General features: G+C 72.0%; 148 protein-coding genes, 1 tRNA gene, 3 pseudogenes and 1 other annotated feature (1 of these 153 cut by a window edge). Of the genes and pseudogenes, 60 read left to right on the top strand and 92 right to left on the bottom strand.

Annotation, left to right across the window (positions count from 1 at the left end):
- Nucleotides 1-143: 143 nt before the first annotated feature.
- The 3 genes from IPJ95_07645 to IPJ95_07635 form a co-directional block, all read right to left on the bottom strand.
- A complete protein-coding gene (locus IPJ95_07645) occupies nt 144-725 on the bottom strand; it encodes a hypothetical protein (GenBank protein ID MBK7923494.1) in 582 nt (193 codons plus the stop codon).
- 1,585 nt (nt 726-2,310) lie between these two features.
- The gene (locus IPJ95_07640; GenBank protein MBK7923493.1) at nt 2,311-4,332 is read right to left on the bottom strand and encodes an RHS repeat-associated core domain-containing protein; all 2,022 of its coding nucleotides are present in this window, start codon (nt 4,330-4,332) and stop codon (nt 2,311-2,313) included.
- Between the two features lie 1,241 nt (nt 4,333-5,573).
- Nucleotides 5,574-7,058, bottom strand: a complete 1,485-nt coding sequence (locus tag IPJ95_07635; GenBank protein MBK7923492.1) for a hypothetical protein — start codon at nt 7,056-7,058, stop codon at nt 5,574-5,576.
- Between the two features lie 642 nt (nt 7,059-7,700).
- On the opposite strand from IPJ95_07635, the gene IPJ95_07630 reads away from it, so the two are divergent.
- On the top strand, nt 7,701-8,387 hold the full coding sequence (locus IPJ95_07630) for a hypothetical protein (protein MBK7923491.1): 687 nt from the start codon (nt 7,701-7,703) through the stop codon (nt 8,385-8,387).
- A 56-nt stretch (nt 8,388-8,443) separates the two neighbouring features.
- Here the strand turns inward: IPJ95_07630 and IPJ95_07625 are convergent, their stop codons facing one another.
- The 10 genes and pseudogenes from IPJ95_07625 to IPJ95_07580 form a co-directional block, all read right to left on the bottom strand.
- The gene (locus tag IPJ95_07625) at nt 8,444-8,608 is read right to left on the bottom strand and encodes a hypothetical protein (protein ID MBK7923490.1); all 165 of its coding nucleotides are present in this window, start codon (nt 8,606-8,608) and stop codon (nt 8,444-8,446) included.
- 405 nt (nt 8,609-9,013) lie between these two features.
- A complete protein-coding gene (locus IPJ95_07620) occupies nt 9,014-9,529 on the bottom strand; it encodes a hypothetical protein (protein MBK7923489.1) in 516 nt (171 codons plus the stop codon).
- A 689-nt stretch (nt 9,530-10,218) separates the two neighbouring features.
- Nucleotides 10,219-10,410, bottom strand: coding sequence for a hypothetical protein (locus tag IPJ95_07615; GenBank protein ID MBK7923488.1), 192 nt, complete (start codon nt 10,408-10,410; stop codon nt 10,219-10,221).
- A 15-nt stretch (nt 10,411-10,425) separates the two neighbouring features.
- Nucleotides 10,426-10,533, bottom strand: a pseudogene (locus IPJ95_07610) (RHS repeat protein).
- Between the two features lie 474 nt (nt 10,534-11,007).
- The gene (locus tag IPJ95_07605; GenBank protein MBK7923487.1) at nt 11,008-11,415 is read right to left on the bottom strand and encodes a hypothetical protein; all 408 of its coding nucleotides are present in this window, start codon (nt 11,413-11,415) and stop codon (nt 11,008-11,010) included.
- 20 nt (nt 11,416-11,435) lie between these two features.
- Nucleotides 11,436-12,119, bottom strand: a pseudogene (locus IPJ95_07600) (RHS repeat protein).
- 3 nt (nt 12,120-12,122) lie between these two features.
- Entirely contained in the window at nt 12,123-12,365 is a 243-nt protein-coding gene (locus tag IPJ95_07595; protein MBK7923486.1) for a hypothetical protein, read from the bottom strand.
- Between the two features lie 6 nt (nt 12,366-12,371).
- On the bottom strand, nt 12,372-12,683 hold the full coding sequence (locus tag IPJ95_07590) for a hypothetical protein (GenBank protein MBK7923485.1): 312 nt from the start codon (nt 12,681-12,683) through the stop codon (nt 12,372-12,374).
- Nucleotides 12,684-12,802: 119 nt separating this feature from the next.
- Complete coding sequence (locus tag IPJ95_07585) at nt 12,803-13,903, bottom strand: RHS repeat-associated core domain-containing protein (GenBank protein MBK7923484.1); 1,101 nt, start codon at nt 13,901-13,903, stop codon at nt 12,803-12,805.
- A gap of 219 nt (nt 13,904-14,122) precedes the next feature.
- Nucleotides 14,123-14,193, bottom strand: a tRNA-Cys gene (locus IPJ95_07580).
- Between the two features lie 117 nt (nt 14,194-14,310).
- On the opposite strand from IPJ95_07580, the gene IPJ95_07575 reads away from it, so the two are divergent.
- The gene (locus IPJ95_07575; GenBank protein ID MBK7923483.1) at nt 14,311-14,754 is read left to right on the top strand and encodes a Spy/CpxP family protein refolding chaperone; all 444 of its coding nucleotides are present in this window, start codon (nt 14,311-14,313) and stop codon (nt 14,752-14,754) included.
- 3 nt (nt 14,755-14,757) lie between these two features.
- On the opposite strand, the gene IPJ95_07570 is transcribed toward IPJ95_07575, so the two are convergent.
- From IPJ95_07570 to IPJ95_07545, 6 genes are all read right to left on the bottom strand, one after another.
- Nucleotides 14,758-15,042: a rhodanese-like domain-containing protein gene (locus IPJ95_07570; protein ID MBK7923482.1), complete on the bottom strand. Its 285-nt coding sequence runs from the start codon at nt 15,040-15,042 to the stop codon at nt 14,758-14,760.
- A gap of 22 nt (nt 15,043-15,064) precedes the next feature.
- Nucleotides 15,065-15,208, bottom strand: a complete 144-nt coding sequence (locus tag IPJ95_07565; protein MBK7923481.1) for a hypothetical protein — start codon at nt 15,206-15,208, stop codon at nt 15,065-15,067.
- Between the two features lie 14 nt (nt 15,209-15,222).
- On the bottom strand, nt 15,223-16,680 hold the full coding sequence (locus IPJ95_07560; protein MBK7923480.1) for an FAD-dependent oxidoreductase: 1,458 nt from the start codon (nt 16,678-16,680) through the stop codon (nt 15,223-15,225).
- Nucleotides 16,681-16,810: 130 nt separating this feature from the next.
- Nucleotides 16,811-18,049 (bottom strand): methyl-accepting chemotaxis protein, encoded by a 1,239-nt coding sequence (locus IPJ95_07555; GenBank protein ID MBK7923479.1) that lies wholly within the window; start codon nt 18,047-18,049, stop codon nt 16,811-16,813.
- A 49-nt stretch (nt 18,050-18,098) separates the two neighbouring features.
- Complete coding sequence (locus IPJ95_07550; GenBank protein ID MBK7923478.1) at nt 18,099-18,593, bottom strand: PAS domain S-box protein; 495 nt, start codon at nt 18,591-18,593, stop codon at nt 18,099-18,101.
- 181 nt (nt 18,594-18,774) lie between these two features.
- Nucleotides 18,775-19,941 carry a glycosyltransferase family 1 protein gene (locus tag IPJ95_07545; protein ID MBK7923477.1) on the bottom strand — a complete coding sequence of 389 codons (1,167 nt, stop codon included), beginning with the start codon at nt 19,939-19,941 and terminating at the stop codon, nt 18,775-18,777.
- 158 nt (nt 19,942-20,099) lie between these two features.
- On the opposite strand from IPJ95_07545, the gene IPJ95_07540 reads away from it, so the two are divergent.
- Nucleotides 20,100-20,318 (top strand): hypothetical protein, encoded by a 219-nt coding sequence (locus tag IPJ95_07540; protein MBK7923476.1) that lies wholly within the window; start codon nt 20,100-20,102, stop codon nt 20,316-20,318.
- Between the two features lie 112 nt (nt 20,319-20,430).
- A pseudogene (locus IPJ95_07535) lies at nt 20,431-21,459 on the top strand (ferric reductase-like transmembrane domain-containing protein).
- An 826-nt stretch (nt 21,460-22,285) separates the two neighbouring features.
- On the opposite strand, the gene IPJ95_07530 reads toward IPJ95_07535, so the two are convergent.
- Both IPJ95_07530 and IPJ95_07525 read right to left on the bottom strand, forming a co-directional pair.
- Nucleotides 22,286-22,633 carry a hypothetical protein gene (locus tag IPJ95_07530; protein MBK7923475.1) on the bottom strand — a complete coding sequence of 116 codons (348 nt, stop codon included), beginning with the start codon at nt 22,631-22,633 and terminating at the stop codon, nt 22,286-22,288.
- A 117-nt stretch (nt 22,634-22,750) separates the two neighbouring features.
- The gene (locus IPJ95_07525) at nt 22,751-24,412 is read right to left on the bottom strand and encodes a hypothetical protein (protein MBK7923474.1); all 1,662 of its coding nucleotides are present in this window, start codon (nt 24,410-24,412) and stop codon (nt 22,751-22,753) included.
- A gap of 110 nt (nt 24,413-24,522) precedes the next feature.
- On the opposite strand from IPJ95_07525, the gene IPJ95_07520 reads away from it, so the two are divergent.
- The 3 genes from IPJ95_07520 to IPJ95_07510 are packed head-to-tail and all read left to right on the top strand — an operon-like array spanning nt 24,523 to nt 28,837.
- Nucleotides 24,523-26,517, top strand: coding sequence for a sulfatase-like hydrolase/transferase (locus IPJ95_07520; GenBank protein ID MBK7923473.1), 1,995 nt, complete (start codon nt 24,523-24,525; stop codon nt 26,515-26,517).
- Nucleotides 26,514-27,638 carry a glycosyltransferase gene (locus tag IPJ95_07515; GenBank protein MBK7923472.1) on the top strand — a complete coding sequence of 375 codons (1,125 nt, stop codon included), beginning with the start codon at nt 26,514-26,516 and terminating at the stop codon, nt 27,636-27,638. Before IPJ95_07520 ends, IPJ95_07515 begins: the two co-directional genes overlap by 4 nt.
- Nucleotides 27,638-28,837, top strand: a complete 1,200-nt coding sequence (locus IPJ95_07510) for a hypothetical protein (protein MBK7923471.1) — start codon at nt 27,638-27,640, stop codon at nt 28,835-28,837. The genes IPJ95_07515 and IPJ95_07510 overlap by 1 nt, the downstream gene beginning before the upstream one ends.
- A 116-nt stretch (nt 28,838-28,953) precedes the next feature.
- Here IPJ95_07510 and IPJ95_07505 read toward each other — a convergent pair whose 3' ends face one another.
- Nucleotides 28,954-30,423: a lipopolysaccharide biosynthesis protein gene (locus IPJ95_07505; GenBank protein ID MBK7923470.1), complete on the bottom strand. Its 1,470-nt coding sequence runs from the start codon at nt 30,421-30,423 to the stop codon at nt 28,954-28,956.
- Nucleotides 30,424-30,547: 124 nt separating this feature from the next.
- Here IPJ95_07505 and IPJ95_07500 point away from each other — a divergent pair, with 124 nt between their 5' ends.
- From IPJ95_07500 to IPJ95_07480, 5 genes are all read left to right on the top strand, one after another.
- A complete protein-coding gene (locus tag IPJ95_07500; protein MBK7923469.1) occupies nt 30,548-31,765 on the top strand; it encodes a glycosyltransferase family 4 protein in 1,218 nt (405 codons plus the stop codon).
- A 341-nt stretch (nt 31,766-32,106) separates the two neighbouring features.
- Nucleotides 32,107-33,183, top strand: a complete 1,077-nt coding sequence (locus IPJ95_07495) for an aminotransferase class V-fold PLP-dependent enzyme (GenBank protein ID MBK7923468.1) — start codon at nt 32,107-32,109, stop codon at nt 33,181-33,183.
- Between the two features lie 99 nt (nt 33,184-33,282).
- Nucleotides 33,283-34,011, top strand: coding sequence for a phosphocholine cytidylyltransferase family protein (locus tag IPJ95_07490; protein ID MBK7923467.1), 729 nt, complete (start codon nt 33,283-33,285; stop codon nt 34,009-34,011).
- Nucleotides 34,001-34,861 (top strand): CDP-alcohol phosphatidyltransferase family protein, encoded by an 861-nt coding sequence (locus tag IPJ95_07485; GenBank protein MBK7923466.1) that lies wholly within the window; start codon nt 34,001-34,003, stop codon nt 34,859-34,861. The genes IPJ95_07490 and IPJ95_07485 overlap by 11 nt, the downstream gene beginning before the upstream one ends.
- Nucleotides 34,858-35,949: a CDP-alcohol phosphatidyltransferase family protein gene (locus tag IPJ95_07480; protein ID MBK7923465.1), complete on the top strand. Its 1,092-nt coding sequence runs from the start codon at nt 34,858-34,860 to the stop codon at nt 35,947-35,949. Before IPJ95_07485 ends, IPJ95_07480 begins: the two co-directional genes overlap by 4 nt.
- Before the next feature lie 79 nt (nt 35,950-36,028).
- Here the strand turns inward: IPJ95_07480 and IPJ95_07475 are convergent, their stop codons facing one another.
- The gene (locus IPJ95_07475) at nt 36,029-36,799 is read right to left on the bottom strand and encodes an NTP transferase domain-containing protein (protein ID MBK7923464.1); all 771 of its coding nucleotides are present in this window, start codon (nt 36,797-36,799) and stop codon (nt 36,029-36,031) included.
- A 307-nt stretch (nt 36,800-37,106) separates the two neighbouring features.
- Between IPJ95_07475 and IPJ95_07470 the strand changes: the two genes are divergently transcribed.
- Both IPJ95_07470 and IPJ95_07465 read left to right on the top strand, forming a co-directional pair.
- Nucleotides 37,107-38,015, top strand: coding sequence for an alpha/beta fold hydrolase (locus IPJ95_07470; protein MBK7923463.1), 909 nt, complete (start codon nt 37,107-37,109; stop codon nt 38,013-38,015).
- Nucleotides 38,012-38,497, top strand: coding sequence for a DinB family protein (locus tag IPJ95_07465; protein MBK7923462.1), 486 nt, complete (start codon nt 38,012-38,014; stop codon nt 38,495-38,497). Before IPJ95_07470 ends, IPJ95_07465 begins: the two co-directional genes overlap by 4 nt.
- On the opposite strand, the gene glnA is transcribed toward IPJ95_07465, so the two are convergent.
- Nucleotides 38,494-39,867 carry a type I glutamate--ammonia ligase gene (gene glnA, locus IPJ95_07460; protein MBK7923461.1) on the bottom strand — a complete coding sequence of 458 codons (1,374 nt, stop codon included), beginning with the start codon at nt 39,865-39,867 and terminating at the stop codon, nt 38,494-38,496. The genes IPJ95_07465 and glnA overlap by 4 nt on opposite strands.
- A complete protein-coding gene (locus IPJ95_07455; protein ID MBK7923460.1) occupies nt 39,864-40,139 on the bottom strand; it encodes a hypothetical protein in 276 nt (91 codons plus the stop codon). The genes glnA and IPJ95_07455 overlap by 4 nt, the downstream gene beginning before the upstream one ends.
- A gap of 219 nt (nt 40,140-40,358) precedes the next feature.
- On the opposite strand from IPJ95_07455, the gene IPJ95_07450 reads away from it, so the two are divergent.
- From IPJ95_07450 to IPJ95_07415, 8 genes are all read left to right on the top strand, one after another.
- Complete coding sequence (locus IPJ95_07450; GenBank protein ID MBK7923459.1) at nt 40,359-41,042, top strand: zinc ribbon domain-containing protein; 684 nt, start codon at nt 40,359-40,361, stop codon at nt 41,040-41,042.
- Nucleotides 41,043-41,091: 49 nt separating this feature from the next.
- A complete protein-coding gene (locus IPJ95_07445; GenBank protein MBK7923458.1) occupies nt 41,092-41,934 on the top strand; it encodes an ABC transporter substrate-binding protein in 843 nt (280 codons plus the stop codon).
- Between the two features lie 142 nt (nt 41,935-42,076).
- A complete protein-coding gene (locus tag IPJ95_07440) occupies nt 42,077-43,141 on the top strand; it encodes a response regulator (protein MBK7923457.1) in 1,065 nt (354 codons plus the stop codon).
- A 102-nt stretch (nt 43,142-43,243) separates the two neighbouring features.
- On the top strand, nt 43,244-43,615 hold the full coding sequence (locus tag IPJ95_07435; GenBank protein ID MBK7923456.1) for a response regulator: 372 nt from the start codon (nt 43,244-43,246) through the stop codon (nt 43,613-43,615).
- Entirely contained in the window at nt 43,612-47,124 is a 3,513-nt protein-coding gene (locus tag IPJ95_07430; protein ID MBK7923455.1) for a HEAT repeat domain-containing protein, read from the top strand. The genes IPJ95_07435 and IPJ95_07430 overlap by 4 nt, the downstream gene beginning before the upstream one ends.
- Nucleotides 47,121-48,683 carry a glycosyltransferase family 2 protein gene (locus IPJ95_07425; protein ID MBK7923454.1) on the top strand — a complete coding sequence of 521 codons (1,563 nt, stop codon included), beginning with the start codon at nt 47,121-47,123 and terminating at the stop codon, nt 48,681-48,683. Before IPJ95_07430 ends, IPJ95_07425 begins: the two co-directional genes overlap by 4 nt.
- A complete protein-coding gene (locus IPJ95_07420) occupies nt 48,673-49,719 on the top strand; it encodes a response regulator (GenBank protein MBK7923453.1) in 1,047 nt (348 codons plus the stop codon). The genes IPJ95_07425 and IPJ95_07420 overlap by 11 nt, the downstream gene beginning before the upstream one ends.
- 104 nt (nt 49,720-49,823) lie before the next feature.
- Nucleotides 49,824-51,200, top strand: coding sequence for a DEAD/DEAH box helicase (locus tag IPJ95_07415; protein MBK7923452.1), 1,377 nt, complete (start codon nt 49,824-49,826; stop codon nt 51,198-51,200).
- A gap of 2 nt (nt 51,201-51,202) precedes the next feature.
- Here the strand turns inward: IPJ95_07415 and pepE are convergent, their stop codons facing one another.
- From pepE to IPJ95_07390, 5 genes are all read right to left on the bottom strand, one after another.
- Nucleotides 51,203-51,946 (bottom strand): dipeptidase PepE, encoded by a 744-nt coding sequence (gene pepE, locus IPJ95_07410; protein ID MBK7923451.1) that lies wholly within the window; start codon nt 51,944-51,946, stop codon nt 51,203-51,205.
- Between the two features lie 68 nt (nt 51,947-52,014).
- Nucleotides 52,015-53,529 (bottom strand): 1-acyl-sn-glycerol-3-phosphate acyltransferase, encoded by a 1,515-nt coding sequence (locus tag IPJ95_07405; protein MBK7923450.1) that lies wholly within the window; start codon nt 53,527-53,529, stop codon nt 52,015-52,017.
- 61 nt (nt 53,530-53,590) lie between these two features.
- A complete protein-coding gene (locus tag IPJ95_07400) occupies nt 53,591-54,619 on the bottom strand; it encodes a M48 family metalloprotease (protein ID MBK7923449.1) in 1,029 nt (342 codons plus the stop codon).
- A 44-nt stretch (nt 54,620-54,663) separates the two neighbouring features.
- Nucleotides 54,664-55,221 (bottom strand): LemA family protein, encoded by a 558-nt coding sequence (locus tag IPJ95_07395; protein ID MBK7923448.1) that lies wholly within the window; start codon nt 55,219-55,221, stop codon nt 54,664-54,666.
- A gap of 57 nt (nt 55,222-55,278) precedes the next feature.
- On the bottom strand, nt 55,279-55,914 hold the full coding sequence (locus IPJ95_07390; protein ID MBK7923447.1) for a MerR family transcriptional regulator: 636 nt from the start codon (nt 55,912-55,914) through the stop codon (nt 55,279-55,281).
- Nucleotides 55,915-56,071: 157 nt separating this feature from the next.
- On the opposite strand from IPJ95_07390, the gene IPJ95_07385 reads away from it, so the two are divergent.
- Nucleotides 56,072-56,491 carry a hypothetical protein gene (locus tag IPJ95_07385; protein ID MBK7923446.1) on the top strand — a complete coding sequence of 140 codons (420 nt, stop codon included), beginning with the start codon at nt 56,072-56,074 and terminating at the stop codon, nt 56,489-56,491.
- Between the two features lie 23 nt (nt 56,492-56,514).
- Here IPJ95_07385 and IPJ95_07380 read toward each other — a convergent pair whose 3' ends face one another.
- Nucleotides 56,515-56,913 (bottom strand): hypothetical protein, encoded by a 399-nt coding sequence (locus IPJ95_07380; GenBank protein ID MBK7923445.1) that lies wholly within the window; start codon nt 56,911-56,913, stop codon nt 56,515-56,517.
- Nucleotides 56,914-57,076: 163 nt separating this feature from the next.
- Here IPJ95_07380 and IPJ95_07375 point away from each other — a divergent pair, with 163 nt between their 5' ends.
- The gene (locus IPJ95_07375; GenBank protein MBK7923444.1) at nt 57,077-58,078 is read left to right on the top strand and encodes an HD domain-containing protein; all 1,002 of its coding nucleotides are present in this window, start codon (nt 57,077-57,079) and stop codon (nt 58,076-58,078) included.
- Nucleotides 58,079-58,140: 62 nt separating this feature from the next.
- Here the strand turns inward: IPJ95_07375 and IPJ95_07370 are convergent, their stop codons facing one another.
- The 4 genes from IPJ95_07370 to IPJ95_07355 all read right to left on the bottom strand — a co-directional run bounded on the left by IPJ95_07370 (nt 58,141) and on the right by IPJ95_07355 (nt 62,269).
- Nucleotides 58,141-58,332 (bottom strand): hypothetical protein, encoded by a 192-nt coding sequence (locus tag IPJ95_07370; protein ID MBK7923443.1) that lies wholly within the window; start codon nt 58,330-58,332, stop codon nt 58,141-58,143.
- Nucleotides 58,333-58,970: 638 nt separating this feature from the next.
- Nucleotides 58,971-59,552: a hypothetical protein gene (locus IPJ95_07365; protein MBK7923442.1), complete on the bottom strand. Its 582-nt coding sequence runs from the start codon at nt 59,550-59,552 to the stop codon at nt 58,971-58,973.
- A complete protein-coding gene (locus IPJ95_07360) occupies nt 59,549-60,160 on the bottom strand; it encodes a hypothetical protein (GenBank protein ID MBK7923441.1) in 612 nt (203 codons plus the stop codon). The genes IPJ95_07365 and IPJ95_07360 overlap by 4 nt, the downstream gene beginning before the upstream one ends.
- Nucleotides 60,161-60,262: 102 nt before the next feature.
- Complete coding sequence (locus tag IPJ95_07355; GenBank protein ID MBK7923440.1) at nt 60,263-62,269, bottom strand: Ig-like domain-containing protein; 2,007 nt, start codon at nt 62,267-62,269, stop codon at nt 60,263-60,265.
- Between the two features lie 257 nt (nt 62,270-62,526).
- Between IPJ95_07355 and IPJ95_07350 the strand changes: the two genes are divergently transcribed.
- Both IPJ95_07350 and IPJ95_07345 read left to right on the top strand, forming a co-directional pair.
- Entirely contained in the window at nt 62,527-62,727 is a 201-nt protein-coding gene (locus tag IPJ95_07350; protein MBK7923439.1) for a cold shock domain-containing protein, read from the top strand.
- A gap of 130 nt (nt 62,728-62,857) precedes the next feature.
- Nucleotides 62,858-63,421 (top strand): hypothetical protein, encoded by a 564-nt coding sequence (locus tag IPJ95_07345; GenBank protein ID MBK7923438.1) that lies wholly within the window; start codon nt 62,858-62,860, stop codon nt 63,419-63,421.
- Here the strand turns inward: IPJ95_07345 and IPJ95_07340 are convergent.
- Nucleotides 63,411-63,695 (bottom strand): Smr/MutS family protein, encoded by a 285-nt coding sequence (locus tag IPJ95_07340; protein ID MBK7923437.1) that lies wholly within the window; start codon nt 63,693-63,695, stop codon nt 63,411-63,413. The two genes, IPJ95_07345 and IPJ95_07340, sit on opposite strands and share 11 nt — an antisense overlap.
- 84 nt (nt 63,696-63,779) lie before the next feature.
- On the opposite strand from IPJ95_07340, the gene IPJ95_07335 reads away from it, so the two are divergent.
- The gene (locus tag IPJ95_07335) at nt 63,780-64,919 is read left to right on the top strand and encodes a branched-chain amino acid ABC transporter substrate-binding protein (GenBank protein MBK7923436.1); all 1,140 of its coding nucleotides are present in this window, start codon (nt 63,780-63,782) and stop codon (nt 64,917-64,919) included.
- Complete coding sequence (locus IPJ95_07330) at nt 64,916-66,613, top strand: hypothetical protein (protein MBK7923435.1); 1,698 nt, start codon at nt 64,916-64,918, stop codon at nt 66,611-66,613. The genes IPJ95_07335 and IPJ95_07330 overlap by 4 nt, the downstream gene beginning before the upstream one ends.
- 72 nt (nt 66,614-66,685) lie before the next feature.
- Here the strand turns inward: IPJ95_07330 and IPJ95_07325 are convergent, their stop codons facing one another.
- The 4 genes from IPJ95_07325 to IPJ95_07310 form a co-directional block, all read right to left on the bottom strand.
- Nucleotides 66,686-67,030 carry a hypothetical protein gene (locus IPJ95_07325; GenBank protein ID MBK7923434.1) on the bottom strand — a complete coding sequence of 115 codons (345 nt, stop codon included), beginning with the start codon at nt 67,028-67,030 and terminating at the stop codon, nt 66,686-66,688.
- A 180-nt stretch (nt 67,031-67,210) separates the two neighbouring features.
- Nucleotides 67,211-68,341 carry a hypothetical protein gene (locus tag IPJ95_07320; protein ID MBK7923433.1) on the bottom strand — a complete coding sequence of 377 codons (1,131 nt, stop codon included), beginning with the start codon at nt 68,339-68,341 and terminating at the stop codon, nt 67,211-67,213.
- Nucleotides 68,341-69,711 (bottom strand): hypothetical protein, encoded by a 1,371-nt coding sequence (locus tag IPJ95_07315; protein ID MBK7923432.1) that lies wholly within the window; start codon nt 69,709-69,711, stop codon nt 68,341-68,343. The genes IPJ95_07320 and IPJ95_07315 overlap by 1 nt, the downstream gene beginning before the upstream one ends.
- A 75-nt stretch (nt 69,712-69,786) precedes the next feature.
- Complete coding sequence (locus IPJ95_07310) at nt 69,787-70,185, bottom strand: hypothetical protein (GenBank protein MBK7923431.1); 399 nt, start codon at nt 70,183-70,185, stop codon at nt 69,787-69,789.
- Nucleotides 70,186-70,274: 89 nt separating this feature from the next.
- Between IPJ95_07310 and IPJ95_07305 the strand changes: the two genes are divergently transcribed.
- Nucleotides 70,275-70,517, top strand: a complete 243-nt coding sequence (locus IPJ95_07305) for a hypothetical protein (protein ID MBK7923430.1) — start codon at nt 70,275-70,277, stop codon at nt 70,515-70,517.
- A 53-nt stretch (nt 70,518-70,570) separates the two neighbouring features.
- Nucleotides 70,571-71,731 carry an MFS transporter gene (locus tag IPJ95_07300; GenBank protein MBK7923429.1) on the top strand — a complete coding sequence of 387 codons (1,161 nt, stop codon included), beginning with the start codon at nt 70,571-70,573 and terminating at the stop codon, nt 71,729-71,731.
- On the opposite strand, the gene lepB (IPJ95_07295) is transcribed toward IPJ95_07300, so the two are convergent.
- The 6 genes from lepB (IPJ95_07295) to IPJ95_07270 all read right to left on the bottom strand — a co-directional run bounded on the left by lepB (IPJ95_07295) (nt 71,715) and on the right by IPJ95_07270 (nt 78,115).
- A complete protein-coding gene (gene lepB / locus IPJ95_07295; GenBank protein MBK7923428.1) occupies nt 71,715-72,437 on the bottom strand; it encodes a signal peptidase I in 723 nt (240 codons plus the stop codon). The genes IPJ95_07300 and lepB (IPJ95_07295) overlap by 17 nt on opposite strands.
- Nucleotides 72,434-73,141: a signal peptidase I gene (lepB, locus tag IPJ95_07290; protein ID MBK7923427.1), complete on the bottom strand. Its 708-nt coding sequence runs from the start codon at nt 73,139-73,141 to the stop codon at nt 72,434-72,436. The genes lepB (IPJ95_07295) and lepB (IPJ95_07290) overlap by 4 nt, the downstream gene beginning before the upstream one ends.
- Nucleotides 73,138-74,202, bottom strand: a complete 1,065-nt coding sequence (locus tag IPJ95_07285) for a PD40 domain-containing protein (protein MBK7923426.1) — start codon at nt 74,200-74,202, stop codon at nt 73,138-73,140. Before IPJ95_07285 ends, lepB (IPJ95_07290) begins: the two co-directional genes overlap by 4 nt.
- 147 nt (nt 74,203-74,349) lie before the next feature.
- Complete coding sequence (locus IPJ95_07280) at nt 74,350-75,444, bottom strand: thrombospondin type 3 repeat-containing protein (GenBank protein MBK7923425.1); 1,095 nt, start codon at nt 75,442-75,444, stop codon at nt 74,350-74,352.
- Nucleotides 75,445-75,939: 495 nt separating this feature from the next.
- Complete coding sequence (gene bcp / locus IPJ95_07275) at nt 75,940-76,407, bottom strand: thioredoxin-dependent thiol peroxidase (GenBank protein ID MBK7923424.1); 468 nt, start codon at nt 76,405-76,407, stop codon at nt 75,940-75,942.
- Nucleotides 76,408-76,510: 103 nt separating this feature from the next.
- Nucleotides 76,511-78,115 (bottom strand): peptidase M14, encoded by a 1,605-nt coding sequence (locus IPJ95_07270; protein MBK7923423.1) that lies wholly within the window; start codon nt 78,113-78,115, stop codon nt 76,511-76,513.
- Between the two features lie 166 nt (nt 78,116-78,281).
- Here IPJ95_07270 and IPJ95_07265 point away from each other — a divergent pair, with 166 nt between their 5' ends.
- The 4 genes from IPJ95_07265 to IPJ95_07250 all read left to right on the top strand — a co-directional run bounded on the left by IPJ95_07265 (nt 78,282) and on the right by IPJ95_07250 (nt 95,407).
- Complete coding sequence (locus tag IPJ95_07265; protein ID MBK7923422.1) at nt 78,282-78,584, top strand: hypothetical protein; 303 nt, start codon at nt 78,282-78,284, stop codon at nt 78,582-78,584.
- Between the two features lie 152 nt (nt 78,585-78,736).
- Nucleotides 78,737-85,177: a hypothetical protein gene (locus tag IPJ95_07260; protein MBK7923421.1), complete on the top strand. Its 6,441-nt coding sequence runs from the start codon at nt 78,737-78,739 to the stop codon at nt 85,175-85,177.
- Complete coding sequence (locus IPJ95_07255; protein ID MBK7923420.1) at nt 85,158-87,005, top strand: hypothetical protein; 1,848 nt, start codon at nt 85,158-85,160, stop codon at nt 87,003-87,005. The genes IPJ95_07260 and IPJ95_07255 overlap by 20 nt, the downstream gene beginning before the upstream one ends.
- 1,523 nt (nt 87,006-88,528) lie before the next feature.
- Nucleotides 88,529-95,407: a hypothetical protein gene (locus tag IPJ95_07250; GenBank protein MBK7923419.1), complete on the top strand. Its 6,879-nt coding sequence runs from the start codon at nt 88,529-88,531 to the stop codon at nt 95,405-95,407.
- Nucleotides 95,408-95,480: 73 nt separating this feature from the next.
- Here the strand turns inward: IPJ95_07250 and IPJ95_07245 are convergent, their stop codons facing one another.
- Genes IPJ95_07245 through IPJ95_07235 form a run of 3 tightly spaced genes read right to left on the bottom strand, consistent with a single transcriptional unit; the run spans nt 95,481 to nt 100,926 of the window.
- Nucleotides 95,481-96,554 carry an efflux RND transporter periplasmic adaptor subunit gene (locus tag IPJ95_07245; protein ID MBK7923418.1) on the bottom strand — a complete coding sequence of 358 codons (1,074 nt, stop codon included), beginning with the start codon at nt 96,552-96,554 and terminating at the stop codon, nt 95,481-95,483.
- Nucleotides 96,551-97,849 (bottom strand): TolC family protein, encoded by a 1,299-nt coding sequence (locus IPJ95_07240; GenBank protein ID MBK7923417.1) that lies wholly within the window; start codon nt 97,847-97,849, stop codon nt 96,551-96,553. The genes IPJ95_07245 and IPJ95_07240 overlap by 4 nt, the downstream gene beginning before the upstream one ends.
- Nucleotides 97,846-100,926, bottom strand: a complete 3,081-nt coding sequence (locus IPJ95_07235; GenBank protein ID MBK7923416.1) for an efflux RND transporter permease subunit — start codon at nt 100,924-100,926, stop codon at nt 97,846-97,848. The genes IPJ95_07240 and IPJ95_07235 overlap by 4 nt, the downstream gene beginning before the upstream one ends.
- A gap of 209 nt (nt 100,927-101,135) precedes the next feature.
- On the opposite strand from IPJ95_07235, the gene IPJ95_07230 reads away from it, so the two are divergent.
- Nucleotides 101,136-101,507: a hypothetical protein gene (locus IPJ95_07230; GenBank protein ID MBK7923415.1), complete on the top strand. Its 372-nt coding sequence runs from the start codon at nt 101,136-101,138 to the stop codon at nt 101,505-101,507.
- 27 nt (nt 101,508-101,534) lie between these two features.
- Here IPJ95_07230 and IPJ95_07225 read toward each other — a convergent pair whose 3' ends face one another.
- Nucleotides 101,535-101,720 (bottom strand): hypothetical protein, encoded by a 186-nt coding sequence (locus IPJ95_07225; protein ID MBK7923414.1) that lies wholly within the window; start codon nt 101,718-101,720, stop codon nt 101,535-101,537.
- Between the two features lie 88 nt (nt 101,721-101,808).
- On the opposite strand from IPJ95_07225, the gene IPJ95_07220 reads away from it, so the two are divergent.
- Nucleotides 101,809-102,420, top strand: coding sequence for a hypothetical protein (locus IPJ95_07220; protein MBK7923413.1), 612 nt, complete (start codon nt 101,809-101,811; stop codon nt 102,418-102,420).
- Here the strand turns inward: IPJ95_07220 and IPJ95_07215 are convergent.
- A complete protein-coding gene (locus tag IPJ95_07215; protein MBK7923412.1) occupies nt 102,417-103,802 on the bottom strand; it encodes a HEAT repeat domain-containing protein in 1,386 nt (461 codons plus the stop codon). The two genes, IPJ95_07220 and IPJ95_07215, sit on opposite strands and share 4 nt — an antisense overlap.
- 134 nt (nt 103,803-103,936) lie before the next feature.
- Between IPJ95_07215 and IPJ95_07210 the strand changes: the two genes are divergently transcribed.
- Complete coding sequence (locus tag IPJ95_07210) at nt 103,937-104,761, top strand: hypothetical protein (protein MBK7923411.1); 825 nt, start codon at nt 103,937-103,939, stop codon at nt 104,759-104,761.
- Between the two features lie 93 nt (nt 104,762-104,854).
- Here the strand turns inward: IPJ95_07210 and IPJ95_07205 are convergent, their stop codons facing one another.
- From IPJ95_07205 to IPJ95_07175, 7 genes are all read right to left on the bottom strand, one after another.
- Complete coding sequence (locus IPJ95_07205; GenBank protein ID MBK7923410.1) at nt 104,855-106,132, bottom strand: aminotransferase class III-fold pyridoxal phosphate-dependent enzyme; 1,278 nt, start codon at nt 106,130-106,132, stop codon at nt 104,855-104,857.
- A gap of 141 nt (nt 106,133-106,273) precedes the next feature.
- A complete protein-coding gene (locus IPJ95_07200) occupies nt 106,274-107,407 on the bottom strand; it encodes a spermidine/putrescine ABC transporter substrate-binding protein (protein ID MBK7923409.1) in 1,134 nt (377 codons plus the stop codon).
- A gap of 54 nt (nt 107,408-107,461) precedes the next feature.
- Entirely contained in the window at nt 107,462-108,691 is a 1,230-nt protein-coding gene (locus tag IPJ95_07195) for an FAD-binding oxidoreductase (GenBank protein ID MBK7923408.1), read from the bottom strand.
- Between the two features lie 35 nt (nt 108,692-108,726).
- The gene (locus tag IPJ95_07190; GenBank protein ID MBK7923407.1) at nt 108,727-109,329 is read right to left on the bottom strand and encodes a class I SAM-dependent methyltransferase; all 603 of its coding nucleotides are present in this window, start codon (nt 109,327-109,329) and stop codon (nt 108,727-108,729) included.
- Nucleotides 109,330-109,360: 31 nt separating this feature from the next.
- Entirely contained in the window at nt 109,361-110,710 is a 1,350-nt protein-coding gene (locus tag IPJ95_07185; GenBank protein MBK7923406.1) for an aspartate aminotransferase family protein, read from the bottom strand.
- Nucleotides 110,707-112,047 (bottom strand): 4-aminobutyrate--2-oxoglutarate transaminase, encoded by a 1,341-nt coding sequence (gene gabT, locus IPJ95_07180; protein ID MBK7923405.1) that lies wholly within the window; start codon nt 112,045-112,047, stop codon nt 110,707-110,709. Before gabT ends, IPJ95_07185 begins: the two co-directional genes overlap by 4 nt.
- A 79-nt stretch (nt 112,048-112,126) precedes the next feature.
- Complete coding sequence (locus IPJ95_07175) at nt 112,127-114,232, bottom strand: response regulator (GenBank protein MBK7923404.1); 2,106 nt, start codon at nt 114,230-114,232, stop codon at nt 112,127-112,129.
- A 353-nt stretch (nt 114,233-114,585) separates the two neighbouring features.
- Here IPJ95_07175 and IPJ95_07170 point away from each other — a divergent pair, with 353 nt between their 5' ends.
- A complete protein-coding gene (locus IPJ95_07170) occupies nt 114,586-116,175 on the top strand; it encodes an NAD(P)/FAD-dependent oxidoreductase (protein MBK7923403.1) in 1,590 nt (529 codons plus the stop codon).
- 496 nt (nt 116,176-116,671) lie between these two features.
- Complete coding sequence (locus IPJ95_07165; protein MBK7923402.1) at nt 116,672-116,908, top strand: hypothetical protein; 237 nt, start codon at nt 116,672-116,674, stop codon at nt 116,906-116,908.
- A 3,251-nt stretch (nt 116,909-120,159) separates the two neighbouring features.
- On the opposite strand, the gene IPJ95_07160 is transcribed toward IPJ95_07165, so the two are convergent.
- Entirely contained in the window at nt 120,160-120,879 is a 720-nt protein-coding gene (locus IPJ95_07160) for a hypothetical protein (protein ID MBK7923401.1), read from the bottom strand.
- A gap of 571 nt (nt 120,880-121,450) precedes the next feature.
- Nucleotides 121,451-121,567, top strand: a sequence feature (AL1L pseudoknot).
- On the opposite strand from IPJ95_07160, the gene IPJ95_07155 reads away from it, so the two are divergent.
- Nucleotides 121,496-121,756: a hypothetical protein gene (locus IPJ95_07155; GenBank protein MBK7923400.1), complete on the top strand. Its 261-nt coding sequence runs from the start codon at nt 121,496-121,498 to the stop codon at nt 121,754-121,756. (Overlaps the previous feature by 72 nt.)
- 310 nt (nt 121,757-122,066) lie before the next feature.
- Nucleotides 122,067-122,807: a hypothetical protein gene (locus tag IPJ95_07150; GenBank protein MBK7923399.1), complete on the top strand. Its 741-nt coding sequence runs from the start codon at nt 122,067-122,069 to the stop codon at nt 122,805-122,807.
- Between the two features lie 114 nt (nt 122,808-122,921).
- Here IPJ95_07150 and IPJ95_07145 read toward each other — a convergent pair whose 3' ends face one another.
- Nucleotides 122,922-123,917 carry a hypothetical protein gene (locus IPJ95_07145; protein ID MBK7923398.1) on the bottom strand — a complete coding sequence of 332 codons (996 nt, stop codon included), beginning with the start codon at nt 123,915-123,917 and terminating at the stop codon, nt 122,922-122,924.
- Nucleotides 123,918-124,996: 1,079 nt separating this feature from the next.
- Between IPJ95_07145 and IPJ95_07140 the strand changes: the two genes are divergently transcribed.
- A complete protein-coding gene (locus tag IPJ95_07140; GenBank protein ID MBK7923397.1) occupies nt 124,997-125,734 on the top strand; it encodes a hypothetical protein in 738 nt (245 codons plus the stop codon).
- A 96-nt stretch (nt 125,735-125,830) separates the two neighbouring features.
- Here IPJ95_07140 and IPJ95_07135 read toward each other — a convergent pair whose 3' ends face one another.
- Nucleotides 125,831-126,709, bottom strand: a complete 879-nt coding sequence (locus IPJ95_07135) for an Ig-like domain-containing protein (GenBank protein ID MBK7923396.1) — start codon at nt 126,707-126,709, stop codon at nt 125,831-125,833.
- A 150-nt stretch (nt 126,710-126,859) separates the two neighbouring features.
- Between IPJ95_07135 and IPJ95_07130 the strand changes: the two genes are divergently transcribed.
- Nucleotides 126,860-128,314, top strand: a complete 1,455-nt coding sequence (locus tag IPJ95_07130) for an aldehyde dehydrogenase family protein (protein MBK7923395.1) — start codon at nt 126,860-126,862, stop codon at nt 128,312-128,314.
- Nucleotides 128,315-128,431: 117 nt separating this feature from the next.
- Here the strand turns inward: IPJ95_07130 and IPJ95_07125 are convergent, their stop codons facing one another.
- The 3 genes from IPJ95_07125 to IPJ95_07115 form a co-directional block, all read right to left on the bottom strand.
- The gene (locus IPJ95_07125; GenBank protein MBK7923394.1) at nt 128,432-128,872 is read right to left on the bottom strand and encodes an Hsp20/alpha crystallin family protein; all 441 of its coding nucleotides are present in this window, start codon (nt 128,870-128,872) and stop codon (nt 128,432-128,434) included.
- Nucleotides 128,873-129,051: 179 nt separating this feature from the next.
- Nucleotides 129,052-131,322 (bottom strand): response regulator, encoded by a 2,271-nt coding sequence (locus IPJ95_07120; GenBank protein ID MBK7923393.1) that lies wholly within the window; start codon nt 131,320-131,322, stop codon nt 129,052-129,054.
- Nucleotides 131,323-131,379: 57 nt separating this feature from the next.
- Complete coding sequence (locus IPJ95_07115) at nt 131,380-132,186, bottom strand: 1-acyl-sn-glycerol-3-phosphate acyltransferase (protein MBK7923392.1); 807 nt, start codon at nt 132,184-132,186, stop codon at nt 131,380-131,382.
- Nucleotides 132,187-132,253: 67 nt separating this feature from the next.
- Here IPJ95_07115 and IPJ95_07110 point away from each other — a divergent pair, with 67 nt between their 5' ends.
- The 10 genes from IPJ95_07110 (at nt 132,254) to IPJ95_07065 (ending at nt 144,620) form a co-directional block, all read left to right on the top strand.
- On the top strand, nt 132,254-133,132 hold the full coding sequence (locus IPJ95_07110) for an esterase family protein (protein MBK7923391.1): 879 nt from the start codon (nt 132,254-132,256) through the stop codon (nt 133,130-133,132).
- Nucleotides 133,108-134,256 carry an FAD-dependent oxidoreductase gene (locus IPJ95_07105; GenBank protein MBK7923390.1) on the top strand — a complete coding sequence of 383 codons (1,149 nt, stop codon included), beginning with the start codon at nt 133,108-133,110 and terminating at the stop codon, nt 134,254-134,256. Before IPJ95_07110 ends, IPJ95_07105 begins: the two co-directional genes overlap by 25 nt.
- A 150-nt stretch (nt 134,257-134,406) precedes the next feature.
- On the top strand, nt 134,407-136,035 hold the full coding sequence (locus IPJ95_07100) for a TldD/PmbA family protein (GenBank protein ID MBK7923389.1): 1,629 nt from the start codon (nt 134,407-134,409) through the stop codon (nt 136,033-136,035).
- A 5-nt stretch (nt 136,036-136,040) separates the two neighbouring features.
- Nucleotides 136,041-137,360, top strand: a complete 1,320-nt coding sequence (locus IPJ95_07095; protein MBK7923388.1) for a TldD/PmbA family protein — start codon at nt 136,041-136,043, stop codon at nt 137,358-137,360.
- Between the two features lie 79 nt (nt 137,361-137,439).
- Nucleotides 137,440-138,057, top strand: coding sequence for a DUF4159 domain-containing protein (locus tag IPJ95_07090; GenBank protein MBK7923387.1), 618 nt, complete (start codon nt 137,440-137,442; stop codon nt 138,055-138,057).
- A gap of 110 nt (nt 138,058-138,167) precedes the next feature.
- A complete protein-coding gene (locus IPJ95_07085; GenBank protein ID MBK7923386.1) occupies nt 138,168-139,157 on the top strand; it encodes a MoxR family ATPase in 990 nt (329 codons plus the stop codon).
- Nucleotides 139,154-140,038, top strand: coding sequence for a DUF58 domain-containing protein (locus IPJ95_07080; GenBank protein ID MBK7923385.1), 885 nt, complete (start codon nt 139,154-139,156; stop codon nt 140,036-140,038). Before IPJ95_07085 ends, IPJ95_07080 begins: the two co-directional genes overlap by 4 nt.
- 15 nt (nt 140,039-140,053) lie before the next feature.
- Nucleotides 140,054-141,142 carry a BatA domain-containing protein gene (locus IPJ95_07075; protein MBK7923384.1) on the top strand — a complete coding sequence of 363 codons (1,089 nt, stop codon included), beginning with the start codon at nt 140,054-140,056 and terminating at the stop codon, nt 141,140-141,142.
- A complete protein-coding gene (locus IPJ95_07070) occupies nt 141,139-143,160 on the top strand; it encodes a hypothetical protein (GenBank protein ID MBK7923383.1) in 2,022 nt (673 codons plus the stop codon). The genes IPJ95_07075 and IPJ95_07070 overlap by 4 nt, the downstream gene beginning before the upstream one ends.
- The gene (locus tag IPJ95_07065; protein ID MBK7923382.1) at nt 143,157-144,620 is read left to right on the top strand and encodes a hypothetical protein; all 1,464 of its coding nucleotides are present in this window, start codon (nt 143,157-143,159) and stop codon (nt 144,618-144,620) included. Before IPJ95_07070 ends, IPJ95_07065 begins: the two co-directional genes overlap by 4 nt.
- 60 nt (nt 144,621-144,680) lie before the next feature.
- On the opposite strand, the gene IPJ95_07060 is transcribed toward IPJ95_07065, so the two are convergent.
- Complete coding sequence (locus IPJ95_07060; GenBank protein ID MBK7923381.1) at nt 144,681-145,124, bottom strand: DUF4019 domain-containing protein; 444 nt, start codon at nt 145,122-145,124, stop codon at nt 144,681-144,683.
- A gap of 117 nt (nt 145,125-145,241) precedes the next feature.
- Here IPJ95_07060 and IPJ95_07055 point away from each other — a divergent pair, with 117 nt between their 5' ends.
- Together IPJ95_07055 and IPJ95_07050 are read left to right on the top strand one after the other, a co-directional pair.
- Nucleotides 145,242-145,580, top strand: a complete 339-nt coding sequence (locus IPJ95_07055; protein ID MBK7923380.1) for a hypothetical protein — start codon at nt 145,242-145,244, stop codon at nt 145,578-145,580.
- Nucleotides 145,581-145,646: 66 nt separating this feature from the next.
- Nucleotides 145,647-147,389 carry a hypothetical protein gene (locus IPJ95_07050; GenBank protein MBK7923379.1) on the top strand — a complete coding sequence of 581 codons (1,743 nt, stop codon included), beginning with the start codon at nt 145,647-145,649 and terminating at the stop codon, nt 147,387-147,389.
- A 125-nt stretch (nt 147,390-147,514) separates the two neighbouring features.
- Here IPJ95_07050 and IPJ95_07045 read toward each other — a convergent pair whose 3' ends face one another.
- Together IPJ95_07045 and IPJ95_07040 are read right to left on the bottom strand one after the other, a co-directional pair.
- Nucleotides 147,515-148,999, bottom strand: coding sequence for an amino acid decarboxylase (locus IPJ95_07045; GenBank protein MBK7923378.1), 1,485 nt, complete (start codon nt 148,997-148,999; stop codon nt 147,515-147,517).
- Between the two features lie 37 nt (nt 149,000-149,036).
- Nucleotides 149,037-149,492 (bottom strand): carboxymuconolactone decarboxylase family protein, encoded by a 456-nt coding sequence (locus IPJ95_07040; protein MBK7923377.1) that lies wholly within the window; start codon nt 149,490-149,492, stop codon nt 149,037-149,039.
- Nucleotides 149,493-149,605: 113 nt separating this feature from the next.
- Here IPJ95_07040 and IPJ95_07035 point away from each other — a divergent pair, with 113 nt between their 5' ends.
- The gene (locus IPJ95_07035) at nt 149,606-151,075 is read left to right on the top strand and encodes a PLP-dependent aminotransferase family protein (protein MBK7923376.1); all 1,470 of its coding nucleotides are present in this window, start codon (nt 149,606-149,608) and stop codon (nt 151,073-151,075) included.
- A gap of 7 nt (nt 151,076-151,082) precedes the next feature.
- On the opposite strand, the gene IPJ95_07030 is transcribed toward IPJ95_07035, so the two are convergent.
- Complete coding sequence (locus tag IPJ95_07030; GenBank protein MBK7923375.1) at nt 151,083-151,472, bottom strand: hypothetical protein; 390 nt, start codon at nt 151,470-151,472, stop codon at nt 151,083-151,085.
- Between the two features lie 126 nt (nt 151,473-151,598).
- Here IPJ95_07030 and IPJ95_07025 point away from each other — a divergent pair, with 126 nt between their 5' ends.
- Nucleotides 151,599-152,063 (top strand): hypothetical protein, encoded by a 465-nt coding sequence (locus tag IPJ95_07025; protein ID MBK7923374.1) that lies wholly within the window; start codon nt 151,599-151,601, stop codon nt 152,061-152,063.
- A 141-nt stretch (nt 152,064-152,204) separates the two neighbouring features.
- Here the strand turns inward: IPJ95_07025 and IPJ95_07020 are convergent, their stop codons facing one another.
- Entirely contained in the window at nt 152,205-158,198 is a 5,994-nt protein-coding gene (locus IPJ95_07020; GenBank protein MBK7923373.1) for a DUF5107 domain-containing protein, read from the bottom strand.
- A gap of 814 nt (nt 158,199-159,012) precedes the next feature.
- Between IPJ95_07020 and IPJ95_07015 the strand changes: the two genes are divergently transcribed.
- Nucleotides 159,013-159,192 (top strand): hypothetical protein, encoded by a 180-nt coding sequence (locus IPJ95_07015; protein MBK7923372.1) that lies wholly within the window; start codon nt 159,013-159,015, stop codon nt 159,190-159,192.
- A gap of 242 nt (nt 159,193-159,434) precedes the next feature.
- Here the strand turns inward: IPJ95_07015 and IPJ95_07010 are convergent, their stop codons facing one another.
- From IPJ95_07010 to IPJ95_06950, 13 genes are all read right to left on the bottom strand, one after another.
- The gene (locus IPJ95_07010; GenBank protein MBK7923371.1) at nt 159,435-159,869 is read right to left on the bottom strand and encodes a GNAT family N-acetyltransferase; all 435 of its coding nucleotides are present in this window, start codon (nt 159,867-159,869) and stop codon (nt 159,435-159,437) included.
- Nucleotides 159,870-159,955: 86 nt separating this feature from the next.
- Nucleotides 159,956-160,300 carry a type II toxin-antitoxin system PemK/MazF family toxin gene (locus tag IPJ95_07005; protein MBK7923370.1) on the bottom strand — a complete coding sequence of 115 codons (345 nt, stop codon included), beginning with the start codon at nt 160,298-160,300 and terminating at the stop codon, nt 159,956-159,958.
- Nucleotides 160,294-160,530: a hypothetical protein gene (locus IPJ95_07000; GenBank protein MBK7923369.1), complete on the bottom strand. Its 237-nt coding sequence runs from the start codon at nt 160,528-160,530 to the stop codon at nt 160,294-160,296. The genes IPJ95_07005 and IPJ95_07000 overlap by 7 nt, the downstream gene beginning before the upstream one ends.
- Before the next feature lie 54 nt (nt 160,531-160,584).
- On the bottom strand, nt 160,585-161,241 hold the full coding sequence (locus IPJ95_06995; GenBank protein MBK7923368.1) for a class I SAM-dependent methyltransferase: 657 nt from the start codon (nt 161,239-161,241) through the stop codon (nt 160,585-160,587).
- Nucleotides 161,242-161,273: 32 nt separating this feature from the next.
- On the bottom strand, nt 161,274-161,837 hold the full coding sequence (locus tag IPJ95_06990; protein MBK7923367.1) for a DUF4256 domain-containing protein: 564 nt from the start codon (nt 161,835-161,837) through the stop codon (nt 161,274-161,276).
- A gap of 67 nt (nt 161,838-161,904) precedes the next feature.
- Nucleotides 161,905-162,153: a hypothetical protein gene (locus IPJ95_06985; GenBank protein MBK7923366.1), complete on the bottom strand. Its 249-nt coding sequence runs from the start codon at nt 162,151-162,153 to the stop codon at nt 161,905-161,907.
- A 186-nt stretch (nt 162,154-162,339) separates the two neighbouring features.
- Nucleotides 162,340-163,980: a RecQ family ATP-dependent DNA helicase gene (locus tag IPJ95_06980; protein MBK7923365.1), complete on the bottom strand. Its 1,641-nt coding sequence runs from the start codon at nt 163,978-163,980 to the stop codon at nt 162,340-162,342.
- 407 nt (nt 163,981-164,387) lie between these two features.
- Nucleotides 164,388-165,797, bottom strand: coding sequence for a serine/threonine protein kinase (locus IPJ95_06975; protein MBK7923364.1), 1,410 nt, complete (start codon nt 165,795-165,797; stop codon nt 164,388-164,390).
- Between the two features lie 210 nt (nt 165,798-166,007).
- Nucleotides 166,008-166,478, bottom strand: a complete 471-nt coding sequence (locus IPJ95_06970) for a DUF2269 family protein (GenBank protein ID MBK7923363.1) — start codon at nt 166,476-166,478, stop codon at nt 166,008-166,010.
- A 74-nt stretch (nt 166,479-166,552) separates the two neighbouring features.
- Nucleotides 166,553-166,810, bottom strand: a complete 258-nt coding sequence (locus IPJ95_06965; protein MBK7923362.1) for a transposase — start codon at nt 166,808-166,810, stop codon at nt 166,553-166,555.
- 703 nt (nt 166,811-167,513) lie between these two features.
- Nucleotides 167,514-167,969: a hypothetical protein gene (locus tag IPJ95_06960; protein ID MBK7923361.1), complete on the bottom strand. Its 456-nt coding sequence runs from the start codon at nt 167,967-167,969 to the stop codon at nt 167,514-167,516.
- Nucleotides 167,970-168,331: 362 nt separating this feature from the next.
- Entirely contained in the window at nt 168,332-169,348 is a 1,017-nt protein-coding gene (locus IPJ95_06955; protein ID MBK7923360.1) for an alpha/beta fold hydrolase, read from the bottom strand.
- A gap of 62 nt (nt 169,349-169,410) precedes the next feature.
- Nucleotides 169,411-169,869, bottom strand: a complete 459-nt coding sequence (locus tag IPJ95_06950; protein MBK7923359.1) for a hypothetical protein — start codon at nt 169,867-169,869, stop codon at nt 169,411-169,413.
- Between the two features lie 95 nt (nt 169,870-169,964).
- On the opposite strand from IPJ95_06950, the gene IPJ95_06945 reads away from it, so the two are divergent.
- Complete coding sequence (locus tag IPJ95_06945; GenBank protein ID MBK7923358.1) at nt 169,965-170,513, top strand: PadR family transcriptional regulator; 549 nt, start codon at nt 169,965-169,967, stop codon at nt 170,511-170,513.
- Between the two features lie 445 nt (nt 170,514-170,958).
- Here IPJ95_06945 and IPJ95_06940 read toward each other — a convergent pair whose 3' ends face one another.
- Entirely contained in the window at nt 170,959-171,366 is a 408-nt protein-coding gene (locus tag IPJ95_06940; protein MBK7923357.1) for a hypothetical protein, read from the bottom strand.
- Nucleotides 171,367-171,402: 36 nt separating this feature from the next.
- The gene (locus tag IPJ95_06935; protein MBK7923356.1) at nt 171,403-172,224 is read right to left on the bottom strand and encodes a hypothetical protein; all 822 of its coding nucleotides are present in this window, start codon (nt 172,222-172,224) and stop codon (nt 171,403-171,405) included.
- 825 nt (nt 172,225-173,049) lie between these two features.
- On the opposite strand from IPJ95_06935, the gene IPJ95_06930 reads away from it, so the two are divergent.
- Complete coding sequence (locus tag IPJ95_06930; GenBank protein MBK7923355.1) at nt 173,050-173,712, top strand: hypothetical protein; 663 nt, start codon at nt 173,050-173,052, stop codon at nt 173,710-173,712.
- Nucleotides 173,713-173,870: 158 nt separating this feature from the next.
- Here the strand turns inward: IPJ95_06930 and IPJ95_06925 are convergent, their stop codons facing one another.
- The 8 genes from IPJ95_06925 to IPJ95_06890 form a co-directional block, all read right to left on the bottom strand.
- Nucleotides 173,871-174,440 (bottom strand): hypothetical protein, encoded by a 570-nt coding sequence (locus IPJ95_06925; protein MBK7923354.1) that lies wholly within the window; start codon nt 174,438-174,440, stop codon nt 173,871-173,873.
- Entirely contained in the window at nt 174,437-174,832 is a 396-nt protein-coding gene (locus IPJ95_06920; protein ID MBK7923353.1) for an RNA polymerase sigma factor, read from the bottom strand. Before IPJ95_06920 ends, IPJ95_06925 begins: the two co-directional genes overlap by 4 nt.
- A 138-nt stretch (nt 174,833-174,970) precedes the next feature.
- Nucleotides 174,971-175,615: a hypothetical protein gene (locus tag IPJ95_06915; protein MBK7923352.1), complete on the bottom strand. Its 645-nt coding sequence runs from the start codon at nt 175,613-175,615 to the stop codon at nt 174,971-174,973.
- An 82-nt stretch (nt 175,616-175,697) separates the two neighbouring features.
- The gene (locus IPJ95_06910; GenBank protein MBK7923351.1) at nt 175,698-176,438 is read right to left on the bottom strand and encodes a CPBP family intramembrane metalloprotease; all 741 of its coding nucleotides are present in this window, start codon (nt 176,436-176,438) and stop codon (nt 175,698-175,700) included.
- Nucleotides 176,435-177,223, bottom strand: a complete 789-nt coding sequence (locus tag IPJ95_06905; protein ID MBK7923350.1) for a response regulator transcription factor — start codon at nt 177,221-177,223, stop codon at nt 176,435-176,437. Before IPJ95_06905 ends, IPJ95_06910 begins: the two co-directional genes overlap by 4 nt.
- On the bottom strand, nt 177,220-178,404 hold the full coding sequence (locus tag IPJ95_06900) for a histidine kinase (protein ID MBK7923349.1): 1,185 nt from the start codon (nt 178,402-178,404) through the stop codon (nt 177,220-177,222). The genes IPJ95_06905 and IPJ95_06900 overlap by 4 nt, the downstream gene beginning before the upstream one ends.
- Nucleotides 178,405-178,450: 46 nt before the next feature.
- The gene (locus tag IPJ95_06895) at nt 178,451-179,491 is read right to left on the bottom strand and encodes a hypothetical protein (GenBank protein ID MBK7923348.1); all 1,041 of its coding nucleotides are present in this window, start codon (nt 179,489-179,491) and stop codon (nt 178,451-178,453) included.
- Nucleotides 179,488-180,198: the 3' portion of a hypothetical protein gene (locus tag IPJ95_06890; GenBank protein ID MBK7923347.1), read on the bottom strand. The gene runs 342 nt beyond the window's last position; only the last 711 of its 1,053 coding nucleotides appear in the window; its start codon lies beyond the right edge, outside the window; it ends in the stop codon at nt 179,488-179,490. The genes IPJ95_06895 and IPJ95_06890 overlap by 4 nt, the downstream gene beginning before the upstream one ends.

Here is a 180,198-nt window from a genome sequence, read left to right as displayed (position 1 = left end):
GGCCCACCTGGTCGGCGGTGGCGCGCACGCCGGCGAGCTGGCGCCGGGTCTGGGCCACCGACTCCCGCCATCGGGCCAAGGTCGTGAGCAGCTGCTCCATGCCGGCGATGCGATGCCCGGTCTCGCCCAGCGTCCGGGCGAGGTCAGTCGCCGTCGAAGGACCCGATCCGGCCGCTGGCCGCCTTGTACTGGGCCAGTTGTCCCGCGCGTGCTGCCTGCGCAGCCGGGCCAGCTCGCCGCGGAAGGCCCGCCCTGGAGGAGAGGGTGTCCATCTCGCCCCGAGCTGGCGGAAGGGCCCTCGAGCGCCGGAAGCCGGCGAGGTCGTCCCGAGCGCCATGGTGCGCGCGCCACCTGTCTGCACCACCGCGGCCCTCGCCGCGGGTGCGCTCGATGCCGCGGCCGATGTCCGCCAGGTCCGACTCGAGCTGGTTGCGGGTGTCCACCAGGGTGGCGAGCCGTTCCGCCGCGCCGAAGCGTCCCGCCAGCTCCTCGACCCCGCCAGCCGCCGCTCGATGGTGCTTCACCCGCTCGCCGAGCGTACTCAGCCGCCGCAGCTGGCCGATCGAGCGATCGGCGCTCCGCACCAGCTGCTCGAGGCCGGCCCGCTGGGTGTCGAGGCGGCTGACGAGTTGCGCGAGCTGGCCAGCTCTTCGGCGGAGGTACCGCCGCGCAGGGTCTTGAGAAAGGTGGACATGGGTCTGGAGTCCTCGGGGATCGGGCGGCACGGGAGGCCGCCGGCGGCTGCCGACGCGGACCCACAGAGTACGGCGAAGGACGTGGACACCGGTGGGCTGGATCATAGGGGCGCTTGCATTCTGCGAGCGTGACGACGCTGCGGCCCGGAATCCGGCCGACGGGAACGCCGGGCGGCACAAGCGATTGCACCTGGCGCACCGGGCCGGCGCGGGCGAGTGTGGCACGGCCGCCGCGGCAGTCGCGGAGGCGCGTTGTGACGGGTGACCGCGCGGCGGGCGGTCCCGGGCGCTCGTATTGCGGAGATCCCTGCGCCTGTCCCCATCCATGGTGGTCATGCAAGTGCTCCCGGCGGAAGGTTCCATCCCCTGGATGCTCGTGGCCGGGCATCGTCGCCGGCCCGGCCCCGGCCTTGTTGGCGGGGGTGCCCCGGCGCGGTTGCCGCACCCGATCGGTGCGGGCGCTGCTGCATCCGCTGGCGGGCGCCGACGGGCGGCTCGCGACCTGCCTGCGGGGTCTGCTCGTGCCGGGCCACGAGTATTGAGCAGCCGTGCTCCGGAGGACCCGCGCCATCCCGCGGGGGCTGACCGTCCGCCAGCGGGCGCGGGTGGATGGGGTGCAGCGGCGGCGGACGTGCAGGCGGCGGCGACGCTGTTGCGCCTCCTGGCCGCGGGCCTGTCTCGCGTGGTGCCCACCCTCGAGGCTGGTGAGCCGGGCCGTCCGGCGTGGGGTGAGCACTGGATCATCGTGGGACCGCACCACCTCGCCTACCAGGTCCTTGATGGCTGCGCCCCGCGGCTGGCCAGCGTGCGTCCATCGGCACGTGTGCGGCTGCTGGGGTCGGGCACGGTGTCCGAGGCGCGGAGGGACCTCGACCCCGGGCTGATCTACAAGGGAGAGCGGACCGGGGTGCGGCGGAGCACTTGCTGGTCACCGGCCTGTGGACGCCGGCACCATCGCCGGCGGCGGAGTTCCCGGCCCGGCACGCCGCGGGGCTTGGTCGCCCGGTGGGGCGGCGCGCGTTTGCCCTGGTGGTGGCGGTCCACCCGGCGCGGGGCCCGGCGAGCGCGACGCCGCAGGGGATCGCGCCGCGCCCCGCCTGGTGGCGCCGGATGCCCATGGGAAGGACTGGCAGGCGCTCCGTAGCGGCGGCGGTCGCGCTCCCGGGCCACCCGTGCCGGGCGGGTCACCGTGGGGGCAGCCGGCGGTGGCGGTGCCGACCCCACCCGCGCGCCTAGTGGCGGTGGCGCCGGCGGGCGCGGGGGGCGGGAGGACTAGCGGGTGCCGGACCAGCGCCGGCCGCCGCGCCGCATGGGGGCACGATATCCCAGGCCCGGAACCGCTTGCCGGTCTGCGCCCTTCCTTTAGTGGTCCCTAGTCCGGGGAGGTCCGCCCCAGCCTGAGGCTCCGATCCTGAGCGGCCCTGAAACGGGGAAAGGTCAACAGCCCCATGTGGGCGACGCCCTCCATCGAGCAACGGGTCACCCTTTGGACGTCTCGATCCCGGGAACGGCCTGTGCTGTCTTCATAAGCCACCCGTACAACGAGGCGCCAATCCAGATCCAGGTTCCCAAGACACCGCACAACACAAACGGGGCGGAGGCCAGTAGTAGCAACTCAACAGCCGAGGAAATAGCCACCGACTCCGACCAGCGCTGAAATGTACCTCGCCTGGAGAGCATAGAAGGCCCCACTCATCATGCCTGCGGAACGGGGTCGGGAAGCGGACGGCCTAGCACACGGCACACCTGTCCCTCCCAGCGTTGGCAAACAACTCGACAACGCGACTGACCGAGAGTTAGGTGAGACAGAGCCCACCAATAATCGCGGGCGGCGTCCGAAGAACCGCCTCCACAGATCGCGCAGGACCTTGAAAATTGGCGGTGAGGCAATCGTGGTGGCCTTCTGTACTCCAATCGATGCCCGCACCCCGATTCCCGCCCCAAACCTCGGAAATACCCCCGGAGCCCAGCCCAAGTCACCATTCTCACCACGAGTGGCGGCAATGCCCCTTGCTCCACCTAAGCCCAGCGTTTGCTTGAGCAACGACCGCGCTCTTGCCTCACTGATTCCAACGGGCAGGTCACTGCTTGAGCTGGAGAGGCCCCCTGTTGCACTTACACCAGCGCAACGCTCCACCACCATATGAAGCTGACGCTGTGAAGGTGACGAACAACCGGCCCGGGACGAGGTAAACCCGCCGGTGACGCCTCCCCCAAGGCCAGTGCCCGGGAAGCCCGCCGGTAAGCCGCCGAGAAGCCGGGAGCTGCTGCAGGGGACCGGCCACGGTGCCTGAGGGATCGAGGAGATCGATGGGATTTTCTGTGCGGTATACGCGACAAGGTTTGTTCTGCCGGTAAGGAACCCAACCGGATCCTTCGCCGTCCACCGCCCTATGGTCGGATCGTAATCCCGCACCCCAAACCGCACCAACCCCGTCGCACTGTCCGCCATCCCCCCCGCGAACCCGAACGGCTGGAAGCCCGCCCCACTGTCCGCGAGGACGTTGCCCCAGGCGTCGTAGGCGGTCCACTGCGCCACCGCGCCGGTGGCGGTGTCCACCACCGCCCGGACGCTCCCCAGGTGGTCGGTCACCAGACGATACACCGCTCCGCCCCGGACCAGGTAGTCCGGCACGTTGGCCCGGTTGCCGTAGACGAAGCGGCTCACCAGCGCGCCGGCGCTGTCGAGCTCCGCGATGGGGTTGAGCTGGTTCTGGTACAGCCAGCGGTGGGTGACCGCGCCGTTCCACTTCCGCCCGACCCGGCGGTTCTGGCCGTCGATCAGGTACTCGACGCTGTCGCCGGGCGGCAGCACCACCGTGAGGAGGTTGCCCAGGGCGTCGTACTGGTAGCGGGTCTGGGCGCCGGTGGCCGAGTCGGTCTTGGTCTGGAGCTCGCCGTTCGAGCCGTAGGTGTAGAGGGTGACCGCGCCGCCGCTGGTGGCGCTCCGGGTGAGCCGGTCCTGGGCATCGTAGCTGGAGCTGACCGTGCCCAGGGCGGTGGTGAGGCTGGTGCGGTTGCCGTTGGAGTCGTAGGCAAAGGCCTGGTGCAGCGCCCCGTCGAGCGAGTCGCGGAGCAGGCGGCTCACCCCGTCATAGACATAGCTCCAGCGCCGCACCTGGAGCGTGCCCCCGGCCTCGCGCACCGAATCAGTGAGCTGGGTGATCCGGCCCAGGCTGTCCCGCAGGTAGCCGGTGCCGAGGAGGGTGGTGCCACTCCGGGCCTGGTGGAGGCCGGCCAGCTCCCCGCGGCTGGTGTAGCTGTAGCTCCCCCGGACGGGGCCCAGGGTATCGGCCAGCAACAGGCCATGGGTGCCACTGCGGCCCAGGCGGAGCGCCCCCGCCGCCACCAGCAGCCCGTCGCGATCGTAGCTGAAGCTCACGGTGCTCGTGCCGTGGACCGTCTGGGTCTTGACCCGGAAGGCGCTGTCGTAGGCCACCTGGACGCTGTCCCGGAGCAGGCCGGCCCAGATCACCTTGGTGGGGAGGCTCCCGTCATAGGCAAACCGGAGGGTGTCGTTCCCCGGCGCGGTGATCCGGGTGAGGTTGCCGCTGGCGGCGCTGTAGCTGAACCCGAGCGTCCCGCGGTCGAACTGCACGGTGCTCGGCCGCCCGGCGGTGTCGTAGCCGAAGCGCACGGCGATGGAGTCGGGCCGGACGATGCTGTCCCTGTCTCCCCTGCGAGACGTCGCTAGTCCGATCGTGACGGGACGAACTCGAAGGGCTGAGAACCATCACCTTCTTTGTAGTCAAATGCCTCGATCCTCCTTAACTCAGCTGGCCGATTGATGAATGCCACTATCTGGCGGGGCCGCCGCCGGGGAGGCCAAATGCTCTATGGAGCGCAATGCCGAGACTGGATCCACGTCGAGCCGCGCAGCCAGCGTGACACAACAGCGCGAGTGGCGTGAGACTATCCCGCAGATCTTGACTGAAGTCCTCCAGGGCAAGGGCAGCGAAACCTTGCTGCAATTCCTCCGACGACCGCAATCCTATGGCTCTGGCAGCCCGCTCTTTGGCGAACCAGAGCAACAACGCCGACATGTTAGCGTTCATGCGACTCCTGACTTTCTCGCGAAGGATGTCATCGCGCCCATTCACCACTTCCAAAAGAGAATGGATCGCCCCTTCCGCGGCCCGCCTCCCCGTGGCGCCGCGGAGGTCCCTTGCGCCGAGCGTCGTGAGCGTCTCCAGTATCCTGTCCAACTCGGTAGTCCCGGCCATTTGCTCGTCCTAATCGGATGCTGCGGATGGGGCGATGCCTACGTGATGTCAGGTACCCCAATCCATGCCCTACTGATACCGCCCACCCGAGCCACCCTGGTGCCTGCCAGTAGCCAGGTCGACGGAGAACGGTACGACGGTCCCACCAGTAGGATCGGAAGCCTCACCGGCGAGGTGGTTCCCTCGGATGCCCAAGATGCGATTCCGTCGATTGAGACTCGTTCGCTGACCCAACGTATCCCCTGCTCGCCCAATCCAGCCAGTTGGGTGTACCCTGTCAACACAAGGACTTTCTGCTCCGGAGCAGGGAGGACCTCACAAACCGGGGAGATGGGAACCTCGAACCAGTCGCGGGGCATGTCAGTGCGAACAGCGACCGCCAATCCCTTGGACACAACCAATAGCCTGTGCAGATGAGGGTACTGGCCACCAAGTCCAAGGCATCTCCGGTTGGTGATCCGAACGCGAACACGCCAAGCCAGGACCTACCCCCGACCGGCGAGACGCGCACGATCATCCCATCGTGCCCGGTCGCACTGGACCCGCCAGGAAGTAGTACCTTGGCTCGTCGACCGCACCGCTGGGAAGTGAGGCTGGTGCGGCGTCGAAGCTCTTGGGAAACGCCCACAGTTGCCGGACCACGGTGCCGACCCTCTCAGAAGGGGTTGAAATAGCGGTGGGTGATGACCCCATTGAAATCCTTGTAGAACTGGAACACTCCCTCTATCGCCCGTCCACCCACACGGAGTCCACCGGGGATTTCCAGGCTCGTGTAGGCGGCGCCATCACCTCCAATGAACGTTGATACCCGACCGGCTGACTCAAACGCATGCACGCTCTCGCTGAAGCCATGTTGGATGGGGTCCCTGAGGTTCTTTGCCAGGACCTCGGGTGAGTAGCTGGTGCCCTCGAAGAATGACGTGGCCGATCTGGCCGCGCTAAGCTCACCGGCAACCCACCCACCACCAAGGGCAAGGCTGGTCTTCCACCACGTATCCGGCGTCCACAGCGCCGCGAATAGCCCTCCGCCCAACGCCGCCGCGCGCTGCAGACCCGAGGCCGATGGATCACAAAAGACCGAGCGGTAGTAGTTGAGAGCGGCTTCACCATCTCGCGGGAGGAACCACGACAAACCGGTCGGGTCAATCCGGTTCACCGGGTCACTGCCAACATGCGCGTACAGGGCGAGGTCCGGGGGAAGCAGACCAATGGGATCCTTGGCCGTCCACCGCCCCACCGCGGGATCATAGTCCCGCGCCCCGAACCGCACCAACCCCGTCGCACTGTCCGTGAGCCCGCCCGCGAACCCGAACGGCTGGAAGCCCGCCCCACTGTCCGCGAGGACGTTGCCCCAGGCGTCGTAGGCGGTCCACTGCGCCACCGCGCCGGTGGCGGTGTCCACCACCGCCCGGACGCTCCCCAAATGGTCGGTCACCAGACGATACACCGCCCCGCCCCGGACCAGGTAGTCCGGCACGTTGCCCCGGCTGCCGTAGACGAAGCGGCTCACCATGGCGCCGGTGCTGTCGAGCTCCGCGATGGGGTTGAGCTGGTTCTGGTACAGCCAGCGGTGGGTCACCGCCCCGTTGAGCTTCCGCCCGACGCGGCGGTTCTGGCCGTCGATCAGGTACTCGACGCTGTCGCCGGTCGGCAGTACCACCGTGAGGAGGTTGCCCAGGGCGTCGTACTGGTAGCGGGTCTGGGCGCCGGTGGCGGAGTCGGTCTTGGTCTGGAGTTCCCCGTTCGAGCCGTAGGCGTAGAGCGTCACCACCCCGCCGCTGGTGGCGCTCCGGGTGAGCCGGTCCTGGGCGTCGTAGCTGGAGCTGACCGTCCCCAGGGCGGTGGTGAGGCTGGTGCGGTTGCCGTTGGAGTCGTAGGCGAAGGCCTGGTGCAGCGTTCCGTCGAGCGAGTCGCGGGTGGTGTAGCTGTCGCTTCCCCGGACGGGGCCCAGGGTATCGGCCAGGAGCAGGCCGTGGGTGGCGCTCCGCCCCAGCCGCAGGGCCCCCGCCCCCACCAGCAGCCCGTCGCGATCGTAGCTGAAGCTCACGGTGCTGCTGCCGTGGACCGTCTGGGTCTTGACCCGGAAGGCGCTGTCGTAGGCCACCTGGACGCTGTCCCGGAGCAGGCCGGCCCAGATCACCTTAAGCCGGCATCGGGGGGAGTCGGGGCCACCCCGGCGTCCTCATTCGCGGACGGTGGTGTCCGCAGCCGTGGACACTCCGAGGGGTGCGGGCACGCGTGGACAGGGGGCAGTACCGGCGGGCGGTGAGCACCGGATCATGGGCGGCGGAGGGGCCGGCGCGTGGCGTGGGCGGGGAGGCAGCGGGGGAGGCCGTATCGGATCATGGATCGCGCGGGGGGCCGTGGGTGGCGGTGCCACGGGATCATGGATGGTGGCGGGCGGATCATCGCCGGGGGCAGGCGCGGAAAGCGTTGGGAATGGAAGAGATGACGCGGGGGCGCGGGACATGAGGCGGGGGAGAACTCCCCTGGGCGAGGGCGCAGCGGGGCGCGCCCAGGGGGCACCCGGATCATGCGCTGGGCATGCCGGCCGTGGCCGCGTGCAAGGTCCGGATCACCGCGATGATCCTGCGTCGGGCGAGGGGCACTGCCTGACGAAGGATGTGACCGGGGACACGCACTGGCACGGAGTTCGCGTGAGCGGCCTCCCGGATCGCGCCGCCGGTCGGGACCGCGCGACCCCACTGCCCATCCGCAGGTCGTTGCCCGGGGGTGACCCGACCGTCGGTCCGGGCCCAGGAAGTCACGAAAGGAGCGTCGTATGAACGGCATGATCGGCAGGACCGTCGACGCGGCCACCCGCGGCCTGGGGTTCCTGCGTCAGTACCCGTTCCTCGTCGCGGCGGAGATCGCCGTGGTGACCGCGCTGGCCACGATGGTGGCGCGGGCGGAGGAGCTGATCCGGCAGCAGCTGGCCGGTCGGGCGGCGGCCAAGTCCGCGACCAGCCATCGCGCCACGCTGCGCGAGGGCCTTCGCGCCAACCTGCTCCGGCCGCTGGCGCGCGTGGCCGAGGTCGTGGCGCACGAGCACCCGGAGTTGCGCGGACTGTATCGGATGCCGAAGGGCAAGACCAAGCACCAGACGTTCCGGGCGGCCGCGCGCCGGATGCTGGAGGAGGCGGTGGCACGGCGGGAGGCCTTCCTGCAGCACGGGCTGCCGGAGGGGCTGCTGGAGGAGCTGGGCGCGCAGCTGGACCGGTATGATGCCTCGGTGGAGCAGTCGAACGCGGGGACCCGGGCGCATGTCGAGGCCACCGCGGAGCTGGACGAGGTGGCGGCCCAGATCACGGCGCTGCTCAAGCAGCTGGATGGGATGAACCAGTTCCGCTTCCGGAATGACCCCGAGAAGCTGGCCGGGTGGGAGAGCGCGCGGAACGTGCCGTGGCCGGTGCGGGACACCCGGGGGGGGGATGGCGATCCGGGGCCGCGGCGCCGGCGGCGTGAGTGAACGGCGAAGCGTGGGAACGACGGACCGATGGAAGGTCGGTCCGTCGCTCCGCGCCTCTACCCCTGCGTTACCCGCAGCACCTCTTCCACCGTGGTGACTCCGGCCCGCACCTGCCGCAGCCCGTCTTCCCTCAGCGACCCCCGGCGGCCCTCCTCGCGGAGCAGCCGGAGGACCACGCTCTCGCCGTGGAGCGTCGGGATGGTCGAGACCCGCACGTCCACCCCCGCGCTCCACGCGGGCCTGCACCTCCCGCAGGGCCGCCCCCACCGGGGCCCGCCACCTCGGCCGCGGCGTGGAGCGCCCGGGCGAGTGGCAGGCCGGCGGGGAGGAGGGCGGCGAGGGCGCGGGTGGCCTCAAGGACATCGCGCGAGCCGCTGCCAGGGGGGGGCGGTCCGGGTGCCGGGGCCGCCGGGAGGGTTGCGTCGGCTTCCTGCAGCGCCAGCACGATCAGTCCTCGCGCTTCGAGGGTGGCGTGTACCGCCGCTGAGTTCATGGCGGCCTCCAAGCCCCGGCGCTTCTGGCCGGCGCCATCGACGGCCTCGTAGGAGTAGGCGTTGGTCACAGTCAACTCGGTGGCGGCGGGCCAAACACCAACGACGGTGGGCTCAGGGGAGTAACAGGTAGGTTCACACAAGCCGACTCCTATCAACTCCAGGTCGAACCGGGAGGTCCACCCGCGCGACATCGATGACCATCGGTGCGCCTAAGGACTCGTCGAGGTCCTCGACGGATCCATAGTCAGCGAGCCGTCGATACACTGCGGTGAACTCCTCCGCCTGAAGTCGGCTTGCGGCTAGGCCGGAGCCTCCGAAGCGTTCGGGCCAGCCGGAAAAGAGGTCTGGCCGGTAGTACGCAACCAGCAAGAGCGAGCCAAGCCCGGCCGCGACGACGTCGACGCCGATCCAGTCGAGTGCGAGTCTCGGGACCTCAATCTGTCCCTTGATCTCATCGAGCGCATCCGCACGTACCGCGATGACTTCGTTTCTATTGGCCCTTCGATTGCTCCAAGCCAACAGGAGAGCGGTGTCCTTGATGGTCCTGCAGAGGGGTAACCCGATATCGTCCGTGTCATGCGAACGCGCACGCTCTCTTGCCGCCGAGACGTCCACCGGCAGCCCCCCCCCATAGTGCTCCTCATCCACGTCAAACCAGGCCAATCGGTCCACCCCGCGTAACAGAGACCCCCGTGGCATGGGGGCCGAGACGTGAAAGCCCCTCGACCAGTCTCATCGAATGCCTGAGCTGGCTTGCGAACGACCAAGAACCCATTGACAACCGGGGTCCCATTCATGGCCTTGGCGTCACGCCTGGCTGAACCGGCACATGGCCACCGCGTCCTGCTCCCGGGATATGGATGTGCGGAACGGGATTCGCAGTCCAGTTCGATGGATTGGCGACATCCCCTGGACCGGCCCGCAGGCCAGGATAGTCCACTTCCTCGGCCCAGTCGAGAACCGTCTCAGCATCCTCAACGCTCAGCGGCTTCCTCCCGCCGTGGGTAACCTCATCCACGAGGTCCTTCAGGGCTCGCTGGTCCGGTGTCATTCGCCTCGCCAGATCGGCGACGTCGTCCCCGTGCCGGAGGAGGCCGAGGGCAGGGAGAATCGGAATCAGCGCACTTATGAGGTCCAAGCCTACCCAGAACCCGTTTAGGAGTGAAGGGCGACATGCGTAGTCTCTCAGACTAAGTGCTAGCGACGCGAGGTCCAATCCCGTCTCGATCCATAGCCCACTCGGCCACCACCCGGCCCCACTCGTCATAGTCCCGCCATGAGACCACCTGGCCGGTGCTGGCGTTGACCACCAGGGCGACGCTCCCCGAGGTGGTTGGTCACCAGCCGGTAGGTCTCGCCCCGCGCTCCAGGTAATCCGGCACGTTCACCCGGGTGCCGTACACGAACCGGCTCACCACCTGCCCGCTGCCGTCCAGCTCCGCCACCGGCGCCAGCTGCCCCTGCCACAGCCAGCCCTGCACCAGCACCCCGTTCCCTTTCTTCCCGATCCGGCGGCCCTGGCCATCCACCAGGTAGCTGATCTGGGTGCTGTCGGGGAGGGTGACGGCCGTCAGGTTCCCCAGGACGTCGTAGGTGTAGCTCGTGACCTGGCCACCGGCGTCCTTCTGGGTGAGCTGGCCGGCGTTGTTGTAGGTGTGCCTCGGGGCCTAGGTCATGATGTGCCTGGGCGGCTGACTCTTACAATGAGAGCGGCGGCCAGGCCAGTTCCTGAATCAACCCCCTGATTGAATCGCTCCTTTCTACTACCTCGACCAACTCCTCCGGGCTTCGATCACCACCGAGCCACATCCCGGTGGGATCATTGATGATCGCCGCAGCGGTCATCGCCTTGACCTGCTGGAGGGAGGTCGGCCCGCACGGTGCGAAGTCAAGCCGAATCCGAATCTCACGGTTGAGCGACAGCCGCCACCCCCACCAACGCCCTCGGCCTCCAAGAATGAGTAGCTCCCTCGCTTCGAATTCCCGCAAGTCGACATCCACAATACGGAATGGTACCCGCCAGAAGCCCGCCCGGACCTGCGAACTCGTGCTAGTCTCGAAAAACGTCTTGTCTCTAGCCACAACAACGCTGCGACCCGAGAACACGAAGGCAAGACACGGGAATGTCAACATCCGCAGTTATCTCCCTCAAGGGCTCCAGCAGTGATTGCCCCGGCGCCAGACAGTTCCAACCCTTTCGCCCACCCAGGCGTGCCATGAAGCCATCGCTCCAAGAGATTGAACTGCCTGAGGCTGATCATGTCATGGATCCCCTTCGGAATCGCGTTGAAGTTCCACGGCTGATTCTTGATCACCTCTGGCACATGCTTCCCGATGAACCCGTTAGCCTCGAAGAACCAATGATGAACCTCTTGATACAACGGACTTGAACGGCCGGGAATGTTGTGTGCCAGCCGATACTCCTTCAACGCCCTTGCGTACTTTGTCGACTTGCTCAGCTTGCCCGCGCCAGCGAGCAGTCCGCTACCGAGCGCACCAGCAATCCCGCCCATCGCGACATCTCCCCAATCCACGCACGCGAAGTTGAAACCGTTTAGTGCGAGCTGGAAGGGCCCAGGTCGCCCAGCACCGAGGACCGCCCCAAGAGAATGCCAGAAACGCCCAGTCGGGTCAACGCGGTTGACGGGGATCGCCGAATGCGCCTAGTCAAAAGAGGTTGACCCCGCCCTCGATGCCGGGCGGGTCTTGGCTGGTCCATCGGCCGGCGACCGGCATCGTAGTCCCGCGCCCCAAACCGCACCAACCCCGTCGCCCCGTCGTACAGCCCCCCCGCAAACCCGAACGGTTGGAAGTCCGGGTTCGAATCCGCCACCACCCGGCCCCACTCATCGTAGTCCCGCCACGAGACCACCTGCCCGGTGGTGGCGTTCACCACCAGTTCCACGCTGCCTAGGTGATTCGTCACCAGCCGGTAGGTCTCCCCGCCCCGCTCCATGTAGTCGGGCACATTGACCCGGGTGCCGTACACGAACCGGCTCACCACCTGCCCGCTGCCGTCCAGCTCCGCCACCGGCGCCAGCTGCCCCTGCCACAGCCAGCCCTGCACCAGCACCCCGTTCACTTTCTTCCCGATCCGGCGGCCCTGGCCATCCACCAGGTAACTGATCTGGGTGCTGTCGGGGAGGGTGACGGCCGTCAGGTTCCCCAGCACGTCGTAGGTGTAGCTCGTGATCTGGCCGCCGGCGTCCCTCTGGGTGAGCTGGCCGGCGTTGTTGTAGGTCTAGTCCGCGCCGCCGTAGGTCTGCAGCCGGTCCTCGCCGTCGTAGGTGCCGGTGACGGTGCCGAGGGGGGAGACGACCTGGATCCGGTTGCCGTTCGCATCATAGCTGTAGACCGTGGTGTCGGCGCTGTCCCGGACCACCCGGAAGAGGCGGCCCGAGGCGGAGTAGTCGTAGTCCCAGGTGGTCGTGCCCCCCCCCGTCTGGCGGGTGTAGTCGGCCTGGTAAGACGTCTCATCAGCCAACCTCAACTACGACCGCCTCCACCGCCCAGAGGGCCGCTTCCCCGTGGCGAGGAATTCCCTCACCGCATCCAAGGCCTGCTCTGGGCTCGTACAGTCCGATGCGGGGACTGCGAAGGGCTCGCCTCTGCGGGTGCGGAGCTGAACCGTTCCGGGTCGGGGCGCTCCTTCAATCACCCACTCGTGATCATCGTCTTCGTAGGTCACCAGGACCAGGCTGCCGTCTGAGAACACGGAGAGCCGGCGCTCGGGCACCGGTGCCGTTACCCCGAGCACCCGATACACTCTGCGGGTAAACGCACCGTCGCGCGACGGCAGCATGACCGCTGCCGAGGCGTTACCACCGGCGCTCACGGCCCTCGATACTTCGTCGAGCACCCCTGTTGTTGTTTCCGCATGCGCGGTGGCGCCATTCACTGTGACTGTCAAGTCACATCCATTCACTCGCATTGGCATCTGCTATCCCTCTCGCTACCATAGGAGGCCCCTTGTGCAGCCCAGCCAGCGACGAGCGAAGGCACTCCCAGCTTGATGCCCCATTCTGCCGCGTGGGCCAGGAGCCCGGTACCGTTCATGAAGCTGTTCAGCGTTCCGGGGATTGCGAAGAGGTTCCATCCGGCGTTGATCGGCTTTACCCGTTTCGGCAGGAACCAGTGATGAAGGTGCATGCCACCTGCACCCCGTCCTCTCCAGTACTGCTCACTTACGGTGGGGAAAGTGCGGTTGTCAACGATGAAGCGCCCGAGTCCCCTGCCCAACCGCTTCAGGATGTCGCCCCTGGCTCCGCCCATCCGCAGGGCATTCTCCGCTGCACTCGCCCCACCGAGAAGCAGCGATGTCCCGATACCAGCGGCCTCTCCCAAGCCATAGATGCCCCCACAGTAATCAATGACGTTGTCGTATCCGAAGAACTCTCTGAAGTCCTTGGTTAGGCCCAGACTGATAATGTCTCCGAAGCCCGCCGAGACATTTGCCGCGATCGTGAGCCAATCTTGTCCTAGCGGATCGGTGCGGTTGACGGGATCATCCCCAACGTAGGAAAACAGATTCGCGTCACCGCCGGCAAACCCGATCGGGTCTGGCGTCAACCAGCGACCCGTATGCGGGTCGTAGTCACGAGCTCCAAAGTGCACCAGAGCTACATCCTGGGATTGGATCCCCCCCGCGAACCCAAACGGCTGGAAGTCCGGGTTCGAATCCGCCACCACCCGGCCCCACTCGTCGTAGTCGCGCCATGAGACCACCTGCCCGGTGGCGGCGTTCACCACCAGCTCGACGCTCCCGAGGTGATTCGTCACCAGCCGGTAGGTCTCCCCGCCCCGCTCCATGTAGTCGGGCACATTGACCCGGGTGCCGTACACGAACCGGCTCACCACCTGCCCGCTGCCGTCCAGCTCCGCCACCGGCGCCAGCTGCCCCTGCCACAGCCTGCCCTGCACCAGCACCCCGTTCACTTTCTTCCCGATCCGGCGGCCCTGGCCATCCACCAGGTAACTGATCTGGGTGCTGTCGGGGAGGGTGACGGCCGTCAGGTTCCCCAGGACGTCGTAGGTGTAGCTCGTGACCTGGCCGCCGGCGTCCTAGCGCCGTCTCGGTGAGCCCCGTGATCCGGCCGCCGTTGTCGCGGGTGTAGGCCGCCTGGTAGAGCGTGTCTCCGCCGAAGGTGGCGGTCTGGCTGGGGTCCCCTCAACCCTGGGGCCGGAACGCCAAACGGCCGCCCGGAGGGGCGGCCGTTCTGGTCTGGTGCTGGGCTCCTGCAGAGGCGCCGACCGGAGTCGAACCGGTGATGGAGGTTTTGCAGACCTCTGCCTTACCACTTGGCTACGGCGCCGGGAGGGAGCGAAAAACTACCCTCCGGAGCCCCCGGAAGGAAGCCGGGGCCCGGAGTCCCGTTAACGGCCCGCCACGGGCGGCGTCCACGGGGCGAGACCCCTTCCCTGGAGACACCATGCGGTACGCAACCGGACTGGCCCTCGTCACCACCCTGCTGGCCGGCGGCCTCAGCGCCCAGGGCGGACCGGGCGGCATGGCCCTGGACGACGCCGGCTTTCCCCCCACCATCCCGATGCTGACCACGATGCTGCAGCTCACCACCGACCAGGCCGCTCGCCTGCAGCCGCTGCGGGACACGCTGCTCGCCGAGTCGCGCGCCGACCGGGAACGGGCCGCCGCGCTGCAGGCCGCGGTGCGCGCCGCGCGCCAGGGGGGCGCGCCGGCCGATTCGCTGCTGCGGCTGCAGGAGGAGATGCGGGCGGCGATGCTGCGCCTGATGCCCTGGCGGATGGCCTTCCACGCGCGGATGCGGCCGCTGCTCACCCCGGACCAGGCGCAGGTCCTCGACCAGCGGCAGCAGGAGCAGATGCAGCGGATGCACGGCACCCCGCCGCGGTAGCGCTCAGCGCAGCTCCCGCTTGAGGTCCGCGATGCCGCCGCCGTTGACGGCGCGAGTGTAGCCGAGTTGTCGCAGGACCCCGACCGCCCGGGCCGAGCGGGCGCCGCTCTGGCAGTAGACCAGGATCATGGCCGTCTTCGGGATCTCGGTGCGGCGCGGGACCTCGCTCTCCACCCGGTCGACCGGGATGCAGAGGGCCCCGGGCAGGTGGCCCAGCAGGAATTCCATGCGGGATCGGACGTCGAGCAGCACGTCCACCCGCTGGCCGCGGTAGGTCGGCGCCTTCATGCGCGCTCCAGGGGGTAGGGCATCAGTGCGCCCGGCCCACCATCCGGATCATCCGGACGTTGAGCCAGAAGAAGCGGATCAGCTGCCAGGGCAGGAAGGTGCGCATCCAGACGGTCCGCGCGGTGGGCAGCGGGGCGTCGGAGGCGAACGGGGCGGGTTCGGGCATGGCGTGGTGTCCCGTCATTCGGGGAGCAGGGCCCAGCCCAGCCGGGCCTTGGCCTTGTAGAGGAAGACGTGGTGCAGGATGTGCTTGAGCCAGTGCGCCGCCAGGCCGATCTCGCCGTAGGTGTCGCCGACGTCGCGGCCGAAGCGGGGATAGCGCTGGTAGTCCGGGACCACCGGGAACATCGTCATCGCGGCGGCCGTCCCCTGGCGCATCCCCGCGCCCGCCGAGGCGATGCAGGCGGCGCCCATCGCCGCCATGGAGGCGTGCCGCTTCGGCCCGGTCTCGCCGCGCTGGATCATGCCGGCCAGGTTCTGCGCCACGGTGCGGCCCATCACCCCGCTTGGCATGCCGGTGCGCGGCGGCGCCGGCGCGATCGGCGTGCCGCGGACGCTGGTCCGGGGACGCGAGATCGGGTGCGGCGGCGCAAAGGCGATCCCGACGGCAAAGAGATTGGGGTACGACGGGCTCTGGTAGGTGCGAGGCCAGTCCTCGGCGCGCCACTCCTCGAACGGCTTGGCCCCGTAGGCCGCGTCCACCTTCATGAAGCCGCTCGGCGCAAAGAGGGTGGCGGAGATGTCCTGGCCTGCCCGGTCGAAGGCCTGCAGCTCCGCCCCGCGGAAGGGGGGCAGCAGCATGGCAAAGTCGAACGGCTGCACCGCCTCGGTCCCGTCGAGGGTCTCGTAGTGGATCCGGTTGGGCTCCACCCGCTGCACGTGCGCCCCCAGGATGGGCCGCACGCCGCGCTCGCGGAACAGCGACTCGGTCCACAGCCGGCTCGAGGTGATGAAGCCCTGCTGCTGGAAGAACATCCCGCCCACGCCGAAATCCCCGAGTTCCGCCTCGTTGGTGAGGTACACCACCTCGGCCCGGTCGCGCAGGCCGCGGAGGCGCAGCTCGTGCTCCACGTTGAAGGTGTACTCGAAGGCCGCGCCTTCGCAGGTACAGAGGCCGTGGCCCATGCCGATGACCAGGGTCTGCCGCTCGCCGCGCTCCAGCCGGGCGAGCACCTGGGCAAAGGCGCGCGCCGCCTCCTCCGCGTGCCCGTAGGTGCAGACGGAGAGAGAATGCCCCGTGGGGCCCAGGCCGGGCGTGGCGCCGAAGTTGAGCCGCGGCCCGGTGGCGTTGATCAGGTAGTCGTAGGTGATGCGGCTGCGGGTGCCGGCGCTGTCGGGGGCGGTGGACTCGACCTCGACCTGGGGGGTGGCGGACTCGCCCGTGCCTTCAGGGTGGATCGCGACCGCCCGGGCCTGCCGGAAGTCGATGCCCTGGCGCCGGTAGACCGGCGCCAGCGGGAACGTCACGTCGGCGGCCGCCATGCGGCCCACGCCCACCCAGATGTTGGAGGGGATCCAGTTCCACTGCGAGTTGGGGGAGACCACGACGACCTCGTGCCCCCGGTCGAGCAGCCGGCGGAGGTGGAGCGCGGCGGTATGCCCCGCGATCCCGGCCCCCAGCACCACGACGCGCGCCATGTCGCCTCCGGATCGTTGGTTGAGTATATGCCAATATAGCAATATACACCTGGCCGTCCACCCCTCCCCCCGGACGCACGCCGCCCCGGGCGCCTGGCGGCCCCCGGGGCGGTCCCGCCGGCGCCAGCGGTCAGCGGCCCGCGCCGCCGCGGATCTCGGTGAGGAACCGTTCCACCTGGCCCTGCAGCTCCTCGCTCATCCGGCTCAGTTCCGCGGCGGCCGCCTCCATCTGGCTGGCCGCCTCGCTGGTCTCCTGCGTGGCGCGGGTGACGTCCAGGATGCTCCCCGATACCGTCCGGGTGGCCCCCGCCGCCTGGTGCACGTTGCGGCTGATCTCGTTGGTGGCCTGGCGCTGCTCGCCCACGGCCGTGGAGATCGTGGCCGCGATCTCGTCCACCCGCTTGATGGCCTCGCCGATGCCGCTGATGGCGGCGGTGGCGTTGCCGGCCGCCGACTGGATGGCCGCCACCTGCTGGCCGATGCGCTCGGTGGCCTCCGCGGTCTGGCTGGCGAGGTTCTTCACCTCCGACGCCACGACCGCGAAGCCCTTCCCCGCCTCGCCGGCCCGCGCCGCCTCGATGGTGGCGTTGAGCGCCAGCAGCCGGGTCTGGTTGGCCACGTGGGTGATGACGGTGATGACCTGCCCGATCTGCCGGCTGGCGTCGTTGAGCCCCTGCACCGTGGTGGTGGCCCGGCCCGTCTCCGCCACCGCGCCCCGCGCCGCCTGGCTCGACGCCGCCACCTGGCGCTCGATCTCGGCCACGGTGCTCGACAGCTCCTCCTGCGCGCCCGCCACCGAGGTGACGCTGCCCGAGGCATGCTCCGCCGACTGGGCCACCTCCTGCGCCTTGGCCGCGGTGTGCACCGACGACTGCGCCAGCCCGGCGGCGGTGGCCCGCATCTCGGTGGAGGCCGCCGCCACGTGCTCCGCCACCGACTTGACCGCCTTCTCGAAGTCGCGCGCCAGCTCCTGCTTCCGCGCCTCCGCCGCGGCGAGCTCGCCCGCCGCGCTCGCCAGGCCGGCGTTGGCCCGGTTGATCGTGGCCGCGCCCACCCGGAAGGAGCCGAGCATCCCCCGCTCCAGCACCCGGCGGTAGAACTTGCCCTCGCTGGCGTGGGTCAGCGACGCGCCCGCCTCGCGGACGAAGGCGTCCACCAGGTCGAGCAGGTGGTTGATGCCGCGCCGCATCTCGTCCACGTCCTCGCCCAGGCGCAGGTCGCGGAGCCGGGGCTCCAGGTTGCCCCGCGCCGCCTCGCGGCAGACCACCAGCATCTGGCGCATGGCCTCATGGTAGCGCTCGTTCTGCGCCCGGGCCTCGGCCAGCTCGCCCTCGAGGCGGGCCACGTCGGGCAGGGTCTCGGTCAGCATGCGGCCCCCGCGGCGGCGTTGGTCAGGCCCCAGACGAATTCGTCGTAGCTCACCCCCGCCCCTTGAGCGTGGCGAGCAGCAGCTGGGTGGAGGCGGCGATCTGGTCGGACTTCCGCTCGTGCCTGGCTTCTTCGGCGCAGAGCGCGGCGTAGATGGGGCGCACCTGGTCCACCGCCTGGCGGCTGGGTACCCGGCGATTGGAGTGGTACCCGACGATCTCGCCGGTGGGGCCCAGGCTGGGGGTGACGTGGGCCAGCACCCAGTAATGCTCCCCGGTGCGGGCCAGGTTCACCACGTAGGCGAAGATCTCGCGCCGGGCCCGGATGGTGTCCCACAGGAACTGGAACACGCAGCGTGGCATCTCGGGATGGCGGATGAGGCTGTGCGGCGCCCCGATCAGCTCCTCCTCGGAGTAGCCCGAGACGCGGATGAACACCTCGTTGGCGTAGGTGATGGCGCCCTGGAGATCCGTCTTGCTGACGATGATCTCGTCGTCCTCGAAGAACCGCTCGCGGCCGTTGGGCCGCACGTCCCGGAACCCCATCCCGTCCCCCTCCCCTGGACCTGGCGCGCCGCGCACCCGGGAACCGGGGGCAGCAACACTTTCGTTCCGGGAGTATCGGCCCAGGCCGGGAGGAGTTGACCGAGCCACAGGGCCCGATCATGAATTTTCCTTCCCGATGGGAGGGGCTCGATACGCGGCCTGGGGACGGGCCGGCCTGAACTCAGGCCGCGTGCGCGGAGCGGGCGGGATGCGCGGGCGGGGCACTGCCGATGACGCGGGTGTAGTCCTCGAGCAGCTGGTCGATGACCGGATTCCAGCCGCGTGCCCGCGCGGTGGCAAGGCCCGCCGACTGGAGCGGGCGGCGGAGCTCCGGATCCGCGATGGCGGCCGCGAGGGTGGCGGCGAGGGCGGCGGGATCGCCCGGCGGCACCAGCAGGGTGTTGTGGCGGTCGAGGGCAAAGTCGAGCACCCCGCCCGCGCCGACGCTCACGGACGCCACCCCGCTGGCCATCGCCTCGAGGAGCACGTTGCCGAAGGTCTCGGTGGCGGAGGGCTGCACGAAGAGGTCGGACGAGGCGTACGCGGTGGCCAGCGCCGTGCCGCGCAGCAGCCCCGCCAGGTGCAGCCGCGGCAGGGCCCGCCCGCGGATGGCGCCCTCCATGGCGCCCCGGCCCACGAAGACCAGGTGCGCCCCGGGGTGCCGGCGGGACACGCGCTCCCACGCGTCGAGCAGCAGGGGGACGCTCTTCTCCGGGGCCAGGCGGCCCACGCAGGTGATGAGCACGTCGTCCCTGCCCACACCGAACCGGGCGCGCCAGGCGTCGCTGCGGAAGCGGGGATGGAACTCGGCGGTGTCCACGCCGCGGCTCCAGATGCCGGTATGGTGCACCCCGCGCTGGTGCAGGCGCGCCTCGTACATCCGGCCCGGCGCGAGCACGATGCGCGCGTCCTGGTAGAACCGGCGGAGGTAGTGCCAGCCCGGCCCCACCAGCAGGTCGAGCCCATAGCGCCCGGCGTAGCTCTCGTAGTCGGTATGGGCCGAGGCCACGAGCGGCACCCCCAGGGCGCGCGCGGCCCGCGCGCCGGCGCGGCCCAGGCTGAACTCGGTGAGGCAGTGCACCACGTCGGGGGCGAAGGCGGCGAGGTCGGCGTGGAGCTGGTGCTGCCGGGGGAAGGCCCACTGCACCTCGGGCGAGAGGAAGAGGGGCCGGCTGGGGGAGCGGTGCACCTCGGGCAGGTCTGGGGTGCCCGCGGGCAGCGGGTACGTCGCGGTGTAGACCCGCACCGCGTGGCCGCGGGCGGTGAGGGCGGCCACGGTCCGTTCCAGGGTGCGGGCCACGCCGCTCACCATGGGCCAGTACACTTCGGAGAAGAACGCGATCCGCATGCCGCACTCCCGGGGTTCGGGGTCCGGTGCACAGTCTCGCGCCGGGTGGTCGCCGCGGGGTGACCGGCCGGTCACGAGCGGGCGACGGTCCGGGGACTATCGCGCTGGCCCCGGACGGGGAACCTTGCAGGACCCCCTCACGTTGGATCGGCATGGCCATGATCGCTCCACCCCTCGCCGAGTGGCTGGTCCGGCTCGCGGCCGGCTACCTCGCCCTCGGGGCGCTGTTTGCCCTCCCGTTCGCCTTCCGCTGGGTCAACCGGCTCGACGACGTGGCCGCCCACGGCACGCCGGGGTTCCGCCTGCTCCTCCTCCCGGGCGCGGTGCTGCTGTGGCCGGTGCTGGTGTGGCGGCTCGAGCGCGGGGGGCAGGCATGATCCGCTCCCTCCGCGACCGGCACCGCCGGATGATCCCGTGGCTGGCACTCATCACGGCCCTCCTGGTGGGCTGGGCACTCGGCTCGGTCGCCGAGCCGCCGAGCCGCCTGCCATGAGCGCCGCCTACAAGGCGGTCAACTGGAACCGCCAGAAGTTCATCTACGACGGCGTGCTGGCGGCGGGGGTGGTGGCCTGCCTGCTGCTCTTCCCGGCGCTCACCCTGTGGCGCGATCCCGACGCCACGCTGGAAACGGCGCTGATCCGCGGACTCGGCGTCACGGCGTTCACGCTGCTCACGATCATCCTGGCCATCGGCCCGCTGGCGCGGCTCGACGCGCGGTTCCTCCCGCTGCTGTACAACCGCCGGCACCTGGGCGTGACGATGTGCGTGCTGGCCCTGGGGCACGGCGTGTTCACCCTGATCCAGTTCCACGCCCTGGGCGACGTGCACCCGTTCGTTTCCCTGCTCAGCGCCGCCGCGCGTCCCGGGCGGCCCGATGCCTTTCCGTTCGAGCTGCCGGGCCTGGCCGCGCTGGGCATCCTGCTGGTGATGGCGGCGACCAGCCACGATTTCTGGCTGGCCACCCTGTCGGCGCCGTTCTGGAAGGCGTTGCACATGCTGGTGTACGTGGCGTACGCGCTGCTGGTGGCACACGTGGCGCTCGGGACGCTGCAGCAGACCAGCAGCGTGGCGCCGGCGGTGCTGCTGGTGACGGCGGCCGCGGCGGTCTTCGGGCTGCACCTGGCGGCGGGCCGGCGCGAGGGGGCGCGGGACCGCGCCGAGGCGCCGCGGACCGCGGAGGGGTGGGTGGACGTAGGGCCGGTGGAGACGATTGCCGAGGGCCGGGCGCGGATGGCGGTGGTGGGTGGGGAGCGGATCGCGGTGTTCCGCTACGACGGCAAGGTCTCGTGCGTGTCGAACGTGTGCCGGCACCAGAACGGGCCGCTCGCCGAGGGGAAGATCGTGGACGGGTGCATCACCTGCCCCTGGCACGGCTACCAGTACCTGCCGGACAGCGGCCAGTCACCGCCGCCCTTCACCGAGACCATTCCCACCTACGACGTGCGCGTGGTCGCGGGGCGGGTGCTGGTGCATCCGGAGGCGCACCCGGCGGGCACCCGGGTGGAGCCGGCGCGGATCGCGGGGGCGCGTGCAGCGGGCGGGGCCGCCGACGACCCCTTCTACGTGGGCTACCACGCCACGGCCCCGGCGCCGGTCGGCCGGGCCACCCTGATCCGGGTGGCCGGGCTCCTGGCCGCGGCGCTGGGCGTGACCGCGGTGCTGGCCCTGGCGCAGGACCGCGCCGGGCCGGGGGTGTTCGAGTACGGCCACCTGCGCCTGCTGCACGGCCAGATCCGCGAGTTCCCCTATCCCGCCCTGCTGGTGCCCGCCGATGGCGGCGACGACCGCCAGGCCACCTACACCCGCTACCTGCTGGTGGCCACGGGCAAGCACGGCGCGCAGGCACTCACGGCGGGCCGCGACGGCCAGTGGGCCGCGGTGCGCGGCACCCGCATCGCGCGCGGGGAGCGGGAGATGCTCGAGGTGGTTGCGGGCGGCATCGTCGAGACGCCCCCCGCGCCCAACGTGCGCCTGGGCATCGCGGTGCCGCCTCCGGTGTCCCGCGGGGTGCAGCGCCTCACCGGCGAGATCGTGGACAGCAAGTGCTGGCTCGGCGTGATGAAGCCGGCGCGGCACACGGTGCACCGCGGCTGCGCCACGCGGTGCCTGAGCGGCGGCATCCCGCCGCTGCTCATGACCACCGGTGCCGATGGCGCGCCGGCCCACCTGCTGCTCGCGGACGAGCGCGGCGGGCCGGCCCCCGAGTGGTTCCGGGGGCTGGTGGGGATCCGCGTGATGCTGACGGGTGAGGTGATCGACCTGGGGGAGCTGCAGCTGCTCCGGGTGCGTGCGGCGGTGGTGGCGGGGACCTAGGCGATGCGCCGGCGCGCACAGCCGTGCGCGCCTACGGCCCGGTGACCACCGTGACGCTGTCCACGTAGTAGGGCGTGTCGCCGAAGCAGCTGGTCGGGACGCCGCGGTGCTCGCTGTAGTGCACCCGCACCGGCTTGCCCACCAGGGAATCAAGCTGCCGGGCGATGCGGTCGTCGCGCACGGTGAAGTTCCACACGTTGGGCGCCACCTGGGCCACCACCGACTGCCACAGCTCGCCCTCGTGGGTTTTGCAGACCCACCCCTTCTTCGAGAACTTCTGCAGCAGGCCGCTCCGGTAGCCGTTGGAGTAGTCCCAGTGCAGGGCCAGCCAGGTGTAGAGCGCCAGCAGGAGGATCGGCCCGACCAGGGCGATCACCAGGTACTTGCCGAAGCGCCGCTTGCGGGGAGCCGGGGCGTCGGGGGCGGGAGCGGTCGCGTCAGGGCTGGTCATGGGCGCAATGATAACCGGTGGGCGGAATCGCGCCAGCGGCGCGGGCTACAGCCCGCGCGGCTGGGTATTGAACGTGAGGCCCGAGGCGATGACGAACACCCAGCCCGCCTTCTCCTGGTCGTTCTTGAAGCGGTAGGCGAGGTCGAGCCGGGTCTGGTTGGCGTCGGCCACGCGCGAGGGGCCGAGCCGGATGCCCATGCCGAGGTTGGTGCCGGTGCGACGCTTGGTGCCGTTGAACCAGGCCCCGCCGTGGTCCACGAAGCCGGCCACGCCGACGGCGAGGGTCTTGAGCACCTCGTCGGCGAGGATCACCCGGTACTCGGCGGTGGTGAAGTAGGTGCGGTCGCCGGTGAAGGCGTGGATGGGGAAGCCGCGCGGCCCGACCGCGAAGCCGAGGTCGAACTCGGTGCCCTGCACCGGGTTCTTGATCCAGCCGATGTCGGCGTGGCCGATGGCGAGGTGGCCGCGGTGCGGCTTGACCACCACCGTGCCGCCGAGGACGGCGGAGCCGGAGTCGAGGCCGGCCGAGGTGACGACGCCGTTGAGGCGGCCGTCGAGCCACGCGAACCCGCCCTTGGCGAGCTGGCGGCCGAGCCGGATCTGGGCCAGGCCGCCGAGGCCATCGCGGTGGTAGCCGAACAGCTCGGGCGCGGCGAAGAGCTGCACCCGGGCGAAGGTGCTCAGGTCCACGTCCTCGTCCTGGCCCACGCGCGCGAAGCCGCTGGTGACGGCGAAGTTGGCGCGGCGCCATTCGAGGAACGGGCCGAGCGCGGCGGTGACGCTGCGGGTGGTGGTCCGGGTGGGCCAGGGGACGAAGTCGTCGCGGCGCACCTGGCCGGTGACGCCCACGCGCAGGTAGCCCTTGCTGCTGGCATAGAGGGCGTGTCCCGCCTCCACCCGGCCCAGCACGAAGCGGCGGCGGAGGGAGTCGGCCGGGTCGCCGACGCCGTCGCGGAAGCGCAGCACCCGCTCGTTGCGGATGTCGAGCAGGGTGGTGATGCCGTTGCGGTCCGAGAGGCTGAAGAACGGCCGCTCGATGGCCACCTGGCCGCGGGCGCCGTCGGAGCGGTCCTCGTAGCGCAGCCCAAGCGACACCCGCTTGGCGATGAGCCGCGGCTGCAGGAACTGGAAGTTGAGGCTGTTGCGGTCGGGGGTGTGGCGGTAGCGGGTGGCGAAGCGGGTGCCGGTGCCGAGCAGGTTGCGCTCGATCAGGGCCAACTGCCAGTCGGTCTGCTTGCCTGCCGAGCGGAAGCGCACGTCGACCTGGGTGGTCCAGCCGTCCTTGGTGATCACCTGGAGCACCACGCCACTGTCGGCGGTGACGGTGTCCACCACGACCTTCCGGAACAGCCCGCGGGTGCGGAGGTTGCGGGCCATCTCCGCCGCCTTCACGGAGTCGTAGGGCTCGCCCACCTTGAAGAGGAGCTCCGACTCGATGATGCCGGGCCGGGTCATGACGTGGAGCCCGTTGCCGATCTTGCCGAACCACTTGTGCGCGTCGGCGCTGTCGAAAACGTCGGACTGCAGGATCCGGATCTTCACGATGCGGCGCAGGGTGTCGGGCATCCCGACCGGCCCGAAGGCGGAATCGCGACCGAGGGGGGCCTCCCCGACCGGCTTGAAGGCCGAATCGCGGGCGGCGGGTGGCAGGCTGTCCTGGGCGGTGAGCCCCAGTGGCGCCAGGGCCACCAGGCAGACCGTCAACATGCGGAACGACAGGGCGTGCTCCGGGAACTGTGACGCGGAATCATAAGGGGGCCCGCGCGGGCTCCGTAAGGGCGTAGCGAGCCCCCGGGCCGCGAACTACTTTCCGCCCCGTGCCAGAGGGCCGCCTGAACCCCGACGACGATCGTCCCGGCCACACCACCGGCGCGCGACAGGCCCCGGTCTCGCTCGGGCTGGTGCTGCTCGCCTGGCTGGCCATGACCGTGCAGGAGCTGTTCCTCTTCCTCCGCGGCACCCCCTACGGCACCCCGTACGTCGACCAGGTCGGTCGCTACCTCCCGTTCGCCATCGCCTGGAACATGTGGGCCGCGCTGGCCCCGGCCCTGCCGCTGTTCGTCTGGTGGCTGGTGCGCTGGGATGGCCCGGTGCCCGCCGTCACGGCGCGGCGCGCGCAGCGGGTGCTGCTCGCGGCGCTGATCCTCGCCACCCTGCTCGACCAGGTGGACCACGAGCTGATGCGGTTCATGGGCCTCCACCTGTCCTTCTCCGTGGTCCGCACCTACTACAACGTCTCGGCGTGGACGCGGGACATGTACGAGCTCTTCCTGCGCGACCGCGGGGGCCCGGGGCTACCGTTCCTGCTCCTGCTCGCCACCGGCGCCAGCCTGGGGTGGGGCGGCGCCCGGACGATCCGCCGGCAGTACGGGCCGCGGCTGGACACTCCCGGCCGGACGCTGGTGATCCTCACCGCGCTGATCACCTTTCCGACGATCGTCATGGTGGTGTGGCCGAGCGGCAACCGGTGGCGCCGGGTGAAGCCCGCCCTCGCCTCGGTGGTGAGCGAGACCCGGCGCCGGCTCCACTGGGGCCGCCGACCGGACGACTTCACGGCCCTCGCCTCGAGCTACCAGCAGGCGTGGCTGGCCGGAAGCGTGGACAGCGGGTGGGCCTTCCCCGACACGGCCTATCCGCTGCTCCGCGTTCCCACCCGGCCGGCGGCCTCCGGCACACCCCGGCCCCGCGCCATCATCTATATCCAGCTCGAGACCTTCCGTGGCTGGGACGTGGGGTACCTCCGTCCCGACCGGGACTTCACGCCGACCCCGTTCCTCGACTCGCTGGCGCGCGCGCCGGGGAGCGCGGCGTGGCTGCGGCACCTGAGTTTCGGCCCCGAGACGGTCAACGGCCTCTTCGCCGGGCACTGCTCCGTGAAGCCGCACCGGCGCGAGTCGCCCACGGCGATGTTCACCGGCACCCGCTTCCGCTGCCTGCCGGAGGTGCTCCGGGCCCACGGCTGGACCACCGAGTTCATCACCGGCGTGGACCCCGACTGGGACTTCCAGACCTTCTGGCTGCGGCGCTGGTACGACCGGCTCGACGTGCCGCACCGCGCGGAAGAAGAGGATCGCGACGTCTTCCGCCGCGCCGTGCAGCGGGCGCGGCAGCTCGGCCGCCGCGACGCGCCGTTCCTGCTCACGGTGGTCTCCTACAGCAACCACCTGCCGTTCCGCAGCCGGGAGCCGGCCCTCGACCTGGTCCGCTCCACCCGGCCGGATTCCGCCATCTGGAACACCATGCACTACACCGACGACGTGCTGCGGGAGTTCGTCGGCGCGCTCCGCGCCGAGCCGTGGTTCGACAGCACGGTGGTGGTGATCACCGGGGACCACGGCGAGAACCTGGGCGAGCACGACGGCACCGCCGCCCAGCGGAACGGCTGGCGCGAGACCATCTGGGTGCCGCTGCTCCTGCACGGGGCCGATCCCCGGCTCCCGGCGGGCATGCGCCCCGAGGTGGCGAGTCTGCTCGACGTGGCGCCCACCCTCGCCGACCTGGCGGGGGTCCGCGACAGCGTCCCGTGGATGGGGCACAGCCTGCTGGACCCGGTGCCCGCGGCCCGCACCGCCAGCGGCCTCCGCAAGAGCGCCGCGTGGGCCGACCAGGGCGCGTGGAGCCTGGTGGTGGACCCGGCGACCGGCGCCCTGCACCTTTACCGGGCGCTGGAGGATCCGCTGCAGCGCCGGGACCTCGCCCCGACCGCGCCGATGCGCGCGGCCGACCTTGCCCAGCGGATCCGGTGGGACCAGACCCTGGTGGACTACCTGCTCGAGACCGATCGCGTGTGGCCGGGACCCGCGGTGCCATGACCGACCTGGTGGCGCTGTTCAGCACCAACTTCCTCGCCTACTCGCAGACCTTCGTGTACGAGGAGATCCGCCACCACGAGCGGTACGCCGTGGAGGTGTTCTGCCGCGCCCGGCTGCTGCCGGAGCGGTTTCCCTTCGCGCCGGTGCACGTGGGCGGCACGCTCTATCCGCTCACCTGCCGCGACGCCGCCTTCGACGACCGCTTCCGCGCCCGGGGGTTCGCGCTGGTGCACGCGCACTTCGGCCTCGGCGCGGTGTACGCGCGGCCCTTCGCGCGTCGGCACGGGCTGCCGCTGGTGGTCACCTTCCACGGCTACGACGTGCCGCTGCTCGCGAGCCCGCGCCGCTTCCTTCCGCAGCACCTGCGCTACGCCATCCAGGGCCCCCGTGTGCTGCGCGACATGACCCTGGGCCTCTGCGCCTCGGCGGAACTCCAGGCGCTGCTCGAGGCCCAGGGGGTGCCCGCGGAGAAGCTGCGGGTGCACCGGCTGGGCGTGGACCTGGGCGCCTTCCAGTCGGGGGCGCGGGCCGCCGCGCCGCTCCAGGTGGTGATGATCGGGCGATTCGTGGAGAAGAAGGGCTTCGGCTACGGGCTCGAGGCCTTTGCCCGGGTGGCGCAACGGCACCCGGCGCTCGAGCTCACGCTGATCGGGGAGGGGGAGCGCGAGGCGGAGCTCCGGCGCCTCGCGGACCAGCTCGGGGTGACGGCGCGGGTGCGCTTCACCGGGCCGCTGGCGCCGGAGGCGGTGGCCGCGCGGCTGGCGGCGAGTCACGTGCTGCTGGCGCCGAGCGTGGTGGACGCGGCGGGCAACCGCGAGTCGGGCCTCATCGTGGTGAAGGAGGCGAGCGCCGCGGAGGTGGTGCCGATCGGCACCCGGCACGGTGGCATTCCCGAGATCATCGACGAGGGCGCCACCGGCTTCCTGGTCCCCGAGCGCGACGTGGCCGCGCTGGCCGACCGGCTGGAGCGCGTGGTGACCGACCCGGCGCTGCGCGAGCGGCTGGGCCGCGCCGCGCGCCAGAAGATGCTCCGCGAGTACGACGTGCGCGCCCGGGGCCGCGCCCTCGAGGCCTTCTACGACGAGGCGCGGGCCCGCCACGCGCGGGGCGCGGGCCGCTGATGCGGGTGCTGCTCTGGGTCTCGACGCTGCAGGCCGATATCCTGGCGCTGGCCCTGGCGCTCGACGCGCGGGCCGATACCGAGCTGCTCATCGCCGCCGACGGACTGGCCGCGTGGCGCGGGGAGCCGCTGGCCCGGGCGCGGCCGCTGGGAGCCCCGATGCTCGAGCGGAAGGACGCCGCCACCCGCGCCGCCGTCGAGGCGTTCCGGGCCGACGTGGTGGTGTGCGACAACCACTTCCCCGAGTTCGCCGCCGCGCCGCGGGTGTGCTTCCTCTGGCACGGGCTGGGGTGGAAGTCCACGCCGCCCACGGACGTGGCCGAGCGGCTGCGGCACGTGGCGCGGCTCACCGGGCAGGACCCGCGGGCACCCGCCAGCCGGTTCGTGGCGCAATGCTACCACGCGCGTGACCGCGACTGGCGGGTGGAGTCGTGGGGCGTGGCCCCGGACAACTGCGCGGTGGTGGGTTCCTGCTTCAGCGACCTGCTGCTGGCCCCGCCGTACACCCGGGCCGAGCTGGCGCCCGCCTACCGGATCGACGTGACCGGCCGCCCCACGCTGCTGCTCAACTTCACCTGGCACTACGGCCGCATCTTCCCGGGCAGCTGGCAGCCGTCGCTGCTGGGCCGCTCGCCGATGGATGCCGACCTCGCGTTCGTGGCGGCGCTGTGTGCCCGCGCCGCCGACCACGGCGCCAACGTGCTGTTCTGCCTGCACGACCGCTGGCGGTACGAGGCGGCCTACCTCGAGGCGCTGGGTCGCGAGGCGGCGCGGTTCCCCCACGTGGAGCTCAAGTTCAAGAACGAGCGGCCCGACAACCTGGCCGACCTGGTGGTGGCCGACGCCATGGTGAGCAACCTGTCGTCGTTCGTGACCTTCTTCTACTACTCCGGCCGGCCGAGCGTCCACCTGGTGCCGCCGCCCGGCGCCCGGGTGCGGTTCTCGCGGCTGACCCGCTTCGGGCTGCGGGCCCGGCGGGCGGAGGCCGCCCCGGACTGGATGAATGCGCCGGAGGACAACGGCGGCCTCTCCGCCCGCGATGCCACGGAGGCACTGGCCGCGGTCAGCCGCGCGCTCACCGAGCCGGACTGCTGCCGCGAACGCGCGGCGGCGTGGCTCGCGGCGCACATCCACGGGGTGGATGGCGGGACCTCGGCGCGGATGGCGGAGGTGATCGCGGCGCTGGCGGGACGGCGGTAGGGCGGCGACCGAGGGCCCTTCGGGAGCGGCGCAGCCGCGACCCGGGCCCGAGGGAGTGGCGGTAGGGCGGTAGGGCGGTAGGGCGGTACGGCGGTACGGCGGTAGACAACGCCAGCCTAACTGGCGGCGGACTTCTTCGGGAGTATGTCGCCCGGGCGCAGGCGCATCCCCCAGCGCAGGAAGAGCGCGTGCGCGGCGAGCGCCAGCGGGATGAGCAGCGCCAGCATCAGCACCGGCGAGCCGACCAGCGGCCGCAGCCGGCTGGCCAGCGCCAGCAACAGCGCCACCAGCACGACGCCGAGCAGCGGCCGCACCAGCTCCCGCAGCAGCGGGCCCGCCCGCACCGGCGAGCAGCGGGCCGCCATCCAGAAGTGCGCCGCCAGCGGCAGCGGATACGAGAGCAGCCACACCCACGCCACCCACTGCGCCCCATCGCCTTCGGGCGCGAGCCACAGCGCCAGCGCAAAGCCCGAGACCAGCGTGGCGCCGGTGACCAGCGCGTCCACCACCGAGAAGCCGGGGCGGCCCGTGGCGTTGTAGAGCTGCGGGAAGAGCTGCGAGAGCCCACGCAGCAGGCTGGCCCACACCAGCACCTGGATCATCGGCACCGCCGGCAGCCACTTCCCCGCCCCGACCAGCTGCAGGATGTCGGTGCTCGCAAAGCAGAGCAGCGCCGCCACCGGGCCGAGGATCAGCAGCAGGGCGCGGGCGCTCCGGTTGAACGCCTGGGTGAGCTCCCCGGGCAGGTCGCGCAGCCGGGCGTAGATGGGGTACTGCACCCGGTTGACCAGCTGCAGCACGATCTCGAGCGGCGTCATGCCGAGCTGGAAGGCGGTCTGGTAGATGCCCAGCACGCGGGTGCCGAGCACCCGGCCGATGAGCAGGAAGTCCATGTTGCGGTAGACGTGGTACAGGATGCTCGCGAGCGCGGTGCGAAGCCCGAAGCGGATGGCCTCGCGGGTGGTGCCGTCGGCCGCCACGCGGGCGGGGCGGAACGGCGCCAGGCGCCAGAGGGCCAGGCAGAGGAACACCCCGCGCGCCACGCCGGCGAGCACCAGCCCCCAGGCGCCGAAGCCCGCCACGACCAGCACCACCTTGGTGACCGCCTCGCCGAGGGTGGCGAGGGTCTGTACCGCGCCGGAGAGCTTGAACTGGAGGTCGCGGGTGAGGAGCTGCAGCGGGACCAGCGCCGCGCCGACGAAGATGAGCTTGGCGGCGCTCACGACGATCATGGGCCCGAGCCGCGGGTCGGCGTAGAAGACGGCGAGCAGCGGGGCGAGGGCGAGCATCACGGCCACGGCCGCCACGCCGAGGAGGGTGCAGAACCAGAACAGGCCGGAGAGCGCCTCGTGGGTGAGGTCGCGCTGGCGCACGATCCACTGGCCCACGCCGAGGCCGTTGAAGGCCTCGAGGGCCACGGCGATGCTCCAGGCCAGCGCCGCGAGGCCGACGTCGGCGGGGGAGAGGAATTGCAGCACCAGCAGGCTGCCGCCCACGTCGAGCAGCCGCATGGCCAGGGTGGCGGCTCCCATCCACCAGAGCCCCCGCTGCATTTCGTGCTTCGCGTCGATCGCGCGGTCGGTCACCGGACTCCGTTACTGGCGTTCACGCGCCGTGGTTCCTACGTTTGCCGGGCTGGATATCGCCGCGGCGCCACCATCACCATCCGGCCGGGACTCCCGCAGGGCCTTCGGTCACCGAGCCGCCCACATGAAGATCTGCTACAGCTTCGACAGCCCGGTTCCCAATACCGGCGCCGACACCGAGCAGGTGGTGAACACCGTGGCCGCGCTTGCGCGGCGCGGGGTGGCAATGTCGTTGCTGGTGCCGGGTCCCGTCACGGGTCCCGCCGATCCGGCGCCGCTGCACGAGTACTACCAGGTGCGTGGCGACTTCGCGCTGCACCACCTGGCGCTCCGCTGGCGCGGCCTGCGCGGCCCGGAGAAGTGGTCCCACGCCCGGCGCGCCGCGCACCATCCCGCCGCGCGCGAGGCCGACCTGGTCTACACCCGGAACCTCCCCGGCGCGTGGGCCATGCTCCGGGCCGGCCACCGGGTGGTGTACGAGCACTTCCGCCCCTGGGGCGACCAGGTGCCGCCGTTGCAGCCCTTCCTGCGCGGCGTGCTGCGGCACCCGGCGCTGGTGGCGGCGATCTTCCACTCCGCCCATGCCCAGCAGAGCTATCACCGGCTGGGCGTGCCGGACGACCGGATGCTCGTGGCCCACAACGGCTGGGACCCCGGGCGGATGGAACCGCGGCTTACCCAGGCCGAGGCCCGCGTCGCGCTCAAGCTGCCCCCGCACCGCTTCACCGTGGTGTACAGCGGGCGGATGAACGCCCGCAAGGGACTCGAGATCCTGCTGGCCGCGGCCGACCAGGCGCCGGAGATCGGCTTCGTGCTGATCGGTTCGGAGGGCGAGGGGCCGGTGGAGCGCGCCGCGCGGGCGCACCCCAACGTCACGATCGTCCCCTGGCTCAAGTTCCGCGAGCTGGCGCCCTGGCTGTACGCCGCGGACGTGCTGATCGTCCCCCCGAGTCTCGCCCCCCTGGAGCGCCACGGCAACACGGTGCTGCCGATCAAGCTCTTCCTGTACCTGGCCGCGGGCCGGGTGCTGCTGGCGCCGCGGGCGCCCGACACCGCCGAGCTGCTGCACGACCGCGAGAACGCGGCGCTGGTCGCGCCCGGGGACGTGGCCGGCACGGTGGCCACGCTGCGCGGCATCGCGGCCGATCCGGGGCGCGCCCGCGTGCTGTCTGCCGGTGCCCTGGCCACGGCGCAGCACCTCACCTGGGATGCCCGCGCCGCGCGCATCGCCGACTTCCTCGCGGCCCGCCTCGCCGCCCCTCCCTCCACCCTGCCCGTCCCCGACCCCTGGCGCGCCTCCGCCTGGCTCGGTGAATCGCTGCGCTGGGCGCTGGGCCGCTAGCGTCCCCAGGCGGATTCCCTCGCGCCCGGGTCGCGGCGTCGCCGCTCCCGAAGGGCGCTCGGTCACCGAGCCGCCCCGTATGGCTCCTTTCCTGCTGCAAGAGCTACGCTTTCGAGACCGAATCGTGATTCTGAGCCGTGGACCGGTCCCGGAACAGTCTTCTAAGTAATTGTTATACAAAACTTTACGTGAGCGTGTCGGTTCGTTTCACCCGCACACGCCCGGGGAATGCCTGCGTGATGAAATCACACGCCGCACTGGATAACCTGACACGCCATCGCCGCCTCGACTCGGAGTCGGTGCGGGCGGTCCCGTTGCGGGTGCCGGAGGGGGCGGATCAGGTGACCCTGCTCTGCCCGGGGCCGTGCTCCACCTCACCCCGGGTCAAGCAGGCGCTGGCGCGCCAGGATATCTCCCATCGCGACCAGGCCTTCGTGGACGTGCTGGGCCGGGTGGTGGAGCGGCTCAAGGTGGTGGCCGGGGCTCCGGGCCACGAGGTGCTGGTAACCGGTGGCGGGGCCACGGCGGTGACCGAGGCCGTGCTGGCCACCTTCGTGGCGCAGGACGAGCGGCTGCTGGTGGTGTCCAACGGCGCCTTCGGCGAGCGCATCGCGGAGATGGCGCAGTGCCTGGGCATCCACATGAGCCACCTCCGCTACGACTGGGGCGAGCCCATCGTGCTGGAGCAGGTGCAGGGGATGCTCGACGGCGACCCGCGCATCCGCGCGGTGGCCATGGTGCACCACGAGACCAGCGTGGGCCGGCTCAACCCGGTCAACGAGGTGGGCCGCCTGCTCGCGCCGCGGCACATCCGCTACTTCGTGGACGTGGTCTCGAGCCTCGGCGCCGAGGACTTCGACATGGTCCGCAGCCGCGCCTCGGTGGCGATCGGCTCGGCCAACAAGTGCCTGCACGGCGTGGCGGGCGCGGCGTTCGTGGTGGTGCGCAAGGAGCTGTGGCAGGAGACGGCGCACGTGCGGCCGCGGTCCATGTTCCTGGACCTGCGCCGCTACCGCACCGCCTTCAAGGACAACGGGCAGACCCCCTTCACCCCGCCCGTCACCGCGGTGGTGGCGCTCGACGCCGCGCTGGCGGAGCTCGAGGCGGAGGGCGGCGTCCCGGCGCGCCGGGCCAGCTACCAGGCGCTCAACGCGCGGCTGCGGGCCGGCCTGCTGGGGCTCGGGCTCAAGCTCCGCTACGACGGGCCGGGCAGCGCGTCGTCGCTCACGGTGGCGCAGCTCCCCTCGGGGCTCAGCTTCGACTCGTTCAACCACGACCTGCGCACCCGCGGCTTCCTGGTGTACCGGGGCAAGGGCCCGGTGAGCCACGACAGCTTCCTCGTGGCCAACATGGGCCACATCGACCTCGCGACGATCGACCGCTTCCTCGAGGCGGTGCGGGACATCGCGGGGCTGTAGGGACGGGACAGGGGACACGGGAAGCGGACCGCTTCCCGTGTCCCGGCGCCCGCGCCCGGTTGATCCTCCGTCGCATCTCGCCGGTTATCATTCCGCCCCATGGACCTCACCGCGATCATCCTCGCCGCGGGCCTCGGCTCGCGCCTCCGGCCGCTCACCGACGAGACGCCCAAGCCGCTGCTCGACGTGGGCGGCCGGACCATCCTGGCCCGGCAGCTGGAGCGCATCGCCGCCGCGGGCATTCCCCGCGCCGTGGTGGTCACCGGCTATCGCGCCGAGCAGGTGGAGGAGCACCTCCGGCACCAGCCGCCGCCCCTCGAGGTGCGCCTCACGCCCAACCCGCTCTACGCGACCACCGGCAACTGCATGAGCGTGCTCGCCGCCCGGGAGCGCTGCGCGGGGCGGGGCATCGTGATCTGCGACGGCGACGTGGTGCTCAGCGGCGACGCCCTGGCCCGCCTGGTGGCCGACCCGGCGCCCGCCGCGCTGCTGCTCGACACCGAGACCGCCCTCGGGGATGAAGAGATGAAGGCGCTGCTCGACGCCCAGGGCAGCGTCCGGCGCCTGGCCAAGGCGCTCGACCCCGCGCAGTGCGCCGGCGAGTCGATCGGGATCCAGAAGGTGGGCGGGCTCGCGCTGCCGATCTTCTGGGCCACCCTCGAGGCCATGCGCGACGCCGGTGACACCCAGGGCTACTACGAGGACGCCTTCCAGCGGATGATGCACGCGGGCGTTAGCTTCCGCACCGTTCCGATCGGCCACCACGAATGGACCGAGATTGATGACCTCGCCGACCTCGAGGATGCCCGCGCCCGCTTTGCCCGCTAGCCCGGCCCCCGCCGCGCCGGCCAAGCCGCCCGAGGTCGAGGAGTGGGTGGACGAGCGGATCCACCGCCCGCTCGCCCGCCGGGTCGTCGCCCTGCTGCTGCACACCCCCATCACGCCGAACCAGGTCACGCTGCTCTCCGGGCTCGTCGGGGTCTCGGGCGGCGTGGTCACCGGCCTTGCCACGGACTGGCCCGCCGGCCGGCTGCTCGGCGGCGCGCTCCTCTTTGCCGCGGTGGTGCTCGACTGCTGTGACGGCCAGCTGGCGCGGGCCCGCAAGATCTCCTCCACCTACGGCGCCATCCTCGACGGCATCGCCGACTACGCCGTGGGCATCGCGCTCGGCGTGGGCGCCGGGGCGTACATGGCGGCCACCTTCGGCAGCCCCTGGTACTGGCTGCTGGCGCTGCTCGGCATCGCCAGCTCGGCGGTGCAGTCGGCGCTGTTCGACCACACCAAGTCGCGCTACATCGCCCGGGCGGGCGCCGGCTACTCCGAGCGCGAGGAAGACCTGGGCGCGGTCCGGGCCGAACGCGACCGCGCCTGGCGCGAACGCCGCCTGCGCGACGCGCTGCTGCTGGCGCTCTACTACAACTACTCGATGGTGCAGCACGCCGCGCTGCAGATCGCGCCGGCCGCCGACCCCGCCGCCTACCGCGCCGCCAACGCCGGCCGGATGCAGGCCTGGACGCTGCTCGGCATCGGGACCCACTTTGCGCTGGGCTACGTGCTGCTCACGGCCTCGTACTGGTGGCCGCCCGCGGTCGTGGTGTACTTCGCGCTGTGCACCACGCTGCTCAACCTGTACCTCGTGGTGCTGATGCGGCTCGAGGCCCGGCAGGCGGCGGCGTGATGCGCCGTGCCGCGCTCACCCTCCCCGCCGCCGGCGACCCGCGGCTCGAGGTGGCCGGGCTGAGCGTGCTGTTCCGCCAGCTGCTCTCGCTGCAGGACGCGGGGATCGAGGAGGTTGCGCTCCCCGCCGATCTCATCGCCCTGGTCCCCGCCGACCCGCGGCTCCGCCTGCGCCTCGTCCCGGTGGCCGCCGAGCCGCCCCTGCTCACCGCGCCCGTCGGCCTGGTCTGGCACCGGCTCCTGCCCAAGCACCTGGTGCAGCGGGGCTACCGGGGCGGCATCGAGCAGGCGCCGCGCACGCCGGATGAGTTCCTGCTCGCTGTGCCCGATGCCGCCGCGGCCCGCCAGGCCGAGGACCTGCTGTTCGGCGCCCTGCTCAAGGCCACCGATGGCATCGTCAGCCGGGCGATCAACCGGAAGATCTCGCTGGCGATCACCCGCATGCTCATCCGTACCGCGCTCACCCCCAACCAGATGACGCTCATCGCGCTGGGGTTCGGGCTCGCGGCCATCGGGCTGGTCGGGTGGGGCGGCGCCGCGATGCTGGTGCCGGGGGCGCTGCTGGTGCAGCTGCAGTCGATCCTCGACGGCTGCGACGGCGAGATCTCGCGCCTCAAGTACATCCGCTCGCGGCTCGGGGAGTGGCTCGATCAGGTGGGCGACGACGTGGTGAACGTGGGGTTCTTTGCCGTGGCCGGGTGGGCGCTGTGGCGGGAGGGGGCCACCGTGGTGGGCTGGGTGACGCTGGTGGGCACGGTGCTGCACCTGGTCTACCAGGCCTCGCTCTACGCCGGGCTGATGTTCCGGGGCGGGGGGAGCGGCAGCATCACCAGCATCCGCTGGTGGGGGCAGAAGGACCACGTGGCGGCGCCGGCGGGCCCCCGCACGCCGTTCCAGGTGCTCAAGGAGACGGTGGAGCTGGCCGGCAGGCGCGATTTCTTCACCTTCCTCTACCTGCCGGCGGCGCTGCTCGGCATCACCGAGGTGGCGCTGGCGTGGTGTGCCGTGATCTACAGCGTCTCGGGGGTCACCACCGGGCTGCAGTGGCTGGTGCGCGGGGGGCCGGAGCCGGCGCCGCGCACGTCCTGAGCGCGGCGGGCGGGGGAACGCAACGAGGGCGGCCCACCGGGCCGCCCTCTGCCGTTTCCGGACCCCGGCCGCGCCGGCGTCAGGCCGCGACGGTCGCGCCCCGCTCCATCGAGCGCCGCCGGAGGGCGCCCAGCAGCATCTCGGCCTTGGCGTAGTCCTCGGGGGTGTCCACGTCGGTCCAGCGCACGCCGCTGAGCGGCACCGCGGCGAGCAGGCCCTGGGCCAGCAGCCGCCGCATGCCGAGGGTCACCGAGGGCGGCTCATGACGGGCCACCTCGTGCAGCGCCTGGAACACCCGCGGGTCGAGCCGGAAGCAGCCGGTATCCACCGCGTGGTACGGGTAGACATCCTTGCCGATGGCGGTGATGTGCGCGCCCTCGGTGCAGACCTTGGTGGCGTCGTCCTCGTCCAGGTTCACCGGGTGGAAGTCCACCAGCAGCCGGGCGCACTCGGCGGGGGCCGCCGTGGTGCGGTCGAGGAAGCGGAGCACCGGCTGGGCAAAGACGTGGTCGGCCATCTGCAGGAAGAACGGCCCGTCGACGTACGGCTCGGCGGCGAGCAGCGACACCCCGTTGGGCTCGTGATAGCGGGCGTTGTAGACCACGGTCAGCTTGAGCGGGGACTCGACCGTCTCGAGGTGGGCCCGCATCTGGTCGGCGGCGTTCCCGGTGACGATGATCGCCTCCTCGACGCCGGCGGCGGCGGCCTGGTCGAGCGCGTGTTCGATCAGCGCCTGGCCGGCCACCCGCACCAGGGGCTTGGGCAGGTTGCCGCGCGAGGCGGACAGCCGGGAGCCGTTCCCCGCCGCGAGAATCACCGTCTGCCGAGTGCCGAGTAGGCTTTCGCTCACCGCGAATCCATCCATGCTCGAGGGTCCGCCTGCCAGAAATCGCTGGCTGAAAGGCAACACTCGGGCCGGGAGGGGGCGCCCAAACCGGGGCCGGTAGGACGGGAATCTCCCCGACTTGAGCAGCCGCTGTAACCCGTTGTCAAATAATGTTTTGCAGAACAGCTAGTGACTGCCTCGGGGCCGCGGTCCCCGGCGCGGATCCGGGTCTCTTTGCGCCTGGCCCCGGCCGGTCGTGTCATTCGGCCACGTGTCAGTCAATCGCCCGCTCCGATTGCCCCACCGTAGGCACCCGGCCACATTCCGGCCCATGTTCGCCCTGCTCTGTACCGCCCTCGGCCTGAGCCTCGCGCCGCCACAGGATTCCGTGGTGCGCCTGGTGCCCACGGCGCCGGCGGAGACGCTCAACGTGACGGTGACCGGGCCGGCCACCGGCCCGACGCTGGTGATCATCCCGGGACTCATCAGCCCCGCCTACGCCTACCGGGGCCTGCTCGGCCCCCTCAACCAGGCCGGGATCCGGACGGTGGTGGTCGAACCGCTCGGCGTGGGCGGCTCGTCGCGTCCGGGCGGGAAATCCGACTATTCGATCTGGGCCCAGGCGCAGCGGGTGGGGGCGGCGCTCGACAGCGTGGGCATCGCCGACGCCGTGGTGATGGGGCACGCGGTGGGGGCCACGATCGCGCTCCGGCTGGCGGTGGAGCGGCCGACGCTGGCGCGCCGACTGGTCCTGCTCGAGGTGGGCTCGCTGGAATCGGCCGCGGTGCCCGGGGTGAAGCAGGCGCTCCGCTTCTCGTTCCTGGTGCGGCTCTTTGCCGGCCGGGGGCGGATCCGGAAGGAGCTGCGGAAGGGGCTCATCGGGACCTCGGTGGACAGCAGCTGGGTCACCGACTCGCTGGTGGAGCGCTACACGGCGGGGGCGGCGGGCAGCATGGGCGCGGTGCTGCGGGCGCTGAAGCGGATGGACCAGTCGGTGGAGCCCGACTCGCTGGTGCAGCGGCTGCCGGAGATCCGGGTGCCGGTGCGGCTGGTGGTGGGTGGCGGGGAGCGCCTCGGCGGCAGCCGGAGCGCCGGCAAGGGGCGGCTCCGCGTGCTGAGCACCGGCCTGCCGCAGTTCACGGTGGACACGATTCCCGGCGCCGGGCTGCACCTGCAGGAGGAGCAGCCCGACGCGGTGGCGGCGGCCCTGCGGCAGGAAGTGGAGGAGGCGTACCGATGACTCGCGACGCGCTGGACCTGCTGCTGGCCAACCTGGCCCCGCCCCGCGGGCGGGCGTGGCATGGCGGTCCGACCCCGGTGGGCGTGGTCCGCGGCGTCACCGCCCGCGAGGCGCGCACCGTGCCGCGCGGGGGCCGGCACAGCATCTGGTCGCTGACGCTGCACCTGGCCTACTGGAAGTACGCGGTGCGGCGGCACTTCGAGCCGGTGGAGCCGGGAAGCTTCCCGCGCTCCCCCGCCAACTTTCCCCGGGTGCCCGCCCGGGCCGACGAGGCGGCGTGGAAGGCCGATCGCGCCCTGCTCGCCGCGGAGCACCGGCGGCTCGCCGCCGCGATCGCGGCCTTCGACCCCGCGCGGCTGGGCGAGCGCTCCGAGAGCGCCCGCCGCTGGACCTACGGGGAGTTGATCGTGGGGTCGCTGATGCACGACGCCTGGCACGCGGGCCAGGTGCAGCTGCTCAAGCGGCTGGTGCGGCGGGCCTAGTACCGCCCCAGGTAGTTGCGGGTCTCCCACTCCGTCACTTCGCGGTTGAACAGGGCCACTTCCTCGCGCTTGGCCTCGAGGAAGCGCTCGGTGAGGTGCTCGCCGAGCGCGGCCTTGATCACGTCGTCCTTCTCGAAGCGGTCGAGCGCCTCGTGGAGGTCGCGGGGGAGGTCGTCGATCTGGTACTTCCGCCGGTCGCGGTAGCTCATGCGGAAGATGTTGCGGTTGACCGGCTCGCGGCAGGGCATCCGCTGCTCCACGCCGTCGAGGCCGGCCGCCAGCTGCACGGTGAGCGAGAGGTACGGGTTGGCGGAGGGATCGGGCATGCGCAGCTCGCAGCGGGTGCCGTCCTCGCGCCGCTCGGGGATGCGCACCAGCGGGGAGCGGTTCCGCATGCTCCACGCCACGTTGATCGGCGCCTCGTAGCCCGGGACCAGCCGCTTGTAGCTGTTGATCAGCGGGTTGGTGATGGCGCAGAAGCCGCGGGCGTGGTGCAGCAGCCCCTCCACGTACGACAGCGCCACCGCCGAGAGCTGGTGCTCGGTCTTCGGGTCGTAGAAGGCGTTGTCCTTGCCGCGGAAGAGGCTCTGGTGGGTGTGCATGCCGCTGCCGGCCTGCCCCATGATCGGCTTGGGCATGAACGACGCCACGAAGCCGTGCCGGTTGGCCAGGCTGCGCACCACGAACTTGAAGGTGGCGATGTTGTCGGCGGTGGTGAGCGCGTCGGCGTAGCGGAAGTCCACCTCGTGCTGGCCGGGCGCCACCTCGTGGTGGGCCGCCTCCACCTCGAAGCCCATCAGCTCGAGGTCCCGCACGATCAGGCGCCGCAGCTCCTCGCCACGGTCCACCGGGGTGAGGTCGAAGTAGCTGCCGGCGTCGTGGGTGACGGTGCTGGGGTTGCCCTGGGCGTCCTTCTCGAACAGGAAGAACTCCACCTCGCAGCCGGCCATCATCGAGTAGCCGAGGTCGCGCGCGCGGGCGATCTGCCGCTTGAGCGTGAGTCGCGGGCAGCCGGCGAAGGGCTGGTGGTCGGGGGTGTTGATGTCGCAGAGGAGCCGGGCCACCCGGCCCCCCTCGTCGTCCATCGGCAGGATGCGGAAGGTGTCGAGGTCGGGGACCAGGAGCATGTCGCTCTCCTCGATCCGCACGAACCCCTCGATGGAGGACCCGTCGAACATGATCTCCCCGTCCAGCGCCTTGGCGAACTGGCTGCGGGGGACCTCGACGTTCTTGTTGACGCCCTGGATGTCGGTGAACTGGAGCCGGAGGAAGTCCACCTGGAACTCCGCCGCCAGCTCGAGCACATCGGCCTTGGCGACGCCACGCAGCTGCCGGGGAAAATCGGTGACGGAGGGGCGGGGTGCGGTCATCCCAGGCTTTCGAGGATTTTCCAGAGCTCGATCGGGCTGAAGTCGCTGAAGCGGTTCATGATGTCCTGCTCGGTCCACTCGCGGAAGATCCAGCCGCTGCTCTTGTGGCGGGGTCCCTCGACGAAATGCAGCCGCCCCTGGGCCATGGTGCCCACGGTGCGGGTCTCGAGGTAGACCCCCCAGCGCGTCTGGCTCCGGGCCAGGTCGCCCAGGTGGCGGGCGGAGGGGGCGTCGGGAAGGGGAACCGGCGGCGGCTGCTGTGGCTGGGCCATGACTCCTCCGGGTTAGGTGGAGACTAACCAAGGGGAGGGGCGGGGGACAAGCGGGCGGCTTGGCGGCTCGGCGCACCGACCCTACCACCTTTACCGCCTTTACCGCCTTACCGCCCTTACCGCCACTCCCTCGGGCCCGGGTCGCGGCTGCGCCGCTCCCGAAGGGCCCTCGGTCGCCGCCCTACCGCCCCACCGCCCACCGTCTAGATTCCCCGCGCCATGACCACACCGCCCAGCTGCCCCGCCTGCCACGCGCCGCTCGCCACCGAAGCCCGCTACTGCCACCGCTGCGGCCGCGCCGTCACCGCCGGGGTGGGTGAGCAGGCGCCCTGGATCGTGGCCTGGGCGCTGGTGCTGGTGGCCCTCGCCGGGATCACCTGGTTCGTCACCACCAAGGATGCCCGCGCCGCGGCCCCGGACATGGCCAACGCCGGCAACACCGCCGCCGGCCAGGGGGGCGGCGCCGGCGCGCCCCCCGACATCTCCCAGATGACCCCGCGGGAGCGCTTCCTCCGCCTGCACGACCGGATCATGAACGCGGTGGGCACCGGCGACACCGCCACGGCGCTCCGCTTCGCGCCGATGGCGCTGCAGGCCTACGACATGCTCGACCAGGTCGACGCCGACGCCCGCTATCACGCCGGCGTGATCCACATCCAGCTCGGCGACTACCCCGCGGCGCTGGCCCTGGCCGACACCATCCAGGCCGCGGCGCCGAAGCACCTCTTCGCGGCCCTGCTGCGCCTCGAGGCGGCCCAGGCGGGCCGCGATGCCGCCGCCTACGACCGGGCCCGCAAGACCTTCCTCGCCGACATCGACCAGGAACTCCGCGCCGGCCGCCCGGAATACGACGAACACCGCGCCATGCTCGACGACCTGAAGCAGCGTCTCTCCACCCCCTGACGGCCGCCGCCCGGGCGCCCCGCCCGGCCTCCGGTACCCGGTACTGTCCATGCCCCGCACCATCCACGTCGCGCACTCGCCCGATTCCGACGACGCGTTCATGTTCTACGCCCTCGCCGAGGGCAAGATCGACACCGGCGACCTCCGCTACGTGCACGAGCTGTCGGACATCGAGTCGCTCAACCGCCGCGCCCTGCGCGGCGAGCTCGAGGTGACCGCGGTCTCGATCCACGCCTACGCCTACCTGGCCGATCGCTACGCCCTGCTGAGCAGCGGCTCCTCGATGGGCGACCGCTACGGCCCGCGGCTGGTGGCCACCACCGCCGCCCCCGCCGACCCGCGCGCGGCCAGCCGCGGCAAGCGCATCGCGGTCCCGGGCAAGCTCACCACCGCCTACCTGGCCCTCAAGCTCTACCAGCCCGACTTCGTCGAGGTGGTGGTGCCCTTCGACCAGATCGAGGACGCGGTGCTCGCCGGCACGGTCGATCTCGGCCTCCTGATCCACGAGGGCCAGCTCACCTTCCAGGAGCGGGGGCTCCATCTCTGGGCCGACATGGGCGAGTGGTGGTTCGCCGAGACCGGCCTGCCCCTGCCCCTCGGCGGCAACGTGGTGCGCCGCGACCTGGGCGAGGCCACCGTCCAGCAGGTGGCCCGCGACCTCAAGGACAGCATCGTCTACGCCCTGGAGCACCGGCGCCCCGCCCTGGAGCACGCCAAGCAGTTCAACCGCGGCATCGGCGACGAGAAGACCGACCGGTTCGTCGGGATGTACGTCAACGACTGGACGGTGGACTACGGCGCGCGGGGCCGCGAGGCGGTCCGGGAGCTGCTGCGGCGCGGGCACGCCGCCGGCCTGATCCCCCACCCGGTGCAGGTGGAGTTCGTGGGGTAGGGCGTCCGCGGGAGGGGGGGGCTGGAGTCGCCCCGTGAGGCGCCCCCTCCCCCCCGTTCCCCTTTCCCCCCGCCCCCACCGAGGATAATCTTCCCTGTCATAGGGTTAGCCAACCCGGAGACCACTTCCTCCCGGAGTTTCGGTGCCGCTGGCCGACGCCCCGATCAGCGTCCTCGTGGTGGATGACGAGGAGCCGATCCGGAATGCGCTCAAGAAGTTCCTGAACCAGCAGGGCTACGACGTCGTCACGGCAGGCTCCGGCGACGAGGCGTTGCGCGTGCTGCAACGCCAGAAGGTGTCGGTGGTGCTGCTCGACGTCCGGATGCCGGGGAAGAGCGGGATCGACCTGGTGCCCCAGGTGCTGGAGCTGGAGCCGAGCCTGGCCGTCCTCATGCTGACGGCGGTCAACGACGCCACCACCGCCGCGCTCTGCATGCAGCGCGGCGCGATGGACTACCTCACCAAGCCGATCGACCTCTCCGACCTGGCGCGCGCCATCCTGCGCGCCATCCGCCGCCGCGACAGCCAGATCGAGCAGGCCAACCTCAACCAGTGGCTCAAGGAAGAGGTGGCGGTCCGCACCGCCGAGCTGCGGCGCGAGCGCGCCAAGCTGGAGCGGCTCTCGATCGCCACCCTGGAGGCGCTGGTCAACGCCCTCGAGGCCAAGGATCCGTTCATCCGCGGCCACTCTGCCCGGGTGGCCGACATGGGCGCCATGATCGCGGCCGAGCTGGGCATGGGCGATGAGCAGATCGAGCAGGTCCGCATGGGCGGCCGGCTGCACGACATCGGCAAGATCGGCATCCGCGAGGACATCCTGAGCAAGGAAGGCCCGCTCACCGCCGATGAGTACGAGCTGGTCAAGCAGCACGTGGTGATCGGTTCCCAGATCCTCTCCCCGCTGGCGCACCTCGGCGAGATCATCGCCTTCGTGCGCAGCCACCACGAGCGCTGGGACGGGCAGGGCTATCCCGACCACCTGAAGGGGGAGGAGATCGCCCTCGGCGCCCGGGTGCTGGCCGCCGCGGAGATCTACGACGCGCTGACCACCGCGCGGCCGTACCAGGAGAAGATGCCGCCCGACGTGGCGGTGGAACGGATGCGGGACCTGGCCGGCTCGGTGCTGGATCCCACCGTCTACCACGCCCTCGAGGCCGCCGTCCGACGGAGGCAAGCCCTTGTCTTCCTTGACGATGCCCGCTCCTAGGCCCCCGGCCACCACGGCAGCAGGGACCCCGAAGGCCGCGCCCGACGCGGCCTTCTGTCGTTTTTGTGATGTGGACGAGACCGACCGCGCCGGAGCCGCCCGATGAGCCGCCTGGCGCTCGTCATCGAGGACGATCCCGACCAGCGCCGCCTGCTCGAGCGGATGCTCGGCGCCAGCGGCTGGCGGGTGGAGGCCGCGCCCGACGGCGAGGCCGGCCTGCAGCTGGCCGTCGAGCGCCGCCCCGACGTCATCGTGCTCGACGTCATGATGCCCCGGCTCAACGGGTACCAGACCTGCCGCCGCCTCAAGGCGGAGCCGGCCACCGCCACCATCCCCATCGTGATCGTCACCACCAAGGACCAGCCGGCCGACGAGTTCTGGGCCCGCGAGGTCGGCGCCGACGCCTTCCTGGCCAAGCCGGTGGATGTGCGGCAGCTGCTCGAGCTGCTCGACCGCCTCACGGAGTCCGCGTGACCCTGCTTCGCCTGATCCTCCTGTTCGCCGCAACGGTCGTCGCCATCGGCGTCCTGGGCATCGTGGCCTGGCTCATCTACGCCGCGTGGCTCTCCCGGGTGGAGCGCCGGCTGGCGGAGCGGAAGGGGCTCTACCGCGAGGTCGTGGCGGGGCTGGCGCAGCGGGAGAAGGCGCTGCTCGAGCCCGAGCTGCTCCAGCTCCGCACCCTGCGCGACTTCGAGGCGCTGGAGGCGCTGCTCGAGGAGCAGGCCCGGGGCCTCACCGAGCGGCCCCCCTGGCTGCTCGACACCTACGACCGGCTCGGCCTGGTCGACAAGTACATCGAGCGCATCCGCACCGCCAAGGAGTGGCGCGAGCGCGCCTTCGCCGCCGAGCTGCTGGGCCGGGTGGGCAACGCCAAGGCGGTGCCCGCCCTGCTCGAGACCATCGGCGCCACCCGCACCGAGGACGCCGACGTGCGGGAGATCGCGCTGCGGGCGCTGGCCCGCATCGCCGACCCCCGCGCGGTGGGGCCGCTGGTCGAGGCGCTCAAGCAGGCGGAGAACTGGCTGGCGCCGCGCATCGCCGACATCCTGGTGCGCCATGGCGCGCCGGTGGTGGAGCCGATGCTGGCCTTCCTGCGCGACCCGACCCGGCACCCCGCGCGGGCGTGGGCCGCGAACATCCTGGGCGAGCTCAAGGTCCAGAGCGCCTTCCCGGTGCTGATCGTGGCGCTCAAGGACATGGACGACGAGGTGCGCGCCAAGGTGGCCGGCGCCCTCGGCAAGCTGGGCGACCGCCGCGCCGTCACCTACCTGCTCGACCACCTGCTCTCCGACCCGGCGCCCTTCGTGCGCGCGCGCATCGCCAGCGCCCTGGGCCAGTTCGCCGACAGCGAGGTGATCGACCGCCTGGTCCGCGCCCTCGGCGACCCGGCCTGGTGGGTCCGCATGCGGAGCGTCGAGGCGCTGGAGCAGATCGGCCCCGCCGCCGAGGCGCCGCTCTCGGTGGCGCTCGACGACCCCGATCCCGAGATCCGCATCCGCGCCGCGGTGGCGCTGGAGCGGCTCGGGGTGCCCAGCCGCCTGGTGGGGCTGATCGAGCGGGGCGAGGACACCCCGGATACCCACGCCATGCTGGTCAAGTTCGGCGTGGCGGGCGCCCGCGAGCTGCTGGCCGAGCACCTGCTGCACCCCGCGCCGCGGGTGCGGCGGGCCGTGGTGGCGGCGGTGCGGCAGACCGACCGCCGCGACCTCGGCGTCGAACTGATCGAGCGGGCGCGGCACGACACCGAGCCCGCCATCCGGGCCGAGGCGCTGGAGGTGCTGCACGCCCTGACCGTACGCGAGGCCGTCCCCGCCGCCCTCGACGCCCTCGGCGACGCCGACGAGCGGGTGCGCGCCGCGGCCACCGCGCTCATCGGCGACCTGGGTGGCAGCGAGCTCGCGGGGGTGATCCTCCCCCGCTCCACCGACCGGGAGCCGCTGGTGCGCGCGGCCGCCGCGCGCGCCCTCGGCCTGATCCATGCCGCCGGCGCCGATCGCGAGTTCGCCCGCCTGCTGCGCGACCCCGAGGCGCTGGTCCGGGCCGCGGCGGCGGAGGGGGTGGCGGAGACCGGCTGGCGCGGCGCCGCCCCGCTGCTGGTGGAGCTGCTGGCCGACAGCGAGGCCGCGGTGCGCGCCGCCGCCGCCCGCGCCCTGGGCGAGCTCGGCGTGGCCGACACCGTCCCGGCGCTGGTGCGCAGCTACCGTGACGCGGAGCCCGACTTCGCCGACGCGATCACCGCGGCGGTGGCGCGCATCGACCGCGACCAGCTCGGCGCCATCATCGACCTGCTCCTGGAACGGAACGACGCCGACGGCCGGGTCCGGCTGGTGCGGACCATCGGGGGGCTTCGCCCCCCGTATCCCGTCCCGCTGCTCGAGTCGCTGTTCCGCGACCACGCCCCGCAGGTCCGCGCGGCCGCCGCCGACGTGCTGGGCCGGACCGGCGAGGAGCGGGCCACCGAGCTGCTGCTCCTCGGCCTCGATGACCCCGACGCCGAGGTGCGGGCCCGCGCGGTGGACGGGCTGGTGCGGCTGGGCCGGGAGACCGCCTCGCTGCGGCTGCTCACCCTGCTGCAGCAGGATCCCTCGCCCCTGGTGCGGGAGCGGGCCGCGCTGGCCACCGGCATCTTCCGCGCGCCCGGGGGCGAGGTGGCGCTGCTCGCCATCTGTCACCAGGACCAGCCGGTGGCGGTCCGGGTGGCGGCGGTGCTGGCCCTCGGCGCGTACGACCAGGAGAGCCTGGTGGCCCGGGTGGTGGAGATGGCGGACGAGCAGGAGCTGCGCGAGACGCTGCGCGAGCGCCTCAAGCAGGACGCCGAGTTCCGCCTGCTGGGCCTCCGCCTGCGCGAGGCCCGGCACGTGGAGCTGCGCGCCCTGGGCAGCACCAGCCGGGAGCAGATGGAGCAGACCCTGGCGGAGGGCATGCGCGGCGTGCTCTCCCCCGAGCAGCGGGTCCGGCTGGTGGCCGGCCTGCGGGTGTTCCAGGGGGAGCGCAGCCGCAGCGCGCTGCTCACCGTGGTGCGCAGCGACCCCGACCCGGACGTGCGGGCCGCGGCGCTCACCGCGGTGGGCGGCATGCTCGACGCCGACGAACTGCACCTGACTGCCACCCGCGCCCTGGCCGATCCCAACCGCAGCGTGCGGCACGCGGCCGTGGCGCTGTTCCAGCGCGTGGCCCCCGAGAAGGGGCTCCCCGGCCTGGTGCGCCTGCTCCGCTCCGAGGACGATGCGGTGGTGCTCAAGGCGGTCGCCGAGCAGGCCGAGGCCGCCTTCCCGGCGTTCCTCGACCTGGCGCTCGGCCTCGACCGCGATGGGCAGGAGGCGATCCTGCTCACGCGCATCGCGCGGCACATGCACCACCCCGACCTGCGCCGGGTGCTCGGCGTGGTGGGGCTGAGCCAGGCCACCCCGGTGCGCGAGGCCGTGGGCCAGCTGTGGGCGGTCCGCCCGGACCTGGTCGACGAGCCGGCGCTCGAGGGGCTCAGCGTCGACCCGGCGGTGCCGGTGCGCCGCGCGGCCGCGCATGCCTGGGCCGCCTGCCGCCGCTTCGAGCGGCTGGCCGCGATGCTGGGCGACCCCGACCCGGGGGTGCGGCAGGACATCGCGGTGGCCTTCCTCGACGCCCCCGACAGCGCCGCGCTCGAGCCGCTGTTCCTCGATCCCGACGAGATGGTCCGCGCGGCGCTGTTCGCCACCCGGCTGCTCCGCGGCGAGTGGACCGAGACCCCGGACTCGTTCGCGATCGGGCGCGCGGCGGCCGCCACCGCCATCCGCCGGGCCCAGCCGGTGGAGACCCTGCGCGAGGTGGCGCGGGACGACCGTGATCCCGCGCGCCGGCTCCCCGCCGCGCTGGCGCTCGCGGTCCTGGGCGACGACGCCGCCTACACCGTCATGCGCGCCGACCCCGAGTGGGCCATCCGCGACCGGGTGGGCCGCATGCTCGCCGGGTGGCGCGAGCCGCCCGGCACCCGGCACTCCGCGTGACCGGCGAGCGGGTCGCCGCCGTCGCCTCGGCCATCGGGCTGGTGCTCCAGCCCGTCTTCCTCGCCTACTTCCTGCTGTACAACGGCTACATGCTGCTGCTCATCCTGCTCTCCGCCCGCCAGGTGCGGCGGCGGGTGGCGGGGCACTTCGTCGAGGACCTCGACCTCATCGACGACAGCGACTACACCAAGCCGCTGACGATGGTGGTCCCGGCGTTCAACGAGGAGGTGACGATCGTCGACAGCGTCACCAACCTGGTGCACTGCGACTATCCCCGGTTCGAGGTGGTGGTGGTGAACGACGGCTCCAGCGACCGCACCCTCGAGGTGCTCAAGGACGCCTTCCGCCTCCGCCGGACCGACCTCCCCTACCGCGACGCCATCGGCACCGCGCGGGTCCGGGCCATGTACGTGGCCACCGTGCCGCTGCCGAAGAACGTCTCCCAGCTGGTGGTCATCGACAAGGACAACGCCGGCAAGGCCGACGCCCTCAACGCCGGCATCAACTGCTCCACCGCGCCCTACTTCGTGAGCCTCGACGCCGACAGCATCCTCGACCTGCGCGCGCTCAAGGAGCTCATGCGCATGGTGCAGGAGGACCCGCGGATCGTGGCGGTGGGCGGCCAGGTGGCGATCGCCAACGGCTGCACCATCCGCGGCGGCCGGGTGGTGAGCGTGGGCCTCCCCACCCACCCCTGGGCCCGGTTCCAGATGGTGGAGTACCTGCGCTCCTTCACCACCGGGCGCACCGGGCTCGACCGCCTCGACTCCGTGCTGATCCTTTCCGGGGTCTTCGCGGTCTTCGAGAAGGAGACGGTGATCCGCGCCGGCGGGTACCTCACGCCACTGGTGCAGCACCGGCTGGTGGGGGAGTACGTCGGCGACCGCGCCGGCACCGTCTGCGAGGACATGGAGATCGTGGTCCGGCTGCACCGCTTCGTGCGCGACAAGCTGCGCACCCGCCGGGTGGCCTTCCTGCCCCACCCCGTGGCCTGGACCGAGGTGCCCGAGCGGCTGGAGTCGCTGCGCAAGCAGCGGGGGCGCTGGTACCGCGGCCTGCGGGAGTCGCTCTTCTACCACCGCGACATGCTGTTCCGGCGGAAGTACGGCCGCATCGGCTGGTTCGCGCTGCCGTCGTTCTGGCTGTTCGAGTACTATGGCCCCATGATCGAGGCCATCGGCTACCTCTTCGTGGCGGCGTTCCTGGTCATGGAGTGGATCTTCCAGGTGCCGATCCTCAACGAGCAGTACGCCGTGGCCTTCCTGCTGGCCTCGCTCGGCTGGGGCACGCTGGTCAACATCTTCGCGGTGCTGGTCGGCGCCTGGCGCTTCCGCTACGGCCTCGCCGACCGGCTGCAGCGCGGCCTGCTGCCGTTCAACCGCAAGCGCGACGTCCTCATCCTGCTCGGCTACGCCGTGCTGGAGAACTTCTTCTGGCGCCCGCTCACGCTGTACTGGCGGCTGCGCGGCCTGTGGGACGCCTGGCGCGGCAAGAGCGGCTGGGAGAAATTCGCCCGGCAGGGGTTCCAGAAGCACCCGGAGGCCCAGCGTGCGGCCTGAACGGCAGTCCCTGCGGATCCTCGTGGTCGACGACGATCCCGACTACGCCCGGCTGGTCACCACCCTGCTGGAGCAGGCCGGCCACGGCCGCGCCCCCGTGGCCACGAGCATCGCGCAGGCCATGGCGCTCGCCCCCGAGGCCGACCTGGTCCTGCTCGACCACCAGCTCCCCGATGGCCAGGGCCTGGCGGCGCTGCCCGCGCTCCGCGCCGTGACCAGCCGCCCCGCGGTGGTGCTGGTCACCGCCCACGGCGACGAGGCGCTGGCCGCCGCGGCGCTGCGGGCCGGGGCCGACGACTACCTGATCAAGGATCCGTCGCTCCCCGCCCTGCTGCCGCAGGTGGTGGAGCGGCACCGCCGGCAGCGCGCGCTGCGCGACGCGCTGGCGGCCGCCGAGCGCGACCTGGTCCACGCCGAGCGGCTCGCGGCCATCGGCCAGCTCAACGTCACCCTGCACCACAACATCAACAATCCGCTGATGGCGGCGTACGCCGAGCTCGCGCTGCTCATCGACGATCCCTCGGTGCCGGCCGACCACCGCACCGCGCTGCTCGCCGTCCGGGAGCAGCTGGAGCGGATCCGCCAGACCCTCGACCGGGTCGGCACCCTGCGCCACGACCGCACCACGCCGTACCTCGACCACGTGCCGATGATCGACCTCTCCCGCCGCACCCAGGCGGTGCCCAGCTACCTGGGCGAGGCGGTGCTGCACCTGCCCGACCAGGACACCGAGCGGGTGGTGGCCATGCTGCTGCGCCACGCCGGCTTCGGGGTGACGCGGGTGACCGGCGCCGGCGAGCTCACCAGCCGGGCCTCGGAGGTCGGGGTGGCCGTGGTGCTCATCCATGGCAGCGGCGCCCCCGGCACCGACCCGCTGGGCGGGTTCCATCCCCCGCGCGAGCGCGACTTCCGCGTGGTGGCGCTGGTGCAGGGCGATCCCGCCCCCGCCCGCGCCGCCGGCGCCGACCACGTGATCGGCCTGCCCTTCGACCCCGGGACCCTCTGCGCCGAGGTGCTGGCCACCCTGCGCGCCTGAGGGCCGCCCAGCGCGTTCCCGGGCGGGCGCTTACTTTGCTGGCGCGCTCCGCGCAACGCGTACGGCCGTGCGCGTTCACACTCCTCCTGTCCCGGCTGGTCCCGTTGCCCTTCAGCTCGCTCAAGCTCGATGCCGCCCTGCTCCGCGCCGTGAAGGAGCTCGGCTTCGCGCGGCCCACGCCCATCCAGGCCGACGCCATCCCCCACGCCCTCGCCGGCAAGGACCTGCTGGCGTGCGCCAGTACGGGGAGCGGCAAGACCGCGGCGTTCCTGCTCCCGATCCTGCATCACCTGCTCGCCAAGCCGCGCCGCACCACCCGCGCGCTGGTGCTCACCCCCACGCGCGAGCTCGCGGCCCAGATCCTCGAGGACCTCAACGACCTCGCGGTGCACACCCCGCTGACCGCCGCGTCGGTCTTCGGCGGCGTGGGCATGGGCCCGCAGGAGCACGCCTTCCGGAGCGGGGTCGACGTCATGATCGCCACGCCGGGCCGGCTGCTCGACCACCTGAACCGGCCCTACGCCCGGCTCAGCGGCATCGAGTACCTGGTGCTCGACGAGGCCGACCGCATGCTCGACATGGGCTTCCTCCCCGAGATCCGGAAGATCCTGCGCCACGTCCCAAGCAAGCGGCAGACGCTCTTCTTCAGCGCCACCATGCCGCCGCCGATCGCCGCGCTCACCCGCGAGATGCTGCACCACCCGGTGACCATCAACATGGAGCGGCAGGCGGCGCCCGCGGTGGGGATCACCCAGGCGGTGTACCCGGTGCCCCAGGAGCTCAAGGGCCACCTCTTCCTGGAGCTGCTCAAGCGGGGCGAGATGCAGGAGGCGCTGGTGTTCACCCGCACCAAGCACCGCACCGACCGGCTGCAGAAGTTCCTGGTGAAGCACGGGATCAAGGCGGAGCGGATTCACGGCAACCGCAGCCAGGGCCAGCGCACCGAGGCGCTGGCGGGCTTCAAGAGCGGCAAGTACCGGGTGCTGGTGGCCACCGACATCGTGGCCCGCGGGATCGACATCAGCGAGCTGGGCCACGTGGTGAACTTCGACGTGCCCGCGGCGCCGGAGGACTACATCCACCGGGTGGGCCGCACGGCGCGGGCCGAGGCCACCGGCGATGCCTTCACGTTCGTGTCACCGGAGGAGGAGGGAGACCTGCGGGGGATCGAGCGGGCCATCGGGCGGCGGCTGCCGCGGATCACGGTGCCCGACTTCGACTACCGCGCCAAGGCCGAGGTGCAGCTGGAGATGCCCCACGCGGAGCGGATTGCCCAGATCCGGGCCCGCAAGGCGGAGGAGCGGCAGCGCGCCAAGGCCAACGCCGAGCGGCGGGCGGCGGCGCTCGCAGTCCGGACCGCCGCGGAGACCCGCAAGGCGGGCGGCGGCGCGAGCCACCGGCCCCGGCCGGGCGGCGGCGGTGGGAGTGCGCGGCCCCAGCCGCGTCGGCCGCATCGGGGCGGCCGCCGGCCCGAGGGCTGAGCCTAGCGGAACCCCCCGCTCACCCGGGCGGGGGGCTCGCGCTCCCGGAACGACCCGGCCACGCTCCCCGGGGGCACGTCGATCGGGGCCTCCCCGCCCCGGAACACCCGCATGAAGCTCGGTCCGTGCAGCTCGACCCCCGCCTGCTCCACCCGCAGCCAGCTCCCCTCCCGCAGGCCCAGCACCGTGATGCCCGGATTGAGCGCCAGGAACTCCTGGATCCGGTCGTCCCGGCTCTCGCCCCCGTGGTTGGGGAGCACCTCGTCGGTGTAGTGCGGGTTGATCTGGAACGGCACCAGGTGCAGCCCCGCGAAGGAGGGTGGTTGCACCACCGGCATGTCGTTGGTGGTCCGGATCGTGGGGCAGGCCAGGTTGGCCCCGGCGCTCCACCCGATGTAGGGCGCGCCGTGCATGACCTTGTGCCGGAGGCGCTTGAGCAGGTCGGTATGATGCAGCTGCTCCAGCAGGCGGAAGGTGTTCCCGCCCCCGACGAGCAGCCCGTTGGCCTCCCGGAGCACCTCCGTCGGGTCCCCTTCGTGCAGCGACTCGACCATGTGACCCAGCGGCTCCAGCGCCCGGCGCACCCGGGCGGTGTAGTCGGCGTAGGACACCGTCACGGCGGCGTACGGGATGAAGGCCAGCCGCCGGGGCTCGGGGCCGAGGAAGGCGCCGATGGCGCCGAGCGCGTGCGCCAGGTAGCCCTCGCCGGGATTGCGGGAGTTCGACAGCAGCAGCAGACGGGGCATGAAGTCCGCGGGGTGTGGGTAAGCGCGAGGGACAGGTACCAGGGGACCGGCCGCCCCATCTCCGGCCCCTATTTCCGTTTCACGACCGGCAGTTCCCTCGTCATGATATCCATTTCTTCCCGCGTCGCCAGTCGGGGGAGCGTCTGGTCCGCCTCGGCCGCCGGCGAGAAGGCCACCGCCAGGTCGGCCGGCAGCAGGTGGCGGATCGAATTGGCGTAGTACTCGAGCAGCGGACGCTCCCGGGGCAGGATCACCAGGTCGGGTCCCTGCGCCAGCACCAGCCGCCGCATCGAGAGCATCAGCCAGGCCCGGGCCCAGACCTCGGTGATGGGCAACTCCTGCCGCACCACCTTCGCGTCGCCATCCGTCAGCCGGTCCCGGATCTCGTCCATCCGCTCCAGCACCCGGTCCCGGGGCACCACGCTCGCCCCGAACGACAGCAGCGCCGCCGCCGCCAGCGGCACCGGGGTCACCGGCACCACCTGCCCGATCCGCTCCAGCGCCAGCTCCGCCAGCCGCTGCAGGTGGGGCAGCCGCTCCCCCTTGGGCAGCGCCAGGATGCCCGGGGGCTGCGCCGCCAGCCACCCCCGCACCGACAGCGGCGTGCCGAACGCCACCGACACCCGCCCGTACCGCTTGAGCTGGCCGGTCAGCAGCCGGACGGTGTTCCAGCCCATGTAGGCGAGCACCACGCCCAGCTGGCGCCAGCGCGGCGGCCGCCGGCCCCCCACGATCCGCTCCCGGATCAGGGAGCGGTCCTCCAGCACCCGGTCGTAGTTGATCCCCACGGGAACCAGCCAGATGTCGCGGTCGAAGGCCGGGTCCTCGAGGGTGCGGACGATGTAGTCGAGCAGGCCGAGCTTCACCGGCCGGAGGGCACCGTCCCGGGTGAGCCCCCCCTCGGGAAAGATCCCCTGCGTCACCCCGTTGCGGGTGATGAGCTGCACGTACCGCTCCAGCACCGTGTGGTACAGCGGCTCGCGGAACCGGCGCCGGATGAAGTAGCTGCCGAAGCTCTTGAAGACAAACTCGAGCGGCCACACCCGGGCCCACTCCCCCACCGCGTAGCTGATGCTCACCATCCGCGCCATGACGTAGGCCAGCACCACGTAGTCCGCGTTGCTGCGGTGGTTCATCAGGTACACCACCACGTCGCGCCGCGGCATCCGGTCGAGGGCGGGCTGGTCGCGGTACTCGATGGTGGACTTGTAGAGCAGGTTGATGAGCAGCCGCGAGAGGTTGTACCCGATCCGGTAGTACGACAGCACGTTGAAGAACGGGACGATCTCGTCGATGTACTGGTTGACCCGGATCCGCACCTCCGAGTCGGCCATGCCGTGCGCCGCGGCGTGCTCGGCGATGGCCGCCCCGATCCCGGGGTCGGCGAGCAGCGCCTCGCGGATGCGGTCGCGCTCCACCAGCTTGTACCGGTCCACCCGCGAGCGGAACTGCCACAGCGTGGTCCGCGCCCACCGGCGCAGCCGGTGCCGCAGCACCGAGCGGGTGGCCAGCAGCACCACCGCGGTGCCGATGGCCGCGAAGAGGAACGCGGCCGTCAGGATGAGCCAGAGGGGGAGGGACACGGAAGGTAGAGTACACCCCGATGGCAGCGGCGCCAGTCACGGCAGGGCGCCGCCCGGCGGGCTACGGCTGGGGGGACCCCTGCTTGGCCGCCTGGAACGCCATCCCGCGCAGCCGGATGATGCGCTGGGCGATGGGCGGGTGGCTGGCGAAGACGTCGCCGAGGAATCCCTCGCGCGAGGAGAGCCGGCTGGCGCTGGGGTCCACGATGCACAGGTGCGCCGCGCCGCGCGTGATGGACTGCGTGGGCTCCGCGGCGGCGGCCAGCTTCTCCAGCGCGCTGGCGAGGGCCATCGGGTTGCGGGTGAACTGCGCGGCGGTGGCGTCGGCCAGGTATTCCCGCTTCCGGCTCACCGCCATGGCCAGGAACCGCGAGATGACCGGCGCCAGCAGCAGCGTCACCAGCCAGAGCACCAGCACCACCACCGCGAGGGCGCCCGCCCCGCCCTTGCTCCCGCCCCGGGCGCTGCGACCGCCACCGCTCCGCCCCCCGATCCGCACCCCGCCCCGGAGCATCCGCCCCAGCCCGTCCGACATGAGCGCGATCGCCCCCACCATCGCCGCCAGCAGGGTCATCAGGCGGGTGTCGAGGTTGCGGACGTGCGCCAGCTCGTGCGCCACCACCCCCTGCAGCTCGTCCCGGTCGAGCCGCTCCAGCAGCCCGCGGGTCACCGCCACCGCCGCCTGCCCCGGCTCGATGCCGGTCGCGAAGGCGTTGGGGTCGGCGTCGGGCACCACGTACACCCGGGGCCGCGGCAGCGCGCTGGCGATGGCCATCTCCTCCACCACGTTCACCAGCCGGCGCTCGAGCTCGTCCGCCGGCTCCACCACCTCGGTGGCGCCGGTGGCCCACAGCACCCGCGCCGCGCCCTTCTTCCACGAGTACCAGCAGATGCCGGACGCCACCAGGGTGACCACGATGCCGATCCCCGGCACCCGGTGGGCCTGCGCGGTCCCCGCCGTGGCCAGGTAGATCGCCAGGTCGCCGCCGAAGCCGATCCAGGCAAAGAACAGCAGGAACCCGGTCACCAGCCAGAACGAGCGCCGGCGGTTGGATTCCTGCTGGTCGAAGAGGTTGGCGGAAGCGGCCATGCGCAGTCCCGGGGACCGGGTACCGGGTACCGGGCGCCCTGGGCTCAGTTCATCCGCAGGTCGACGTTGGGCACCGCCCGCTCGGCGGGGTCCTCGAGCTCCCACAGCTCGGCCGGCCACGCCTTGGCCAGCCCGGCCACGAGGTTGGTGGGGAACTGCTGCTGCGCGGTATTGAACGTGGTGGCGACGTCGTTGTACGCCTGCCGGGCAAAGCTCACCTTGTTCTCGGTGCTGGTCAGCTCTTCCTGCAGCTGCTGGATGTTGGCGGTGGCCTTGAGCTGCGGGTAGTTCTCCGAGAGGGCGAACAGCCGGCCCAGCGCCTGGGTCAGCTCGCCCTCGGCCCGCGCCACCTGGGGCACGCCGGTGGCCGCCACCGCCTTGTTGCGCGCCGCGATCACCGCCTCGAGGGTCCCCTTCTCGAAGTCCATCGCCCCCTTCACCGCGTTCACCAGGTTGGGGATGAGGTCGTGCCGGCGCTTGAGCTGCACGTCGATCTGCTTCCAGCCGTTGGCCACCTGGTTCTTGAGCGCGATCAGGCGGTTGTAGGCGGTGATCACCCACAGCGCGATCGCCGCCACCACCACCAGCAGGATGATGCTCATGCCTCGTCCTTGTTGGGGGAGCCCTGGGAGAATTCTAGGGCAGGCCCGACCGCGGGGCTACGGCCGCGGGCCGGCCTGGTCCAGGGCGCGGCGCAGGGCGTCGACGATGGCCTCGTCCTCCAGCGCGTCGAACAGCGCGTGGCGCTCGTCGAGCAGCAGCTCGGCCCCGGGGCCCAGCGCGATGCGGCGCAGCAGCTGGCCCTTGCCCCGGCGCGGCGCGGCGCCGCCGGCCCAGGCCACCAGGGCGCGGCCCACCTTGCCGCGGGGGGCGCCCTCCGGGACGGTCAGCGGCAGCTGGTCCGGCGGCGGGAGCCGCGGACCGAGCGCGGCCGCGACCCGACGCTCCACCACATCGCCCGCCAGGCCGCCCAGTTCCTTGACCAGCTGCTCCAGCGTGGCGCCCTCCATCTGCTGCAGCTTGATCGCCAGGACCTGCAGCAGGTGCCGGTAGCCGTAGGTCGCCGCCGTGCCCCGTCCCTCCGGCGGGCTGACCAGCTTGCGGGTCACGTAGAAGCGGATGGTGCGCTCGCTGGGCCGGGCGCTGGCCGCCGCGTTGACCGGGTAGATCGCCGAAGTCTCGAGGATCGCGCCGGCCAGCGCCGAGAGGTCCCGCAGGCTCCAGGGGGCCAGCGCCGCGTACTGGCGGAGCGTGCTCAGGGCGTCGGCGGTGGCCGCGGGAACGGCGAGGGTCACGGGGAGTCCAGGGGGCGGGGGTCAGGAGCCGCTAGTATGCGCCCCCCGCGCGGTGGGGGCAAGGTCGCGGATCACCGCGATTCCCTGCTCCGCGGTGCGTCCCCGGGCTTGCGGCCCGCGACCGGACCGCCGCTATCGTCGGCCCATGCGACGCGGCGTGTCTCTCCTCGAACTGCTGCTGGTCCTGGTGGTGGCGGGGCTGCTGGCCGCGCTGGCGCTGCCCGGCATCGGCGCACTGCACGACCGGCTCCAGACCGACGCCGCCGCCCGGGCGCTGGTGGCGGCCCACCTGCGGGCCCGCTTCATCGCCATCGCCGAACAGCGGGTGGTGGTGCTGGAGCTCACGCCGGCCCGGCTGGCCATCCGTGCGGTGGAATCGCCGGTCGACACGGTGCTGCGCTGGGAAGGGGGCGGGCCGGCGGTGGAGGACGTGCTGGTCACCGGCATGCCGCACCAGGCGGCCTTCGGGCCCGGAGGAGTCGGGATGGGGCTGGCCAACGCCACGTTTGTGCTGCGCCGGGGCGGGGCCGTGCGGCAGGTGATCGTGTCGCGGTACGGCCGGGTGCGGCTGCAGTAGGGGGGCTGCAGCCGGGCCCCCGGTCAGTCGTCGGCGCCGGTGTCCGTCCCGCTGCCCAGCCCGTACTTGCGCACCTTGGCCAGCAGGGTCGATCGCGCAATGCCGAGCAGGTGCGCCGCCCGGCGCTTGTTGCCGCGGGTGAAGGCCAGGGTGCGGGCGATATGCCGCCGCTCCACGTCATCGAGCGGCTCGGGTTCCGTCGGGTCGGCCGGGGCCAGCGCCTGGCGCAGGTGCGTCAGGTCGAGCCCCGGCGCGGCGAGCGCCAGGTAGGCGGCGTCGAGTCCCGGCACCGCGAGCGCGCGGGCCGCCTCCGACGCGTTGGTGACCACCACCGGCTGGTGGCCGGCGCCCTTGAGCGACTGCACCAGCCCGTCCCGCCGATCGGTCTCGGTGTCCAGCACCAGGATGTGCGAGGATCGCATCGTCATGTTCTCCGGCCAGGCGCTTCCGCTTCTGATGAGCCGTGTCGGCGCCCTGTTACGCGGTACGCTGCCGGCCCTGGTGACGGGGGACCCAGGCGGTCCGTGGGCTGACACCGCCCCCTCCCGTCCCTATGTTTTGGCCCCAACGGAGGCCACCCCTGTCATGCCCCACCCCGATCTCCCCACCCTGCCCGTCGGCGCCCGCCTGCAGGATCCCCTGCTCGTGGTGGACGTGGAACACCGCACCGGCGACCACCCCCACACCCTGCTGACGCTGGGCAACGCGTCCGGGCGCCTGCAGACCGCGCCCTTCTGGCCCACCGATGCCGCCAGGATCGCCGGCATCACCCGCGGCGCCGTGGTCCAAGTCATCGGCACCGTGTCCAGCTACCGGGACCGTCGCCAGCTCGCCGTCGACTCCATCCGTGTCCTGCCGCGCGACCAGGTGGACTGGCGCGCCCTGATGCCCTCCATCGGGGAGGTCGGGCGCTGGTGGAAGCGCCTCGACGACTGGCGGGCCCGGGTCGCCGGGCCCCGCCTGGCCCGCACCCTGGCCCTGTTCTACGACGACCCCGACTTCCGCGCCCGCTACGAGCAATGCCCCGCCAGCACCGCCGGCCACCACGCCGCCCTGGGTGGCCTGCTCAAGCACACCGTGGAGGTGGCCCACATCGGGCTGGCCACCGCCCGCCTCTATCCGCATGCCGACGCCGACCTGGTGCTCGCCGGCGTGCTGCTGCACGACATCGGCAAGCTCGACAGCTACACCTGGGACGGCTCCTTCGAGATGACCGTGCCCGGCGCCGTGATCGGGCACGTGGTCCTCGGCGCCTTCCAGCTCGATCGCCGGGTCCGGGCGGCGCAGCCGATGCCCTGCACCGAGGCCGAACTCCTGCTGCTGCAGCACCTGGTGCTGTCCCACCATGGCAAGCTCGAGTTCGGGGCGCCGGTGGTGCCCATGACCCTCGAGGCCGAAATCATCCACTACGCCGACAACGCGAGTGCCAAGACGGCCAGCATGGACGAGGCCCTCGACGACCCCGAGAACTTCCCGGACGACCAGCCGGTGAGCACCCGGACCATCTGGCAACTCGACCGCCGCCGGGTCTGGCGCGCCGAGAGCGACTGGGGCGCACCCGATCCATCACCCAGCATCGGGGACTAATTTAGTCCCGATTGCCTGACACACTGGCATTTGCCCGAACGGGCGACCCGCGGGTCGCCCGTTCAGCTCTTGCGTCTGGCCTGCCGCACCAGGGCGCCCGTCCACCAGCTCACCAGCCCCAGCGCGAGGAACGCCAGCCCCGGGGGGAAGTCACGGCGCAGGGACGTCGGGCAGAAGCCAAGGGCACAACCGCCACCCGGCCATTCCTGCAGCGACGCGACCGCCGCCACGAGCGTTCCCGGTCCTTCCACCATGAAGAAACCTTATCGTCCAAGGTGGGGTGGCGTCAAGTAGGACACAACGAAAACGGCCACCGGGCTCGGGGGCCCGGCGGCCGCTTTCCACGTCGACGGACAGGGGGCGGAGCCTTGCGGCACCCGTTCTTCTCCGCGCCACCGCCACCAGCTGGTACGCCGGTGGGTGGGTGACAGGGGCCCTTGCCACTGATCCCCGGACAGGATGGCCATCCTGCCTGGTTCGACAACGCGAGCGCTGCGAGTCGGGTCGGGTCGCGGACCAACCCTTCGCACTGCACCCCGAGGCGCCAGATCGGGGTGGATGAGGCGCGCGACTGGCCTCACCCGCCTGGGCCGGCGTGATCACCAGGATCCCGGACCACCGCAGCCCTTGCCGACGTCGGTGATCTCCCCTGAATTCCCGCCCAGACTCGCCCGCAGCTGCCAACCGGACCGGGGGTCCGATCACATCTCTGCTGGCGGTCTGGCTAAGATAGGCGCGTGGAGAAAGCGTGCAAGCGCCTATCTTTCTTCGGGTTACGTCACTCGATGTGCCTGGATTGTGGAAACCTAACCTGCGGCGGGACCCACACCTGCAGCGTCTCTCCACGGCATGTGGAATTGTGTATCCACACGCCGGGAGGGGGTGGAAAACTTCAGCTGCCGGTGGCGGAGGGGGTCGGGATGCTGCCGTCGGTCTTCGGACGGTACCGGATCCCGAGGGCGGAGCCGAAGTAGCTCTCGGCCGCCGGCTGGAAGGCACGCACGGCGGTGCGCACCTTTGTGCCGCGCCCGATCCCGTACCCGCGCAGCTCCGCCTCCTGCCCGTGCTCGCTCAGCCGGGTGAACTCGGTCACACACCCCTTGAGTTCAGCCTCCAGGGTGACCAGGGCGCGGTCCATTCCTTCCCGGACCCGCCGCGGATCGGGGGCCGGACGTGGATGGGTGCTCAGGGTCTCCCGGGTCACGGGCACCATGCGCACGGCGGCGCTGCAGCGGTCCGCCACCGCCCGGGCCCGGGAGCGAAGCACCGGGTCGCTGGTGGCCCGGAGGTCGCGCGCAATGCGCGCGGTCGCGGCATCGACCAGGGTCAGGGTATCCCGAAGCCGATAGAGCGCGTCCCGCAGGACGGTCTGCACCGAGTCCAGGGTGGGGTCATCCAGCACGGCCTGCCCGGCGAGCCGGCCAGGCAGGAGGGCGCAGGTCAGCGCCAGGGTCAGCAGGCGAAGGGATTTCACGATTCCAGTCCGACTTCGATGTAGCGGTAGTTGGGCTCGCCGTCACTCGTGGCCAGGAGGCCGCCGGCCGCGCTGGCGGCAAACCACCCGCCCACCAGCGTGCGCGGCCCGTCGAGCTCCCCCAGGATGGGGCCGAGCCAGCGCCGCAGGTGCCGCACCTCCGGCGCCCGTCGGCCCAGCAGGGCCAGCAGGGCGCCGGAGCCGCTGGTGGCCCGGAGGAAGTGCGCCAGCGCGTGGGCGCGCTGGGAGAACTCCACGGCCTTCACCCCGGGCTCGTCGAACAGCACCTTGCCTTCGAACACGTCCATCGGCGGCGCGTCGAGCCGGGGGCCGAGGTAGATGTACTGCCGCCGGCCCTCGACCTTGCGCTCGATGACCGCGGCGGCGGTCTCCCCGGTGAGCCGGGCGGCGTGGATCATGTCGTCATCCGGGAGCACCCCGGTGGCCTTGGTCCATTCCAGCGCCGCCAGCGCGATGTCCATCGGGCACCCGATGGTATCGTCGAACGCCACCAGCCGCGGCGCCTCGCCGGCGCGCAGGATGAAGTGCGACAACGCCTCCGCCCGGTCGCCGAAGCTCCGGATGGTGAGGGTCTGCGGGATGGTCATGGGGCGGAAATCTACATCGGCGGGGCGGGGATTGGGCGGTCGGCGCCGGCCCCCGGGCGGAGCGGGGCGGTGCCCCCCCTCCGCCACGGGACCGGGCCGTCGCTAGGGCGTCAGCGCGCTCTTGCCCTCCACCTTCACCACCCAGAGCCCGGAGTTCATGTCGGGCACGTAGATGTAGCCGTCGCGGTAGATCGCCCCCCAGGCGTTGGCGACGTTGGGCGTGGCCCCCAGCTTGTCCCCGGTGTGCACGTGGGCGATTTCCCGCCCCTGTCGCAGCAGGTCCCCCCGGAGCTCCCCCGACACGTCGAGCACCCGCAGCCCGCCCTGGTAGTCGCCCAGGTACAGCGTGTCGCCGGCCACCCACACGTTGTGCGTCCCGCCATCCTTGGGCTCGTACCACGCCACGATGCGCGGATTCGCCAGGTCCTGCAGGTCGATGACGTGCAGCCGCCCGTACGCGCGGCCGAGCCCGATGACGCCGCCCGGCGCGTAGCCGGTGGCCGCGGGCCTGGCCGCAAATACCTCGTCCCCGACGAAGACGTACCGGCCGCTCCGCCACGCCGTGTGCGTGCCGCGGATGAAGCCCGGGCCGCCCACCGCCTCCACCTCGCGGTAGAGGGCCGGGAGGTCGTACTTGACCTGGGTGACCAGCACCGGCCGCTCCGGGCTCCCGCCCTTCATCCCGTTGCCGACGTCGAGCACGACCAGCCCGTCGTTCCAGTAGGAGAGGTAGGCGAGGCCGTCCTGCACGTCGATGTCGTGCAGCATCCGGCCGGCGGCGGTCCGCGGCGTCTCCCACCGCGCCACCTGCCGGGGCTGGTAGGGATCTCGCAGGTCGATCACCCGCATCGAGCCGGTGGCATCGTCGGTGAGGTAGACGTAGCCGCGGTAGATGAACGTGGAGTGCACCCCACCGCTGACCGTCTCGGTGAACTCCGCGATGGCCTTCGGGTGCGCGGGATCCTCGAACGAGAGCACCACGATGCCGTTCTTCCGGCTCGAGGCGCCCTCCCGCGTCACCACGCCGAAGCGGCCGTCCTCGGTGGTCATCAGGTCGTTGATCACCCGGGCGTCCACCATCACCGAGTCGGTGATCTGCGGCTTGGTGGGGTCGGCGAGGTTCACGGCGTAGAACCGGTCGCCGAGGGTGGTCAGGTAGCCGTGTTTGCCATCGGGGTGCAGCCAGAACTCCGCGGCGGTGCCCTTGATGGGGAGCCGGCCCGCGATGCTGGTCGGGCGCCGCACGTCGCGCGGGGCCACGCTGACCACCGCCTCCGCGCTGCGACCCGCGAAGCTGGCGAGCACCCGGTAGGTCCCCGGCAGGTCGGCCACGAAGGCGCCATCCTCGTCGATGATCCCGTGGCCCGGCGCGAGCGACCACTCCGGGAGCGCGTCGGCGATGGTCCGGCCCCCCCCCCGCGCCGTGAAGGCAAAGCGCACCACGTCGCCGGCCCGCACCCGGACCTCGGCGGGCTCCAGGCTCACCTGGGTGACCGGGTTGGGGAGCACCGTCACCCGGAAGCTCCGGCTGGCGCGGCCCGCCGTGGCGGTGATGGTCGCCTGCCCCGCCGCGCGGGCCGTGAGGCGACCCTCCCGTCCCACCGCCACCACGGTGCCGCGGTCGCTGCTCCACAGCACCTCGTCGTAGCGCCGGTCGTCGTTGGCGGCATAGGGCGTGGCGGTGAGCGCCAGCGACTGCCCCACATACAACCGGGTGGGCAGCGGCGTGACGCTCAGCCTGGCCGCCGGCTGCGGCAGGATCGTCACCCGTCCGATGGCCGTGGTGGCCCGGCCGCCACCCGCCGGCCGCACCAGCGCCGACACCGTGACGGTGCCGACCGCGCCGGCCGTGACGAGGCCGTCGCCGTCCACCGAGCCTTCGAACATCCCGCCCGTGGCGAACCAGGTGGCGGTCGTGCCGGGGAAGACCTGCCCGGCGGAGTCGTAGGCCACCACCTTGAGCCGGAGGGTATCGCCGACCAGCACCGCGGCCTCGGCGGGCTGGATCGCCGCCCGCGCGATCGGGGATGCCGTAGGCCGCGGCGCGGCGGGGGGGGGCGGGGGAGCGGGCTGCTGCGGCAGCAGCACGAGCAGGAGCGAGGCAAGCATGTGTGGGTCCTGGAAGAGGGGTCCGTCGCGTCAAACTAGGGCCTGCCCCGGTCGCCGGCCAGCGGCGCCGGCCACCTTCTTGACAACTTCCGGGACGGGCTGAACCTTATCGCCATGGCCGCAGCACCCCGCATCGCACTCCCCTAACAGCCGCGCGACGTCCCACCGGTCAGCGCCGCCCTGATCCTGTCTTGCCCCGACCATTCGGGCCGGGGGTTTTCCGGAGCCGGCGAGCTCCCACATCCGAGGTAGAAGCAATGGCGAAGGGTACCGTGAAGTGGTTCAATGATGCGAAGGGCTTCGGCTTCATCGCTCAGGATGGCGGCAAGGACGTCTTCGTGCACCATACCGCCATCGCGATGGACGGCTTCCGCTCTCTGGCCGAGGGCGACCAGGTGGAATTCGACATCGTGGAGGGCCCGAAGGGCCTGCAGGCGGCGAACGTCCGCAAGGCCTGAGCGCCGCTCGCGGCTACCCTGACGCACACGCCGGCCCCGGCGGCTGGACGGGCCAGACCCGTCCGCGCCTGGGCCGTCGTCCTTCCCCCCTGGCTTCACCTCCGGGCGCCGGGGCGCGATACTACCGGGCGTGACCCGATCCCTCGCGCTGTTCCTCACGCTGTGCCTCCCGTGCACCCTCGCCGGGCAGGACACCCCGTTGCCACCCCTCGCCTTCCTCGGCTTCGAGGCCGGAACGCGACTCACCCCGGCCGCGCACCAGGTGCGGGCGCTGGGAGGGCGCGGCCTGCGCTGTGACCGGTCCCGCCGGGATCGCGCGGTGCACGAGTGCCGCGGCACCGTGTTCGCCCCCGGCTCGGGGACCGCGGTGGAATTGTGGCTGTCCGCGGTGGACAGCGCGGCCGGCGTCCTCACCCTCTCGGGCAGCATCACCGGCGCGGAACTGGAGGAGTGGAAGCGGACCCTCGAGGGGGCCTACGGCGTGGTCGGGGCCCGGGTGCAGGGCAGCCAGTGGATGCTGCAGTGGGTTCGGCAGGGGCGGATGCTGCGGCTCACCTGGCGGATCGAGCGGGGCCGGACGGTCGCCTCGGTGAGCCTGATCGACGGCCGGGTGCTCGATGGCTGGGGTCGGGCCCGCGCGGCGGCCCCGGCACCGCCGCCGGCTCCACCCGCCGCCGCCGGCGTCAGTCCGTGAGGCGCACCAGGAAGCTGCCCTCGCCTTCCTCCAGCACGTAGTCCCGCACCACCTCGCCGCCGTCCCGCAGCCGGCGCAGCAGCGTGCGCACGCGGGTGCGCACCGGCGCACCCCCACCGGCGCGGCCGCGGCCGGTGATGAGGCGCACCACGGCGCCCCGGCGGGCCCGCGCCTGCGCGCGCAGGAACTGCTCCGCGCTGCGCGCCGCGTCGAGCACGCTCTGGCCGTGCAGGTCGAACTGCGCCGCCGCCGGCCGTCGGGTCCATTCGGGCATGCCCAAAGGTAGCGTGGCGGGATTGCCGCGCGTCGGAGCCTCCGCTAGCGTACGGGCGGGCCATCCCCCCCTCCGGAGTCGACCGTGATCGTTGCCTGGCGGCGGTTTCTCCTTCCCTCCACCGTCGCGCTGGCGTGTGCCGCCACCACGGCCGCCTGCACCCAGGGCAACGCGCCGGTCCGTATCGGGCTCGCGGGCCCGTTCACCGATTCCGTCGGCGCCCCCATGCTGCGGGCCGCCACCCTCGCCGTGGAACAGATCAACGCGGCGGGGGGCATCAACGGCCGCCCCATCGAGCTCGTGGCGCGCGATGACCACGGCGATCCGGACACGGCCGTGATGGTCGCCACGGCGCTGCAGGCCGCCGGCGTGGTCGCGGTCATCGGGCACGTCTACAGCGGCGCCACCCTCGCCGCCGCGCCCGTCTACAACGACCCCGCCCATCCGGTGGTGCAGCTCTCGCCCAGTTCCTCGGCCCCGCGCGTCACCACCGCCGGCGAGTGGACCTTCCGCGTCTGCCCCAGCGACCTGCAGTACGGCACCGCCCTCGCGCGGTACGCCGCCAACCAGCTGGGACTCACCTCCGCCTCGGTCCTCTACGCCAACAACGAGTACGGCCGGGGCCTCCGCCAGACCTTCATCGACGAGTTCGTCCGGCTCGGCGGCCGGATCGAGGACGTGGACCCGTACGCACCGGTGGCGCCGGACGTCGGGGCCTACGTCGCCCGGCTGCTGCGGCGCAAGCGGAGCCAGGTCCTGGTCATCGGCGGCAACGAGGCCGACGCCCTCGCGGTGCTGCGCGCCATCCGCGGCGGGGGCGTCACCCTGCCGGTCATGGGCGGGGACGGACTCGAGGGGCTCGAGGCCGGCGGGCCGGTCACCGAGGGGACGTACATCGCCCTGGGCTACCTCCCCAGCCAGGCCACCCCGCCCAACCGCGCCTTCGTCGCGGGGTATCGCGCCCGGTACCCGGCAGCCTCGGACCCGACCCAGGCGGCGGCAGCGTCCTACGACATCCTGTGGATGCTGCGGGAGATCATCGCGCGCGTCGGGACCGACCGGACCCGGATCCGTGACGCGGTCGCGGCGGTGGGCAACGGTGCCCCGGCGTTCGAAGGCGCGGGCGGGACCATCGCCTTCGACGCCAACGGGGACTTGCCCAACCCGAACGTGGTGCTCGGGCGGGTGGCCGGCGGACGGCTGGTCGCGGTGGAGTCCCGGTGAACCCCTTCACGCGCAGCCTCCGGCGCATGCTCGCCACCTCGGTGGCCTGCACCGTGGCGCTGGTGCTGGTGATGTCGGTGGCCGCGATCAGCGCGCTCCGGACCATCGCGCGGGAGACGGAGGACGAGATCGAGGTCCTCGACCGGGGCGGCCGGCTGGCCGGGGCGCTGGTGGCCACCGCGCTCGACCAGATCCGGGCCGGGGAGAAGTACCTGCTCACCCCGAGCAGCGCGGTCAAGGCGGAGTTCCTCACCACCGGCGACGAGGCCTACGCCATCCAGGCCCGGCTGCGCGGGCTGCCGCACCTCGACGGGCACGACCGCGCGCTGCTCAACCTCGTGGGCGACCGCCAGGCCGAGCTCGAGATCTCCTACTCCATCGCGCACGCCCTGGCCGACATCGGACGCAGCGACGATGCCCGCCTCCTGGCCGCGCGGGCCACCGGCGCCACCGACAGCCTCATCGCCGCCGTCCGGTCGCTGAGCGAGGAGCAGGGGGCCCACGCCCGTGACCGCGCCGCCGCCCTCAGTGCGCGCACCGTCCTGTACCAGCGGCTGGTGATCGGCTGCGGCCTGCTCGCCCTGGTGGTGGGGATGGCGGCCGGGGTGGGGCTGATCCGGATCGTGGACCGCCAGACCAGCCGCCTGATTGCCGCCGCCGACCGCTTCGGCGGGGGCGACCTGCGCCCCCTGCAGCTGGCGGGGATGCCCGCCGAGCTGGCGCGGCTGGCGCGCGCGCTCGATGACATGGGTGGCCGGCTGCGCGCGCTGGTGCAGGCGGTGGTGCAGGAGTCGCAGCAGCTCTCCGGGAACGCGGGCGACTTCTCCGCCATGAGCGAGGAGATCGCGGCCTCCAGCGGCCAGATCTCCGCCGCGATGGTGCGGATCGCGGAGGGCGCCGAGCACCAGGTGCGCGGCACCGGGGAGGCGGACCAGCTGCTCACCCGGCTGCGCGAGGCGTCCGCGTCCAACGCCGATGCCGCGCAGCGCGCGGTGCGCCTCGCCGAGGAGATCCGCCGGACGGCGCTCCGGTACCGGGGTGACGTCGAGTCGGCCCGCACCACGCTGCTCGACGTGCGCGGGGTGGTGCAGACCTCCGCGGAGCAGGTCCGCGCCCTGGTGAGCCAGTCGGAGTCCATCACCGACTTCATCGACCTGATCAAGCAGATCTCCAGCCAGACCAACCTGCTCGCCCTCAACGCCGCCATCGAGGCCGCCCGCGCCGGCGAGCACGGACGGGGCTTCGCCGTGGTGGCCGACGAAGTGCGCCAGCTGGCCGACTCGAGCGCCACCGCCGCCCGTGAGGTCACCAAGACGGTGGAATTCCTCCGGGCCCAGATCCGCCAGATCGCCGAGACGATGCAGGTCGGCACCAGCAAGGTCGGGGGAATCGAGACGCTCGCCGAGGCGGTGGTGCAGGGCCTCGATACCATCGGCACCGCCATCGGCGAGGTGCAGTCCGCCGCCACCGGCCTGGCCACCGCGGCCGGACAGAATCGCGACGTCGTGGGCCAGCTCGGCTCCCGCACCGCCCTGGTGGCGCGGGCGGCATCGGAGCACGCCTCCGCGAGCGAGCAGGTCTCGGCCGCGGCGGAGCAGCAGAGCGCCTCCACCGAGGACATGGCGGCGAGCGCCACCGCGCTGCTGGATGCCAGCAGCCGGCTCTCGAAGCTGGTGGGGGAATTCCGGACCTGACGGGCGGCGCAGGTGCCACAACGCAAACGGGCGACCGGTGTCGGTCGCCCGTGCTGCATTCCGGAGCGGGGCCTACTTCTTCTTCTTGGCGACGGGCTTCTTGGAGGCCGGCTTCGGCTTGGGCTTGGCCTTGGACTTGGCCGCCTTTTCCCGCTCGGCGGTCCGCTCGGCCCGCTTCTGGGCGGCTTCCCGCACCTCCGCGATCACCCGGTCCCCTTCCTCCATCCCCACCAGGCCACGCCGGGTGGCGTAGCGGATCAGCTCCTCCGCATCGGCGAGCTGGAACTCAGCGATCCGGGCCGCGGACCGGATGACGTTGAGCAGTGCGTCGGCCACGGGGCTCCGGAGCACGTTCGCGATGCCGGGCAGCGCTTCCAGCAACGTCGAGATCTGGGAAGCGCCAAGTTCCGAGGCCAACGACCCCTCCTGGTGGAAACCCCCTGCGCGCCGGCCGTTACCGGGCCGCAGATTGAGCGGCAACGTACCACCCGGGGTGGGGCTGGTCAAGAATTCCTGAAAAAAAGCGGCCGAAACCCGGGGGTCTCGGCCGCAGAAGGCTAGTTGTAGTCCCTGCTACTGATTCGGTATGCCCCCTGACTACAAGCCGTAGCGGAGCAGCGCCGTGAGCCCCCACCCCGTCAGCGAGCCGGACGCGCCAGCGGGGGTCTCCAGGTGGCCGAAATCCACGCGGAGGGCTGGGACGAAGGTCAGCGCCGGACTCAGGTCGATCCGGAGCCCGGTCCCCGCCCCGACCAGGTACCCGCTGCCCGTCTCCGGCGACCAGACCCGGCCCTCGATCACCGGCTCGAGCGCCATCTTCTCCCCGATCGGGAAGGTGCCGCTCACGCCAGCCGTGAAAATGTTCTCCCGGTTGCCGAGCGAGGTCGAGTCGCCGCTGTTGGAGGCGGCCCGGAAGAAGTCCCAGGCGTAGATGGACACCGTGCCACGCCCCATCGGCGCCAGCAGGCTGGCATCGAAGAGGAAGCGATGGCCCGGGCTCACCTCGCTGCCGCCGGCGAAGCCGCCACCGCGGAGCTCGTCGTTGCCGAAGGTGCTGAAGGTGGCGCCCAGGGAGAGCCGGCTCTGGCCGACCAGGCGATCGGCGCCAGCCCGGATGCGGGTCTCGATGCCAGGCTGGTACTTCACCGACTTGTTGCTGGCGTCGTTGAAGGGACTGTACTCGGCGCTGAAGCGCAGGCTTGCCGCCAGGCCGAGGTTCCAGGGGCCGGCGGAGGTGGCCGCGGCGAGCCCGGGGGTAACCGAGGTGCCGGACCCGTACGAGTTCACGGGGAAGAGCAGGAACGACGAGGACGCGCTCGACGCCACGCCGAACTGCCGCAGCGTGGTGGTCTGCTTGCCGGTGGGGAGGTTCACCATGACGCTGGCCACCAGCGCGTCGGTGCCGAGCACGTACGACATCCGCACCTGGGCATCGGTCAGCGACGAGAAGCTCTCGTCGGCGCCGGCGGAGTCCCGGGTGGACGTGGTGGCGTAGGCGGTGCCCACGTCGAACGAGAAGCGCCGCCCCACCGGAACCAGCACCCCGATGGGGAAGGCGAACTGCCGGATGCGCTGCACGGAGAACTCGTTGCCGCCGAAGCTGTACTGGCGGGCGTCGAGTCCACCGACGACGGCGGCCTGCGGAAACAGGTTGTCCTGTGCCGCGGCGGCCCCGGGAGAGACGGCCGCGAGGGCGGCCAGCGTGACTACGATCGATGAGGTCCGCATCAGGGCCGCGTGATGATGATGATGATCGTGCCGCTCAGCGTATTGCCGTTGGGCACGTCGGTGTTGAGGGTCTCGGGCAGGTTGGGCCGGACCGTGGGCGGCCGGGAGGTCGGCCCGGTGAAGCGATTGGTCAGCGTGGTGCCGGTGGAGGGGATCGTCACCTGGATCCCGGTCCGGAGGATCGGCCCGCGCGTGGCCACGGTCGGGTTGCGCGGCGTGACGTCGCCGGGCGGCTGGTCCCCGGTGGTGGGCCCGGAGGGCAGCAGGCCGGCCAGCACCCGGGGCGTGACCCGCATGGCCTGGGCGGCGCGGGCGCTGCTGGCGCGCCGGTCGCGGGCCTGGCGGAAGTTCGGGTCGCGGGCCACCGCGGCCTCGAAGCTCGCGGCCGCGGCGGCGTAGTCCCCGCGGTCCTCCTGCTCCAGGCCGCGGCTGAAGGCGAGGAACGCCTGCATGTCCGCGGTGGGGCGCTCGCTGATGGCCCGCCGCTCGGCCGGCGTGATGACCACGCCCATCTGGTCGAGCAGGCGGAAGAGCACCGTCTTCTCGAGGGTGAAGAGCTGCTGCAGCTGGTCCGAGCCCGTCCCGGTGGCCACCACCGCACTGCTAGTGGCATCGACCACCGCGGCGTCGAGGCGCAGGTCGGTCCGCCCCGGCACCTCCTGCACCGAGCCCTGCACCACCCGGGCGGCGCGGAGCATCCGGCCGGACCGGGCGCCGGTGGCCGGGTCGACCCGGCCGCCCTCGGTGAGCGCGAGTTCATCGACCAGCGCCTGCACCCGCTCCCGCTCGAGGAGCGTGAGCCGTGGCAGCTTGGACAGGTCGGTGACCATCAGATGGGTCAGGCCGCGCCCGAGGGGCTCGAGCTCCGCGTTGGTGCCGATGAAGCGGAACGGGAAGACGGCGATCGCGTTCTGGGTCGGGGGCTGGCTCGAGAGCGTGGCCTCCCGGGCCACCGCCTCGCGTGCCGCGGCCCGCAGCTCGGTGCGGGTGAGCAGGGTGAGCCGGTTCTCGATCTCGCCCCGCTGGCCGGCGTTCCGGGCCTGCAGCGCCGCGGCGGTGTAGGCCACCCGGGCCGAGTCGAACTGGCCCAGCTGCTCGAAGGTGAGCCCCAGGTAGACCTGCGCCGGGTAGTTCTGGCGGTTGAGGGTCAGGGCGCTCGCCAGGACATCGCGGGCCCGCTCGTACTTCTGGGCTTCGTAATTGGCGATGCCCAGCTGGGTCATCAGGCCCGCGTCGCGCGGGCGCTGCTGGCTGGCCGCCTCGAGGGCCGGCAGGTCCGCGGACGGCGCGGGGCCCTGCGGGGCCGAACCTCCGGCGCAGGCCGCCAGCAGGGCAACCGCCGCCGGCAGCGTCCTTCTCGTCAGGTGCATACGATCCCTGGGGGATGGGGTGGGTCAAATTCCAATGTACCGGTCCCCCCCGGAATGGGAAGAGGGGGCATCCACTTACCGCACCGTCAATTCGCCCTGCATCCGGTATGCGGCGTGGGTCACCGACACGAAGCGATACGTCCCTGGCGGCAAACCCGGCAGCCGCACCCGGAAGCTGGCCCCGGGCCCGGGCAGCACCGGTCCCCTAAGCGCCCCGGACCCTGCCGGGAGGAGTTCCTGCAGCCGCGCCTGCTCGGCAGGGGACAGGTCGCCGGGCTCGAAGCCGACCACGTAGGGGCCGCCCGCCTCCACCGTGAACTCGATCACGTCGCTCCCCCCCACCACGAGCCGGGCCGGGGCAAAGCGGAACTCTTCGGGCGCTGGGTGCCGCAACCGCACCTCATGGGTGCGCTGGCCCGCGAGCGGCAGCGCCGCGAGCAGCAGGCCGAGCAGTGGCGCGAGACGGGCCGACATATTTGCGCCCCCTTGAAGCGATCTTTAGATTGACGCACGGGCGGGTCAGACATTCCCAGCCTGACGCTCTCCCGCCAGAAGGGCGGTCCGTGGGACGTCGCGGCATCAAAGAATACCGGGCTGCCGAGGCCCTGATCCTGATCGCGGCCGACCGCGACCACAAACCGCTGGTTTGCCCCTCCTGCAGCACCCCGACCATCGAGCGCAGCCCCAAACGTAACGAGGAACCCGCCGGGCGGGTGACCATGCAGTGCCGCACCTGCGGCCGGGTGGCCTCCTACCTGGCGCGAGCCTCGATGAGCACGCCGGAAGACCCGCGCCGCGAGGAGTGATCCCCCCGCGATCGGGCACCGGGACGCACCGGTCTCCCCCGCTACATTCCGCCATGCCCTCCCCCTCCCTGCTGATCTTCCTGACCGTCTTCATCGACCTGATCGGCTTCGGCATCGTGCTCCCGCTGCTGCCGAGCTACGCCGCGGCGTTCCAGGTGGGAGACACGGGCGTCGGCCTCCTGGTGGCGAGCTTCTCGCTGATGCAGTTCCTGCTCGCGCCGTGGTGGGGGCGGCTCTCGGACCGGGTCGGCCGACGACCGGTCCTGCTGGTGGGCCTCGCGGGCAGCGCCATCTCCTATCTGGTGTTCGGGCTGGCCGGGAGCTTCTGGCTGTTGCTGGTGTCCCGCCTGGTGGCCGGGGCGATGGGCGCCACGGTGAACGTGGCCCAGGCCTACCTGGCCGACGTGACGCCGGCCGACCGCCGGGCCGGCGCCATGGGCCGGCTGGGCGCCGCCTTCGGCCTGGGCTTCGTGGTGGGGCCGGCCATCGGTGGCCTCTCGAGTCACTGGGGCAGCGCGGCACCCGGGCTGGTGGCCTCGGCGCTCACCGGCCTCAACCTGGTCCTGGCCTGGCGCTGGCTGCCCGAATCGCGGCGGGCCGCCGCGACCGGGGTGGCGACGGCCCCGGTGCACTGGAGCCGCTTCCTGGGCGCCTTCTCGGCCACCGCCTGCTCGACCGTCGCGTTCACCGTGCTCTACGTGATCTTCCCGCTGCAGGTGGAGCGATCGCTCGGGCTCGACCGCCACGACTCCGCCTACCTCTTTGTGCTGATCGGCGTGGTGAGCGCCGCGGTCCAGGGCGGGCTGATCGGCCGCCTGGTGCGGCGGCACGGCGAGCCGCTGCTGATCGCGGTCGGGGGCGTGGTGCTGGCCCTGGGACTGGCGCTGCTGCCGCGGGCGCTCACCCCGGGGGCCGGGCTGCCGCTGCTGTGCGGCGCGCTGGTGCTGGTGGCCGCGGGGTCCGCCACGATCGGCCCGAGCGCGGCGGCCTTCGTGAGCCGGGTGGCGCCGGCGGAGGAGCAGGGGCGGGCGCTGGGGCTGCTGCAGAGCGTGAGCGCGGTGGCCCGCATCATCGGCCCCATCGCCGCCGGGGGCATCGCGTCGGCCATCTCGCCCCGGGCGGCGTTCTACGCGGCGAGCGCCGCGGCGGGGTGCGCGGGCCTCTCGGCATTCCTGGCCCGCGCGGGGATGGGCCGGCCTAGCGTGGCCGGGTGAGCAGGCGGTCCCAGCGGATGGTGGTCAGCGCCCGGTAGCGCTGCCAGCTGGCGGGATCATAGCTGAAGTAGATGCACAGCGGGGCGCCGCGCACCGCCCGGCGCGGAATGAAGCCCCAGTACCGGCTGTCGTAGGAGTTGTCGCGGTTGTCGCCCAGGACGAAGTACGAGTCGGGCGGCACCACGAGGGGTCCCCAGTGCTGCAGGTCCGGCGTGTAGCCGGCGGGATCCGCCGCCAGGTACGGCAGCTGCCACTCCCGCATCTGCCGCCGGGCCTCGGCGAACTCGCCCTTGCCCCGGTCGGTGTGGCGGGCCCAGGGCTCCGCCTGCCGCAGGCCGTTCACGTAGAGCTCCCCGCCCTGCATCTCCAGCGTGTCGCCCGGCACCCCGATCAGCCGCTTCACCAGCTTGAGGTCGTCCTCGACGGAGTCGAAGACGATCACCTCGCCACGCCGCGGCTGGCGCCAGGCGGGGAGGTGCCAGCCCAGCCCCGGGATCTCGGGGCCGAACACCGCCTTGTTGACGAAGAGCCGGTCGCCCGGGAGCAGGGTGGCCTCCATGCTGCTCGAGGGGATGCGGAACGCCTCCAGCACGAAGGTGCGGAGCACGAGCCAGGCGGCGATGGCGATCAGGATGGCGCGGACCCATTCGCGGAGGGCCTCGGCCAGGGTGGCTTCGCGGGGCGGGGGGCCCGCGGGGGCGGTCATCGGGGGATGGTGAGGAGTCGGCCCCAGCGGGTCGCGGTCAGGAGCGGCAGCGGGCGCCAGCTCGAGGGATCGAAGCTGTAGTAGATGATGAGCGGCGAGCCCCGCAGGTTGCGACGGGGCAGGAAGCCCCACCAGCGGCCGTCGTAGGAGGAGTCGCGGTTGTCGCCCATGACGAAGAGCGAGTCGGCCGGGACCACGATGGGGCCCCAGTTGTTCCGGTCGGGCTGGTAGGCGGCGGGCCGGGGACCGACCAGGCGGGACTCCTGCCAGGCCCGCATCTGGGCCTGGCTCCCATTGGGATCGGGCTCGCCGGGCCGGGCCCGGTGGGCGTAGGGCTCGGCCTGCGGCGCGCCGTTGCGGAGCACGGTGCCGTCCCGCATGGCCAGGGTGTCGCCGGGCAGGCCGATCACCCGCTTGACGACGTCGAGCCCCGCGGTCTCCACCGACTCGAAGACGACGATGTCGCCGTGGCGTGGCTCCCGGAATCCGGGCAGCAGCGTGCTGGTGAAGGGGATCTTGGCGCCAAAGGTCGGCCGCGCCACCCACAGCACGTCGCCGGTGAGCAGGGTGCCTTCCATGCTCTCGGAGGTGATGTGGAAGGCCTGCACCAGGAAGGTGCGCAGCACCAGCCACGCCACGACGGCGAAGCCGATGGTCCGCACCCACTCCCGGAGCTTGCCGCCGGGCGCCGGCGCCTCCGTCACTCCACCCAGTCCGCGATGAAGAGGTTGGTCTCGCCGACTTCCGACTGGTGCCGGTTGGAGGCCCACAGGAGCTTCTTCCCGTCGCCGCTGAACATCGGGAAGGAGTCGAAGTCCGGGTGGGTGGTGACCTTCTCGAGCCCGGTGCCGTCAGGGTTGACCAGGTACAGGTCGAACTCGCCGCTGCGCGGCTTCTCGAAGTTCGAGGAGAAGATGATCTTCTTGCCGCTCGGGGTGAACACCGGCGCGAAGTTGGCCCCGCCGAGGTTGGTCACCTGCCGCGCATTGCTGCCGTCGGCGTCGGCCACCCAGACCTCGACCTTGGCCGGCCGGACCAGGCGGTTGTTCAGCAGCGTGAGGTAATCGGCGGTGTCGGCCGCGGTCCTGGGATAGCCCGCACGCCAGACGATCTGGGTGCCGTCGGGCGAGAACCAGGCGCCGCCGTCGTAGCCCACCCGGTTGGTGAGGCGGCGGACGTTGCTGCCATCGACGTTCATCGTGTAGAGCTCGATGTCGCCGTCGCGAGTGCTGGTGAAGATGATCTTCTTTCCGTCGGCCGAGACGGTGGCCTCCGCGTTGTACCAGCCGTTGCTGGTCAGCGGGCGGAGGTCGGTGCCGTCGAGCTTCGAGGTGTAGATCTCGAGGTGTCCCAGCGGCCAGACGTACCCGTGGGAGCGGTCGGGCGGGGCCGGGCAGTCCGGCGAATCCTTGAACGTGGAGCTGTACAGAATGCGCTGGTCATTGGCGTAGAAGAAGCCGCACGTGGTGCGGCCCTGGCCGTTGGAGACCCGACGCACCCCCGACCCGTCCGCCTGCATGAGGTACTGCTGGTCACAGCCGGCGTCGACCTTCTCCTGCCGCTGGTAGATGATCGTGCGGCCGTCGCGCGAGAAGTACGCCTCGGCGTTGTTGCCGCCGAAGGTCAGCTGCCGGATGTTCTTGAGGTGGCGCTCGCCCGTCTCGGGCTGCACAAACGTCGTCGAGGCGCCAGTGCTCGACCCGCCCGAGGCGCAGCCAAGCGCGGCGAGGGGGAGCGCGACACGGAGGAGGAAGGCGGTACGCATAGGGGTGGAAGGATAATCGCGGACGGGGACGGCGTGGAGGGGAGTGGAGGGGATGCGACCGGGCCGGTGGACGGGATCGGAACAGAGGTTCCGACCCACCCACCGGCCCGTCGTTCAGGGGCGCGCGCCGGGTGGCGCGACACCGGCCTAGTTGGTCTTGGTCAGCTCCACCCGGCGGTTGGCCGCGCGGCCCGCCACCGTGGTGTTCTCCTGCACCGGCTGGTCCGGGCCGTAGCCCTTGGCCGTCAGCCGGGCCCCGTCAATGCCCTTCCCGATCAGGTAGTCCCGCACCGCGCTGGCGCGCGCCGCCGACAGCCGGGTGTTCGTGGCCCGCGACCCGGTGTTGTCCGTGTGCCCGCCCACCTCGACGGTCACGTCCGGGTTGTTCGCCAGCGACTCCGCCACCCGGTCGAGCACCGCCGTCGATGCCGGCAGCAGCACGGCCTTCCCGGTCTCGAAGTTCACGCCCTCGAGCACCAGCGGCTGGCCGGCCTGGAACAGCGCCGCGCAGCCCACCGCGTCCACCGTGGTCCCCGCCGGGGTGTCCGGGCACTTGTCCACGGCGTTCCGCACGCCGTCCCCGTCACTGTCCGCCGGGCAGCCCGTGGCATCCACCGCCGTGCCGGCCGGGGTGTTGGGGCACCGGTCGGCCGCGTCCAGCACGCCGTCGCCATCGCTGTCCTTCGGGCAGCCATTGGCATCCACCGCCGTGCCGGCCGGGGTGTTCGGGCACCGGTCCGCCGCATCCACCACGCCGTCGCCGTCGCTGTCCTTCGGGCAGCCGGTGGCATCCACCGCCGTGCCGGCCGGGGTGTTGGGGCACTTGTCCGCCGCATCCACCACGCCGTCGCCGTCGGCATCCTTGGGCAGCGAGCAGCCGGTGGCGTCCACCCGGTCGCCGGCCGGGGTCGCCGGGCAGCGGTCGAGGTTGTCGGTCACGCCATCGCCGTCGGCGTCCTTGGGCAGCGAGCAGCCGCTGGCGTCGACCTTGTCCCCGACCGGGGTGGCCGGGCACTGGTCGGCCGAGTCGCGCACGCCGTCCTGGTCACGGTCGCCGTCGCCGTGCTTGCCGAGCAGCAGCGACAGGCCGGCCTGGAAGCCCCAATGGAGGTTGTTGTCGGCCTGCTGGACGCCCAGCGCCGGGAACGGGCCGCCCTTGCTCTCGGCCGAGGCGATGTAGTCGAGCGTGCCGTCGAGCCGGATGCTCAGGGTGCCGCCGGTGCCGAGCCGCAGGCCCGCCAGCGCGCCCGGGCCGCCCTTGCTCTCCTCGTACCCCTTGCGGAAGAGGTTGTGGGCGTAGCCGCCGCCCAGCAGGAAGGCGGTGTGGCCGCCGATCGGGACGTTGTAGACCAGCCGCCCGTGCAGCGGGAAGTTGCGCACGTACACGTCGGTGGACGTGTAGGTGGGGTTGTAGGCGGCGTCGGCCTCGAGGGCGAGGTTCGTGAGGACGAAGATGCCGAGCCGGCCGCCGACGCCCACGCGGTCGTCGAAGTTCAGGTCGGAGTCGTAGTGGGAGAAGCGGCCGAACGCGCCCACTTCGACCGTCCCCGGCGCCTGCGCCACCAGCGGCGCGGCGGCCAGGGCAAGGCTCGCAAACAGACTGCGAGTGATACGCATGGTTCCCTCCATCAGGTAAGAGTGCTCTCCGTCAGTCGCCGACTCTAGTGGCACATCCCCGAACCGTCAACCGCGCTTCACACGACCCCGCGACTCGGGATTCGCCGAGTGTGAGGCGGATCACATTTTCAATTCCCGGAGGATGGCCAGGACCTCCGCGGCATGGCCCTTCGGTTTCACCTTCTCGAAGACGCGGATCACCTTTCCGGTCGGGCCGATCACGAAGCTCGTCCGCAGGATCCCGAAGTACCTCCGCCCGTACATGCTCTTCTCCCCCCAGACGCCGTAGGCCGTGGCCACGGCGTGATCGGTGTCGGCCAGCAGCGGGAAGGGGAGCTTGTACTTCGCGGCGAACTTCTGGTGCGAGGCGACGGGGTCGGGGGAGATGCCGAGCACCGTGGCGCCGGTGGCCCGCACGGCGCGCCACCGGTCGCGGAACTCGCAGGCCTCGGTGGTGCAGCCGGCGGTGTCGTCCTTCGGGTAGAAGTAGAGGACGACCGGCGCGCCCTTGAACTGCGTCAGGCGCACCGTGGCGCCGTCGGCGGCAGGAAGGGAGAACGCGGGGGCCTTGGCGCCGGGAGCGAGCATGGGATCGAGGAGGCCGGGAAACGGGAAACGGGAAACGGGAAAACGGGAAACGGGAAACGGGAGCCTCCGGGGGTACCCCCGGGCAGGCGCGGGGTTCCCTCGCCTAGGGGAGCAGCTCGGTGGCAATCGCGAGGGGCGACGCCAGGCGGAAGAACGGCAGCGTGGCGCCCCGGCGCAGGTCGCGGTCGAGGAGGTTCCAGGTGGCGTAGCCATCCTCGGAGCCGGGCTCGAGGACGCAGGCGGCGAAGGTCCCCAGGCGCTGGTCGGTCGAGACCCAGTACCAGCCCGGCGCGGCCGTCGCGGCCTCCGGGGCGCCCCACGCCCCGTGCACGGTGACGGTGCGGTGCCCCTCGAAGACGAACGGAGCCACCTGGAGGCTGTCGACCCGGAAGCGGGCGGCGGGCCCCGACCAGGGATCGCGCAGCCGCTCCACGAGGACCCCCTGCTGCCGCAGCAGGCTCACGAGGTGCCCATAGCCGGGCGGCAGCAGGTAGCCGGCGGGCCGGGCCACCTGCGCGGCGGGCACGAACCGGTCATACACGGGCATGCGGATCGCCTGGAAGGCCCCGGAGCGGCGGCGGCGCGCGAAGCCGTGGCTGCCGTCGCCGTCGTCGTCGGTGAGCTCGGCGATGACCTCCTCGACGTGCGGCGGGGCCAGCACCGAGCGGAGCGCGATCGAGTCGGGCCGCCACCGGTCGGTGGCCGCCACCACCCGGCGGATCGTGGCGCGCTCCTCCGCGGCCAGCGAGAGGATCTCGCGCAGGAAGAGGTAGGTGGCGCGGATCCGGGTGGGGAAGGGATCGTTGCTGTAGCCCTCGGAGAGGATCGCAAGGCGGCCGCGGACGCCCATCGCGTTGGTGCCGAAGCGGGGCCGGGCGTCGTAGGTCTCCCACCCCTGGGCCAGCGAGTCGCGATGCTGGCTGCGGAAGTTGCCGTAGGGGAAGGTCTCCACCTGGTGACGGCGGCGCAGCCGCTCGCGCACGGCGGGGAGGAAGCGATCGCGCACGTAGTCGTTGGCGGGCGAGCCGTTGGGATTGAGCCCCGGCGACCAGGTGAGCGCGTAGCCGTGGTAGCTCCCGTTGGTGGTATGCAGGTCGATGAAGACGTCGGGATCCCACGCCGCCAGCAGCGCGTACGCCGCCCGGGTCTCCGGGCCCTCGAGCTTCACGTAGTCGCGGTTGAGGTTGAGCCCCTGGCCGTTCAGGCTCGGGCCGACCACCGCGGGGCCGTTCTGGCCGGGCCGGTGGCGCTCGCCGGGGCCGAACTTCTCGTTGCCGTCGATGTTGTAGATCGGCACCACGAGCACGATCACGCTGTCGAGCAGGCGGCTGAGCGGCCCGACCGCCAGGTCGCGCAGCAGCATCTGCGCGGCCTCTTTGCCCTCCACCTCGCCGCTGTGGATGTTGCCCTGGAGGTAGATGACGGGCTTGCCGCTGCGCGCCGCGGCGGCCGGCCCCTCGACCATCGGCCGCGCCGCGAGCACCCACGGGATGGCCCGCCCCTCCGGGCTGGTGCCGAGAACCCCCAGGCGCAGGTCACGGGAGCGGCGCGCCAGCGAATCGAGGAAGCCGGTCACGTCGGCGTAGCTGGAGGTCTCGGCCCCGCCGGTCCGCTCCGGTCGGGTGGACTGCGCGGTGAGCCGGGCGGGTCCGGCCAGGGCCAGCGCGAAGGCCGCGAGTGGCAGGGAACGCAGGAGGTGACGGGGCATGGGTCGCGAGGCACCGGGCAAGGGTGATGAGGCACACGCCGCATGGCGCGGGCCTGCTTCGTGCTGAGTGAGGAGACCGGGGACCGGCTGGCCCGCGGGCAATACCGGTCACGGCAGCGCGGGACTCTCAGGAGGCAAACTTATGCGGGAGGCGGCTTTGGAACAGGTGCGGCGATCCGGGTTTCCGCTGGTGGACCGGCTGGGCGAGCTGTGCATCAGCGGTCGGGACAGCGCCGCCTACCTCTGGCAGGTTCCCATGGACATGAATGTCCGGGCGGAAATTGCCCGGAAACTCACGGAAATCCGGGCCGAATGCGAGCGACAGAACCGGCGCGAGATGAACCGGATCGTGGCCGAGGTGGAGACGGCGCTGGGCGCCAGCCCGAGCCCGCAGCAGGTGGAGATCCTGCAGGATGGCTTCGACCGCCTGGTGAAGCTCTGGCAGGCGGCGAAGTCGGGGCTCATGTAGCGCGCCAGGCCGGCGGGGGCCCTCCCCGCCGGCATAATCGTAGGGACGCGGGTGCCCCGCCTCGATTCTCAGCGCCGGCCACGGCGGAAATTCACCATTGACTTCCCTGCCGGAATTCGGCCAATTGGGGCATCTCATTCGCCCCTGAGCCCATGTCCCAGATCGCCTCCCGTGCCTCGGGTGCAGCCCGGCGTGCCTTCAAGGCCGCCTGCGTTGCCCTGCTCGCCCTCGTCGTCGTCACCTGCACCGACAACCCGATCGGGCCCGCGCGGCCCGGGCTGGCGCGGCTGCGGGTGGCGCCCCAGTTCGACGCCTTTGCGCGGGTGGCGCCGCTGGCCATGGACCGGTTCACCATCACCGTGGTGCGGCCCCCGGCCGACACCCTGGCGCGGGTGACCAAGACCTTCAGCCCCGACAGCAGCGCGGTCAGCGTCCCGATCGACATCTTCCTGCAGAGCACCAGCGAGACGGTCGACGTCACCATCGAGCTCTACGCCGGCAGCATCCTCCTCTTCCGCGGCACCCAGAGCCTCACCGTCACCCAGGGCGGCAGCACCCCGCCGAGCAGCATCCCGGTGGCCTACCAGGGGCCGGGGAGCCAGCTGGCGAGCCTGGTCATCGGGCCGCGGGACACCACGGTGCCCTTCGGGGCGACGTTCGCGTTCGGGGCCACGGCGCAGGACAGCCAGGCGGCGCCGGTGGCGCAGTTCTACGTGGCGTGGAGCGCGAGCGGGGGGACGATCAACGGCGCGGGGGAGTTCACGGCGCCGAGCGCCCGGGACACGGTGACGGTCAGGGCGGTGACGCCGACGGGGGTGACGGACTCGACGACGGTGATCATCGCGGCGGCGCCGGCGACGCTGGTGAAGGTGAGCGGCGACGCGCAGAGCGGGATCATCGGGAGCCGGCTGGCGCTGCCGCTGGGGGTGCGGGTGGATGGCAACGACGGGCTGCCGGTGGGCGGGGTGCCGGTGACGTTCGCGGTGGCGACGGGCGGCGGGAGCGTGGACAGCGCGGTGGTGGTCACGGACGGGGCGGGGCTGGCGAGCATGGGGGCGACGCTCGGGACCACGGTGGGGGCACAGAGCTTCACGGCGAGCGCGCCGGGCCTCACCGCGGTGACCTTCGCGGCCACCGGCACGGGCGGAGGACTCAAGACGTGGACCGGCGCGGTGAGCACGGCGTGGACCACGGCGGGGAACTGGAGCCCGGCGGCGGTGCCGGGAACCGGTGACAGCGTGCTGGTCCCGGCCGGGACGCCGAACGCGCCGACGGCCTCGGGGGGCATCGCGATCGGGGCGCTGGAGCTGAGCGGGAACGCCGCGACGCTGACGATCGCGGGGGCGTTCACGGTGGCGCAGGGCGTGGTGCTGCCGGACACCAGCCAGTTCATCCAACTGACCAGCGGGTCCCTGGTGGCGGGCAGCCTGACGCTGGACGGGTTCCAGGCCTTCGTGGACGCCAGTGCCGGTGGCCTGATCGTCAGTGGCCTGACGACCCTGGCGGGCAACAGCGCGTTCGTGGATGCCACGGGCCCGGGGAGCAACAGCCTGGGCGGGGTGATCCTGAGCGGCACGAGCGCATTCCTGCAGCAGAATGGCGGCAGCAGCGGGCCGCTGCTCCTGAACGGCAGCAGCGCGTTCTGGAACCCGAGCGGCGCGGTGACGGTGAATGGCAACCCGGCGGCGCAGGTGACGGGGACGTCCTTCCTGTCGGGCGGGACCAGCGGGGCCAAGGTCACGCTGAACGGTGACGTGATCATCGGCGGGACGGCGGCCTTCTTCTCGCCCAACACCGGCGACAAGTGGACCATCAATGGCGACCTTTCGACCACCGGCGGCGGCACGCTGGTCATGAACAACGTGGCCGACACCATCGAGGTGAACGGCAACGTCAGCTTCGGCGGCGGCGACGAGAGCGCGTCGCTGGTGGCGGGCATCCTGAACGTCTCGGGGAACTTCAGCCAGACCGGCGCCGGCACCACGTTCATCGGCAGTGGTACCCACACCGTCTTCCTCGACGGCGCCGGCGCGCAGACGCTCGACTTCGCCGCGCCGGGCTTCGGGGCCGGCCGGTTCCAGAACGTGATCATCGCCAACAGCGCCGGCGGCGTGACCGCCACCAGTGACCTGTACGCCACGGGCACCGCGGGGGTCACGCCCACGGCGGTGCGCACCCTGAGCGGCAACGGCAGCACCCTGTTCACCACCATCCTCAACGTGAGCAACTTCACGTTCAACAACCTGCTGCTCGACTTCAACGGCAGCACGGTGGTGACCTTCGACACGGTGAGCTTCACCGGCTACGCCCCGACGGCCACGCCGCTGACCATCACCCACCCCGGCGCGGCGAGCGCGCTGGCGTTCCAGGACGTGAGCTTCAGCGTGGTGCCCACCAGCGGCTTCTACCTCGACGCCACCGACAGCAACCCCAGCGACGGGGTGCCGCTGGTGATCGACATGCTGAACCCGAACCCGTTGAGCGACGGCGGGCGGGTCCTCGAGAACGGCGGCGCCACCGTCAACTGGCCGGCCGGCGTGGCGCCGGGCACCTGGACCGGCGTGGTCGACACCAGCTGGAACACCGCCGGCAACTGGAGCGACGGCCAGGTGCCGACCGCCACCACCGACGTGACCATCCCGTCGGGCACGCCGTTCAGCCCGGCCACCTCGGGGGCGGTGCGGCAGGTGCGGGACCTCACGGTGCAGGCCGGCGCCACGCTGACAATGGGCGGCGGCGGCGTCAACGTGAACGGCTCGCTCGACGCGGCGGGGGTCATCACCGGGAACACCGCGAGCTTCGTGCTTGCCGGCACCGGCACCGCGCGCGGCACCGTCACCGGGACCTTCTTCAGCACGACGGTGAACGGCACCTACACCCTGAACGGGCGGCTGGTGACGCCGGGCCTGACCATCAACGGCACCCTGACCCTGGCGGGCCACACCGCGGCGGTGGGCTCGACGGTGGGCGACGACTTCAGCACCGTGAACAACGGCACGCTGGTGATGACCAACCCGCTCGACTCACTGCTGGTGGGCGGCACGGGGCCCAGCGTGACGTTCACCGGCGGGAGCGAGGTGGGCAAGCTCACCGCCGGGGTCATCCGGATCACCAGCACCGGCGTGGCGAGCTTCGACCAGCAGAACACCTTCAGCGACTCGAGCTACGCCCCCTCCGGCACCCACAAGGTGGTGACCGCCGCCACCGGCGTCATGCTCCTGTCGATGGACACCCCGGGCACGGGCTCGCACTTCAATATCCTGGACATCTCGGGACAGCAGGGCGGAGTGACGCTCTCCACCCCGATCCGGGTGAACGGGCTGTTCATCTCGACCCCGGCTTCGACCGCGCCGGCGATCAACGGCGGCAACCGGCTGCTGACCCTGGCGGGCGGCGCCCTGGTCACCGGCCTCACGCTCACCAACGCGCCGGTCGCCATCACCGGGGACAGCCCGGTGACCTTCGACAACGTGACGCTGCAGGGCTTCGTCAGCACGGTCACCCAGCTCGCGGTGTCCGGGACCGGCGCCACGGCGCGGGTGTTCAACAACCTGACCTTCTCCACCACCCCGACCGGCGCGGGCTTCTACCTGGTGGCCACCGACACCGACGGCGCGGGCAGCAACGGCCCGCTCACGGTGAACCTGATCAACCCGGCGCCGGCCACGCCGGGCGCCTTCAGCCAGGCGGTCAACGGCGCGGTGATCGGCTGGCCGCCGCTGGTCCCGGTCCGCACCTGGACCGGCGCGCAGAACAGCGACTGGCAGACCACCACCAACTGGAGCCCGGCGGGCCTGCCCACCGCGAGCGACAGCGTGGACATCCCCGCGGTGGCGACCCAGCCGGTGCTCTCCGCCCCCGTGGCGATCCGGGCCCTGACCGTGCAGCCGGGCGCCCTCGTCAACATGAACAGCTTCGCGCTCAACGTGGCGGGGGCCCTGTCGGCGCCGAACACCACGAGCTTCATCGGCGGCGGCGGCACCCTGGGCCTCAGCGGCACGGCCAGCACCCTGGGCGGCACCATCGGCGCCGCGGTGCCGGTCAACGTCACCGGCAGCTACGCCCTCACCGGCCGCACGGTGCTCGGCAACCTGACGATCAGCGGCACCGGCGACCTCGCCGCCAACGGCCAGACCCTGGTGGTGAGCGCGGCGCTCAACACCACCGCCAGCGGCACCCTGACGATGACCAACGCCCTCGACTCGGTGCTGGTGACCGGTGCCGCGATCTTCGGCGGCGGCTTCACCGGCGGCAAGCTGACCGCCGGGTACCTCAAGGTGGGTGGCAGCTTCAGCCAGACCACGGGCATCACCCCGAGCAGCTTCGCCGCGAGCGGCAGCCACAAGACGGAACTCGGCGCCGCGGCGGTGCGGGTGGTGACCTTCGCGAACCCCGGCTTCGGCACCGGCACCAGCCAGTTCAACGACCTGGACATCACCGGCGCTACCGGCGGCCTGACGATGAACAGCAACGTGGCGGTGCTCGGCACCTTCATCGCCAACCCGTCCGTCGGCACGCCGCTGCTGACGGCCACCGCCGGCCGCACCCTCGAGGTGCGGGGTGGCAGCGTGGTGACGGCGCTCGTGGTTGATGGCGCGCCGGTGCTGCTCGACCTGCCGGGCGGCGGCGGGGTGCAGTGGAGCGGCGTGACCTTCCAGAACATGCCGACCACCGCCACCCAGCTGGCGCTGGTCCACCCGGGCAACGCGAGCTCGATCCTGCTCAGCAACCTGGTGTTCAGCACCACCCCGACGGCGGGGGGGTTCTACCTGAGCGCCACCGACGCCGATGGCGCGAGCCCCGACATCCTGACGCTCGACCTGGCCACCCCGACGCCGGCCGCCGACGGCGGGTTCAGCCAGGCCGTGAACGGCGCGGTCATCAACTGGCCCTTCAACGCCAACCTGCACGTGTGGACCGGCGCGGTCGACAACAGCTGGGAGAACCCGCTCAACTGGACCGGCGGCGGCGGTCCCGGCATCACCGGCGACGCCGTGATCCCACCGGGCACGCCCACCACGCCGCAGCTCTCCAGCAACCACCAGATCGGCACGCTGGTGGTGCAGCCCGGCGCGGTGCTCGACCTCAACGGGCACGTGCTGACCATGAACGCCACGGTGGACGCCTCCGGGCAGGTCACCAGCGGCGTGGCGGGCGGGTTCGTGGCGACCTTCGCCGGGCCGTTCCGGGGCAACTTCGCGAACATCTCGATCGAGATCGGGCTGGGGGGCACGGCCGCCGTCCTGAACGGGCCGGTGACCGTGACCGGCACCGGGACGGTCTTTGTCAGCGGGGACGTGACGCTCAACTCGAACACGCTGGACGTGTCCGGCGGGGTCTTCCGGACCATCAACGGCGGCCGCCTGCTCATGATCAATACCCTGGACCTGCTGCTCGCCGATTCCACCGACTGGAGCGGCGGCAACCAGACCGGGCTGCTCACGGAAGGCAGCATCAGCACGCGGAGCTTCTCGCAGGGCGCGGCGGGATCGCAGGACCCGGCGTCGTTCGCGGCGAGCGGCTTCCACCAGGTGCTGCTCACCGGGGCGGGGCCAAGCGTCGTGTCCTTCGCCAATCCCTCGACCAGCCAGTTCGATTTCCTCACCCTCGACGGGCACAGCGGCAGCGTGACCCTGGCCTCTGATGTGACGGTGGGGGGACACCTGCAGGCCCACCCGAACGCGGGCAATGGCCCCACGGTGAGCGGCGCGGGGCGGACCCTGACGGCCGCCGGGGCCAACGTCGGCGCCAACCCGGGCTTCACCGCCATCACCTTCGATGGCGTGGCCCTGGTGCTCACCGGCGGCACCTTGCCGAGCATGAAGGACCTCACCTTCACCAACCAGAACCCGAGCGGCACCGCCCTCACGGTGAACAACGTGGGCCAGGCGGCGGCCGACACCTTCAGCAACCTGGTCTTCACCACCACGCTCTCGGCGGGCGGGTTCCACCTGGTGGCCAATGACCTGGACGGCCCCACGCCGAACGCCCTCACCATCGACGTGGTCGGCGCGACGCCGCTGGTGGGCGGGGCCGGGTTCCAGGCCACCAACGGCGCGGTGGTCCGCTGGCCGCCCACCGCCCCGGTCTTTACCTGGACCGGCGCGGTCTCCACCGACTGGAGCGTGCCGGGGAACTGGTCCACCGGCGCGGTGCCGACCGCCACCGACGACGTGGTGATCCCCGTGGCCACCCCGACGGCGACGGTGACCGGGGCCTGCACCGCGAAGACCCTGCTGGTCAACGGCACCGTGGATCTCGGCGCCAACAATTGCCAGGTCCAGGGCGACGTCACCGCCAACGGCTTCATCAACAGCACCGGCGGGCGGATCCAGATGCAGGCCGCTGGCCAGGTCCGGGGCAACCTCCCGGGCCTCGAGGTGAGCGCGCCCGTGACCGTGGCCGGCGCACTCGGCCTCGGGGCGGGTCCCGGCAACCTGATCGTCACCGGTGCCGGCGCCTCGCTCACACTCAACGGCAACACGGTGGCCTCTCCGGGCAGCCTGACGGTGCAGAACGGCGCGGTCATGGTCATGACCAATCCCGGCCGACCTGCTCTCCTTCACCGGCAGCGTGACCTTCGATGGCGGTGACGAGACCGGCCTGCTGACGGCCGGCGAGCTGGCCTTCGCCGGGAGCTTCACCCAGGGGGCCAGCACCAGCCCGGCCAGCTTCTTTGCCAGCGGCAACCACCGCACCCTGATCGGCGGCCTCGGCAACGTCGGTGTCAGCTTCGCGACGCCGGGAGGCTCCCGCTTCCAGGAGCTCGACCTGAGCCCGATGAGCAACAGCGCCTTCACCATCGGGACCGACGTGACGGTCGCGGGGCAGCTGACCGTCGTGCCCACCGGCCCCGGCGTCACGATCAATGACCTGGGCAGCAGCACCCTCACGGCCGGCGGCGCCCAGATCGGCTCACTGAGCCTCGCCACCGCGCTCACCATGGACGGCGTGCCGCTGGTGCTCTCCGGCGGCGCCATCACCGCGTTCGACCACGTCACCTTCACCAACCAGAGCCCGGTCGGCACCGCGCTGACGGTGAACAACGTGGGCCAGGGCACGCCCTACACCTTCGCCAACCTGACCTTCACCACCAGCCTGACCGCCGGCGGGTTCCACCTGGTGGCCACCGACCTGGATGGCGCCACCCCGAACGCCCTGGTGATCGACGTGATCGGGGCCACGCCGGTCAACGGCGGCGGCACCTTCCAGGCGCTCAACGGCGCCGTGGTCAACTGGCCGCCGGTGGGCGGGACGTTCACCTGGACCGGCGGCGTCAGCTCCGACTGGTCCAACCCGGGCAACTGGGACGTCAACGCCGTGCCCGGCGTGATCGACAACGTGGTCCTGATCCCGATCACCAATCAGCCGGTGCTGACGACCAACGTGGGCATCAACAACCTGACCAGCACCGCCGGGTCGATCCTCGACCTCGGCGGCAACGTCCTGTCGGTGGGCGGCACGGTGGACCTGGCCGGTTCCATCACCGGCGGCGCCGGTTCCGGGGTGGTGCTGGCCGGCAACGGGCAGCTCGTGCGGGGGACCATCGCCACCACGCTTTCGGTGGCGGGCAGCTACGTGCTGAACGGCAACCTGGCCCTGACGGGCGACATGGCGGTCGCGGGCACCTTCGACCTGGCCAGCTTCAACGCCACCGTCAGCGGGGTGTTCTCCACGATCGGGAGCGGCGTCCTGGTCAGCCAGGACGTCTCGGCGTTCCTCGACGTGGGTGGCGACGCGGTCTTCAACGGCGGCAACACCGCCGGCCTGCTCACCGCGGGCGTCCTGCAGGTCGCCGGCAACTTCCTCCAGGTGGGCAGCAACAGCCCGCAGAGCTTCGCGGCCGACCCGCCGCACCAGACGATCCTCAGCGCCGACCCGGTCGACATCACCTTCACCACGCCCGGGGCGACCAACGGCTCCCACTTCGGCCACCTCTCCGAGGCGGGCTTCGGGGCGGTGTTCAAGATCAACAGCGACGTCATCCTCACCGGCGACCTGAGCGGCGGCGACGGCTTCGGCGGCTCGCTCGTGGGCGCCAGCTGCCCGCTGGTCCTCACCCTGCGGCAGTACTTCGTGAGCGGCCCGCTGCAGCTGGACTGTGTGACCCTGGTGGTGGACGACCCGGCCGGGATCAACGGCTCCTTCAGCGGCGTCTCATTCGCCAATGTGCCGACTGACGTCACCCAGATGACCATCCGGCACCCCGGCGTGGCGGCCGGGAGCCTGGATTTCTTCGGCACGCTCACCTTCGTCCCGCTCACCGGCGGTGACACCGGGTTCTACATGGAGGCGATCGACACCGACGGCGCCGCCACCGCCGACCTGACCGTCTCCATCCCGCCGTTCGGCTCGACCAACGTGCTCAACGGCAGCTCCTTCACCGTGGCCGTCCCGCCGGTCACCGTGATCTGGCCCTAGCGGCTCCCGGATCCGCTCTCCTTTCCGCCCCCGCCCCGCCCCCGCGGAGCGGGGGCGGTGGCCATTGCCCCCCCATCGGGGGGCGGTGGGAGGATCCGGACAGATCGCGCGTCACTATTGACAGGCGTCCGTCCGGGACGCCAATTGGGATCATCCCGCTCCCCCTGAGCCCATGACCAAGTCCCTCCGCCGCGCCCTCCGGGCCTGTGGCGCGGCCCTCGCCGCCCTGCTGCTCGTCACCTGCACCGACAACCCGATCGGGCCCGCGCGGCCCGGGCTGGCGCGGCTGCGGGTGGCGCCCCAGTTCGACGCCTTTGCGCGGGTGGCGCCGCTGGCCATGGACCGGTTCACCATCACCGTGGTGCGGCCCCCGGCCGACACCCTGGCGCGGGTGACCAAGACCTTCAGCCCCGACAGCAGCGCGGTCAGCGTCCCCATCGACGTCTTCCTGCAGAGCACCAGCGAGACGGTCGACGTCACCATCGAGCTCTACGCCGGCAGCATCCTCCTCTTCCGCGGCACCCAGAGCCTCACCGTCACCCAGGGCGGCAGCACCCCGCCGAGCAGCATCCCGGTGGCCTACCAGGGGCCGGGGAGCCAGCTGGCGAGCCTGGTCATCGGGCCGCGGGACACCACGGTGCCCTTCGGGGCGACGTTCGCGTTCGGGGCCACGGCGCAGGACAGCCAGGCGGCGCCGGTGGCGCAGTTCTACGTGGCGTGGAGCGCGAGCGGGGGGACGATCAACGGCGCGGGCGAGTTCACGGCGCCGGCGGCGCGGGACACGGTGACGGTCAGGGCGGTGACGCCGACGGGGGTGACGGACTCGACGACGGTGATCATCGCGGCGGCGCCGGCGACGCTGGTGAAGGTGAGCGGCGACGCGCAGAGCGGGATCATCGGGAGCCGGCTGGCGCTGCCGCTGGGGGTGCGGGTGGATGGCAACGACGGGCTGCCGGTGGGCGGGGTGCCGGTGACGTTCGCGGTGGCGACGGGCGGCGGGAGCGTGGACAGCGCGGTGGTGGTCACGGACGGGGCGGGGCTGGCGAGCATGGGGGCGACGCTCGGGACCACGGTGGGGGCACAGAGCTTCACGGCGAGCGCGCCGGGCCTCACCGCGGTGACCTTCGCGGCCACCGGCACGGGCGGGGGGCTCAAGACGTGGACCGGCGCGGTGAGCACGGCGTGGACCACGGCGGGGAACTGGAGCCCGGCGGCGGTGCCGGGAACCGGCGACAGCGTGCTGGTCCCGGCCGGGACGCCGAACGCGCCGACGGCCTCGGGGGGCATCGCGATCGGGGCGCTGGAGCTGAGCGGGAACGCCGCGACGCTGACGATCGCGGGGACGTTCACGGTGGCGCAGGGCGTGGTGCTGCCGGACACCAGCCAGTTCATCCAACTGACCAGCGGGTCCCTGGTGGCGGGCAGCCTGACGCTGGACGGGTTCCAGGCCTTCGTGGACGCCAGTGCCGGTGGCCTGATCGTCAGTGGCCTGACGACCCTGGCGGGCAACAGCGCGTTCGTGGATGCCACGGGCCCGGGGGAGCAACAGCCTGGGCGGGGTGATCCTGAGCGGCACGAGCGCATTCCTGCAGCAGAATGGCGGCAGCAGCGGGCCGCTGCTCCTGAACGGCAGCAGCGCGTTCTGGAACCCGAGCGGCGCGGTGACGGTGAATGGCAACCCGGCGGCGCAGGTGACGGGGACGTCCTTCCTGTCGGGCGGGACCAGCGGGGCCAAGGTCACGCTGAACGGTGACGTGATCATCGGCGGGACGGCGGCCTTCTTCTCGCCCAACACCGGCGACAAGTGGACCATCAATGGCGACCTTTCGACCACCGGCGGCGGCACGCTGGTCATGAACAACGTGGCCGACACCATCGAGGTGAACGGCAACGTCAGCTTCGGCGGCGGCGACGAGAGCGCGTCGCTGGTGGCGGGCATCCTGAACGTCTCGGGGAACTTCAGCCAGACCGGCCCCGGCACCACGTTCATCGGCAGCGGCGCGCATACCGTGTTCCTCGACGGCGCCGGCGCGCAGACGCTCGACTTCGCCGCGCCGGGCTTCGGGGCCGGCCGGTTCCAGAACGTGATCATCGCCAACAGCGCCGGCGGCGTCACCGCCACCAGTGACCTGTACGCCACGGGCACCGCGGGGGTGACGCCCACGGCGGTGCGCACCCTGAGCGGCAACGGCAGCACCCTGTTCACCACCATCCTCAACGTGAGCAACTTCACGTTCAACAACCTGCTGCTCGACTTCAACGGCAGCACGGTGGTGACCTTCGACACGGTGAGCTTCACCGGCTACGCCCCGACCGCCACGCCGCTGACCATCACGCACCCGGGCGCGGCAGCGCCGCTGGCGTTCCAGGACGTGAGCTTCAGCGTGGTGCCCACCAGCGGCTTCTACCTCGACGCCACCGACAGCAATCCCAGCGACGGCGTGCCGCTGGCGATCGACATGCTGAGCCCGAGCCCGCTCAGCGATGGCGGCCGGGTGGCCACCAGCAACGCCACCGTCACCTGGCCCGCCGGCGCGGCGCCCGGGACCTGGACGGGCGCGGTCAGCACCGCCTGGACCACCGCCGGCAACTGGAGCGACGGGCAGGTGCCGACGGCCGCCACCGACGTGACCATCCCGGCGGGGCCGAGCAACATGCCGGTCCTCGGTACGACGACGGGCATCCAGAGCCTGACCGTGCAGCCCGGCGCGTCGCTCACGCTCAGCGGCACCATGACGCTGACGCTGACCGGCGACCTCGACGACGCGGGCAACCTCACGAGCGGCGGCGGTGGCACCCAGACCATCGCGCTGGCGGGCGCCGGGCGCACCGTCCGCACCACGAACATTCCCAACCCCATCACGGTGAACGTCAGCGGCACCTACGCGCTGGCCGGTCGCACCGTGGTCACGGACCTCCTCATCGGCACCGGTGGCGACCTCGCCGTGAACGGCCAGACGCTGGTGGTCGGCAACCTGTTCAACACGACCGCCACCGGCACGCTGACCATGACCAACCCGCTCGACTCGGTGCTGGTGACCGGCACCGCCAACTTCGGCGGTGGCGCCACCACCGGCCGGCTCACCGCCGGCGTGCTGCGGGTGGGCGGATCGCTCACGCAGAGCGGCACGGCGACCGCGCTCGCCGCCAGCGGTACCCACAAGACCCGCCTGACCGGGGCCAACCCGACCCTGTCCATCCAGTCCCCCGGGCCGGGGGCCGGCTCGAGCCACCTGCAGGAGCTGGAATGGGTGGGCAGCGGCACGCTCACCATTGCGACCAGCCCCTACGTCCTCGGGCAGCTGACCGTCTCGAGCGCCGGCACGATCGCCGGCCAGAGCTTCGTGCAGTCGCTGCACGTGGGGCAGCTGGCCAACGCCGCGGCACTGACCCTCTTCAACACCCAGCTCTGGATCGAGACCACGCTCGCGGTGCCGGTGGCGCTCAGCAACCTCACCATCACGGTGGGCTCGGGCGTCAGCGCGCTCTATATCCGCCACCCGGGGCTCCCGGCGGGCGGGAAGCTCACGCTCGACCAGATCACCTTCACCAGCGTCCCGAGCAATCCGCCGTTCACCTACCTGGACGTGGACGACACGGCCCCGGCCGATGGCAACACGCTCGTGATCGACGTGACCAACAGCGCGCCCGCCGCGCCCCCCGCGAACCTCATCCTCGCGGCGAACGGCGCCATCGTGAACTGGCCGCCGGCCGGCCCGGTGTTCACCTGGACCGGCGCCACCAGCACCAGCTGGGACGTGGGCAGCAACTGGAGCACCGGGGTGGTTCCCACCAACGCCGACGACGTGGTGATCCCGGGCGGCACGCCCAACAACCCCACCGTGGTGAGCAGCTGCTCGGCCCGGTCGATCCTGGTCCAGAGCGGCGCGGTCCTCAACCTCGGCGCGGTCAACTGCCAGGTGCAGGGGAGCGTACGGGTCGACGGCACCACCGCCGGTACCGGCGCCTTCCAGATCCAGGCGGCAGGCCAGGTGCAGGGGAACCTGCGGGGCCTCATCATCAGCGCGCCGGTGAGCCTCAGCGACATCGCCTCCATCGTGGGCAACCTGGTCATCACCGGCGCCGGCGCCAGCTTCGACCTGAACGGCTTCAACACGGTGGTGAGCGGCAGCCTCTCGGTGCAGTCGTCCGGGCTGCTGATCATGACCCACCCCGCGGACATCCTGACCGTGGCGGGCGACGCGGTGTTCGCGGGCGGGAACGAGCTGGGACAGCTGAGCGCCGGCACCCTGGGGATCGGCGGCAACTTCACCCAGACCAACGCCTCGGGCAGCGGAGACAGTTTCCACCCCTCCGGGACTCACAACACCATCCTGCAGCCCCTCGGGCCGGTGGCGGTCTCGTTCCAGACACCTGGCGACGTTCCCGGCACCAGCCACTTCCAGAACCTGCAATTCGCGGGGTTCACCCCGGTCACCCTGACCCTCGCGAGCGACGTGTACGCCCACGGCAGCTTCGTGCTGACCAACTCCGGCACCACGACGTTCACCTCCACGAACTGGGCCATCACCGTCGGCGACGTCGTCATCGGCACGCCGACGGTGTTCGACAACACCCGGCTGGTGGTCACCGATCCGCTGGGCGTCCCGAGCTTCCTCGGCGCGGTCACCTTCCAGAACATGAACCCGACGGTGACCCAGCTCAGCCTCACCAACAACGGCAGCGGCTCGCCGCTGACCCTGACCGACGCCACCTTCGCCACCACGCCCACCGGCGGCGGGCTCTACCTCTCCGCCACCGACGCCGACGGGCCCGCGGTCCCGTTCGTCGTCGACCTGGTCAACCCGACGCCCGGGACGGCGGGCGGCTTCATCCAGGCCGTCAACGGCGCGGTCGTCAACTGGCCGGCAGCGGCGGGGGTGTTCACCTGGACCGGCGCCGTGGACAGCGACTGGAACACCGCCGGCAACTGGAGCACCGGCAGCGTCCCCACCGCCACGGATGACGTGCTGCTCCCCGCGGGGCCGGCCAACCAGCCGCAGCTCAGCGGGAGCGTGACGGTCAACGGATTCACGATGCTGGGCGGCGCCACCCTTTCGCTGGGTGACGTGAGCCTCGCCGTGGACGGGCCGGCAGCCATCGCCGGCAGCCTGCTCGGCTGCTGCGGTGACTTCGTCGACCTGCGCGGCGGCGGCACATTGGAGGGGGTGCACGACAACGTGACCCTGAGCATCGCCGCCGGGTCCGTCGTGACCCTCTCCGGCGACGCCACCCTCACGGCCTCCACCGTGGCCGTGCAGGGTGAGCTGGTCCTCGCCGGCCATCGCCTCGACCTCGGCCTGGGGAGCGTCAATACCACCGCAGGCACCGGCCTGCTCACCATGACCAACCCGGCCGACCAGGTCATCGCGGGCTTCACCGACTTCAGCGGTGGCGACGAGACCGGCCGGCTCACCGCCGGCGTCATCCAGGTCCAGGGCCTGAGCCAGGGGAGCGGTGGCGCCCAGCATCCGGCCTCGTTCTTCGCAGGCGGCAACCACCGGGTGGTGCTGGGCGGGCCGTCCAGCAGCAGCGTGACCTTCGCCGACCCCGGAACCTCCCGCTTCCAGGAGCTGGATGTCTCCGGCGTCTCCGCGACGCTCACCCTGGGCAGCAACGTCACCGTGGCCGGTCAGCTCGTGTCCCTGCCCTCCGGCACGCCCCCCGTGATCAACGGCACCGCGGTGACCCTCACCGCCGGCGGGGCGGACGTCGACGGACTCGGCTTCAGTGGGGTCCCGCTGGTGCTCTCCGGCGGGACGATCGGCGCCTTCAGCAATGTCGCGTTCGACAACCAGAGCCCGGTCGGCACGGCGCTCACGGTGAACAACGTGGGCCAGGGCACGCCCTTCACCTTCGGCAACCTCGCCTTCAGCACCAGCCTCACCGCCGGCGGCTTCCACCTCGTGGCGAACGACCTTGATGGCGCCACCCCGAGCCCGCTCGTCATCGACATGATTGGCGCCAGTCCGCCGAGCGGCGCCGGCGTCTCCCAGGCCACGAACGGGGCGGTGATCAACTGGCCGCCCAGCGGCGGCACCATCACCTGGACCGGTACGGTGAGCACCGACTGGTCCACCGGCGGCAACTGGAGCGGCGGCGTGGTGCCGGGCCTGACGGAGAACGTGGTCGTCCCTTCGGGGACGCCGTTCCAGCCGGTGCTGACCGTCAACTCCCAGACCGGCAACCTGACCGTGACCCCGGGCGCCAGCATCGACCTGGGCAACCTCGCCCTGGGGGTGAGCGGCTCGCTCGACAACGGCGGCAGCATCGGCACCACGGGGACCGGGATCCTGGTCCTCTCGGGCACCGGGGGCCAGCTGCTGCGCGGCGCGGTGAACGCCGACGTGACGCTGCCCGGCTCCTACCTGCTCAACGGACGGCTGACGATTGCCGCCCCCCACCTGCTGGCCGTGTCCGGCACCCTGGAGCTTGGCGGGCACACCGCCGAGGCGGGCGTCCTGAGCGTTAACGGCCCGTCCGCCGTGCTCCGGATGCTCAGCGCCGCCGATTCGATGATCGTGGGGGATATCGCGACCTTCTCCGGCGCCAGCACCGCCGGGCTGCTGACGGCCGGGGTCCTCACCGTCGGGGGCGACCTGATCCAGGTGAACACGGTGAGCAACGAGAGCTTCCAGGCCTCCGGAAGCCACAAGACCCTGTTCAACGGGCCGGTCAACCCGCACGCCTTCACGTTCTTCAGCCCGGGCCCCGGCGCCAACTCACGGTTCCAGGACGTCGAGATGGCCGTGGCCGGCGCAGGCTACGCCTTCCTGGGGAGCAATGCCACGGCGGCCGGCAACGTCACGGTGACCGGTGCCGGTGGCCTCGACATCGGCGGGGCGACCTTCACGGTCGGCGGCAGCTTCACCACCTCCGGCGCCGGGACGCTCACGATGAACTCGGGCACCGACTCCCTGCTCGTGGCCGGCGATGCGTCCTTCAACGGCGGCGACATCTCCGGCCTGATCACCGGCGGCGTCATCGTGGTGGGGGGAGACTTCACCCAGGGCGGCACGGCCGCCGCGCCGGCATTCACGGCTGGCGGGAGCAACGTGGTCCGGCTCGCCGGTGGCGCCACCACGGTGAGCTCGGTCGGCAGCAACCTCACCACGGTGTTCTCCAGCCTGGAGATCGCCACCACCGGGCCGGTGACCATCAACGGCGCCAACACCTTCAACGTGGACGGCACCGGCACCCTCCAGCTGCTGACCCCGGCCGCGGTGACCTACAACAACGGCGGCCGCGGGGCGCTGAGCTTCAGCGGCGGCACCTTCACATCGGCAGGCAGCAGCGTGACCGCACCGGTGGTGGAGCTCTTCCCGGGCAGCAGCATCCAGGGCGGCTGGACCGTGGACACCACCATGTGGAACCAGGGCGCCGCGCTCTCGCTGCAGGTGCCCAAGACCATCCCGTACAACCACCTGGTGCTCCGGAACGGGAACAACTTCTTCTTCGATTCCGGCGCCTGGTCCATCCCGGGCGACCTCATCACCCGGCTGGTGAACGCCGGGACGACCCGCCTCAGCGACCAGTCCGGCATTCCCACCAAGCTGACGGTGGGCGGCCTGACCCAGATCTTCGGCCAGTTCCTGGTCTCGAGCGGCAAGCTCACCACCGGCAGCCTCGACGTGGCCACCCTCGGCGGGAGCAATGGGCGCCTGGTCATGGCCAGCAACGCCGACTCCGTGGTGGTCAGTGGCGATGCCAGCTTCAATGGCGCAAGCACCAGTGGCCTGCTCACCGCGGGCACGCTGCTCGTCGGCGGGAACTTCACCCAGGGGAACGCCACCTCGGGCCTGAGCTTCGCGGCCAGCGGCTCGCACGTCACCAAGCTGGGCTCGGGCGCGGCGCGCACGGTCACCTTCGCGACGCCGGGCACCGGCGCGGGCGGCTCGCACTTCAACACCCTGGATGTCACCCCGGCCACCGGCGGCCTCACCTTCACCACCGACGCCTTCGTGGACAGCACCCTGGCGGCGAGCGTCGGCGCCGGCACCCCCAAGCTTTCCGCCAACGGCCAGAAGCTCACCGCCCGGCAATGGAGTGTGCAGGCGGGGACGGTGGATCACCTGCAGATGGCGCTGGTCGAGGGCGCCACCGGCCTGACCCAGACGTTCAACGGGGTCACCTTCTCAGGGTTCCCGACCACGGCCACGGCCGAGGTGCTGCTCGATGTGTCGGCCGTCGGCAGCGCCGCCGCCAACCGGCCCATCACCTTCAACAACGTGACCGTGCAGACCTCCCTTGGCTCGGGTGGCTTGTACGCCCGGCTGGTGTCCAGCAACGGCTTAGGCGTCACGCTCACGATGAACGCCTCGAACGACCCGACCGGCGGCCCCTCGCGCAGCAATCCGCCCTTCGGGACCACGGTCGCCGGCGCCCGGATCGTCTGGCAGTAGCCGGACCATACACAACGCGGGCCGGAGCATCCGCTCCGGCCCGCGTGGCTTGCAGAACCCGCCCCGCCCCTCGCTATTCCTTCCGGGTCGCCGGCCCGCGTTCCACCACCGTGGGGCTGACCGGCGCGCCGTCCTGCAGCATCTCGAGGCCGCCCACCACCACCTGCTCGCCGGGCTGCACCCCGCTGGTGATCTCCACCTCGCCGGGGGAGCGGACGCCGAGGCTCACCGGGCGCCGCGCCACCTTGCCCTCCTGCACCACCCACACCACGTAGACGCCCTGTACCGCGAGCACCGCCTCCTCCGGCACCACCACCGCCCGCGGCCGGGTGGCCGTGGCCAGCCGCGCCTCGGCGAACATGCCCGCCTGCAGCAGCCGGCGGCCGTTGGGCACCAGCGCCTTGACCAGCAGGGTCCGGCCGGGCAGCTGCACCTCGGGGCTCACGAAGTCCACCGTGCCCGTCAGCTCCTCGCCGGTCACCGCGGCCACCCGGAACGCCACCTTCTGGCCCCGGCGCACCACGCCGGCGTAGCGCTCCGGCACGTTGAACGCCACCCGCTGCGGGTCCACGGTCTGGATGATCACCAGCCGGTCGCTGCTGGTGACGTAGTCGCCCAGGCTCACGTAGCGCTGCCCCACCACGCCGGCAAACGGCGCCCGGACGGTGGTGCGCGCCAGCCGGAGCTTGAGCAGGTCGAGGCTGGCCCGGCTGCCGCGCGCGGTGGCTTCGGCCCGCTCCAGGTCGGCGGCGCTGGCGGCGTTCTGCTCCAGCAGCTGCCGGGTGCGGGTGAGCGCCTGCTCGGCGAGGTCTCGCTCGGCCTCCGCCCGCGCCACCTGCGCCCGCAGCTCCTGGTCGTCGACGCGGAACAGGGCGTCGCCCTGCCCCACCTCGCTGCCCTCGCGCATCAGGATCTCGGTGATGCGGCCCTCGACCTCGGGCCGCAGCTCCGCGGACTGGATGGCCTCGACCTGGCCGGTGGCGAGCACGGCGTCCACCACGGTGTCCTGGCGGGCGGCGGCGACCTCCACCGGGAGGGCGAACCCGCCGCCGTCGCCGCCACCCGGCCCGCCCGCGGCCGCCTTGCCCTTGCACGAGAGGAGGAGCGCGGCCGCCGCGCCGAGGGTGAGGATACGAGCCGAGGTCACTGACCGCCTCCATTCGATGACACGATCCGCCGGCCGAGAATCGCCTCGAGCCGGGCCAGCGCGAGCCGCGCCGAGTACCGGGACTGGACCAGTTCGGCCTCGGCGTCGCTGAGGTCGTTCTGGGCCGTGATGAGGTCGAGCACCGTCGTGGCGCCGGCCTGGTAGCGGGCCTGCTGCACCCGGTAGTTCTCCTGCGCCACCGCCGCCCCGTCTTCCGCGAGGGTCACGGCGGCGCGTGCGGTCTCGTACCCGTCGTACGCCTCGGTCACGTCGCGCAGGGCGGCCCGCTCCAGGTCGGAGCGGATGGCGCGGGCCACGTCGCGGCTGGACCGGGCCTGCAGGATGGCCAGCTCGCGCTCCCCGTTGTTCCAGATGGGAAGCGAGAGGGTGAGGGTGGCGCTGTTCACCGTGGTGGCGCTGGGGAAGAGCTTCACGTCGAACCGGGTGTGCCCGGCGCTCAGGGTGAGCGTGGGGAGGTAGGCGCCGCGGCGGGCCCGCAGCGCCGCCTCGGAGGAGCGCTCCCGCGCCCGGGCGGCACGATACTCGGGACCCTGCTCCAGCGCGGCGCCGATCGCCTCGGCCAGCCCGAACGGCAGCGCCGGCGAGGGCTCGGCGCCGAGGGGCGCGGCGTCGGCGGGCCCGTCGATCCCGATCCGCCGGCCCAGCTCCAGCCGCGAGACCCGCAGCGCCGACTCCCGCCGCAGCAGCGCCACCCGCGCCCGCACCAGCTCCAGCCGCACCGAGAGCGAATCGGACTGCACCGCCGCCCCCGACAGCACCCGTGCCCGCGCCAGCCGCAGCTGCTCCTCCGCCCGCGCGGCGCGGCCGCGGCTCACCCGTGCAAGCTCGTCGTCGGCCAGCACCGCGTAGTAGGCCGACTCGACGAGCAGCGCCGCGGCGAAGCGCCGCTGCTCGCCGGTGGAGGTGGCCGCCTCGAGTTCCGCCTGGCTGCGGCCCAGCTCGGCGAACTTGCGGGCGCTGAAGATCTCGTAGCTCAGCCCCGCGTTGAAGGTGCTCGAGGTGCTCGACTGCGAGAAGGTGCCGATGTTGAAGAACGCCTGGGAGTACTTGGTGTAGTCGAGACTTGCCGTCACCGAGGGAACCAGGAAGGCCAGCCGCGCCGCCTTGCGGCCCCAGTCGGCCTCCGAGACGCTGCCCAGGGCGCGGATGTAGTCGGGATCGAGCCGCACCGCGCGCTCGAGCGCCTCGGCCAGGGTCACCACCGGGAGGGTGTCGGCGGGCGCCGGGGCGGCGGGGGCCGCCAGCAGGGCCGCGGCCAGGAGCGCCGGGATCATGACCTCTCCTCCGCGGCGGCCGGCGTGTCCAGCCCCAGGTCGTGGTGTTCCCGGGTCATCGCCCGGTCGAAGATGGTGTAGACCACCGGCACCACGTACAGCGTGAGCAGGGTGGACACCAGGATGCCGCCGGCGATGGCGTACCCGAGCGGGCGGCGGCTGATCGAGCCGGCACCGAGCCCCAGCGCGATCGGCAGCGCGCCCATGATCGTGGACACCGAGGTCATGAGGATGGGCCGCAGCCGGATCCGGGCCGCCTCCACCACCGCGTCGAGGGTGGCCATGCCCCGCTCCTTGAGCTGGTTGGCGTACTCCACCAGCAGGATCGAGTTCTTGGTCACCAGCCCGATGAGCAGCACCATGCCGATCTGGCTGTACAGGTTGATGGTGGAGCGGAACACGAACAGCGTGAGCAGCGCCCCGGTGATGGCCAGCGGCACCGCGAGCAGCACCGTGAAGGGGTGGATCAGCGACTCGAACTGGCTGGCCAGCACCATGAACACCACCACCAGCGCCAGCACGAACGCGAAGTACAGCGAGCTCCCCGACTCCTCCAGCTCCCGTGACTCGCCGGACAGCGCCACCGAGCTGCCGGCCGGCAGGACCTCCCGGCCCAGCGCGCGCATGGAGTCGAGCGCCTCGCCGAGGGTGAAGCCGGGGAGCAGGTTGGCGTCGATGGTGGCGGAGCGGATGCGGTTGAAGTGGCTCAGCTGCCGCGGGCCCACGCCCTCGGTCACGGTGGCCACCGAGTTGAGCTGGACCAGCCCGCCGTCCCGGCCCCGCAGGTAGATGCCGGTCATGTCGCTGGGGGTGGCGCGCTCCCCCGCCGTGAGCTGGGCGATGACGTCGTACTGCTTGTTTTCCCGGGTGAAGGTGCTGATGCGGCGGCCGCCGAGCAGCACCTGCAGCGCGCCGGCCACGTCGCCCACCGGCACGCCGAGGTCCTCGGCGCGGTCGCGGTCGAAGGCCACCGTGAGCTGCGGCTTGTTCACCCGCAGGTCCGAGTCGACGTTCACCAGCCCCGGCACCTGCCGCGCCCGCTTGAGCAGGGTGTCCACCCCGTGCACCAGGCTGTCGAAGTCGGGGTGCTGCACCACGAACTGCATCGGCTTGCCGAAGCCGCCGAAGGCGGGCGGGTTGCTGGCGAACGCCATCACGCCGGGCACCCCGAAGTACTGCGGCTGCACCTCGCCGATGATGTCGTCCACCGACTTGGTCCGCTCGCCCCAGTCCTTGAGCAGCGAGAAGACGATGCCCTGGCTTGGCGCGCCGAGGAAGCCGCCGGTGATGCTGAAGTAGGCCTCGATCCCCTCGGTGCGCGCCAGCACGTCCTCGAGCCGGTGCATGTAGGCGTCGGTGTACTCGAGGGTGGACCCCTCGGGCGCGATGGCGAAGGTGAGGAACCACCCCCGGTCCTCCGGCGGCACGAACTCCCGCTTGAGCCCCTGGAAGAGGAACACCGAGCCGCCGGCGGAGAGCAGCACCAGCGCCACCACGAGGGCCCGGTGACGGAGCGCCCAGCCGAGGGAGCGGGCGTAGCCGTTGGCCAGGCCGTCGAAGCCGCGCTCCAGCGCCTGGTACAGCGCGCCGTGGCGCGGCGGCACCCGGAGCACCCGGGCGCAGAGCATCGGGGTGAGGGTCAGCGCCACGAAGCCGGAGATGAGCACCGACCCCGCCACCGCGATGCCGAACTCGTTGAACAGGCGACCGGTGTTGCCCTGCAGGAAGGCCAGCGGCGTGAACACCGCCACCAGCGAGATGGTGGTGGCGATGACCGCGAAGGCGATCTCGCGCGTGCCGTTGGTGGCCGCGGTGACCGGGTCCTCGTGCAGCTCCTCCTGGTGCCGGTAGGCGTTCTCCAGCACGATGATCGCGTCGTCCACCACGATGCCGATGGCGAGCGTGAGCGCGAGCAGCGTCAGGTTGTTGACCGAGAAGCCGAGGAAGTACATGATCGCGAAGGTCGAGACGATCGACGTCGGGATCGCGAGGCCGGGGATGATCGTGGCCCGCAGGTTCCGCAGGAACACGAAGATGATCAGGATCACCAGCCCCGCCGCGATGACCAGCGTCTCCTGCGCCTCCTGGATGGAGCGGCGCACGTACACCGAGCCGTCGAACGCCACCTCGAGCTTCACCCCCGGTGGCAGCGAGGCCTGGATGGCGGGCATGGCGCTGCGGATCTCGTCGGCCACGCTGATGAGGTTGGCCTTGGACTGCCGCACGATGCCCACGCCGAGCGCCGTGGCGCCCTTGAAGCGCAGCGCGCCCCGCTCATCCTCCGGCCCAAGCTCCACCCGGGCCAGGTCCTTGAGCTTGACCAGCTGGGAGCCGGTGTTGCGCACCACCAGCTCCTGGAACTCCTCCGGCGTCTTGAGCTCGCCCAGCGACCGGACGGTGAACTCCCGCTTGGTCGACTCGATCCGCCCCGCCGGCACCTCCACGTTCCGGTCCCGGACGGCGGCCTCGACGTCCTGCACCGTCACGTCGTAGGCGGCCAGCGCCGCGGTCGAGAGCCACAGGCGCATGGAATAGCGCCGCTCGCCGGCGATGAACGCGGATCCCACGCCGGCCAGGCTCTGCAGCCGCTTCTTGACGTTCCGGTCGGCGATGTCCGACAGCTGCAGCATGCTGTAGTTCTCGCCCGAGAGCGCCATCCAGAAGAACGGGTCGGCGTCGGCCTCCTGCTTGGCGATCACCGGCTCGCGCACGTCCTCCGGCAGCCGGTCCCGCACCCGCGACACCTTGTCCCGCACGTCCTGCGCGGCCACGTCCACGTCGCGGTCGAGGGTGAACTCCAGCGTGATGTTGCTCGACTGCTCCGCCGAGGCGCTGGTGAGCGTGCGCAGCCCCGGGAGGGTGGACAGCTCCTCCTCCAGGATGTCGGTCACCGCCGTCTCCACCACCTGCGGGCTCGCGCCCGGCAGCACGGTGGTGATGGAGATGACCGGCGGGTCCACGTCGGGGTACTCCCGGACCGGCAGCTTCAGGTACCCGATCACGCCGAAGAGCACCAGCGCGAGGCTCAGCATGCTGGCCAGCACCGGGCGGCGGATGGAAACGTCGGAGAGCTTCATGCGGCGCCCGCGGGGTGAGGGGGACCGGCCTCCCGGCCGGGTTCGGGGCGGGAGGGGGCCGACAAAAGCATGAGCCTGCAGGGGTCGGCGACCAGACGGACGCCGGATCTTCGGGTTTCAAGCGGGGGGCAAGGTACTCCCGATCCGCCCCCCGCGCGAGTGCGGCCAGATTTCGGTCCGCCGCCCCGGGGCCGCGGGTATATTGGGCGATGGCCCTCAAACTGTCGTCCAAGCAGCAGTCGCAGCTCGCCTTCCTGGAGCTGCTCCCGCCCAAGCTCGCCCGGGTCAACTCGGTGCTCGAGCAGATGCACAACCCGAACCTCGACGAGACCGCGGTCCGGGGCATGATCCGGGTGCTCGACGAGATGAAGGCCGGGGCCTCCCAGCTCAGCATCAACGCGCTGGCGGAGACGCTGAGCGCCATGGCCTCCACCGCCCGCCGCGGCGGCGGGCTGCAGGTGAAGATCCGCGGCCTCCGGGACTGCCTCGGCAGCGTCCGCGCGAGCTACGAGGCGGCCGTGAAAAAGGCCTCCATTCCGGAGGCCCATGCCGAGGAACACGCGCCGGAGACCGGCGGCTGAGGGTGGCCGCCCGGCCCGGCCGACCGCCTAGCGCGCCGACCCAGGCTCGTAGACGTCCTCGCCCTGCTTGCGGAAGTAGTCATCGATCGGCTGGCCGGCCATCAGGATCACCATCCCGTGGATGATGACGCCGATCAGGACCGACACGAAGGTGAGGGCGCACAGCACGCCCGCCGCGCCGATACCCGCGAACACGCGACCGATGATTTCCATGAGACCCGGGCCGATATAGTGTAGGGTGGACCGCCAGCCCATACGTTACCCATTCCCGGGCCGGCATTCAACCACCGAGGCCCTCCCCATGCGCCCCTCCCCCCTCCCCACGCTCCTGCTGGCCGCCGCCCTCGCCCTGCCGGTGGCGGCCCAGGCCCCCTGGACGGTCCGGCCCGACGGTTCGGCCCGGCCCGCGGAGGTCCGGGTCGAGGCCCGCGCACCCGGGTGGCGCTTCACCTCGGGACCCGCCTCGATCCTCTCCCGGGCCGCGGACAGCGCCAGCGGCAGCTACACCGTCACCGCCCGGCTGCAGCTCTTCCCGGGCTCCGGCGCCCACCAGGAGGCCTTCGGGGTGTTCATCGGGGGGCGGGACCTGGGTGCGGCGGGGCAGCGGTACAGCTACTTCCTGGTCCGCGGGGACGGCCGCTGGAAGGTGAAGCTCCGGCGCGGGGCGGCGGTCTCGGACGTGGCCGGCGACTGGCGCCCCAGCCCGGCGATCGTGGCGGCGAAGCCGGGGGGGCCGGCCACGAATGTGCTGCGCGTGATCGTGGCGGCGGACCAGGTGCGCTTCCTGGTGAACGGGACCGAGGTGTGGAGCGGCGCGCGGAGCGCCCTCGAGACCAGCGGCGTGGCCGGGATCCGGCTCAATCACAATCTCTCGGTCCAGCTCGAGTCGTTCGCGGTGCAGCCCGCCCCCTAGGGCGCCGCGGGGGGACGCGACAGCGCCGCGCGCGCCGCCTCCCCGACCTCCCCCCGGCCCTCCGCCGCGATCCGTTCCAGCGCCTGCCGGGCCGCGGGACTCCCCCGCTCCCCCAGCGCGCGCACGATCGCCAGCTGCCGCCGCGCATCGCCCGCGCCGAAGCGCAGGAACCCGCGCCGTTCCAGCGCCACCCGCGCCAGCGCGGCCGTCACCTCCGCCGCGTCGAGCCGCACCAGGGTCTCGAGCAGGTCCTGCCAGGCCACCGGGTCCTTCTCCACCTCGAAGGCGGCAAAGAGCGGCATGGCGATGCCGCCCGAGGACCGCTGGCTCACGCCCCGTGCGGCGAGCGCCCGCCCCGCGCGTGCCCGGGTCTCGGGGGAGAGGTGCGCCAGCGCCTGCCGGAGCGGCTCCACCGCCCCCTTCTCGCGGAACCGGCCCAGGGCGTCGATCGCCGCGTGGCGCACCTTCTCGTCGGCGTCGGTGACCCGCTCGCGCAGCAGCGGGATGGCGTCGGCCACGCCGAGGCGGCCCAGCAGCTCCACGCCGAGCCAGGCCTCCGCCGGCTGGGCGCTCTTCGCGAGGGGCGCCACCATCGGGAAGGCCTCGGGCATCCCCCCCACGGCGTCCAGCAGGAAGGCGCGTGGCCCCACCGCGCCGCCGCGCCGGAGCACCTCGAGCACCTGCTCCGCGGCGGGGAGCCCGCCGGCGCGCAGCACCTCCGCGGTGCGGGCCTGCTCCTCGGGGATCCGGTACGCCTGCTCGATGAGCTGCTCCACCACCGCCCGGGAGAGCAGCCGCTTCACGGCGATCGCGAAGGGCCGGCGCACCTCCTCCCCCATGCCGGGGAACAGCCGGAGTGCGGCCTGCGCGTTGTGCAGCACGGTGTGCCACTGCTCCTTCCGCACCGCGCCCTCGAGCTCGCGCAGGATCCCCTCCACCACCCCGGCCAGCTGGTCGCCGGGCCGGGCGCGCGGCACGGTGGGCAGCGCGGGATCCGAGGCGGCCATCCGCTCGAGGGGGCGCTCGACGGGAACCGGCGCCGTGACCAGGGCCACCTGGATGTGGGTGGAGGCGGGCAGCGGCCCCTGGTCATCCGCCAGCGCCTGGGCCAGCGCCAGCAGCTCGGGCCCCGGCGCCGCCCGGGCGACAGAAATGCTGTCCACCCGACGATGTTGTAGCCGTTCCTTGAGGGTATCCCCATCGACGGCCCAGGAATTCTCGATCCCGGCCTCGATCCGGGCCGCGCCATGCGCCGCCCGGGCCACCAGCGCGGCCAGCGCGGCCTGGACCAGGTCCTGCCGCTCCGGGCTGGAACGGAGCACGAGGACCAGGTGACCAAGCAGCTCCCCGAAGGGGGCGGTGGGGTCGGGCGGCATGAGCATGGGGTATGGAAAGTATAAGGCGACGGGGCTTGCTTGGCAGCGTATTCAGGGTAACATGAAGCTGTCCGCGCCTGGGGGCGTGCCAGTCGTCTTTTCGGGCCAGCTGTACCCCCTTCACTCAGCGAGGAAAACCGATGAAGCGTGCATTCGTCCTTGGTGGCGTCCTGGCCGCGCTGGCCACCGCCGCGCCGGCGGCCGGCCAGACCGAGTTCGGCCTCAGCGCCTCCGCCTACAGCAGCTATGTGTGGCGCGGCCTGTCCCTCACCAACAAGCCGGTGGTCCAGCCCTACGCGTACCTCTCCTTCCCGCTCGGCCCCGCGTCGCTGACCTTCAGCGGCTGGGCCAACGTGGACGTCGGCACCTACGACGGCTCCAGCGACATCGCGCAGGGCGGCGGCAGCAGCATGAATCTCTCCGAGTTCGACCCCGCGGTGGAGCTCGGCTTCAGCGCCGGCAAGGCGTCGATCGCCCTCGGCGGCGTGGGCTACATCTACCCCAACGACGCCCCCGGCATCACCAGCGACTTCAACACCGTCGAGGTCTACGGCAAGGTCGGGCTCGACGCCCCGCTCTCACCCAGCCTCGCCGTCTACTATGACGTGGACAAGGTGAAGGGCCTGTACGTCGAGGGCAGCGTGTCGCACGGCATCCCGCTCGGCGCCACCACCCTCAACCTCGGCGCCCTCGGCGGCTTCAGCAACAACATGGACCCGAGCGCCGACGACTTCACCTCCAACTTCGCCGACAACGGCTTCACCCACCTCGACCTCTCGGCCTCCATCGACCTGACCGCGGGCCCGCTGTCGATCACCCCGGCCCTGCACTTCCAGTTCAGCGGCGACGACGCCACCAAGGTCACCAAGCTGACCAACACCGGCGTCAACCAGAAGGACACCAAGATCTGGGGCGGCGTGACGATCAGCTGGAGCAAGGCGTTCGGCGGCGAGGCGGAGGAGTAACGGTAGGGCGGTAAGGCGGTAAGGCGGTACACTCCACGCGAGCGACCCCCCGGAGAGCATCCCGGGGGGTCGCCTTGTTACCGCCCTACCGCCCTACCGCCCGATCTCCTTGAACGTCTCCTCCAGCCGCGTCAGCATCTCGCCCAGCAGCGCCTGCTCGATGCCGAGGGGCGGCTCGATCCGGATGGTCCGCGCCTTGGAGTAGGTCCCCGCCACCAGCACCCCCCGCTTGAACAGCCCGGCCGCGCACTGGTAGCCGATCTCGTCGGTGGGGAAGGTCATGCCGATCAGCAGCCCGCGCCCCTGGGTGCCGGTGAGGATGTGGGGGTACTTCCGCTGCAGCGTGCCGAGCTCGCGCAGGAGGTACTCCCCCTTGACCCGCGCCTGGCCGGGGAGGTCCTCCTCGAGGGTCACCGTGATCGCGGCGATGCCCGCCGCGCAGGCGATCGGGTTGCCGCCGAAGGTGGTGGAGTGGATGATCGGGTTGGGGATCATCACCTCCCAGATGGTCGGGGTGGCCACGAACGCCGCCAGCGGCATCACCCCGCCGCCCAGCGACTTGCCCATGCACATGATGTCGGGCGTCACGCCCTCGTGGTCCACGCCCCACAGCGTGCCGGTGCGGCCCATGCCGGTCTGGATCTCGTCGGCGATGAACAGGCTTCCGTGCCGGGTGCAGATCTCGCGCACGCGCTGCAGGTAGCCCGGCGGCGGCGCCACGCCGCCCGCCTCGCCCTGCACCGGCTCCAGCACCACCGCCGCCGGCAGCTGGCCCACCGCCTCGAGGATGCACATCTGCTGGTCGAGCGCGTCGGCGTCGCCGTAGGGCACGAAGCGCACGTCCTGCAGCCCCCGCTCGAACGGCTCGCGGAAGCTCGCCTTCCCCATCAGCGACAGGGAGCCCATGGACTTCCCGTGGAAGCCGCCCAGGGTGGAGATGAAGGTGTTCCGCCGGGTGTAGAGGCGGGCCAGCTTGATCGCGCCCTCGATGGCGTCGGTGCCGTTGTTGATGAAGAAGCAGCAGCCGAGCTCGCCCGGGGTCACCGCGGCCAGCAGCCGGGCCAGCCCGGCGCGCCACGGCTCGAGCAGCTCCTGGCTGTTGAGCGCCATGCGCCCCATCTGGTCCTGCACCGCCTTGACGATCTTCGGGTGGTTGATGCCGGCGGAGAAGATGCCGTAGCCGCCCAGGCAGTCGATGTACTGGCGGCCGAGCAGGTCGGTGAGGATGGAGCCCTGGCCGGACCACTCGAGGGCCGCGAACTGCCCCGCCTGGGTCACCGACTTGCGGTAGGTGAGGAACCCGCGATTGACGTACTTCTCGTAGCTGTCCACCGTCTCCGCGATGAACGCTTCCTTCTCGTCGGTGGCCATGGCCCGCCCACCGATCAGGTCCAGGTACCGCCGGCTGAGCTTCAGGACGTCGTCATTCGGTAACCGCAATTCATCGGCGCTCCTTTCAGGGTGAAGTCCGCGCGCGTCTCCGCGCGCGCCATCGGGTGGCCGGCCGCCGCGCTAGGCCGACTGCAGCTCCTGCCAGATCTGCTCCCACATCGGCCCCGCGTCGCCCAGCGTCCGCTCGTACTCCAGCCGCTGGAACTCCGCGGCCGTGGGGTAGGGCAGCGGGTTGGTCATGCTGGCCAGCGCCGCCTGGTTGGGCGAGCCGTAGCCGGTGGTGTTGGCGATCGCCGCGCCCACCTCGGGGCGCAGGATGTAGTTGAGGAACTCGTGCGCCGCGCGGGGGTGGGTGCCCGCCGCGGGCAGCACCATCGAATCCGTCCAGATGTCGCTCCCCTCCTTGGGCAGCACGTAGCGGATGGACGGCTCCTTCGCCTGTGCCTGCGCGGTGTCGCCGTTCCACAGCTGCGCCACCCACACGTCCCCGCTGATCAGCTGCCCCTTCACCGGTGCCGAGACGTATCCCTTGAGGTTGCGCCGCGCGGCGAGGGCGTCGCTGCGGGCCTGGGCAAGGTCCGTGGGCTCGCTCGAGTTGAGCGAGGCCCCCCGGTACCGGAGCCAGGCGCCGAGGCAGGCGCGCATCTCGTCCATCTGGGTCATGCGGCCCTTGTAGCGGCCGTCGAGGAAGATGCCCCAGCTGTCCGGCGTCCCCGGGACCTTGTCGCTGCGGTAGGCGAATCCGGTGGTGCCCCACTGGTAGGCGATGGAGTAGACGTTGTCGGGGTCGAACACCGGGTTGACGAAGGTCGGCGCCAGGTTGGTCATGTTGGGCAGGTAGGCGCGCCGGAGCGGCGCCAGCAGCCCGGTGGCGGCCAGGGTGGTCACGGCGTAGTTGGTGGGGAACGCCACGTCGACCGGCGCGCCGACGCCCGCCAGCCGCTGCAGCAGCTCCTCGTTGCTTTCGTAGGTCTCGTAGGTCACCCGGACGCCGAACTCCCGCTCGAAGTTCGTGATCGTGTCGGGCGCGATGTAGTCGGACCAGTTGGCGATGGTGAGCTCGGGCTCGATCGCGCCGAGCGGCGCCTCGCCGGGCGGCGGGTCGGCCTTGTCGCGGCCGCAGCCGGCCAGCAGGGAGCCGATGGCCGAGAGGCCGAGCCCCAGCGCCCCCGCGCGCGCCACGAAGGCGCGCCGGCTCAGCCGGCCGGCGGCGACGTCCTGCAGCAGGCGGTCGATGGTGCGGGGATCGGCCATGTCGCGTTCCTCGGGGTGAGGCGGGCGATCGCCGGTGGGGGAGGCGACGGCGTGCTACGCCAGCCAGTCCTTCACCTGATAATATGCCCCCGCCAGCGGCAGAAACCATGGCCGACCGGCGTAGAGGGGAACCGCGGGGAACGGGAGGCCGGCCAGCGCCGGCCACGGACCCGCCCCGGCCAGCGCGCGGCCCGCCTGGTGGCCCAGCCACGACGCCAGGGCCACCCCGTGGCCGCCATAACCCAGCGAGTAGCCGATCCCCTCTCGGCGCCCCGCGTGCGGCAGGTGGTCCAGCGTGAAGCCCAGGGTGCCGCCCCAGGCATGCTCGATGGCCACCGGGCCCAGGTCCGGGAACACCTCCCGGATGCCCTGCTGCAGCAGCGCGCGGCTCCGCGCCAGCGCCGTCGGGACGAACGCCGCACGCCCCCCGAAGACCAACCGATCATCGGCGGAGAGCCGGAAGTAGTAGAGCAGGTTGCGGGTGTCGGAGCACATCCGCCGCCGGGGCAGCAGCCGCGCCGCCACGTCGGCGTCGAGGGGCGCCGTCGCGACGATGAAGCTCCCCACCGGCACCACGCGCCGGGCCAGCCAGGGCTCCAGCGTCCCGGTGAGGCCGTTGGTGGCCACCAGCACCTCCGCGGCGCGCACCGGGCCCCGGCCGGTCTCCACCCGGAGCCCCTCCGGCGTCCGGACCACGCGCCGGACCCCGGTCCCATCGGCCACCACCGCGCCGGCCCGCTGCGCCGCCGCGAGCAGGCCGCCGAGGTAGGCGGCCGGCTGCAGGGCGCCGGCGCCGGGGTCCACCAGCCCACCGTGATAGCATCGCGAGCCGATCTCGGCGCCGAGGTCGGCCGGGCCCACCAGGTGCGTCTCGTAGCCGAAGTCGCGGGCCAGCTGGCGGCGGCTCGCCTCGAGGGCCCGCAGGTGCGCCGGCTTGGCCGCGAGCGTCAGGTGCCCCGGCCGGTGCCAGTCGCAGGCGATCCCCTCCTCCGCCACCAGCGCCTCCACGAAGCCGATGGCCGCGAGGGAATCCTCCCAGAGCGCGCGGGCGGTGGCCAGCCCGTGGCGCCGCGCCACGTCGGCCAGCTCCGCCTTGTAACCCGGCAGCACCATGCCGCCGTTGCGGCTGCTGGCGCCCGCGCCAACGGCCTCGCGCTCGAGCACCAGCACCGACGCCCCCGCCTGCGCCGCCGCGCGCGCCGCCGCGAGTCCGGTATAGCCGGCGCCGACCACCAGCAGGTCCACCCGTTCGGGCAGCGCGGGGAGCGGTGGCAGCGTGGGCAGCGGCGAGAGCACGCGCCACAGGACCGACTCCGGGATCACGCCGGCCGCCGCCCCACCAGCTGCACCGTGGCGCTCAGGCCGCCGTGCAGCCGCCCCTCGCGCACCTCCCGCTCCACTTCGCGCGCCACCAGCCACTCGAGCCCCGGCAGCAGCCGCTGCCACTCCGCGAGGGAGATGAGCAGCGCGGGATCGGGCGGCCCGCCGGTGCCGCGGCCCAGCTGTGCCGGCGTGTACGCCTCGAGGATGAACACGCCGCCGGGCCGCAGTCCCGCCGCCACCTGGCCAAAGAGCGGCTCCCGCACCTCCCGCGGCAGGTGCACCCAGATGGCGACGATCCCCGCCCACGCCGCCGGCGCGATGCGATACCCCGCGAGGTCGGCCACCTCCGTGGTGAGCTCCACCCCGCGCTCCGCCGCCAGCGCCCGCGCCTTGGCGAGCCCCACGCTCGAGCCATCCACCCCATGCACCGGGTGGCCCCGCCCCGCCAGGTACACGCCGTTCCGTCCCTCCCCCTCGGCCAGCGAGAGCACCGGGCCGGGGGGCAGCTGGCCGGCGGCCTCCACCAGGAAGTCGTTGGGCTCCGTGCCGTAGGCGAACTCGGGACCGCGGTAGCGTTCGTTCCAGTCGGGCGCGGGCATCAGGGCTCCGGGGCAGGGAACGCAGGCGACTTCAGCTGGCCAGCAGGGACGCCACGCTCTCCCGGAACACGTCGGTGTGCCGGTCGATGTCGGCCGCCGTGGTGGCCGGGGCGATCAGCGCCATGTTGTGGAAGGGCGTGAGCAGGATGCCGCGGTTGAGCGCGAAGAGGTGCATGTAGCGGTCCAGCTCGAGGTCGACGGCCGCCGCCGCCTCGGCGCCGTTGCGCGGCGCGGTGGGCCGGAACCAGTACTCGGCGCGGCACCCCAGCCGCTTGACGATCCACGGCAGCCGGTGCGCCGCGATCACCCCCTCGACCCCCGCCTGGAACCGCTCGGCCAGCGGGATGGTCCGCGCGTAGGCCGCCTCGGTGAGGACCTGCCCCAGCGTGGCCCGCATGGCGGCCAGCGCCAGGGCGTTGCCGGCCAGGGTCCCGCCGATGCCCCCGGTGTCGGAGTCGGCCAGGGCGATCCGCCCCGCGAGCCGCGCGCCGACCTCCTCGGAAAAGCCGTACACCGCGCACGGCACCCCGCCCCCCACCGGCTTGCCGATGGTGAGCAGGTCCGGCGTGAGGCCGTGGGCCCGCGTGTAGCCGCCGGGCCCGGCGCAGATGGTGTGGGTCTCGTCGATGATGAGCAGCGCGCCGTGCTTCCGGGTGAGCGCCCGCAGCGCGTCGTGGTAGCCGGGATCGGGGTGGATGATCCCGATGTTGGTCATCGCCGGCTCGGCCAGCACGCAGGCCACGTCGCCGTGGGCCAGCGCCCGCTCCAGGGCGGGGAGGTCGTTGAACTCGACCACCCGGGTGGTGAGCGCCGGGTCCACCGCCGGCCCCAGGTTGCCGGGCCGGGCGCGCACCACGCCGTCCTGCAGCGTGGCGAAGGTCTCGTCGACGGTGCCGTGGTAGCACCAGTTGTGGACCAGGATCTTCGGCCGGCCGGTGAGCAGCCGGGCCAGCCGGATGGCGAAGCGGTTGGCGTCGGTGGCCGTCATCGCGAACTGCCAGTAGCGCAGCCCGAACCGCCGCCCCAGCTCCTCGGCCACCCACACGTGGTCCTCGGAGGGGAGCATGAACGTGAACCCGCGCGCCGCCTGCCGCTCGACCGCCTCCACCACGGCCGCCGGGGCGTGGCCGGTCATGGCGCCGGTGTCGCCCAGGCAGAGGTCGAGGTAGCGGTGGCCATCCACGTCGGTGAAGTGGGCGCCGGCGCCCTCCCGCACGAACAGCGGGAAGCCGCCGGCCCACTTCACCATCCAGTGCATCGGGACGCCCTCGAGGAGGCTCCCCCGGGCCCGCGCAGACAGCGCCCGCGAGGCGGGGTGCGTCGCCTCGAAGCGGCGCTGCTCCTCCGCGTAGGCGCCGGCGAGCCGGGCCCGGTCGATCACCGCCCCACCGCCGCGGTAAGCGCCTCCTCCATCACCCCCAGGCCTTCCTGCAGCACCGCCTCCTCCACCGTGAGCGGCACCAGCACGCGGATCACGTTGCCGAAGGTCCCGGCGGTGAGCAGCAGCAGGCCGCGCTTGAGCGCCTCGCCGGTCATCTTCGTGACCAGTTCCTTGTGGGGCTCCCGGGTGGCCGGGTCCTTCACCAGCTCCATGGCCACCATGGCGCCGAGGCCGCGCACGTCGCCGATCTCGGGGTAGCGCTGCTGCCACTGCAGGAAGCGGCTGCGGATGGTCTCGCCCACGGCGCGCGCCCGCGCCACCAGCTGGTCCTGCTCCATGGCGTCGAGCACGGCGAGCGCCGCGGCGCAGGCCAGCGGGTTGCCGCCGTAGGTGCCGCCCAGGCCGCCCACGTTGCCGGTGTCCATGACCTCCGCGCGGCCGGTCAGCGCCGCGAGCGGCAGCCCGCCGGCCAGCGACTTGGCGGTGATGATGAGGTCCGGCACCAGGTCGTAGTGCTCGCAGGCGAACAGCGCCCCCGTGCGCCCGAAGCCGCTCTGGATCTCGTCGGCGATGAGCAGGATCCCGTGGTCCTTCGCGAACTGGGCCAGCATCGCCACGAAGGGCCGCGGCGCGGGGATGAATCCGCCCTCACCCACCTCGAGCTCCAGGATGATCGCCGCCACCGTCGTCGGGTCCACGTGCGAGGCGAACAGCCGCTCGAACGCCGCCCGGTCGGCCATGCAGCAGCGCCCCTCCACCGGGCCGCCGTCGCAGCGGTAGCAGTAGGGGAACGGCAGCCGGTACACCTCGGGCATGAACGGGCCGTAGCCCGACTTGTACGGCACCGCCTTGGAGGTGAGCGACATCCCCATGTAGGTGCGGCCGTGGAAGGCGTGCTCGAAGCACACCACCGCCTGCCGCCCCGTGGCGCGCCGCGCCACCTTGACCGCGTTGTCCACCGCCTCCGCCCCGCTGTTGGTGAACATCGTGCGCTTGCTGTGGCCGCCGGGGGTGATGGCGTTGAGCCGCTCGGCCAGGGCGATGTACGGCTCGTACATCGAGATCTGGAAGCAGAGGTGGGTGAAGTGCTCCAGCTGCTCGCGCACCGCCGCCACCACCCGGGCGTTGCGGTGCCCGGCGTTGAGCACCCCGATGCCGCTGCCGAAGTCGATCAGGCGGTTGCCGTCGACGTCGGTGAGCACGGCGTTGTCCGCCTGGGCCACCGCCACCGGCGTCACCTGCGAGACCGTGCGCGGCACCGCCTGCTGGCGGCGGGCGAGCAGCGCCTGGCTGCGGGGACCGGGGATGGGGGTCTTGAGGTCGATGATGCGGGACATCCGGCGGCTCCGGCGGGAGAAGGGTGGGATTCGCCAGATTAGCCGCCGCTCCCCCAAAAGTCGAGGGCGGCGGCGCCGGTCAGCCCGTGGCGCGCTCGATCGCCGCGCGGGCGAGTTCGAGGAGCGCGGCCGGCTGGTAGGGCTTCTGGATGAAGTCGGCCAGGCCGGCGCCGGTGAGGCCGGTGGTGCCCGCATCGGCCGTGAACCCGCTGGACAGGATCACCGGCAGCCCGGGCCAGGCGGCGTGGATGCGCCGGCAGGTCTCCTCCCCGCCCAGCTCCGGCATGGTCAGGTCGAGCAGCACCAGCGAGACCTCCGCGTGGCGCTGCTCCAGCAGCGCCAGCGCCTGCAGCCCGTCCTCCGCCAGCAGCACGGTGTAGCCCGCCCGCTCCAGGGTCCGGCGGGTGACCTTCCGGACCACCTCCTCGTCATCCACCACCAGCACGGTGCCGGCGCCCCGCACCGCCACCGGGCCGCTCACCCGGGGCGCCGGGTCGGTGGCCACCGGCCGGGTGGTGGCCGGCAGCAGGATGCGCACCCGGGTGCCCTGCCCCGGCCAGCTCTCCACCTGGATCGCGCCGCGGTGCCCGCGCACGATGCCGAGCACCGCCGCGAGCCCGAGCCCGCGGCCATGGAACTTGGTGGTGAAGAAGGGATCGAAGATGCGGCCGAGGGTCTCGCCATCCATCCCGCTGCCGGTGTCGTGCACCTCCAAGGCCACGTAGTCCCCCTCGGGCAGGGCGTCGCCCAGCAGCATCCCCGTCAGGGTCACCCGGTCGGCGTGGACCAGCGCGGTCTCCAGCCCGATCACCCCCGGCTGGTCGCCCAGGGCGTCGGAGGCGTTGGTGAGCAGGTTCATCGCCACCTGCCGCAGCTGGGTGGCGTCCCCCTCGACCGCCGGCAGCCCGGGGGCCAGGCGCGCCTGCACCGTGGCCCGCCTGGAGATCACCGTGCGCAGCAGCTGCCCCGATTCCTCCACCAGCGCGGAGAGGTCGAGCGGCTGCACCACGAAGTGGCCCTTCCCGGAGTAGGCCAGCAGCTGGCGGGTGAGGTCCGCGGCGCGCCGCGCGGCGGTCTCGATGTCCTGGACCGTGGAGCGGACGGGCGAGGCCGGCGCCAGCTCGTTGAGCGCCAGCCCCGCGTTCCCCAGGATGCCCATCAGCAGGTTGTTGAAGTCGTGCGCGATGCCGCCCGCGAGCACGCCGAGGCTCTCCAGCCGCTGCGTCTCGCGGAGCCGCGCCTCCGCCTGCTGGAGCGCCTCCGCCGCCGCCTTCCGCTCCGTGATGTCGAGCAGGTAGCCCACCAGGTGGTCCGCGCGGCCGGCGGCCGGCGGCACCACGGTGAAGTCGGTCACCCAGCGCCACCCGCCGGCGGCGTGGCGGATCCGGTACTCCTGCTGGAAGGCGTCGCGCCCCGAGGCCAGGTGTTCCCGGACCTCCGCCGCCACGCGGGGCAGGTCGTCGGGGTGGACGAGGTCGGCGTAGCGCATGCGGCCCGCGATCAGGGCGGCCGCGGGCCAGCCGAACTGCTGCTCCACGTTGGGCGAGACGTATTCCACCGGCCAGCCGTCGGTGCGGGCCCACTGGAACAGCACGGTCGGCCCGCCGATGAACAGCCGCCGCTCCGCCTGCAGCTCGTCCACCAGCCGCTGGCGGTCGAGCGCGAAGGAGGTGTGCGCCGCGATGTTCCGCATCAGCTGCAGCTCGAGCGGCGCCGGCGTGTGCGGGCGGTCCCAGTACACCATGAACTTGCCGATGGTCCCGCCGCCGGTGACCAGCGGGAAGAACCCGAGCGCGCGGATCCCCTCGCCCAGGATGATGGCCTGGTAGCGCCCCAGGCTGGTGTCGCGGGAGACGTCGGGGATATGGATCGGGTCGGGCGCCGGCTGCCCCGGGGCCCACGGGGTATGCCCCTCGACCGCCGCCCGGTAGCCGTCGGAGAGGCCCTGCCACGCCTTGAAGCGGAGCACGCCGTCGGGGTCGAACAGCAGCACGGAGGCCCGCGGGGTGCGGGCCACCGCGGCGATGGCGGCGAGGGCGTGACGGTAGATCTGCTCGGCGGTCGTGGCCTGGCTCATGGCCAGGGTCATCTCGCCGATGACGGAGAGTCGCTCCAGCACGTCGCGCAGGGGTTCCCGGACGGGGTTGGTCGCCTGATCCCTGGCGAGGACACGAGTGTGCGGCACGGCGGCTCCCGGGGCGGGCATGGGGGAGATGCCGCCGGACAGCGGCACCAATCTACGCCACACACGGAAGTTGGCCAGTAGCCCCCGTCACGGGGACCTTACCCCCCCGCTTCCCGCGCACTAGCTTGTCCCCCGATGCCGCACCCCCGCCCTGCCCGCCAGGCCGCCCCCCGCGCCGCCGCCCCGTCCCACTCCGTCTCGTGGGATGCCGCCGGGGGCGTGGGGCTCCGGCTCGACAAGGACGAATGGTGACGCCCGCGGGGCGCGCCCCCGCGCGCCCCCCGCCCGGCCGTCATCGCCCGCACTCGTCCCCTCGCCGGCCCCCCGGGCCGGCCGCAACGCCGGAGCACCGCATGGCCACCACCTACGACGCCATCCTCATCGGCGGCGGGCACAACGCCCTCGTCACCGCCGCCTACCTGGCCCGCGCGGGCCGCAAGGTCCTGGTCCTCGAGCGCCGCGAGCTGGTCGGCGGCTGCGCGGTGACCGAGGAGCTGTGGCCCGGCTTCAAGATGTCCACCGCGAGCTACGTCAACAGCCTCTTCCGCCCCGAGATCATCCGCGACCTCGAGCTCAAGCGGCACGGCTTCGAGATGCTCCCCCGGAGCCCCTCGAGCTTCACGCCCTTCCCCGACGGCCGCTACCTCCTGATGGGGCCGGACAAGGAAATGACCCACCGCGAGGTCTCCAAGTTCTCCAAGAAGGACGCCGCGGCGCTGCCGAAGTACGAGGCGATGCTCGAGCGGGTGGCCGACTTCCTGGAGCCCACCCTGGTCCAGACCCCGCCCAACCCCTGGTCCATGAAGCCCGGCAACCTGATCGAGCTCCTCAAGCTCGGCCTGGGCTTCCGCAAGCTCGGCACCGACGGGCAGAAGGCCATCGAGATCCTGACCGGCGCCGCCAACCCGATCCTCGACCGCTGGTTCGAGTCGGAGGAGCTCAAGGCCACCATCGCCACCGACGCCATCATCGGCGCCTTCGCCACCCCCTCCATGCCGGGGACGGCGTACGTGCTGTTCCACCACGTGATGGGCGAGTGCAACGGGGTGCGCGGGGTGTGGGGCTACGTGAAGGGCGGGATGGGCGCGCTGTCGAACGCCATCGCCGCCGCCGCGAAGGAGAAGGGCGCCGAGATCCGGGTCAACGCCACCGTCACGAAGATCCTGGTCTCCGGCGGCCAGGCCACCGGCGTGGTGCTGGCCGACGGCACCGAGCTCAAGGCCAAGAAGGTCATCTCCGGCATCGACGCCAACCTGACCTTCCTCAAGCTGATGGATCCGAGGCAGCTGCCCGAGGACTTCGTCGAGTCGGTGCGCGCCATCGATTACGCCAGCGGCAGCGCCAAGGTGAACCTGGCCCTCAGCGAGGTGCCGGACTTCACCTGCCTTCGGGGCAACACCGTGGGCCCGCAGCACCGCGGCACCATCCACCTCTGCCCCACCCGGGAGTACATCGAGAAGGCCTTCGACCCGGCGAAGTACGGCTACATCTCGAAGGACCCGATCGTCGAGGCCACCATCGCGAGCTCGCTCGACGACACCGTGGCCCCGAAGGGCATGCACGTGATGTCGATGTTCACCCAGTACTTCCCCAACACCCTGGCCAGGGATGCGGGATCGCTGGAGGAGAACAAGAAGCACTACGCCGAGCGGTGCATTGACATCATGACGGAGTACGCGCCCAACTTCCGCAAGGCGGTGCACAACTACCAGGTGCTGGCGCCGCAGGACATCGAGCGGGTGTACGGGCTGACGGGCGGGAACATCATGCAGGGGACGATGTCGCTCTCGAGCCTCTCGTTCATGCGGCCGGTGCCGGGCTACGCGGACTACCGCACCCCCATCCGCGGGCTCTACATGTGCGGCGCGGCCACCCATCCGGGCGGCGGCGTGATGGGCGCGTGCGGGTACAACGCGGCACGGGAGATTCTCCGGGACGGGTAGGAGGTGAGAGCAGGGAAGGCCCACTCCGAGGCCTCGGGCCCCGACACCAGCCCCTCCGAGGCAAGCAACGGGTGGACTGCACACCAGCGGAGCAAGCCGTCTGATCCCACGGTCACCTGGGATCGGGCGGTGGGCATGCCACGGAATCGGCCAAGAAGTACGTCCGGAGTACCTGCTGGTTCCGCCCCAGGACAATGGCTTCGGTGTGATTCCCGATCACGGAGTAGAGGATCGTGTCCCTGGCGCAAGCCGCGGCAGTACGTGGGGCAAAAGGTTGCCCCACCTTCATGTCCCGTGCAATCCCGCGTTCTATCGCCAGTGCCACACGATGTGCCTCACGCACTCTGCGCGTGAAGCCCTGGGCACGTTGCGCTGAATCCTCGAGAAGCCACAACCTGCGGTAGTGGTCAGCCTCGGACAACTCATGCGCGAGCAATTCGCAACGAGTCAGCGCCCAGTTGCTGTCCGTACTCCACCCTGCGACGGATAGCGGGAGATGGCGGAAGTCCTCGAGGTCGATCGTCAGCAGGGGTTCGTCATTCTGGGCGTAAGCCGAGCCGAACAGCGTCGGGCCATCTGCGGCGGCCGCAACCGCCCGCAGCGGGCCGTTCCTACGGATGTGAGCCATCAGCTGCTCAAAGGCCGGGGAAGCTTGACCACAAGCCTCGACAAGCGCCAGAAGCTCCACCTGCGCAGGCGAGCGGGGCGGATCGAAGGCAAGTACCGACGGTAGAGGTGCCGGGCCACAGCCCATCCAGCAAGCGAGAGCTGCGGCTCGGCAGAGCACAGCGCGTCGTGCGAAGTCGCTGAGCCCGCGGCACGACGCATGTGGTCGCAGGCAGCCGGCGGGTGCGTTGACGGCGTGCCGGGTGCCTTCCACTAACCCTCCCCGGCTCAGCGGGGTTTGTTGGTCGCCTTCAGATTGCCGATACTGTATCGGACAATGGTGGGTACCTCGTCACCGTCCAACACCACACACCACACAAACGGCCCATAGGCATCGAACGGTCGCGCGTTCGCCGGCAGGCCGACAGTCCGGACCTGGGCGCCGTTCCAGTCAAATACCCGATACTGCTTGTGACCCTGGAATCCTTGCCCTACTTCGAGTTCTCGCACCCCAAGCCAGATGAGTGAGTCTCTGGCCACAAACGCCATCGTCAGGGGGGGGCAGGAATCGCGGAGTGTACAGCTTGCGGCGGATTGAATCCGCCGTTACCGGTGTTACGGGGCTGTTGCGCGTCACCAGGGCAAGCAGAGCGGTCACCGCGCTGTCTCGGCTCTGCTTCGCAAGCGGACGGGGCCGATACTCGTACCTCGTGGTTGCCCCCCAGCCACTCTTCATGCTCCAAACACGCAAGCCGAATGTCGCCGTCCCCGGCGATGTCGCCGCCTCCCTCGTGGCTACCACGACAAAGTCGCTGGTCGGCGCGATCGCGAAGAGCGGGTTGTCACCAAAGGGCTGAGGGAGGTTGGCCTGCCCATCATTCCACCTGAACCGGGAGTAGGCATTGGCGGTCGATAGAGCCAGGATGGTATCAGTACCCCCATCAGAACGCGCGCCCACCTCAACGACCATGGGGTCACCATCCTTGCGGCCAGGCCCGGGCGCCTGCCCCATGAGACAACGACCATCCCGAAGGATCGCCCATGGGTCCAGCGTGCGGCACTTCTCCTGATACCGCCAGGTCATCACCCCACGAGAACCGGCTGGCAGGAGAGTGATTCGTTGAAGCGCTCCGTCAATCACCCAAAGGGTATCCCCCATCCAGCCCAGCGCGCGCAGCTGGCTGACCTCACCGGGGCCTCGCCCGCGCCGCATTAGCGTGCGTACCGTATCGCCGTCAGGCTTGAGAAGGTACAACGCCGGTGCAGCATCGTCCCTCAGGTAGACGTGGAGAGTCGAGTCAACGAGCCCTGAGGCGTACGTGAGGTCGAGCGGGGGCGAAGTGAATGCGAGGTCGCGCTGGGCCAACACTACCTCCTGCAGAGGGGGGCATCCTCCCACGGAGGTTTGGAGTACTGCTAGCAGGCAGTGGAGCATTGCATCTCGAACACGATGAGGTGTCTGCCCGCCGGGGAGGAGGCGGGGCGGTCACCGCGGCAGACCTTCACCGAGCATCAGCGGGCGGCGGAGGCGCCCCAAGCGGCGCAGTCATCCGAGCCCAGCGCCCCCGGCCCGAGTGTCCGGGTATCCTCCTCCAAGCACACTTGATCCATTGGGCGTCCGTCAGGAGCGGTGCCATCGGCCCCCGTCCGGTAGGTTTAGTCAACAAATCACCGAACACGGGTCCTATTACCACCTCTGGACGCTAGCACTTCGTACTCTTACAATCGTTGCCTACCTTGTCGCAATTATATGGTACGTCGCTGTCCTGGCAGCTGCCATACATCGTATTGCATGCGTCATTCTCACAAGCCTGTGCTCCCGCGGCCGGGCGGCTGATTCCAGCCCCCGCTCCCACCGCGATACAGGCGCCAACCACGATCAATCGACTGGCTCGCATTCTGGGCTCCAGTGCTGTCAAGGAATTCATCCTAGCATCTGGTCGACTTGCATCCTCCGCCTTCGTTGCTGCCTTTGAGGTCACAGTTGTACTGAACGTTTGTGTAGTCGCAACCCCAGCCGGAATTGTAGGTGCAGATGTTCTTCTCACAGGGTTGTGAGGTTTCAGCCCGCACTTCTACCGCAGCGCCAACGCCACCACTCAGCGCGGCACCAGCGACCACGAGCGTCCTCCATCCGATCACTCTCATCGCGATTGCTCCTTGTGAGGAGTGAAACCGTGGCGAAATCCGCGAGCGCGTCACAACATCAGCACTTGGTTGCCGAACAACCCCCTCCATGCGCGGCATTGCAGCTGTAGTGCAGGTCGCTCGACACGCAGGTCATTCCATCGCACATGTCATCCTCGCACATCGGCACCGCCCCAAGCGGTGACACGGCTCCCGCTAGCGCGCCACAAAGAGGCAGGGCGAGCGACAAGACCTTGCGCCAGGCTTCCGAATACTCGGTCACGAAGCGCAGCTTGCTTCGGAGTCGAAACATTTCACCTCCAAGTGAGAGATCTCGTCGTTAGCGGGCTAGCACGCGGTGCTCTTACACCCGAGGCCCGTCTCGCGACAGTTGTACGGCACATCACTGGGAAAGCAGTTGCCATTGGCCACGCCACATGCATCATTCTCACACGCCGAGGCTGCTGCGACGGCGACTGGGTCTAGCATCGTCCCGAAGAGGATGCCAAGAGCGACGCATGCGATCACAATCAACGATCGAACGGAACGGGAGAGTCCAAGGTCCATGGTTGTGCTCCAGGTAACGGGATCGTTGGCCGTGGGTGTCGTCGCTGGTAGACGCCTGTACTACAATGCGGCTGGCTCAGCGCGACGCGAAGGTGGGAAGCGGGTTCCCGGTTCGTGTCCACTCGGCGATTTCCCGAAGGCCAACAAAACGACCGGCCTGCCGGATACTGTCGACAGTGAAGAGCACCGGGTCGCCCGCGGCGCTTGACTTGGACACCCACCTGTAGAAGACCAGCACTTGCGGTGTCGCCGCTTGGCCGGGCAGGTGCTCCCATACGTAGGGGGCCACAGACACACCCGACCACCCACCTCCAGCGACGTACTCCGTAAATGCCCCCACCTCTCGAAGATGGGAAAGGCCAGAATGCGCGCTATGGTCAACGGAGACGGCGACTGATGCGTAGGAGATCCCTTGCGCGGTCGCGAAGTGTGTCATTCGACTCTGCGCGGTATCCAGCAAACCTGGCAGGTCACGGTGGCGACACCAGGCACAGGTGGACTTACCGATGTAGACCAGCACAAGCTGAGGACCTGCCGAGTCCTCATACACTCGCGACACCGTGCCAAGAGCGGCATTGGTGGTACCGTTGCCTCCGCGCAGCGCCCTAACCGCGAAGAAACTCGCCACGAGTGCGAGGATTCCCATGACAAGCGTGTTTCCCCATGCCCGCAGGATATCGCGCCTCATTTGTCGATCCGCCAGGTGATTTGGGGAAACAGAGCTGAGGTGAGGTAGATCGGACGTCGCCCTGTATTCGCGAGTAGAAGCGGCATCCGCGATGAGGCAGGGTACCCGCGCCCAGAATCCGGCAGGAAAAGAGTGATGACCTTTTGCGTTAAGACGCCTTCCTTGAGAAGCTCACGCGTTGTCACGGACACCTGGAGCACCCACGCCCCTGACTGAAGCCGAGTTAGCGATCGCACGCCGTGGATGTCGCCATCGGGGAGATGGGTCTCGAAGCCCTCGTTGGGCAGCTCCGTTACAGCGATCGGATTGAAGCCCTCGAGAATGGTGAGGCGAATCGTCGCACCGTCGAGTGAAAACACCCGGAATTCTCCGATCAGCCCATGCGGGGCGAAGCCGATCAGGCCGCGTGCGCTGTCGCATGCGAGAACACCCCTGGCTCCCTCGAGGTTCACCACCTCCAGCGGTGAGCGGTACACCGATCCGAAGCGCCGGACAAGGTGGCCTTGGGAGTCGTACTCTTGGATGAGCGACTCCCCTGCCATGTCGCTTCCTTGCACAATGATGAGTGAATCGACTGTGCATAGGCCGATCGGAGACGCAATAAGACTGAAGCTGGTGTCAAACGCGAAGGAATTCCCGTCTGGCCGGAACTTCTGAATCCTGCGCTGCATGTCGCCGATCAGCAGGGAGCCATCGGGACCCATCGCCATCGCCATGGGGCTGAAGAGGTCCCCAGGGCCGCGCCCTGGTCGGCCGATGTCGGCGAGGTGTGTGCCGGTTGGCGAGTAGACGTGTACCTGCGATGACTTGCGGTCTAGCAGCAATAGCCGGCCGTCTGGTGTGGGGAGCACCTGCGTAATCTCCCCCAACACCTGAGCCTCGTCGCCTTGGAGTTGCCCGATGGTTCGCCACTGCACAGAATCGGCACCGGGCTGAGGAAGCAACATGGAGTCCGACGATTGCGCCAGGAGCGCAATCGTGTCCGTGGGTTGAATCTCGCGGACAAGGAAATGGGGATCTGGGTGATGGCGCCCGGGCTGCGACTCTGGCCTTGTGCACGACGCTAGGATTGCGGTGATGATCACAAAACACTTGGAGTGTCTTCCGTGCATGAAGGGCGTCCTTACGGGATGGCGAGGGAACAAGGCTGGACCGCATCGCTGCCACAGGTGCCACTTCATCTTGCGCTGCCATTGCCCGAGACTGCATGGACCAGCGGCGGAGCACGGCGCTGGAGCGGGAGAATCGGGAGCTCCGGCGAGCCAACGAGAGCCTGCGCAAGGCGTCGACCCATCTTGCCCAAGCGGAGCTCGACCGCCGCGGGACGTGATCGTGGGGTCCTTCGAGGCCCACCGCGAGGCCTTCGGAGCCGAGCCGATCTGCACCGTGCCGCGGATCGCTTCGTGGACCTGCTACCAGCCGCAGCGGCCGCGGGCCGACCCCACGCGCCAGCCGGTCCGGGCGCAACTGGATGGGCGACTGCGGTCGGAGATCGCGCGCGACTGGCGCGCCCATTGGCAGGTCTACGGCGCCCTGGAAGAGCAGTATCACCGCACCCGGACGGCCACGGCCGGATTTGACGCACTCGAATAACCGAGTCTCCGGAGAAACCGGGGCGGATCACCGGATCTATCAATCCGGCGGCTGCATCCGCTGGGTAGCCCCCCACGGCTGGGTTGAGGTCTCCAACGCGGGTGTTACATGTCCAGCCCCATCACTGCACTTGCCGCCCCAAGTGATGATACACTAGCCAGCGCAACCAACTCACGCCATACACCCAAATCGCAATTCTGGGTCGTCCTTGCACCCGGAACTTCCTGCCCCCTTGACGCCGGGGGGGGGGGGCTATCCTACTGTGTGCCAGCCCAACCCAGCCGCGTTCGTCGCCCGCCCGGAGCCGTCCATGCCGCTCTCGCTCCTCGACCCGGTCTCTGATGAGTTCTACTGGCCGCCACGCGGCCTCATGGCGCCCCTCGGCACGATTCTCGTCGCCAGGCTGGACGGGCTCGTGGACCTCCCCTCCCCCTTGGCCGACAAGCTCTTCCATCCCTGGTGCCCCACCTGCCTGCTCCTCGCCGATGAGCGGATCCCGCTCCGCTGGCTGGACGCCCTCGCCGGGAGCCGCCGGCAATTCGGGACACTTCGCCTCACGCGGGACCAGCCCGCAACCCCGAGTGCAATCCAGTGCGCCATCCGGGACCGCACGCCCCCGACACCCGATACCCTGGTGCGCTACATCCGTCGCCGGACCGGCCGGAGCGAGCCCGTCGCCGCCCTCCTCACTTGCTTTGAACGTTCGGACCTCGCGCCGGCCCTCTCCGACAGCACCGTCGCCCGGCACCTCCGTGACTTTGGCAAGTACTCCGCCCGCGACTGGCGCGCGCTGCACCGCCTGATCCTGGCCACCAGTCGCGTGGCGACCGCCTTGGAGCGGCTGGCCCACCTCCTGGGCCTCGACCCCCGGACCCTCCGCGCAGATACCCACCGCCTGCTGGGGGACCTCTCGTCTCATGCCACCGCGTGGCCCGGCTGGGAGTGGAAGCTGGAGGCCGCGCTCCGGAGGGGCGGCTACCCACTTCGGTCCACCCCGCGCGCCACCCCGCCGACCGCCCGGCACCGCTCGGCCCCACACCAACTCGCCTGAGGGCCACGGCCCCTCGGCAGCCACGCGCCCGGACCTCGTCCATCAGACCCGGAAACGAATCGGGGCGACCACCTGGTCGCCCCCGTGTCCCGCCCAACCGCCGGACAGCAGCGCCTATTCGAGAAATGGCGCCCCATGGCGTGCCGGCTCCCACCGGCAGTCACTGGTCTCGATGGCATAGGCGGCGATCCGCGTGGTGACGCTGGAGTCCGCGACCGTCTGCGACAGCACGAACAGGCTGTCCCCTGCCAGCGCGACCACCGGGAGCGCATCACCGGTCGCAGGCACGCGCGCATCGACACACGCCTGGCCTCTCCGCAGGTCGAGCACCGACACGAACACCTCCGAGACAATCCGCCGGATTGCGGGGGCCGGGACCCGCTTGTCGAAGTGGACCAGCACGATCTCGCCGCCATGCAGCCGGCCGATGCCCCCGATCGCGGATACCCGTTCAACGATGTCCTCGAGGCCGCCACCGGCAGCTTCAAGGCTGGCGCGGACCGTTCCCCGCCTGGCGCGGCGCGGGACCGCCACGGTATCGATGCGGCCCGTTTGCCGGTCAACAATCCAGATCGGTTCGAAGGGACTCCAACCGACGATCAGCGTATCACCGTCACCACCGGCGATGGGGGTGCCGGAGAAGCGAGCCGTCTCGGGGTACCGTGCGTACTCCGTGGGCAACGGGAGCATCTCCGCGGCGGAGTCCGTCGCAAGGTCCACGGCGACGATGCCCCGTCCAGTCCCGGGATTGCGGGCGCCGAGCCAGGCGGTGTCGCGCCGCACGAGCGGCTGCGCGGACGACGGATAGCCCGGCAGGCGGATGTTGCGGAGGAACCTGGCACTGCGGCTGTCGAAGAGCAGCAGGCTCCGGTGGCCCATGTTGTAGACCGCGAGGAGGGTGTCTCCCACCTCGAAGACCGCCGCCGGCCCCTCCAGCTCACCGGGCCCGCTCCCGGGCTGGCCAAATTCCCGCTGGAACTCGCCCGTCCGCGAGAACACGCTCACGCGATTGGTCCCGATGTCGGACAGGATGAACGCGCCACCCGTCGGTTGCACCCGCATGGCCACCGGGCGCGCAAGGAAGTGGGCGCTGTCCTCGTGCAGGGTCACCGCGTGCAGCAGTCGGAGCCGGGGACCGGCATCCGCGGCGTCCCGCGGGGCGGCCTCCCGGGAGCATCCAGGCAGGATGGAGCACATGAGCAGGAGGGCCCATGTGCTCCGTTGCACGGCGAGCCGGCGACACGCCATCACGGACAGCAGTGGCAGTTGGCGCAGCACGCGGTCCAGCAATAGCCCTCGTCGGTGCTCATCTCGTTGCAGCCCGTGGTGCACGCGTTGGCGGCGCGGGTCGGACCGGTCAACAGGAGCCCGAGAACCGCCAGAAGGACCGGTACACGTGCACGTAGGGAGCTCGGGGTTGTCGTCATGGGACTCTCCGTCGGTCAAGGGTGGTCATAGGCCTGGGTACTCTCCAACGAACCCGCAGTTCCGCAGCGTTCCGCCGGCTTCACCGGATGGCAGGCCGCAGGTAGCGCGCCAGAAGCGAATCCGCGGCTCCGCTGTCGACAGACGCCGCCCCAACCAATGCACCATCGACGAACGCCAGGACGATCCCGTTCGACCCCGACGCTGCGACTACGGGGTCGACGTGGTAGACCCCAAGGCTTCGCAGCCGGTGCAGGGCGATCACCGTTCGTTCTTGCTCGGTCGGTGCCCGGGTGAGCACGAGTCCGAGGCTAGGCCGTGCGCTCTGCGTCCGTCGGATCCAACCGGCGAGTCGTCGGTTGCAGGCGAAGCATTCCCCCGGGTCCGCAGCCAGGACCAGTACCGTGTCCGGGCCCGGAGCCCAATCGGCCTCCCCGACAGCCCGCGACCCCCTGCCGGGAGCTGCACAAGCTAGAAGGGCGATCAGAAGTGCGGCGGGTCCTCGGCTGCGCGGCCGGGACGAGAAGCAAAGGGGAGTACTCAATACTGCATTCCTCGAAACAACTCTCGCGAGACCGCTGGCACCGCGCCGCCGGTCTATCGTCAACAGTGTCCCCTTGCGCGCCGCCCCGCCAGACTTCCCTGTGCCAATCTGGGCCATTGCCGCACCCGGCACTTCCTGCCGTCTTGACTATGGGGGGGGGGGGATATCGTAGTGTAAGGCATCGCGCCCAAGTCGTGGGCGCCCGTCCTCCGGAGGCTGCATGCCGCTCTCCCTCCTCGACCCGACCTCGGACGAGCAGTACTGGCCACCGCGTGGCGTCGCGGGCGCGCCACTCGGCACGATCCTCATTGCCCACCTGGACCTGCCTTCCCTCCGCGACTTCCCTGACCAGCTCGCCGACAGGCACTTCCTCCCCTGGTGCCCCACCTGCCTGCTGCTCGAGCAGCCCCGCCTCCGCCTGGACTGGACCGGGCGCCTGCTGGAAGGGTGGCGCCAGGTTGGCGTCGTGGGTGATTCCCCCACCCCGTCGGCGATCCGCGCCGCGATCCGGAGCCGCACGCCACCGACCCCCGAGACGCTTGCGCGCTATGTGATCAGGCGCACCGGCCGTGCGGAGCCGATCGCGGCGCTGATCGACTGCTTCACCCATCCGCCGGCACCGCCGGCGGTACCCCGCAGCACGCTCGCCCGGCGCCTCCGGGACTTTGGCAGCTACACCCCCCACGACTGGCGCGCACTGCATCGGCTCATTGTCGCCACCGGGCGAACGCCCTCACCCATGGAACGCGTGGCCCACGCGCTCGGTCTCGACCCGCGTACCCTGCGGGGGACCGCCCGCCGGTTCATCGGAGACCTCGCGCCCCAGGCCACGCGGTGGCCCGGCTGGGAGTGGAAGCTGGAGGCCGCGCTCCGGCAGGGCGGCTACGCACTTCGGTCCACCCCGCGCGCCACCCCGCCGACCGCCCGGCACCGCTCGGCTCCACACCAGCTCGCCTGAGGGCCACGCGCCCAGGCCTCCTCCATCGGACCCGGAAACACACCGGGGGCGACCACCTGGTCGCCCCCGTTGCCCTTCCAAACAGGACGTCTCCCCCTACTCCCCGCACCCTCCCGGCTCCAGCGCGACGGCACCCAGCGCGTTCCGCCAACAGCCCAGCGCGCTGGGCGGCGCGGGGCGCACCGATGGCGCACCAACCTCACCCCCGCCCGGCACCGGGACCCCGTACTCCGTCCAGCTGAGCCGCACCGGCACGGTGCTCACCGCCGCCAGCGCCGGCAGCGCGGTGGCCCGCAGCGTGAGCGGCGGCAGGGAATCGGCGCGCACCACCAGCCCGTGCACCCCCCGCTCCCCCAGGGTCCAGACCGCGCGCGCGTGGCCGAGCGAGTCGGTCTGGGCCTTCGCGGGGACCACGCGCCCCGAGCCCTCCCGGGGGGTGAAGCTCACGCCGGCGCCGGGCACCGGGTTGCCGTAGGCGTCCTGCACCAGCACGGTCACCGCGCTGTCGACCGCGGAGCCCGCCGGCGCGGCGAGCGCGGCCCCGCTCAGCATGGTCACAGCGGCGGGCCGACCGGGCCGGGCGGTGGCGGCAAAGGTGAGGGAATCGAGGCCCGCCGCCACCGCGTGGGCCTGGTACCGGCCAACCAGCCGCGGCAACCGCCAGGTGGAGCGCGCCAGCCCGTCCGGCCCGGTGGTCCGGGTGCGCGGGTCCACGCTCCCCTGGCCCGCCGCCACCGAGAAGCGCACCAGCGCCCCGGGCACCGCCTGGCCGTACTTGTCGTAGACGAACACCGTGAGCGCCGAGTCGAGCGGCGCGCCGACCACCCCGGCCTGCGCGCTGTCGCCCACCACCTGCAGGCCGATCGGCACCGAGCGCGGCCCGGTGGCGGCCTCGCTGCACCCCAGCGCCGCGAGGACCCCGAGCAGGGCCACCGTGGTGCGTGGGGTCAGGAGCGCGCGCGCCGAGCCGTGCATTGCCGATCCGCAGTGGAAGGGTAGAATAGGGGCATAATGGGGACGCCGCCCGTGCCCGACAAGTGACGCCGCGCCACCGGCCCGGTGCTCACCTGCCCGATCCCCGGACCGCCCCCCGACCCGCCCCACCCCACCGCCGGAGTCCCGATCGTGACCGCGTACCAGATGTTCATTAATGGAAAGTTCGTCAACGCCCGGAGCGGCAAGACCTTCAACGTCTTCGACCCGGCCACCGAGGGCGTCCTCGCCACCTGCCCCGCCGGCGAGGCCGCCGACGTCGCCGACGCGGTGGCCGCCGCCAAGGCCGCCTTCTACGGCGGCTGGAAGGCCACCAGCGCCCAGGAGCGGGGCCGCGTCCTGTTCCGCATCGCGGAGCGGATCCGCGCCCGGCGCGACGAGCTGGCCCGGATCGAGACCCTCAACTCCGGCAAGCCCATCGTCGAGTCCGAGTACGACATGGACGACTCCGCCGTCTGCTTCGAGTACTACGGCGGGCTGGCCACCAAGATCAACGGCGAGGTGATCCCCGTCCCCACCAACGCCATGGTCATGGCGGTGAAGGAGCCCATGGGCGTGGCGGGGCAGATCATCCCCTGGAACTACCCGCTCGCCATGGCCGCCTGGAAGCTCGGGCCCGCCATCGCCGCCGGCTGCACGGTGGTGATCAAGCCGGCGGAGCAGACGCCGCTGTCGCTGCTCGAGCTGGCGAAGGACTTCGAGGCCTGCGGGCTGCCGCCGGGCGTCATCAACATCGTCACCGGGATGGGCCCCGAGTGCGGCGGCCCGCTCGTGGCGCACCCCGACGTGCGGAAGATCGCCTTCACCGGCTCGGCCGAGGTGGGGAAGATCATCATGCGGAGCGCCGCCGATCAGCTCAAGCGGGTGAGCCTGGAGCTGGGCGGCAAGTCGCCCAACATCTTCTTCGCCGATGCCGACTTCGAGGCGGCCGTGGACGGCGCGCTCTTCGGGGTGTTCATCAACCAGGGCGAGGTCTGCTCCGCCGGCAGCCGGGTACTGGTGCAGCAGGACATCTACAGGAAGTTCGTCGACGCCTGCGCCGCCAAGGCGAAGACCATCAAGGTCGGCCCCGGCATCGACCGGGAGACCAAGATGGGCCCGCTGGTGAGCGCCGAGCAGCGCGACCGGGTGAAGGGCTACCTCGACATCGGGAAGAAGGAGGCCAAGGTGGCCGCCGGCGGCGGCACCCCGAAGCAGCACAGCAAGGGGTGGTACGTCGAGCCCACGATCTTCTACGACGTGGACAACGGCGCCCGCATCGCGCAGGAGGAGATCTTCGGCCCGGTGATGAGCGTCATCCCGTTCAAGGACGAGGCCCACGCCCTCGAGATCGCCAACGCCACGCCCTACGGCCTGGCCGCCGCGGTCTGGACCCGCGACATCTTCAAGGCCTTCCGGGTGACCCGCGCCCTCGAGGCCGGCATCGTCTGGGTGAACCACATGCAGCCCACCATGCTCGAGGCCCCCTGGGGCGGCTACAAGATGTCCGGCTTCGGCCGCGAGCTGGGCCACTGGGGCGTCGAGGAGTACCTCGAGACCAAGCAGATCTACATCAACCTGGATGAGGCGCCCATTGCCTGGTACTAGGGCGTAGCCGGTCGAGGCGGGAAGCGGTAAGGCGGTAGGGCGGTAGGGCGGTATCCAACCCCTACCGCCTTACCGCCTTACCGCCTTACCGCCCTACCGCCTTACCGCCCTACCGCCCTACCCGACCTTCACCTCGATCGTCCGCGGCTTGGCCTGCTCCGCCTTGGGCAGCGTCACGGTCAGCACGCCGTGGTCGAACGTGGCCTCCACCCGCGTCACGTCCACCGTGCTGGGCAGCGTGAAGCTCCGCTCGAAGGCCCCGTAGCTCCGCTCGTAGCGGTGCACCCGGGTGGACTTCTCCTCCGCCACCTGCTTCTTCTCGCCCCGCAGGGTCAGGGTCTGGTGCTCCACCGTCAGCTTCACGTCCTCCCGGGTGAGCCCGGGCAGCTCCGCCACGATCTTGAGCCCGTCGGCATCCTCGAACACGTCGGTCGGCGGCACCCACGCGGACGTCACGAGGTCACCCGCGTCGCTGGTGAAGGGCCAGCCGGTGAAGGCGGCGTCCAGCACCTGGTTGAGGCGGCGCAGTTCACTGGGGCGGCGGATCATGATGGTCATCGGTTCCTCCTGGATCAGTCGCTATGGGTTCAGCGCGGGCCGGGCACGGTACCCGGGCGGCGCGCCGGCACCAGATGCAGCCGGCGTGCCGGGCCAGACCGGGGAGAATCCGGTCAGGCTGGCAGCACTGGTGGGGGGAGCGGGGGCCGGCCCGGCAGGGCGCCGGGCCGAAGTGGCAGTCAGGCGGGGTCGGCGGCGGCGGCCCGGACCCGGGCCACCGTGGCCGCGAGCTCGGCCAGCTCGAAGGGCTTCTCCAGCACCGCGCATTCGTTGCTGGCCAGGAACTCCGCCGTCTCGGGGGTGGCGGTGTCGCCGGAGGCAAAGACCAGCCGCCCCAGCAGCTCCTGGTGCCGGGTGCGGATCCACTGGTGCACGTCGAGCCCCGAGACGCCGGGCATCTTGAGGTCGCAGATGATGAGGTCGTAGTCGCGGTCGGGGGCCACGGTCTCGAGCTTCTCAATCCCCTCCCGGCCATCGGCGGCCTCGTCCACCGTCCACCCCTGCCGCTCGAAGTAGCGCCGCAGGCTGGCGCGGACCGCGGCCTCGTCATCGATCAGCAGCACCAGCCCCGGCGCGCCGAGCGCGGCCCCGGGCGGCGACTGCGGCGCCCGGGTGATCTCCGCGGTGGCCATGCCGAGCGGCAGCCAGACGATGAACCGCGCCCCGCTCTCCGGCACCCGGTTCTCCGCCCGCAGCACGCCGCCATGCTGCTCGATGATCCCGAGCGACACCGACAGCCCGAGCCCCGTCCCCTCCCCGGTGCCGCGGGTGGTGAAGAACGGCTCGAACAGCCGTGCGAAGTGCTCGCTGGGGATGCCGGGCCCGTCGTCCTCCACCTGCATCCGGATGCCCTCCCCCTCCTTTGCCACGCTGAGGGTCACCGAGCCGCCAGGGGTGGCGCGGGCGGCGTTGTCCAGCAGGTTGGTGAGCACCTGCTCCAGCGCGGTGGCGTCGCAGACGATGGTGGGCAGCCGGGGCGCCAGCTGCACGGTGAGCCGCACCCCCTGGCGGGTGAAGTCGTTCTCCAGCGCCCGCACCGTCCGGTCCACGATGAGCGCCATCTCGGCCGGGGCGCGGCGCTCCTCCCGCCGCCGCACGAAGGTGAGCAGGTCGCGCACGATCATCCGCGCCCGCCGCGCCTGCTCCCGGATGGTGCCGAGCGGACCGGGCCCGTCTTCCGGCGGCCGCTCCGCCAGCAGCTGCTCGCTGAAGGTGAGGATCGCGGCCAGCGGGTTGTTGAGCTCGTGCGCCACGCCGCTCACCAGCCGCCCCAGCGCCTCCATCCGCAGCGACTGCGCCAGCCGCGCCTGCAGCTCGGCCCGCTCCGCCTCGCCCCGGCGCCGCTCGCTCACGTCGCGCAGCACGAAGATGTCCAGCAGCTCGCCGTCCCGCCGGTAGGTGCTGGCCGCCACCTCGAGCGGCATCTCGCGCCCCCCGGCGCCCGCCCGGTGCACCTCGAACACCGCCTGCCGCCCCGGCGTGGCGCGATGCACGTCCACCAGCCGCCGGTCGAGCGACTGCGCCGCCTCCGGCGGCAGCAGCTCCGACAGCCGCTTCCCGATCATGTCCCGCCGCTTGCCCCCCAGCAGCCGCGCGGCGCCACCGTTGGCGAGCATGATGACCCCCTGCCCATCCACCGCCAGGATCCCGTCGGTGGCGGTCTCGATCACCGCCTTGAGCCGCGCCTCGCTGTCGGCCACCGCCTGCAGCCGCTCGGCCCGCGCCTGTTCCAGGTCGCGCTGCGCATCCTCGAGCAGCGTCACCACCTGCCCGAACGCCAGCAGCAGCATGGCGCCGGTGTCGAGGAAGGAGTTGTACGTGCTGAGGAAGCCGAAGGGGCCCGTCGCCGCCCCGGACGCCGGGTCGCGGGTCCAGAAGGCCACGCCGTAGGCCAGCCACAGCACCGCCAGGAAGACGAACACCCCGCCGGTGAGCCGGGTGCCGAGGTCGCGCCGCGCAACGGGCAGCGTGAGGATCACCCCTGCCCCCGCCACGAACGCCCCGATGGCGAGCGGCTCCTGCACCATCATCACCTGGTTGAGGTCCGGCGCCCCGATCGAACTGGCGAACGCCACCACGCCGGCGCCCCCCACCCACGCCACGCGGCGCCCCGGCAGGCCCCGGCCCCGGGCAAAGAGCAGGGTGCCGTCGAGCAGCAGCACCAGGAACACCAGCTTGCCCAGGAAGTAGGTGAAGTGCAGGAAGGTGATCCCGAGCCCCGGGCTGGGCGCGCCCGGGGGCTGCACCACGTAGCCCGACTCGTAGCGGAACATCACCGCGAGCAGCGCCACCAGCAGGGCCAGCCAGGATTCGGTCCAGCGGGTGAAGTAGGGGCGGGTGCCGGCGTGGCGCGAGAGCAGATAGAACAAGGTGAGCAGCAGGGCGGTACCGCCCAGCTGCACGTAGACACCGATCTGCGAGATCAGCCCACCGAGTTCCTGGGGATCCATCTCCGGCGTGGTGAGTCAGGGGGGGGTGATGCAAGGTAGCCCCCTCCCGGCGGCAAGTCAGCGGGGGCGCTCCCGGTCGCGGGTGGCCAGCGCGGCGATGGCGTCCATCACCTGCGCGGCGAGCGCCCGCGGATCCCCTTCGCCGGCGTGGTACGCGAGCGGCGGGCCGAACCAGAGCCGGATCCGCTCCCCCCCGCGCCGCCGGCGCCGCACGATCTCCCCGATCCCGTTGGGCAGCCCGGCGATGAACACCGGCACGGTGGTCGGCGCGGCGTCCAGCATCAGGCGGCCGATCCCCGGCTGGGGCGGCAGGAAGCTGTAGGGGTCCGGGTCGCGGTTGCGGGTGCCCTCGGGGTGGAAGCCGATCAACCGGCCCTCCCCCTCCCGCGCCAGCCGCGCCAGCTCGCCCAGCGCCCACTGGTCGAAGCGCCGCTTGCCCGGCTCCCGGAAGAACGGCGGGTACATGGCCCACTGCGCCACCAGCGCGTTGAGCAGCACCCCGCCGGGCCGCTGGTAGAAGTACCGCCCCCGCACCGGAAAGCAGGTGGAGCGCCACCCCGGCAGCCGGCGGTACAGCACCGCCATCACCAGGTACAGGTCGAAGAAGCTCCGGTGGTTGGCCGCCAGCAGCAGCGGGCGGTCGCGGCGGGTGGCCGCCACATGCTCCAGGCCATGGAGGTCGAGCAGCGGACCCGCCAGCGCAGTGATCCACCGCGCCCCGAGCTGGCGCTGCCCCGCCACGCACCACCCCGCCCACGGCTGCCGGTGCATGGCGCGGGCAAGCCGCACCGCCGCCCGTTCGAAGGGCGCCAGCACGCCGAGCGGCGGCTCGGGAAGGGGGGTGGGCGATGTGTCCAATGTCATGGCCGGGCCGCGGGGACGGTGGCTATCCTGCCAGAGTATACTTGGGGCTTACCCGGGAGGCAGCGGCATGGCGCGTTGGGGAGAGCTGGCACGTCGGGGCCTGGTGGCACTGGTCGGGGCGCCGGCCATGGTGCTCGGCGCCCGCGACGGGGTGGTCATGGAACGGCTCCCGCCGTTCGAGTCCCGGCTGCTGGGCGAGAACCGCACCATCGACGTCTACCTCCCCCGCGGATACCGCGACAACGACACCGCCACCTACCCCGTGCTCTACGCCAACGACGGCCAGGACATGGAAGCGGTGGACCTGCGCGGCACCCTCGACAGCCTGCAGCGCACCGGGCGGATGGCCCCCGCGATCGTGGTCGCCATCCACGCCACCGAGCGGGTGCAGGACTACGGCACCGCCTACATCCCCAACGCCCAGGGCCTCGGCGCCCGCGCCGACCTCTACGACAAGTTCCTGCTCACCGAGCTGATGACCCTCATCGAGGCCCGCTACCGCGTGGCCACCGGCGCCGAACACACCGCCATCATGGGCTGGTCCCTCGGCGGGCTCTCGGCCTTCGACATGGCCTGGCGGCACCCCGACCGGTTCCGCACCGTGGGCGTCTTCTCCGGCTCCTTCTGGTGGCGCACCGACGACGCCTCCACCGAGTCCAGGCAGACCAGCCGGATCATGCACCGCCGGGTCAAGGAGACGCCCGGGCACCCCCGCCTCCGCATGTGGTTCGAGACCGGCAGCCAGGACGAGCAGGCCGACCGCGACCAGGACGGCGTCATCGACGCCATCCAGGACACCGAGGAGCTGGTGACCCTCCTCGAGCGGAAGGGCTACCGCCGCGGGCTCGACATGGTGCACCTGACGATCGAGGGGAAGCACGACCTCCCCACCTGGAAGCGCATCCTCCCCGAGTGGCTGGTGTGGGCCTTTCCCGTCTCGTCCTGATCGGAGGGGGGCACGCCCACCTCTTCGTGCTGGAGGCGCTGGCCCGCGGCCGGCTCGCCCCCGCGGAGACGGTGCTGGTCTCCGCCCAGCCGCGGCAGCTCTACTCCGGCATGCTCCCCGGCTGGCTGGGCGGGCAATACACCGAGGACCAGGTCAGCCTCGACCTGGCGCCCATCGCGGCGGCCGCGGGCGCGCGCCTGGTGGTGGCCCGCGCCACCCGCATCGACGGCTTTGCCCGGAGCGTGGCCCTCGATGACGGCACCACCCTGCCCTACGACGTGGCCTCGGTGGCCATCGGCGGGCAGGCGGCGGGGCTCGGGCTCCCCGGCGTCATGGAGCACGCGCTCCGGCTCAAGCCGGTGCAGCGCGCGCTCGAGATCGGGCCCGCGCTGGAGCGCGCCGCCGCCAGCCCTGGCCCCGAGACGCTGCAGGTGGCGGTGGTGGGTGGCGGCGCGGCGGGGGTGGAGCTGGCGCTCGCGGTGCGGGCCCGGCTCGACCGGCTCGAGGCCAGCCGCGCGGTGATCACCCTCTACGACGCGAGCCACGCCCTGGTGCGCGACCGCGGTCCCGCCGTGGCCGAGAAGGCGGAGGCGGTGCTCAAGGAGCACGACATCACCCTGCGGCTCTCCACCCGGGTGGAGGGGCTCGGCCCGGGACACCTGGTGGTGGGCGGCGGCCGCATCGTCGCCGCCGACCTGGTGCTCTGGGCCACCGGCACCGAGGCGCCGCCGCTCTTCCGCGACAGCGGGCTCCCCACCGACGCCCGCGGCTTCCTCTCGGTGGACGACGCCCTCGCCGTGCCCGGCTGCCCCGGCCTCTTCGGCGCCGGCGACGCGGTGACCCTGCTCTCCGCGCCGCGGCTCCCCCGGGCCGGCGTCTACGCCGTGCGCATGGGCCCGGTGCTCGCGCGCAACCTCGGCGCCGCGCTCGAGGGGGCCGGCCGCTTCCGCAGCTTCAAGCCCCAGGCGGAATTCCTGGCCCTGCTCAACACCGGCGACGGCCGCGCCCTCGGCTCGTGGCGCGGGCTCGCGGTGCACAACGGCGCCGCCATGGCGCTCAAGGACCGGATCGACCGCCGGTTCATTGCCCGCTTCAGCCGCCTCGCGCCGCCGCACACGGCGTAGGCCCCACCGGGCTGCAACCCTCGCGGCTTCCCTTACGTCCTAGTGTCGGCGGCCCCGCCGGGGCATGTTGCACGCTGGCACGGGCCGTCGCTGTCCTGTACCATCATCTCCTGCACCCCGTCTCCCGTCCCTCCCGCCTTGGAGTGCATTGTGGAACGCCGTGACTTCCTGCAGATGACCGGGCTGGCCGCCGGCGCGCTGCTCGTCCCGCCGCATGCGCGGCCCTGGTCGGGGTCGCTGACCCCGATCCCGGGCACCGATCGCAAGCAGCTGGCCGACGCCGCGCTCGAGGCGGCGCGCAGCCGCGGCGCCAGCTACGCCGACGTGCGGATCAGCCGCTACCTGAACCAGTTCATCAACGGGCGCGAGACCAAGATCCAGAACGTGGTCAGCACCGAGTCCTTCGGGGTCGGGATCCGGGTGATCGCCGACGGGACCTGGGGCTTCGCGGCCACGCAGGACGTCACCATCGAGGGGGTGCGCCGCGCCGCGATGCAGGCGGTGGCGATCGCCAAGGCCAACAGCCGGCTGCAGACCGAGCCGGTGCGCCTGGCGCCGCAGCGGGGGCACGGCGAGGTGAGCTGGAAGACGCCGATCGGCAAGAACGCCTTCGAGATCTCCATCCAGGAGAAGGCCGACCTGCTCACCGCCGTCGGCGACGCGGCCCTCAAGGCCGGCGCCAGCTACATCTTCACCGGGCTCTTCCTGGTGAACGAGCAGAAGTACTTCGCCTCGACCGACGGCAGCTACATCGACCAGGACGTGCACCGCACCTGGCCCAACTTCCAGGTGACGGTGGTCGACCAGGCCACCGGCAAGTTCGAGACCCGCGACGCCCTCTCCTCCCCGGTGGGCATGGGCTGGGAGTACCTGGCCGGCCGGGCCGCCGACAAGGTGAAGACCCCGGGCGGCGCGCTGGTCTACGGCGACAGCTACGACATGCTCGAGGACGCCCGCCTCGCCGCCACGCAGGCCAGGGAGAAGCAGGGCGCCAAGTCGGTCGAGGCCGGCAAGTGGGACCTGGTGCTCGACCCCTCGCATACCTGGCTCACCATCCACGAGTCGGTGGGCCACCCGCTGGAGCTCGACCGGGTGCTCGGCTACGAGGCCAACTACGCCGGCACCAGCTTCGCCACGCTCGACAAGTGGAAGACGAAGAGCTTCAAGTACGGCAGCCCGATGGTCAACTTCGTGGCCGACAAGGTGCAGCCCGGCTCGCTCGGCGCCGTGGGGTATGACGACGAGGGTGTGAAGACCCGCGAGTGGGACCTGGTGAAGGACGGCATCCTGGTGGGCTACGAGGCCATCCGCGACCAGGTGCACATCCTGGGCGAGAACGCCAGCCACGGCTGCTGCTACGGCGACAGCTGGAGCTCCATCCAGTTCCAGCGCATGCCCAACGTCTCCCTCCGCCCGGGCACGAAGCAGCTCACCCCGGCGCAGATGGTGGCGGGGGTCGAGAAGGGGATCTTCATCGTCGGCGACGGCTCGTACTCGATCGACCAGCAGCGCTACAACTTCCAGTTCGGCGGGCAGCTCTTCTACGAGATCCGCAAGGGCAAGATCGTCGGCATGCTGCGCGACGTGGCCTACCAGTCCAACACCCAGGAGTTCTGGAACGCGGTGGCCGCCATCTGCGACCGGCGCGACTACCGGCTGGGCGGCTCCTTCTTCGACGGGAAGGGCCAGCCGCCGCAGGTGAGCGCCGTCTCGCACGGCGCCGCCACGGTGCGGGTGAACGGGGTCAACGTGATCAACACCGCTCGGAAGATCGGATAACCGCCATGCCCGAACTCAACGAATCCGAGGCCCGCGCCCTGCTGCAGCAGGCCCTCACGCTCTCCCGCGCGGAGAGCTGCGAGATCAACATCGGCGGCAACAGCGGCGGCAACGTGCGCTACGCCCGGAACACCGTCTCCACCGCCGGCTACACCGAGGACCTGACGCTGGTGGTGAGCAGCTCCTTCGGGAAGAAGAACGGCACCGCCACCGCCAACCAGTTCGACGCCGCGACGATCGAGCGCACCGTGCGCGCCGCCGAGGCGCTGGCGCGGCTGGCGCCCGACGACCCGGAGTACATGCCGCCACTGGCGCAGCAGCCCTACACCCCGGTGCCCGGCGCCTACGTGGAGGGCACCGCGAAGCTCACCCCCGAGTACCGGGCCCAGGCGGCCGAGGCGAGCATCGTCCCGGCGCGGGCGCGGGGCTGCGTGGCGGCGGGCTTCCTGCAGGACGGCGGCGGCTGGCAGGCCATGGCCAACAGCGCCGGGCTCTTCGCCTACCACCGCTCCACCAATCTCAACTTCTCGGTGACCATGCGCACCGAGGACGGCACCGGCTCCGGCTACGTGGAGCGCGACGTCAACGACGCCGCGAAGTTCGACAGCGGCGCGTCGTCGGCCATCGCCATCGAGAAGGCCGTGGCCAGCCGCGAGGCCAAGGCCATCGAGCCCGGCAAGTACACCGTGATCCTCGAGCCCCTGGCCGCGGTGGACATGGTGCAGCCGCTGCTCTTCTCGCTCAACGCCCGCCAGGCCGACGAGGGCCGCAGCCCCCTTTCCCGGCAGGGGGGCGGCACCCGCCTCGGCGAGCAGCTGGTGGACCCGGCGGTGAGCATCTGGTCCGATCCCTGGCACGCCGACGTCCCCGCGGCGCCGTGGGGCGGCGACGGGCGCGCCCAGCAGAAGACCAGCTGGATCGACAAGGGCGTGGTGCAGAACCTCTTCTACTCCCGCTACTGGGCCGAGAAGCAGGGCAAGCCCGCCACCCCCGGCCCCGCCAACTTCCTGATGGCCGGCGGCTCCGCCTCGCTCGAAGAGCTCATCCGCGACACCGCGCGCGGCGTGCTGGTCACCCGGTTCTGGTACATCCGCTTCGTCGACCCGCAGACCCTGCTGCTCACCGGGCTCACCCGCGACGGCACGTTCTACGTGGAGGATGGCAAGATCAAGCACGCCATCAAGAACTTCCGCTTCAACGAGTCGCCCATCATCATGCTCAACAACGTGGACGCCCTGGGCCGGCCGGTGCGCATGCAGGGCAACCTGGTGCCGCCGATGCGGGTGCGGGACTTCACGTTCACCAGCCTGTCGGACGCCGTGTAGACGGGAGCGCGGTAGGGCGGTAGGGCGGCAGGGCGGCATGCGCCCTACCGCCCTACCGCCGTTACCGACGTACCGCTCCATGCCCCGCTTCACCTTCACCCGGCTGCAGTACACCTCCGGTAACTGGGACGTGGACCAGCGCATGCCCGCCAACCTGCTGCACTCGCTGGCGGAGTACACCACCATCGACCTGGACCCCCGGGAGCGGGTGGTGCCGCTGGCCAGCACCGGGGTGTTCGATGCCCGCTTTGCCTACCTGGCGGGCCACCGGCTGGTGGAGTTCACCCGGGCGGAGCGGGACAACTTCGCCCGCTTTGTCCGCGGCGGCGGCTTCGTGCTGGCCGACGACTGCAACCACGACGTGGACGGGCTCTTCGCCCGCTCGTTCGAGGCCCAGATGGCCGACCTCTTCGGGCCCGACGCGCTGCGGAAGCTCCCCAACGACCACGAGCTCTACCGCGCCTTCTTCGCGTTCCCCGACGGGCCGCCCACCACCGGCCTCGAGCTCAACGGCTGGGGCGACGACCTGGTGCACGACTACCTCAAGGCCATCGTCCTCGACGGCCGCATCGCCGTGCTCTACAGCAACAAGGACTACGGCTGCGAGTGGGACTACGACTTCCGCAACAAGCGCTTCCTCGCGGTGGACAACACCCGCTTCGGCGTGAATGTCGTGACGTACGCGATGCTGGCGTAGGGCGGTAGGGCGGTAGGGCCGTTCGAGGGCGATATTCCGTTTCCCGTTTCCCGTTTCCCGCTTCCCGCTTCCCGCTTCCCTTTTCCCTTTTCCCTCTTCCCCTTTCCCCCATGACCACCCCCGACCACCTCACCCGGACCCTGGCCCGCCTCCGCGCCGAAGTGGGCAAGGTCATCGTCGGCCAGGACACCGTGGTCGAGGAGCTGCTGCTCGCGATCCTGGCCGGCGGCCACGCGCTGCTCGAGGGCGTCCCCGGCCTCGCCAAGACGCTGCTGGTGCGCACCCTCGCCGACGCCACGGGGCTGAGCTTCCGTCGCATCCAGTTCACCCCCGACCTCATGCCCTCCGACATCCTGGGCACCGAGGTGCTGGAGGAGGACCACGCCACCGGGCGGCGGTTCTTCAAGTTCAACCAGGGGCCGGTGTTCGCGCAGATGGTCCTGGCCGACGAGATCAACCGCACCCCGCCCAAGACCCAGGCCGCGCTGCTCGAGGCCATGCAGGAGGGCGCCGTCACCTACGCCGGCACCACCCACGCCCTCGAGCGGCCGTTCTTCGTGCTGGCCACCCAGAACCCCATCGAGCAGACCGGCACCTATCCCCTCCCCGAGGCACAGCTCGACCGCTTCCTGCTCTACATCCGGGTGGGCTACCCCACCCTGGCCGATGAGCGCGCGGTGCTGGCCCGCACCACCGGCGCCGCCCTCCCGCGGCCGCAGGCGGTGGCCGGCGCCGCCGACATCCTCGCCGCGCAGGCGCTGGTGCGCGAGGTGACGGTGTCCGACGCGCTGCTCGACTACGCCACCCGGCTGGTGCGCGCCTCGCGCCCCGCCGACACCGACGTGGCCTACGTGAAGGAGTGGGTGCGCTGGGGCGCCGGCCCCCGCGCCGGCCAGGGAATCATCCTCGCCGGCAAGGCGCGGGCGCTGCTGCACGGCCGCTTCGCCGCCACCCTGGACGACCTCCGCGCCGTGGCCGCGCCGGTGCTGCGCCACCGGGTGCTGGTGAACTTCCGCGCCGAGGGCGAGGGCGTGACCCCCGACGACGTGACCGGCGCGCTGCTCACCCAGGTACCCGCGCCGAAGAGCCCGCTCGGGTGAACCGCTTCGTCACCGCGCGCACCCTGGCGCTGGTGCGCGACCTCGAGCTCGCCGCCCGCATGGCGGTGGACGGCACCATGCTCGGCCGCCACACCAGCCGCCGCGCCGGCGCCGGCCTCGAGTTCAGCCAGTACCGCAGCTACCAGCCCGGCGACGACCCCCGCCGCATCGACTGGAAGCTGCTGGGCCGCTCCGACCGCTACTTCGTGCGCGAGGCCGAGGCCGAGACCAGCCTCACCGTGCGGCTGCTGCTCGACGCCACCGGCTCCATGGCGCACCAGGAAGACGGCGTGAGCAAGCTCGACTACGCCCGCTTCCTCGCCGCCGCCCTCGCGCTCCTGGCCCAGCGCCAGGGCGATGCCGTGGGGCTCTACGTCCTGGGCGGGGGCGCCGTGGACCCGCTCCCGCCACGCCGCGAGCTCACCCACCTGCACCGCCTGCTGCACCGGCTCGAAGCCATCACCCCCGCCGGCGCCTGGCCGGAGTGGCCCGCGCTCGAGCGCGCCCTCGCCCCCGGCACCGCGCGCGGGATCACCGTGCTCCTCGGCGACCTGCACGAGCGCACCGACGAGGTCCGCGCCGCCGCCCGCCGCCTGGCCGGCGCCCGCCACGACGTGGTCTGCTTCCAGGTGCTGGGCGACCGGGAGCGCGCCTTCGGCTATCATGGCGCCGTCACCCTGGAAGACCTCGAGACCGGCGCCCGCCTGGACCTCGACGCCGACCAGGCCCGCGCCACCGCGGTGGTGCGGCTCGACGCCGCGCTCGGCGGCCTGCGCCGCGACCTCGAGGAGCGCGGCGCCGCGCTGGTCGAGTGCATGCTGGCCGAGCCGTTCGAGGCGCCGCTCCGCGCCTACCTGGCCCGCCGCCAGCGGCTGCCCTAGGGCCCCGTCGGCTCCATGTTCGCCACCCCGCTCTGGCTCGCCGCCCTCGCGGCGCTCGCCATCCCGCTGGCGCTCCACCTGTGGAGCCGGCGCCCCCGCCAGGTGGTGAAGGTGGGCACGCTGCGGCACCTGGACGGCCTCCCCGCCGCCCGCGCCCGCTCCGCCCGGCTCTCCGACCCGCTGCTGCTCCTGCTCCGGCTGTTCATCCTCGCCGCCACGGTGCTCGGCCTCGCGGGGCCCCGGCTCCGCGGCGGCACGGTGGGGCTGCCGTCGCGCCTGGTGCTGGTGGAGGCCCGGCTCGCCGCCGACCCGCTGCTCGACTCCCTCAACCAGGCCGGCGCCACGGTGCGGCTGCTCGCGCCGGGGCTCCCCGAGATCCAGCTGCCCGCCAAGCCGCGGGTGGTCGCCGCCCTCGGGCCGTGGGAGGCGCTGGCGGAGGCCGACCGCCTGGTGGCCCCGGACGGCGTGATCGACCTCTACGCCCACCCGCGCCTCGCCGCGCTCGGGGCGGAACGCCCCGCGCTCCGCGCCACGGTGCGCTGGCACGCCCCCGCGCCCACCGCCGAGCGCCGCTGGCTCGCCGATCTCTCCGCGATCCCCGGCGACAGCCTGCAGGGCATCGTGGGCCGCGGCGACGCGGGCGGCATCACGTACACCCGGATCCGCGCCACCGATCGCGCGGCGTTCCCGGACGAGAGCCTCGCCACCACACCGCTCACCCCGCGGCGCCTGGCGCTCGACCCGCCCGATTCCCTCGCGGCGCGGCGCGCCGGGCTCGCGATCCGCGCCGTATCCGAGGCGCTGGGGCAGGTGGTGACGCTGGCGACAGCCACCGACGGCGACACCGCGCTCTCGCTCCCGACCAGCCAGTTCGGCTCCGACGCGCTGGCCGACACGCTGCTTGCCCGCTGGCCCTGGCGCCCCGCCGCCGCCGATCTCCGCGACCCGCGCGAGGTCACGGTGGCCACCGCGCTCCCCCGCGTCGCGCCACCACGCGCCGATGCCGACCTCGCCCCCCGCACCCGCGAGCTGCTGCTGCTGGTGGCGCTGCTCCTGCTCGGGGAGCGGTGGCTGGCCCGCCGCCCCCGCCGGAGCGCCGCGTGAGGCCCGCCGACCAGCTGGCCTGGCTGGCCACCCGGCTCCGCCTGGAGCGTGCCGGCGGCTACTGGCTGGTGTGCGTGGGCGGCGGCGCCTGCGTGGCCGGCCTGCTGCACACCTGGATCCCGCTCGCCGTGGGCAACCTGGCCGGCCTCGCGGTGGCCGCCGCCGCCGACCGCTTCCGCCGCGTCACGCCGCATGACGTGGCGCTGCACCTCGACCGCGCGCTCCCCGAGCTCGAGGAGAGCACCTCCCTGCTGCTCGAGGGCGCCGCGCCCGCCGGCCTCGCCGCGCTGCAGCGGACGCGCGTGGCCGCGCGGTGGGACGCCGCCCGGGTGGCGGGCGCCATCCCGCACGGCGAGCTGCGCCGCTGCCTCTCGCTGGCGCTCGGGCTCGCGCTGCTCGGGCTGGTGTTCCTCCAGGTGGTGCCGGCGCCCCTCGCCCCCGGCGCGGGGCCCGTGGCGCCCGAGACCGCCCTGGCCAGCCTCGACATCCGTGCCCTCACCGCCGACATCACCCCGCCCGCCTACACCGGCGCGCGCCCCCGCCGCGTCGCGGCGGAAGACCTCGAGGTGGAGGAGGGCGCGCGGGTGCGCTGGGAGGCGGAGGTGCGCGGGCCGGCCACCGCCGTGTGGCTGGCGGGCTCCGCCGGCGACTCGCTGCCGCTGCGCCAGGAGCGCGGCACCCGCTGGCGGGCGGAGCTCATCGCCACCCGCTCCGCGCTCTGGCGGCTCCGCGCCGCCGGCCCCGGCACGCTGCGCGCGCAGGGCGCCGACGTGCGGCTCGCGGTGCGCCCCGACCGCGCCCCGGTGCTCACCGTGGTGCAGCCCGCGGAGCGCACCCTGCTCGAGCCCGGCGCGGTGGCGCCGCAGCCGGTGGAGGTGCTCGCCACCGACGACTACGGCGTGGACAGCGCGGGGCTCGCGGTGACCGTGGCCTCGGGCCAGGGCGAGGCCGTCCGCTTCCGCCGGCTCTGGCTGCCCTTCGCCAGCCGCGCGCCGCGGGGCGGCGGGCTCCTGCTCCGCGCCACCCTCGACCTCCCCGGCCTCGGGCTCGGCCCGGGCGACGAGCTCTACTTCACCGCCGTGGCCACCGACCGCCGGGTACCGCTCCCCAACCGCAGCCGCTCCGGCACCATCTTCATCTCGGTGCGCGACACCACCCGCGCCCCCGCCGCCGACCTGGCCCGCATGGCCCTCGGCGTGGAGCCGGAGTACTTCCGCAGCCAGCGCCAGATCATCATCGACACCGAGAAGCTGCTGGCCGACTCCGCCCGCCTCACCCGCGCCGACTTCCGCGCCCGCGCCAACGACCTCGGCATCGACCAGGGGCTGCTCCGGCTCCGCTACGGGCAGTTCCTGGGCGAGGAGTTCGAGGAGGAGTCGAGCGACGTGGGCGAGGTGCACGCCCACGACGACGCCGAGAACGCCACCCTGCTGGGCCAGACGGTCAAGGACAAGCTGCGCGCCGCGCTCAGCGCCATGTGGCAGGCGGAGCTCCAGCTGCGCATCGGCGAGCCGCGGGCCGCGCTGCCGCACGAGCGCCGCGCCCTCGAGATGATCAAGCTGGTGCAGCAGGACGCGCGGGTGTACGTGCAGCGGGTGGGCTTCGAGCCGGCGCCCATCGAGGTGCACAGGATCCGCCTCACCGGCAAGCTCACCGACCTCGCCGGCCAGCAGCGCGCCAGCGCCCGCGCGGCGCAGGAATCGCTTCCCGCCATCCGCGCGGCGCTGGCGCTGCTCGCGGCGCCCACGGACCCCGCGGCGCCCGCCCTCGAGGCCGCGGGCCAGGAGCTCGCGGCGCTCGCGGTGGACGATCCCGCGCACCTGGCCGGGGTGCGCCACCTGCGCCGCTACCTCGACGTGCTCGCCGCCGGCAACCGCTGCGACGACTGCCGCGCCCGCGTGGAGCGCGCCCTCTACGCCGCGCTCCCCCCCGCCACCGCCACGCCGCCGCGCGGCGCGCCCAGCGCCTCTCCCGTGGCCCGCCGCTTCCGCGCGCTGCTCGGGAGCACCACGCCATGAGCCCCATCGTGCTCGCCGGCGCGGCGCTCGCGCTGGCCCTGGTGGCCATCGAGTGGACCCGGCCCGACCGGGCCAGCCGGCCGCTGCGCCTGGCCCTGGTGCTGGTGGCCGCGCTGGCGCTCACCGACCTCGCGCGGCAGGCGGCCTCCCCTCCCGCGCCGCCCCCCGCCCCCGACGCGGCGCAGGCGCTCGCGTTCGACGCGCCCGACGCCGTGACCCTCGGCGAGCCGGTGGTGGTGCGTGGCACGCTCGAGATCACCGGCGCCGCGCCCGCCGTCGTGGTGCTCGCCGACCCGCTGGGCCCGGTGGACTCCGCCACCGTCACCGCCACCGCGCCCAGCTTCCGGCTCACCGCCCACCCGCGCGCCGTCGGGGGCGTGGTCTATGGCCTGGCGGTGCACGGCGCCGGCCTGTCGCTCGTGGAGTCGCTGGGGGTCGCCGTGACGCCGCCCCGCCCGCCGGCGCTGCTCATCCTCGACGGGTCGCCCAGCTTCGAGACCGCCTACCTCAAGCGCTGGCTGGCCGCGCGCGGCGCGCGGCTGGCGCTGCGTACCACCCTCACCCGCGACCGCGACCGCGTGGAACGGGTGAATGAGCCCGGCACCGGACCCCTGCCGCTCACTCCCGCCACCCTGGGCCGCTACGACGCCGTGCTCGCCGATGCCGCCGCGCTGGCCGCGCTGTCATCGGCCGAGCGGCACGCCCTGCAGGCTGCGGTGGAGGAGGAGGGGCTCGGCCTGCTGCTCACCGGCGGCGTGCCGGATGCGGGCGTGCTGCGGCTGTTCGCGGGGGTGGCGGTGGTGGGAGAGGATTCGGTGGAGCGGCGGGTGGCGCGGCCGGCGTGGGACGGGATGCCGCGGCGGTCGCGGGTGGGGATCGAACTCGCGGCGGGCGCCGTGGCGCGCCGCGCGGGAGTGGTGCCCCTGATCCACGATGACGCCGGCCGCACCCTCGCCGCCCGGCGGCAGGCCGGCGCGGGCACGGTGGCGCTCACCCAGGTGCGGGCGCCGAGCCGCTGGCGGCTCGAGGGCGAGGACGACCTCTTCGCTGCCTACTGGTCGCTGCTGATCGGTGCGGTGGCCCGCGACACCTCCACCCAGGTGCGGCTCGAGGGCGCGGCCCCGCGCGCCGACCACCGGCTCGAGATCACCCTGCTCGGCACCTCCCGCCCCGCCGCCGCAGTGCGTGGGCCCGACGGCACCCGGGAGCCACTCGCGCTGGCGCAGGATCCGTTCGATCCGCGGCTGTGGCACGGCAGCACCTGGCCGCGTGAGGCGGGGTGGCACACCGTGGAGCTCGCCGACCGGAGCCAGCCCTTCCTGGTGCATCCGGCGCCGCGCAGGGTGAGCGCCATCGCGACGGAGCAGTCGCCCCGCCCCCGCACCATACTCGGCTTCCTGCTGCTCCTCGCCGCGCTCACGGCGCTGTGGGTGGAGAGCCGGCGCAGGGTGGGGCGGTAGGGCGGTTCGGTGGTTCGGTGGCTCCCCTTCCCTTTTCCCGCTTCCCGCTTCCCGCTTCCCTCACTCCGGCCGCACGAAGTAGCCCCCCACCCGCCAGCCCCGCCCGCCGTCGCGCATCGGCACCACCGTCTCGATGACCGTCCGCTCCCCGCTCACCCGGGTGCGGTACTGCAGCAGCACGTACTCGCCCGCGGGCGCGTTGGGGATCTGGGTGGTGTACCTCGCCGCGATCCGCTGCCGCTCGCCGAACGGCTCGAACGCCAGCCGCGCGTTGAGTACGCTCTGCACCCAGTTCGGCTGGGTCACCGCCGCCTGGAAGCCGGTGGCGGCCGAGTCCCAGCTCTCGGCGTTCCGGCCATCGTCGAGCAGCGCGAGCCACCGCACGGCGGCATCGGTGGCCGCCTGGATGCTTGCGAGGGTGTCGACCGGCGCCTGGGCCTGCGCCGAGCGGGGCAGCAGGGCCAGCATGGCGGCGAGGAGCAGGGACAGCGGGCGTGGGCGCATCGGGAGTCCTCCGGGGTGGGCACGCGTGACCTCGCTCCAATTAATGCGGGAGGCCGCAGGATGTCAGGGGAGCGACCTCGCCAGCACCGTTCCAGTGCCGCCCCCTATATTCCGGTCATGCGCCGCGTGCTGTCGCTGCTCGGGATCTGCCTGCTCGTCGCCCTGGTGCTGCAACCGGGGGGCGCCGAGCGTCGTGCCTCCTGCCACGCCCACGCGGCGGCGCATGCCGCCCCGGCGCATCATCCAGCGGCACCCGAGCGGGACACCGACTGCCCGCACTGCCCCGCGGCGGACTGCACGACCGTCAGCTCCTGTGCGCCCGGACCGGGCGTCCTCCTCGCCGATCACCCGGCCACGCCACCCTCCGCGGCGTCGGCCCCACTTCCCGCCGCCGGCGCCACGCGCCTGGTGAGCCGCTCCCCCCAGCCGGGCTACCCTCCCCCACGCCTCGCCTGAGCCGCTGCCCGCTCAGGCGCGCGCCCCCGGGCGCGCGGAACGCTTCTCACCTCCGAGGTACTTCGCATGACCCGGACCTTCCGGCTGCTGGGCCTGGCCCTGCTCATCCCTGCGGCCGTGGCCGCCCAGGCCGACTATCGCAATCTCGATGACGACCGGCCGAGCGCGGTCGAGGACGCCTACCCGCTGGAGCGGCGGGCGCTGGAGCTCTCGCTGCCGTGGCGCACCGCGCGCGCCGACGGGGCGTGGCGGCACGCCGTCGTGCCGGAGCTCGCCGTCGGCGCCCTGCCCAACCTGGCCGTCGGACTCAAGGTGCCGCTGGCCGCCGGGGACCGCTTCGGCGCCGACCCGGGCGTGGCGGGCCTCCGTCTCTTCTCCCTCTACAACTTCTTCACCGAGTCGCCCGCGCTGCCGGCGCTCTCGCTCCGGGGCGACCTGCACCTCCCGGCCGGCGCCCGGGCCGGCGACGGGGCGCGCGGGAGCCTCCGCCTGCTCGCCACCCGCTCCACCGGCGCCTGGCGCCTGCACCTCAACGGCGGCTACGGCTTCGGCGATCCCGCCCGCCCCGCGGCCGTGGAGCCGCTGCCGCGCTGGTCCGCCGGGCTGGCGCTCGACCGGACCTTCTTCCGGCACAGCCTCCTCCTGGTCGGGGACGCGGTGGCGCTGGCCACCACGCGCCACGACCCGACCGAGGTCGAGGCGGGACTCGGCCTCCGCTGGCAGTGGACGCCCACGCTGGTGCTCGATGGCGGCGTGCGGCGCCGGCTCACCAGGCACGGCGCGGACCTGGGACTCCGTCTGGGCCTGACCCAGGTCCTCGGGCTGCCCGGCGCCCGCCGCGCGGCGCCGCCGGCCGGCGCCCGGGGCGATTCCACCGCGCCCAGCCTGGAGCGGCGGGATGAGCGATTCTACCACCCGGGCGGCTTCAACTGGGCCTTCCTGCGGAGCTTCCCGGAGGCGGCGCGGCTGTTTCATGCGTTCGACTACGGCCACGCGGTGCTGTACGAGCGGCTCCTCACCAGCGGCGGCGACGCGGTGGCCGAGCTGGAGGAGCGGCAGTTCGCGTACCTCGTCACCGACCTGCTCCGGCACCCGCCACGGCTGGGCGTGCCGGAGGAGACCATCGCGCCCGCCTACGCCCGGGCCGCGTGGCGCGCCAAGCTCATGTTCGACCGGGCCCACGTGCTGCACCGGCAGATCTACGACATCTATGCCGACGAGCGGCTCTCCGACTCCAGCCGCGCGGCGCTGGTGGAGCGGGTCACCGACGACTACCTGGCCGACCCGCGCCACGCCTTCACCGTCATGCCGAAGGGCATGGAGCTGATGGAGGACCAGTACTACAGCCGGGCGTTCCGGGAGCGGTACCCCCGGTTCAACGGGCTCATCTGGGCCTACCACTGGCTGCAGGTGGGGCTGTACGAGCCGCTGGTCACCGGCCGCACCCCCGAGGCGCGGAGGGCGGGAGTCGACGCGGCGCTGCGGCAGTTCTGGACCCTGCTCGAGGCGCCGCCCTCCCGGATGCCGACGGTGATGCCGATGACCACCGCCGTGGCCCCGGCGTTCAGCCGCCGTCACCCGCGCGCGGCCGCCATCTTCGACAATCTGCACGCGATGCACGACATCATCTCCGACATCCTCACCTCGCCGCGCGTCCCCGCCAGCCGCAAGCGGGCGGAGATCTACGCCGCGCTGGCGCGCTACCGCGACGGCAGCCGGGACACCATGGCGCCGGAGCACTGGTGGATGATGGGGGAGATGATGGGCGGGGTGGACCTGATGGGCGGCCCCGCGCCACGCGGCGACTAGGACCCGGAGCGGGGCCGTTCGGCGGTTCGGCAGGGACACTCCGCTCCCTGCCCCTCGCCCCCGTTCCCCGTGCCCGCTTCCCTCTTCTCTTTTCCCTCTTCCCGCTTCCCGCTTCCCGCTTCCCGTCACACTCCCCCGCGCACCGCCTCGCTCAGCACCCGCACCGCCAGGTCCACCGCCTTCCGGTGGGTGCGGAACGACAGCGCCACCAGCCGCAGGGTGAACACCCCGTCGAGCATCGTGGAGGAGAGGAACACCCGCCCGTCCTGCCGCAGCGTGTCCATCAGCCGCTGGTTCACGGCGTTGGCCTCGGCGAGCGGCATCCCGTCCGGCGCCCAGCGGAAGGTCACGACCGAGAGGTCCGGCTCGGGCCCCACCGCGAATCCCGCCACCCCGATCTCCCGCCGGAAGTAGCGCGCCAGCAGCAGCTTCTCCTCCAGCGCCGCGGCGAAGGGCCGGGTGCCGAGCAGCAGCAGCGGCAGCCACATGCGCAGCGCGCGGAAGGGGCGGGAGAGCTCGGGCGACACGTCGGCGGGGGAGATCTCTCCCGGCTCCCGCAGGGCGTCCTGCATGTAGCTGCCGGTGTAGGCGTTGCTCCGGAGCAGCGCCTCGCGGTCGCGCAGCAGCACCATCCCCGAGCCCCACGGCAGGAAGAGGCTCTTGTGCGGGTCGAGCACCACCGAGTCGGAGCGTTCGATCCCCGCCAGCCGGCGCCGGCCCTCGGCGGTGAGCAGGAAGAACCCGCCGTACGCCGCGTCCACGTGGTACCAGCATCCCTCCCGCGCGGCGATCCCGGCGATCGGCGCGAGCGGATCCACCGCGCCGGTGTCGGTGCTCCCCGCGGTGGCGATGATCAGCCAGGGGCGGAGCCCCGCCGCGCGGTCGGCGGCCACCTGCGCGGCGAGCGCGTCGGGCCGCATGCGCCAGCCGTCGTCGAGCGGCACCTCGCGCCGGAGCACCTCACCGAGCCCCGCCACGCCGAGCGCCTTGTCCACGCAGTGATGGGTCTGGCTGGTGAGGTAGACCACTGTGCGCTCGTAGTCGCGCCCCTTGAGGTGGTGCGCGTCGCGCGCGGCGGCGATGGCGGTGAGCGTGGCGATGCTGCCGCCCGAGGCGGTGTGCCCCGCGGCCGCCGCGGGGTAGCCCACCAGGTCGGCGGCCCAGCGCACCACCAGGTTTTCCATCCGCACCGGCCCGGGGCCGGTGAAGAAGATCCCGGAGTACTTGTCGGTGACCGCGGCGAGGTAGTCGCCGAGCGCGGCGTGGTAGAGCCCGCCGCCGGGGATGTAGGCAAAGTGCGCGGGGTGCGCCGGCTGGCTCCCCGGGTCGACCACCTCGCGCTCCAGCGCCGCGATCACCTCCGCGAGCGGCCGCCCCTCCTCCTGGATGGGCAGGTCGAGCAGCCCGAGGCCCGGGTCGGGCCGCGCGTCGAAGGCCGGCCGCGTGGCCAGCGTGCCGAGGAACCGCTCCGCGGCGCCCTGCGTGGCCGCGAGCAGCTGCCGGCGACCGCGCGCGGCCGGCTCGAGCCCCCGGCACTCCCGCTCCAGCCGCGCCAGCTGCCGCACCAGGGCCGCCCGTTCGGTGCGGGCGTCACGCCGTTGCTTCGCCATGTTGGATTCTCCAAGGGCGGTAGGCCGAGCCGCCGAGTCACGACCCCGCCTGATACTCCCCCGGCACGAGCCGCGCCGCGATCGACAGCCGGTTCCAGGCGTTGATCGTGGCCAGTGCGAGCGTCAGGTTCGCCAGCTCCGCCGGGGTGAACTGCCCCTGCGCCTCCGCGTACACCGCGTCGGGCACCTGGCCGTCGGCCACGAGCGTCACCGCCTCGGTCCAGGCCAGCGCCGCGCGTTCGCGCGCGCTGTAGTAGGGGCACTCGCGCCACGCGTCCAGCGAGTACATCCGCTGCGCCGCCTCGCCCAGCGCGGCGAGGTCCTTCCAGTGCATGTCGAGGCAGTAGGCGCAGCCGTTGAGCTGCGAGGCGCGCAGCCGCACCAGGTGCAGCAGCCGGTCATCGAGCCCCGCGGACGCAAGGTAACGATCGAGGTGGTCCATCGCCTCGTACACGCCGGGGGCGACACGGGCATAATTGAATCGGGGCGGCATGGCGGGGTCTCCGGTCAGGGGTCGTCGGTGGGTACCTGTCGCGACGCCCAACCTAGGGTAGATTGGACCAGCCCCACAGGTCCAATGCACCAGAAACCGATGGACCAATTGTCATGGCCACCGCCCCCTTTCCCCTGACCCTCCCGGGACGCCCCGCGGACGAGCCCGCCGGCCGCTGGCTCTCCCGGGCGCTCCGTGGGGAGATCCTGGCCGGGCGGCTGCGCCCCGGCGCCCGGCTCCCGCCCAGCCGGGAGCTCGCGGGCCACTACGGCCTGGCCCGGGGCACGGTGGTGCAGGTGTTCGAGCAGCTGCGGGCCGAGGGGTACCTGGCGGCGCGCGTGGGCTCGGGGACTTTCGTGACCCGGGTGCTCCCCGACCGCCTGCTCACCGCGCCCCGGCCCGTGCGGCCTGCCGTGGCGGAGCGCCCGCGGCCGCGGCCCCTCTCCGGCTACGGGCGCCGCATCGCGCGGTTCCACAACATGGAGCCCGGCCCGGTGCGCGCCTTCCGCTGCCACCAGCCGGCGCTCGACCTCTTCCCCACCACCCTCTGGGGCGCGCTCGCCGCGCGGCGCCTCCGCCAGGCCAGCACCCACCTGCTGCTCAGCACCCCGCCGTGCGGCTACCCGCCGCTGCGCCAGGCCGTCGCGGAGTACCTCACCACCGCCCGCGGCGTGCACTGCACCGCCGAGCGCGTCGCGATCGTCTCCGGCACCCAGGAGGCGCTCGACCTCACCGCGCGGCTCTTCCTCGACCCGGGGAGCCGGGTCGCCATCGAGGATCCCGGCTACTCGGGGGCGCGGATGGCCTTCCAGGGTGCCGGCGCGAGGCTCGTCCCGCTGCCGGTCGATGCCGAAGGGCTGGTGCTCGACCGCCGCCGGCTGGAGGGGGTGCGGCTGGTCTACGTGACGCCGGCGCACCAGTTCCCGCTCGGCGTGAGCATGAGCGTGGCGCGGCGGCTGGCGCTGCTCGGGTGGGCCCGCGAGACCGGCGCCCTCATCCTCGAGGACGACTACGACAGCGAGTACCGCTACGCCGGCCGGCCCCTTCCCGCGCTGCAGGGACTCGACACCGGGGCGCAGGTCATCTTCACCGGCAGCTTCAGCAAGGTGCTCTTCCCCGCCCTCCGGCTCGGCTACCTGGTACTGCCCGACGACCTGGTGGAACGCTACGAGGCGGCGCAGTCGCTCACCCACCGCCACGCCGCCTACCTGGAGCAGGTGGTGCTCACCGACTTCATCGCCGCGGGGCACTTCGGGCGCCACCTGCGGCGCATGCGCGAGGTCTACGCCGGGCGGCTCGCGCTCCTCGCGGAGGAGGTGCGGGGCCGGCTGGCGGGGGCGCTCGAGCTGGGCGGGGTGGAGGCGGGCCTGCAGACCGCGGGATGGCTGGCGGCCGGCCTCGACGCCGATGCCATCGCCGCGCGGGCCGCCCGGCGCGACGTCGAGGTCACCACCATCGGGCGCTACCGCATGCGGGCCGCCGCGGCCGGCGCGCGCGATGGCCTGCTGCTCGGGTTCGCGGCGGTGGACGCCGCGGAGCTGCGCCGCGGCGTGCGGGAGCTGGCCCGCGCGGTGGAGGGATAGCGTCGCCCTACGGCTGCATCCGCGCCGTGAGGTGCTTCGTGACGAAGTCGGGGCAGTCCCCGCCCGAGAGCCGGGTCTTCACCGTCGAGTCCACCCACGGCTGGTAGCCGGACCGCCGCACCTCGACCGTGACCGTTCCCACCACCGTGCCACCGACCAGCACCGAGTCACCGAAGCTGAATGGCCCGCCGTGATAGAGGCTGTCGGTCTGTCCCTTGCCGGTCACGGCACCGTAGGCGCTGTCGGTGAGCAGCGCGCCGGTGACCGAGTCGCGCACCACCACCGCCACGGCGCTCGGAATCGAGGGCGCGGCGCACAACACCTCGGTCCCGGTGCAGCCCTGGGTGAGCAGCAGCGGCCCCGCCAGCGCCAGCCCCCGCAGTATTCCGTGCCTCATGGCCTGCCCCCTGGGTGCCCGGTGGGGACGATCCCCGCCACTCCCCGCTTGCCACTGCACGCACCGAAACGTACGTTGGGCGCGGCAGTCACCCCTCAGGTGTCCGATTCCAGTACCGGAGAACCGATGCGCGCCTTCACCCTCTGCTGCACCCTCGCCCTCCTCGCCGGCTGCGCCAAGCCCGAACAGCAGGCCGCGGCCGATACCACCGCCGCCCTCGGCGCCGGCGCCCCCGCCACGATCTCCCTCGCCAGCGTCGCCGGCAGGTGGAACTCCGAAGTGAAACTCGCCGGCACCGGCCAGGCGGTGCTGACCATGGAGATCACCGCCACCGCCGACACCAGCGGCTGGGCCTTCACCTTCCCGGGCAAGCCGCCGGTCCCCGTCCGCGTCATCGCCGTCGACGGCGACAGCATCGTCACCGAGGCCGGCCCGTATGATAGCGCCCTCCGCCCCGGCACCATGGTCACCACCCGGAGCGTCATGCGCCTGGTCGGCGACAAGCTCGTCGGCACCGCCGCCGCGCACTATGACGGGACCCCCGCGGATTCGGTGGTCCAGCTCAGCACCGAGGCGACCCGGGCGCAGTAGGCGGTAGGGCGGTAAGGCGGTAGCCGCCTGTCAGCCCGAGCGCCGCGAGGGATCCCTTCAGGTCCGCACCGGACCCGGAGGGATCCCTCGGTCGCTTTTCCCTTTTCCCTCTTCCCGCTTCCCGCTTCCCGCTTCCCGCTTCTAGCGCTGTTCCAGCACCACCACCACCCCCCGCTTCCCCGGCACCGGGATTGCCTCGTCCGGGGCCCACGATCCCGCCGCCTGGAACCCGCTCACCGCGGGCGCGCGGATCCGGGTGCGCGCCGGGTCGAGGCCCAGCGCCGCCCAGTCGAGGGTGAGCCGCACCGTGGTGCTGTCGTCGCGCCAGGAGCCGAGCGCCACCATCGCCGCGCCGGGGCGGATCCAGGTGGTGGCGAGCACGTCGGGGTCGCTGGTGGTGACCGGGTCCCGGCCCGACCACCACCCCATGAGCCGGCTCTGCTGGATGCCGAAGTCGTCCCACAGCCGCCACAGCCCGGTCGGGTCGCCGGCCCAGGGGAGCCGCGCCGTCATCCCGAAGGTCATCCCGCGCCACGGGTTGCCGCCCCCCTCGAGCATCTCGCCCATCAGGCCGAAGGGGATCCCCGAGATCTCCACCAGCCAGTAGTCGGGCCGTGCGTCGTAGTCGAAGTACTCCCCGAACCACAGCCGGTTGAGGAAGGGGAAGTGCTCCAGGTAGAGGTTGGCGCTCGAGGCGTAGCCGTCGCGCGGGTTGTACTGGTTGGCGGAGTGCAGGTCGATGAGCGCGCCGGGATTGCCGCGGTCGAGCACCTTGCGCACCCGCTTCATCGTCAGGCGGTCGAAGGCCACGTCATCGAGGTACAGCCCGTCGATCCGCTCGTGCCGCACCAGCCACGCCAGCCCCTCGATGTAGAAGTTGTGCCAGCGCGACACCCCGCTGTTCACCACGGCGGCGTCCCTGTTCTCCGGCACGTGCCACGCCGCGATGTAGTCGTCGCCCAGGTGCTCCTGCAGCCAGGAGTACCCGCCCCCCGGCCCGCGCGACAGCACCTCGTCACCCAGCGAGCGCAGCGCGAACAGCTCGGGGGCGTGGTTGGTGAGCTCGCGCACGGTGTAGTAGATCTTGGCCCGGAGCCCCGCCGCGTGGGCCGAGTCGATGTAGGCCCGCATCGCGGCGGGTTCGAGGAAGGGGTAGTTGATCCACGGGTTCACCCGGTTGGCGTGGTGGATGTTCACCGTGTTGGCGCCGCGGCCCGCGATCGAGTCCACCGGCACGAAGGCGTGGAAGTAGCGGGTGCGCCACTGCCCCGCGGTGTCGAGCGGCTTGAACGGGGTGAGCATGAGCCGCAGGTCGAAACGCAGGCTGTCGCCCGGCTCGAGCACCCGCCCGCCGCTGTGGCAGGTGGCCAGCACCCGGCCCGCCGCCTCCACGATGTCGCAGCCCCCCTGGCCGCCGTTGGCCCACGAGCGCGGCGCCACCAGCGGCTTGGAGAGGTAGAAGTTGGTGTTGAGCGGGCGGACATAGTGCTCGTCCTTGAGCGTGAACTGGAGCCCCGCGTTCACGTCGCCGATCCACGCGGCGTCCTGGTTCTTCGTGGCCACGTCCCAGCGCCAGTGGAACTCCCGCGGCCGGAGCCCCCCCTTCTGGCCCAGCCCCATCATGTACTTCGCCGCCTCGGGCCGGAACGGCAGCTCCAGCCGCACCTCGCCCAGGGTGGTGCGGGCGGTGGCCCGGAGCGCGATGGCGTACTCCGCCGTCCCGTCGAACTCGAGCCGCGCGGCGGTGGTCATCCGCACCGCCCCCGCGGTCCGCTCCCCCCGCCACTCCACCGCGCCCGGCGCCCGCCGCGTCACCGCGGCAGCCCGCACCCGCCACGGCAGCTCGCGCCCCGCCGCGTCCTCGACCACCAGCCGCACCGGCGCGGCCAGCACCTCGCGCGCGGCGGGGCCGATGCCGGTGTTGTTCGGGGTGAAGTACGAGCGGATGCTCGCCGGCAGGCCGTCGGCGCCGAAGGTGAGCTCCCGGCCCAGCAGCGCCACCGTGCGCCCGCGCACCACGAGCGGCGTGTACGGCGCCACCACGCTGTCGTCGGCGGCCAGCTGGCTGTTGAGCCAGCGCAGCCGCGTGAGGTTGGCGGGGTCGTCGTCGCCGCGGTCGGCCACCCGCTCCTCGGTCACCTCGAGCGTCACCGCGATGCGCCGCGGCGCCGCCCCCCGCGCCAGCAGGGTGATCGTCCCCTCGTAGCTCCCCGGCGCGGCCGTCGCCGGCACCTCCACCCCGAACCAGAGCGGCTGCACCCGCCCCGAGTCCACCGTGAGCGGCCGGGTGAACGGCCGCCCCGACCAGTCGGTGCCCTCGAGGTTGAATGCCGTCACCGCCCCCGCGCCGATCCGCCCAGCGCCGCCGCGCTGCGCCAGGCCGTCGCTGGTGTAGCGCAAGGAATCCACCGCGCCGCGATGGGCCCACACCCCCACCTGGAAGGTGTAGTACTCCCCGCGCCGCGCCGTGCCGTGGAACGGCTGGAAGGCGCCCCGCGCCGCCCACGCCGCCGGCACGTCGGCGAGCATGCGGATGGCGCGGGAGCGATCCTCCGCGAACGCCAGGTAGGCCGCGTCCGGCTCCCGGGCCCGGAGCGCCGCCAGCTCCGCCGCGGTGGCGGTGTACTCCATCGACGTGAAGCGGTTGAAGGCGTTGTCGGCCTCGAACCCGGTGACCGTGGCCGCCGGCAGCGCGCGCCACCCCTCGCCCGCGCCCGCACCCAGCCCGTGCCGCCGGAGCCACGCGGTGTCGGCGGTGGCCTCCACCGCGCGATACGTGATCCGCGGGTAGTTCGACCGGAACGTCCCCGTGTACGGCAGGTAGTACACATAGTACGTGCCCGGCTGGTCGGCCTGGAACACCAGCTCCCCCGCCTCGCGGCTGATCGCCATCCGCGCCACGTTGCGCACCCGCCGCCCGGTGGCCTCCGCCACCACCACCGCGTTCACCTGCTCCGGGCGCTGGTCGCGCCGGCGCCACGGGATGTTCACCCGCACCGCCGGGGCCGCCGCGCTCACCCGCACCACGGCGCGGTGATGGCCCAGGCTGTCCGGCTCCCAGCGCCCCACCCCATACGTGAGGCTCCCTTCCGCGGCGGCCACCGGCCCCACCCGCGCCAGCGCGGCGAGCACCGCGCCGTCCATCCCCTCCTCCACCCGCGCCCGCGGCCAGGCCACCAGGTCGGCGTCGGCCTCCGCCTCGCGGCCCAGCCGGGTCCGGGCCCACAGCGGCAGCACATCACTCGCGGTGCCGCTCTGGAGCGTGCTCGCCGCGATCCCGGCCCACCGGGCGCGCGCCGCCGCGAGGTTCCCCTGCCGTACCGCGATCTCGGCAAGCAGCCACTCCTCCAGCCGTTCGTCCACGTCGGCGTCGTAGGGCCGCCCCGCGCCCAGCCGCTCGGGATACAATCGCGCCGCCGCCAGGAGCTCCGTGGCCTCGGACCACCGCTCCGCGGCGATGGCCTCCACCGCGAGCATCAGCTTGGCCTGCCGGTACAGGATGTGCCCGTCCCGCGCCCCCTCGGCCGGCAACAGGTCGAGCCGCGCCAGCAGCGCGTCCGCCTCGCGGTGGCGCCCCGCCTCCACCAGCGCGCGCGCCAGGGTGAGCCCCGAGACGTCACCCTCGGGGAAGCGATCGGCGTACTCCTGCGCCACCGCCACCGCCGCCGCCGGCTCGTGCATGGCCAGCAGCTGCTCCGTCAGCAGCCGGCCGTAGCGCCACTCGGCGGGGTCGAGCGCCACGGCGCGTTCGAGGTCGCGCCGCGCCAGCGTGGCGGGGCGGCCGGGCAGCGCCGCGCGCGTGGCGTAGAACGGCGGGAAGTCGGGGGTGTCGCCGAGGGCGGTGAGCAGCGTGTCGGCGGTGGCCACGCGGCCGGCGCCCCAGAAGGCCAGCGCCAGGTAGTAGCGCGGCTTCCAGCTGGCCGACTGCGCCACCGCCGCCTCGAGCGCCGGCACCACCTCCGGCCGGAACGGGAACACCATCGCCGGCGAGCGCCCGTCCGCCCGCGCGATGAGCCCCGCCCGCTCCGCCGCGGGGCCAAGCGCCGCGCGCCAGTAGAGCGCCTCCGGGTGGTCGCCCGCGGCCTCGAGGATGGCGCGGGCCAGGTCGGCCTCGCCCACGTCGGCGTACCAGGCCGCCAGCTCCATGAGCACCTGCTCGGGGAGCTCGGCCCGGATCCCGGCGGCGAGCTGCCGTCCCGGATCGGCCGCGCCCGTGGCGAGCAGCCGTTCCAGCCGCGCCTGGTGGCTGAGCGGGTCGGCGGCCTCGAGCCGGGCCAGCAGCGCCGCGTGGCCGGCCACGTCCCCCCGCCGCCGCGCGGCCACCAGCAAGGCGCCGAGGGCGTCGAGGTTGGCGGGCTCGTCGGCCAGCGCCTTGGCGGCGTACTGCTCCGCCGCGAGCGGCTGCCGCTCGGCCAGCGCCATCCGGGCCAGCTCGGTCCACGCCGCGCCGCGGTACTCGGGTGAGAGCGCGGCGATCTCGAAGCCGTCCTTGGCGTCGGCCAGCCGGCCCAGCCGGCGGTTGGCCAGCCCGTAGTGGTAGTTGGCGGCGCCGTCGTAGGTGTCCACCCGGAGCGCCGCGCGGGCGTAGCCCCGGGCCGATGCGTACTCCAGCGCGCGCAGCGCCACCGCGGCGCGGTCGGCCAGCGCGGGGACGAAGTTGGGGTCGCGGGCCAGCGCGCTGTCGAGGTACACCCGCGCCTGGGCGTAGTCGCGCTGGCGCAGCCACTCCTTGCCGCGCAGGTAGAGCCCGTAGGCGGAGTGCCAGTCGAAGCCGGCGGGGGCGTCGAGTGGGCGGGCCAGCGCGCCGGCGGCCGGGTCGGCGTGGTACACCAGCCGCTCGCCGCCCAGCGTCACCGTGAGGCTCTCGGGACGGAGGCCGGCCACCGTCACCGTGTCGGTGAACGTGGCCTGCGGGGCCCGCTCCACGTAGCGGCTGTACACCTGCCGCGCGCCCACCCGCACCACCAGCGTGTCGCGGATCGGCTGCGCCGGCGCCAGCGCCAGGATCACCCGGTTGCCGCTGGTGCGCACGTTGAGCGCCCCCGCCGCGCCGGCCACCACCATCCCGCCGGTGCCGGCCACCGGGTACCACCGCTCGCTCCATCGGTCCACCGTGCGCGGCGCGAAGCCGCGGTGCTTGAACGGCGTGAGGGTGCTCCCCTCCACCGACTGGTTGAACAGCCGCCCCGACTGCACCTCGGCGTACTGCCCGTCGCGGTCGGTCAGCAGCTGCTCCCAGATCATCCCCTGCCGTGACAGCCCCCAGATCCAGATTTTCTTCCCCGCCTTCTCGTCGCGCGGGGCGGTGCGCACCATCCCGAAGTCCTGGTCGTGCCAGTACGCGCCGAAGAAGTCGGTGGCGGCGCCGAAGACGTGGTACGACTTGTAGCCGCCGAAGTTGTTGCGCTCGTACCAGGAGAGGTCGCGGCCGGCGCCGTCCACCGGCCACGGCCCCACCTCGCCGGCGTGGCCCAGCCGACTGGTGCCGGGATAGATGAACTGCAGGTTCCCCCGCACCGGGATCCCGGCGTTCATCCAGCTGTAGTAGGGCTGCTCCAGCGGCGAGGCGTTGAACCAGGTGGAGGTGGTGCTGAAGCTCGCCTCGCCCGGGGCCAGCCGGACCTCCAGCCGCCACGGGGTGCGGGTGAGCAGGTCGAGCGCGCCGATGATGCAGCTCACGCTGCCGTCGGGGTTGGTGCGGGCCAGGTAGTCCACCGGCGTGGCCACGTTGGGCGTGTGGCCGATGATGCCGTAGTTGGCCTCGATGCCGCCGCTGGTCCAGGGCCCCCGCATGGCGATGTCGCGGAACTTGACCGCGTGGTTGTGATAGAGGAACGAGCGCCCGCTCCGCTTGTCCACCGCGTCCCAGATCTTCCCGCCGATCTCCGGCAGGATCGTCACCCGCAGGTACGCGTTCTCCAGCTCCACCACCTTCCACTTCCGCGGCACCGCGGTGCGGGCAAAGCCGTCGAAGCGGAAGTAGGGATAGATCCGCCCCACCACCGGGATGGGGTTCGGGTCGCTGAAGGGATAGGTGGGATACTCGCGGGTGGTCTCGCGGATGGTGGCCGGGCCCTGGGCCGTGAGGACGGCGGGGAGCAGCAGGGCCAGGAGCGTCAGGCGGATGGGAGTCATGGGGCAGAACCTACGCCTGGCCGGGGTGCGGACAAGGGCGGCGACCGAGCGCCCTTCAGGAGCCGCGCAGCGGCGACTCGGGCGCGAGGGAGTGGCGGTTCGGCGGTTCGGCGGTTCGGAGGAACCGCCTGTCATCCCGAGCGAAGCGAGGGATCCCTTGAAGGCCGCGCCGGACCCGCCGTGCCCGCGGCTGAAGCCGCGACTCGGCGGCAGTCGCTGAAGCGACTCTAGGCGAGAAGCATCGCTGCAACGCCCAGCGCTTTAGCGCTTGCGCAGTGCCGAGCCGCGAGTGTACTCGCGGGCCGGCGAGAAGGGGCGTTCTCCCGAGCGGAGCGAGGAGTCCGTTGACGTCCGCGCCGGACCCGCCGTGCCCGCGGCTGAAGCCGCGACTCGGCGGCAGTCGCTGAAGCGACTCTAGGCGAGAAGCATCGCTGCAACGCCCAGCGCTTTAGCGCTTGCGCAGTGCCGAGCCGCGAGTTTACTCGCGGGCCGGCGAGAAGGGGCGTTCTCCCGAGCGGAGCGAGGAATCCCTTGGCGTCCGCGCCGGACCCGGGCGCTCCGCGCCCTCGGGATGACAGCCAGTGGGGCTGGTCCCCTTCCCCCTCCCCCCTTCCCCTTTTCCCCTGTTCCCGTTTCCGTTTCCCTTTCCCTTTCTCTCTTCCCGCTTCCCGCCCCCCCCCCAGTCGCCGCTACGCGGCCCTGAAGGGCGCTCGGTCGCCGCTTCCCCTTCCCAGTGAGAACCCCACCCCCCACGCCGCGTTACTCACACGAAGGGGTCGCACACCGCGCACCTCGACACCAAGGGGAGGATCCAATGTCCGCCGCATCGCAGCGCACCCGTTCGCCCTGGCTTCTCGTCGCGCTCCTCGTCGTCCTGTCCGCCGCCACCAGCGCCTGCGGCAAGAAGGAGGAGGATGGCGGCTACTCCATCCCCACCGAGGAAGCCACGATCCAGAGCTGTCCGGACGGGACCGAGGACTGTACGGCGCGCTGACGACCGCAGGGCGGACATGGAAAGCCGAAGGGCCGGCGCGGTGCGCCGGCCCTTCGTCGTGTCGGTCCCCTGCCAGGGCTAGTCGTACGTCACCTCGAGCAGGTCGAGCTCGATGTAGTCGTACGCCCCTTCCGGCGCGTGCCACCGGCCGGTGCCGCGCCCCGCCAGCCGCGCCGGCGCCCTCCCCTGTTCCCTTTTCCCTTTTCCCGCTTCCCGCTTCCCGCTTCCCGCTTCCCGTTTCCCTACCTGGCCTTGAGCGGAAAACTGAACATCGCCGGCGGGTCCGACAGCCGCTGCCCGCCCACCGCCGTGTACAGCCCCATCGCGGCGCGGTTGGCGGGGCTGGTGAGCACCCACGCCTCGCGGCAGCCGAGCTGCTTTGCGTGGTCGAGCAGGCACTGCAGCACCTGCTGGCCGATCCCCTGCCGCTGGTGGGTGGGCGCCACGCCCACCTCGTTGATCCACAGCTCGGCCGGCTTGTCGGGATGCACGTAGTGGACGCCCGAGGCGAAGCCGACGATCACCCCGGCGTCGAGCGCCACGGCGATGTGGTGCCGCGGGTCCTGCAGGAACTCCCGGCACAGCGCCGGGTCGGGGTCGTGGTCGAAGACGTCGGCGGCGGGGGTGGCCAGGAGGTGGGCATCGCCGGCGCCGAGGAGCCGAAACTCAACTGCCATGAAGGACGCTCCGTGAGGGGCTTCGGGTCAGGCCCAAGTGTGCAGGGACGCGGCGGGTGCGGCAAGGGTGGCCGTGGCCCGTCTCCTCAGAGATTCAGAATGAGGCGCAGCCCATCGTCGACCTGGTCCATCAGCCGCCCGGGCAGCCTGGCCAGCGGTTCCCGGAGGTATCGGGCGTCGATTGTTACGATCTGCGAGACGTTCGCCACGGAGTCGCGGGGCAGGCCGGTGGCGCTGGCGGGCAGCAGGACATTCCCGGGGGCATCGAGCAGCCGGAGATTGGCGCTCAGCGCGAGGGTGACGACCGTCGGCAGCCGACTGCGGTTGAATGCATCAGCCTGGATCACCAGCAGCGGGCGGCGGAAACCGGGTTCGGATCCGCGCGGTTCCGGGAGCTCCCCCCAGACCACCGTCCCACGTTCCGCTACCACTGGTCGCGCGGAAGCGAGCGGGCCTGCAGCTCCTGCACCACCGGGTCGAGCGTCCCGGCTTCGCTGGCGTAGACCGCATTCAGGCGGTCCGTGAGCTTCCGGGCCTGGTGCTTGGCGACGTATTCCGCGATCGCCGTGGCGTACAGCTGGCTGCGGGAAACACCGAGCCGGCCGGCCAGGGTGTCGGCGGACTTGAACAGCGCGTCAGGGATCGAGATGGCCGTCTTCATACCCGAGTATAACTCACGGCACACCACGCGTCAAACCCGTGTGCACCGCCTGGCTCACCCCGCCTGCGGCCCCGGGGCCAGCGTCCCCGCCGCAAGGAACATCCACCCGAAGAAGAGCTCCTCCACCACCAGGTCGGGGAGGTGCGGGGCCAGCTGCTCCCACGGGGCGTCGTTGGGCACCGGCGTGGTGGGGAACGAGATCCGGGGAAAGGCGCGCCGCAGCAGCGGGTTGAGCAGCCAGCCCAGGCGGCGCCGCGAGGTCTTGGCGCCGAAGAACACCACCCGCGCCCCAGTGCGCAGCCGCGGCAGCACGTTGGCAAGCGCGGCCGGCGAGGCGTAGACGTCCGGGGCGCCGAACATCAGCGCGCCGTCGAAGCTGCCCTCCAGCACCGCCGTCTCCGCCGCCGCCTCCACCACCCGCACGTTGCGCCACTGGTGGTGCGCGATCCGCCGGTGGGCGTTGAGCGCCACCTCGGCGCTGATCTCCACGCCGACCACCTCGCCGGCCGGACCCACGGCCTCCACCAGGAAGGGGAGGCTGCCCCCCGGCCCGCAGCCGAGGTCGAGCACGCGGGCGCCGGGCGTGAGGCGGAGCAGCCCCACCCCCCTGGCGCGGAGCGGCTTGATGAACGCGATATCGAAATCCGGGAACGGCCGGATCAGGTGGATCAGGGCGCGGAAGTAGCCCGGGGTCTGGCTGGTGCTGGCCATGCGACCGATCCGAAATGGGTGGGGTGCGGCGGCTACACCTTGAGCGCGCAGCGGAACCCGCGCGCCGCGTAGTATGACTGGGCGCCGTTGTGGTAGGTGAAGACCGTGTCGTAGCGCCGGTCGCAGAACAGCGCGCCGCCGAGCGCGCGGATGGGGGTGGGCGTCAGGATCCAGCTCGACGTGGCCAGGTCTACCGGGGCCAGGGCCTGGAGGTCGCGGTATTCCTGCTCGGTGAGCAGCGTGGCGCCCATGGCCTGGGCCAGGGCGATGGCGCTGGCCTTGGGCGGGCGTTCCTTGCGCGAGGTGCGCGCTTCTTCATCGTAGCAGGTGCTGCGGCGGCCCTTGGGGCTCTCGGCGGCGCAGTCCATGAACGTCACGGCGCCGCTCTTCTTGTCGTGGCCCGTCACGTCCGGCTCGCCGCCGGTGCGTTCCATCTCGCTCAATGACCAGAGCTTCTCGGGGTTCTTCTCGAGCCGCGCCAGCACCGTGGCCCACGTGAGACCGGGGTGGCGGGCCGGGTGGCCCTCGAACCGGGCCTTGAGCGTGGCGAGGAGAGCGTCGCGCTGCTTGGGGTTGAGGGAGGGGGACTTGGCCATGGAGAGGCTCGGGTGAGGGGTCAGGTCACGGGGCGCACGCGTGGGATGACGGCCGGCTCAGGGGTTGTCACACACCGGCGTCCCCTCCTGGGCGGGCCTGCACCTGCTGCGCTCTGCGGTAGAGCAGCCAGGCGACAACGGACAGCACCGCTCCCGCGGTGACGACGTTCCTGGCCCCGTGCAGCCCGAAGACGCCGAAGAGGAAGCCGAGCAGCCCGATCATCAGGCACGCCACCCCGAGCACCAGGCAGGCGGCGGCAAGCGGCACCGCGGTGAAGTCGGAGAGGCGGAGGTCGCCGGTCTCGGATTCGGGCATGGTGGGACCTCGGTGCAGGGCCGGCGCGGGCACGGCAGTCACGCTTGAAGGTTCGTCGCCGGCGGGCGGGCCGCAAGGAGGGTGGGAGAGGGCGGGGACTGCGATGGGGTCAGGGTGGCGTCAGGGGCCAGGAGGGCTGCCAACGCAGGGAGGACTCCCGTCGGCCGCGGGTGCCGGTGGCGTGAACTAGCTGGCCTTGCTCCCCTGCGTGTAGACCCGCACCGCCCAGGCACGGACGGCGGCGGCATCCGCCGTGTTCACCCCGTCGCAGTGGTCGCAGCAGCAGGGCGATGGCGGTACCCTGGTGCCGCGCGACAGCAGCCACTCGGCGATCCGCATGGAGAGGTTCCGGCGCCGCGGCGTGGGCGTGTCCCCGAAGTAGGCGGCGATCCGGTCGCGCACGCAGCCCCCGCTGGCGGTGGCGATGCGGCGCATCTGCCCGATGGCCGCGAGCTTGGCGGCCAGCACCGCGGCTCGGGCCTCCTCGTCGCCGGGGGCCATGTCCGCCGTCTTCCCGGCCATGAACCGCAGGAGCCCCGCGTCCCGTTCGCTGGTGAACAGGAGCGCGATCGACGGCGCGCCGTCCCGCCCCGCCCGCCCGAACTCCTGCAGGTAATCCTCCGCGGAGGCGGGATGCTGCCAATGCACCACCAGCCGCACGTCGGGCACGTCGAGCCCCATGCCGAAGGCGTTGGTGCAGATGATCACCCGGGCGGGGGGCTCGGTGCGCCCGGTGAACCGGCCCAGCAGCATCTCGCGCTCGGTGGCCGTGCCGAGCTTCGAGTGGTAGAACGGAAGGTCCCACCCCGCCGACCGGAGGCCCGCCTGCAACTCCTTGCCGGTGTTGACGGTCGGCACGAACAGCATGGCGCGGCCGGGGGGCATCACCCGCAGCATGTCGGCGATGCTGGGATACCGTTCCTCATCCTTGCGGACCTCCAGGCGGAGGAACTTGATGTTCGGCCGGTTGACTCCCGTCACCACCACCCGGGCATCCGGGATGCCCAGCGACGCGAGGATCCGCCGCTGCCCCTCGGCGCCAGCGGTGGCGGTGAAGGCCAGCACGGGCGGGTTGCCGAGGGCCTGGCGCACGGCGCCCAGCTTGCCGTAGTTGGGCCGGAAGTCCCGGCCCCAGCGGTCGATGCAGTGTGCCTCGTCGATGACCAGGTAGCTGGGCCGGGCCCGGCTCACCTCGGCCACCTCGGCCTGGCGCACCATCCCGGGGTCGAAGCGCTCGGGGGTGCAGAAGAGGAATTTGACCGCGCCATCGTGCAGCAGCTTGTAGCGGATCTTCTTTTCGAGGGGGCTCAAGTCGCCGTTGATGAAGGTGCTGGGGATCTTCTTCATCTGCAGCGAGGCCACCTGCTGGCTCATCAGCGCCTTGAGCGGCGACACGATGAACCCGCACCCGCGGGTGAGCAGGATGGGGATCTGGAAGCAGAGCGACTTGCCGGAGCCGGTGGCGCTCACGAACAGCAGCGACTCGCCGCGGAGGGCGGCCAGGATCACGTCCAGCTGGGGCGCGCGGAAGCGGGGGACGCCGAGCAGCCGCATGGCGGCGCCGACCGACTCGTCGATTCCGGCGAGCTCCTGCTGGCGGTCCAGGAGACGTGCCACCCAGAGCCCCCAGCGCTCGATCATCCGGCGGGCGAGGGTGCCCTGCAGGTTCGGGTGGCGCGCGGCGTGGCAGCCGTCGCACAGCGTGATCAGGTTGGCGGGGTCATCGTCCCCGCCGGCGGCGCGGGGAATGAGGTGGTGGACGTCGGCCTCGCCCTGGGAGCACTTCTCACCGCAGTCTCGGCAGGTGTGCCCATCCCGCGCGAGCACGATGGCGCGGATGGCTCGCCAGCGGGCGAGCTCGGCCGGCGAACCAGGCACAAGCGGTGGCTCCTGCGGCGTCTGTGGGATCACAGGGCAAAGCTATGGCAATTCCGGTGCGGGGACGAGCCGATGATAGCCGTGGCCGGCCGGGTCGCTCGATGCGCTTGGCACACCGCGCGCGACTATCCATCACGACCAGGGCCCTGAGGGGCCCACCGAATAGGCTGGAGATGCGACTGCAGGCGACCTCGTACTATCGAAGATCTCGTGCGCTTCGCAGGGGAGAAGTCCAGATACGCTGGTTTGGCAGCAATCGATCGGACCCTTGGGCACCGGCTTGGGATTCTACGCGGGGATGACTGCAGGCATCAGCAGACATGCGGCCGTTGTGCTCAAGGACACAGCACGCGGGATCAGTGCGGCCGCCTCGATGGTGGGGTGGCAGGTGTCGGCGGACTCGTGACGGTGGCACCCTGCCTCGGCCCAAGCGTGGCGAAGCCGGCGTTGAGCGCTCCGAGCTCGGCCCCCGTGAGGTTGGTGAACAGGGTATCGCGCGGCCCATCCTTCCGAGCCCGCACCCACAGTCCGGAGTTCTTGCCACTTCTATACCATTGCATCACCGTGGTCGCGTCCAACGCGTGTCGCCGCGGATCCCGGGCGCTCCGGCGGATAATGGCGCTATCCGTGATGATGAGCGCCTCGCTCCAAGGCAGGCCGTGAGGAACGAACACGTACGCCGCCACCTCGTCGGGCTGTAGGCTCCCGTCGGCGCGGGCCTCTGCAATCAACGCAGGGGGAATGGTCGCTCCCGTCGCGCTCAAGCTGGGCGGCGCTCCCCCCCTCAACGTGTTCAGCCCCTGAAACGCGGCCCAAAGCGCAACTCCCAGCCCTGCGACGCCCATGACGATCCCCAGGGTGATCCACTGGAGCCGCCGGCGCCGCTTTCGCCGGCGTACCTCGCTCGGGGCCAGCAACGCATCCGGCGTACGGGCAAGAGCGAGTTCGCCGGCGAATTCCTTCGCGGTCGGACGATCGCCCGGCGATTTGGCCAGTGCATGGTTGACCGCCGCGACCAGGCGGTCGGGAAGTTCCGGCCGCAGCCTGGAAGGTGATGGGGGCGTCTCGAGAATCTGCTTCGCCAATAGGCCGGAGGTCGTCGCGGATGCGAACGGGAGCTTGCCCGTCAGCATCTCGAAGAGAACTACCCCGAGCGAGTACACGTCCGCGCGCCCATCGACCGCTTCGCCCAGCGCCTGCTCCGGGCTGAGATACTGCGGTGTGCCGATCACCACGCCAGTGCTGCGGTCACTAGCCCGGCCGGTGATCAGTGAAATCCCGAAATCGGTCACGATGGCATGGCCGTCGGCATCGAGCAGGATGTTGTCCGGCTTGACGTCGCGATGCACCACACCGCGGGCGTGAGCGGTGGTCAGCGCCTGCGCCACTTCGTGCGCCAGCCGCGCGGCCGCTGCGGGGGGCAACGGGCCTTCGCCGGCGAGGCGTTCCGCGAGCGAATGCCCTGGAACCAGTCGCATCGTGAGGCAAAGCAGTCCGTCACGGATCTCCGCGCCGTACAATGGCACGATGTGGGGATGCTCGACCGTCGCGACGATGCGCGCTTCGCGGAGGAATTGCTCCCGGTTGTCGGCGCTGGAGGCGCGCGACGCATCGAGCACCTTGATGGCGACGTCACGCTCCAACACCGGATCGTGGGCGCGGAATACCGCGCCGAAACCGCCGACGCCGAGCACACCGGTGACGTCGAGCTGGCCGCGAAACGCATCGGCCAGGCGCCGCTGGAGTTCGGCAATATCCGGGGGCATGGAGGACACTCCTTCGATTCATGCTCCAACATGGACACGCCAGAATGCAGCATGTTCTCCGGGCTGCCTAACGGCCGCGCATCACCTGCGTGGCGGGACACTGAGCAAGAACCTATCCGCCACCGTGGGGCTCATCTCTGCCCGGAGCACGGCCATGGCCGCGCCACGTCTGGTGCATTCGCCTCTTAGGCATCTGCGTCGTGCGCGCTGTCACTGCGTGGGCTTCACCACCATCAGTGCCAGGGCGCCGAGCGGCGTGAGAATGGCCGCGAGGCCCCACAACTCCCAGCGCAGCGACAGCCGACGGTACCGGGCCGGTTCCCACGGCTCCCCAGCGGCCGCCGCACGAGCATAGGCAAGGAGCTGGCGCTGCAGGGGGGCCACTTGGAAGGCAAAGGCCAGCCCGGAAAGGGCAAATAGCACGATGGCCTGCCAGATCCAGGCGGTCCGGAGGAGCGGAAGCTCTCCAACGACTGCGGCCGCGACTCCAGACACGACGATCAGGAGGACACCGGGTAGGGTGAACAGCCGGTCGCTCCGGATGATGCCATCGAGCGTATGGGCGATAATGCGGGGGTCGGCGGAGCGGTCGCCATGGGCCTTCCAGAAGAGACCAGTGACAATGTTTCCGAGAAACAGGACAACGGAGACAATGTGAAGCGTCTTGATGGCCAAGTACATGGGAGCTCCAGTGGCGGACCGAGGAGACATTCGTGAGCCATGTACGCGCAAGGCGGACCGGAGGATTCACACGGTCACATGCGGGGAGTGCTAGGTGCAATTGGAGTAGACATTGTGCACCGGTGGCGGATCTCCGCCAGGCGCCGCCGCGGGGTCGTGAAGCCCAGGGCTGTCTGGTGCCGCTCGGTATTGTCGTACCGCAGCCAGTCCGGGAGCGCCTGCGCCCGTTGCAGCGACGTCCGATAGGCAGCCGCATAGGCCCAGCTGGCGAGACAGGTCCGGATGAAGCGTTCCGCCTTGCCGTTCGTCTGGGGCGGTAGGGCTGGGTCCACACGTGCCGCTGGGCCAGCGCCCAGCGCAGGCTCTGAAACCGCGCCCTGCGCTTCCTGCCGCCGAAAGCGGTTATGATCGCCCGTCTGGCCCCCCCCCGGGCGCGCAATCCACCGCGTCGCCGCCGCCAGGACGGCCGTGGTGCTCGGCGCGGTGGACCAGGGGCTTCGGCGCGAGGGCCCCGAGCCGGGCCAGCCCCAGCCGCCGCGGCACGTGCGCGACTGTCGACACCGGGCGCTCCAGCGTCTGGGCAATTGTTGATGAGCTCCGCCGCTGGGGCCGCAGCCGGGCGATCTGCCGCCGCCGATGCCGCGGCAGGGTCCGCGGCGATTGGTGCGGCCGGCTGAAGTGGTTCTCCAGGCCGGCAGCGCCTTCCTCGCGCCACCGGGCCACCACTGCCGGACAGTGGTGCCACGGAGCCCCGGTCCCCGGGGGCCCTGCCCGAGGGGTTCCCCACCGCCCAGCCGGGCGACCATCCGAGCTCGCCCTGTGGGGGTCGGTCGCGCTAGGTTGGGCGTGTTCACTGAGTCCTCTGGCGATCCCCCGTTGAGTGGAGCCCAGGCAACCCCAGCTTGCCGCGCCACGGCTCAGTGAACACCCTTCTCAGCAGTTGCAGACGAACGGGACCACATCATTCGTGGCGGACCCCGAAGGTGTTACCCATCTTCCTGGATGCCTGTGTTACCCATCAGCCCGGTTGCTCACTCATGCCAGAAACGCGTCCGCCCTTCGGCGCAACACAAAGGCGATTACCGCACCTTCTGCCAAGGACCCAACAAGCAGGATGGCCAGCTCCAGAATATTCAGGAGAACAGGCTCCCCGAGAAGGGTATGGTAGATGAACCATTCTTGGAACAGCCAGTACATGAGCCAGGTGGCTAAGCCCCAGAACAGGCCTTGCCTCAACCAAGTGCTGCCCGGTATCGCGGGGCAGAGGAGAGAGAACAGCCAGGAATGGATCGTGCTCAAGACCACGAGCCCAGCTACGGAAACCGGAATATTCCTGTGCGGGGTCACTTCAATGAACAGCGCACTCTGAATGCTGGGATTGTACAGGATGCCGCGGACGGGCGGGCTTGAGAACAGCGCCCCCAGGATGCCGTTGCCGACAAACCCGCCCAGGAGTCCGGCGATGACCACCTTGCGAAAGGGATGTCGCATGTCGGGCTCTCTTTCCGTGGAAGGGAGTGCGGTGCGCAGTAGTGCGCGGGTACCGTTGGCGCCTCACGCCCGCGCCTAAGTGCACGCGCTGGCTCGGGGAGGCCAGTGACGGCACAACTGGTCGGCCGGGCCCTGACTGACATCGCCGCGAAGAGTGGACACGCCACGCAGAATCAGTAGCATGGCTGAGGCGGTCGGGACTCATACGCCCCCTTGCACCGACCGCTCAAACGGCCACTCCTGGCTGAGCAACCGGAGTAGCTTTCGTGTCGCATGCCACCCTTCCGCTCGGCCTCGTCGAGGCTCCCCTGCGGAATCGTGAGGAACCGCGCCGCTTCGTCGCTCAGGCAGGCATTGGGGTTCTACTGCCCGGGTCGCCGATCCGCTACGCCGGGGCTAGCGCCGCTGAACCGCCGGATCTCAGTCACGACCGGGGCAAGTTGGTCCACCCACGGGACCAGCCGCGCGCCTGGAATCGTACGCGCTTCGATGCCCGTACCAGCGAGGTCCCCCCAGCCGGCGCGCGTGAACGCAGTGAGGTAGTCGCCGGTCGGCTCGCGCCACGCCCCCTCCAGCCCGGGATGGAGCAGCAGGACGGGCGTGCGCGTGGCGCCGTGTTCCGTGCGGATGTCGCTCGCATGGTACTCGAGGAGGTAGCGGATCCACACGTGGAGGTCCGGCCTGGCGGCTTGGCGCCACAGCCGTAGGCCGAGGACCGGATCCGCCGCATAGTCCGACGGCAGGAAGTTGTTGTCGTCCCAGGTTTCCCGGGTCACGGTGCGGAACCACCCCTGGGAGAAGGGCCCGTCCACGAATTCCACGCGCTGCTCCGCCGTCATGGCGCGCGGTCCGGCGAATCGCGCCGACCCTGCCAGCAGCACCACGGCCCGCACCCGATCTGGCAGCGCAGCGCGCAGCCGCAGGGCCAGTTGCGTCCCCGTCAGCCAGTGCCCGACGACCACGATGTCGCGCAGGTCTTCCCGGGACACGAGGTCCTCGATGGCGCGTTGTGCCCCCAAGGTCCACGTCTGTGCCCCGTAGCTCGTGCCGGCGGGCGGTGTTGGCGGTGGCGCCGTCCCGTCGAAACCGGGCAACGTAACCGCCACCATCGTGAACGAGTCCGCCAGCGCCCTCATCAGTGGATCGAACACCGATGCGCCGAAGCCGAGGCCGGGGATGAGCAGCATGGTCTGCGGGCCCGTCCCGCGCCGGACCACGGCTCCCAGCGTCCCCAAGGGCACGGTGCGGATTCGCTGAGGGGTGACCAGATTGTTGCGGGTCGAATCCTGCTCGTGGATCCTCGGCACTGCCTCCTGGGCTCGCGCCTTTGTCGCCGGCACGGTGCACGCGATGGCAAGGAGGGCGATGGTCGCCCGCATCGAGAGCTTCGGACGATTGTGCGCTGGCTGTTTGCGCACGTGTGTGGTCCCGGATGCGTGGCTCATTGGCCGAACTGTACCAGGTGATGGTTGACATGACGGTAGGCCCACCGGTGCCAGTCCCAGGCGGACATCGGGCCGAACAGGCGATGCCGGGCGGGGAGCTGGTCGGCCGTCGCGCGCGCGACCTGCCGCAGGCTGTCCAGTGCACGCCGCCGATCCTGCTCGAAGTCGCCCGGCCGGGTGCCGTCACGCCTGGGATCCACGCCCGGTCGCGTCGCCATGCCCCGCGCCCACGGAAGGGCGGTGTACAGGGCGATCCACCGGGCGAGCGTCCGGGGACGGATGGGCGGGCCGTCGGCCGGGATGCGGACACTCAGCACCGCCTCGTGCGCATCCCCCAGATGACACAACATCTCGGCCGCCGTCAGGGTTCCCCAGCGGTTGCGGGTGTCCGGGTGGAGGCGTTCCAGGCGTGCCAGGAGCAGCTTCAGCACGTGCGGGTCGGCGGCGGTGTGCACGATGCGATCCTCGGCAGAGCAGGAAAAGGGCGCGGCACGGCTTGTTGTGACACCAGATTGATATATCATACTGGTATATCACGCAAGGGGGAGACATGGCCCGCAAGGCGAAGACGCGGTTTCTCGTACTGGGACTGATGAGCCAGGGGCCGCGGACCGGGTACGACGTCGCGGTCGCCCTGCGGGAGGCGAACGCCTTCTTCTGGCACGAGACGTTCAGCTCCATCTACCCGATGCTCGCCCAACTCGAGCGCGAGGGACTGATCCGTGCGAAGCCGGAACGCCGCACGGCACGGAAGCGGCGCAGCTACACGATCACCGCGCGCGGCCGGGCCGCGCTCCGTCTCTGGCTCGCGGAACCCCCCGAACCGGATGTGGTACGTAACGAGCTGCTGCTCAAGCTCTCGTTTGGCGACGCCACGGACCCTGCCGTCCTCGCCGGGCACGTGCGTTACTACCTGAAGCGACAGGAGGCGGCGATGACGCGGCTCGACGAGGCGGATTCCCGTGTCGCCAAGACACCCGCATCGAAGGAGCAGCTGCTGCTCTGGCGTCTCACCGTGGATCTGGGGCGGAGGGTCACCGCGGCCCGGCTGGCCTGGGCGAAGGAGGCGGCGGCCCGACTTGATCGACTGGGAGGGTGACGTGACTGGCCATGGAGCGTCCGATTTCGTGGCCGGCGATCCCGGGGCGATTCAAACTGCACGGCGCCCTTGGCGTGGGTCTTGAGCGCGCTGTTGTCTTCCAGCTCCTTGGAGCGATTGGTGTGGGCCGGGAGCCCATTCACGACCGGGTAGGCCCGAACCGGCTGCCAGCCGGCGCCTCCTGGTGGTCCTACTTCGGGGAGGTCCGCCTTCCACCCATGCAGCGCCCCGAGGGCCCGCATCAGCGGACCCATTGGCGCCGGCGAATGACGGGCGCGGGGGGGCCGGCCGGCGCTTCAGCGCCTGATGCCGAGCCGCGGCTTCAGCCGCGAGCTCGCCGAGGCCCGAGCCGCCCTCAGGGGATTCCTCGGTCGCCCCGCTCCCTCGGAATGACGGGCGCGGGGGGGCCGGCCGGCGCTTCAGCGCCTGATGCCGAGCCGCGGCGTTAGCCGCGAGCTCGCCGAGGCCCGAGCCGCCGCGCCGCCACGATCGAGAACCCCGCCACCGCCGGGAATCCCAGGATCAGCATACCGTCCAACCACAGGCCGTGGGGCTCACCCCGCTGCCAGCGGGCCCAGACCGCCACACAGGCCGCCAATGTCCCCAATGCGCTGATGCCCACCACGCCCCACAAAACCCCGCGAACGCGCCGGTAGGTGCGCCCCGCGCAGGCCCCGCAGACCATCCGGCCCTCGATCAGGAACCGGGCCCCCGAATCGATCGGCGCGCCGCAGCGCTCGCAGCATGAGTCGCGGATCTGCCGCAGCCTGTGCACCGCCGCCCGCCGGAGCAGCGACGGCGCCGCGAGCCCCGCGGCAATAGCCACGGCCACCGCCACCGCAATCACGGACATGGTTGAGCGCCCCGGTTCAATGGACCGTAGCCATCACTACGATGGCGACCGCGCCGGCTTCGGCTCGTGCACCGTGGTGATGATCGCCTCCTCGCCATCCGCCCCCACGAACACGGTGGTCAGGCCGTAGCGGGTCCGGATGTAGATCTTCCGGAACCAGCGGTGGTAGCTGAGCAGGAAGAACATCTGGCCGATGGACGGCTGCTCCAGCTCCTCGGCCGGGATGGTGAGCTCCACCGTCGTGTCGGGGCGGATGCCCCGGAACCCCGAGTAGAGGTAGGTGCTGTCGAGCAGCTGCCGCCCCGCCCGGTCCCACAGGAAGTGCCCCTCGCCCCCGAACACCAGCACCCCGTTGGCCTGGTAGGCTGGCAGGAAGGTCACTCCCACCCCGTCGCCCGGCAGCCGCCGCACGTACCAGTTGAGCCGCACCCGCCCCTCCGCGAACGGCGGCGGCAGCTTCGCGTAGGTGTGGTGGAGGGCCCGGGCCACCCCGGTGAGCCGGCTCGAGTCCACCGGCGCCACCGACGACCGCAGCGGCCGCCCATCCCCACCCTCATAGTGGAACACGATCCGGTACCGGTCGGTGGCCGGGTCGAAGCGGCCGTAGAAGGCGTGCCACCGCCCGTCCACCGTGTCGCAGAACCATTCCGGGCCGAGCTGCTGCAGCAGCGCCGGGTCGGCCGCCATCACCGAGTCGCTGCTGACCCAGGCGAAGCGGTCGTACCGCACCAGCCACTCCGCCGCCGCGCCGGCCGGCCCCACCCGCTCCACCATGGCCCGCGCCAGGCTGTCCTCCTGGGCCGCGAGGGGCGTCGCTCCCGCCGCCACCAGCATCACCGCCGCGAGCCATACACGCATGTGCCGTCGCCTCCAGCCGCCCTCAAGGGATTCCTCGGTCGCTCCGCTCCCTCGGAATGACGGGCGGAGGGCTACCGCCTTACCGCCCTACCGCCCTACCGCCACTCCCGAAGGGGGCTCGGTCGCCGACCGACCGTCCTCGATCCCGGACACTCCGCCCCCCAAAGTGTCCTCGCACAAGACACGTGCCACGGCGCCCATCAGAAAGAGGTCGTCACCGCCTGACCAAAGCACGCCGAACGGTCACGCGGTGCGGACCTCCCCAACATTCACGCCGCCACACGGAGGCGCAACCGCGGCCGATCCTGCCACCCCCGCGGCACGTCGGCGCACGGTCGGCGCACCAGATCCCCCGCCCCGGTCCGGGAGCCGTGCCGCGCAGTCAGGCTGCATACGCACGCGGTCAGCTGCATATGCGGCCCGGTCACACGCTACTGCAACGCCGTCAGGCCCCCGTCAAACGCCGTCACGCGCCGCCTAACCGCTTGCAGGGCAACCGGCAACGCGGTCACGCCCCGGTGGAACGGTGTCCGGCCGGCGTGCAGCACGGTCACGCCCCCGTGTAACGCGTGCCGGCCGCCATGTACGCCCGGCAGGGGTGCCGGTAACGCCGTCAGGCGCGCGTGCACCGCGGTCCCATGCATGTGCCGCGCGGACCACCCGCCGCACGACACCGGCACGGGACGGTGCGCCCGCCGGCGTGGCACACCCGATGCTTCTCCCCCTACCCGGCGCGGGATCGGGCCCGCGTCGATACCACCCCATCGCGCCCCCATGCGCGGAGGAGGCCCGGCAGTTCACGTCGGCATTCACAAGGAGGAGGGTATGCAGAAACGGATTCAACGCACGCTCGACACGGGTCGGCGCTCGGTGCAGTTCGCCCGGGCCAACCCCGATGACCACCCGGTCATCACCGCCACCGTCCAGGCGCTGGACGCCCAGCTCGCGCGCGCCGAGGAGCTCGCCACCCAGGCCGAAGCCGGCCGCACCGACGCCACCGCCTCGAGTCGCGGCAAGGCGCGGGTGCGCGCCGCCATCCACGACGACCTGGCGCTGCTGCAGCCCTTCGCCGCCCTGGCCGCCGACCGCCAGCCCGACACGCTGCTCGCCTTCGAGCTGACGCCGCTGGCCCGGGGGCGCGCCACCTTCATTGCCGCGACCCACGCGGTGCTGGAGCGCGCCACCGCCCACGAGGCGCTGCTGACCTCCCTCGGCACCCCGGCCGACCTGCTGCCCCGCATCGCCGCCGCGCTGGCCACGTACGAGACCACCGACGGCGTGAAGGAATCGGCCGCGCAGCGCCGCATCGGCGCCCGCGCGGAGCTGCACCAGGTGGCCCGGCAGATCCGCCTCTCCATCCGCTACCTCGGCGCCCTCTACCGGGTGCGCTTCAAGGGCAACGCCGAGAAGCTCGCGGCCTGGACCAGCGCGAGCAGCCCCCACGGCCCGATGCCCACGCCCAAGCCGGAGGAAGGGAAGGCGGCGTGACATAACAACGGGAAGCGGGAAGCGGGAAACTGAAAAAGTGAAAATGGAAAAGGGAAAAGGGAAAGCGAGGAGAGTTCCCCTCGCCTTCCCTTTTCCCTCTTCCCTCTTCCCGCTTCCCGCTTCCCGCTTCCCGGCAGTTTCGCTTCCAGTACCAGGCCTCAGCTCGCCCCGAACGGCTGGATCACCACCCGCCCATTGTGCCGCAGGTGCGGAATACCCGACGCGATGGCGCGCGCCGAATCCAGGCTCGGCGCCACGAGGATGAAGTAGCCGGTCAGCCGCGCCGGCTCGGGCATCACCTCGGGCGCCGCCGCGCCGCCCCGGCCGAGCGCGGCCGCGGCGGGCAGGAGCTCGGCGCCCTCGACCAACTGCCCCCGCCGGCGCAGCGCCGCCGCCCAGGCACGGTACTCCTCCACATAGACCTGTTCGGCGCCGGGGGGCGGCGGGCGGAATCCGGCATCCTCGTAGAGCAGCAGCATCCAGCGCTGCCCGGTGGGTACCTCGCCGGCGCGCGCTGCACTGGCGCGGCCGCCCAGGAACGCCGCGACCAGCGCCGCCGCCGCCAGCCACCCGCGGCCCCACCGCCGCCCCCCAGGTATCGTGAGTGCGCCGCGAGCCCGGAGTGTCGCCAGCACCCGCCGCTCCAGGTGCGCGGGCGGCTCCGGGACCGGTCCCAGGACCCGGGAGCCGTCCGGCCGGCCCACAGGATCGTCGGGGGCCGGGCTCATGCAGGGCTCCCTTCCGGCGCCAGCCACCGGCGCAGCACCCTGCGGGCTCGGGAGAGCTGGCTCTTCGAGGTACCGACGTCGCGGCCGGTGATCATGGCGATGTCCTCATGGGTGTATCCCTCGATGTCGTGCAGCACGATCGCCTCGCGATAGCCCGCCGGGAGCGCCGCGATGGCCTGGGCAAGATCGAGCCGCACATCCAGCGGGGGCTCGGCCGCGCCGGGCCGGGCATCCGCCGGCAGCCGCGCGCCACCGGCCCACTCGCGGTACTGTTCCCGCGCGCGATTGATGAGGATGCCGGTGAGCCAGGTGCCCAGGCTGGCGCGCCACCCGAAGCCGGCGAGCCCGGCGGCGGCCCGCACCCAGGTCTCGTGCACCAGGTCCTCCGCCACCCCCGCCCCGGTCGTTCGTCAGGCGAACGGCGACCCGGAACAGCCGCGGCGTGTAGCGCCGGTAGAGGTCGCGGAAGGCCCGCTCCTCGCGGGTGGCGAGGAAGGCGGCCACCAGCGCGCGGTCCGATGTCGCGTCGCTCATGGCGCGGCGGCCGCCGCTCCCGCGAAGGCGGGCACCACCACCAGCAGGTTGGCGGTGGGCTTCCCCGGGTCGACCACCATCCCCCCCTCCAGGCCCGGCACCCCGGCATGCCCCACCTGCTCGTTGGTGAGGTAGGGGGCATAGATCATCAGGTGCGGCCGCCAGGCCCCCGCCGGCCGGCCGGCATCGCTGATGAGCTGCTGGCGCGAGGACATCATGTACACCACCGCCATCCGCGATGGCAGGCGGAACCGCCCCTCGAGCAACCCGCGCGCGATGTCCGCCTCGACCTCGGCAACGGACCGGCCCTGGTGCAGCAGCTCGGTGCGCCGCATCTCCATCGGCAGGATGGTCGCCGCGGCCTCCGCATCGTAGCAGGCCGGCTCGAGGGCGGCGGGCCAGCTCCTGCCCACCAGGCACGCCGCCGTGGTAGTACCCGAGTCTCCGATCACCCACCCGGCCCCGGTCAGCACCCAGATCCGGGCCCCGGCGGCGACGGACGCCGGCGCGGCGCTGCGCGCGAGCACCATCTCCTCCATGGCGGGGAGCAGCGGACGCGGCCCGGGGCGCCCGGCCCCGGCCGACTGGGCCGCCAGGGGCGGGACGACGAGGGACAGCAGTAGGACGAGTGCGCGGCACATGGGAGGCTCCCGGTTGGCTGGTTGCCCATGAGTGCGGCTGCCGGCCCGCAGGGTTGCATGGGGAGGCCCGCGGCGGCGGCGGTCAGTGGAAGACCACCCACCCCATCGCGGCATTGAAGCCGGCGTGCGCCGCCACCGCCACCCAGAGCGCGCCGCCCCGGGCGCGGCACCAGCTGAGCAGCCCACCCGTGAGCGCCATGAGCACGAACCAGAGCAGTCCCGGGACGGGGCGCAGCGTGACGCCCCCGGCACCCCACGCCACGCCGTGATGCAGCAGGTGGATGGCCCCGAAGGCGACGGCCGAGCCGGCCACCGCGGCGCGGCGCCCCCACCGCTCACGCAGCGACAGCTCGAGCAGGCCGCGGAAGAAGCACTCCTCGCCGAGCGGGCTGAAGGCGATGGCCGGGAGGGTGAACGCGAGCCACTGCCCGGGTGGCGACAGCGCCGCCAGGCCCGGATTGGCCAGGGCCGCCGCACGCACCGAGTGGTACCAGTGGTCGGCGCCGTGGCCGTAGAGCGCGGTGCCCAGGGCCCCGATGCCCAGCGCGGCCAGCGCGCCCAGCACCGGCCCCGCCAGCAGCCACCATGGCCGCGGCACGGCCGTCAGACCGGCCTCGCGCCGGCCCGCGGCGGTGAGCAGCAGGGCCGTGAGGGCCAGCATGAGCAGGAAACCGAGCGGCAGCGCCGCCCGGAGCGCCGGCGGGCCATGCAAGCCGATGGCGCGGAGCGCGCCCAGCGGCAGGAGGGCCGCGACGACCACCACCCCTGCTCGCCGCCGCACCCACGCGGGCCGGAAGCGCGGCGCGGCGGCGGGCGCGGTCACAGCAGCGGCTGCATCACCTGGTCGCGATAGGTCCGGCTCATCCGGAGCTGCTGCCCGTCCTTGAGGACGACCACGCAGTCGCCCGCGAACCAGGGCTGGATCTCGCGGATGGCGTCCAGGTTGACGATCGTGGACCGGTGGATCCGGCGGAACCGCGCCGGGTCGAGCTGCGGCAGCAGGGTGCGGAGGGGCATCCGCACCGTGTAGCGCTCCCGGCCCACGTGGAAGCACACGTTGTTGCCCGCCGCGCTCACCCAGTGCACGCCGGCCAGGTCCAGGAAGCGCGCGCGGTCGTCCGCGTCGGTGACCAGCACGCGCCGCGCCACCCCCCGCCCCGCCCCGTCGCTCCCCGCGGCGCGCGCCAGGTCGTCGAGCAGCGCTGACAGGCGCGCGCGGACCGCGTCGGCGCCCGGGGCGTCGTGGCGCGCCCGCGCCGCGGCCACCGCGCGATGCAGCCGGGCATCCTCGAAGGGCTTGAGCAGGTAGTCCACGGCGTGCACCTCGAAGGCCCGCAGCGCAAAGGCGTCGTACGCCGTCACGAACACCACCGCCGGCGGCTCGGGCTCCTCCACCAGCGCCGCCAGCACGTCGAACCCGTCCATGCCCGGCAGCTGGATGTCGAGGAACACCAGCGCCGGCCGGTGCCGGCGGATGGCCCGCACCGCCTCAGGGCCATCGCCACACTCCGCCACGATCTCCACCTGGTCCTCGGGGCGCAGCGCCCGGCGGACGCAGGCGCGGGCCAGCGGCTCGTCGTCCACCACCAGCGCGCGGAGGGTGGTCACGCCGGCGCCGCCGTGAGGGCGCGGGCCGCGGGCGCGTGGACCGGCAGCCGCAGCGTCACCCGGGTGCCCCGTGCCAGGTCGCGGTCGATGCCCACGCCGGCCGCCACGCCGTGGAGCTCCGCCAGCCGGGCCCGCAGGTTGGCCAGGCCGATGCCGGCCGCGCCCGGCGCGTCGGGAAAGCCGGGCCCGGTGTCGTGCACGGTGAGCAGCAGCGCGCCCCCCGCTTCGCGCCGGCTGCCGATGGTCAGCACCCCGGGGCCAGGCACCCGCGCGATGCCATGGCGCAGCGCGTTCTCCACCAGCGGCTGCAGGCAGAGCGCCGGCACCAGGCAGCCCAGGGTCTCCGGGGCCACCTGCATCCGCACGGTGAGCCGGTCGCGGAAGCGGTGCCGCTCGATGTCCAGGTAGAGCGCCAGCTGGGCCAGCTCATCGGCGAGCGGCACCTGCTGGGTGCGCGGCTGGTCGAGGGCGCTGCGCAGCAGGTCGCCCAGCCGGGAGAGGACGGTCACCGCGGCGGCGTGCTCCCGTTCCCGCACCAGGCCGCTCACGGTGTTGAGGGTGTTGAAGAGGAAGTGCGGGTTGATCTCCATCCGCAGCGCCTCGAGCCGGGCCTCCATGGCCTGGGCCTCGAGCGCGGCCGCGCGCGTGGCGAGCCGCGCCGCGTCGAGCTCGCGCAGGTGCAGGCGGCGATGATTGTCGATGGCGTAGAAGAGGCCGAGGGCCGCGCCGTACGCCAGCAGCTCGAGCAGCAGGGCGCCGCGGCCCGCCTGCAGCACCGCGGCCCCGAACGACTGCAGGCGCACCTGCGGCAGCGGATTGGTCGCGTACCACAGCCCCAGCGCCAGCGGCAGGTGCAACATCACGAGGACGCCCCCGGCCGCCAGGTGCGCGGGCACCCGGCGCCACCACCCCGGGCCATCGAGGCGGAACCGGTCGGCCAGCGCAAAAATGGCCGGGGTGAACAGCCCCCACACCAGCCACCAGGGGAAGTTGCCGACCAGCGCGTAGTCCCACGGGATGCGGGGCACGCCGCGGGAGGTCGGGTCCTGCACCGCGCGGATGGTCTCCACCAGGCCGAGCACCATCCAGCCGGCCAGGACGGCGGCGCGCTGCGCGGCCGGCAGGGCCGCCCAGCGATAGGGTGGCGTTGCGGAAAGGGACGGGGTCAGCCGCGGGGACATGGCCCGCCCCTACGGGCGCGGCCCGCCCGCGGGTTCGCGCGCCCGGTCACGGGGCGGCCTCCCGCACCCAGGTGAACTCGACCGCCGGGTCCACGGCGGTCCGGCCCGTCATCCAGGCCTGGCGGAGCGTGTCCGGTGCCGGCTGCCGCCACCGAAGCACGGCGGGGATCGGCGTGCCGCGACCGTCGGGGATGAGGCCAGCGAGATCAAGGACGTCCTCGTGCATCACGCCGCCGAGCCGGTGCCAGTGCCCCTCGACGTCGGCCTGCACCCGGAACCAGCGCTGGATGTAGCGGTCGTAATAGAGGAAGGCGAGGAGCTGGTAGCGCTGGTGCCGTCCCGAGCCGGTGAACCGCTCCTCGATGAGGCAGTCGCCCGCGGTCGCGGTGAGGGTGGCGCGGCCCACTGCGCGCCCCCCCTGCCACACCTGCCACTGGCCCAGCATGCCGTCCAGGGCGCGGTACGCCGGCCGCTCGCGGCAGGTTGCGGGGGGCGGCGGGGGCGGTGCCGCGGTGGTGTCCGGGAGATAGCGTCCGTCGAAGTTCACCTGCTCGGTGGCGCCGCCGTCGGTGCTGAACCACCAGGTCTGGCGCACGGTGCCGCCACCGTCGGGCCGCCAGGCGAACCGGCTGCGCAGCGACGGCCCGTTCCGGATGACGCGGACCGAGTCTTCCATGCGCATGCCCTGGCCGTCCGGTCCTCCCAGGAGCCGCAGGGTGAGCCCGGCGTGGTCGACGTAGTCCTGGTGCCAGGTGCCGGTGCCTGGGTCGGGGGCGGAGAGGCTGCGGCCCTGACCGCCGGCAAAGGTCTCGAGCACCGCGCACCCCTCAAGCGCGGGGGTGATCTCGCTCCGCCCCGCCGGGGCGCCGTCGGGCGCCACCACGCGCCAGCGGCCGAGCCAGAAGTCGAAGGCCCGGTAGCCGGCCGCCTGACAGGCGGGGGCCGCGCCCGCCCGCCCCAGCCCGTAGATGGGGAAGGGCCAGTCCGGCGCCGCCCCGGCGAGGCACGCCAGTGCCACCGCCCCCATCAGGAACGCGCCGGTGCGCGGCGCGCGCGGGCGCGCGCCGCCCACCCGTGGGCCGGTCACTGGAGGCGGGTCCAGCGGAGCGCGGCCAGCTCCCGCCAGGTGCTGTCCTGCTGGACCTCCCAGCGCTGGCGCAGGGCGTTGGGGCCGTCGGGGGTCCACAGCAGTCGGACCAGCCGCGGCGTGCCGCTGGAGTCGGCCGGCGGGAGCTGGCCGGTGAGCTGCAGGGTGCCGCCCGCGAAGCCGCCGCCGAGCCGGGCGCCGGTGGCGCGGTTGTCGGCCTGGGCCCGGTACCAGGTGCCGACGAAGCGGTCATAGTAGAGGAAGGAGCGGAGCGTGTAGCCGCCGGCGCCCTGGAACAGCTCCTCGATGAGGCAGGTGCCGGTGGTGAGGCTCAAGGTGGAGGTGCCGAGCGGCCGCCCGCTCGCGGTGGCCACGCGCCAGGTGCCGAGGAACCCGTCGGCTGCACGCTGGGCGGGCCGGGTGGCGCAGCTCCCCGGCGCTGGCGCGGCCGGCGGCACGTAGCCGGCCTGCCGGGCGTAGGAGCCGTCGAAGTTGATGAAGAAGCTGGCGCCCCCGTCCACGCTGAACTCCCACAGCTGGCGCACGGTGCCGTCCCCGTTGGGCGTCCAGGCAAAGCGGCTGGCGAGGGCGGGGCCATTGGGGATGGCGCGCACCGAGTCCTGCATGACCATCGCGCCGCCGGTCACGCCGCCGAAGAGCCGCAGGGTGAACCCGGTGGCGTCGACGTAGTCCTGGTGCCAGGTGGC

The sequence above is a fragment of the Gemmatimonadota bacterium genome, assembly GCA_016713785.1.
Taxonomy (GTDB): domain Bacteria; phylum Gemmatimonadota; class Gemmatimonadetes; order Gemmatimonadales; family GWC2-71-9; genus JADJOM01.
The sequence above is the reverse complement of the archived record's forward strand: the minus strand, read 5'-3'. Positions and strand labels throughout refer to the sequence as shown.

What these genes read in the sequence shown, in the direction of transcription:
- IPJ95_07630 (MBK7923491.1), top strand. Translation starts at nt 7,701, where the DNA reads ATGAACGGCATGATCGGCAGGACCGTCGACGCGGCCACCCGCGGCCTG.
- IPJ95_07590 (MBK7923485.1), bottom strand. Translation starts at nt 12,683, where the DNA reads ATGCTGCCGTCGCGCGACGGTGCGTTTACCCGCAGAGTGTATCGGGTG.
- IPJ95_07575 (MBK7923483.1), top strand. Translation starts at nt 14,311, where the DNA reads ATGCGGTACGCAACCGGACTGGCCCTCGTCACCACCCTGCTGGCCGGC.
- IPJ95_07570 (MBK7923482.1), bottom strand. Translation starts at nt 15,042, where the DNA reads ATGAAGGCGCCGACCTACCGCGGCCAGCGGGTGGACGTGCTGCTCGAC.
- IPJ95_07565 (MBK7923481.1), bottom strand. Translation starts at nt 15,208, where the DNA reads ATGCCCGAACCCGCCCCGTTCGCCTCCGACGCCCCGCTGCCCACCGCG.
- IPJ95_07560 (MBK7923480.1), bottom strand. Translation starts at nt 16,680, where the DNA reads ATGGCGCGCGTCGTGGTGCTGGGGGCCGGGATCGCGGGGCATACCGCC.
- IPJ95_07555 (MBK7923479.1), bottom strand. Translation starts at nt 18,049, where the DNA reads ATGCTGACCGAGACCCTGCCCGACGTGGCCCGCCTCGAGGGCGAGCTG.
- IPJ95_07550 (MBK7923478.1), bottom strand. Translation starts at nt 18,593, where the DNA reads ATGGGGTTCCGGGACGTGCGGCCCAACGGCCGCGAGCGGTTCTTCGAG.
- IPJ95_07545 (MBK7923477.1), bottom strand. Translation starts at nt 19,941, where the DNA reads ATGCGGATCGCGTTCTTCTCCGAAGTGTACTGGCCCATGGTGAGCGGC.
- IPJ95_07540 (MBK7923476.1), top strand. Translation starts at nt 20,100, where the DNA reads ATGATCGCTCCACCCCTCGCCGAGTGGCTGGTCCGGCTCGCGGCCGGC.
- IPJ95_07525 (MBK7923474.1), bottom strand. Translation starts at nt 24,412, where the DNA reads ATGTTGACGGTCTGCCTGGTGGCCCTGGCGCCACTGGGGCTCACCGCC.
- IPJ95_07515 (MBK7923472.1), top strand. Translation starts at nt 26,514, where the DNA reads ATGACCGACCTGGTGGCGCTGTTCAGCACCAACTTCCTCGCCTACTCG.
- IPJ95_07510 (MBK7923471.1), top strand. Translation starts at nt 27,638, where the DNA reads ATGCGGGTGCTGCTCTGGGTCTCGACGCTGCAGGCCGATATCCTGGCG.
- IPJ95_07500 (MBK7923469.1), top strand. Translation starts at nt 30,548, where the DNA reads ATGAAGATCTGCTACAGCTTCGACAGCCCGGTTCCCAATACCGGCGCC.
- IPJ95_07490 (MBK7923467.1), top strand. Translation starts at nt 33,283, where the DNA reads ATGGACCTCACCGCGATCATCCTCGCCGCGGGCCTCGGCTCGCGCCTC.
- IPJ95_07470 (MBK7923463.1), top strand. Translation starts at nt 37,107, where the DNA reads ATGTTCGCCCTGCTCTGTACCGCCCTCGGCCTGAGCCTCGCGCCGCCA.
- IPJ95_07465 (MBK7923462.1), top strand. Translation starts at nt 38,012, where the DNA reads ATGACTCGCGACGCGCTGGACCTGCTGCTGGCCAACCTGGCCCCGCCC.
- glnA (MBK7923461.1), bottom strand. Translation starts at nt 39,867, where the DNA reads ATGACCGCACCCCGCCCCTCCGTCACCGATTTTCCCCGGCAGCTGCGT.
- IPJ95_07455 (MBK7923460.1), bottom strand. Translation starts at nt 40,139, where the DNA reads ATGGCCCAGCCACAGCAGCCGCCGCCGGTTCCCCTTCCCGACGCCCCC.
- IPJ95_07450 (MBK7923459.1), top strand. Translation starts at nt 40,359, where the DNA reads ATGACCACACCGCCCAGCTGCCCCGCCTGCCACGCGCCGCTCGCCACC.
- IPJ95_07445 (MBK7923458.1), top strand. Translation starts at nt 41,092, where the DNA reads ATGCCCCGCACCATCCACGTCGCGCACTCGCCCGATTCCGACGACGCG.
- IPJ95_07435 (MBK7923456.1), top strand. Translation starts at nt 43,244, where the DNA reads ATGAGCCGCCTGGCGCTCGTCATCGAGGACGATCCCGACCAGCGCCGC.
- pepE (MBK7923451.1), bottom strand. Translation starts at nt 51,946, where the DNA reads ATGCCCCGTCTGCTGCTGCTGTCGAACTCCCGCAATCCCGGCGAGGGC.
- IPJ95_07400 (MBK7923449.1), bottom strand. Translation starts at nt 54,619, where the DNA reads ATGGCCGCTTCCGCCAACCTCTTCGACCAGCAGGAATCCAACCGCCGG.
- IPJ95_07395 (MBK7923448.1), bottom strand. Translation starts at nt 55,221, where the DNA reads ATGAGCATCATCCTGCTGGTGGTGGTGGCGGCGATCGCGCTGTGGGTG.
- IPJ95_07380 (MBK7923445.1), bottom strand. Translation starts at nt 56,913, where the DNA reads ATGCGATCCTCGCACATCCTGGTGCTGGACACCGAGACCGATCGGCGG.
- IPJ95_07375 (MBK7923444.1), top strand. Translation starts at nt 57,077, where the DNA reads ATGCCCCACCCCGATCTCCCCACCCTGCCCGTCGGCGCCCGCCTGCAG.
- IPJ95_07370 (MBK7923443.1), bottom strand. Translation starts at nt 58,332, where the DNA reads ATGGTGGAAGGACCGGGAACGCTCGTGGCGGCGGTCGCGTCGCTGCAG.
- IPJ95_07360 (MBK7923441.1), bottom strand. Translation starts at nt 60,160, where the DNA reads ATGACCATCCCGCAGACCCTCACCATCCGGAGCTTCGGCGACCGGGCG.
- IPJ95_07355 (MBK7923440.1), bottom strand. Translation starts at nt 62,269, where the DNA reads ATGCTTGCCTCGCTCCTGCTCGTGCTGCTGCCGCAGCAGCCCGCTCCC.
- IPJ95_07350 (MBK7923439.1), top strand. Translation starts at nt 62,527, where the DNA reads ATGGCGAAGGGTACCGTGAAGTGGTTCAATGATGCGAAGGGCTTCGGC.
- IPJ95_07340 (MBK7923437.1), bottom strand. Translation starts at nt 63,695, where the DNA reads ATGCCCGAATGGACCCGACGGCCGGCGGCGGCGCAGTTCGACCTGCAC.
- IPJ95_07320 (MBK7923433.1), bottom strand. Translation starts at nt 68,341, where the DNA reads ATGCGGACCTCATCGATCGTAGTCACGCTGGCCGCCCTCGCGGCCGTC.
- IPJ95_07315 (MBK7923432.1), bottom strand. Translation starts at nt 69,711, where the DNA reads ATGCACCTGACGAGAAGGACGCTGCCGGCGGCGGTTGCCCTGCTGGCG.
- IPJ95_07310 (MBK7923431.1), bottom strand. Translation starts at nt 70,185, where the DNA reads ATGTCGGCCCGTCTCGCGCCACTGCTCGGCCTGCTGCTCGCGGCGCTG.
- IPJ95_07300 (MBK7923429.1), top strand. Translation starts at nt 70,571, where the DNA reads ATGCCCTCCCCCTCCCTGCTGATCTTCCTGACCGTCTTCATCGACCTG.
- lepB (MBK7923428.1), bottom strand. Translation starts at nt 72,437, where the DNA reads ATGACCGCCCCCGCGGGCCCCCCGCCCCGCGAAGCCACCCTGGCCGAG.
- IPJ95_07285 (MBK7923426.1), bottom strand. Translation starts at nt 74,202, where the DNA reads ATGCGTACCGCCTTCCTCCTCCGTGTCGCGCTCCCCCTCGCCGCGCTT.
- bcp (MBK7923424.1), bottom strand. Translation starts at nt 76,407, where the DNA reads ATGCTCGCTCCCGGCGCCAAGGCCCCCGCGTTCTCCCTTCCTGCCGCC.
- IPJ95_07270 (MBK7923423.1), bottom strand. Translation starts at nt 78,115, where the DNA reads ATGCCCCGTCACCTCCTGCGTTCCCTGCCACTCGCGGCCTTCGCGCTG.
- IPJ95_07260 (MBK7923421.1), top strand. Translation starts at nt 78,737, where the DNA reads ATGTCCCAGATCGCCTCCCGTGCCTCGGGTGCAGCCCGGCGTGCCTTC.
- IPJ95_07250 (MBK7923419.1), top strand. Translation starts at nt 88,529, where the DNA reads ATGCCACGGGCCCGGGGGAGCAACAGCCTGGGCGGGGTGATCCTGAGC.
- IPJ95_07240 (MBK7923417.1), bottom strand. Translation starts at nt 97,849, where the DNA reads ATGATCCCGGCGCTCCTGGCCGCGGCCCTGCTGGCGGCCCCCGCCGCC.
- IPJ95_07235 (MBK7923416.1), bottom strand. Translation starts at nt 100,926, where the DNA reads ATGAAGCTCTCCGACGTTTCCATCCGCCGCCCGGTGCTGGCCAGCATG.
- IPJ95_07230 (MBK7923415.1), top strand. Translation starts at nt 101,136, where the DNA reads ATGGCCCTCAAACTGTCGTCCAAGCAGCAGTCGCAGCTCGCCTTCCTG.
- IPJ95_07225 (MBK7923414.1), bottom strand. Translation starts at nt 101,720, where the DNA reads ATGGAAATCATCGGTCGCGTGTTCGCGGGTATCGGCGCGGCGGGCGTG.
- IPJ95_07220 (MBK7923413.1), top strand. Translation starts at nt 101,809, where the DNA reads ATGCGCCCCTCCCCCCTCCCCACGCTCCTGCTGGCCGCCGCCCTCGCC.
- IPJ95_07215 (MBK7923412.1), bottom strand. Translation starts at nt 103,802, where the DNA reads ATGCTCATGCCGCCCGACCCCACCGCCCCCTTCGGGGAGCTGCTTGGT.
- IPJ95_07210 (MBK7923411.1), top strand. Translation starts at nt 103,937, where the DNA reads ATGAAGCGTGCATTCGTCCTTGGTGGCGTCCTGGCCGCGCTGGCCACC.
- IPJ95_07205 (MBK7923410.1), bottom strand. Translation starts at nt 106,132, where the DNA reads ATGGCCACCGACGAGAAGGAAGCGTTCATCGCGGAGACGGTGGACAGC.
- IPJ95_07200 (MBK7923409.1), bottom strand. Translation starts at nt 107,407, where the DNA reads ATGGCCGATCCCCGCACCATCGACCGCCTGCTGCAGGACGTCGCCGCC.
- IPJ95_07190 (MBK7923407.1), bottom strand. Translation starts at nt 109,329, where the DNA reads ATGCCCGCGCCCGACTGGAACGAACGCTACCGCGGTCCCGAGTTCGCC.
- gabT (MBK7923405.1), bottom strand. Translation starts at nt 112,047, where the DNA reads ATGTCCCGCATCATCGACCTCAAGACCCCCATCCCCGGTCCCCGCAGC.
- IPJ95_07170 (MBK7923403.1), top strand. Translation starts at nt 114,586, where the DNA reads ATGGCCACCACCTACGACGCCATCCTCATCGGCGGCGGGCACAACGCC.
- IPJ95_07165 (MBK7923402.1), top strand. Translation starts at nt 116,672, where the DNA reads ATGGCGGAAGTCCTCGAGGTCGATCGTCAGCAGGGGTTCGTCATTCTG.
- IPJ95_07160 (MBK7923401.1), bottom strand. Translation starts at nt 120,879, where the DNA reads ATGGCGATGGCGATGGGTCCCGATGGCTCCCTGCTGATCGGCGACATG.
- IPJ95_07150 (MBK7923399.1), top strand. Translation starts at nt 122,067, where the DNA reads ATGCCGCTCTCGCTCCTCGACCCGGTCTCTGATGAGTTCTACTGGCCG.
- IPJ95_07140 (MBK7923397.1), top strand. Translation starts at nt 124,997, where the DNA reads ATGCCGCTCTCCCTCCTCGACCCGACCTCGGACGAGCAGTACTGGCCA.
- IPJ95_07135 (MBK7923396.1), bottom strand. Translation starts at nt 126,709, where the DNA reads ATGCACGGCTCGGCGCGCGCGCTCCTGACCCCACGCACCACGGTGGCC.
- IPJ95_07125 (MBK7923394.1), bottom strand. Translation starts at nt 128,872, where the DNA reads ATGACCATCATGATCCGCCGCCCCAGTGAACTGCGCCGCCTCAACCAG.
- IPJ95_07120 (MBK7923393.1), bottom strand. Translation starts at nt 131,322, where the DNA reads ATGGATCCCCAGGAACTCGGTGGGCTGATCTCGCAGATCGGTGTCTAC.
- IPJ95_07115 (MBK7923392.1), bottom strand. Translation starts at nt 132,186, where the DNA reads ATGACATTGGACACATCGCCCACCCCCCTTCCCGAGCCGCCGCTCGGC.
- IPJ95_07110 (MBK7923391.1), top strand. Translation starts at nt 132,254, where the DNA reads ATGGCGCGTTGGGGAGAGCTGGCACGTCGGGGCCTGGTGGCACTGGTC.
- IPJ95_07095 (MBK7923388.1), top strand. Translation starts at nt 136,041, where the DNA reads ATGCCCGAACTCAACGAATCCGAGGCCCGCGCCCTGCTGCAGCAGGCC.
- IPJ95_07090 (MBK7923387.1), top strand. Translation starts at nt 137,440, where the DNA reads ATGCCCCGCTTCACCTTCACCCGGCTGCAGTACACCTCCGGTAACTGG.
- IPJ95_07085 (MBK7923386.1), top strand. Translation starts at nt 138,168, where the DNA reads ATGACCACCCCCGACCACCTCACCCGGACCCTGGCCCGCCTCCGCGCC.
- IPJ95_07075 (MBK7923384.1), top strand. Translation starts at nt 140,054, where the DNA reads ATGTTCGCCACCCCGCTCTGGCTCGCCGCCCTCGCGGCGCTCGCCATC.
- IPJ95_07065 (MBK7923382.1), top strand. Translation starts at nt 143,157, where the DNA reads ATGAGCCCCATCGTGCTCGCCGGCGCGGCGCTCGCGCTGGCCCTGGTG.
- IPJ95_07060 (MBK7923381.1), bottom strand. Translation starts at nt 145,124, where the DNA reads ATGCGCCCACGCCCGCTGTCCCTGCTCCTCGCCGCCATGCTGGCCCTG.
- IPJ95_07055 (MBK7923380.1), top strand. Translation starts at nt 145,242, where the DNA reads ATGCGCCGCGTGCTGTCGCTGCTCGGGATCTGCCTGCTCGTCGCCCTG.
- IPJ95_07050 (MBK7923379.1), top strand. Translation starts at nt 145,647, where the DNA reads ATGACCCGGACCTTCCGGCTGCTGGGCCTGGCCCTGCTCATCCCTGCG.
- IPJ95_07045 (MBK7923378.1), bottom strand. Translation starts at nt 148,999, where the DNA reads ATGGCGAAGCAACGGCGTGACGCCCGCACCGAACGGGCGGCCCTGGTG.
- IPJ95_07040 (MBK7923377.1), bottom strand. Translation starts at nt 149,492, where the DNA reads ATGCCGCCCCGATTCAATTATGCCCGTGTCGCCCCCGGCGTGTACGAG.
- IPJ95_07035 (MBK7923376.1), top strand. Translation starts at nt 149,606, where the DNA reads ATGGCCACCGCCCCCTTTCCCCTGACCCTCCCGGGACGCCCCGCGGAC.
- IPJ95_07030 (MBK7923375.1), bottom strand. Translation starts at nt 151,472, where the DNA reads ATGAGGCACGGAATACTGCGGGGGCTGGCGCTGGCGGGGCCGCTGCTG.
- IPJ95_07025 (MBK7923374.1), top strand. Translation starts at nt 151,599, where the DNA reads ATGCGCGCCTTCACCCTCTGCTGCACCCTCGCCCTCCTCGCCGGCTGC.
- IPJ95_07020 (MBK7923373.1), bottom strand. Translation starts at nt 158,198, where the DNA reads ATGACTCCCATCCGCCTGACGCTCCTGGCCCTGCTGCTCCCCGCCGTC.
- IPJ95_07015 (MBK7923372.1), top strand. Translation starts at nt 159,013, where the DNA reads ATGTCCGCCGCATCGCAGCGCACCCGTTCGCCCTGGCTTCTCGTCGCG.
- IPJ95_07010 (MBK7923371.1), bottom strand. Translation starts at nt 159,869, where the DNA reads ATGGCAGTTGAGTTTCGGCTCCTCGGCGCCGGCGATGCCCACCTCCTG.
- IPJ95_07000 (MBK7923369.1), bottom strand. Translation starts at nt 160,530, where the DNA reads ATGAAGACGGCCATCTCGATCCCTGACGCGCTGTTCAAGTCCGCCGAC.
- IPJ95_06995 (MBK7923368.1), bottom strand. Translation starts at nt 161,241, where the DNA reads ATGGCCAGCACCAGCCAGACCCCGGGCTACTTCCGCGCCCTGATCCAC.
- IPJ95_06990 (MBK7923367.1), bottom strand. Translation starts at nt 161,837, where the DNA reads ATGGCCAAGTCCCCCTCCCTCAACCCCAAGCAGCGCGACGCTCTCCTC.
- IPJ95_06985 (MBK7923366.1), bottom strand. Translation starts at nt 162,153, where the DNA reads ATGCCCGAATCCGAGACCGGCGACCTCCGCCTCTCCGACTTCACCGCG.
- IPJ95_06975 (MBK7923364.1), bottom strand. Translation starts at nt 165,797, where the DNA reads ATGCCCCCGGATATTGCCGAACTCCAGCGGCGCCTGGCCGATGCGTTT.
- IPJ95_06970 (MBK7923363.1), bottom strand. Translation starts at nt 166,478, where the DNA reads ATGTACTTGGCCATCAAGACGCTTCACATTGTCTCCGTTGTCCTGTTT.
- IPJ95_06960 (MBK7923361.1), bottom strand. Translation starts at nt 167,969, where the DNA reads ATGCGACATCCCTTTCGCAAGGTGGTCATCGCCGGACTCCTGGGCGGG.
- IPJ95_06955 (MBK7923360.1), bottom strand. Translation starts at nt 169,348, where the DNA reads ATGCGGGCGACCATCGCCCTCCTTGCCATCGCGTGCACCGTGCCGGCG.
- IPJ95_06945 (MBK7923358.1), top strand. Translation starts at nt 169,965, where the DNA reads ATGGCCCGCAAGGCGAAGACGCGGTTTCTCGTACTGGGACTGATGAGC.
- IPJ95_06940 (MBK7923357.1), bottom strand. Translation starts at nt 171,366, where the DNA reads ATGTCCGTGATTGCGGTGGCGGTGGCCGTGGCTATTGCCGCGGGGCTC.
- IPJ95_06935 (MBK7923356.1), bottom strand. Translation starts at nt 172,224, where the DNA reads ATGCGTGTATGGCTCGCGGCGGTGATGCTGGTGGCGGCGGGAGCGACG.
- IPJ95_06930 (MBK7923355.1), top strand. Translation starts at nt 173,050, where the DNA reads ATGCAGAAACGGATTCAACGCACGCTCGACACGGGTCGGCGCTCGGTG.
- IPJ95_06925 (MBK7923354.1), bottom strand. Translation starts at nt 174,440, where the DNA reads ATGAGCCCGGCCCCCGACGATCCTGTGGGCCGGCCGGACGGCTCCCGG.
- IPJ95_06915 (MBK7923352.1), bottom strand. Translation starts at nt 175,615, where the DNA reads ATGTGCCGCGCACTCGTCCTACTGCTGTCCCTCGTCGTCCCGCCCCTG.
- IPJ95_06900 (MBK7923349.1), bottom strand. Translation starts at nt 178,404, where the DNA reads ATGTCCCCGCGGCTGACCCCGTCCCTTTCCGCAACGCCACCCTATCGC.